Annotated in this window: 208 protein-coding genes and 3 pseudogenes (2 of these 211 only partly in view); 127 read left to right on the top strand and 84 right to left on the bottom strand. The window is 69.5% G+C overall.

All coding sequences use genetic code 11. The features are described from left to right. From DMP23_RS05560 to DMP23_RS05545, 4 genes are all read left to right on the top strand, one after another. Window positions 1-864: the 3' portion of a DUF885 domain-containing protein gene (locus DMP23_RS05560; protein ID WP_337820349.1), read on the top strand. The gene continues 816 nt to the left of window position 1, outside the view; the window shows 864 of its 1,680 coding nt (coding positions 817-1,680); its start codon lies beyond the left edge, outside the window; it ends in the stop codon at window positions 862-864. Between the two features lie 51 nt (window positions 865-915). Further along, entirely contained in the window at window positions 916-1,416 is a 501-nt protein-coding gene (locus tag DMP23_RS05555; RefSeq protein ID WP_337820348.1) for a GNAT family N-acetyltransferase, read from the top strand. A gap of 203 nt (window positions 1,417-1,619) precedes the next feature. Continuing rightward, entirely contained in the window at window positions 1,620-2,516 is an 897-nt protein-coding gene (locus tag DMP23_RS05550) for a DMT family transporter (protein WP_134665870.1), read from the top strand. A 99-nt stretch (window positions 2,517-2,615) separates the two neighbouring features. Beyond that, entirely contained in the window at window positions 2,616-3,605 is a 990-nt protein-coding gene (locus tag DMP23_RS05545; RefSeq protein ID WP_337820347.1) for a DUF3558 family protein, read from the top strand. 92 nt (window positions 3,606-3,697) lie between these two features. Here DMP23_RS05545 and DMP23_RS05540 read toward each other — a convergent pair whose 3' ends face one another. Further along, window positions 3,698-4,273, bottom strand: a complete 576-nt coding sequence (locus DMP23_RS05540) for a GNAT family N-acetyltransferase (RefSeq protein ID WP_037809718.1) — start codon at window positions 4,271-4,273, stop codon at window positions 3,698-3,700. Then, window positions 4,270-4,794: a YbaK/EbsC family protein gene (locus DMP23_RS05535; RefSeq protein ID WP_275291460.1), complete on the bottom strand. Its 525-nt coding sequence runs from the start codon at window positions 4,792-4,794 to the stop codon at window positions 4,270-4,272. Before DMP23_RS05535 ends, DMP23_RS05540 begins: the two co-directional genes overlap by 4 nt. 208 nt (window positions 4,795-5,002) lie before the next feature. Between DMP23_RS05535 and DMP23_RS05530 the strand changes: the two genes are divergently transcribed. The 4 genes from DMP23_RS05530 (at window position 5,003) to DMP23_RS05515 (ending at window position 9,596) form a co-directional block, all read left to right on the top strand. Further along, window positions 5,003-5,983: an SAV_6107 family HEPN domain-containing protein gene (locus DMP23_RS05530; RefSeq protein WP_337820346.1), complete on the top strand. Its 981-nt coding sequence runs from the start codon at window positions 5,003-5,005 to the stop codon at window positions 5,981-5,983. Next, window positions 5,973-6,737 carry a maleylpyruvate isomerase family mycothiol-dependent enzyme gene (locus DMP23_RS05525; RefSeq protein ID WP_337820345.1) on the top strand — a complete coding sequence of 255 codons (765 nt, stop codon included), beginning with the start codon at window positions 5,973-5,975 and terminating at the stop codon, window positions 6,735-6,737. The genes DMP23_RS05530 and DMP23_RS05525 overlap by 11 nt, the downstream gene beginning before the upstream one ends. Window positions 6,738-6,906: 169 nt before the next feature. Further along, complete coding sequence (locus DMP23_RS05520; RefSeq protein ID WP_337820344.1) at window positions 6,907-7,623, top strand: VOC family protein; 717 nt, start codon at window positions 6,907-6,909, stop codon at window positions 7,621-7,623. A gap of 104 nt (window positions 7,624-7,727) precedes the next feature. Further along, window positions 7,728-9,596 carry a GNAT family N-acetyltransferase gene (locus DMP23_RS05515; protein ID WP_337820343.1) on the top strand — a complete coding sequence of 623 codons (1,869 nt, stop codon included), beginning with the start codon at window positions 7,728-7,730 and terminating at the stop codon, window positions 9,594-9,596. On the opposite strand, the gene def is transcribed toward DMP23_RS05515, so the two are convergent. The 3 genes from def to DMP23_RS05500 form a co-directional block, all read right to left on the bottom strand. Continuing rightward, window positions 9,529-10,029, bottom strand: coding sequence for a peptide deformylase (def, locus tag DMP23_RS05510; RefSeq protein ID WP_037809726.1), 501 nt, complete (start codon window positions 10,027-10,029; stop codon window positions 9,529-9,531). The genes DMP23_RS05515 and def overlap by 68 nt on opposite strands. Before the next feature lie 159 nt (window positions 10,030-10,188). Next, window positions 10,189-14,850, bottom strand: coding sequence for an ATP-dependent helicase (locus DMP23_RS05505; protein ID WP_443111249.1), 4,662 nt, complete (start codon window positions 14,848-14,850; stop codon window positions 10,189-10,191). Between the two features lie 78 nt (window positions 14,851-14,928). Further along, window positions 14,929-16,134 (bottom strand): hypothetical protein, encoded by a 1,206-nt coding sequence (locus DMP23_RS05500; RefSeq protein ID WP_337820342.1) that lies wholly within the window; start codon window positions 16,132-16,134, stop codon window positions 14,929-14,931. A 141-nt stretch (window positions 16,135-16,275) separates the two neighbouring features. Here DMP23_RS05500 and DMP23_RS05495 point away from each other — a divergent pair, with 141 nt between their 5' ends. From DMP23_RS05495 to DMP23_RS05480, 4 genes are all read left to right on the top strand, one after another. Then, window positions 16,276-18,105: an Hsp70 family protein gene (locus DMP23_RS05495; RefSeq protein WP_043829013.1), complete on the top strand. Its 1,830-nt coding sequence runs from the start codon at window positions 16,276-16,278 to the stop codon at window positions 18,103-18,105. A gap of 34 nt (window positions 18,106-18,139) precedes the next feature. Next, window positions 18,140-18,334: a DUF3046 domain-containing protein gene (locus DMP23_RS05490; RefSeq protein WP_037809733.1), complete on the top strand. Its 195-nt coding sequence runs from the start codon at window positions 18,140-18,142 to the stop codon at window positions 18,332-18,334. Window positions 18,335-18,581: 247 nt separating this feature from the next. Continuing rightward, window positions 18,582-19,625, top strand: coding sequence for a recombinase RecA (gene recA, locus DMP23_RS05485; protein ID WP_037809735.1), 1,044 nt, complete (start codon window positions 18,582-18,584; stop codon window positions 19,623-19,625). 582 nt (window positions 19,626-20,207) lie between these two features. Then, window positions 20,208-20,726 (top strand): regulatory protein RecX, encoded by a 519-nt coding sequence (locus DMP23_RS05480; RefSeq protein ID WP_337824365.1) that lies wholly within the window; start codon window positions 20,208-20,210, stop codon window positions 20,724-20,726. A gap of 63 nt (window positions 20,727-20,789) precedes the next feature. On the opposite strand, the gene eda is transcribed toward DMP23_RS05480, so the two are convergent. Further along, window positions 20,790-21,413 (bottom strand): bifunctional 4-hydroxy-2-oxoglutarate aldolase/2-dehydro-3-deoxy-phosphogluconate aldolase, encoded by a 624-nt coding sequence (gene eda / locus DMP23_RS05475; protein WP_337820341.1) that lies wholly within the window; start codon window positions 21,411-21,413, stop codon window positions 20,790-20,792. Then, window positions 21,410-23,350 (bottom strand): phosphogluconate dehydratase, encoded by a 1,941-nt coding sequence (gene edd, locus DMP23_RS05470; protein ID WP_337820340.1) that lies wholly within the window; start codon window positions 23,348-23,350, stop codon window positions 21,410-21,412. Before edd ends, eda begins: the two co-directional genes overlap by 4 nt. Window positions 23,351-23,638: 288 nt before the next feature. Here edd and DMP23_RS05465 point away from each other — a divergent pair, with 288 nt between their 5' ends. The 5 genes from DMP23_RS05465 (at window position 23,639) to DMP23_RS05445 (ending at window position 28,632) form a co-directional block, all read left to right on the top strand. After that, complete coding sequence (locus DMP23_RS05465) at window positions 23,639-24,538, top strand: helix-turn-helix domain-containing protein (RefSeq protein WP_337820339.1); 900 nt, start codon at window positions 23,639-23,641, stop codon at window positions 24,536-24,538. Window positions 24,539-24,793: 255 nt separating this feature from the next. Continuing rightward, window positions 24,794-25,081 carry a hypothetical protein gene (locus DMP23_RS05460; RefSeq protein WP_037809740.1) on the top strand — a complete coding sequence of 96 codons (288 nt, stop codon included), beginning with the start codon at window positions 24,794-24,796 and terminating at the stop codon, window positions 25,079-25,081. Then, window positions 25,078-25,908 (top strand): hypothetical protein, encoded by an 831-nt coding sequence (locus DMP23_RS05455; protein ID WP_037809742.1) that lies wholly within the window; start codon window positions 25,078-25,080, stop codon window positions 25,906-25,908. The genes DMP23_RS05460 and DMP23_RS05455 overlap by 4 nt, the downstream gene beginning before the upstream one ends. Window positions 25,909-25,966: 58 nt before the next feature. Then, window positions 25,967-27,883, top strand: a complete 1,917-nt coding sequence (locus DMP23_RS05450) for a fumarate reductase/succinate dehydrogenase flavoprotein subunit (protein WP_275291452.1) — start codon at window positions 25,967-25,969, stop codon at window positions 27,881-27,883. Then, window positions 27,880-28,632: a succinate dehydrogenase/fumarate reductase iron-sulfur subunit gene (locus DMP23_RS05445; RefSeq protein ID WP_337820338.1), complete on the top strand. Its 753-nt coding sequence runs from the start codon at window positions 27,880-27,882 to the stop codon at window positions 28,630-28,632. Before DMP23_RS05450 ends, DMP23_RS05445 begins: the two co-directional genes overlap by 4 nt. A 1,456-nt stretch (window positions 28,633-30,088) precedes the next feature. Here the strand turns inward: DMP23_RS05445 and DMP23_RS05440 are convergent. The 4 genes from DMP23_RS05440 to DMP23_RS05425 all read right to left on the bottom strand — a co-directional run bounded on the left by DMP23_RS05440 (window position 30,089) and on the right by DMP23_RS05425 (window position 33,462). Continuing rightward, window positions 30,089-30,982 carry an amino acid ABC transporter permease gene (locus tag DMP23_RS05440; protein ID WP_134730264.1) on the bottom strand — a complete coding sequence of 298 codons (894 nt, stop codon included), beginning with the start codon at window positions 30,980-30,982 and terminating at the stop codon, window positions 30,089-30,091. Further along, complete coding sequence (locus tag DMP23_RS05435) at window positions 30,979-31,626, bottom strand: amino acid ABC transporter permease (protein WP_037809751.1); 648 nt, start codon at window positions 31,624-31,626, stop codon at window positions 30,979-30,981. The genes DMP23_RS05440 and DMP23_RS05435 overlap by 4 nt, the downstream gene beginning before the upstream one ends. A gap of 84 nt (window positions 31,627-31,710) precedes the next feature. Then, on the bottom strand, window positions 31,711-32,616 hold the full coding sequence (locus DMP23_RS05430) for a glutamate ABC transporter substrate-binding protein (RefSeq protein WP_037809752.1): 906 nt from the start codon (window positions 32,614-32,616) through the stop codon (window positions 31,711-31,713). A 117-nt stretch (window positions 32,617-32,733) separates the two neighbouring features. After that, entirely contained in the window at window positions 32,734-33,462 is a 729-nt protein-coding gene (locus DMP23_RS05425) for an amino acid ABC transporter ATP-binding protein (protein ID WP_199817444.1), read from the bottom strand. A 280-nt stretch (window positions 33,463-33,742) separates the two neighbouring features. On the opposite strand from DMP23_RS05425, the gene DMP23_RS05420 reads away from it, so the two are divergent. Both DMP23_RS05420 and DMP23_RS05415 read left to right on the top strand, forming a co-directional pair. Then, window positions 33,743-34,411, top strand: a complete 669-nt coding sequence (locus tag DMP23_RS05420; protein ID WP_037809755.1) for a response regulator transcription factor — start codon at window positions 33,743-33,745, stop codon at window positions 34,409-34,411. Between the two features lie 3 nt (window positions 34,412-34,414). After that, on the top strand, window positions 34,415-35,800 hold the full coding sequence (locus DMP23_RS05415; RefSeq protein WP_337820337.1) for a sensor histidine kinase: 1,386 nt from the start codon (window positions 34,415-34,417) through the stop codon (window positions 35,798-35,800). Here DMP23_RS05415 and DMP23_RS05410 read toward each other — a convergent pair. Both DMP23_RS05410 and DMP23_RS05405 read right to left on the bottom strand, forming a co-directional pair. After that, the gene (locus tag DMP23_RS05410; RefSeq protein ID WP_037809759.1) at window positions 35,797-36,714 is read right to left on the bottom strand and encodes a TAXI family TRAP transporter solute-binding subunit; all 918 of its coding nucleotides are present in this window, start codon (window positions 36,712-36,714) and stop codon (window positions 35,797-35,799) included. The two genes, DMP23_RS05415 and DMP23_RS05410, sit on opposite strands and share 4 nt — an antisense overlap. A 19-nt stretch (window positions 36,715-36,733) precedes the next feature. After that, a complete protein-coding gene (locus DMP23_RS05405) occupies window positions 36,734-37,447 on the bottom strand; it encodes a heparin lyase I family protein (protein ID WP_337820336.1) in 714 nt (237 codons plus the stop codon). A 233-nt stretch (window positions 37,448-37,680) separates the two neighbouring features. On the opposite strand from DMP23_RS05405, the gene miaB reads away from it, so the two are divergent. Together miaB and DMP23_RS05395 are read left to right on the top strand one after the other, a co-directional pair. Continuing rightward, window positions 37,681-39,162 (top strand): tRNA (N6-isopentenyl adenosine(37)-C2)-methylthiotransferase MiaB, encoded by a 1,482-nt coding sequence (gene miaB / locus DMP23_RS05400; protein WP_337820335.1) that lies wholly within the window; start codon window positions 37,681-37,683, stop codon window positions 39,160-39,162. Beyond that, the gene (locus DMP23_RS05395) at window positions 39,159-39,635 is read left to right on the top strand and encodes an Rv2732c family membrane protein (protein WP_037809765.1); all 477 of its coding nucleotides are present in this window, start codon (window positions 39,159-39,161) and stop codon (window positions 39,633-39,635) included. The genes miaB and DMP23_RS05395 overlap by 4 nt, the downstream gene beginning before the upstream one ends. Before the next feature lie 60 nt (window positions 39,636-39,695). Here the strand turns inward: DMP23_RS05395 and DMP23_RS05390 are convergent, their stop codons facing one another. Then, window positions 39,696-41,009 (bottom strand): DUF349 domain-containing protein, encoded by a 1,314-nt coding sequence (locus DMP23_RS05390; protein WP_037809767.1) that lies wholly within the window; start codon window positions 41,007-41,009, stop codon window positions 39,696-39,698. 225 nt (window positions 41,010-41,234) lie between these two features. Between DMP23_RS05390 and miaA the strand changes: the two genes are divergently transcribed. Further along, window positions 41,235-42,155, top strand: coding sequence for a tRNA (adenosine(37)-N6)-dimethylallyltransferase MiaA (gene miaA, locus DMP23_RS05385; RefSeq protein ID WP_037809770.1), 921 nt, complete (start codon window positions 41,235-41,237; stop codon window positions 42,153-42,155). 9 nt (window positions 42,156-42,164) lie between these two features. Further along, on the top strand, window positions 42,165-42,998 hold the full coding sequence (dapF, locus tag DMP23_RS05380; RefSeq protein WP_134730254.1) for a diaminopimelate epimerase: 834 nt from the start codon (window positions 42,165-42,167) through the stop codon (window positions 42,996-42,998). A 54-nt stretch (window positions 42,999-43,052) separates the two neighbouring features. Here the strand turns inward: dapF and DMP23_RS05375 are convergent, their stop codons facing one another. The 3 genes from DMP23_RS05375 to DMP23_RS05365 are packed head-to-tail and all read right to left on the bottom strand — an operon-like array spanning window position 43,053 to window position 47,148. Then, window positions 43,053-43,367, bottom strand: a complete 315-nt coding sequence (locus tag DMP23_RS05375) for a putative quinol monooxygenase (RefSeq protein WP_043829343.1) — start codon at window positions 43,365-43,367, stop codon at window positions 43,053-43,055. 10 nt (window positions 43,368-43,377) lie between these two features. After that, complete coding sequence (gene valS / locus DMP23_RS05370) at window positions 43,378-45,885, bottom strand: valine--tRNA ligase (protein WP_337820334.1); 2,508 nt, start codon at window positions 45,883-45,885, stop codon at window positions 43,378-43,380. 9 nt (window positions 45,886-45,894) lie between these two features. Then, a complete protein-coding gene (locus tag DMP23_RS05365) occupies window positions 45,895-47,148 on the bottom strand; it encodes an MFS transporter (protein WP_337820333.1) in 1,254 nt (417 codons plus the stop codon). A gap of 58 nt (window positions 47,149-47,206) precedes the next feature. Between DMP23_RS05365 and DMP23_RS05360 the strand changes: the two genes are divergently transcribed. From DMP23_RS05360 to DMP23_RS05350, 3 genes are read left to right on the top strand one after another with little or no spacing between them, the layout of a single operon-like run. Beyond that, complete coding sequence (locus DMP23_RS05360) at window positions 47,207-47,713, top strand: ArsR/SmtB family transcription factor (protein ID WP_134730248.1); 507 nt, start codon at window positions 47,207-47,209, stop codon at window positions 47,711-47,713. A 43-nt stretch (window positions 47,714-47,756) separates the two neighbouring features. Then, window positions 47,757-49,202, top strand: a complete 1,446-nt coding sequence (hflX, locus tag DMP23_RS05355) for a GTPase HflX (RefSeq protein WP_037809777.1) — start codon at window positions 47,757-47,759, stop codon at window positions 49,200-49,202. 53 nt (window positions 49,203-49,255) lie between these two features. Beyond that, on the top strand, window positions 49,256-50,257 hold the full coding sequence (locus DMP23_RS05350) for a hypothetical protein (RefSeq protein ID WP_337820332.1): 1,002 nt from the start codon (window positions 49,256-49,258) through the stop codon (window positions 50,255-50,257). A 551-nt stretch (window positions 50,258-50,808) separates the two neighbouring features. Here DMP23_RS05350 and lexA read toward each other — a convergent pair. Further along, window positions 50,809-51,468: a transcriptional repressor LexA gene (gene lexA / locus DMP23_RS05345; protein WP_037810096.1), complete on the bottom strand. Its 660-nt coding sequence runs from the start codon at window positions 51,466-51,468 to the stop codon at window positions 50,809-50,811. 1,135 nt (window positions 51,469-52,603) lie between these two features. Between lexA and DMP23_RS05340 the strand changes: the two genes are divergently transcribed. The 3 genes from DMP23_RS05340 (at window position 52,604) to DMP23_RS05330 (ending at window position 56,812) form a co-directional block, all read left to right on the top strand. After that, window positions 52,604-53,158 carry a LysM peptidoglycan-binding domain-containing protein gene (locus DMP23_RS05340; RefSeq protein ID WP_336159120.1) on the top strand — a complete coding sequence of 185 codons (555 nt, stop codon included), beginning with the start codon at window positions 52,604-52,606 and terminating at the stop codon, window positions 53,156-53,158. Between the two features lie 307 nt (window positions 53,159-53,465). Further along, window positions 53,466-53,957: a transcriptional regulator NrdR gene (gene nrdR, locus DMP23_RS05335; protein WP_037809784.1), complete on the top strand. Its 492-nt coding sequence runs from the start codon at window positions 53,466-53,468 to the stop codon at window positions 53,955-53,957. 38 nt (window positions 53,958-53,995) lie between these two features. Next, window positions 53,996-56,812: a vitamin B12-dependent ribonucleotide reductase gene (locus tag DMP23_RS05330; protein WP_337820331.1), complete on the top strand. Its 2,817-nt coding sequence runs from the start codon at window positions 53,996-53,998 to the stop codon at window positions 56,810-56,812. 94 nt (window positions 56,813-56,906) lie between these two features. Here DMP23_RS05330 and DMP23_RS05325 read toward each other — a convergent pair whose 3' ends face one another. The 4 genes from DMP23_RS05325 to DMP23_RS05310 all read right to left on the bottom strand — a co-directional run bounded on the left by DMP23_RS05325 (window position 56,907) and on the right by DMP23_RS05310 (window position 59,313). Then, window positions 56,907-57,725 carry a phosphoribosyltransferase gene (locus tag DMP23_RS05325; RefSeq protein WP_337820330.1) on the bottom strand — a complete coding sequence of 273 codons (819 nt, stop codon included), beginning with the start codon at window positions 57,723-57,725 and terminating at the stop codon, window positions 56,907-56,909. A gap of 110 nt (window positions 57,726-57,835) precedes the next feature. Then, on the bottom strand, window positions 57,836-58,219 hold the full coding sequence (locus tag DMP23_RS05320; protein ID WP_037809786.1) for a tautomerase family protein: 384 nt from the start codon (window positions 58,217-58,219) through the stop codon (window positions 57,836-57,838). Window positions 58,220-58,228: 9 nt separating this feature from the next. Continuing rightward, window positions 58,229-58,750, bottom strand: a complete 522-nt coding sequence (locus DMP23_RS05315; protein ID WP_238607604.1) for a DUF4865 family protein — start codon at window positions 58,748-58,750, stop codon at window positions 58,229-58,231. Between the two features lie 5 nt (window positions 58,751-58,755). Then, window positions 58,756-59,313 carry a TetR/AcrR family transcriptional regulator gene (locus DMP23_RS05310; RefSeq protein WP_275291432.1) on the bottom strand — a complete coding sequence of 186 codons (558 nt, stop codon included), beginning with the start codon at window positions 59,311-59,313 and terminating at the stop codon, window positions 58,756-58,758. Between the two features lie 107 nt (window positions 59,314-59,420). On the opposite strand from DMP23_RS05310, the gene DMP23_RS05305 reads away from it, so the two are divergent. Next, a complete protein-coding gene (locus DMP23_RS05305; RefSeq protein ID WP_275291431.1) occupies window positions 59,421-59,981 on the top strand; it encodes a hypothetical protein in 561 nt (186 codons plus the stop codon). On the opposite strand, the gene DMP23_RS05300 is transcribed toward DMP23_RS05305, so the two are convergent. Continuing rightward, window positions 59,978-61,987, bottom strand: coding sequence for a prolyl oligopeptidase family serine peptidase (locus tag DMP23_RS05300; RefSeq protein ID WP_337820329.1), 2,010 nt, complete (start codon window positions 61,985-61,987; stop codon window positions 59,978-59,980). The two genes, DMP23_RS05305 and DMP23_RS05300, sit on opposite strands and share 4 nt — an antisense overlap. 107 nt (window positions 61,988-62,094) lie before the next feature. Between DMP23_RS05300 and DMP23_RS05295 the strand changes: the two genes are divergently transcribed. After that, window positions 62,095-62,997 (top strand): neutral zinc metallopeptidase, encoded by a 903-nt coding sequence (locus tag DMP23_RS05295; RefSeq protein WP_337820328.1) that lies wholly within the window; start codon window positions 62,095-62,097, stop codon window positions 62,995-62,997. Here DMP23_RS05295 and DMP23_RS05290 read toward each other — a convergent pair. Beyond that, window positions 62,990-63,568, bottom strand: coding sequence for a TIGR03086 family metal-binding protein (locus DMP23_RS05290; protein WP_337820327.1), 579 nt, complete (start codon window positions 63,566-63,568; stop codon window positions 62,990-62,992). The two genes, DMP23_RS05295 and DMP23_RS05290, sit on opposite strands and share 8 nt — an antisense overlap. Window positions 63,569-63,649: 81 nt before the next feature. Between DMP23_RS05290 and pdxR the strand changes: the two genes are divergently transcribed. Continuing rightward, window positions 63,650-65,059 (top strand): MocR-like pyridoxine biosynthesis transcription factor PdxR, encoded by a 1,410-nt coding sequence (gene pdxR, locus DMP23_RS05285; protein WP_337820326.1) that lies wholly within the window; start codon window positions 63,650-63,652, stop codon window positions 65,057-65,059. A gap of 98 nt (window positions 65,060-65,157) precedes the next feature. Continuing rightward, window positions 65,158-65,589: a CBS domain-containing protein gene (locus DMP23_RS05280; RefSeq protein WP_037809798.1), complete on the top strand. Its 432-nt coding sequence runs from the start codon at window positions 65,158-65,160 to the stop codon at window positions 65,587-65,589. Between the two features lie 4 nt (window positions 65,590-65,593). On the opposite strand, the gene DMP23_RS05275 is transcribed toward DMP23_RS05280, so the two are convergent. Next, window positions 65,594-67,117 carry a DUF4139 domain-containing protein gene (locus DMP23_RS05275; protein WP_337820325.1) on the bottom strand — a complete coding sequence of 508 codons (1,524 nt, stop codon included), beginning with the start codon at window positions 67,115-67,117 and terminating at the stop codon, window positions 65,594-65,596. 124 nt (window positions 67,118-67,241) lie between these two features. On the opposite strand from DMP23_RS05275, the gene DMP23_RS05270 reads away from it, so the two are divergent. Continuing rightward, window positions 67,242-68,972, top strand: a complete 1,731-nt coding sequence (locus DMP23_RS05270; protein WP_443111331.1) for a Xaa-Pro dipeptidyl-peptidase — start codon at window positions 67,242-67,244, stop codon at window positions 68,970-68,972. Here DMP23_RS05270 and DMP23_RS05265 read toward each other — a convergent pair. Next, a complete protein-coding gene (locus DMP23_RS05265; RefSeq protein WP_337824364.1) occupies window positions 68,948-69,589 on the bottom strand; it encodes a response regulator transcription factor in 642 nt (213 codons plus the stop codon). The genes DMP23_RS05270 and DMP23_RS05265 overlap by 25 nt on opposite strands. Then, on the bottom strand, window positions 69,586-70,722 hold the full coding sequence (locus tag DMP23_RS05260; protein WP_337820323.1) for a sensor histidine kinase: 1,137 nt from the start codon (window positions 70,720-70,722) through the stop codon (window positions 69,586-69,588). Before DMP23_RS05260 ends, DMP23_RS05265 begins: the two co-directional genes overlap by 4 nt. A 91-nt stretch (window positions 70,723-70,813) precedes the next feature. Here DMP23_RS05260 and DMP23_RS05255 point away from each other — a divergent pair, with 91 nt between their 5' ends. Then, window positions 70,814-71,665 (top strand): M23 family metallopeptidase, encoded by an 852-nt coding sequence (locus DMP23_RS05255; protein ID WP_337820322.1) that lies wholly within the window; start codon window positions 70,814-70,816, stop codon window positions 71,663-71,665. Between the two features lie 204 nt (window positions 71,666-71,869). Next, window positions 71,870-72,982: a DUF4192 domain-containing protein gene (locus DMP23_RS05250; protein WP_337820321.1), complete on the top strand. Its 1,113-nt coding sequence runs from the start codon at window positions 71,870-71,872 to the stop codon at window positions 72,980-72,982. A 201-nt stretch (window positions 72,983-73,183) separates the two neighbouring features. On the opposite strand, the gene galE is transcribed toward DMP23_RS05250, so the two are convergent. From galE to DMP23_RS05235, 3 genes are all read right to left on the bottom strand, one after another. Further along, on the bottom strand, window positions 73,184-74,164 hold the full coding sequence (gene galE / locus DMP23_RS05245; protein WP_037809807.1) for a UDP-glucose 4-epimerase GalE: 981 nt from the start codon (window positions 74,162-74,164) through the stop codon (window positions 73,184-73,186). Between the two features lie 90 nt (window positions 74,165-74,254). Further along, a complete protein-coding gene (gene galK / locus DMP23_RS05240) occupies window positions 74,255-75,439 on the bottom strand; it encodes a galactokinase (protein ID WP_337820320.1) in 1,185 nt (394 codons plus the stop codon). Then, a complete protein-coding gene (locus DMP23_RS05235; protein ID WP_078870312.1) occupies window positions 75,436-76,158 on the bottom strand; it encodes a metal-dependent transcriptional regulator in 723 nt (240 codons plus the stop codon). The genes galK and DMP23_RS05235 overlap by 4 nt, the downstream gene beginning before the upstream one ends. A gap of 109 nt (window positions 76,159-76,267) precedes the next feature. Between DMP23_RS05235 and DMP23_RS05230 the strand changes: the two genes are divergently transcribed. From DMP23_RS05230 to DMP23_RS05215, 4 genes are all read left to right on the top strand, one after another. Continuing rightward, window positions 76,268-77,107: a sulfurtransferase gene (locus tag DMP23_RS05230; protein WP_134668598.1), complete on the top strand. Its 840-nt coding sequence runs from the start codon at window positions 76,268-76,270 to the stop codon at window positions 77,105-77,107. Window positions 77,108-77,179: 72 nt separating this feature from the next. Then, window positions 77,180-77,893, top strand: coding sequence for a DJ-1/PfpI family protein (locus tag DMP23_RS05225; protein ID WP_134730210.1), 714 nt, complete (start codon window positions 77,180-77,182; stop codon window positions 77,891-77,893). Window positions 77,894-78,304: 411 nt separating this feature from the next. Beyond that, entirely contained in the window at window positions 78,305-79,477 is a 1,173-nt protein-coding gene (locus DMP23_RS05220; protein ID WP_037809812.1) for an acetoin utilization protein AcuC, read from the top strand. A 239-nt stretch (window positions 79,478-79,716) separates the two neighbouring features. Next, entirely contained in the window at window positions 79,717-82,749 is a 3,033-nt protein-coding gene (locus DMP23_RS05215; protein WP_443111330.1) for a GNAT family N-acetyltransferase, read from the top strand. Here the strand turns inward: DMP23_RS05215 and DMP23_RS05210 are convergent. Then, complete coding sequence (locus DMP23_RS05210) at window positions 82,733-83,761, bottom strand: acyl-CoA dehydrogenase family protein (RefSeq protein WP_337820318.1); 1,029 nt, start codon at window positions 83,759-83,761, stop codon at window positions 82,733-82,735. The genes DMP23_RS05215 and DMP23_RS05210 overlap by 17 nt on opposite strands. Window positions 83,762-83,877: 116 nt before the next feature. After that, entirely contained in the window at window positions 83,878-85,041 is a 1,164-nt protein-coding gene (locus tag DMP23_RS05205) for an acyl-CoA dehydrogenase family protein (protein ID WP_337820317.1), read from the bottom strand. A gap of 103 nt (window positions 85,042-85,144) precedes the next feature. Between DMP23_RS05205 and DMP23_RS05200 the strand changes: the two genes are divergently transcribed. The 13 genes from DMP23_RS05200 to DMP23_RS05140 all read left to right on the top strand — a co-directional run bounded on the left by DMP23_RS05200 (window position 85,145) and on the right by DMP23_RS05140 (window position 96,920). After that, window positions 85,145-85,330, top strand: coding sequence for a ferredoxin (locus tag DMP23_RS05200; RefSeq protein WP_037809816.1), 186 nt, complete (start codon window positions 85,145-85,147; stop codon window positions 85,328-85,330). Window positions 85,331-85,454: 124 nt separating this feature from the next. Further along, window positions 85,455-86,336 (top strand): 3-oxoacyl-ACP reductase, encoded by an 882-nt coding sequence (locus DMP23_RS05195; protein ID WP_337820316.1) that lies wholly within the window; start codon window positions 85,455-85,457, stop codon window positions 86,334-86,336. A gap of 13 nt (window positions 86,337-86,349) precedes the next feature. Further along, window positions 86,350-87,114, top strand: a complete 765-nt coding sequence (locus DMP23_RS05190) for a glucose 1-dehydrogenase (RefSeq protein WP_337820315.1) — start codon at window positions 86,350-86,352, stop codon at window positions 87,112-87,114. A 123-nt stretch (window positions 87,115-87,237) separates the two neighbouring features. Further along, the gene (locus DMP23_RS05185) at window positions 87,238-88,029 is read left to right on the top strand and encodes an MlaE family ABC transporter permease (protein ID WP_037353718.1); all 792 of its coding nucleotides are present in this window, start codon (window positions 87,238-87,240) and stop codon (window positions 88,027-88,029) included. A gap of 1 nt (window position 88,030) precedes the next feature. After that, on the top strand, window positions 88,031-88,891 hold the full coding sequence (locus DMP23_RS05180; RefSeq protein WP_009075203.1) for an MlaE family ABC transporter permease: 861 nt from the start codon (window positions 88,031-88,033) through the stop codon (window positions 88,889-88,891). Then, the gene (locus DMP23_RS05175; RefSeq protein WP_336159103.1) at window positions 88,888-90,243 is read left to right on the top strand and encodes an MCE family protein; all 1,356 of its coding nucleotides are present in this window, start codon (window positions 88,888-88,890) and stop codon (window positions 90,241-90,243) included. The genes DMP23_RS05180 and DMP23_RS05175 overlap by 4 nt, the downstream gene beginning before the upstream one ends. Beyond that, window positions 90,240-91,277 (top strand): MCE family protein, encoded by a 1,038-nt coding sequence (locus tag DMP23_RS05170; protein ID WP_037809821.1) that lies wholly within the window; start codon window positions 90,240-90,242, stop codon window positions 91,275-91,277. Before DMP23_RS05175 ends, DMP23_RS05170 begins: the two co-directional genes overlap by 4 nt. Beyond that, window positions 91,274-92,305, top strand: coding sequence for an MlaD family protein (locus tag DMP23_RS05165; RefSeq protein ID WP_037810110.1), 1,032 nt, complete (start codon window positions 91,274-91,276; stop codon window positions 92,303-92,305). Before DMP23_RS05170 ends, DMP23_RS05165 begins: the two co-directional genes overlap by 4 nt. Further along, complete coding sequence (locus DMP23_RS05160) at window positions 92,302-93,498, top strand: MCE family protein (RefSeq protein ID WP_337820314.1); 1,197 nt, start codon at window positions 92,302-92,304, stop codon at window positions 93,496-93,498. The genes DMP23_RS05165 and DMP23_RS05160 overlap by 4 nt, the downstream gene beginning before the upstream one ends. Continuing rightward, the gene (locus DMP23_RS05155) at window positions 93,495-94,688 is read left to right on the top strand and encodes an MCE family protein (protein ID WP_134668586.1); all 1,194 of its coding nucleotides are present in this window, start codon (window positions 93,495-93,497) and stop codon (window positions 94,686-94,688) included. Before DMP23_RS05160 ends, DMP23_RS05155 begins: the two co-directional genes overlap by 4 nt. Next, entirely contained in the window at window positions 94,688-95,929 is a 1,242-nt protein-coding gene (locus DMP23_RS05150) for an MlaD family protein (protein ID WP_337820313.1), read from the top strand. The genes DMP23_RS05155 and DMP23_RS05150 overlap by 1 nt, the downstream gene beginning before the upstream one ends. After that, on the top strand, window positions 95,929-96,435 hold the full coding sequence (locus DMP23_RS05145) for a hypothetical protein (RefSeq protein ID WP_337820312.1): 507 nt from the start codon (window positions 95,929-95,931) through the stop codon (window positions 96,433-96,435). Before DMP23_RS05150 ends, DMP23_RS05145 begins: the two co-directional genes overlap by 1 nt. Continuing rightward, window positions 96,432-96,920, top strand: a complete 489-nt coding sequence (locus tag DMP23_RS05140; protein ID WP_240691349.1) for a hypothetical protein — start codon at window positions 96,432-96,434, stop codon at window positions 96,918-96,920. Before DMP23_RS05145 ends, DMP23_RS05140 begins: the two co-directional genes overlap by 4 nt. Here DMP23_RS05140 and DMP23_RS05135 read toward each other — a convergent pair. Genes DMP23_RS05135 through DMP23_RS05125 form a run of 3 tightly spaced genes read right to left on the bottom strand, consistent with a single transcriptional unit; the run spans window position 96,898 to window position 99,535 of the window. Beyond that, window positions 96,898-97,839, bottom strand: coding sequence for a methylenetetrahydrofolate reductase (locus DMP23_RS05135; RefSeq protein ID WP_337820311.1), 942 nt, complete (start codon window positions 97,837-97,839; stop codon window positions 96,898-96,900). The genes DMP23_RS05140 and DMP23_RS05135 overlap by 23 nt on opposite strands. Window positions 97,840-97,862: 23 nt before the next feature. After that, a complete protein-coding gene (locus DMP23_RS05130) occupies window positions 97,863-99,008 on the bottom strand; it encodes a GDSL-type esterase/lipase family protein (protein ID WP_337820310.1) in 1,146 nt (381 codons plus the stop codon). A gap of 44 nt (window positions 99,009-99,052) precedes the next feature. Further along, window positions 99,053-99,535, bottom strand: coding sequence for a hypothetical protein (locus DMP23_RS05125; protein WP_037809830.1), 483 nt, complete (start codon window positions 99,533-99,535; stop codon window positions 99,053-99,055). 71 nt (window positions 99,536-99,606) lie between these two features. On the opposite strand from DMP23_RS05125, the gene DMP23_RS05120 reads away from it, so the two are divergent. The 3 genes from DMP23_RS05120 (at window position 99,607) to DMP23_RS05110 (ending at window position 102,761) form a co-directional block, all read left to right on the top strand. Next, window positions 99,607-100,845: an aminotransferase class I/II-fold pyridoxal phosphate-dependent enzyme gene (locus DMP23_RS05120; RefSeq protein ID WP_043829104.1), complete on the top strand. Its 1,239-nt coding sequence runs from the start codon at window positions 99,607-99,609 to the stop codon at window positions 100,843-100,845. A 335-nt stretch (window positions 100,846-101,180) separates the two neighbouring features. Next, window positions 101,181-102,275, top strand: coding sequence for an FAD-dependent monooxygenase (locus DMP23_RS05115; RefSeq protein WP_337820309.1), 1,095 nt, complete (start codon window positions 101,181-101,183; stop codon window positions 102,273-102,275). A gap of 27 nt (window positions 102,276-102,302) precedes the next feature. Then, entirely contained in the window at window positions 102,303-102,761 is a 459-nt protein-coding gene (locus DMP23_RS05110; RefSeq protein ID WP_037809835.1) for a YbjQ family protein, read from the top strand. 76 nt (window positions 102,762-102,837) lie between these two features. Here the strand turns inward: DMP23_RS05110 and DMP23_RS05105 are convergent, their stop codons facing one another. Then, on the bottom strand, window positions 102,838-104,634 hold the full coding sequence (locus tag DMP23_RS05105) for an AMP-dependent synthetase/ligase (RefSeq protein ID WP_043829108.1): 1,797 nt from the start codon (window positions 104,632-104,634) through the stop codon (window positions 102,838-102,840). A 112-nt stretch (window positions 104,635-104,746) separates the two neighbouring features. Between DMP23_RS05105 and DMP23_RS05100 the strand changes: the two genes are divergently transcribed. The 7 genes from DMP23_RS05100 to DMP23_RS05070 all read left to right on the top strand — a co-directional run bounded on the left by DMP23_RS05100 (window position 104,747) and on the right by DMP23_RS05070 (window position 109,984). Next, window positions 104,747-105,157, top strand: coding sequence for a hypothetical protein (locus DMP23_RS05100; protein WP_037809839.1), 411 nt, complete (start codon window positions 104,747-104,749; stop codon window positions 105,155-105,157). A gap of 9 nt (window positions 105,158-105,166) precedes the next feature. Beyond that, window positions 105,167-105,961: a metallophosphoesterase family protein gene (locus DMP23_RS05095; RefSeq protein ID WP_037809840.1), complete on the top strand. Its 795-nt coding sequence runs from the start codon at window positions 105,167-105,169 to the stop codon at window positions 105,959-105,961. 27 nt (window positions 105,962-105,988) lie between these two features. After that, window positions 105,989-106,426 (top strand): SRPBCC family protein, encoded by a 438-nt coding sequence (locus tag DMP23_RS05090; protein ID WP_037809841.1) that lies wholly within the window; start codon window positions 105,989-105,991, stop codon window positions 106,424-106,426. Beyond that, window positions 106,427-107,584 carry an ArsA family ATPase gene (locus DMP23_RS05085; protein WP_337820308.1) on the top strand — a complete coding sequence of 386 codons (1,158 nt, stop codon included), beginning with the start codon at window positions 106,427-106,429 and terminating at the stop codon, window positions 107,582-107,584. Next, window positions 107,581-108,057, top strand: a complete 477-nt coding sequence (locus DMP23_RS05080) for a hypothetical protein (RefSeq protein ID WP_238607582.1) — start codon at window positions 107,581-107,583, stop codon at window positions 108,055-108,057. Before DMP23_RS05085 ends, DMP23_RS05080 begins: the two co-directional genes overlap by 4 nt. A 15-nt stretch (window positions 108,058-108,072) precedes the next feature. Continuing rightward, entirely contained in the window at window positions 108,073-108,999 is a 927-nt protein-coding gene (locus tag DMP23_RS05075; protein ID WP_037810117.1) for an ROK family protein, read from the top strand. A 115-nt stretch (window positions 109,000-109,114) separates the two neighbouring features. Then, a complete protein-coding gene (locus DMP23_RS05070) occupies window positions 109,115-109,984 on the top strand; it encodes an NUDIX domain-containing protein (RefSeq protein WP_134730184.1) in 870 nt (289 codons plus the stop codon). 626 nt (window positions 109,985-110,610) lie between these two features. Here the strand turns inward: DMP23_RS05070 and DMP23_RS05065 are convergent. Beyond that, window positions 110,611-111,399, bottom strand: a complete 789-nt coding sequence (locus tag DMP23_RS05065; RefSeq protein ID WP_337820307.1) for an oxidoreductase — start codon at window positions 111,397-111,399, stop codon at window positions 110,611-110,613. A gap of 109 nt (window positions 111,400-111,508) precedes the next feature. Here DMP23_RS05065 and DMP23_RS05060 point away from each other — a divergent pair, with 109 nt between their 5' ends. Then, window positions 111,509-112,075, top strand: a complete 567-nt coding sequence (locus DMP23_RS05060; RefSeq protein ID WP_043829116.1) for a TetR/AcrR family transcriptional regulator — start codon at window positions 111,509-111,511, stop codon at window positions 112,073-112,075. Here DMP23_RS05060 and DMP23_RS05055 read toward each other — a convergent pair. Genes DMP23_RS05055 through DMP23_RS05035 form a run of 5 tightly spaced genes read right to left on the bottom strand, consistent with a single transcriptional unit; the run spans window position 112,072 to window position 115,006 of the window. Further along, entirely contained in the window at window positions 112,072-112,242 is a 171-nt protein-coding gene (locus DMP23_RS05055) for a YdeI/OmpD-associated family protein (RefSeq protein ID WP_337824363.1), read from the bottom strand. The genes DMP23_RS05060 and DMP23_RS05055 overlap by 4 nt on opposite strands. Window positions 112,243-112,254: 12 nt before the next feature. Further along, a complete protein-coding gene (locus tag DMP23_RS05050; RefSeq protein WP_337820306.1) occupies window positions 112,255-112,527 on the bottom strand; it encodes a DUF1905 domain-containing protein in 273 nt (90 codons plus the stop codon). Window positions 112,528-112,546: 19 nt separating this feature from the next. Continuing rightward, entirely contained in the window at window positions 112,547-113,686 is a 1,140-nt protein-coding gene (locus tag DMP23_RS05045; RefSeq protein WP_337820305.1) for a glutamate--cysteine ligase, read from the bottom strand. 10 nt (window positions 113,687-113,696) lie between these two features. Further along, window positions 113,697-114,242, bottom strand: coding sequence for a hypothetical protein (locus DMP23_RS05040; RefSeq protein WP_037809852.1), 546 nt, complete (start codon window positions 114,240-114,242; stop codon window positions 113,697-113,699). Next, entirely contained in the window at window positions 114,239-115,006 is a 768-nt protein-coding gene (locus DMP23_RS05035) for an alpha/beta hydrolase (protein WP_134668547.1), read from the bottom strand. The genes DMP23_RS05040 and DMP23_RS05035 overlap by 4 nt, the downstream gene beginning before the upstream one ends. Window positions 115,007-115,225: 219 nt before the next feature. Here DMP23_RS05035 and DMP23_RS05030 point away from each other — a divergent pair, with 219 nt between their 5' ends. Together DMP23_RS05030 and DMP23_RS05025 are read left to right on the top strand one after the other, a co-directional pair. Continuing rightward, entirely contained in the window at window positions 115,226-115,987 is a 762-nt protein-coding gene (locus DMP23_RS05030; RefSeq protein ID WP_037809856.1) for a lysophospholipid acyltransferase family protein, read from the top strand. 20 nt (window positions 115,988-116,007) lie between these two features. After that, window positions 116,008-116,496 carry a polyadenylate-specific 3'-exoribonuclease AS gene (locus tag DMP23_RS05025; RefSeq protein WP_067595152.1) on the top strand — a complete coding sequence of 163 codons (489 nt, stop codon included), beginning with the start codon at window positions 116,008-116,010 and terminating at the stop codon, window positions 116,494-116,496. Window positions 116,497-116,989: 493 nt separating this feature from the next. Here the strand turns inward: DMP23_RS05025 and DMP23_RS05020 are convergent, their stop codons facing one another. Then, a complete protein-coding gene (locus DMP23_RS05020) occupies window positions 116,990-118,081 on the bottom strand; it encodes a 3-deoxy-7-phosphoheptulonate synthase (RefSeq protein ID WP_037809861.1) in 1,092 nt (363 codons plus the stop codon). Between the two features lie 291 nt (window positions 118,082-118,372). Here DMP23_RS05020 and DMP23_RS05015 point away from each other — a divergent pair, with 291 nt between their 5' ends. The 3 genes from DMP23_RS05015 to DMP23_RS05005 all read left to right on the top strand — a co-directional run bounded on the left by DMP23_RS05015 (window position 118,373) and on the right by DMP23_RS05005 (window position 121,204). After that, window positions 118,373-119,398: a 6-phosphofructokinase gene (locus tag DMP23_RS05015; RefSeq protein ID WP_043829128.1), complete on the top strand. Its 1,026-nt coding sequence runs from the start codon at window positions 118,373-118,375 to the stop codon at window positions 119,396-119,398. Between the two features lie 87 nt (window positions 119,399-119,485). Continuing rightward, on the top strand, window positions 119,486-120,760 hold the full coding sequence (locus tag DMP23_RS05010; RefSeq protein WP_337820304.1) for a S41 family peptidase: 1,275 nt from the start codon (window positions 119,486-119,488) through the stop codon (window positions 120,758-120,760). A gap of 9 nt (window positions 120,761-120,769) precedes the next feature. After that, complete coding sequence (locus DMP23_RS05005) at window positions 120,770-121,204, top strand: VOC family protein (RefSeq protein ID WP_337820303.1); 435 nt, start codon at window positions 120,770-120,772, stop codon at window positions 121,202-121,204. A 48-nt stretch (window positions 121,205-121,252) separates the two neighbouring features. On the opposite strand, the gene DMP23_RS05000 is transcribed toward DMP23_RS05005, so the two are convergent. Then, window positions 121,253-122,983 carry a putative Ig domain-containing protein gene (locus tag DMP23_RS05000; RefSeq protein ID WP_337820302.1) on the bottom strand — a complete coding sequence of 577 codons (1,731 nt, stop codon included), beginning with the start codon at window positions 122,981-122,983 and terminating at the stop codon, window positions 121,253-121,255. A gap of 207 nt (window positions 122,984-123,190) precedes the next feature. Between DMP23_RS05000 and DMP23_RS04995 the strand changes: the two genes are divergently transcribed. Both DMP23_RS04995 and DMP23_RS04990 read left to right on the top strand, forming a co-directional pair. After that, complete coding sequence (locus DMP23_RS04995) at window positions 123,191-125,983, top strand: ATP-binding protein (protein WP_337820301.1); 2,793 nt, start codon at window positions 123,191-123,193, stop codon at window positions 125,981-125,983. Window positions 125,984-126,037: 54 nt separating this feature from the next. Then, entirely contained in the window at window positions 126,038-126,595 is a 558-nt protein-coding gene (locus tag DMP23_RS04990) for a 3'-5' exonuclease (RefSeq protein WP_337820300.1), read from the top strand. A 17-nt stretch (window positions 126,596-126,612) separates the two neighbouring features. On the opposite strand, the gene DMP23_RS04985 is transcribed toward DMP23_RS04990, so the two are convergent. Next, a complete protein-coding gene (locus DMP23_RS04985; protein ID WP_337820299.1) occupies window positions 126,613-128,049 on the bottom strand; it encodes an aromatic amino acid ammonia-lyase in 1,437 nt (478 codons plus the stop codon). 10 nt (window positions 128,050-128,059) lie between these two features. Beyond that, complete coding sequence (locus DMP23_RS04980; RefSeq protein WP_182890918.1) at window positions 128,060-128,362, bottom strand: ArsR/SmtB family transcription factor; 303 nt, start codon at window positions 128,360-128,362, stop codon at window positions 128,060-128,062. Window positions 128,363-128,531: 169 nt separating this feature from the next. On the opposite strand from DMP23_RS04980, the pseudogene DMP23_RS04975 reads away from it, so the two are divergent. Then, window positions 128,532-129,383, top strand: a pseudogene (locus DMP23_RS04975) (glycoside hydrolase family 18 protein); the annotation flags it as partial. 76 nt (window positions 129,384-129,459) lie between these two features. Continuing rightward, window positions 129,460-131,259, top strand: coding sequence for a recombinase family protein (locus DMP23_RS04970; protein ID WP_337820298.1), 1,800 nt, complete (start codon window positions 129,460-129,462; stop codon window positions 131,257-131,259). Here DMP23_RS04970 and DMP23_RS04965 read toward each other — a convergent pair. Further along, window positions 131,256-132,290: an XRE family transcriptional regulator gene (locus tag DMP23_RS04965; protein ID WP_337820297.1), complete on the bottom strand. Its 1,035-nt coding sequence runs from the start codon at window positions 132,288-132,290 to the stop codon at window positions 131,256-131,258. The two genes, DMP23_RS04970 and DMP23_RS04965, sit on opposite strands and share 4 nt — an antisense overlap. A gap of 426 nt (window positions 132,291-132,716) precedes the next feature. Here DMP23_RS04965 and DMP23_RS04960 point away from each other — a divergent pair, with 426 nt between their 5' ends. Further along, window positions 132,717-133,019: a hypothetical protein gene (locus DMP23_RS04960; protein ID WP_337820296.1), complete on the top strand. Its 303-nt coding sequence runs from the start codon at window positions 132,717-132,719 to the stop codon at window positions 133,017-133,019. A 1,777-nt stretch (window positions 133,020-134,796) separates the two neighbouring features. Here the strand turns inward: DMP23_RS04960 and DMP23_RS47990 are convergent. The 6 genes from DMP23_RS47990 to DMP23_RS04940 all read right to left on the bottom strand — a co-directional run bounded on the left by DMP23_RS47990 (window position 134,797) and on the right by DMP23_RS04940 (window position 139,283). Then, entirely contained in the window at window positions 134,797-135,126 is a 330-nt protein-coding gene (locus tag DMP23_RS47990) for a helix-turn-helix domain-containing protein (protein WP_443111248.1), read from the bottom strand. 683 nt (window positions 135,127-135,809) lie between these two features. Beyond that, the gene (locus tag DMP23_RS47985) at window positions 135,810-136,052 is read right to left on the bottom strand and encodes an FDXHR family putative zinc-binding protein (protein WP_443111247.1); all 243 of its coding nucleotides are present in this window, start codon (window positions 136,050-136,052) and stop codon (window positions 135,810-135,812) included. 317 nt (window positions 136,053-136,369) lie between these two features. Then, complete coding sequence (locus tag DMP23_RS04955) at window positions 136,370-136,540, bottom strand: hypothetical protein (protein WP_337820295.1); 171 nt, start codon at window positions 136,538-136,540, stop codon at window positions 136,370-136,372. Between the two features lie 2 nt (window positions 136,541-136,542). Then, window positions 136,543-137,400, bottom strand: a complete 858-nt coding sequence (locus DMP23_RS04950; RefSeq protein WP_337820294.1) for a hypothetical protein — start codon at window positions 137,398-137,400, stop codon at window positions 136,543-136,545. Window positions 137,401-137,739: 339 nt separating this feature from the next. Then, window positions 137,740-138,135, bottom strand: coding sequence for a hypothetical protein (locus DMP23_RS04945; RefSeq protein ID WP_337820293.1), 396 nt, complete (start codon window positions 138,133-138,135; stop codon window positions 137,740-137,742). An 875-nt stretch (window positions 138,136-139,010) separates the two neighbouring features. Beyond that, window positions 139,011-139,283 (bottom strand): hypothetical protein, encoded by a 273-nt coding sequence (locus DMP23_RS04940; RefSeq protein WP_337820292.1) that lies wholly within the window; start codon window positions 139,281-139,283, stop codon window positions 139,011-139,013. A gap of 35 nt (window positions 139,284-139,318) precedes the next feature. Between DMP23_RS04940 and DMP23_RS04935 the strand changes: the two are divergent. The 8 genes and pseudogenes from DMP23_RS04935 to DMP23_RS04900 form a co-directional block, all read left to right on the top strand. Then, window positions 139,319-139,693, top strand: a pseudogene (locus DMP23_RS04935) (glycosyl hydrolase family 18 protein); the annotation flags it as partial. 59 nt (window positions 139,694-139,752) lie between these two features. Then, on the top strand, window positions 139,753-140,418 hold the full coding sequence (locus tag DMP23_RS04930; RefSeq protein WP_037810119.1) for a DUF2461 domain-containing protein: 666 nt from the start codon (window positions 139,753-139,755) through the stop codon (window positions 140,416-140,418). 157 nt (window positions 140,419-140,575) lie between these two features. Then, entirely contained in the window at window positions 140,576-142,000 is a 1,425-nt protein-coding gene (gene pyk, locus DMP23_RS04925; protein ID WP_337820291.1) for a pyruvate kinase, read from the top strand. A 36-nt stretch (window positions 142,001-142,036) separates the two neighbouring features. Next, entirely contained in the window at window positions 142,037-142,939 is a 903-nt protein-coding gene (locus tag DMP23_RS04920; RefSeq protein WP_134731237.1) for an acyl-CoA thioesterase, read from the top strand. Window positions 142,940-143,378: 439 nt separating this feature from the next. Beyond that, window positions 143,379-144,278, top strand: coding sequence for a helix-turn-helix domain-containing protein (locus DMP23_RS04915; protein ID WP_037809879.1), 900 nt, complete (start codon window positions 143,379-143,381; stop codon window positions 144,276-144,278). A 13-nt stretch (window positions 144,279-144,291) separates the two neighbouring features. Then, on the top strand, window positions 144,292-144,489 hold the full coding sequence (locus tag DMP23_RS04910; RefSeq protein WP_037809881.1) for a DUF397 domain-containing protein: 198 nt from the start codon (window positions 144,292-144,294) through the stop codon (window positions 144,487-144,489). Window positions 144,490-144,673: 184 nt separating this feature from the next. Then, a complete protein-coding gene (locus DMP23_RS04905) occupies window positions 144,674-144,880 on the top strand; it encodes a hypothetical protein (RefSeq protein ID WP_037809883.1) in 207 nt (68 codons plus the stop codon). Window positions 144,881-145,221: 341 nt separating this feature from the next. After that, window positions 145,222-148,233 (top strand): helix-turn-helix transcriptional regulator, encoded by a 3,012-nt coding sequence (locus DMP23_RS04900; RefSeq protein WP_134670383.1) that lies wholly within the window; start codon window positions 145,222-145,224, stop codon window positions 148,231-148,233. 570 nt (window positions 148,234-148,803) lie between these two features. Here the strand turns inward: DMP23_RS04900 and DMP23_RS04895 are convergent. Together DMP23_RS04895 and DMP23_RS04890 are read right to left on the bottom strand one after the other, a co-directional pair. Next, window positions 148,804-150,414, bottom strand: coding sequence for a succinic semialdehyde dehydrogenase (locus tag DMP23_RS04895; RefSeq protein WP_337820290.1), 1,611 nt, complete (start codon window positions 150,412-150,414; stop codon window positions 148,804-148,806). A gap of 67 nt (window positions 150,415-150,481) precedes the next feature. Next, window positions 150,482-151,090 (bottom strand): TetR/AcrR family transcriptional regulator, encoded by a 609-nt coding sequence (locus DMP23_RS04890; protein ID WP_037809889.1) that lies wholly within the window; start codon window positions 151,088-151,090, stop codon window positions 150,482-150,484. 98 nt (window positions 151,091-151,188) lie between these two features. On the opposite strand from DMP23_RS04890, the gene DMP23_RS04885 reads away from it, so the two are divergent. Next, window positions 151,189-152,340 carry an acyl-CoA dehydrogenase family protein gene (locus DMP23_RS04885; RefSeq protein ID WP_337820289.1) on the top strand — a complete coding sequence of 384 codons (1,152 nt, stop codon included), beginning with the start codon at window positions 151,189-151,191 and terminating at the stop codon, window positions 152,338-152,340. Between the two features lie 27 nt (window positions 152,341-152,367). Further along, a complete protein-coding gene (locus DMP23_RS04880; protein ID WP_037809896.1) occupies window positions 152,368-153,510 on the top strand; it encodes a CaiB/BaiF CoA transferase family protein in 1,143 nt (380 codons plus the stop codon). Between the two features lie 4 nt (window positions 153,511-153,514). On the opposite strand, the gene DMP23_RS04875 is transcribed toward DMP23_RS04880, so the two are convergent. Next, window positions 153,515-154,036 (bottom strand): GNAT family N-acetyltransferase, encoded by a 522-nt coding sequence (locus DMP23_RS04875; RefSeq protein ID WP_134670377.1) that lies wholly within the window; start codon window positions 154,034-154,036, stop codon window positions 153,515-153,517. A gap of 196 nt (window positions 154,037-154,232) precedes the next feature. Here DMP23_RS04875 and DMP23_RS04870 point away from each other — a divergent pair, with 196 nt between their 5' ends. The 5 genes from DMP23_RS04870 to DMP23_RS04850 all read left to right on the top strand — a co-directional run bounded on the left by DMP23_RS04870 (window position 154,233) and on the right by DMP23_RS04850 (window position 157,903). After that, a complete protein-coding gene (locus tag DMP23_RS04870; RefSeq protein ID WP_162836029.1) occupies window positions 154,233-154,400 on the top strand; it encodes a hypothetical protein in 168 nt (55 codons plus the stop codon). 340 nt (window positions 154,401-154,740) lie between these two features. Beyond that, window positions 154,741-155,223: a hypothetical protein gene (locus tag DMP23_RS04865; RefSeq protein WP_037713183.1), complete on the top strand. Its 483-nt coding sequence runs from the start codon at window positions 154,741-154,743 to the stop codon at window positions 155,221-155,223. A gap of 704 nt (window positions 155,224-155,927) precedes the next feature. Then, complete coding sequence (locus DMP23_RS04860; RefSeq protein WP_051171803.1) at window positions 155,928-156,860, top strand: lytic transglycosylase domain-containing protein; 933 nt, start codon at window positions 155,928-155,930, stop codon at window positions 156,858-156,860. A gap of 330 nt (window positions 156,861-157,190) precedes the next feature. Next, window positions 157,191-157,526 (top strand): hypothetical protein, encoded by a 336-nt coding sequence (locus tag DMP23_RS04855; protein WP_205673280.1) that lies wholly within the window; start codon window positions 157,191-157,193, stop codon window positions 157,524-157,526. Window positions 157,527-157,552: 26 nt separating this feature from the next. Further along, the gene (locus tag DMP23_RS04850) at window positions 157,553-157,903 is read left to right on the top strand and encodes a DUF3817 domain-containing protein (protein WP_037809898.1); all 351 of its coding nucleotides are present in this window, start codon (window positions 157,553-157,555) and stop codon (window positions 157,901-157,903) included. Between the two features lie 62 nt (window positions 157,904-157,965). Here DMP23_RS04850 and DMP23_RS04845 read toward each other — a convergent pair whose 3' ends face one another. Together DMP23_RS04845 and DMP23_RS04840 are read right to left on the bottom strand one after the other, a co-directional pair. Continuing rightward, a complete protein-coding gene (locus tag DMP23_RS04845; protein WP_037809902.1) occupies window positions 157,966-159,567 on the bottom strand; it encodes a solute symporter family protein in 1,602 nt (533 codons plus the stop codon). After that, entirely contained in the window at window positions 159,564-160,004 is a 441-nt protein-coding gene (locus tag DMP23_RS04840; protein ID WP_037809904.1) for a DUF485 domain-containing protein, read from the bottom strand. The genes DMP23_RS04845 and DMP23_RS04840 overlap by 4 nt, the downstream gene beginning before the upstream one ends. A gap of 992 nt (window positions 160,005-160,996) precedes the next feature. On the opposite strand from DMP23_RS04840, the gene DMP23_RS04835 reads away from it, so the two are divergent. The 4 genes from DMP23_RS04835 to DMP23_RS04820 are packed head-to-tail and all read left to right on the top strand — an operon-like array spanning window position 160,997 to window position 167,042. Further along, entirely contained in the window at window positions 160,997-165,220 is a 4,224-nt protein-coding gene (locus DMP23_RS04835; protein WP_337820288.1) for a sensor histidine kinase, read from the top strand. Continuing rightward, window positions 165,217-165,669, top strand: coding sequence for a roadblock/LC7 domain-containing protein (locus DMP23_RS04830; RefSeq protein WP_037809909.1), 453 nt, complete (start codon window positions 165,217-165,219; stop codon window positions 165,667-165,669). The genes DMP23_RS04835 and DMP23_RS04830 overlap by 4 nt, the downstream gene beginning before the upstream one ends. 7 nt (window positions 165,670-165,676) lie before the next feature. Next, window positions 165,677-166,447, top strand: coding sequence for a DUF742 domain-containing protein (locus DMP23_RS04825; RefSeq protein ID WP_205673277.1), 771 nt, complete (start codon window positions 165,677-165,679; stop codon window positions 166,445-166,447). Then, window positions 166,428-167,042 carry a GTP-binding protein gene (locus DMP23_RS04820; protein ID WP_081654960.1) on the top strand — a complete coding sequence of 205 codons (615 nt, stop codon included), beginning with the start codon at window positions 166,428-166,430 and terminating at the stop codon, window positions 167,040-167,042. The genes DMP23_RS04825 and DMP23_RS04820 overlap by 20 nt, the downstream gene beginning before the upstream one ends. Window positions 167,043-167,142: 100 nt before the next feature. Here the strand turns inward: DMP23_RS04820 and DMP23_RS04815 are convergent, their stop codons facing one another. From DMP23_RS04815 to DMP23_RS04805, 3 genes are read right to left on the bottom strand one after another with little or no spacing between them, the layout of a single operon-like run. Continuing rightward, window positions 167,143-167,793 carry a DUF899 domain-containing protein gene (locus DMP23_RS04815; RefSeq protein ID WP_337820287.1) on the bottom strand — a complete coding sequence of 217 codons (651 nt, stop codon included), beginning with the start codon at window positions 167,791-167,793 and terminating at the stop codon, window positions 167,143-167,145. Next, window positions 167,790-168,227, bottom strand: a complete 438-nt coding sequence (locus tag DMP23_RS04810; RefSeq protein ID WP_275294115.1) for an SRPBCC family protein — start codon at window positions 168,225-168,227, stop codon at window positions 167,790-167,792. The genes DMP23_RS04815 and DMP23_RS04810 overlap by 4 nt, the downstream gene beginning before the upstream one ends. Then, on the bottom strand, window positions 168,224-168,541 hold the full coding sequence (locus DMP23_RS04805; protein WP_337824362.1) for an ArsR/SmtB family transcription factor: 318 nt from the start codon (window positions 168,539-168,541) through the stop codon (window positions 168,224-168,226). Before DMP23_RS04805 ends, DMP23_RS04810 begins: the two co-directional genes overlap by 4 nt. A 137-nt stretch (window positions 168,542-168,678) precedes the next feature. On the opposite strand from DMP23_RS04805, the gene icmF reads away from it, so the two are divergent. Then, window positions 168,679-171,918, top strand: coding sequence for a fused isobutyryl-CoA mutase/GTPase IcmF (gene icmF, locus DMP23_RS04800; RefSeq protein ID WP_337820286.1), 3,240 nt, complete (start codon window positions 168,679-168,681; stop codon window positions 171,916-171,918). Window positions 171,919-171,922: 4 nt separating this feature from the next. Here the strand turns inward: icmF and DMP23_RS04795 are convergent, their stop codons facing one another. Next, entirely contained in the window at window positions 171,923-172,627 is a 705-nt protein-coding gene (locus DMP23_RS04795) for a class I SAM-dependent methyltransferase (RefSeq protein ID WP_337820285.1), read from the bottom strand. A gap of 108 nt (window positions 172,628-172,735) precedes the next feature. Between DMP23_RS04795 and DMP23_RS04790 the strand changes: the two genes are divergently transcribed. Further along, a complete protein-coding gene (locus DMP23_RS04790) occupies window positions 172,736-173,572 on the top strand; it encodes an LLM class F420-dependent oxidoreductase (RefSeq protein WP_337820284.1) in 837 nt (278 codons plus the stop codon). 49 nt (window positions 173,573-173,621) lie between these two features. Here DMP23_RS04790 and DMP23_RS04785 read toward each other — a convergent pair whose 3' ends face one another. After that, window positions 173,622-175,622, bottom strand: coding sequence for an acyl-CoA dehydrogenase (locus DMP23_RS04785; RefSeq protein ID WP_337820283.1), 2,001 nt, complete (start codon window positions 175,620-175,622; stop codon window positions 173,622-173,624). Window positions 175,623-175,786: 164 nt separating this feature from the next. Here DMP23_RS04785 and kstR point away from each other — a divergent pair, with 164 nt between their 5' ends. The 6 genes from kstR (at window position 175,787) to DMP23_RS04755 (ending at window position 183,389) form a co-directional block, all read left to right on the top strand. Continuing rightward, window positions 175,787-176,419, top strand: a complete 633-nt coding sequence (gene kstR / locus DMP23_RS04780; RefSeq protein WP_037809922.1) for a cholesterol catabolism transcriptional regulator KstR — start codon at window positions 175,787-175,789, stop codon at window positions 176,417-176,419. 502 nt (window positions 176,420-176,921) lie between these two features. Next, window positions 176,922-177,755, top strand: coding sequence for a transposase family protein (locus DMP23_RS04775; RefSeq protein WP_337820282.1), 834 nt, complete (start codon window positions 176,922-176,924; stop codon window positions 177,753-177,755). Window positions 177,756-178,066: 311 nt separating this feature from the next. Next, window positions 178,067-180,802, top strand: coding sequence for a DEAD/DEAH box helicase (locus DMP23_RS04770; RefSeq protein WP_337820281.1), 2,736 nt, complete (start codon window positions 178,067-178,069; stop codon window positions 180,800-180,802). Then, window positions 180,802-181,956 carry an SWIM zinc finger family protein gene (locus DMP23_RS04765; RefSeq protein ID WP_337820280.1) on the top strand — a complete coding sequence of 385 codons (1,155 nt, stop codon included), beginning with the start codon at window positions 180,802-180,804 and terminating at the stop codon, window positions 181,954-181,956. The genes DMP23_RS04770 and DMP23_RS04765 overlap by 1 nt, the downstream gene beginning before the upstream one ends. Window positions 181,957-182,014: 58 nt before the next feature. Beyond that, window positions 182,015-182,836 (top strand): SDR family NAD(P)-dependent oxidoreductase, encoded by an 822-nt coding sequence (locus tag DMP23_RS04760; protein WP_337820279.1) that lies wholly within the window; start codon window positions 182,015-182,017, stop codon window positions 182,834-182,836. 1 nt (window position 182,837) lies between these two features. Further along, window positions 182,838-183,389 carry a TetR/AcrR family transcriptional regulator gene (locus tag DMP23_RS04755; protein WP_134668216.1) on the top strand — a complete coding sequence of 184 codons (552 nt, stop codon included), beginning with the start codon at window positions 182,838-182,840 and terminating at the stop codon, window positions 183,387-183,389. Window positions 183,390-183,565: 176 nt separating this feature from the next. Here the strand turns inward: DMP23_RS04755 and DMP23_RS04750 are convergent, their stop codons facing one another. Next, window positions 183,566-184,276: a helix-turn-helix transcriptional regulator gene (locus DMP23_RS04750; protein ID WP_134668215.1), complete on the bottom strand. Its 711-nt coding sequence runs from the start codon at window positions 184,274-184,276 to the stop codon at window positions 183,566-183,568. A 142-nt stretch (window positions 184,277-184,418) separates the two neighbouring features. Here DMP23_RS04750 and folE point away from each other — a divergent pair, with 142 nt between their 5' ends. Next, a complete protein-coding gene (gene folE, locus DMP23_RS04745; protein WP_037809932.1) occupies window positions 184,419-185,021 on the top strand; it encodes a GTP cyclohydrolase I FolE in 603 nt (200 codons plus the stop codon). On the opposite strand, the pseudogene DMP23_RS47980 reads toward folE, so the two are convergent. Both DMP23_RS47980 and DMP23_RS04740 read right to left on the bottom strand, forming a co-directional pair. Continuing rightward, window positions 184,985-185,116, bottom strand: a pseudogene (locus tag DMP23_RS47980) (alpha/beta hydrolase); the annotation flags it as partial. The gene folE and the pseudogene DMP23_RS47980 sit on opposite strands and share 37 nt — an antisense overlap. 49 nt (window positions 185,117-185,165) lie before the next feature. Beyond that, the gene (locus DMP23_RS04740) at window positions 185,166-186,404 is read right to left on the bottom strand and encodes an alpha/beta hydrolase (protein ID WP_337820278.1); all 1,239 of its coding nucleotides are present in this window, start codon (window positions 186,402-186,404) and stop codon (window positions 185,166-185,168) included. A 59-nt stretch (window positions 186,405-186,463) separates the two neighbouring features. Here DMP23_RS04740 and DMP23_RS04735 point away from each other — a divergent pair, with 59 nt between their 5' ends. Both DMP23_RS04735 and DMP23_RS04730 read left to right on the top strand, forming a co-directional pair. Then, window positions 186,464-187,858 carry a WS/DGAT/MGAT family O-acyltransferase gene (locus DMP23_RS04735; protein ID WP_037809934.1) on the top strand — a complete coding sequence of 465 codons (1,395 nt, stop codon included), beginning with the start codon at window positions 186,464-186,466 and terminating at the stop codon, window positions 187,856-187,858. Window positions 187,859-188,106: 248 nt separating this feature from the next. Next, complete coding sequence (locus DMP23_RS04730; protein ID WP_337820277.1) at window positions 188,107-189,477, top strand: NAD(P)/FAD-dependent oxidoreductase; 1,371 nt, start codon at window positions 188,107-188,109, stop codon at window positions 189,475-189,477. Here the strand turns inward: DMP23_RS04730 and DMP23_RS04725 are convergent. After that, window positions 189,474-190,415, bottom strand: coding sequence for an alpha/beta fold hydrolase (locus tag DMP23_RS04725; protein ID WP_337820276.1), 942 nt, complete (start codon window positions 190,413-190,415; stop codon window positions 189,474-189,476). The genes DMP23_RS04730 and DMP23_RS04725 overlap by 4 nt on opposite strands. Before the next feature lie 126 nt (window positions 190,416-190,541). Between DMP23_RS04725 and DMP23_RS04720 the strand changes: the two genes are divergently transcribed. The 6 genes from DMP23_RS04720 (at window position 190,542) to DMP23_RS04695 (ending at window position 195,944) form a co-directional block, all read left to right on the top strand. Next, on the top strand, window positions 190,542-191,609 hold the full coding sequence (locus tag DMP23_RS04720; protein WP_337820275.1) for an acyl-CoA dehydrogenase family protein: 1,068 nt from the start codon (window positions 190,542-190,544) through the stop codon (window positions 191,607-191,609). A gap of 2 nt (window positions 191,610-191,611) precedes the next feature. Then, a complete protein-coding gene (locus DMP23_RS04715; RefSeq protein WP_134668234.1) occupies window positions 191,612-192,784 on the top strand; it encodes an acyl-CoA dehydrogenase family protein in 1,173 nt (390 codons plus the stop codon). Further along, a complete protein-coding gene (locus DMP23_RS04710; RefSeq protein WP_337820274.1) occupies window positions 192,781-193,689 on the top strand; it encodes a bifunctional MaoC family dehydratase N-terminal/OB-fold nucleic acid binding domain-containing protein in 909 nt (302 codons plus the stop codon). Before DMP23_RS04715 ends, DMP23_RS04710 begins: the two co-directional genes overlap by 4 nt. Then, window positions 193,686-194,084: a MaoC family dehydratase gene (locus DMP23_RS04705; RefSeq protein WP_337820273.1), complete on the top strand. Its 399-nt coding sequence runs from the start codon at window positions 193,686-193,688 to the stop codon at window positions 194,082-194,084. The genes DMP23_RS04710 and DMP23_RS04705 overlap by 4 nt, the downstream gene beginning before the upstream one ends. Further along, window positions 194,081-195,250 (top strand): lipid-transfer protein, encoded by a 1,170-nt coding sequence (locus DMP23_RS04700; protein WP_337820272.1) that lies wholly within the window; start codon window positions 194,081-194,083, stop codon window positions 195,248-195,250. The genes DMP23_RS04705 and DMP23_RS04700 overlap by 4 nt, the downstream gene beginning before the upstream one ends. A 136-nt stretch (window positions 195,251-195,386) precedes the next feature. Beyond that, the gene (locus DMP23_RS04695; protein WP_337820271.1) at window positions 195,387-195,944 is read left to right on the top strand and encodes a DUF5134 domain-containing protein; all 558 of its coding nucleotides are present in this window, start codon (window positions 195,387-195,389) and stop codon (window positions 195,942-195,944) included. A 21-nt stretch (window positions 195,945-195,965) separates the two neighbouring features. On the opposite strand, the gene DMP23_RS04690 is transcribed toward DMP23_RS04695, so the two are convergent. The 6 genes from DMP23_RS04690 to kstD are packed head-to-tail and all read right to left on the bottom strand — an operon-like array spanning window position 195,966 to window position 201,450. Next, entirely contained in the window at window positions 195,966-196,433 is a 468-nt protein-coding gene (locus tag DMP23_RS04690; RefSeq protein ID WP_336161713.1) for a riboflavin kinase, read from the bottom strand. A gap of 27 nt (window positions 196,434-196,460) precedes the next feature. Then, complete coding sequence (locus DMP23_RS04685) at window positions 196,461-197,321, bottom strand: MaoC/PaaZ C-terminal domain-containing protein (protein ID WP_037809953.1); 861 nt, start codon at window positions 197,319-197,321, stop codon at window positions 196,461-196,463. A gap of 11 nt (window positions 197,322-197,332) precedes the next feature. Next, complete coding sequence (locus tag DMP23_RS04680; protein ID WP_337820270.1) at window positions 197,333-198,358, bottom strand: ferredoxin--NADP reductase; 1,026 nt, start codon at window positions 198,356-198,358, stop codon at window positions 197,333-197,335. After that, window positions 198,351-198,617 (bottom strand): hypothetical protein, encoded by a 267-nt coding sequence (locus DMP23_RS04675; protein ID WP_037809957.1) that lies wholly within the window; start codon window positions 198,615-198,617, stop codon window positions 198,351-198,353. The genes DMP23_RS04680 and DMP23_RS04675 overlap by 8 nt, the downstream gene beginning before the upstream one ends. Further along, window positions 198,614-199,777, bottom strand: a complete 1,164-nt coding sequence (locus DMP23_RS04670) for a Rieske 2Fe-2S domain-containing protein (RefSeq protein WP_037809958.1) — start codon at window positions 199,775-199,777, stop codon at window positions 198,614-198,616. The genes DMP23_RS04675 and DMP23_RS04670 overlap by 4 nt, the downstream gene beginning before the upstream one ends. After that, a complete protein-coding gene (kstD, locus tag DMP23_RS04665) occupies window positions 199,774-201,450 on the bottom strand; it encodes a 3-oxosteroid 1-dehydrogenase (protein ID WP_337820269.1) in 1,677 nt (558 codons plus the stop codon). Before kstD ends, DMP23_RS04670 begins: the two co-directional genes overlap by 4 nt. A 100-nt stretch (window positions 201,451-201,550) precedes the next feature. Here kstD and DMP23_RS04660 point away from each other — a divergent pair, with 100 nt between their 5' ends. From DMP23_RS04660 to hsaB, 5 genes are read left to right on the top strand one after another with little or no spacing between them, the layout of a single operon-like run. After that, a complete protein-coding gene (locus DMP23_RS04660; protein ID WP_337820268.1) occupies window positions 201,551-203,137 on the top strand; it encodes an FAD-binding protein in 1,587 nt (528 codons plus the stop codon). 32 nt (window positions 203,138-203,169) lie between these two features. Next, a complete protein-coding gene (gene hsaA / locus DMP23_RS04655; protein ID WP_037809963.1) occupies window positions 203,170-204,339 on the top strand; it encodes a 3-hydroxy-9,10-secoandrosta-1,3,5(10)-triene-9,17-dione monooxygenase oxygenase subunit in 1,170 nt (389 codons plus the stop codon). Next, window positions 204,339-205,184 carry a 4,5:9,10-diseco-3-hydroxy-5,9,17-trioxoandrosta-1(10),2-diene-4-oate hydrolase gene (hsaD, locus tag DMP23_RS04650; RefSeq protein WP_337820267.1) on the top strand — a complete coding sequence of 282 codons (846 nt, stop codon included), beginning with the start codon at window positions 204,339-204,341 and terminating at the stop codon, window positions 205,182-205,184. Before hsaA ends, hsaD begins: the two co-directional genes overlap by 1 nt. Beyond that, entirely contained in the window at window positions 205,184-206,083 is a 900-nt protein-coding gene (hsaC, locus tag DMP23_RS04645) for an iron-dependent extradiol dioxygenase HsaC (RefSeq protein WP_134731208.1), read from the top strand. Before hsaD ends, hsaC begins: the two co-directional genes overlap by 1 nt. Next, a complete protein-coding gene (gene hsaB / locus DMP23_RS04640; protein ID WP_037809967.1) occupies window positions 206,080-206,646 on the top strand; it encodes a 3-hydroxy-9,10-secoandrosta-1,3,5(10)-triene-9,17-dione monooxygenase reductase subunit in 567 nt (188 codons plus the stop codon). Before hsaC ends, hsaB begins: the two co-directional genes overlap by 4 nt. 19 nt (window positions 206,647-206,665) lie before the next feature. Here hsaB and DMP23_RS04635 read toward each other — a convergent pair whose 3' ends face one another. Beyond that, the gene (locus DMP23_RS04635) at window positions 206,666-206,920 is read right to left on the bottom strand and encodes a Smr/MutS family protein (protein ID WP_009075408.1); all 255 of its coding nucleotides are present in this window, start codon (window positions 206,918-206,920) and stop codon (window positions 206,666-206,668) included. 82 nt (window positions 206,921-207,002) lie between these two features. Here DMP23_RS04635 and DMP23_RS04630 point away from each other — a divergent pair, with 82 nt between their 5' ends. Both DMP23_RS04630 and DMP23_RS04625 read left to right on the top strand, forming a co-directional pair. After that, window positions 207,003-207,596, top strand: coding sequence for a PadR family transcriptional regulator (locus DMP23_RS04630; protein ID WP_337820266.1), 594 nt, complete (start codon window positions 207,003-207,005; stop codon window positions 207,594-207,596). Continuing rightward, window positions 207,593-208,771, top strand: a complete 1,179-nt coding sequence (locus DMP23_RS04625; protein WP_337820265.1) for an FAD-dependent oxidoreductase — start codon at window positions 207,593-207,595, stop codon at window positions 208,769-208,771. Before DMP23_RS04630 ends, DMP23_RS04625 begins: the two co-directional genes overlap by 4 nt. Here the strand turns inward: DMP23_RS04625 and DMP23_RS04620 are convergent. From DMP23_RS04620 to DMP23_RS04600, 5 genes are all read right to left on the bottom strand, one after another. Further along, a complete protein-coding gene (locus DMP23_RS04620) occupies window positions 208,768-209,007 on the bottom strand; it encodes a hypothetical protein (protein ID WP_037809972.1) in 240 nt (79 codons plus the stop codon). The genes DMP23_RS04625 and DMP23_RS04620 overlap by 4 nt on opposite strands. Further along, entirely contained in the window at window positions 208,986-210,035 is a 1,050-nt protein-coding gene (locus DMP23_RS04615) for an MBL fold metallo-hydrolase (RefSeq protein WP_337820264.1), read from the bottom strand. The genes DMP23_RS04620 and DMP23_RS04615 overlap by 22 nt, the downstream gene beginning before the upstream one ends. A gap of 10 nt (window positions 210,036-210,045) precedes the next feature. After that, window positions 210,046-211,080 carry a fatty acid desaturase family protein gene (locus tag DMP23_RS04610; protein WP_337820263.1) on the bottom strand — a complete coding sequence of 345 codons (1,035 nt, stop codon included), beginning with the start codon at window positions 211,078-211,080 and terminating at the stop codon, window positions 210,046-210,048. Window positions 211,081-211,311: 231 nt separating this feature from the next. After that, entirely contained in the window at window positions 211,312-212,181 is an 870-nt protein-coding gene (locus tag DMP23_RS04605; protein WP_337820262.1) for an NAD(P)-dependent oxidoreductase, read from the bottom strand. Between the two features lie 20 nt (window positions 212,182-212,201). Further along, window positions 212,202-212,762, bottom strand: a complete 561-nt coding sequence (locus DMP23_RS04600; protein WP_337820261.1) for an NADPH-dependent FMN reductase — start codon at window positions 212,760-212,762, stop codon at window positions 212,202-212,204. Between the two features lie 92 nt (window positions 212,763-212,854). On the opposite strand from DMP23_RS04600, the gene DMP23_RS04595 reads away from it, so the two are divergent. From DMP23_RS04595 to DMP23_RS04575, 5 genes are all read left to right on the top strand, one after another. Then, window positions 212,855-213,319 (top strand): MarR family winged helix-turn-helix transcriptional regulator, encoded by a 465-nt coding sequence (locus DMP23_RS04595; protein WP_337820260.1) that lies wholly within the window; start codon window positions 212,855-212,857, stop codon window positions 213,317-213,319. 79 nt (window positions 213,320-213,398) lie between these two features. Then, on the top strand, window positions 213,399-213,596 hold the full coding sequence (locus tag DMP23_RS04590) for a hypothetical protein (protein ID WP_043829235.1): 198 nt from the start codon (window positions 213,399-213,401) through the stop codon (window positions 213,594-213,596). A gap of 2 nt (window positions 213,597-213,598) precedes the next feature. Beyond that, window positions 213,599-215,032: a sodium:solute symporter family protein gene (locus tag DMP23_RS04585; protein WP_337820259.1), complete on the top strand. Its 1,434-nt coding sequence runs from the start codon at window positions 213,599-213,601 to the stop codon at window positions 215,030-215,032. Beyond that, a complete protein-coding gene (locus DMP23_RS04580) occupies window positions 215,029-216,231 on the top strand; it encodes a metal-dependent hydrolase family protein (RefSeq protein ID WP_134668194.1) in 1,203 nt (400 codons plus the stop codon). Before DMP23_RS04585 ends, DMP23_RS04580 begins: the two co-directional genes overlap by 4 nt. Window positions 216,232-216,272: 41 nt before the next feature. Further along, entirely contained in the window at window positions 216,273-217,439 is a 1,167-nt protein-coding gene (locus tag DMP23_RS04575; protein WP_337824361.1) for a low temperature requirement protein A, read from the top strand. A gap of 18 nt (window positions 217,440-217,457) precedes the next feature. Here DMP23_RS04575 and DMP23_RS04570 read toward each other — a convergent pair whose 3' ends face one another. Then, the gene (locus tag DMP23_RS04570) at window positions 217,458-218,273 is read right to left on the bottom strand and encodes an alpha/beta fold hydrolase (RefSeq protein ID WP_337820258.1); all 816 of its coding nucleotides are present in this window, start codon (window positions 218,271-218,273) and stop codon (window positions 217,458-217,460) included. A gap of 82 nt (window positions 218,274-218,355) precedes the next feature. Between DMP23_RS04570 and DMP23_RS04565 the strand changes: the two genes are divergently transcribed. Together DMP23_RS04565 and DMP23_RS04560 are read left to right on the top strand one after the other, a co-directional pair. Then, window positions 218,356-218,853, top strand: coding sequence for a pyridoxamine 5'-phosphate oxidase family protein (locus tag DMP23_RS04565; RefSeq protein WP_337820257.1), 498 nt, complete (start codon window positions 218,356-218,358; stop codon window positions 218,851-218,853). A gap of 42 nt (window positions 218,854-218,895) precedes the next feature. Beyond that, a complete protein-coding gene (locus tag DMP23_RS04560; protein ID WP_443111246.1) occupies window positions 218,896-219,228 on the top strand; it encodes a VOC family protein in 333 nt (110 codons plus the stop codon). Window positions 219,229-219,835: 607 nt separating this feature from the next. Here the strand turns inward: DMP23_RS04560 and DMP23_RS04555 are convergent. Continuing rightward, the gene (locus tag DMP23_RS04555) at window positions 219,836-220,966 is read right to left on the bottom strand and encodes a steroid 3-ketoacyl-CoA thiolase (protein WP_043829247.1); all 1,131 of its coding nucleotides are present in this window, start codon (window positions 220,964-220,966) and stop codon (window positions 219,836-219,838) included. A 256-nt stretch (window positions 220,967-221,222) separates the two neighbouring features. On the opposite strand from DMP23_RS04555, the gene DMP23_RS04550 reads away from it, so the two are divergent. The 3 genes from DMP23_RS04550 to DMP23_RS04540 all read left to right on the top strand — a co-directional run bounded on the left by DMP23_RS04550 (window position 221,223) and on the right by DMP23_RS04540 (window position 224,373). After that, window positions 221,223-222,449 carry a cytochrome P450 gene (locus DMP23_RS04550; RefSeq protein ID WP_037809990.1) on the top strand — a complete coding sequence of 409 codons (1,227 nt, stop codon included), beginning with the start codon at window positions 221,223-221,225 and terminating at the stop codon, window positions 222,447-222,449. A 66-nt stretch (window positions 222,450-222,515) separates the two neighbouring features. Further along, the gene (locus DMP23_RS04545) at window positions 222,516-223,301 is read left to right on the top strand and encodes a transglutaminase-like domain-containing protein (RefSeq protein ID WP_037809991.1); all 786 of its coding nucleotides are present in this window, start codon (window positions 222,516-222,518) and stop codon (window positions 223,299-223,301) included. Window positions 223,302-223,344: 43 nt separating this feature from the next. Further along, on the top strand, window positions 223,345-224,373 hold the full coding sequence (locus tag DMP23_RS04540) for a YhjD/YihY/BrkB family envelope integrity protein (protein WP_337820256.1): 1,029 nt from the start codon (window positions 223,345-223,347) through the stop codon (window positions 224,371-224,373). Here DMP23_RS04540 and DMP23_RS04535 read toward each other — a convergent pair. The 3 genes in view from DMP23_RS04535 to DMP23_RS04525 are tightly spaced (at most 6 nt apart) and all read right to left on the bottom strand, a layout consistent with a single transcriptional unit that may run on beyond the window. Beyond that, window positions 224,370-225,530 (bottom strand): thiolase domain-containing protein, encoded by a 1,161-nt coding sequence (locus DMP23_RS04535; protein WP_037809994.1) that lies wholly within the window; start codon window positions 225,528-225,530, stop codon window positions 224,370-224,372. The genes DMP23_RS04540 and DMP23_RS04535 overlap by 4 nt on opposite strands. Beyond that, complete coding sequence (locus DMP23_RS04530) at window positions 225,527-226,579, bottom strand: thiolase domain-containing protein (protein WP_337820255.1); 1,053 nt, start codon at window positions 226,577-226,579, stop codon at window positions 225,527-225,529. The genes DMP23_RS04535 and DMP23_RS04530 overlap by 4 nt, the downstream gene beginning before the upstream one ends. Window positions 226,580-226,585: 6 nt before the next feature. Then, window positions 226,586-227,413: the 3' portion of a Zn-ribbon domain-containing OB-fold protein gene (locus tag DMP23_RS04525; RefSeq protein WP_337820254.1), read on the bottom strand. It continues 156 nt past the right edge of the window; 828 of the gene's 984 nt are visible here — the last part of the coding sequence; its start codon lies off the right edge, out of view; the stop codon is at window positions 226,586-226,588.

Raw genomic sequence — 227,413 nt, 5'->3', positions numbered from 1 at the left:
CCCGGCTCGACGCCCGCGGAGGCCGCGGCGGTGCTCGACGCCGACGCGCGCTACCGCATCCAGGGCCGCCCGCAGTTCGAGGCGTGGATGCAGCAGCTGTCCGACGACGCGCTGAAGTCGTTGCGCGGCAAGCACTTCGACATCCCGGACCGGCTGATGGCGCTGGAGTGCAAGATCGCCCCGCCCGGCGGCGGTGTCGGCGCGTACTACACCGGGCCGAGCGAGGACTTCAGCCGTCCCGGCCGGATGTGGTGGTCGCTTCCCGCCGACCGCAACGACTTCACGACCTGGCGCGAGGTGTCGACGGTCTACCACGAGGGCGTCCCCGGCCACCACCTGCAGATCGCGACGGCGGTCAACCAGGCCGAGACGCTCACGAAGTACCAGCGGCTGATGACGTTCATCTCGGCGCACGGCGAGGGCTGGGCGCTGTACGCGGAACGCCTCATGGAGGAACTGGGCTACCTCTCCGACGACGGCAACCTGCTCGGCATGCTGTCCGAGCAGCTGTTCCGCGCCGCCCGCGTCGTGGTCGACCTCGGCATGCACCTGGAGCTGGAAATCCCGGCGGGCACCGGATTCCACGAGGGTTCGCGCTGGACGCCGGACCTGGGCCTGGAGTTCATGCTCACCCGCACGATCACCGACCAGGCGCACATCCGCGACGAGATCGACCGCTACCTCGGCTGGCCGGGCCAGGCCCCCTCGTACAAGCTCGGCGAACGCCTGTGGCTCGCCGCGCGCGACGACGCCCGGGCGCGGCAGGGTGCGGCGTTCGACATCAAGCAGTTCCACACCAAGGCCCTGCAGATGGGCGGCATGGGACTGGACACCCTGCGCGAGCAGCTGGCGCAGCTGGACTGAGACTGCTTTCCCGGGCCGGTGTTCCCGCACCGGCCCGGGTGTCTTTCCCCCATGGTTACCGCTCAGCTCATCGAAACGGCCCGGCTGGACCTGCTGCCGCTGTCCGTCTCGCACGCCGAGGAGATGGCCGTCGTGCTGTCGGATCCGGCCCTGCACACCTACATCGGCGGCGCTCCGGATTCCTTGGCCGCCCTCCGCTCGCGCTACCAGCGGATGACCGCGGGCTCGCCCGATCCGGCGGTGTCCTGGCTGAACTGGGTGATCCGGCCGCGCGATTCCGGCCTCGTGGGCACTGTCCAGGCGACGGTCAGCGGCTCGGTCGCCGAAATCGCCTGGGTGGTCGGCACTCCGTGGCAGGGCCGGGGCATCGCCACCGAAGCCGCGCGCGGGCTTGTCGCGTGGCTCGACCGGCGGCCGGTGGACGCGATCGTCGCCCACATCCACCCGGAGAACCGGGCCTCCGCCGCGGTCGCCGCCGCTATCGGGCTCACGGCCACCGACGAGCGGCAGGACGGCGAGATCCGCTGGCGCCGCACGCCACAAACCCGTTGATCGGCTCCCCGGCCTCTGGTTAAGCTCCCGCCCGTGCAGTGGCTCCTCGTCGTCATCCCACCACCAGCCTCCTGAGCGGGGCAGTTTTCGCCGCGTGCGCCCGAACCGGGCCCGCGGCCACCGGATGACGTCCTGAACCGGCCGGCACACGCTGCCCCGCGTCGTCGATTTCCGATTCCTTCGACGCAGGAGCCCACTTCCGAATGTCTATTGCCGTACCTTCGCGCGCCCGCTCGTCGGCCGCCCTAGTCGTCGCCGGCGTGCTCTGGGGAACCGGCGGCCTGTCCGGGTCGCTTCTCGGCCAGCAAGCCGGCCTGCACCCGCTGGCCGTCGCCGCCTACCGTCTGCTCATCGGCGGTGCCGCGAGCGCCGCCTTCGTCGCTCTCACCGGCGGACTTCGCCTTCCCGCCAAGGAAACCTGGCGTCGTCTCCTCCTTGTCGGCGCGCTCTTCGCGCTTTTCCAAACCAGCTACTTCGCTGCCGTCGCGCTCAGTTCGGTCAGCGTCGCGACCATGACCACGATCGGCGCCGCTCCCGTCGTGCTCACGGTGGTCTCCGCGGTACAGCACCGCCGCGCGCCCCGACTGTGGACACTGGTGTCCGTCGGCGGTTCCGTCGCGGGGCTGGTGCTGTTGCGGTGGTCGCCGGAGACCGCGACGTCACCCGCCCGACTGGTCGGCGGCCTAGCCTTCGCGCTGCTCGCGGCGACCGGTTTCGCCGTGCTGACGCTCGTCACAGCGGAGCCCGTCGCCGGCCTGGAACCGTTGGCTACCACGGCATTCGGCTGCCTGACCGGCGGTTTGCTGCTGACCCCCGCCGCGCTGTGGTTCGGCATGAGCCTGCCCGCCCACGCCGACGTGCTGCTGCTGGCCGGGTACTTCGGCGTTGTCCCGACAGCCGTCGCGTACGCCGCGTACTTCCGCGGCCTCGGCGGTGCTCACCCAGTGCTGGGCGCGCTGTCCGCGCTGCTGGAACCGCTTACCGGGACCGTGCTTTCGGTCATTTTCCTGCACGAACGGCTGAGCGCGTTCGCGTGGGGCGGTGCGGTGCTGCTCGTCGCGGCACTCGCGGTCGGCTACTGGCGGCCGGAGCCCCGATGAAGACGCCCGCACGCAGCTGGTTGCGCAACTTTCACGGACTGTCCGCATTCTTGGAGATTTCGCCACGAACGGGTGACGGATTCCGCTACGGTGCCGCCTATGTTCACCGAAAACCGAATATTCCGGACATCGGCGCTGGTCACGGGGGCGGCGCTGCTGGCCTTGCTCGCGGGCTGCGGCGGTGGCTCGGCCGCGGGCACCGCACCGCCTGCCAGTGCGAAACCCCCGATCACCGACCCCGCGGTCCAGGCGGCGGCCCTGCGGACCGTGGATCCGTGCGCGCTGCTGGACGCCAAGACTCTCGGCGGCCTCGGCACTCCGGACCAGTCGAGCCTTTCGTCGTCCGAATGGGGCGAGTGCAGCGTCAACGTCAAGGACTCCGGCGGCAAGACCGTCGAACTGGTGCTGCGCGTCGGCGACCAGCTGATCATGTCGAAGGACCCGGTCGAGAAGCTCGAAGGCCTGCCGCTGGTCGTCGACGACGACAAGCCCGGGTCGTGCTGGGTCTCGGTCGTGACGTCGTTCGAACAGTCGCTGGGGATCACCTTCCAGACCAAGGCCCCGGGCGGCGACGCCTGCGCGCCCGGCCGCGCGGCGCTGACCAAGGTCGTGCAGGCACTGCACAGCGCTCCGCCGCAGTACAAGCAGGCACCCGGTTCCGTGCTCACCACCGACCCGTGCGCGGTGGCCGGCAAGCAAGCCGTGGAGAGCGCGTTGGGGCAGAAGTCCTTTGTGGAGCCCAAGAGCCTGCACGAATGCGACTTCTGGTCCGGCGACGACACCCACTACCCGCAGGTTTCGGTGCACCTCTACCAGGGCCTGCCCGCCGACGCCGAGGACGGCCAGCCCGCCGACCTTGGCAACGGCGTCACGGCCATCCAGAAAAAGGACGAGGACAGCAGCGTAGTCAGCTGCGACGCGACCTGGCGCAAGATCGAAACCCCGAAGGACGACGAAGCGCACGGGTACGGCGAGATCGTCTCCGTGGAGTTCAGCGGCGAGCCCGCCAGCGGGCTCGACTCCGCCACCGCCTGCACGAAGGCGGTCGCCGTGGCCAAGACAGTGGCACCGTCGCTCGGCCACGCCTGATCACTCGCGAATCGCGCGGGCCTTCTGGGGGCCGGTTAACGCGGTAGGCGAGCGCGCCGTGCGCCCGGTTCGACATCGGGCGCACGGCGGTCCTACTGCGTTTCGAGCGGCAGCGCCCGCCCGAGAATCGCGAACGGGCGCGGGTCGCCGGTGAACTGGTAGTCGCGCAGAACGTCGACGAACCCCATGCGCCGGTACAGCTTCCACGCCCGGCTGGTGCCCTCCGGGGTGGAGAGCAGGACGTTCGCGCTGGGCACGCCGTCGAGCAGCCGGCGCAGCAGGTCCTCGCCGATCTGCTTGCCCTGGTTCTCCGGGCGCACGTGGATCTCGGTGAGCTCGAAGTAGTCCGTCAGCCAGCGTTCGGCTTCCGCTGTTCCGGAGCGGCGGGTGAGACCGTGCCGGACCTGCTCGTGCCACCACTGCCCGGCGCGGCCCTTGTAGCCGTACGCGATGCCGAGCAGGACGCCGTTGTCGTCGAGAGCGGCCATGCAGCGCCAGCCCTCGCGCAACGCGTGCGTGAGCCACATCGGCGCGCGCTGCTCGGCCGTGCCCTCGGGGTAGCGCATGGCGTTCACGTAGATCGCCAGCGCTTCCGGCAGCCGGGACCGGAACTCGTCGGCGGAGAGCTGCACGTACCGGGAGCACCCGGAGGAGGACATCGCGGTCACAGTCGACCATCCTCCCCTTCGCTCGCGAGATCGCCGGGGGTGCCCCCGGTGAGGGTGACGAGTTCGTCGAACGTCGTCGGGAAGACCGATTTCGGATGCCCCGCCGCGGCCCACACCTCGGAGTACCCGCGCAACGCCGTGTCCACGAGCGTCACGAGCCGCTCCGGATGCCCGACCGGCGCGACGCCCCCGATCGGCTGCCCCGTGTGCTCCCGGACGAACGCCGCGTCCGCCTTGCCGGCTTCGGCGACCCCGGCGAGTTCCGCCAGCCGGGACTCTTCGGCCCGATGCGCCCCCGAGGTGAGGGCAAGCACCGCGACCTCGGCCCCGTCAGCCGCGCGGCCCCGGAAAACCAAACTGTTCGCGATAGCGCCGACCGGCACCCCGAGCGCCTCCGCGGCCTGCGCGGCAGTGCGCACTTCAGCGGGCAGCACCCGCACTCCGGCAGCGGCAGCGTGCAGCCCGGCCTCGCCCAGCGCGGCGGTGACCTTGGCGACAGCGGGATGGTCGTGGGTGCTCACCCGGTTATGAGACCACGCCAGTGCAGCCGTGTCCCGCACCACGTGCCCGGATTCCACCGGCGGGGTTGAGCGGACTCGCCGGCGCGGCTACTCTGGAAACAGATCGAACAGACGTTCGATACCCGGTGGGAACGCGCCGGCCGGTCCCGGGGTGGGGGAAGCACCTCGGGCCCCCGGCCGGCCCCACCCGAGCAGGAGGAGGGTCGCCATGTCCGTCTCGGTCGTGTCCCCCGCGGACCGTGCCCCCGAGGCACACCGACCTGGCGCGGTGGGCGAACAGCTGACGTTCGGCGCGCCGGTGGAACGGCCGGGTGCTGCTGGTGCTGCTCATGGGTCGGGTTCGGGGGTCGTGTCTGCTGCTTCGGCTCCGTCGGCCGCTCCGGTGACTGGCGCTGCCCAGCCTGGCCTCGATCTTTGGCCCGCGGCGGAGAACGGTGCTGCCGCTTCGGCGGCTGGTCCCGCTCAGTCGCCTTCCGCGGAATCGGGCTTCGGCTCGTCGTCCGAGTCCGCGTCCTCCGCTTCGGCAGCTGACGCCGCGAAGGCCAACACCACTCCGGCAGCCACCCCCGCGCTGCCCTTCGCGTCGGAAAACACCCCAGCCCCACAGCCCGAACGCCCCTCAACCCTCAAGCCCACCGTGCACCACGTCCCCGAAAACACCGTGCCCAGCGCCCCGCCCCCGAGGCAGGTCGTCCACCGCACCCGGGCCGCGGTCCGGCCCTCCGCCGAGCCGTCCGCTCGCCGCTCCGGTGCCAAGGTCCAGCCGCAACTTCCGCTGTCCCTGCGTCCGCCGGCCCCGCCCGAGGCGGTCACCCTCCTCGCCCAGGCCAACCGCGGACTCGACCACGCGGACAATGAACGCGACCCAGCCGAACGCTTCATCGGCGCCTACCTGGCCGCCCTGCGCGGTGCGGGTGCGGTGCTCGCCGTCCGGGGCCGTCCGCGCCGGGGTCGGGGTCGTCCGGCCAGCGGCTGGGTGCTGCTCGACGCCGTCGCCCCCGAGTTGCGCGAATGGTCAGCGTTCTTCGCCGACCATTCGGAAACCCGGGCCGCCGCCGAAGCCGGCATCAGCGGTCGCGTCACCGCCGAGCTGGCCGAGAGTCTGCTGCAGGCGACCGCCCAGTTCCTCGAACTGGTCCGCCGGGTCGTGCACGGCCTGCCGATGTCCGGGGAAGCCCATGTCGCGTGAACTCGGCACGGTCGACCACGGCCGGCTGCTCGAGGCGTTCTCCGCGGAGGCGCACCTGCTGGGGGAGGTGGCGCACTCGGCGTCACCCGATTCGCCGGTGCCCACCGCCCCCGGCTGGACGTTGAACGAGCTGCTCAAACACGTTGGCTCCGTCTACTGGCAGGTCCTCGGCTGGATCCGCGAAGGCCGCCGCCCCGAACCGTGGCGCGAGCCCCTGCCCGGACAGCCGGTGGCCGACTTCTACTCCGTCGCCCGCACCGAACTCGAAGTCGAACTGGCCAACCACGACCCGGCCACCCGGACCGCCACCTGGTGGTCCGCCGACCCGACCCACGGTTTCTGGCGCCGCCGCATGCTCCACGAAACCCTCGTGCACCGAGTGGACGCCGAGAACGCAGCCGGAATCGGCGATTCGACCGTGCCCGACGACCTGGCCGCCGACGGCGTCGACGAGGCCCTCACCCTCTACTTTGGACACAAGCTCACCGCCATGGGCATCTCGGGAACCCGAAACGGCACAGTGGGTTTCCACACCGGCGGCCACAGCTGGATCGCGAGAGCAGGCCCCGGCGAAACGGAGGCCTGGCGCTGCTCTCCCCGAGAAGCCGACGCCGCGGACGCGATCGTCACCGGCTCGCCCGCGAACGTGTACCTCTGGCTGTGGGGGAGAGTCCCGGTGACCATGGTCCACACCGACGGAGACCACGAGCTGTCCGCCCAAACCTGGGCCCTGCTGCGACTGGCCACCAGATAGCGTTCGAGAACCGAAAGCGGGGAAGCTTCCCGGTTCTGCGCTGTTTCCTCGACCACCGTGGCGATCCGGCTGTGCCGGCAAGCGTGATACCCCCGCGCTTGCCGGCACAGTTCTTTTACCGACCCCGCGAGCGGCCGTTTTTGTCGGCCCTGCCCGCTACCGTGGCGACATGGCAACACGTCTGGCCAACCTGGTCACCGCCGCCGAAGAACCAGCACGCCTGGCCCGCTTCTGGTCCGACCTCCTAGGCTGGCAACTCACCGCGAAATCCCCAGCCGAGGCAGCAATCCAGCCCCCACCCGACGACGGCTGCGACCTCACCCTGGTCTTCGCCGCGACCTCCCGCCCGAAGACCACCAAAAACCGGCTCCACCTGGACCTTTCCAGCACCTCCGGCGAGAACCAGCGCGAAACAGTCTCCCGAGCCGTGTCTTCAGGAGCACGCCCGATCGACATCGGCCAGCGCAACGTCCCGTGGATCGTTCTGGTCGACCCCGAAGACAACGAGTTCTGCGTACTCGAACCCCGCGAGGAATACGCCGATTCCGGTGCCATCGCAGCGATCGTCGTCGACGCACAAGACCCCGCGCGTCTGGCCCGCTTCTGGTCCCCGCTCACCGCGTGGCCGATCACCGCCGACGAGCCCGCCATCACCACCCTGCGCAACCCCACCGGCCGCGGCCCCACTCTCGAATTCCTGCGCGTGAACACCCCAAAACACGGCAAAAACCGCCTCCACCTAGACCTGTCCGGCGACGACCCAGCTGAAACCGACCGCATCCAAGCCGCCGGAGCTCGCCTAATCGGTACCACTCAGCCCGACGCTGCTCAGGCCGACTTCACCGACCCGGAAGACAACGAATTCCGCCTGCTGTTCCCAATCTGACCCGCGCCATTGTTTCCCGCAGATCACACATTCCCGGCCACCCTCTGACAGACCCGAAACACCACAAGACGCCCCCGGTTACGTACGTCGGCGACCGTACGTCCATGGACACGCCCTCCACCCCCCGCAGCCTCCTCGCGAACACAATCCCCGCGCACCCGTCAAACCACCGCCACCCCAACGAGAACCTCGCGCCAGCACAAGCCTGGCGAGTACGCGTCCGCTCCGACGCCCACCCCGGCACCCTGGCCCGCTTCGCAATCCGCCTGGCCGACCTCGAATGCAGCATCCTCGGCCTGACCAGACACCCAGCCCCCGGCGGCGTCCTGGACGAATTCGTCCTGCGCCCAGCAGCAGGCTTGCCCCAGCACCTCCTGATAGACGCCCTCCGCGACGAAGGCGGCGATTGCCTGGGGATGACCGAAACCACCATCCCGGACGTCCGCGCCTCAGCTGCCACCACGCGCGCCGCCGAGGATCCGATCGCCGACGCCGCCCGAGAACTCCTCACCCCCATCGCGGAATCACCGTCCCCTGAATTGCCGACGACCGCTGACATCCGGAAACGCCCTGCACTGGCGACACGCCTCAAGCCTTCTTCGCCGCCATTCGACGCCCCAGCAACTGTTGATACGGAGACCCGCGCCGCGAAGCGGCCACTCGACGCTCCGACAGCGACTGATCGACAGGCAACTTCTAGAACTGATGTCGGAAGATTCGATGCTCCCGTGACACGCGTTGAGCCGTCTTCAGGGCCACTCGACGCACCGGCAACTGCTGATCGGGAGGCCACCTCCGACACCGGGCAACGCAATGCTCAGGCGGCATCTGCGTCCCGCGCCGGTGGGAAGCTGCCCACTGACGCTTCCGCGTGCGAACTCCGCGCTCCTTCAGTCGCGACGGCCATAGATCAAGAAACTGCTTCTGGACTCGATGCCGGAGCACTCCGTGTTCCGGCGACCACTGCGCTTCCCGTCGCGGGCGAGCTGTGCATCGGGGCCGACGCCCGGGAATCGTCCACTCCTGCAGCAACTTCCAGCACCGCCGACGACACGGCGGTCACCGAAGCAATTGCCAATGCCGTCGGGCGAGCGACGATTGCCGAAACTACCGTTCGCGGACTTCGCGACTCAGCCGCGACAGCGCTCGTCGCCGCTCGGCGGGCGATCGTTGATCCGGATTGCCGCGCTCCGATGTTGCGAATGGTGCTGTCCGCGGATCTCGTGACGCTCGTCCCGATGAGCGAGGCCAACCCTGGACGCACCGAAGGCGGCCACCGGGCGGTATTCGCCTTTGGGGAAGGGCAGGCGTTTGTCGCCCGGCGGCGATGGGTGGCATTCGCTGAACCCGAACTTGCCCAGGCCGCAGCCTTCCTGGAACTGCTCGCCGCGGCGGAGCAGAATCTGGCCGGTCCGGCGGTGCTCGACCGTCCGGACGGGGCGGCGGTCGTTCTGCGCCTCGGTACTCCGCGCGACACCGACGCGATCGGTGCGGTGCATCTTCGCTGCTCGGCGAAGACGTTGTTCAACCGCTACCACACAGGGCTGAGCACGGTTCCCCGGAAATGGCTGCACCGCTTGCTCATGCCACCGCGCGGAACCAGCTTGCTCGCGGTGTGCGGCCGGGACGTGATCGGGTTCGGGCAGCTGATTTCCCAGCGCGACGGTACGGCCGAGGTATCGCTTCTCGTCGAGGATGCCTGGCAGCGCCAAGGAATCGGCACGGCGTTGCTCGCTCGGCTGGTCGCCCTCGCCGGAGCCGACGGGATCACGGAACTGACTGCGGTCCGTCTTCCGGGAAACGACGCGATGGCCCGGACCGCTGTTCGTGCCGGATTACGGGTCGAAACCAGTCCGGACGACGGCACGGTGCTGCGGCTCGTCGCCGACCGGACGTCGCGGACGGTCAGCGGTTCCAGAACCAGTCTTTGCCCCGCGCCTCGCGCAGCGCCTGCTTCTTCCGGTCGGGAGTGAGCCGGTCGAGGTAGAGCTTGCCGTCGAGGTGGTCGGTTTCGTGCTGGAGACACTGGGCCAGCACGTCGACGCCCTCGACCTCGATCGGCTCGTTGCGCAGGTCGACGCCGCGCACCACGGCGTGCTTCGCGCGGACCGTCGGGAACCACAGTTCCGGCACCGACAGGCAGCCCTCGCCGATTTCGTGCGTTTCCTCGGACAGGTGGGCGATCTCCGGGTTGATGACGTATCCGGTCAGCCCGCCGACGTCGTAGCTGAACACCCGCAGCCCGACCCCGATCTGCGGCGCGGCGAGCCCTGCCCGGCCCTCCGGCTGCACGCTGTCGAGGAGGTCCTTCACCAGCGCCTCGATCTTGCTGTCGAACGTGGTCACCGGGTCGCACACGGACTTGAGCACCGGGTCACCGAAGTAGCGCAACTCGCGCATCGCCATGATCGAACGTCCTTTTGTCCACCGAGGGGCCACGAGAAGTCTAGTGACACCACCTGCTTCGCCGACGCGGGTCCACCAGGCAAGCCCGACGGCACCGCCCGCACGGCGAGCCACAGGCCGCACCCGCTCGCGCCTCGGCCGAGCAGCACGGGGCAAGGATCAAGCTCTCAAACGGAGTCCCTTCGGCGTCGCGCGGAAGCCGGCCTCCTGCAGGATCTCGGCTAGCTCCGAGGTCAGCGCGTGTTCTCCGTCCGCGCGCTGGACGGCCAGCTGGCCCAGCCAGCCTTCTCGGACCGCGGTCGACAACGCGGCCGCGGCGGCTTGCAGTGAGCTGCGTTCCTCGGTGAAGCTCAGCAACGAGCGGCCGCCGCGTTCGACGTACAGGGCTGGGATTCCGTCGACCAGCACCGCCAGCGCTCCGGCTTTGCGCGCCGGGCGGTGTTTGGTGTCGCCTGTCGCGGCGGGCCAGGACAGAGCCGCGCCGTACGGCTGTGCTGGATCCGCGGCGGCGAGCACCACGGCACGCGTGTTGTCATTCCGGGCTGCTGAGGCGGGCGCGGTGCTGGAGAGCGCCCGCAGCCGGTCGACCGCGCCCTTCGCGGCGAACTGTGCGGCACCGAGACCTTCGACGACATAGCCGCGGATGACCTGCCCGGTATCCTCCATGCCGCGCAACACCTTGTAGATCCCGGAAAACCCGCCGGTGACCCGTTCGGTGTCGAGCGCGCCTCGGGTGAGGACGCCGTGCCGTTCCAGGAATGCCTCGGTGCGGGCATGTGCGCGGCGGGTCGGGTCGGCTTCGCGAGGCGGGGTCAGCGCCCAACGGCCGGCCGCGGTCGGCGGCCCCGTGCGCGACGGCATCGCCGGACGGCCGGCGCGCATACGGGCGTAGCGGCCGCGTGGCGCCTGCCGCCGGGGTTTGTGCGCGCCGTGCCCGGCGACCTGCGCGCGCAGCGGCGCGAGCGTGTCGCCGGTGACCAGCCCGGCCCACACCAGATCCCACAGCGCGGCCACCACGGCACCGTCGTCCGGCGGCTGCTCCAGACCCGGCGTGACCCGGTCGACGAGCTGGCGGAAGAACAACGCTCCGCCTTCCAGCGCCGTCACGATCGCGTCGTGCAGCGGACTCGTCGGCGGATTCTCCTCGACCTCGGGCAGCAGCAGATCCGCGACGTCCGACGGAGCGAGCGCCAGCCACCCGTCCCCGCCGGAGAGCGAACCGCAGCCTGCCCACGTGACCTCGCCCGCGGTGGTGAGTTCGTCGAGCAGCGCGGGGGAGTAGCCCGGCAACCGGCTCGGCAGGATCAGCGACTCGACCGCGCTCGCCGGCAACGGTGCACCGGCAAGCTGTTCGACCACCGACAGCACGTCGTCGGCCGTCGGCGCGGACCGCAGCCGCGCGCCGATTCCGTGCCACGACGGCAAGAACCGGCCCAGCGCCGCCGGCTCCACGGGCTCGACCTCTGCCCGCAGCCGGGCGAGCGACGCGCGCCGCAACCGCCGCAGCACGGCCGCGTCGCAGTATTCGACGCCCACGCCATGGGTTTCCGGATGCCCGACCGGACTCAGCTCGCCGCGGACCAGCCTGCCTTCACCGGTGAGCCGGTCGAGCACGCCGGTGACGACCGCTGAACCCAACCCGAACCGATCCGCAGCGGCCGTCGCGGAGAACGGGCCGCGGGTCCGCGCGTAGCGGCCGAGCAGGTCGCCCAGCGGATCCGCCACCGGCTCGGTGAACGCCTCGGGCACGCCGACCGGAAGCGCGACGCCCAGCGCGTCCCGCACCCGTCCGGCGTCCTCGATGGCCAGATACCGCTCCTCGCCGCCGATGCGCACCTGGATCGCCCGCCGTGCCGAGGCGAGTTCTTCCAGCCACTCCGGCTGAATCCCGCGTTCCGCGGCTTCGGCGACGGACAGATCGCCGAGGAACCGCAGCAGGTCGGCCGCGTCCTCCGCCGACCGGGCGTGCCTATCTGGTTCGAGCCGCTGCAACGACCGTTCGACCTCGGCCACGGCTTCCGGATCGAGCAACTCGCGAATTGCTTCCGTGCCCAGCAATTCGGCCAGCAGGGCGGAATCCAGCGACAGCGCCGCCGCTCGCCGTTCGGCCAGCGGAGCATCCGTCTCGTACAGGAACATCCCGACGTACCCGAACAACAGGCTTCGGGCGAACGGCGACGCGGCAGGCGTCTCCACCTCGACCAGCCGCACCTTGCGCGCTCGGACGTCCGACATCAGCTCCCGCAGCCCGCCGACGTCGTAGACGTCCTGCAGAACCTCGCGCATCGCCTCCAACACGACCGGGAACCGCTCGTACTTCGCCGCCACCGACAACAGTTGCGACGCCCGTTGCCGTTGCTGCCACAACGGTGTGCGCCGCCGCGGGTCTCGGCGCGGCAGCAAGAGCGAGCGTGCCGCGCACTCCCGGAACCGCGCCGCGAAGACCGCCGAGCCGCCGACCTCCGCCACGATCAGCTGCTCGACCTCCTCCGGATCCAGCAGGACGTCGTCGGCGGTGATGGTGACCTCGCCGCCGTCGGCATCGAGCGCGTCGGGCAGCCGCAGCACGATGCCGTCGTCGGAGTGCGCCACCTGGGCGTCGACGCCGCGGTTTTCCCGCAGCCGGGCAGCGATCGCGAGCGCCCACGGAGCGTTCACCTGCGCGCCGAACGGCGAGTGCAGCACGATCCGCCAGTCGCCCAGTTCGTCGCGGTAGCGCTCGAGCAGGATGACGCGGTCGTTGGGCACGTGCCGGGTCGCCGACTTCTGTTCTTCCAGGTACGCCAGCAGGTTGTCGCAGGCGCGCTGGTCGAGCCCGGCCGCGGCGGCCCGGTCCCGCGCCGTCGCGGTGTCCGAAGTGGACAGTTCGCGGACGAACGCGCCGAGCGCCCGCCCCAGTTCCAGCGGACGGCCGGCGGCGTCGCCCTTCCAGAACGGCATCCGGGCGGGCTGGCCCGGAGCGGGCACGACGATCACCCGGTCATGGGTGATGTCGGTGATCCGCCACGACGAGGTGCCGAGCAGGATCGTGTCGCCGACCCGCGATTCGTACACCATCTCCTCGTCGAACTCGCCCACGCGCGAGCCGGGTTTGCCCTCGTCGCCCGGCGTCATCACGGTGAACAGCCCGCGGTCGGGGATCGTGCCGCCGGACGTGACCGCCAGCCGCTGCGAACCCGGCCGCCCGCGCAGTTCGCCGCCGACCCGGTCCCACGTGATCCGCGCCCGCAGTTCGCCGAATTCCTCGCTCGGGTAGCGGCCGGCGAGCATGTCGAGCACCGCGTGCAGCGCGTCGTCCGGCAGCGAGCTGAACGGAGCCGCCCGCCGGACGAGCGCCGCCAGCTCCGGCACCGTCCACGGTTCGAGCGCCGCCATCGCGACAACGTGCTGGGCCAGCACGTCGAGCGGGTTGCGCGGGTACCGCACCGCCTCGATCGCCCCGGTCGCCATCCGTTCCGCGACGACGGCGCACGACACCAGATCGCCGCGGAACTTCGGGAACATCACGCCGGACGACACCGCGCCGACCTGGTGCCCGGCCCGGCCGACGCGCTGCAGCCCGGACGCCACCGTGGGCGGAGCCTCGATCTGCACGACCAGGTCCACCGCGCCCATGTCGATGCCGAGTTCGAGCGACGACGTGGCCACCACGCACGGCAGCCGCCCGGACTTCAGTTCTTCTTCGACATGGGTGCGCTGCTCGCGGGACATCGACCCGTGGTGCGCCCGCGCGATGACCGGCTCCGCACCCGTCGTGACGCCGGACTGCCCGACCGCCTCCGCCGGGAACGCGTCGCTCCGGGACAGACCGGTCTGCTCGGACGCGAGTTCGTTGAGCCGCGCGGTGAGCCGTTCGGTGAGCCGCCGCGAGTTGCCGAACACGATGGTGGAGCGGTGCGCGCGGATCAGCTCCAGCACCCGTTCCTCGACCGCGGGCCAGATCGACGGCCGCTGCACCGCCGCGCCGGCCACTTCTTCCTGGGTGCCGATCCCACCCTCCGACGGCAACTGCGACAGCGACGTGAGGTCGTCGAGCCGCTCCAGCGGCGAAGGCGCTGGACCGTCGAGGTTCGCCATGTCCTCGACGGGCACCTCCACCCGCACCTGGATCGTCTTCGCGAGCTTCGGCTGCACGACCGTGACCGGACGGCCGCCGGCGAGGAACGCGCTGACCTCGTCGACCGGCCGCACGGTGGCCGACAATCCGATGCGCTGAGCCGGTTTGGGCAGCAGCGCGTCGAGCCGTTCCAGCGACAACGCCAGGTGCGCGCCGCGTTTGCCGCCCGCGACGGCGTGCACCTCGTCGACGATGACCGTCTCGACGCCCTTCAGCGATTCCCGCGCCGAGGACGTGAGGATGAGAAACAGCGACTCCGGCGTGGTGACCAGCACGTCCGGCGGGGTTTTCCCGAACGACCGGCGCTCCGCCGCCGTGGTGTCGCCGGTGCGCATGCCGACCTCGATCTCCGGCACGGGCAGGCCGAGCCGGTGCGCGGCCTGGGAGATGCCCGCCAGCGGCGCGCGCAGGTTGCGCTGCACGTCGACCGCCAGCGCCTTCAGCGGCGAGACGTACAGGATCCGGCACCGCTCGCGCGGGTTCGCCGGCGGCGGTTCCGCCGCCAGCCGGTCGAGTGCCCACAGGAACGCGGACAGCGTCTTGCCGGACCCGGTGGGCGCCACGACCAGGGCGTGCTGCCCGGCGTGTGCGGCCCGCCAGGCCCCTTCCTGCGCGGCCGTCGGGGCGGCGAAGGCTCCGGCGAACCAGGTGCTGGTCGCCGGGGAGAAGAGGTCGAGGACGTCGTTTGCCACGGGATCCATCATGCGCGGCGCCCCCGACAATTTCCGGGGCCTCGGCAGCGGACCTCGTGCCGGATCCCCTCGTGTGGGTGACCGATCGGCTTAGATCGCGTACTTCCACACGGTCAGCGAATAAGCCGAATACCAGGCCCCGACCAGCACGAACACGGTCGCCGCGGCGATCATCGTGGACTTCTTGCGACCGGCCAGCCCCATCGCGACGGGCAGCAGGAGCGCGAAGTCGGGGAGGACGAACCTCGACTTCAGGGCAGGCAGCCCGGCACTGCACAGGACCAGCACCAGGACACCCACCGCGTACGCGGCCAGCGGCCACGGCATCCGGCGGCCGGTGACGCAGACAACCGCGAGCGCGATCGCCGCGACCATCACCAGCACGACGAGCGTTTCCCACGCGTTGCCCGAGGTGAAAAGCGTCTGCGTGATCCACTGCCAGGCTTCGGCCCCGGCGTCGAAACGCGTGTTCCAGCCGCGCAGCTCCACGTCCTGCCAGCCGGTCACGCTGCCGGTCTGCACCGCGACGAACAGCCAGTACCCGAGCAGGCCGAGCGGCGCGACGAAGACGCACACGAGCGCGTTCCACCGCTGTCTGTTCCGCCACACGTCGACGGCCGCGGCGATCACCACGACGGCGACCAGCACGCACGCGGTGGAGCGGGTGAGCCCGGCGAACAGCGTCGCGGTCGCGGCGAGATACCACCTGCGTTCGAGCACGCCGACCAGCGCCCACGCGGCGAGCGCGGTGAAAAGCGCCTCGGTCATCACCATGCTCTCGGCGATCGCCATCGGCGCGGCGCCCCACAACACCGCGAGCAGCAGCCCCGCCCGCTGGCTGTGGACGAGCCGGCCGATCCGGTACATCGCCGTCGCCGCCGCGATTCCGGCGAGCGTCGACACCAGGAGGCCCGCTCCGTAGTACGTCACCCCGGGCAGCTTCTCGAACAGCCCGGTCAGCGCCGGATACAACGGGAAGTAGCCGTACGACGCGTCGGGATACGGCAGCCCGGCGGCGTCGAGCGGATTGCTCACGCCGGTGTAGCTGTGCTCCGCGATCTGCAGGTACCACCAGCCGTCCCAGGCCTTCAGCCGCTCGCCGAACGGCAGGTCCCGGGGCGCGGCCATCGCCGCGAGCGCGCCGAGGCCGACCAGCCGCACCACGAGGTACAGCACCGCCGCGTGCAGGTAGCCGGAGCTGCTCCATCTGCCCGCCGCGACCCGCAACGAGCGCGCCGGACCGTCCGCTGCCCGTTCGAACTGCTCCCGGCGGGTCTTGTCCACTAGCTCTGTCATTGCCTCCCCGTCCTCGGAAGACGAGACGTTCCGTTGTTCCCCGGGGTTGCGCGCGTCGCGAGTTTCGCGGGTCCGCACGCACGGTGACCGGGCACGTGGCAGCATCTCCGCCAGCGCTGCTTGAGTCGAGGGGAAATTACTGTGCGGATCCTGTCGGTGGACCTCGGGACGTCCAACACCGTTGCCGTCCTTTCCGCGCACGGCAGGCCGCCACGCGTCGTCGAGGTCGACGGGTCGGCCAACATGCCCTCCGCGGTGTTCGCCGGGGAAGACGGCACGCTCATGGTCGGCCGGGACGCCGAACGTCGTGCGCGGCTCGACCCGACACGGTTCGAGCCCAACCCTAAACGGCGCATCGACGAGCAGACGCTGCTGCTCGGCACAGACGTCGTGCCGGTCAACGAAGCGCTCGCCGCGATCCTGCGCAGGGTGCTCGACGAGACCACGCGCCAGCTCGGCGGCGAACAGCCGGACGAGGTCCGGCTCACCCACCCCGCGCAGTGGGGTCCGGTGCGCCGCAACGTGCTGCTGAGCGCGGCGCGGCTCGCGGGCATCCGCGGAAACGTCATCCTCGTGCCGGAGCCCGTCGCGGCCGCGGCGCACTTCGCGTCGTTCCCTGAGCGCGCGTTGGCTCCAGGGCAGGCTCTCGCGGTGTACGACCTCGGCGCGGGCACGTTCGACGTCGCAGTCGTCGGCGCGAACCAGAACGGCTACACAGTGCTCGCCGAGGACGGCCTGCCCGACCTCGGCGGCCTCGACGTCGACCAGGCGCTGATGGTCCACGTAGGACGTGAGGTGTCCCACTCGGACCCGCAGCGCTGGCAGCGGCTGCTTCGCCCCGAGTCCACTGCGGACCGGCGTACGCGACGCGCGCTGCAAGAAGACGTGAAGGCCGCGAAGGAGGCACTGTCTCGGCATCCGCAGACAGAGGTGCCGATGCCGGAGCCGTTCAAGGACGTGCTCGTCACGCGCGGAGAGCTCGAAGGCTTGGTGCGTCCGGCAATGCTGCGCAGCGTGGAGCTGCTTTCGCGGACACTGCGTTCGGCTGGGCTGACCTCGGAGCGTCTCGTCGGCATCTACCTCGTCGGCGGTTCGAGCCGGTTGCCGCTGGTCGGGTCGATGATCGCGGAGAAGCTCGGCGTCGTCCCCACGAGTCTTGACCAGCCCGAGACGGCCGTCGCCCTGGGTGCACAGCACGTCGCTAAAGACGGACTGTCGATGCGTACGCAGAACGTCGAGGGCCAGGTGGCGTCAGGTGCGCCGTACGCGCCGCCTGCCGCGCCCCAGGGCGGCTACCCGGCGTACTCGCCGACGCAGCCACAGCAGATGCCGCCGTTCCAGCCTTCGCCGGCACCGTCCAACTTCCCGACGTACACGCCCGCTAAGCCGGAGAAGAAGAGCCGCACCAAGCTGTGGATCGGCATCGCGGCAGCTGTGGTGGTCGTGCTCGCCGCGGGGTTGACCGTGTTCCTGACAACACAGGGCTCGTCAGTGAAGACGTACACCGCCGACGAGTGCCGTACGCCGGGGCAAGCCGACTCGTCCGGACTGACCGGCTGCATGCGTCAGCTCGCCGGCAAGGTCGCTGACAACGGCGGCTGTGCTCCCGGCATGGGCAACGGCCCCGCCGCGCCGGCGAAGAGCCTCGGGACCGCGTCGACGTGCGCCGCGCCGGGGCGCGCGGGCACTCAGGTGACGTACGTGCAGGGACAGTCGGCAGCGGAGCTGAAGCAGTACACCGACGGACTGCTCTCCTCCGCGGGCGGCGACCGCACCGAAGCGGACTGGAAGGGCAACGCGCTCGAAGGGCACTACGCGGCGGCGGCCGGGCAGTCGTCGGCGGTCCTCGTGTTCACCGTGAAGGACCGGCCCCTCGTCGGGTTCCTCTACCAGGTGAATTCCGGCGGGCAGGCGGCCACGCCGGGCGCACTGGCCGACTACTTCGAGCAGAACGTCCAGCCGGGGGAGTGATCCCCGCCGGAGCGGGAAAGCTAGCATTCGCCCGATGCGTATCACGGTGTTCCGACGGCTGATGGCCGACGAGTTCGGGTCCGGACGCGCCGAGATGCTCGCCAAGGACCACGTGTTCAGCGGGCTCGGCGGGCGCACGGTCGAAGAGGCGCTGAGCGCGGGAACGCCGGCCAAAGAGATCTGGCGAGCGGTCTGCGTCGAGTTCGAGGTGCCGCCGGAACGGCGCTGACCTGCGAGTTCCGGGTCCGGACGCGGAGGAGGGCGAAAACCTCGGCGGATGGGCGTGTCGCTGTAAACCTCGAACACCTGTTCGTCTATGGTGTTGTGCACAACGGGGCCAGCGATCCACAGATCAGTCGCCGCGCCTGGAATTGTCGGTCCCTCCCCGTAGCGTCGGACCGGACAGAGCTTGGACCCCGGACAAGCTTGATCTGGACAACCGAACACACAGGCCCCAACCAGCGAGGTGGACTTCCATGCCAGCAGCACCCGACAAGGACAAGGCGCTCGAGCTCGCCCTTGCGCAGATCGACAAGCAGTACGGCAAGGGCTCGGTGATGCGCCTCGGCGAGGACAACCGCCCGCCCGTCTCCGTCATCCCCACCGGCGCGATCGCCCTCGACGTCGCGCTCGGCATCGGCGGCCTGCCGCGCGGCCGGGTCATCGAGGTCTACGGCCCGGAGTCCTCCGGCAAGACCACGGTCGCCCTGCACGCGGTGGCCAACGCGCAGCGCAACGGCGGCATCGCGGCGTTCATCGACGCGGAGCACGCGCTGGACCCGGAGTACGCCAGGAAGCTCGGCGTGGACACCGACGCGCTGCTCGTCTCCCAGCCGGACACCGGCGAGCAGGCGCTGGAGATCGCGGACATGCTGATCCGCTCCGGCGCGCTCGACATCCTGGTCATCGACTCCGTGGCCGCGCTCGTGCCGCGCGCCGAGATCGAGGGCGAGATGGGCGACTCGCACGTCGGCCTCCAGGCTCGCCTGATGAGCCAGGCGCTGCGCAAGATGACCGGTGCGATGAACAACTCCGGCACCACGGCGATCTTCATCAACCAGTTGCGCGAGAAGATCGGCGTCATGTTCGGCTCGCCGGAGACCACCACGGGCGGCAAGGCGCTGAAGTTCTACGCCTCGGTCCGCCTCGACGTCCGCCGCATCGAAACGCTCAAGGACGGCGGCGAGCCGGTCGGCAACCGCACCCGCGTCAAGGTCGTCAAGAACAAGATGGCCCCGCCCTTCAAGCAGGCCGAGTTCGACATCCTCTACGGCGTGGGCGTCTCCCGCGAGGGCTCGCTCATCGACATGGGCGTCGACCAGGGCATCCTGCGCAAGTCGGGTGCCTGGTACACGTACGAGGGCGACCAGCTCGGCCAGGGCAAGGAGAACGCGCGGAAGTTCCTGCGCGACAACCCGGACATCGCCAACGAGATAGAGAAGCGCATCAAGGAGAAGCTCAACATCGGTCCGCAGGTCGATGCCGAAGCCGAGGCAGCGCCCGCGCCGGTCGACTTCTGATCCGGGGAGGGGAGGGGATCGGCAGGTTCCCTCCCCGGTGCTCGGGCCGCGCACCGGTCCGCCGCTGAAACCGGGGACCAGCGCGGTTTCGCCGCGACGGGATCTTCGGGCGCGACGGTGTTCCGGATGCGCAGGTGTGCCCTTGCCCGGCGGTTCTCCGGCTGGGTGTGCGGCGGCGACTGGGTGCGGCCATTTCCGGCCGGGTGTGAGGCGGCTGGGCGCGAGGTGGCTGGGTGCGGCTATCTCCGGCTGGGTGCGGCCAGTGGGTCGTGCGGGGATTGCGGCCGGAATCTCTGCCGGTGCGGTGGGGATCTCCCGGGTACGGCGTGCTCGGCCGGTCTGAAGCGGTGCGCGCGGGCAAGCTCCGCGGGTGAGCGCTGGCCGTTGTGACGAGCATCGGTGCGGGTTCTTGCCCGAGCCGGTGCGAGTTCCGGCGGCTGCGCTTCGGTCGGCGGGTGGCGAACCGTGCGAATCGCGGTGTTCGGCACCGGGAAACTGGTGTTGAGGTGGAGGTGCCGTCGTCCGAGGGCGGCACCGTGAACAAGGAGTGTGGTCGTGGCCAGGGCGCCGAAGGTCGAGCCGATGGAGTTGCCTCCGGAGGAACGGGCGAAGAAGGCCAAGGAGATCTGCTTCGACCTCCTCGCCGCCCGGCCGAGGGCGGTCGAGGAGCTGCGACAGACGTTGCAGCGCAAGGGTTTCGACAGCGACACCGTGGAAACGCTGCTCGGCAAGCTCGACCGTGCCGGTCTCGTCAACGATGCCGAGTTCGCCGAAACCTGGGTCCGCGACCGGCACGCCAACCAAGGGCTGTCGCGTACCGCGCTCGTCGCGGAGCTGCGGCGCAAGGGCGTCGACGACGAGATCGCGGCGCAAGCGGCGGAGGAAGTCGACCGGGAAGCCGAGGAACAGCGTGCCCGCGAACTGGTGCGCAAACGGCTCAGGTCGCTCGGGAACGTCGACGAGCAGACCGCGATCCGCCGGCTGCTCGGGTTCCTCGCGCGCAAGGGCTATCCGCAAGGGCTGGCGTACACGGTGATCCGCGACGAACTTCGCGAGTTCGGGGCGGAATCCAGCATGCTGGACGACGTGCCGGTCGACTGATCGCCTGGCGGTACGAAGAAACCCGCCGCCTCCGGTACGGAGACGACGGGTTTCCGGAAGGGCTCAGCGCAGCGCGGCGGCTTCGGCGGCCAGCTTCTCGACGGCGGCGAAGTCCTTGGCCGCCAACAGCTTCGCGGGCGTCAGCCACGAGCCGCCGATGCAGCCGACGTTCGGCAGCGCCAGGTACGACGGGGCCGACGACACCGTGATCCCGCCGGTCGGGCAGAACTGCAGCTCCGGCAGCGGTCCGGCGATCGACTTCAGGAACGCCGCGCCCCCGCTGGCCTCCGCCGGGAAGAACTTCAGCGCGCTCAGCCCGCGTTCGGCCAGCCGCATCGCCTCCGACACCGTGGCCGCGCCCGGCAGGAACGGCAGCCCGGTGGCGAACGCGGCGTCCAGCACCGAATCCGTGCAGCCCGGCGTCACCAGGAACTTCGCGCCCGCGTCGGCGGCCTGCTTCGCCTGCTCCGGCGACGTCACCGTGCCGGCGCCCACGACGATGTCCGGCACCTCCGCGGCCACCCGCTCGATCGCGGTCAGCGCGACCGGCGTGCGCAGCGTCAGCTCGATCACCCCGATCCCGCCGGCGAGCAGGGCGCGGGCCGTCGGCACCGCGTCGTCGACGTCGTCGATCACCACGACGGGCATCACAGGGGACAGGGCGAGCAGGTCCGTGCCGGTGGTCACTGACCGACCTCCTGGGTCTGGAGAGCATACGAGGACTCGCCCATTGTCCCGCTTCCGAATGGCGGAACGCCCCGGGCGAGGTCCAGCTCCGGAGTGAGCGCCCCGAACACGCTCGCGCCCTGGTCAGCCGGGCCGACCGCACGCCGCAACGCCCCGAACAGCTCCCGCCCGGTTCCGCTCCACGCGGCCTCCGACGGCGGGGCGTCCGCCAGGTCGCGGCGCGCCAGTTCGTCGTCCGCGATCAGCACGTCCAGGCTTCCGGACCGCGCGTCGAACCGGACCACGTCGCCGTCGGCGATCCGGGCGATCGGCCCGCCCACCGCGGCCTCCGGTGTCACCTGAATCGCGGCCGGCACCTTGCCCGACGCACCCGACATCCGCCCGTCGGTGAGCAGCGCGACCCGGAAACCCCGGTCCATCAACACTCCCAACGCCGGCGTCAGACCGTGCAGCTCCGGCATGCCGTTCGCCTGCGGACCCTGCTGACGCAGCACCACGACCACGTCCCGGTCCAGTTCCCCGGCCTCGAACGCGACCCCGAACGCCTCCTGCGAAGTGAACACCCGCGCCGGCGCCTCCACGACGTGGTGCTCCGGCGCGACCGCCGACACCTTCGTGACCGCTCGGCCCAAGTTTCCTTCCACCATCCGCAGCCCGCCGTCCGGCGCGAACGGCCGCCACACCGGACGCAGCACCTCTTCGTCGAGACTGCGCGTCGGCACGTCACGCCACACCAGCTCGCCGTCCGACAAGATCGGCTCCTGCGTGTACCGGCGCAGCCCGGGACCCGCGACGGTGAGCACGTCCTCGTGCAGCAGGCCCGCGTCGAGCAGCGTGCCGACGAGGAACTGGATGCCGCCCGCCGCGTGGAAGTGGTTGATGTCCGCGCTGCCGTTCGGATACACGCGCGCCAGCAGCGGCACGACCGCGGACAGGTCCGAGAAATCGTCCCAGCTCAGCTGAATCCCGGCCGCCGCGGCGATCGCCACCAAGTGCATCGTGTGGTTCGTCGACCCGCCGGTGGCCAGCAGCGCCACGATGCCGTTCACGAACGCTTTTTCGTCCAGCACCTGCGAAATCGGCGTGTACGCCTCGCCCCGGGACAGTTCGACGACGCGTCGGCCGGCCTCTTCGGTGAGCGCCTGGCGCAACGGCGTGTTCGGCGGCACGAAGCTGGCCCCCGGCAGGTGCAGGCCCATCACCTCGACCACCATCTGGTTCGAGTTGGCGGTGCCGTAGAACGTGCAGGTGCCTGCTGAGTGGTACGACGCGGCTTCCGCGTCGAGCAGGTCCTCCCGCGTCGCGAGCCCCTCCGCGTACAGCTGCCGCACCCGGGCTTTTTCCTTGTTGGGCAAGCCCGAATTCATCGGACCGGCAGGCACGAGCACCGCGGGCAGGTGCCCGAACGACAGCGCGCCGATCAACAGCCCCGGGACGATCTTGTCGCACACGCCCAGCAGCAACGCGGCGTCGAACATGTCGTGGGACAGCGCGATCGCCGTCGCCATCGCGATCACTTCGCGGCTGAACAGCGACAACTCCATGCCCGGCCGGCCCTGCGTGATGCCGTCGCACATCGCGGGTACCCCGCCGGCGAACTGCGCGACACCACCGGCTTCGCGGACCGATTTCTTCAGCCACGCCGGGTATTCCTGCATCGGCTGGTGGGCGGAGAGCATGTCGTTGTAGGAGGACACGATGGCAACGCCGGGCGCGCGCAGCTGGCGCAGTGCCTGCTTGTCGACGCCGTCCATAGCGGCGAATCCGTGTGCGAGGTTGCTGCAAGCGAGGCCGCGGCGGACCGGCCCCTCCTCGAAAGCGGCCGCACTGCGGGCGAGGTACGCCGCCCGCGTGTCCGCACTGCGCTCGGCGATCCGGTCGGTGACGTCGGCAAGCACGCGGTGCACCGCGGCGGTCGGGTTCGGGCTGCTGCTCATCTCAAGCTCCCGGCTCGTGACGGGTTCGCGAGACGGCGGCGCTGGCGTCGCGGGAACGTGACGGTGCACACGGTAACCCGAGAACCCTCCGGAAACAAAATCGATTCAGAAACCCCCTGTGGGGTCGCCGGGAGCGCTGGGCGGGGTGTCCCGCTGTCGACGGGTTCGCTGGCTACTACCGCTGAGCTGGGGATATGCCGCAGCGGAAGGTGGTGTCTGCGGCTGATGACGATCGATAGGTGTCATCAGCGCGAAACAGGCACTATCCGCGGCTGGAGGTGACGGTGGATGCGAGATTCGGAGATGCCCGACCCGAGCGAGCGCGCTTTGGGCATGGCATTGCGGGATGCCCGGCTCGAGGCGTGCTTCGGTTTGCGCGAACTGGGGCGGTGGGTCGGGGTGGACCCGGACCAGCTGTCGAGCTGGGAACTGGGCCAGGAAGTTCCGACGTTGGAGGACGTGGCCGGGGTGCTGGGCGCGCTCGGAGTGGTCGGCGAGAAGAAGTCGCGGATCATGGAATTGGCGCGCGAGGTCGCCGGGGCGAGCTGGATCATGTACGGGTCGCAGGCGGATACGGCGCACTACACGATGGTCGCCGGGCACGAGCGGAACGCCGAGTCGATGACCGTGTGGGCTCCGCTGCAGATCCCGGAGCTGCTGCAAATCCCCGATTACGCGCGGCTGGTGTTCGGTCCGGCCTTGTGGGACAACGAAATCCTGGAACACGTCGTCGAGAATCGCCTGAGCCGCAAGGAGATTCTGTTCGACGCGGAGCCCGCTGAGGTGCAGATTTTCGTCGGGACTGAGGCACTGCGGCAGCACTTCGGAGATGCCGAGGTGATGCTGCGACAGGTGCGGTACCTCATCGAGATTTCGCCGACTGTGAAGATCCGGCTCGTCTCGAGCGAGGCCGTGACGGAGGGCGCGTTCAGCTGGTACCGGCTGTGGGACGCGACGGAAGTCGTGTACTGCCCGCACCAACACGCGGGTGTATTCCTGTCCGGTCGGGAGGCCGCCCCGTACGCGGACGTCATCGAGAGCCTGGCCGAGTCCGCGTTGTCCCCGGAGGATTCACTGCACCATCTGTCGGCCGCGGCTGCCGGTTTCGAGGAGGAGGTGAGGGCCCAGCGGCTCTCGAACGAGACCGGACTGACGAAGCTCCTGACGGGCGAGGATCCGGTTGAATAGCGACTGTCGCTTGGGGTGATCGCCGGATGACTCTCTGTCTGCTGCTGGGCTCGAGCCGTGCGGCTGACGGCCCAGAGGCGGCCCGAAACCCCACTTTCGGCCCCTATCTGGCGATAAACCCCCAGGTCAACCGATACAACATGCCCCGCTCTGGTAAATGTGCTACTTGTCACAGTGCACCGCGCGAGGCAGAGTCGTACTTGGCGACGTTGATCGTCACCCGAACTGCCGGCCCCACCATCAGGGAGGCTTCCGATGTCCACCACAGAGATCGCCGAACTCCGGCGCACCATCGGCCAGTTGCGGCAGTGCGTGGGCGCATTGCGATCGCGCTACGGCGACGCGTCCGCGGTGCGCCGGCTGGCCAACGACGTCGAGCGGCTCGACATCGACACCGCCGATCTGGACGGGCATCCGCCCGCTGTGCCCGCGCAGGCGAAGCCTGTCGAACGCGTGCCTGTCCCGGATACTCCCTACGATCCGGCGCTGTGGAGCGGCGCTGACGACGAAGGTGTCGGTGGCTACAAGCGCGACCAGCGGTGAGCGCCCCCGCTGACAACGACGTCAGCCGCGCCCGCACCGGTGTTCGAGCGCCGGGGCGGGCGCGGCTCGCCGCCCGGACACTGCGGACCGACCGGTGGTGGCTGTCGCCCCTGCTCACTGTGCTGGGGCTGGCCACTTTCGTCGTTTACGCGACAGTCCGGGCATTCGTGCGCACCGCCTACTGGGTGCCCGAATACCACTACCTGACGCCGTTCTACTCGCCCTGCGTGTCCACTTCCTGCGTCCCGGGCTCGAGCCACTTCGGGCACTGGTTCGGCGAGATGCCGTCCTGGCTGCCGCTCGGCGTGCTCGTGCTGCCGTTCCTGCTCGGGTTCCGGTTGACCTGCTACTACTACCGCAAGGCCTACTACCGTTCGGTGTGGTTTTCCCCGCCGGCTTGCGCGGTCGCCGAACCGCACGCGCGCTACACCGGAGAGACGCGGCTGCCGCTGATCGTGCAGAACGTGCACCGGTACTTCTTCTACGTCGCGTGCGTCGTTTCGCTCGTCAACACCTACGACGCCATCGTCGCCTTCCAGAGTCCCACCGGGTTCGGCTTCGGGCTCGGCAACGTGATTCTCGTGCTGAACGTCGTGCTGCTGTGGGCGTACACGCTGTCCTGCCACTCGTGCCGGCACGTCACCGGCGGGCGGCTCAAGCATTTCTCGAAACATCCCGTCCGGTACTGGATCTGGACGCAGGTCACGAAGCTCAACACCCGGCACATGACCCTCGCGTGGACGACGCTCGGCACGCTCGTGCTGACCGACTTCTACGTGATGCTCGTGTCCAGCGGCGCGATCTCGGACCTGCGATTCGTGGGCTGACCCCCGGAAATCCAGCAGCGCAAAGCAGTTCTCCCCAGCTCGTGAGGTGGCTTATTCCATGACCGAGGTCGAACGGCACAGCTACGACGTGGTGGTGATCGGTGCCGGCGGCGCCGGTCTGCGCGCGGTGATCGAAGCGCGCGAACGCGGTTTCAGCGTCGCGGTGGTGTGCAAATCCCTTTTCGGCAAGGCGCACACGGTGATGGCCGAGGGCGGCTGCGCGGCGTCGATGGGCAACGCGAACTCGAACGACAACTGGCAGGTGCACTTCCGCGACACCATGCGCGGCGGGAAATTCCTCAACAACTGGCGGATGGCCGAACTGCACGCCCGGGAAGCGCCGGACCGCGTCTGGGAACTCGAGACGTACGGCGCGCTGTTCGACCGCACCGCGGACGGACGGATCAGCCAGCGCAACTTCGGCGGGCACACGTATCCGCGGCTCGCGCACGTCGGCGACCGGACCGGGCTCGAGCTGATCCGCACGATGCAGCAGAAGATCGTTTCGCTGCAGCAGGAAGACTTCAAGAAGTACGGCGACTACGAAGCGCGGATCAAGGTCTTCGCCGAATGCACGGTCACCGAACTGCTGCTGGACAACGGCGCGATCGCCGGTGCGTTCGGCTACTGGCGCGAGAGCGGCCGGTTCGTGCTGTTCGAGGCGCCCGCGGTGGTGCTCGCGACGGGCGGCATCGGCAAATCGTTCAAGGTGACGTCGAATTCGTGGGAGTACACCGGCGACGGGCACGCGCTGGCGCTGCGCGCCGGTGCGAAGCTGATCAACATGGAGTTCGTGCAGTTCCACCCGACGGGGATGGTCTGGCCGCCGAGCGTCAAGGGCATCCTCGTCACCGAGGGCGTGCGCGGCGACGGCGGGGTGCTCAAGAACTCCGAGGACAAGCGGTTCATGTTCGAGTACGTGCCCGAGGTGTTCAAGGGCCAGTACGCGGACAGCGAGGACGAGGCCGACCGCTGGTACACCGACCAGGAGAGCAACCGCCGCACGCCGGACCTGCTGCCGCGCGACGAGGTGGCGCGGGCGATCAACTCCGAGGTCAAGGAGGGGCGCGGATCCCCGCACGGCGGCGTGTTCCTCGACATCGCGAGCCGGTTGCCCGCCGAGGAGATCCAGCGGCGGCTGCCCTCGATGTACCACCAGTTCAAGGAACTCGCCGACGTCGACATCACCAAGGAGGCCATGGAGGTCGGCCCCACCTGCCACTACGTGATGGGCGGCGTGGAGGTCGACCCGGACACCGGCGCGGCGAGCGTCCCCGGCCTGTTCGCGGCGGGCGAGTGCTCCGGCGGCATGCACGGGTCGAACCGGCTCGGCGGCAACTCGCTGTCCGACCTGCTCGTGTTCGGCCGGCGGGCCGGACTGGGCGCGGCGTCCTATGTGGACGGACTCAAGGACCGGCCCGCGGTCTCGCAGTCCGATGTGGACGCCGCGGCCGCGATGGCGCTCGAACCGTTCAACCCGCCCGCGGACGGCGCGCCGGAGAATCCGTACACGCTGCACACCGAGCTGCAGCAGTCGATGAACGATCTCGTCGGCATCATCCGCAAGGCCGGGGAAATCCGGCAGGCGCTGGACAAACTCGCGGACATCCGCGGCCGGGTCGGTCAGGTGACGGTGGAGGGCCACCGGCAGTTCAACCCCGGCTGGCACCTCGCGCTCGACCTGCGGAACATGCTGCTGGTGAGCGAATGCGTCGCCCGCGCGGCGCTGACCCGCACCGAAAGCCGCGGCGGCCACACCCGCGACGACTATCCGTCCATGGACGCGGAATGGCGGCACCGGCTGCTCGTCTGCTCCGCGCGCCCGGGCGACAACCCGCTCGTGCCGGACGTCGACGTGTCCGTGGAGGAACAGGTGCCGATGCGGCCGGACTTGCTCGAACTGTTCGAACTCGACGAGCTGGGCAAGTACTTCACCGACGGCGAGCTGGAGACCCACCCCGGGAGGACCGCGTGAGCTACCAGGCGAAGTTCCGCGTGTGGCGAAGCGACGCGACTGGCGGCGACCTGCAGGACTTCACCGTGGAGGTGAACGAGGGCGAGGTCGTGCTCGACATCATCCACCGGCTGCAGGCCACCCAGGCCGCCGACCTCGCGGTGCGCTGGAACTGCAAGGCAGGCAAATGCGGCTCCTGCTCGGCGGAAATCAACGGCAGGCCGCGGCTGATGTGCATGACGCGCATGTCGACGTTCACCGAGGCCGAGATCGTGACGGTCACGCCGATGCGCACCTTTCCGGTGATCCGCGACCTCGTGACCGACGTGTCGTTCAACTACACGAAGGCACGCGAGATCCCGTCCTTCACCCCGCCGGAGGGACTCAAGCCCGGCGAGTACCGGATGCAGCAGGTGGACGTCGAGCGCTCGCAGGAATTCCGCAAGTGCATCGAGTGCTACCTGTGCCAGAACACCTGCCACGTCGTGCGCGACCACGAGGAGAACAAGGAGAGCTTCGCCGGGCCGCGCTACCTCATGCGGATCGCCGAACTGGAGATGCATCCGCTGGACGTCGCCGACCGCCGCGACGCCGCCCAGGACGAGCACGGGCTCGGGTTCTGCAACATCACCAAATGCTGCACCGAGGTGTGCCCGGAAGGCATCCACATCACCGACAACGCGCTGATCCCGATGAAGGAACGCGTCGCCGACCGCAAGTACGACCCGATTGTCTGGCTGGGGGACAAGCTGTTCCGCCGTAATCGGTGACGCCCGCTGCCGCGGTGGCCGGGTTCGCGGGCGCGGGCCTGGTGGCGTGACGGCTTGCGGGCTTGTCCCGTTCGCGGGAGGCCAGGGCTGCTTTCGCGGGCGGCGGGCTTGTCGTCCGCGCGGGTCTTCTTGTCCGCGGGCGGCGGGCTTGCTTGGCCACGGCAGCGGCCTTGCCCTCTTGCGGACGGCGGTTCCGCGGGTGTCTGCAGTTGCCGACGGCAGGCTTGCTCGTTCGCAGGCGTCGAGCGGGCGCGGGCACGCGCGGCGCCAGCGGGCTTGCTTTCTCGCGGGTGGTGAGTGGGCGCTGTTGGCGACAGCGGCGTGCTCTCTCGCGGGCGGCGGGCTTGCAACGTTGCCGACGGTGGGCTTGCTTCTCGCCGGGGGGAGTGGGCGCTGTTGGCGACAGCGAGCGTGCTCTCTCGCGGGCGGCGGGCTTGCCAGGTTGGCGACGGCGCGTTTGCGTCTCACAAGCGGTGAACGGGCGCTGTTGGCGATACTGAGCGTGCTCGTTCGCAGGCGGCGGGCCTGCGACGTTGCCGACAGCAGCCTTGCTCCCCGCGAACGACGGGCATGCACAGTGCCGACAGTGGCCTTGCCCGTTCGGAGACCGCTGGCCGGGGCTCTCGCAGACGCGGTCCACTACGCGCATGCGCTGCGGGCGTATTCAGTTGTGGGTGGGCAATAGGCAGTCCTCCTGGCGGCTGATGAGTCTGGTCGTGATGGCGGATCACCGGGACGGCCCCAGCGCCCTGCTCCCGGCAGCTGGCTCCCGAGCGGCACGCCGCGATTCCCAGACAGCGTGATCTCACCGCGCGCAGGCAAGATCGCACCGACCAATGCGCTGGCCAACGCACTGGGAGAGAAAGGGAATCGCGACGGCCGCCACGAGAACGCTCGCGGGCTCACATCACATGCGATGTACTTACTTCAACAAAACCAACGCTAGCACCACCCACGACCGGACGGCATCACTCGATCGGCTCGACCACGGCGGGGCCGATTTCCGTTGCGGTCAAAGGACTTCCCGGAAGGACAAGAAACAATGATCACCGGCGCCCACGTCATCCTCTACAGCAAAGACGCAGCAGCAGACCGAGAGTTCCTCAGGAACGTACTGGACCTAGGAAACGTAGACGCAGGCGACGGCTGGCTCATTTTCCGTCTGCCCCCAACAGAACTAGCCGTGCACCCAACCGAAGGAGCGCCGCACCAAGAGCTCTACCTGATGTGCGACGACCTAGCCGAAACAGTCCGGCAGCTGACCGCGAAGGGAGCCGGAGTGGAGAGCGAGGCGACCGCAGCATCCTGGGGCACCCGAGCATCGATCCGCCTCCCCAGCGGCAGCGTGCTGCCCCTGTACCAGCCGCGGCACCCGACAGCGCACGGCTGAAACAAGAAACCCCCGGCGCCGCAAGGAAAGCAGCGCCAGGGGTTTCAAGAGAAACGGAACGAACCGTCAGCCAGGTCCAGCGCCACCGATCACGTTGCTGCCCGCGGCAGCGGTGAGCCCCGCCTGCTCGATGCCGGCGTCCGTGTCGATGTGCTTCTTGCTGCGCCGGTTGCGCCGCTCCAGGTACGTCGCGAGCGCGGTCAGCAGCAGGCACATCGCGATGTAGATCGCGGCGGCCACGAGGGTCGACGGGACGATCGGGCGGCCGAAGGCGCCCTGGCTGCCGATGTAGCGGGCGTAGTACAGCAGCTCCGGGTACGTCACGAGGAAGCCGAGCGCGGTGTCCTTGAGCAGCACGACCAGCTGGCTGATGATCGTCGGCAGCATCGCGCGCAGCGCCTGCGGCAGCAGAACCGTGAACATCACCTGGGTCTTGCGCATGCCGAGCGCGTACGCGGCTTCGCTCTGGCCCTTCGGCAGGGACAGGATGCCCGCGCGGAACACTTCCGCCAGCACCGAGCCGTTGTACAGCGTCAGGCCGAGCACCACCGCGAACAGCGGCGACGTGTCGACGCCGAGGGTCGGGAGGCCGTAGTAGAACAGGAACATCAGGATCAGCAGCGGGATCGCGCGGAAGAACTCCACGACGAACGTGCAGATCCCGCGCACCCACGCGTGGTCGGACAGCCGTCCGGCGGCGAAGACCGCGCCGAACACGATGGCCAGCACCGCGCCCAGTGCGAAGGCCTTCACGGTCGCCAGCACGGCGTTCGCGAGGTCGCTTTGCACCTGGGAGTACTGCAGCCACTCCCATTTGCGGCCGGCGAACTGGCCGCTGTCGACGAAGCGGTAGACGATGAACGCGATCAGCGCCGCGACCACGACGATGCCCAGCACCGCGTAAATCCGGTGCCGCACCCGTGCTTTCGGGCCCGGAGTGTCGAAAAGAACTGTGCTCATCGGGCCACGCTCCAGCGCTTCTCCAGGCTGCGCTGCACCAGCGACAGCACCGACACGAGGATGATGAAGCCGAGTGCCACCCACAGCAGCGCGATCATCTGGTTGTCGCCGCGCTCGGACACGTACTGCCGGATCGCGCCGGCCTCGGCGACCGAGAACCCGCTGGCGATCGTCGTGTTCTTCAGCAGCGCGATGAGCATGCTGACGAGCGGCGGGACGACCGACCGCAGCGCCTGCGGGAGGACGATGCCGCCGAGGATCTGCCCGGACGACAGGCCCAGCGCGCGGCCCGCCTCGGCCTGGCCGATCGGCACCGTGTTGATGCCCGAGCGCACGACCTCGCAGATGAACGCCGACGTGTAGATCGTCAGCGCCACCGCGGCGGTCGGGAAGTAGTCGATCTTGACGATGTCGAGCAGCGGGTAGGCGAACACAAGGAACGCGAACACCAGCGTCAGCGGCGTGTTGCGCAGGACGGTGACGTAGGTCGTGCCGATCGCGCGCAGCACCGGGACCGGGCTCACCCGCAGCATCGCGAGGATCGTGCCCAGCACCAGGCTGCACGCCCCCGCGATCAGGAACAGTTCGATCGTGGTGAGAAAGAACGGACCGAAGAGGTCCAGATTGTCGAGCAGGACGTCCATGGAGCCTTCCCCGCGTCCGTGTGCCGATAGTGGGTGTACCGCGGCCGGTGGGCGAAAGCTTCGCCCACCGGCCGCCGGGTCAGATCAGTACCGCTCGATGGCAGGCGGCGTCGCGGGCGCGCCGGACTTGCCGAGGGTCGCGTCGTAGATCTTCTTCCAGGTGCCGTTGGTCTCGGCGGCCTGCAGCAGGTCGTCGATCTTGTCGCGCAGCACCTTGTCGTCCTTGTTCAGGCCGATGCCGTAGGGCTCCTTCGAGAACGGCTTGCCGACGACCTTGAAGGTGTCCGGGTCCTGCGCCGCGTAGCCCTTGAGGATCGCGTCGTCGGTGGTGACCGCGTCGACGTCCTTCGTCTGCAGCTTCTCGACGCACTGCGAGTACTTCTGGAACTCGACGATCTGGTCGGTCAGCTTCTGCTCGCGCACGCGCTGGATCGGGGTCGACCCGGTGACCGAGCAGACCTTCTTGCCCTTCAGCGTCTCCGGGCCGGTGATCGAGTTGTCGTCCTTGCGCACCAGCAGGTCCTGCCCGGCCTGGAAGTACGGGCCGGCGAACGACACGAGCTTCTTGCGCTTGTCGCTGATGGTGTAGGTGCCGACGTAGAGGTCGACCTGGCCGTTGGAGATGGCCTGCTCGCGGGCGCCCGAGTCGACCGTCGTGTACTTGATCTTGTCCTCGCTGAAGCCGAGGCCCGCCGCGACCATCCGGGCGATCTCGATGTCGAAGCCCTGGAACTTGCCGGTCTTCGGGTCCTTCTGGCCCAGCTCGGGCTGGTCGTCCTTGACGCCGATGGTGATCGTGCCCGCGTTCTTGATCTTCGTGAAGGTCGGCGAGCCGTCGAGCTTGACGTCCTTGGCCACCTCGTAGGTGGGCAGCGGCGCGGCGCTCGCGTTGTTGTCCCCGCCGGGGCCGGCCGGGGTGCCTTCCTTGCCGCAGGCCGTGAGCAGCAGCCCGCCGGCGAGCAGAGCGGCCGCGAGGGTGCGGATCCTCATGTCAGTCTCTCCAATATCTGTCCGGGAAACATCTGTCCGGGAACGTCGGGACCGGTCCGGGTACGGCCGATCACAGCCATCCCGGACGCGGGGCGCCGGGGGATTCCCCCGAACGGGTCAGTGGGTCAGGATCTTGCCGAGGAAGTCCTTCGCGCGGTCGGACTTCGGCTTGGTGAAGAACTCCTCCGGCGTCGTGTCCTCGACGATCTCGCCGTCGGCCATGAAGATGACCCGGTCGGCGGCGCGGCGCGCGAAGCCCATCTCGTGGGTGACCACGAGCATGGTCATGCCGTCCTTCGCCAGGCCGGTCATCACGTCCAGCACCTCCTGGACCATTTCCGGGTCCAGCGCCGAGGTCGGCTCGTCGAACAGCATCACCTTGGGCTTCATCGCGAGCGCGCGGGCGATCGCGACGCGCTGCTGCTGGCCGCCGGACAGCTGGGCGGGGTACTTGTCGGCCTGGTTCGCGATGCCGACGCGCTCGAGCAGTTCCATCGCGGTCTTGCGGGCCTCGGCCTGCGCGGTCTTGCGCACCTTCACCGGCGCGAGCATGACGTTCTCGAGGATCGTCTTGTGCGCGAACAGGTTGAACTGCTGGAAGACCATCCCGACGTCGGCGCGCAGCGAGGCGAGCGCCTTGCCCTCCTCGGGCAGCGGCACGCCGTCGACGGCGATCTCGCCGGAGTTGATCGGCTCGAGCCGGTTGATCGCGCGGCACAGCGTCGACTTGCCCGACCCGGACGGCCCGAGCACGACGACGACCTGGCCGCGCGGCACCTCGAGCGTGATCTCGCGCAGCACGTGCAGCTCGCCGAAGTACTTGTTCACGGCGGCCGCCTTGATCATCGGCGTCGCCACCTCGGTGGTCATCGTGGCCTCCAGAGCTCCGTTGGTCGTCGGCGTCCGCGGAACCGGGGTTCCGCAACGCTTGCGGAAACCTACTACCGGGACATCTCTTGTAAAGACGGCTTGAGCAATACTTAGGGTTTCAACTACGTATCGGATGCGGCCGTCGTGGCGGCGTTCAGCCTAGTCCGGACTGTGGCGGCCGCCACGCACCGTGTCCGCGGGGCGTGGCGCCCTAGAGTCCGGCTACCGTGGTCTGGATCACCGGGGAGGAGCAAGCGTGCGCGTGCTGCTGGTGGAAGACGACGACCGGGTCGCCGGGGCGCTCGTGCCCGCGCTGGTCCGCCGAGGGCTCACCATGCAGCGGCTGCCGTCCGGGGCCGGAGTGCTCGACCGGGTCCACGACGTCGACGTGATCCTGCTCGACCTGGGGCTTCCCGACGTCGACGGCGTGGTGCTGTGCCGGCAGATCCGCGCGGTCAGCGACGTCGCGGTGATCGTCGTGTCCGCGCGCGGCGAGGTGAACGACCGGGTGCACGGCCTGCGCGCCGGTGCCGACGACTACCTGGTCAAGCCGTACGACGTGGAGGAGCTGCTCGCGCGCGTCGAAGCGGTGCGCCGGCGGCGGGTCGAACGGCCCGCGCCGTCCGTGCCGGTGGTGGAGGTCGGCGACGTCCGGATCGACCTCGCCCGGTACGAGGTGCTGGTGGCGGGTGAGCCGATCGCGTTGTCCCGCAAGGAGTTCCAGGTGCTCGCGCTGGTCGCGGCGGCGGGCGGTGCGGTGTGCTCGCGCGAACAGGTGCTGAACGAGGTGTGGGGGCACCGCGGCGCGGCCGAGAGCCGTTCGCTGGACGTCCATGTCGCCACCTTGCGCACCAAACTCGGCCGTCCGGCGCTGATCGAGACGGTGCGCGGCGTCGGCTACCGGCTGGGCAACGGACGGGACTGACCGGTGCGCGTCCGGCTGCAGGGCATCGTCGTCACGCTCGTCGCCCTGCTCGTGTTCGGGCTCGGCATCCCGCTCGCGCTCAGCATCGCGAGCAGCCTCCAGCAGAAGCTGTTCCTCGACCGGCTCACCGACACCTCGCGGTTCGCCTCGCTCGCCCAGCGTCCGCTGCTCGACAACGAGCTCGGGCTGCTGGAACCCAAACTGCGCCGGTACACCGAGGTCTACGGCGTGAAAGTGGTCGTGGTGAACCAGGACGGCGAGCCGGTGCTGAGCTCGGTGGGCGGCGCCGTCGACCGGACCGCGATCCGGGTGCCGGTGAACGAGGCGCTCGCCGCCCGTCCGCCCGAGGCCGGGCCGTTGCTGATGCCGTGGGCGAGCAAACCGCTGGTGCTGGCCGAGCCGATCCTGATCGACGGCGAGGTGCGCGGCGCGGTGGTGACGGAGTCCGCGACCGATCACGTCCGCACCCAGTTGCTGTGGCAGTGGCTGCTGCTGGCGGCGTGCGCGCTGGTCGCGTTCGGGCTCGCGCTGCTCGTGGCGCTGCCGGTGGTGCGCTGGACGTTGCGCCCGGTCCGGCGGCTGGACGAGGCGACCGGCGCGCTGGTCGCGTCCGTGGTCAGCGGCCGGGAAGCGGAGCCGGTGGGGGAGAGCGGCGGCCCGCCGGAGCTGCGGCAGCTGGGACGGTCGTTCGACCGGATGGCGGCGAGTGTGTCGGAAGCGCTGGCCGCGCAGCGCGCGTTCGTCGCCGACGCCTCGCATCAGCTGCGCAATCCGTTGACCGCGTTGAAGATCCGGCTGGGCAACCTCGACGGCCAGGTCACCGACGAAGCCGCGGCGGCCGATCTCGAAGCGGCGCAGGTGGACGCCAAGCGGCTGAACCAGATCCTCGACGAGCTGCTGTCCATGGCCCGCGCGGAGTCCGCCGGCGGCGAGCTGGTTTCCGAAGACCTCGCCGAGGTGATCGCCGATCGCGTCGCCGACTGGTCGGTGGTCGGGGCGGCCCGCGAGGTCTCGCTGGAGAGTGCGGTGGACGTCGACGGCGCGCGCGTGCTCGTGCCGCCGAGGGGGCTGGAGGTCGTGCTCGACGCGTTGCTGGACAACGCGCTCAAGTTCAGCCCTTCCGGTACTTCCGTCGAGGTGGCCGCGAGCGTTGCCGAGGACCGGGTGACGGTTTCGGTGCGCGACCACGGGCCCGGACTGCGCGAGGACGAGCTGGAGCGGGCGGTCGACCGGTTCTGGCGGAGCACGGCGCATCAGAACGTGCCCGGATCGGGGCTGGGGCTGGCGATCGTGACCGAGATCGTCCGGCATTCAGGCGGGGAGATCCAGCTGTCCCTGCCGGACGGCGGCGGGTTGCGGATCGCGATGGACTTCCCGGTCGCGCGCTAGACCTTCTCCGCGCGGTAATACGCCAGCGCGCCGGGATGCAACGGCAGCGGTCCGGTCTCGATGCCCGGATGCACGTCGATCGACAGGGCCGCCCGGTTGACCGCCGCGAGCTGCGGGCGGGCGTCGTACAGGCCCTTCGTGAGCGCCTCGGCGACGTCGGCGGACATCGAGGTGGGCACGACCAGGAAGTTCGGCACCACGAGCGTCGTGACCGGGCCGGGCTGGTCGTAGGTGCTGCCGGGGATGGTCGCGGTGCCGTACACCGGGCTGAACCGCTGCATGCCCGGCATCAGGTTGGACATGTCGAGCAGCCGCAGCCCGACCTTGCGGTTGTACTCGGTGATCAGCGGCGTCGGCAGCCCGCCGGACCAGAACATCGCGTCGACCTTGCGGTTCTCCAGCGCGGTGAGCGAGTCCTCCAGGCTCAGCTGGTTGACCGAGACCGCGCCTTTCAGCCCGGCTACCTGCAGCACCCGGTCGGCGATGTATTCGACGCCCGACTCCGGGGAGCCGACCGCGATGTGGCGGCCGCGCAGCATGGAGACCGACGTGTACGGCGAGTCCTTGCGGACGACGATGTGCAGGTAGTCGTCGTGGATGCGGGCCAGCGCGGCGAGCTTGCCGGGGTGCGCGGCCGCCGCGTCCGCGGCCAGGTCCGCGGCGACGAACGCGACATCCGCGCCCCCGGAAAGCACTCGGTTGAGGTTGTCGCGCGACCCCTGGGTGGCGAGCACCTCGGGCGTCTCGATGCCGAGTTCGCCCGCCCACGCCGACGCCAGCGGCCCGGCCAGATCGTGGTAGACGCCGCCCACCGACCCGGCCGCGACGCGCAGGTGCAGGTTCGCGAAGCTCGGCCCGCACCCGCTCAGCAGCACCGTGAGCACTGCCAGCGCCGCCGTCAGCCTCCATCGCATGCAGCGATGGTGCCAGAGGTCAGCCGGTGACGTCGGCCAGGCTGTCGCCCATCCGGATCTTGCTGAACCACTGCGTCGCCGTCTCGTCGGCCTGGTGGTAGACGCCCCACTTCAGGTAGTTCCGCGTTCCGTCGATCGTGGTTCCGGTGTAGGTGGTGGACCCGTCGGAGAACGTCTGCCGTTTGCCGTCGAACCAGAACTGGATGGTGCCCTGGGTGCGGTCGGTCGAGATCCGGAACGCGATGTCGTGCCACTCGTCGTTCGAGACCGGCGCGTTCCACAGCTTGACGCTGGTGTGGTCGGTCGTCCACTCCTCCAGCTGGAGTTTGCCGCCGGAGATCTTGAGGACGATCGGATGGTTCGCGGTGCCGGTGCTCGGGCTGCATTTCAGCTGGAACACGTAGCGGCTGGTGGAGTCGGTGATCCGGTACTTCGACGACCAGCCGAGGTAGAACGTCTTGCCCGCGGCGAGATCCGGGCCGACCGCCTCGCAGCGCTCCTCCTGGGCGAGCTGCTCCGCGACCCACACCTTGCCCTTCGCGGCGTCGGTCGCGGTCTTGAAGTGGCCGTCGGCGCACTGGACCGAGTTGAACGCCCCGGGGCCGTCGGCGGGGTCGGCCGACCAGGTGACCGACTGCGGAACCGGTTCCGCGGCGACCGGGGCGGCCGCCAGCGCGGCGACGACGAGCGTGCTCGCGACAGCGGCCGCGGAGCAGGCGAAAACCTTGCGCACATTTCCTCCAGAGCGGCGGCGGTCCGATTCGGAACAATGGCGGTGATCTTATCTTCGGGCGGGCGCGGAAAACAATAGCGAAAATTGTTTGCCGACGACCGTTCCGGTGCATTTCCGTTCCCGGTCAACGGCACATTTCCCGATTAGCGGAATACGTGGCGGACCGCGTCGCATAACGTCCGCCGACCGGGTGCCGGGTCCGGCGCGGGACCCGGGGTTTAGGCTGGAGCGCGATGAACGCGAAAACGTACCAGATCCGCACGTTCGGCTGCCAGATGAACGTGCACGACTCCGAACGGCTCGCCGGGCAGCTCGAGGAAGCCGGCTACGTCCCCGCTCCCGGGCAGGCGAAGCCGGATCTGGTCGTGTTCAACACCTGCGCCGTGCGGGAGAACGCGGACAACAAGCTCTACGGCACCCTCGGGCACCTCCGCCCGGACAAGGTCGCCAATCCGGACATGCAGATCGCCGTCGGCGGGTGTCTCGCGCAGAAGGACCGCGGCGACATCGTCAAACGCGCGCCGTGGGTCGACGTCGTCTTCGGGACGCACAACATCGGTTCGCTGCCGGCGCTGCTGGAGCGCGCGCGGCACAACGCCGAGGCCGAGGTCGAGATCCTCGAATCGCTCGAGACGTTCCCGTCCACGCTGCCCGCGCGCCGCGAATCGTCCTATGCGAGCTGGGTGTCGGTTTCGGTCGGCTGCAACAACACCTGCACCTTCTGCATCGTGCCGTCGCTGCGCGGCAAGGAGCGCGACCGCCGTCCCGGCGAGATCCTCGCCGAGGTCGAGGCGCTGGTCGCCGAGGGCGTGCTCGAGGTGACCCTGCTGGGCCAGAACGTGAACTCCTACGGCGTCGAGTTCGGCGACCGGCTCGCGTTCGGCAAGCTGCTGCGCGCGACCGGCGGGATCGACGGGCTGGAGCGCGTGCGGTTCACCTCGCCGCATCCGGCCGCGTTCACCTCGGACGTGATCGACGCGATGGCCGAGACCCCGAACGTCTGCCACCAGCTGCACATGCCGCTGCAGTCCGGTTCGGACCGGGTGCTGCGCGAGATGCGCCGGTCGTACCGGTCGGCGCGGTTCCTGAACATCCTCGACGAGGTGCGCGCCAAGATGCCGGACGCCGCCATCACCACCGACATCATCGTCGGGTTCCCCGGCGAGACCGAGGAAGACTTCCAGGCGACGCTCGACGTCGTCCGCGCCGCGCGGTTCTCCAGCGCGTTCACCTTCCAGTACTCGAAGCGCCCCGGCACGCCCGCCGCGGAGATGGCGGACCAGCTGCCGAAGGAGGTCGTGCAGGAGCGCTACGACCGGCTGGTCGAGCTGCAGAACGAGATCTCCTGGGAAGAGAACCGCAAGCTGGTCGGCCGCCGGGTCGAGCTGCTGGTCGCCGCGGGCGAGGGGCGCAAGGACGCGGAGACGCACCGGATGAGCGGGCGCGCCCGCGACGGACGGCTGGTGCACTTCACGCCGTCCGGTTCGGCCGTCGACCGTTCGGTCCGGCCGGGCGACGTCGTGGAGACGGTGATCAGCTACGGCGCGCCGCACCACCTGGTCGCGGACGGCGACCTCCTGACCCATCGCCGCACGCGAGCGGGCGACAACGCCGAAGCCGGTCTTCGGCCCAAGACGAGCGGGGTCACCCTGGGACTGCCGGGCTTCGGAGCCCCGGCGGCGCAGCCGGCCCCGGTGAGTGGGTGTGCAGGATGAGCGAACCGGGAACGCCGGCCGAGGTCGACCGCAGGCTGAGCGACGAGATCGACGACGCGGGCCGCCGCGCCGCGCGCACGGTCGAGCTGGGCAGGCGCGGCTTCACGATCTCGGTGCTGATGTTCGTGCTGCTCGTGGCGCAGATCCTGCCGTGGGCCCAGGGCCGCGCGGGCTGGGAGACGCTGGCCGGCGAAGCGGGCGGGGTTCCGCAGCTGTTCGCCGTGACGTCCACCGGCGTCGGCGTGTTCATCGGCGCGGTCGCGCTCGTGTCGCGCCGCTGGTGGGTCGCGTGGTGCTGCGCCGCGGGCGGATGGTTCGCCTCGGTCGACGGCCTGCTGGCGATTTGGTCGCAGCAGTCCGCGCACGCCAGCGGAGCGGCAGGCGACGGCCCGGGAATCGGCATGATCGTGGCCTGGATCGCGACGATCGTCCTGGCGACGTTGTGGATGCGCACCGCGTTCTCGCGCACCTGAGCCCAACCGCATGAAAAAGGGCCGGTACCCGCGGGTACCGGCCCTTTTCGTGTCGTCGGATCAGCGATCGGCGACCGCGGCTTCCGCGGCCTCCATCCATTCCCGCCACTGGGAGGCCTGCTCCTCGGCCTTCTTCGCCCGCCGCTCGTCCCCGGCGGCCCGCGCCTTGGCGGCCTGCGATTCGAACTGCTCGACGCGCTCGCGGAACTGCGCGGCCCGCGCCTGCGCCTCCGGGTCGGTGCGGCGCCAGCGGCTGTCCTCAGCGGACTTCACCGCGTCCTGCACCGCCTTGAGCCGCCCGTCCAGTTCGCGGATGCGCTCGCGCGGGACCTTGCCGATCTCGTCCCACTGCTCCTGGATCCGGCGCAGCGCCGACTTGGCCGCCTCGAGGTTGGCCGCCACGTCGATCTTCTCGGCCTCGACCAGCAGTTCTTCCTTGCGCTGAGCGTTGCCGGCGAACTCCGCGTCGCGCTCGGAGAACACGGCCGAGCGGCGGGCGAAGAACGCGTCCTGCGCCGCGCGGAACCGCTGCCACAGCGCCTCGTCGCTGTCCTTGGGCGCGCGTCCGGCGGCCTTCCACTCGGCCATCAGGTCCTTGTACCGGCCCGCGGTGGCGCCCCAGTCGTCCGAGTCGGACAGCGCCTCGGCCTCGGCGATCAGCTCTTCCTTGCGCTGCTTCGCGCTCGCCCGCTGCTTGTCCAGCTCGGCGAAGTGCGAGCCGCGGCGGCGGTTGAACGCCTCGCGCGCCTTCGAGAAGCGCTTCCACAGCTCGTCGTCGGTCTTGCGGTCGACGCCCTTGACCGTCTTCCACTCGTCGAGGATCGCGCGCAGCCGGTCGCCCGCGGCCTTCCACTGGGTGGACTCGGCGGCGATCTTCTCCGCCTCGTCGGCCAGCGCCTGCTTCCGCGCCACGGCCGCCGCTCGCGCTTCCTCGCGCTCGTGCTTGACGTTGACCAGCGCCTTCTCCGCCAGCCCGATCACGAACTCGAGCCGCGCGGCGAGCGCCTTCAGGTCGCCGACCACGGCCGCCTCGCCGAGCCCGTCGCGGATCTGGGTGGCGCTGGAGAGGGCGTGCTTCGGGTCGCCCGCTCCGGAGTTCAGCCGCGTTTCGAGCAGTTCGACCTCGGTGCGCACGTCGTCGAAGCGGCGCGCGTAGTGCAGCAGGCCTTCCTCGGGCGTGCCTGCCTGCCAGACCCCGACCTCGCGTTCGCCGTCGGCGGTGAAGACGTAAACGGTGCCTTCCCCGTCGACCCGGCCCCAGGTGGCGGGGGCGGGCTCGGCGGGCGGCACCGGAGGCGCGGCATGGCCGGCGCCCTGCGCGTGCGGCACCGGGTGCGGTGCCGGGGTGCCGGGGGACGTGTTCTCCTGGGCCATCGCAGGCTCCTTATCGCCTGTACGCCCGCGGCTGCGGGCGCCCCGCCGCGTGAGCGGGGCCGGGTTACGCTGTTGTCGTGCTCTGCCGGGGGCATGGGGCCCCAGCGGCATTCAAGCAGCTCAGCGCGCGCCGTGGTACTGGATGAGCCGCCTGAAAGCGTTGATCCTACTTCTCCTTGACGCTCCGTGCCCGCGTCCCGCCCCGGCCGGGTACCGTTCTGCGGCGTGATCAGCCCAGCTCAACGGCCCCGTCCGGTGGCCGTCGTCGGCCCCACCGCCACCGGGAAGACAGCACTGGCCGTCGAACTCGCGCTGGCGCTGGACGGCGAGGTGGTGAACGCCGACGCGCTCCAGCTCTACCGGGGCATGGACATCGGCACCGCCAAAGCGACCGCGGAGGAACGGCGAGGGGTCCCGCACCACCTGCTGGACGTACTCGACGTGACCGAGACGGCGTCGGTCGCCGCCTATCAGCGTGACGCCCGCAGCACGATCGAGCGGATTCTCGACGCGGGCCGGGTCCCGGTGCTGACGGGCGGCTCGGGGCTGTACGTGCAAGCGGTGCTGGACGATCTCCGTTTCCCCGGCACTGACCCCGCGGTGCGCGCGCGGCTCGACGAAGAGGCCGCCGAACTCGGCACCGCCGCCCTCTACACCCGGCTGGGGGAGCGCGACCCGGTCGCGGCGGCGGCGATCCTGCCCACGAACACCCGCCGCATCGTGCGGGCGCTGGAGGTCATCGAGATCACCGGCGAGCCGTTCTCCGCGAACCTGCCGAAACCGGGTCCGGCCCGCTGGGACACCGTGCTGATCGGGGTCGACCGCGAGATCGCCGAGCTGGACGAGCGCGTCGACCTGCGGGTGGAGCGGATGTTCGAGGCCGGTCTCGTGGACGAGGTGCGCGCGTTGCTCGGCCGCGGGCTGCGGGAGGGGAAAACCGCTTCGCGGGCGCTCGGCTACCAGCAGGTGCTGGCCGAACTGGACGGCGAAGGCGACTTCGCGGCAGCCGCGGCGGCGACCGCGCAGGCCACCCGCCGGTTCGTGCGGCGGCAACGTTCCTGGTTCCGCCGGGACAAGCGGATCCGGTGGTTCGACGGCGGATCGGCGGACCTGGCCGCGCGGGTCCGCGCCGCGCTCGACCAGTAACCTGGACGCATGGGCGGCATCGAATTCCTCAAGGGCCACGGCACGCAGAACGACTTCGTGCTGCTGCCTGACGCGGCCGGCCGCCTCGACCTCACGGCGGAGCGCGTGGCGGCGCTGTGCGACCGGCAGCGGGGCCTCGGCGCGGACGGCGTGCTGCGCGTCGTGCGCGCGAAGGCGATCGGCGAAGAATCGGCCGGCGAGTGGTTCATGGACTACCGCAACGCCGACGGTTCGATCGCCGAGATGTGCGGCAACGGCACCCGCGTTTTCGCGCGCTACCTGGTGGACGCCGGTCTGGAATCGGACGGCGAGTTCGTCATCGGCACCCGGGCGGGCGACCGGCCGGTCGTCGTGCACCCGGACCGTTCGGTCACCGTGCAGATGGGCCCGGCGGCGATCACCGGCACGTCGGTCACCATGGTCGCCGGGCAGGCGTTCTCCGGCGTCGCGGTGAACGTCGGCAACCCGCACCTCGTGTCGGTCACCGACACCGACATCGCCGGGCTCGACCTGCGCGACCAGCCCGATTTCGACCACGACGTCTTCCCGGCCGGGGTCAACCTGGAGTTCGTCAACGTGCTCGGCGAGGGCGCGCTGCGGATGCGCGTCCACGAGCGCGGCGTGGGGGAGACGCGCGCCTGCGGCACCGGCACGGTCGCCGCGGTGGCCGCCTCGCTGCACCTCGCGGGCAAGGACACCGGCGAGTCCACAGTGGACATCCCGGGCGGCCGCGTGTCGGTGACGATCTCGCGCGGGGATTCGACGCTGTCCGGCCCCGCGGAGATCGTGGCCCGCGGCGAGATCGACGAGGCTTGGTGGGCTGCCGCCGGTTCGCCGCTGTGAGCGGCAAGCCGGGGTCGTAACCCGGCTCGCCGCTCAAGGCCAGCCGCGGCGGAGTCAGTTCGCCGGCGGGATTTCCCGTGGCCGGTCGTACATCCGCACATCGCGGTCGACGGTCAGCGGCAGCACGCGGCCCAGGCCGATCTCCCGGAAGTGGTCCGACTCGCGATGCGCCTTGAACGCCGCGTCGTCGGCGTACTTCTCGATGCTCACGTACCGCCCCGGCGTTTCGTCGGAGCGGAACACTTCGTACGACAGGCAGCCCGGTTCTTCGCGGCACGCGGCCGCGAACTCGTGCAGCGCCCGGCCGAACTCCTCGGAGTTCTCGGGGCTGCTGGACACATCGGCGACGACGAGCACGTAGGAATCCACGAAAACCACCCTACGGGGTCACGATCTTGGCATCGAGCGAAAAGTCGCCGTCGCGCGTGGTGATCTCGCCGATCGCCCCGGCGAGCCGGACGTCCGCGGCCACCTCGGCGAACCGGGCCAGCGTCTCCGCCGGGCCGCCCACGGTCAGCGTCTCGACCGGCGAGCGCATCGACACCTTCGCGTCCGACTTCGCCCGACGCACCGCCGCGATCACCTCGCCCGCCAGCGTCAGCAGCGACGGGTCACCGTCGACCACCGGCACCGACGGCCACGCCGCCTGGTGCACGGAACCTTTCTGCCACCACGACCAGATTTCCTCGGCGGCGAACGGCAGCACCGGCGCGAACATGCGCACCAACGCCGACAGCACCGTCCGCAGCGCCACCTGCGCCGATTCGGCTGCCTCCGCGCCGAGATCGCCGTACGCCCGGCCCTTCACCAGCTCCGCGTAGTCGTCGCAGAACGTCCAGAAGAACGTCTCGGTCACCTGTAGCGCACGCGCCTGGTCGAGCGCCTCGAACGCGGCCGTCGCTTCCTCGACCACCTTCGCCAGCGTGGCGAGCACAGACCGGTCCAGCGGCTGCGTGACGACAGATTCCGGCTGGGGGATCCCCAGCCCGAGCACGAACCGGCTCACGTTTAACAGCTTCGTCGCCAGCCGTCGCCCGACCTTCATCTGGCCTTCGTCGACCGCCGTGTCGACGCCCGGCCGCGCGCTCGCCGCCCAGTAGCGCACCGCGTCGGAACCGTGCCGCTCCAGCAGATCCGCCGGCGTGACGACGTTGCCGACCGACTTCGACATCTTCTTGCGGTCCGGATCGAGCACCCAGCCGGAGATCACCGCGTCCCGCCACGGCAGCACGCCTTCCTCCAGTTCGGCGCGGACCGCGGTGGAAAACAGCCAGGTGCGGATGATCTCGTGCGCCTGCGGCCGCAGCGAGAACGGGAACACGCGGCGGAACAGGTCGTCGTCGAGACTCCAGCGGCCGGCGATCTGCGGCGTCAGCGACGACGTCGCCCAGGTGTCCATCACGTCCGCCTCGGCGACGAAGCCGCCCGGGACGCCGCGCTGGTCTTCGGTGTAGCCCGGCGGGACATCGGTGCTCGGGTCCACCGGCAGGTTCGCGTCGTCGGGCGTCAGCACCGCGTCGTGGTCCGGCTCGCCGTCGGCGTCCAGCGGATACCAGACCGGGATCGGCACTCCGAAGAACCGCTGGCGGCTCACCAGCCAGTCGCTGGTCAGGCCCTCGACCCAGCTGCGGTAGCGGACCTGCATGTGCGGCGGGACCCAGTTCAGCTCCTCGCCGCGCTCCAGCAGTTTCGCGCGCAGCGCGTCGTCGCGGCCGCCGTTGCGCAGGTACCACTGGCGGCTCGTGACGATTTCCAGTGGCTTGTCGCCCTTTTCGTAGAACTTCACCGGATGCGTGATCGGCCTCGGCTCGCCGCGCAGCGCGCCCGCCTCGCGCAGGAGGTCCACCAGAATCTGGCGTCCAGTGTGGACAGTCTTGCCCGCCAGCGGTTCGTACTTGTCGGCCGGGACGCCGTGCGGCGGTTCTGCGCGGAATCGACCGTCGCGGCCCAGCACCGGACGCGTTTCGAGCTGCAGCGCACGCCACCAGGTGACGTCGGTGGTGTCGCCGAAGGTGCAGACCATCGCGATACCGGTGCCTTTTTCCGGATCCGCGAGGTGATGCGCGTGCACCGGCACCTCGACGCCGAAGACCGGCGTGCGCACGGTCTTCCCGAAAAGGCCTTGGTAGCGCTCGTCATCCGGATGCGCGACGAGCGCGACGCACGCGGGCAGCAATTCAGGGCGCGTGGTGGAGATGAGCACTTCCGCGCCGTCTTCCGCGGTGAACACGAGGTCGTGATACGCGCCGGGCCGTTCGCGGTCTTCCAGCTCAGCCTGCGCGACAGCGGTGCGGAAGGTGACATCCCACAGCGTCGGGGCTTCGGATTGGTACGCCTCGCCGCGCGCGAGGTTGTGCAGGAACGCGCGCTGCGAGATTTCCGTGGTCGCCGGGTCGATCGTCTGGTACGCCAGCGTCCAGTCGACCGAAAGCCCGATGCTGCGCCAGACCTCCTCGAACACCTTCTCGTCGGTTTCGGTCAGCTGGCGGCACAGTTCCACGAAATTGCGCCGGGAGACCGGAATCGCGTTCTTGCCGGGCTTTTCCGGCGGGGTGAAAGCCGGGTCGTAGGGCAGCGACGGCTCGCAGCGCACGCCGAAATGGTTCTGCACGCGGCGTTCGGTGGGCAGGCCGTTGTCGTCCCAGCCGACCGGGTAGAAGACCGAACGGCCGCGCATCCGTTGGTAGCGCGCGAGAACGTCGGTGTGCGTGTAGGAGAAGACGTGCCCGATGTGCAGCGAACCGCTCGCGGTCAGCGGCGGCGTGTCGATCGAGTAGACGTCCGGGCGCGTCCGGTCGAACCGGTATACGCCTTCGCGTTCCCACACCGGCACCCATTTGGCGGTCAGGCCGTCGACGCCGGCTTTGTGCGGGATCTTCTCGTCCATGCCCGCACTTTACGGGGCGGGTACAGCGATTTCCCCGCCCGTCGGCAGGTCCCGCATGCGCCGCAGCGGCGAGCAGATCACCCACAGCGCGCCCGCGATCGGCCCGGCGGTCCCGATCCACAGCGCGCCGGCGAGCCCGAGCCATTCGCCGAGCCCGCCGCCCAGCAGCCCGCCGAGCGGCAGGGCTCCCCAGACGACGAACCGGACGCTCGCGTTCATCCGGCCCAGCAGCCGGTCCGGCGTGATCGCCTGGCGGTAGGAGACCTGCGCGATGTTGTAGAGGATCACGCCGAACCCGAACGCGGCCATCCCGAGCCCGGCGAGCGCGATCCGCCAGTCCGGCGCGGCAGTCAGGACCAGGATCTCGCCCGGCCAGAACAGCACCGGGACCAGCCAGATCGACCGGGCCTGCCCGATCTTCCGGATGATCGGCCCGGCGCAGAGCGCGGCCGCGATGCCGCCGATGCCGCTCACCGCGAGCAGGCCGCCGACCTCGGCCGGTTTCAGCCCGGCTGTGCGCGTCAGGAACAGCACCTGGACGGCTTGGACCACTCCGCCGAAGAAGTTCGACGTGGCGGTGCAGGCGACGATCGCGCGCAGCGGCCGGTCGGCGACGACGAACCGCAGGCCTTCGAGCATTTGCGGCACCAGGCGGTCCTGCTCGGTGCGTTCCGGGAGGGTTTCGACGGTGCGGATGCGCCACAGGCACAGCGCGGAAGTGAGGTAGCCGAGCCCGGTGACCAGGACCGTGCTGGCCGCGCCGATGAACTGCACGAGCACGCCGGCGAGGCTCGGCCCGGCGATCTGCGCCGACGACTGCACGCCCTGCAGCTTCGCGTTGCCCTCCAGGAGCTTCTCGCGGCCGACCAGCGCGGGCAGATACGCCTGGTAGGAGACGTCGAAGAAGACCGTCGCGAACCCGACGAACAGCACGACCACCAGGACCTGCGCCATCGTGAGCACGCCGGCCCACCAGGCGAACGGGACGCTGAGCAGCAGCACCCCCCGGATCAGGTCGGCGGCGAGCATGAGCGGCCGTTTGCGCATCCGGTCCACCCACACGCCCGCGGGAAGGCCGAGGACAAGGAAGCCGAGCGTCTCGGCCATGGTCAGCAGGCCCATCTCGAACGGCGTGGCGGCCAGCGTGACGGCGGCGAGCAGCGGAATGGCCGTGACGCCGACGAACATCCCCAGCTGGCTCGCCGTGTCCCCGGCCCACAGCCTGCGGAAATCGGCGTGGAAGAAGAGTGAGTCGCGACGCACCCGATCGAGTGTTGCCGAGTGATTGGAAAGTGTCAATCACTTTGTCTAGGCTGCGGGGATGCCGTTGCACCGACGTCCCTCCACCGAAGCCGAGGCCGCCGCGCTCGCGTCCGGAATACGGCTGCGCATCATCCGGTTGACCTCTTTCGAAGCGATGACGAACAAGGAGCTGGCAGCCCGGCTCGGCCGCGACCCGGCGACGACGCTGCACCACGTGCGGCGCCTGGTCGACACCGGTTTTCTCGTGGCACAGGAACCTCGGCGCGGTGCGCGCGGGGCGAAGGAGATCCCGTACCTGTCCACCGGGCTTTCGTGGCAGCTGGACAACGCCGAAGCCGAAGCGGTCGCGGTCAACCAGGCCATGCTCGAGGCCTATCTGGCCGAAATGGCGGAGGCCGACCTGGCGGAGACGGAGACGACCCGGCTCGTGGTCCAGGTGGGCGCCGAGGACGTCGCGGAGTTCAAGCGGCGGCTCGAGGGGCTGCTCGAAGAATTCAAGGCCAGGCCCCGCGATCCGGCCTCGGAACGCACGGCCGTGTACGTCTCGGTTTATCCCAGCAGGTAATCCGTTCGGTTCCCGCGCCGAAACGTGGGACCATGGAGGCACGATGACAGAACAGACACACGAAGACTTTTACGACGACAACGACCCCTACGACCCCTCGGTCGGGGAGATGGAGCTTGAGGACCGCGCGTCGCTGCGCCGGGTCGCGGGCCTGTCCACCGAGCTCGAGGACATCACCGAGGTCGAGTACCGGCAGCTTCGGCTGGAGCGCGTTGTGCTGGTCGGCGTGTGGACTGAAGGCACCGCCCAGCAGTCCGAGGCGTCGCTGGCCGAACTGGCGCGACTGGCCGAGACGGCGGGCTCGGAGGTGCTCGAAGGCCTCGTCCAGCGGCGGCAGAAGCCCGATCCGGCGACGTACGTCGGGTCCGGCAAGGTCCGCGAGCTGCGCGACGTGGTCGTGGCGACCGGCGCCGACACGGTGATCTGCGACGGCGAGCTCTCGCCCGGCCAGCTGCGCCAGCTGGAGGAGAAGGTCAAGGTCAAGGTGATCGACCGGACCGCCCTGATCCTCGACATCTTCGCCCAGCACGCCCGGTCCAAGGAGGGCAAGGCGCAGGTCGAGCTGGCCCAGCTGCAGTACCTCGTCCCGCGGCTGCGCGGGTGGGGTTCGGCGCTGTCCCGGCAGGCGGGCGGCCGCGCGGGCGGCGCGAACGGCGGCGTGGGCCTGCGCGGACCTGGTGAAACGAAGCTGGAGACGGACCGGCGGCGGATCAGCAAGCGCGTGGCGAAGCTGCGCCGGGAGATCGCCGCGATGGACACCATCCGCGAGACCAAGCGCGGCAAGCGCGTGGCCAACGAGGTGCCGAGCGTGGCGATCGTCGGCTACACCAACGCCGGCAAGTCGAGCCTGCTCAACGCCCTGACCGGGGCCGGGGTGCTGGTGGAGGACGCGCTGTTCGCCACCCTCGACCCGACCACGCGCCGGGCGCAGACGGCCGACGGGCGCACCTTCACCCTCACCGACACCGTCGGGTTCGTGCGGCACCTGCCGCACCAGCTGGTGGACGCGTTCCGCTCGACGCTGGAGGAGGCGGCCGACGCCGACCTGCTCGTGCACGTCGTGGACGGTTCCGACGCGGCCCCGGAGGACCAGGTCAACGCGGTGCGCGAGGTGCTCGCCGAGATCACCCGCAGCCGCAAGGAGCCGCTCCCGCCGGAGCTGCTGGTGATCAACAAGGCCGACGCGGCCGACGACGTCACCCTGGCCCGGCTGCGGCACGCGCTGCCCGGTTCGGTGCAGATCTCCGCGCGCACCGGCTCGGGCGTGGCAGACCTGGCCGAGGTGCTGGCCGAACGGCTGCCGCGGGCGGAAACGGTGATCGACGTGCTGGTCCCGTATGCGCGAGGCGAACTCGTGTCCCGGGCGCACGCGGAGGGCGAGGTGCTGGAAGAAGAGCACGTCGCCGACGGCACGCGCCTGAAGGTGCGAGTCCGGCCGGATCTCGCCGCGGCTCTGCGGGCGTTCGAGACCAACGCCTCGGCGCTCTGAACGTCTTCCGTAGTGCACGGTCCGAGCGGGCCGTGCACTACGGAGGTGAACTGGTGCGGGTCGTCCTGGCACTGACGGCTGTCCTGATGCTCGTGGGAGCTGTCCCCGCTGCGGCGGCTCCTGCCCCGGAGACGCTGTGCCAGGTCAAGGACAAGCGCCTCAACGAGCTGTCCGGCCTGGCCTCCGACGGCGAGCATTGGTACGCGATCAACGACGGCGGCACCAAGGTGCAGGTCTTCGTCCTGGACCGGAAATGCCAGGTGACTGACGTCCTGACCGACTCGACGGACCCGTACGACGTCGAGGACCTGGCCCGAGGCAAAGACGGCACCCTCTGGCTTTCGGATACCGGCGACAACCGCGCTAAACGCGAAACGATCGCCCTGCTGGAACTAAAACCCACTGGCGGCCCGGCCGTCGTGCATCGCCTGACCTACCCGGACGGCCCGCACGACACGGAGACCCTGGTTCTGGACCAGTCCGGCACGCCGTTCCTGGTGACCAAGGATCTGCTGGGCACCTCGAAGGTCTATCGGCCGTCAGCCCCGCTGGCGACTCCCGGCCCGACGAAGCTGGAGCAGGTCGGCACCCTGCGCGTCCACAGCACCGATACCCCAGGCGGCCCGGTGGGCTCGTTCGGGTCGGCGCTGATCACCGGAGGCGCGACGAGCGCGGACGGGAAGGTCATCGCACTGCGCACCTACACGGACGCGTATCTCTACGCGGCCCCGGACGGCGATGTTGCGGCGGCTCTGCAGCGAGAGCCGGTCCGGATTCCGCTGCCGAATGAAAAGCAGGGCGAGGCTATTGCTTTCGAGCCGGATGGCACGTTGTTGTCCGCGAGCGAAGGCGTCGGCGAACCGGTGCGGGCGATCAAGAACGCGACGTCTTGGGTCGCGCCGCAAGCACCTGCGCCTAAGCCGGGTGGTGCCGCTACTCCTCAGCCAGCTGAGCAGGAGTCAGGTGGGTTTCCGCTGATTCCCGCTGCAGCCATTGCCGCGGCGGTTGTTCTTGGTGCTTGGTTTTTGCTGGCCAGGAAACGCCGCCGCGCCTGACTCGCCGTCGTACTCGCCACGACTCGCTGCTCGTTCTTGCGCGCCGTTCCCGCCGTGACGCCCGTTCCTGACACGCCGTTCTTGCCGTGGCGAGGTTTCTGACATGCCGTTCTTGCGCGCGCCGCCGTTCCAGAGGTGCTACCCCCGGGCGCGGCACCGTTCCTCATGCGTCGCGCCCGCGCGCTGCCGCTCCCGCCGAAGCACCGTTCCTGACGGCAGGCTCTTGCCGCAGCACCGCTTCTCGCCGCACCGCTCTTGCGCGGCACCGCTCTTGCCACACCGTTGTTGCGCGGCACCGTTCTTGCGCGCCGCCGTTCCTGCCGCAACACCGAACCGGAACACCGCGCATGCGCGCTGCTCCTGCGTACCGCCCGCTGCTGCGCAACCACTCCCGCCGCGCCACCGCTCCGCACGAACCGCGCCAGAGCTGCCGCCGTTCCTGCCGTAGCACTGCTTCCGGCCTCGCGCAGCCTCACGACCGTCGGCGGCGAGCCCCAACCCCAGCGCGCTCCCCTCGCCCCGGCCTCGGAGAAGGGGGAGCGCGCCACAGCTCAGAGCCGCCGCAGTACCGCCACGACCTTGCCCAGGATCGAAGCGTCGTCACCGGGAATGGGCTCGTACGCCTCGTTGTGCGGCATCAGCCACACGTGTCCGTCCTTGCGCTTGAACGTCTTCACCGTGGCCTCGCCGTCGATCATCGCGGCGACGATGTCCCCGTTCTCCGCGGCGGGCTGCTGCCGGACGACGACCCAGTCGCCGTCGGTGATGGCGGCGTCGACCATCGAATCGCCGGTGACGCTCAGCAGGAACAGTTCGCCCTCGCCGACGATTTCGCGCGGCAGCGGGAAAACGTCCTCGACGGCCTGTTCGGCGAGCACCGGACCGCCTGCCGCGATCCGGCCGACCAGCGGCACGTACGCCGCCTTCGGCACGGACGGCTGCTGGTCCATGTCGATGCCCATCGGGTTGTCGTCGGTGGACGCGAGCACGCCCACCGCGCGCGGCCGGTTCGCGTCGCGGCGCAGGTAGCCCTTGCGCTGCAGCGCGCGCAGCTGATGCGACACCGACGACGTGGACGTGAGCCCCACCGCCTCGCCGATCTCGCGCACGCTCGGCGGGTAGCCGAAGCGGCTCACCCACGTGCGGATGACGTCGAGCACCTGTTGCTGGCGGACGGTCAGCGTCTCGTCCACGTCGTACACCTCCGGCATGGCGCTCACCTTCCCCGTGCTCTCGTGGCCGGACTCGCGCGCGGATTGTGCGGACGCCTTGCCTCGCGAGGCCGTCTTGGCCCCCTTCGCCGCGGTGCCCTTCACCGTGTCCTTCTCCAACGCTGCGTCGCCTCCAGCCGTCCCGCGGTCGCCGTGTCGGCGTCCCGCGCGTGTCCGCGTGCGCCGGTCCGGGATCCGCGTTTTCCGCGAACGCCCGTCCGGCGGCACCCGCCGGAGCCGGTCCGGCAGATGTCCTGGTCACCGACGTTAGCCACCGCGCGCGACGATTTCAAACATCTGTTCGATCGACACGCCGTGTCCTCTCGATTTTGTCGGTGCGGGGTGGTAGACCTTCGCACGGACGTTCGATAGAACGCCTGTTCGATCTGGACCGCTGCGGCGCAGGTGTACGGCCCGGACCGGACGGATTCGCAGGTCACGAGGAGGTTCCGGAATGTCGATCCTGGCAGATCGCGGGCTGGTCCGCCCGCTTCGGCCCGTCCCTGCCGTCCGCCCTGTCGAGGGCGGCGCCGCGTCGGACGGGACGGTCCCGGCCCGGAGGGAACCCGGGCGGGGCGGCCCGACGCGCCGTTCGCGGCGACGCGCGGAGCGGATAGACGCCACCCGAAAGGATGGTGTTCCTTCGGGCTCCGAAGCCGAATCCGGCGAGGTTCCGGGCCCCGCGGCCGGTTCCGCCGAGGTGGTCGACCTTCGCGACCGGACCGGTGCCCGGCGCAGCCCTGGCGCGGATCGGCCCGGCGAGGCTGCGCGCGGCGAGTCCGTCCGGGGTGCCGCACGGCGCGGCCGCGGTGCGGGCGAGCCTCGGGAAGGCGCACGCGGCGCAGCCGGGCGGCGACGTGCCTGGCTGGCGGCGGAGGAAGCCGGACTCGGGGGCGGCGAGCGAGCTGATCTCCAGCGTTCGGTGCCGAGCGATGACGCCGAACTGCGCTCTGCTGCCGCCGTTCGATCCGTCGAGCGAGCCGGGTTCCAGACCTTGGCTCCCTCCGCTGTCGGAACTGAAGAGCGTGCGCCGCGTGGCCGTGCTGCGGTGCGGTCCGCCGAGCGAGCCGGGTTCCAGACCTCGGCTCCCTCCACCGTCGGAACTGAAGAACGTGCGCCGCGCCGCCGCGCTGCGGTGCGATCCGTCGAGCGAGCCGGATTCCAGACCTCCGCCCCCTCGGCCGTCGAAACCGAAGAGGCCCCTCCTCGCGAGGCCCGTCGCGCGGTCCGGCACATCCCCGCCGCCGTTCCGGCCAACCCTGGGCGCACCGCGCGCGAGCGGCGTGGCGAGCCGTTGCGGCCGCCGTCCCGGGAGCGGGTCGTCGCCGGGCGGCGCGGTGGGGTGGCCTGCCGTACCGAGGCCCGGCCGTCGGTGCGGTGGCCGTGGCTGTTCGCGATCGCCTTCGCGGCCTGCCTCATCGTCACTGGGCTCGGCGTGTTCGGCGCCGGCGTGTCCAGCGGCCCGGTGCCGTCGCGGACCGCGTCCGTTTCCGTGCAGCCCGGCGATTCGCTCGGGACGCTCGCCGCCCGGTTCGCGCCGAACGCCGACCAGAGCGCGGTCGTCGAACGCATCAAGGAGCTCAACAACCTCGACGACACCGCGCTGCTGCCCGGCATGCCGCTCACCGTGCCGGTCGCCTGGTCCGGGGCCGGTTCGGGCGGAGAAACAGGAGGCGCGTCAGGGTCATGACTCTCGGAAACCACCCGGTCGCATCTTGCGCAACCGCTCTTTCACCCTCTCGGGTTTCTTGCGCCCGCCCCGGAGGCGATCTATGGTCTACCCCTATATCTAGTAGTTACACCGCTGTAGTTGGTCCACAGGTAGGGGTAGACTGGCGGCAGTTGTCCACAGCTGGTCGGCAGTTGCCCACCGGATGTCCACAAGTCGATCACCAGGCGCGGGGTCGCGCGCGGTGACCGCGGTCCAGGCCGTAGCGTGGCGGCAGGGGCCGGTCGGGACAGGAATCGACCGGCGCGGAGGGGAAGGTGATCGGCGGATGAGGTGCCCGTTCTGCCGGCATGCGGACTCTCGGGTCGTCGACTCCCGAGAGGTGGACGAGGGACAGGCGATCCGGCGGCGGCGTTCGTGCGCCGAGTGCGGACGACGTTTCACCACGTCGGAGACGATGGTGCTGGCCGTGGTCAAACGGTCCGGCGCCACCGAGCAGTTCAGCCGGGACAAGGTGGTCAACGGAGTGCGGCGGGCCTGCCAGGGCCGCCCGGTCGACGACGACGCGCTGCAGAAGCTCGCGCAGCGCGTGGAGGAGTCGATCCGGTCCGCCGGGCTCGCCGAGATCCCCAGCCACGAGGTCGGCCTCGCCATCCTCGGCCCGCTGCGGGAACTGGACGGCGTCGCGTATCTCCGGTTCGCCAGCGTCTACCGCTCCTTCTCCTCGGTCGAGGACTTCGAGAAGGAGATCTCCGACCTGCGGAAAGCCATGGCGGGAACTGCGGAGGACCAGGAAGGCGAGCGCGCCGGCGACGACTGAGCCGTCACCGGGTCGCGGGGAGCGAGGGACAGGACCGCATGACCGAAACCGTGGGAACCGGCGCCGCGGCCGGACAGAACAAGAAGCCGAACAAGGGCCTCACCGTCCGGCGGGTCTTCACCACCGAGGGGACCCACCCCTACGACGAGGTCGCGTGGGAGACCCGCGACGTCGTCATGACCAACTGGCGCGACGGCAGCGTCAACTTCGAGCAGCGCGGGGTCGAATTCCCCGAGTTCTGGTCGGTCAACGCGACCAACATCGTCACCAGCAAGTACTTCCGCGGCGCGGTCGGCAGCCCGCAGCGCGAGAGCAGCCTCAAGCAGCTCATCGACCGCGTGGTGCGCACCTACGTGAAGGCCGCCGCCGAGCACGACTACTTCGCCGGTCCGTCCGACCTCGAGATCTTCGAGCACGAGCTCACCTGGATGCTGCTGCACCAGGTCTTCAGCTTCAACTCCCCGGTGTGGTTCAACGTCGGCACGTCCTCGAAGCAGCAGGTGTCCGCCTGCTTCATCCTCGCCGTCGACGACACGATGGAGTCGATCCTCAACTGGTACCGCGAGGAAGGCCTGATCTTCAAGGGCGGTTCCGGCGCGGGCCTCAACCTCTCGCGCATCCGGTCCTCTAAGGAACTGCTCACCTCCGGCGGCACCGCGTCCGGTCCGGTCTCGTTCATGCGCGGCGCCGACGCGTCCGCGGGCACCATCAAGTCCGGCGGGGCGACCCGGCGCGCGGCGAAGATGGTCGTGCTCGACGTCGACCACCCGGACATCGAGGAATTCATCCAGACCAAGGCGCGCGAAGAGGAAAAGATCAAGGTCCTCCGCGACGCCGGGTTCGACATGGACCTCTCCGGCTCCGACATTTCCTCGGTGCAGTACCAGAACGCGAACAACTCGGTCCGCGTGTCCGACGAGTTCATGCACGCCGTCGAGAACGGCACGGACTTCGGCCTGCGCGCCCGGCTCACCGGCGAGGTCATCGACCGCACCGACGCGAAGAAGATGTTCCGCAGCATGGCGCAGGCGGCGTGGGAATGCGCCGACCCGGGCGTCCAGTACGACAGCACGATCAACGACTGGCACACCTGCCCCGAATCGGGCCGGATCACCGCGTCGAACCCGTGCAGCGAGTACATGCACCTCGACAACTCGAGCTGCAACCTCGCGTCGCTCAACCTGCTGAAGTTCGTGTCCGAGGAGGGCACGTTCGACGCGCCGCTGTTCGCGAAGGCCGTCGAGTTCGTCATCACCGCGATGGACATCTCGATCTGCTTCGCCGACTTCCCGACCGAGCCGATCGCCGACACCACGCGCAAGTTCCGCCAGCTCGGCATCGGCTACGCCAACCTCGGCGCGCTGCTGATGGCGCTGGGCCACGCGTACGACTCCGAGGGCGGCCGCGCGCTCGCTGCCGCGATCACGTCCCTGATGACCGGTGTGTCCTATCGTCGTTCGGCCGAGCTGGCCGGCGTCGTCGGGCCGTACGAGGGCTACGCGCGCAACGCCGAAGCGCACCAGCGCGTCATGCGCAAGCACGCCGCGGCCAATGAACTCGTCCGCACCTATCACAGCAACGACGCCGCCGTCCGCGCGCTCGCGTCGGAGGAGTGGCAGAAGGGCATCGAGCTCGGCACCCGCAACGGCTGGCGCAACGCGCAGGCCTCGGTGCTCGCGCCCACCGGCACCATCGGCTTCATGATGGACTGCGACACCACGGGCATCGAGCCGGACTTCTCGCTGGTGAAGTTCAAGAAGCTCGTCGGCGGCGGGTCGATGCAGATCGTGAACCAGACCGTGCCGCGCGCGCTGCAGGTGCTGGGCTACCAGGCCGAGCAGGTCGAGGCGATCGTCGAGTACGTCGCGCAGCACGGCCACGTGGTCGACGCGCCGGGCCTGCGTCCCGAGCACTACGAGGTGTTCGACTGCGCGGTCGGCGACCGGTCCATCGCGCCGATGGGCCACGTGCGGATGATGGCCGCGGTGCAGCCGTTCATCTCGGGCGCGATCTCGAAGACGGTCAACATGCCGGAGTCGGCGACCGTCGAGGACGTCGAGGAGATTTACTTCCAGGGCTGGAAACTCGGCCTCAAGGCGCTCGCGATCTACCGCGACAACTGCAAGGTCGGCCAGCCGCTGTCGACGGGGAAGAAGAAGGAAGCCGCGGCGGAGACCGAGCCGGAGAAGGTGGTCGAATACCGCCCGGTGCGCCGCCGCCTGCCGAAGAAGCGCCCGAGCCAGACGGTGTCGTTCACCGTCGGCGGCGCCGAGGGCTACCTGCACGCGGGCTCGTACCCGGACGACGGCCTCGGCGAGATCTTCGTGAAGCTCGGCAAGCAGGGTTCCACGCTGTCCGGCGTGATGGACGCCTTCTCGATGTCCATCTCGGTCGGCCTGCAGCACGGCATCCCGCTCGAGTTCTACGTCTCGAAGTTCTCGAACCTGCGCTTCGAACCGGCTGGCATGACCGACGACCCGGACATCCGGATCGCCACGAGCGTCATGGACTACCTGTTCCGCCGCCTGGCGCTCGACTACCTGCCGTACGAAAAGCGCGCGCAGCTGGGCATTTTCACTGCGGACGAACGCTCGGCCGAGGTCGAGGCGAACTACGGCGGCCAGAGCCTCGACATCGACGCGCTGCGCAGCAGTGTCGACGCGTCGCCCGCCCGCACTGAAGAGTCCACAACGGACACTTCAGGACGTGACGCGCACAGCACCGCCGAGCTGATGGAACTGCACCTCGGCAAGGCGGCGGACGCACCGCTCTGCATGACCTGCGGCACGAAGATGCGGCCCGCGGGATCGTGCTACGCCTGCGAGGGCTGCGGGGCGACGTCCGGCTGCAGCTGATCGGTCGTTAAGCGAGACACAGCCGGGAAGGGGCAGTGTGCCTGTCCCTTCCCGGCTGACGTTTGTCCCGGCAGGTATCGGACGTACACGCGAGCTAGCGGCGTAGATTCCTAGCGGCGGCGAGTCCGAGCACTGTGCCGGCCCTGGCCCTTCGCGCCGCGTTCGCGACGCCCGCCATGGTGTAGCCGGTGTGGTAGACGTCGTCCAAGACAAGGATTGTCTCGCCGGCAAGGTCTTCGTCGACTCGAAACTCATGGAGCATGGTGGCGCGCTCGCGCGGCGACATGAGTTTCGCGGGTTTCCGCAGCGGGGTTGTGCAACTGACCGGGGTCAGTTCGATGCCGAGCTCCCGCGACAGCAGCGTGCCGAGCAGGACGCTGACGGACGGCTTGTCCCGGACATGTCCGGGAACGGCGAGAATCCGAGTGGCTTCGTTGAACCACTCGTGGCGAACTATCGCGTCGCTCAGCGAACGGCACAGCTCCTGCCCAGCCCGGTCCACTTCGCCTTGCTCGGCGGATTCGTAATGCTTGATCAGCCGGATCGACTGCGCTGTCGGCGTGTAAACCAGGTCGCCTGCCCCATTCTTGGCTGGTCGCGTGTAGAAGTCCAGTGCAATCGCGGCATCCAGATAGCCTTTTTGCCTGATGTGGATGACGAGCACTTCCTGCAAGAAATCCAGGAACTCCGCCAAGGATCCGTCCGGATTGAAATCCATGCGGATCCGGTAAGGCCACTGAGGGTCGTGGCTGAGGGTGCCGACGGCTTTCGCCCTGGGCAGAATACCGAGAACGTGATCAGTGACCGCCGGGACGCCGCGATACTGGAGGAACCACGCGGATCCTGACCGAGTGAGCTTCCAAGCTTCGAGGTGGTTAGCGCGACTATCGGGCTGGTAACGTTCCTCGGTCAACGGGGACCCCCTCAACGGCAAACGACCAACCGCAGTTTGGCACAGCGGTGCCTTGCCGGGGAGCGGTTTCCGTGATGAGGAGTCACGGCAGTTCCTTGCGCAAGAAAGCGTCAAGACAGCATTTGCGCGACACCCTCGCCGAACGACCAGTCCACCTCGTGGTTTTCCGTCAGGCTGAAGAACACGTTCCGCGGTTCGATCCCCGTCGCTTCGGCGATGAGTTCGGTCGCTCGCCGGTACAACGCGGTTTTCTGTTCATTGGTGCGGCCGGCGCGCATTGTGATGGCGATGTACACGATGTCGTCGTCGCGCTGGACGCCGAAATAGCCTGGGTCGTAACGCAATCGGTCCGGGGCGTGGCTGTTCAGGATCTGGAACCGGTCGTCGGCGGGGACGTCGATCGTTTCGGTCATCGCCTGGTGCACGGCTTCGCCGATGGCGGGGAGACGGTCGGCGTTCGGTTCGGACAGCACGTCGATGCGGACGAGCGGCATGGGGACCTCTCAGCTCAGCTGGTCGATTTCGGGGCGGGACAGGTGAAGCACCCGGTACTGGACGTCGCTGTCCTCGTCCGGGATGGTGGTCCAGAGGGTGAAGCGCACGGTTTCCCAGCGCTGCGGGTCGATGGCCAGTGCGGTGGTGTGCACGGCTGGGTTTTGGGACAGCTGCGCGAGTTCGACTAATTCGCGGTCGATGTCTTCCGAAAACTGCCCTACGCGTTTAGTCGCGAACTCCGGGGCGGTCGCGCGCGCTGGGCCGGGAAGACAGCGCGCGCCGGTCCAATGGTGCACTGGCGGTCGGCCGAAGTCTTGGACTATGCCGTCGAATCCGCCGCCTCCCCAAAGGAATCGGCTCATTCCGGCGGTGTCGGCCCACAGGTAGAACGGCGCGTACTGGTTGTCGCGCACCAGATACGCCTTGAGTCCCAAGCCGGGGAACGCGTCAGTGCGGTGGCCTCGGGTCGCGACTCGGTGCTCGATGTCGTATCCAGCGGGCAAATCGATCTCGTACTGCATGGCGTACATCGACGTCACCGCCGCTCGAGGAGTGCGAGCGCGCCGCGGATCGCTTGGTCGAACGGCTCGACCGTCCCGGACGACCGGGCGAGGACGTACCCGCCCTGCAGCACCGCGACCAGCGTGGTTGCCGTTGCCGCTGGGTCGAGGTCGCTCGGCAGTTCGCCGTTCGCGATGCCCTCGGCGAGCACTTCGGCGAGACGACCGCGCAGCCAGTCGAACGTTTCCTCCAGCGGCGCACGCAATTCCGGGTTCGTGACGATCTCGGGGTCCAGCGCCAGCCGTCCGACCGGGCAGCCGCGCAGGACGTCCCGTTCGCGCAGCAGGTAAGCCGAAACGCGTTCGACCGCCGTCGTGCCCTGGGCGAACGCGGTCTCGGCGGAGGCGCGCAGATCGTCGGCGTTCTGCCGGATCGCGGCGAGCGCCAGGTCGGCCTTGCCGGTGAAGTGGTGGTACATGCTGCCCTGCCCGGCCCCGGCGCGCTGCTGGATCGCCTTCGGGCTGGTGCCGACGTACCCCCGCTCCCACAGCAGGTCCTGCGTGCTCGCAATGAGCTGGTCTCTCGTGGACATGAGTTCACCGTACATACTAGTAGGTACAGAGACAAGGCCGGGTGCGAGCTCTCCCTCCACTGAATCTCCACATTCTCCCCGCGGCACCGGCACATCCGGGCGGCAGCATGGCCGCCGTGGACTGGAGTGCGGTGTTCGAGGCGGAGGCGCGGCGACGGAAGGTCCGGCCGCGGCCGGTGTGGGGGAGCGGGGTTCCGCTGGATCCGGTCGTGGCGCGCAGCGTCCGGAGGTTCCAGCACCCGCCGGACGAGCTGAGGCTTCTCGAAACCGCAAGCCAGTCAGCGAAAAGCGACGTGATGAGCCAGCTGATCTCCGACGTGCTCGCGCTCGGCTACTACAGCGCGGTGCGGGACGGCACCCGCGACCCGGTCACCGTGGAGGTCGCCGCCCGGGTGTTCGCCGGGGTGGAACGGCGGCTCAGCTATCACGTGGATCGGTTGCGGCGGCAAAGAATCTCAGCGAGTGCGAGATGGCGAGCCAAAGCGATCGTGGAAACCGGCGGCGTGTTAGTCGGCCACGGGCGCGCGTTGCGGCGGCTCGGCGTGCCGTGGCTGGCGTTCGTCACCGACGCCTGGGCGCGGTTCGAGCGGGCGCTCGCGGAGGCCCGCAGAGGACCGTCGATCCGCCCGGGGCCGCGCGTGCGGGCGCGGCCCCGGGGGCTGGTCTAGGAAAGCTTCGACCAGAGGAATTCGTACGCGACCGCTGAACGGAACGCGAGTTGTTCGTTGTCTGCCGCCGCTCCGTGGCCGCCTTCGATGTTCTCGAAGTACTCCACGTCGTGGCCCTGTTCTTGCATCCGCGCGAACATCTTGCGCGCGTGCCCAGGGTGCACGCGGTCGTCGCGGGTAGAGGTGACGAAGAGGATCGGCGGATACTGGCCGTCCGCGGAAACGTTCTGGTACGGCGAGTATTTCGAGATGTACTCCCACTCCTCCGGGACGTCCGGGTCGCCCCATTCAGCCATCCACGACGCACCGGCCAGCAGCAGGTGGTAGCGCTTCAGGTCGAGCAGCGGCACCTGGCACACGATCGCGCCGAACAGCTCCGGGTAACGGGTGAGCATGACGCCCATCAGCAACCCGCCGTTGCTGCCGCCCTGGATGCCGAGCCGTTCCTTCGTCGTGATGCCCCGCGCGACGAGATCGCGCGCGACCGCGGCGAAGTCTTGGAACGCCTTGTACCGGTTCTCCTTCACCGCCTGCATGTGCCATCCCGGGCCGTACTCGCCGCCGCCGCGGATGTTCGCGACCACGTACGTTCCGCCGCGCGACAGCCAGGACCGGCCGACCACTCCGCCGTACGAAGGGGTCAGCGAAACCTCGAAGCCGCCGTACCCGTACAGCAGCGTCGGGCCGTTTTCCGCACCCGGCGGGCGGACGACGAAGTACGGGATCTTCGTGCCGTCGTCCGAGGTCGCGAAGTACTGGCTGACCTCGATCCCGGCCGCGTCGAAGAACGCGGGCGCCTGCTTCAGCACCTCGACGTCGCCGCCGACGACGCCGCGGGTGAGCGTGGACGGCTGGACGTAGCTGGAGGAATCCACCAGGTACTCGTCGTCGACGTCCGGTTCGGTGTCGACGATCTGCGCGCTGCCGAATTCCGGCGCGCCGCCCAGTTCCGCTTCGGCCCAGCCGTCCGGGCCGGGCGTGAGCACGCGCAGCTCCGACTTGACGTCGTGCAGCGTCGCGAGCAGCAGGTGGTTGCGGGTCCACGTGTAGTAGTCCAGCGACGTGTGCGCGTCCGGCGTGAACAGCGCGGTGAACTCGCGGTCGCCCGATTTGAACGCCTCGTAGCCGATCGCGAGCAGCGTGCCCGCGGGGTGTTCGGTGCCGCCGACGGTCCACGCGCTGCGCGGGTGCACGAGCAGCCATTCGCGGTGCGTGGAGACCTCGACGTCCTCGGGCAGGTCCAGTTTGGTCAGCCCGGACGGGGTCCGCTCGAAGTACTCGGTGCGGTAGAAATCGATCGCCCGGCGCACGAAATCGCGTTCGAAACCCTCGGTCGGGTCGTGGTACGCCATCACCGCGACGTCGTCCGGCTTGCCCTCGGCGACGAGCACCGCGTCCTCGATCGGGGTGCCGCGCCGCCATTCCTTCACCAGCCGCGGATAGCCGGACGTGGTAAGCGAGCCCGGGCCGAAGTCCGTTCCGATGTACACCCGGTCGGCGTCGATCCACCCGATCCGGTGCTTCGCCTCGGGCAGGGTGTAACCGTTCTCGACGAACTCGTGCGCGTCGAGGTCGAACTCCCGGACGACGGTCGCGTCCGCGCCGCCCCTCGACAGCTGGACCAGGCCGAGCCGGTGCCCGGGACGCAGCACCGCGGCGCCCTTCCAGACCCAGTTCTCGTCCTCGGCCGCGGCGAGCGCGTCGACGTCGAGCAGGATCTCCCAGTCCGGTTCGGCGGTGCGGTACTGCTCCAGCGTGGTGCGCCGCCACAGCCCGCGCGGGTGGTCGGCGTCCTGCCAGAAGTTGTAGTAGTGCGTCCCCCGGCGCGCGACGTACGGGATCCGCCCGCCCGCGTCGAGCACCTCGCGGATCGAGTCCCGCAGCTGCCCGAACCTCTCGCTCGCGGTGAGCGCGTCGAGCGTCTCCGCGTTGCGCGAACGGACCCATTCGAGCGCCTCGTCGCCCGTCACGTCTTCAAGCCACAGGTACGGATCTTCGACAGTCATAGCGTCCAGTCTCGCTGCCGCTCGCGGATCCGGCCAGGATCCCGGCGTTCCCGTTTCGTGATCCAGGCCCGCGCGCGGTCTCCGTATGCTGGTCGGGAGGGGGAGGAATGACGTATTACGCCGGGGGCCCATGGCCTCCCGCAGCACCGCAGCCGCCGCCGCGCCGGAAGGCGGGCAAAGCGCTGGGCGCCGTGGCGGCGGTGGCCGTCGTCGCGGTCACGCTCGCGCTCATGGCCGTGGTGCCGCACGAGGTGTCCGGGCACGCGATCGCGGCCCCGGACGCCGACGCGATGCCGGACCGCCAGGACGCCAAGCCGGTGCGCAAGCTCAGCGGCAACCCGTTGCTGGCCGAGGGCGTCGCGCTCGGCCCGGTGTCGTGCGACCTGCCGGACCTGAGCCGGGACCCGGAGCAGCTCAAGACGTTCTACACCGCGCTCGTGGGCTGCCTGAAGCAGGCGTGGCAGCCCGCGCTGGACAAAGCGGACGAGCCGAACCTGCCGGTCAAGGTGTCGGTCACGCTGCCGAAGACCAGTGCGTGCGGCAACGCGCCGTCCCGGGACGAGGCGGTCGCGTACTACTGCGGCGGCGACGCCACGATCTACGCGCCCACCGAGTGGATGCTGTCGGACGCCGGGCTGAGCCGAGCCCGCCATCTGGCGACGCTCGCGCACGAGTACGGCCACCACGTGCAGCGCGAGAGCGGCATCCTCGACGCGGCGAGCACGGAGATGGGTTCGCCGGAACCGAGCAGCGACGCGGACAAGGCGGTCGTGCGCCGGATCGAGCTCCAGGCGAACTGTTTCGGCGCGTTGTTCCTCAACGCCGCGGCGGACCGCGGGTCGATCAGCCGGGCCACCGCGAACGCCGCCGTCGCCGACTACGGCCGCGCCGACGACAGCGGCGACCACGGCACCCGCGCGAGCCAGCTGGCCTGGGCGAAGGCCGGTTACACCGGAGCCGGCCCGGCTGCCTGCGACACCTGGTCGGCCCCGGCGGACAAGGTCAGCTGACGCGCCACTGCGGGTCGCGGCCCAGCCTGCCCAGGAACTGGTTCAGTTCGCTTTCGCCGGTGTCGACGGGCACCACCGGCGCGAAGGTCCCGCGTTCGGCGCGTTGCTTCGGGTCGGTCGGGATCATGACCGAGAACTGGAGGGCGGCGTGCACCGCGTCCGGCACCGGGTGGTACGCGACGTCGAGAGTCTTGGCGAGGTCCCAGCCGTGCGCGACGGTGTCGACGAGGTGCATCGCCATCGCGACTGTGCCCGAGAAGGTGCCGAAGGTGTTGATGGCGATCTCTCGTTCCGCGACGTCGGCTTCTCCGTACGCAGCGAGGTAGTCGGTCACTGAAGCTGCGTACGCGGCGTACGGGTCTTCGCCGAGCTGACCGCTGTCCCAGTCCTTCGCGGAGCCATTGCGTGCTGCTTCGGCGAAGGCGTGGTTTTCGCTGACTTGGTGGCGGAGCAGATCGGCGAGCGTCCAGCCGGCGCACGGCGTGGGCCGGTCGAGGTCCGCCGCGGTGATCTTCGAGACGATCGGGTCGAGAACGAGCAGGGACTGCCGGTCGAGGTCGAGCGTGGTCATAGGCTCACGCTAACCGCCAGATCGGTCCAGGAAGAGAGCCAAAACCGGGCCAACTGCGGTGGACCAATCTAGTCTGGACGCGTGGACCTGCACCTGGACCTGTCCGGCGCTCGCGGCCATCGCGACGAGATCTACCGCCAGATCCGCGAAGCGGTGCTCGACGGTCGGCTCCGCGACGGCGACGTGCTGCCGCCGACCCGGGAACTGGCACGCCAGCTGGCGGTTTCGCGCACCACCGTCACCGCGGCGTACGAGCGCCTCACCGCGGAAGGATTCCTCGCTGGCCGAGTCGGCGCAGGTACCTACGTGCGCGCCGGTGCCGCGCCACGGCCCGCCGAACCGGCCAGGTTCGCCGAAGGCGTCCAGCCGCGTCCAGAGTGGACAGACGTGCCCGTGCCGCCGAAAGCGTTCACGAACCCGCCGGAGTTCGATTTCCGTGCCGGAGTACCGGATGTACGGCTGTTTCCGTTCGACACCTGGCGTCGGCTGACGACCCAGGCGTTGCGCAGCTCCCACGCCGAACTGATGACTTACGGCGAGCCCCAGGGCGATCCCCGGCTGCGCACCGAACTCGCGCGGCACCTCGCGGTGTCCCGGAACGTTCGCGTGCGCCCGGAGCACCTGGTGATCACTTCGGGCGCGCAACAGACGATCGACCTCGTCGCCCGCGTCCTCTTGCGACCCGGCGACCTGGCTGCCGTCGAGGATCCCGGTTACCCGCCGCCGCGCCTGCTGCTGGGCACGCTCGGGGTGCGCGTCGTGCCGGTTCCGGTGGACGACGAGGGCCTCGTGGTCGACGCGATCCCGCGGGGCACTCGACTGGTGCACGTGACGCCGTCGCACCAGTACCCGCTCGGTGTCGCGATGTCGCCGTCTCGCCGACGAGAGCTGCTCGATTGGGCCGAGGACAACAGCGCAGTCGTGGTCGAGGACGACTACGACACCGAGTTCCGCTACTCCGGGCGACCGCTGGAACCGTTGCACAGCTTGGATTCTCACGGCCGGGTGGTCTACGTCGGCTCGTTCTCGAAAGTCCTGTCGCCCGCGCTGCGACTCGGTTTCCTCGCCGCGCCGCCCGCTCTGGCGGAAGCGATCGTGAAGGCGAAATACCTCGCCGACTGGCATTCCCCGGGCATCGAACAAGCGGTGGTCGCGGCGTTCATCGCGGAAGGCGGGTTCGCCCGGCACGTCCGCCGGATGCGCGGCATCTACCGCGCCCGCCACGACCTCCTCGTCGACCGCCTCCGCGCGGAATTCGCCGACGTGCTGGAGCCGGTTCCCGCGTCGGCGGGCCTGCACCTGAGCGCGTCGGCGGACCGGGATCTGCGCGGCTTCGCGCGGAAGGCGTCCAGGGCGGGCGTGCGGCTGTTTTCGCTCGGCGATTTCTCCGTGGCGTCGCGGCGGCACGGGCTGCTGTTCGGCTACGGCGCGATCGCGGCGGAGGAGATCGGACCCGGTCTCGCCCGGTTGCGCCGGGTGTTCGACGGCTGAGCCCGTTACCACGAACGGACGCGTCCCGCTGGACTTTCGCAGTCGGCACCGGGGCCCTAACCTGATGTGACCCGACTCACCGAGGAGAGGGCATCGCCATGCGGATTGCGGATGTGCTTCAGCGCAAGGGCGCGACGGTCGCCACTGTGTCGCCGGGGACGACGGTCGCCGAGCTGCTGGCGGGACTCGCCCGGCACAACGTCGGCGCGATGGTCGTCGTGGACGCCGAGGGCGGGATCGCCGGGATCGTGTCCGAACGCGACGTCGTGCGCAAGCTCAACGACCACGGGCCCGCCGTCCTGCAAGGGCCGGTCGCGGACATCATGACCACCATGGTCGCCAGCTGCACCCCGGACGATCCGGTGGACCAGCTCAGCGTCGTGATGACCGAACGGCGGATCCGGCACGTGCCGGTGCTCGACGGCGGGCGCCTCGCCGGCATCGTGAGCATCGGCGACGTGGTGAAGATCCGGATGGAGCAGCTGGAACAGAGCCAGGAACAGCTGGAGGCCTACATCTCGCAGGGCTGAGCGCTCACTCGCGCCAGCCGCTGAGTTCGACGCCCTTCGCGACGTCCACCCGGTAGCCGAGCGAGACCGTCGCGGACGCCCCGGGCGCGATCGTGAGCCGCCAGGTGAACTGGCCCAGCTCGGTGCGCTCGACCGGCTCCGGGCTGAGCCGCAGGTCCCGCACGGTGATCGCGTCGTCCCGCGAGACCGGGGCTTGGTCGAGCACGGCCACCACGGCTTCGCGGGGGCTGTGGTTGGTCACCGTCGTCTGGTAATCGGCTTCGCGGCGGCGTTGCGCGGAGAACGTCGCCTTGCTGGCGCTGCGCTTCACCAGTTCGCGTTCGACGCGGATCCGGTCGTCGACGCCCAGCGCGAGTTCGCGTTCCTCGCCGGGAGCCCACAGTTCCAGCTGCGTGCTGCCGACGAATTCGGCTTCGTGGAACACCGCGGCGCGACCGGCGCGGAGCGTGTGCTCGTCGGTGTTGACCACCTTCGCGCGCAGATAAGCCTCTTCGGCCTGCGTCGGCGCGGTGACGTAGTCCAGTTCCGCGGTGAAGTCCAGCTGCGCGAGCGTCGTCCGGTGGCCCTGCGCGCCGGACGGGATCGCGACCGGGCGGGCGGGCCGGAAGGTGACCGCGGTGGCGCCTTGCTCGACTTCGGAGAGGTGCGCGGCGAAGCCGTCCCGACCGGCGGGTGCGGCACCGCCGTAGGCCGCCATCGCGGCGGGTGCGGGCGGCACCATCGAGCGCCGTTCCGGCTGCTGCCGATCCAGGTACCAGGGCTGGAGTTCCGGGATCACGACGGTGTTCGCCGGGCGCGCGGTGGACAGCGTCAGCTCGCACTCCGGCCAGTCCTCGCCGGTGTGCTGGCTGGCCAGCCCGTACGAGGTGACGGTGACGTCGGTGCCGCGCACCCGCACGTCGTACCCGGGTTCCCAGCGCGCGCCGGGGACCACATAGGACAGTTCGATTTCCGCGGTGGCAGGGGATTCCAGCTCCACGACGATGGTCGAACTGTCCTGTTCGGACTGTGCGCTGCGAGTTTCGATCTGGCGGTCTAGCGCGGCGAGGTCTTCGCGCAGCCGTTCCAGCCTCGTGGCGAGCGCGCGACGTTCCTTGAGCGCTGCGGCTAATTGCGTGCTGAGCGCTTCGCTCACTTCCTGGACACGCCCCGGTTCTGCATCGCCGCCAGCCAACGCCTTCGCGAAGCTTGCTCCGCTGCGTCGCGAGACGCCCGTCAACAGGTCGACGCGCGCAGCCGCTGCGCTCTCGTCGTCCGCAACCTCGTCGACAGTCGCTTGGTCCGCGCGACGCTGCTCCACGAGCGCGCGCAGCGTTGGGTCCGCAGGCGCGGCGTGTTGCGCGTACGCGACGTCGACGCCCGTGACCAACGCGTCGCCCGCGCCGCTGACGCGCACTGAAGCAGCGTCGAGCGACAGGGGGAGACCCGTGATCTCTACGCGGGACCCGTCGGCCGGAGTGACTTGACAGCGGCGGGTGACGCGCGCGTGCTGCGGATAGACCGTGACCGTGACTATCGGTGCGTCCATGGCTCCGACGTTAGTCGGTTGACGCGAGTTGCGGTTGACGGAACTCTCAACTTGCTCGCCTGCTTCGTCCAGCTTGGGGGTTCTGGTGGGAGTTGCCGCTCGGGCCGCTGCCGTTTTCGTCGCAGTGGCCACGTTGTCCGTGCCCGCGGTCGCTGAAGCTGCTTCGCCGCCAGCGCCGGTTTTCACCGACGGTCAGGCGCAACCGGTCTTCGATCCGGCTGACGTCATCCGCGAAGACGTCTGGGTCACCGCGCCCGTCGACAGTGACCACGACGGCAAGCCTGACCTCGTACACGCGCAAGTGGTGCGTCCACGCGCCACGGAGCAGGGCATGAAGGTGCCTGTCGTGTACGAAGCGAGCCCGTACTTCGCGGGCGGCAACGACGTACCCAACCACAACGTCGACACCGAGCTGTACGTGCCGGGCCCGCACGTCGCGGCACCGATCGGCTGGAGCTACCAGAACTACTTCACCGCGCGCGGATTCGCTGTCGTGTACGGCGAATCCCTCGGTACCGGGCTGTCCACCGGCTGCCCGACGACGGGCGACGTGAACGAGACGATCGGTGCGCGTTCGGTGGTCGACTGGCTGAACGGCCGCGCTGCCGCGCACGACCAGGCCGGAGCGCCCGTCGCGGCGAGCTGGAGCACCGGGAAGACCGGCATGATGGGCGTGTCGTACAACGGCACGCTGCCCAACGCGGTGGCCAGCACCGGCGTCGAAGGACTCGAGACGATCGTGCCGATCGCCGCCATTTCGAGCTGGTACGGCTATTACCGCAACGCCGGCGCGGTCGTGGCCCCCGGCGGCTATCAGGGCGAGGACACGGACGTGCTCGCCGGCTACGTCTACTCGCGCGCTGACCAGCAGGTCTGCCGTCCGGTGCTCGACGGCCTCACCGCCGCGCAGGACCGGCTGACGGGGGACTACAGCAAGTTCTGGGACGTCCGGAACTACCGCAACGACGTCGGCAAGGTGCACGCGTCGGTGCTCGCGGTGCACGGGCTGAACGACTGGAACGTGAAGACCGAACAGGTCGCCACCTGGTACGAAGCGCTGAAGAAGCACGGCGTCGAGCACAAGATCTGGCTGCACCAGTCCGGCCACGCGGACCCGATCTCGCTGCGCCGTGACGTCTGGCTCACGACGCTGAACAAGTGGATGTCGCACTACCTCTACGGGGTCGACAACGGCATCGAACGCGAGCCGAAGGCGACCATCCAGCGCGAGGACAAGTCGTGGGTCGACGAGGCCGATTGGCCCGCGCCGGGCACTTCCGACGTCGAGCTGCACCCGTGGCCGGGCGGACGTTCGACCGGGGCACTCGACCGGCAGCCCGTGCCCGGCCGTCCGACCGTCGAAACACTGGCCGACGACGCGAGCAAGAAGATCGAACAGCTCGCCGACGCGGCGTCGTCCGGGAACCGCTTGCGCTACCGCACTTCCGCGACCACGGAGCCGGTCCGGTTGTCCGGCACGGCGAAGGCCGAGCTTCGGCTGTCGTTCGATCGTCCGGCCGCGAATGTCACCGCGGTGCTGCTTGACCGCGCGCCGGACGGCACCTCCCACGTGATCAGCCGCGGCTGGACGGATCCGCAGAACCGGATCAGCCCGTCGGTCACCTCGCCGATCACCCCCGGACAGCGGTACCGCATCGAGGTTTCGCTGATGCCGAAGGACTACATCGTGGCTGTCGGACACCGTCTGGAGTTCGTGCTGGCGTCCAGCGATCACGACTTCACGCTGCGGCCGCAGCCGGGTGCCGGGCTGTCGCTGGACCTGACCGGGACGACGGTGACGTTGCCGATCGTCGGCGGGAAGAAGGCGTTCTACTCGGCGATCCCGGCGCGGTAGGCGAAGGCGACGGCCTGCGCGCGGTCGCGCAGGCCTGCTTTGGAGAACAGGTGGTTGACGTGCGTCTTCACCGTCGCCTCGCTGACCACAAGGGTGCGCGCGATCTCTGTGTTCGACAGTCCGGCCGCGATCAGCCGCAACACCTCGACCTCGCGCGCGGTGAGGCCTTCCAGCTCCTTCGTGCGGACCGGCGCGCGGCTCGTCGCGGCGGCTACCAGCCGTTGCTGGAGCGCGCCGTCCACAGTGGACTGAGCAGCGGCCGCTGAGCGGAGGGCGCGGGCGATCGCTTCAGCGTCGGCGTCCTTGGTGAGGAACCCGCGAGCACCGGCCTTGAGCGCGGCGAGCAGTGAGTCGTCGTCGGCGTACGTGGTGAGGACGACGACTTCGGTCTTCGGATGCTGCGCGCGCACCAGTTCAGTCGTCTCGACGCCGTCGCGGTGCGGCATGCGCAGGTCGACGAGCAATACGTCCGGCTGATGCTCGGCGACCAGCTCGAGAGCCTGTACGCCGTCTACGGCCGCGCCTACCACCTCGATGCCGGGCAGCAGACCGAGGAGCGTGACGAGACCTTCGCGCACTACAGCCTGATCGTCGGCCAGCACCACGCGCAGCGTCACGCCGGCACCGTCAGCTGAATCCGCCATCCGTCCTCCCCAGGGCCGCATTCGAGCTTCCCGTTCAACAGCGCGACCCGTTCGCCCATGCCTCGCAAACCGTATCCCGGCGACGGCGGCTCCGGCGGACGGCGGCCCTGGTGGTCGATGATCGTTAAGTCGACTTCTTCGTTCTTGAAGGCCACCGTGACGTCTACAGCGGGACCTGCGGCGTGTTTGCGCGAGTTGGCGAGGGCTTCCTGTACGGCGCGTACGAGCGTCGTGCCGACAGCTGCGTCCAGCTCGCGCGGTTCGCCTTCGATCACGAGGTCGGCGCGAGAGCCGGTGTCGAGCCTGTACGCGGCGACAAGGTCCGAGACCGAGCGCTCGACTGGTACGGCGTCTTCGCGCAGCGCAGCGACAGCCTTGCGTGCTTCGGCGAGACCGTCGTTCGCCAGCTTCTGCGCGCGTTCTATCTGCGCGAGAGACTCTTCGCTCGCACCGTCGCGGACCATCATCAGGCGTGCGCCCTGGAGGTTGAGCGCGAGACCGGCGAGCGAGTGCGCGAGGACGTCGTGCAACTCGCGAGCGATGCGCGTGCGTTCGGCGAGGGCGGCCGCGCGGGCGTGCTCCTCGCTGGCGGTCTGGGCCCTTGCGAGCGCGAGCTCGGTCTGTTCCAGCCGTTCCGCGCGGCTCCGGCGGTTGGCGGCGAGCAGCACCATCACGACGAGGATCGCGAAGAGCGCGACAGCGTTCAGCCAGTCGAGGTCGTAGACGATCGACCAAGTGAGGATCGTCGCCGAAGCCGCGGCGAGCGAGATCGCCGCCGCGATCCGGCCGGAGACGCGCAGGGCGTAGAAGGTCGCGCCGAACATCGTCGTCGAGGTCCAGCTGCCCGGCTGCAGGATCCAGAGCGCGCCCGCCCCCGCGACGACGGCGATCATGGTCGCGGGCATCAGCCAGCGCGGCCGCGGCTTGCGGGGGAGCCAGAGCGCCGGGACGGACAGGACGAGGACCAGCCCGATCAGCGGCCACGACCAGGGGCGCGCGTTCGGGATCGCGAACAGGGCCGGCACGGCGAGCACGCCCCAGCGCACCCAGTCGGCGCCCTCGAACCGCCGCCGCGCCTTCGCGAGCGAGGCCGCCGGTGTGCCCATGGGCCCTCCCGAGTCGTCTTGTACGGAAAATGTACTGGCTCGGGCTTGGCTGGAGGCGCTCGGACATTTCCCCCACCAGGAGGTACGCCCCATGTCCAGATTGAGACGGTTCGCGGCGGTCGCGGCCGCGGTGGCCTTGCCCGCGTGCGGCCTGACGCTCGCCGCCCAGTCGACGGCGTCCGCGGCCCCCAACTTCCAGGTGCCGTTCAAATGCGGCGTCACGGTCACCGCGGCGACCTTCAGCGGCCACAACCCGGCCAACTCGGTCGACTTCCAGAAGTCCGGCATCACCGGCATGCCGGTCCTCGCGGCCGCGCCGGGGACGGTCACCCGCGTCGCGAACGAGGGCAGCACCAGCTACGGCCGCTGGATCGAACTGGACCACGGCGGCGGCTGGCGGACCCGGTACGCGCACCTGTCCGAGCAGGAAGTCTCGGTGGGCCAGAGCGTCGGGCAGGGCAAGGAGATCGGCAAAGCGGGCGCGACCGGCGGCGTGACCGGCCCGCACTTGCATTTCGAGGAGAACTTGAACGGCGTGACGCAGAAGGCCGTGCTGAACGGCGTCGCGGTGCCGTACTACGGCAAGAAGGACTTCACGAGCAAGAACGGCTGCGGCGGCAACCCGTACTCGGCGACGCAGGTGTGCGGGTCGGGCTTCTCGGTGATCGACCAGCAGGCGCTGGGGACGGCCGGCACCGCGTACCTGCTGTACAACTCGTCCTCCAAAGAGAACTGCGTGACGACCCTGAAGGCGGTCTCCCTCGGGACGGCCAGCCCGGTTTCGGCGTTCCTGGAGGTGAAGGGCTCGACCAGGACGACGGATTCCGGGAGCTTCACCTATTACGCAGGCCCGGTGAAGAAGAGCGCCGGTTCGACGTGCGTCAGGTGGGGCGGTTCGGTCGGCTCGTCCGCGTACGAGAGCCCGTTCGAACACTGCGGCTGAGTTTCCTCTGCCGATGCTGCCGGAGCCCTGATCGGCTCCGGCAGCATTTTTGTCTATTGTGGACAGTGCCTGGCTATGCACACAGCACCGACAATTTCCCTCGGTCCTCTTCACTCGGGACCTGGTTGTCCACAACTGCCTGCTGTGGTCCACAGATTTGCTTTGCCGGCCCCGATTCGCTTGCGCGCGGCGCAGAGTGGAGGCGTGACCACCTCGACGCCGCCCGGCATCTCCCGGGCCACCCTCAGCAACCCGGCCGACCTCATCGCCTCGCTCCCGTACCTCCTCGGTTTCCGTCCCGCTGATTCCCTTGTGCTGCTGGGCCACCGCGTCCCCGGCACGACGATCGGCCTGATGGTGCGCGCCGACCTCCCGCCGCGAGAACTCCAAGCACAGCAAGCAGATGCGCTGATCCCACGCTTCGACGACCCCGAACACAACGGCGTCACCGCTGTCATCGTCGGCGGTTCAGCAGACGAAAACGGCCCACCCCACCAGACACTCGCAGCCGAACTGGAACGCGGCCTGGCACGGCACAACCTCCGCCTGTTCCACGCACTGTGGACCCCCGAAATCGAACCCGGCGCACCATGGTTGTGCTACCGGGACCCGGACTGCGGCGGTGTGCTGCCAGATCCGCAGGAAACCGTCCTCGCCGCCGCGACCACCGAGGCTGGTTTCGTCGTCTTCCGCAGCCGCGAAGAACTGGCCGCGGTGCTGGAACCGCGCTCCCCGGAAGCGATCGCCCGCCGCGCCGACTTGCTGGCGGCGTGCCCAGAACCATTGTGCGGCCCAGGCATGTCAGCGAGCGATGTCCTGGACGCCGCGATAACCGAACTCCGCGCCGCATTCCTCCGCCAACGCCACGGCGAAGGCCCTCCCGACGACGACCAAGCGGTCCGCCTCGCCCACGCGCTGATGCTCACCCCGATCCGCGACGCCTGCATGGCCCTCGCGGTCCCGCCGCACACGTCACTGACCCGCGAGGCGGAGGAGGTATGGCTGACGCTGGTCCGCGAACTGCCCCCGCCGCACCGAGCCGAAGCCGCACTGCATCTCGGCTATACCGCCTTGATGCGCGGGGAAGGCGCACTAGCCGGGATGGCACTGGCGAACGCCGTGGAAGCCGACCCGGAGCATCTGGTGGCGCAGCTGCTGCAGACTGCCTGGAACATCGGCACGGACCCAGCGAAACTGACCGGCCTAGCCGACCGCAGCACGGCGGCTGATCTCGGTCTGACCCCGCCGCCGGAGCCGGGGAGTGCTGAGGATCCTGGCCAGGGGCGAAGATCGGGGCCGCCGAGGGGGATGAGATGACGGATGCCGGAGTTGCAAGCGCGCGAGCCGAATTCGGTCCGCGTCGTTCACCGCGCCGATAAGTCCTAAGTGGACTTTCGACGTCCGGCGTCGGTGTGCCCGAACAATGCTCGCCGCAACGATGCCGGGGCGGGGGATCCCTCCGAATCCCCGCCCCGGCATCGAAAAGCACACCCGGCCCGCAGCGGCCGGAAACCGCCGTCAGGACTGACGCGACTGAGTGAACTGCCAAGCGTCCGACACGATCCCGTCGAGGTCCGTCAGCTTGGGCGTCCACCCGAGTTCGCCGTTGGCCTTGTCGCTCGACGCGACCAGCACCGACGGGTCGCCGGCGCGGCGCGGGGCCACCACGGCGGGGATCGCGTGCCCGGTGACCCGGCGGCAGGCTTCCACGACCTCCAGCACCGAGAACCCGGTGCCGCTGCCGAGGTTGTAGATGCGGTGCTCGCCGGCGGCGGCGTGGCGCAGGGCGAGGAGGTGGGCGTCGGCGAGGTCGACCACGTGGATGTAGTCGCGGACGGCCGTTTTGTCCGGTGTCGGGTAGTCGTCGCCGTAGATGGAGATGTGCTCGCGGTCGCCGGTCGCGACCTGGAGGACGAGAGGGATGAGATGGGTTTCGGTGGTGTGCCGTTCGCCGAACGCGCCGTACGCGCCGGCGACGTTGAAGTAGCGCAGGCTGACCGCGGCGAGGCCGTGGGCGCGGGCGAAGCTGGTGATCGCGTGGTCGATGGCGAGCTTCGACGCGCCGTAGGTGTTGGTCGGCTGCGTCGGGGCCGTTTCCGGGATCGGCGAGACGTCAGGCTCGCCGTAGGTCGCCGCGGTGGAGGAGAACACCAGTCGCGGCGTGCCGTGCTTCTTCATCGCCTCCAGCAGTCGCAGCGACGTCACCACGTTGCCTTCCCAGTACTTCGCCGGGTCGGCCATAGACTCGCCCACCAGCGACTTCGCGGCGAAGTGCAGGACGCCGTCGAAACCTTCGCCGAGCAGGTCGGCGGCGACCTCGGCGGCGTCGCCCTCGACGAAGCGCGCCTGCGGGTGCACCGCGTCCGCGTGCCCGGTCGACAGGTCGTCCACGACGGTGACCTGGTGACCCGCTTCGATGAGGCGGGCGGCGCACACGCTGCCCACGTACCCCGCGCCGCCCGTCACGATGAGCTTCAGGGGGCTTTGCTGGTCCGTCACGTCAAGGCCTTTCTGCTGAGGGGTGGCGACTCTGCGGCACAGTCTCCCCTCAGAGCGACGCGACGGACCCTCCGGGGGTTGCTCCGGAAATCAGGCTTCGTCGCGGCCCGCGCCGCGCGACGGCACCGCCGTGAACATCCGCGGGCGGCGGAACCCGGCCTGCTCGCAGGCGGTTTCGATCGCGGTGCGCACTCCGTCCAGATCCTCGTCGCGGACCAGCGCGATCGCCGAGCCGCCGAACCCGCCGCCGGTCATCCGCGCGCCCAGCGCACCGGCCGAGCGGGCCGAATCGACCACGAGGTCCAGTTCCGGCGTCGAGATGCGGTAGTCGTCGCGCATGCTCACGTGCGAGGCGTCGAGGTGCGGCCCGATCTCGGCGAGTTTCTTCTCGCGCAGCAACGCGACCACGTCGAGCACCCGCTGATTCTCGGTGACCACGTGGCGCACCAGCGGAACCAGGTCCTCGGGAAGCTGCGCGAGAGCCTCGTCGAGCCCGTCGAGCGCGACGTCGCGCAGGGCCTTCACACCGAGCAGTTCTGCCGCGCGCTCAGTGCCGCTCCGCCGTGCGCCGTAGCCGCCGTCGGTGTGCGAATGCTTGGTGCGGGTGTCCATGATCAGCACCCGGAGCCCGGCCTCGCCGAGCGGGAACGGCACCTGCTCCATCTCGCCCGAGCGGACGTCGAGGAACAGGACCCGCGACTCCTCGCAGCACAGCGACGCCGTCTGGTCGAGCAGCCCGGTGGGCGCGCCGACGTAGTCGTTTTCCGACCGCTGCACCCAGCGCGCGATCTCCGGGCGTGCGGGAGTGCCCGCTCCGCCGTCTTCGAGTTCCACCCCGGCCACGCCCAGCAGGGCCAGCGAAACCGCGCATTCCAGCGCGTGAGAGGAGGAAAGCCCCGCCCCGGACGGCACGTCGCCCGCGATGACCAGGTCGGCGCCGCCCGCGTAGCCCTGGTCGCGCAGCACCCACGCCACTCCGGCGGGATACGCGGCCCATCCGTCGACCGAACCCGGTTCGAGCGCGGCGATGTCGTGCGGCCCGGAGTGCTGCAGCTGCCCGTCGTCGCCGAGGGTGGCGACCCGGAGCTTGCCGTCCTCGCGCGGGGACGCGGCCGCGGCCAGCCGGTGCGGGAGGGCGAAGGGCAGCACGAAACCGTCGTTGTAGTCGGTGTGCTCGCCGATCAGGTTCACCCGGCCGGGCGCGGACCACACGCCTGCCGGGGCCCGCCCGTGGACTTCCTGGAACGCGCGCGCCGCGTCGGCAGCCGGGGTCACTTGGCGAGCGCCAGCACGGCGTGCAGCGCCGCGGTGGACACCTGAGCCGTGGTTTCGGTGCCCTTGACCTCGACGGTGACGCTGCCGCCGACCGCCTTGCCGACCGTGACGAGGCCGCCGGGCACGATCCCGACCGTCCGCAGTTCGGTGAGCAGCGACTCGTCCAGCTGGACGTGCTCGGCGATGCGGCGGATCTCCACCTCGCCGCCGCCGGTGCGGGCGAACTCGTCGAGGCGCACCAGGCCGTCCTCGGCGCGCGGCGCGGGATCGCCGTCGCCGAGCTTGTCGAGGCCGGGGATCGGGTTGCCGTACGGCGACGTGGTCGGGTGGTCGAGCAGCTTCACCAGCTTGCGCTCGACGGCCTCGCTCATCACGTGCTCCCAGCGGCACGCCTCGTTGTGCACGTGCTCCCACTCGAGCCCGATGACGTCGACGAGGAGGCGCTCGGCGAGCCGGTGCTTGCGCATGACCGCGACGGCGAGGTCGTGGCCGTGGTCGGTGAGCTGCAGGTGCCGGTCGTCCGCGACGACGACCAGCCCGTCGCGCTCCATCCTGGCCACGGTCTGGCTCACGGTGGGCCCGCTCTGCTGCAGGCGCTCCGCGATCCGGGCCCGCAGCGGGACGACACCTTCCTCTTCGAGCTCGTAGATGGTACGCAGGTACATCTCGGTGGTGTCGATGAGATCGTTCACGCTGTCCCCTTCGTCCGCGTAGCTCATCGTAGTCGTTGGCCCCGACAGCGACGGCCCGCCTCGGCGTAACGGCCCGGCCCCGGCGAAAAGTCCTGCCCTGATGCGCGAACCGCGTCCGGACCAGCAGGATGGGGGCATGCGACCGTTGATTTCGCCCGCTGAGCTCGCCGCGTTCCCCGACCGAGACCGTCCCGTCGTGCTGGACGTCCGCTGGCGGCTCGGCGGACCGCCGGGAGCCGAGTCCTACCAGGAGGGACACGTGCCCGGGGCGGTGTTCGCCGACCTCGACACGGCGCTGGCCGCGCCGCCCGGCGAGGGCGGGCGCCACCCGCTGCCGGACCCGGCCGTGCTGCAGCGTGAGCTGCGGAAAGCCGGGGTCCGGGCCGGGCGTCCGGTGGTCGTCTACGACGACGCCGACGGTTCGGTCGCCGCGCGCGCCTGGTGGCTGCTGCGCTGGGTCGGCCATCCGGAGGTCGCGGTGCTCGACGGCGGTTACGCAGCGTGGCTGGCCGAGGGGCGGGAAGTGACGACCGAGGTGCCTTCGCCGGAGCCGGGCGACATCGAGGTCCGGCCGGGCGCGATGCCGGTCCTGTCGGCGGACGACGCGGCGGCGCTCGCTCGCGAAGGCGTGCTGTTCGACGCGCGGGCGCACGTCCGCTACACCGGCGAGACCGAGCCCGTCGACCCGCGGGCTGGGCACATCCCCGGCGCGGTCAGCGCGCCGTCGTCCGAGCACGCCGGTGCGGACGGGCGCTGGAAGTCGCCGTCCGAGCTTGCCGAGCGGTTCGCGTCGCTGGGTCTTGCCGACGGGGTCCCGGTCGGCGCCTACTGCGGTTCGGGCGTCACGGCGTCGTCGGTGGTGCTCGCGCTGGAGGTCGCCGGGCATCCGGAGCCGGCCGCGCTGTACGCGGGGTCGTGGTCGCACTGGTCGCGCGATCCGGAGCGTCCCGCGGCCACCGGTCCCGAACGCGGCTGACTCCGCCGGAACTTTCCGCGCCGTGCACCGACTTCTCGTCCGGAAGGCTTTTCCAGGCGAGAGGCGGCGTTCATGGAGCGGAGAACATTCCTGCGCGGGTCGGCGGCAGCCGGAGCGGCGATGGCTGCGTTGCCGGCCGAGGCTGCGGCGACGACCGGGGCAACGGCCGAGCGTCGACCGTTGCGGGTCCAGGTCGTGCTGTTCGACGGCGTCGAGGAGCAGGACTTCGCCGGTCCGTACGAGGTGTTCTCCGCAGCGGGCATGCACGCGAAGCGCGGCACGGACGTGTCATACGTGCGCGTGGACGGGCCGGGCGTCGTGCGCGCGGCGTACGGGACGAAGGTCGAGGTCGAGCGCGGTTGGTCGCCGCAGGACGCCGACGTCATCGTCGTGCCGGGCGGCGGTTACGGGAAGCGGAAAGGCCCGGGCATCTGGGCGGAGATCGACCGCAAGGTGCTGCCGGACGCGCTCGCGGCCGCACCGCGCAAAGGGCTGACCCTGGCGTCGCTCTGCACGGGCACCCTGCTGCTCGGCGCGGCCGGACTGGTGCGCGGCCGCCCGTGCACGACGCACCACGGCGCGGTCGACACGCTCGTTCAGCAAGGCGGCGTGCTGAAGAAAGCCCGCGTGGTCGACGACGGCGACGTAGTCACCTCGGGCGGCATCACGAGCGGGCTGGACCTGGCCCTGTGGCTGGTGAAACGAGAACTCGGCTCCGACGCGGCGGCCGGACTGGAGGAGATGCTCGAATACGAAGCACGCGGCGTCGTCTGGACGCGCGGCTGAGCCCTGCCCCGCTGCGAAGCCCGGTTCGGGAGGTGGCGGGGGAGTGGCGCGCTGCAAAACCCCGTTCGGGCGGCGGCGGGTGAAGCCTGCTCCGTTCTGAAATCCGGCTTGTGTGGCGGTGGGGAGTGGCGTGCGGCTGACACCTGCCCCGCCGCGAAACTTGGCTGGGGCGCGGTGGGTGGCGTGCGGCTGACACCCGCCCCGCCGGGAAACTTGGCTGGGACGTGGTGGGGACGTGATGCGCGGCTGAAACCTGCCCAGCCGCGAAATCCGGCTTGGGACGGGGCGCGCAGTTGCGGCTGCCTTGCTGGGTAACTCGGTTCGGCAGGCAGCGGGCACGTGACGCGCGGGTGAGTCCTGCCCCGCCGCGAAACCAGGCTCGGGGCGTGGCGGGGAAGTACAGTGCGAAGCATGTCGTCGCCTGCAGTTGTCTGGGATCCGTCGCTGCTGAAGTACGACCTGGGCGGGCAGCATCCGTTCAACCCCGTCCGGCTCGACCTCACCGTGCGGCTCGCTACTGAGCTGGGCGTGCTCGACGGCGTCGAACTGCTCGTGCCCACCGCCGCGGGCGACGAGGAACTGCTGCGCGTGCACGCACCCGAGTACTTGGCCGCCGTGCGGGAAGCGCCGGACGTCGGGTGGGACGTCGGGCACGGGCTCGGCACCGACGACAATCCCGTGTTCCCCGGGATGCACGACGCGACCGCGCTGGTCGTCGGCTCGACGCTGCTCGCCGCGCGCAAGATCGCCGACGGCGAGGTTCGGCGGGCGGTCAACATCGCGGGCGGGCTGCACCACGCGATGCGCGATCACGCGTCCGGCTTCTGCATTTACAACGACTGCGCGATCGCCATTTCGTGGCTGCTCGACCACGGCTTCGACCGCATCGCGTACGTCGACACCGATGTGCACCACGGCGACGGCGTCCAGGCCGCGTTCTACGACGACCCGCGCGTCCTCACCGTTTCGATGCACCAGCACCCGTTCACGCTGTGGCCCGGCACCGGCTACTCCGCCGAGGTCGGCAAGGGTAAGGCAGCGGGGACCGCGGTGAATGTCCCGCTGCCGCCGCACACGCAGGACCCCGGGTGGCTGCGGGCGTTCGACGCGGTGGTTCCGGCTGTGCTGCAGGAGTTCCAGCCGCAGCTGCTGGTCACCCAGTGCGGGGTGGACTCGCACGAGGAAGACCCGATGGCCGACATGTCCCTGTCGGTCGACGGCCACCGCACCATCTACTCCACGCTGCGCGACCTGGCCGAACGCTATGCGAACGGCCGCTGGCTCGCCGTCGGCGGCGGGGGATACCAGCTGATCCGCGTCGTGCCGCGCTCGTGGACGCACCTGATGGCGACCGTGCTGGACCGCGACGTCCCGCCGGAAACGCCGCTGCCGCCCGGCTGGGTCTCGACGGTCCGCCGCGCCGCCCCGGCCGCCGACCTCCCCGCCGCGATGACCGACGGCAAGGACACCGCCTTCAAACCGTGGGGCGACGACGCGGACGACCCGGTGGACATCGCGATCCGCGACACCCGCCGCGCGATCTTCCCGCTGCACGGCCTCGACCCGGACGATCCGAGGGACTGACCATGCCCGACCAACCTCGCCGCCCCGGCCCCGGCAACCCCGGCCCGGGCGACCCCGCTCCCGGCACTCACCCGACGAGCGGTCCCGGCGGAACCGATGCCCCGAACCCCGGGAGCGACGCCCGTTACGCGGCGGGCGGGCCCGGCGCGGCCGGAACGCCGGGGTCCGGCGGAACTGATGCTCCGACTCCCGGGGGCTCTTCTGGACGCGACGCTCGTTACGCGGCGGGCGGGGCCAACGTGGCCGGGGCGCCCGGCGGAACTGGTGCGCCCACTTCCGAACGCGACATCCGCTACGCCGCGGGCGGGACCAGCGCAGCCGGAACGCCGACCGGAGCGGCTGCATCGGCTGCGGAGGGCGGGCACGGAGACAGCGGCTCGCCAAGCGGACCTGCCCGGGGCGAGTCCGGCGCGGACCCGGCTGCGGGTGGCGTGGCATCGGAACGGCCTGATTCCGTTGCGACAGAAGGCAAGGCAGCAGCTGGAGAGTCTGCGGCAGCGAGGCCGGGCGCGAGCAGTGCGTCGGGAGAGCCAGCGAAACCGGGCGCGGCAGGCGGAAGCAGCCCGTCTGGAGAGACACAAAGCCCCACCGCGGATGGGAAGCGTGATCCCTACGACTACCCCCGCGATTGGGAAGCCGACGTAGTCCTCTCCGACGGTGGCACTGTCCACTTGCGACCCGTCGTGCCGAGCGACGCTGACGGGCTCGTGGCCCTGCACAGCAGGCTCTCCGACCGCACCCGGTATTTCCGGTATTTCGGTGCTTATCCTCGCATCCCGCCGCGGGATCTGGAGCGGTTTTCCACTGTGGACCACCACGATCGGGTCGCGTTCGTGGCCTTGCTCGGGGACGACGTGGTCGCGGTGGGGCGTTACGAGCGGCTCGATCACGGGCCCTCGGCGGAGGTCGCGTTCGTTGTCGACGACAAGCATCAGGGGCGCGGGCTCGGGTCGATTCTGCTGGAGCATCTCGCCGCCGCGGCGTCGGAGTGCGGGTTGCGGCGGTTTGTCGCCGAGGTGTTGAGCGAGAACGCGGCGATGGTGCGCGTGTTCCGCGACGCGGGCTATCAGGTCAGCCGCGCGATCGAGGAAGGCGTGCTGCATCTCGAGTTCGACATCGATCCGACGGAGGAGTCGCTCGCGGTCGCGCGGTCTAGGGAGCAGGCGGCCGAGGCGCGGAGTGTGCACAATCTGCTTCATCCGAACACGGTGGCGGTGATCGGGGCGTCCGCCGATCCCACCAAGGTCGGGCATGTCGCGTTCGCGAACATGCTCGCGGCCGATTTCGCGGGGGCAGTGTATCCGGTCAATCCGGAGCATCGGTCGGTGCGCGGGGTGCGGGCGTATCCGTCGGTGCTGGACATTCCGGATCCGGTGGATCTGGCGTTGGTGGCGGTTCCGGCGGAGGCCGTCGAGTCCGTGCTGGACGCTTGTTTGGCCAAGGGCGTCAAGACGCTGGTGATCGTGTCCGGCGGGTTTGCGGAGTCGGGGCCGCTGGGGTTGCACGCGGAGTTGCGGCTGGTCGGCGAGGCTCGGGCGCACGGGATGCGCGTGGTCGGGCCGAATGCGCTGGGCGTGTTGAATACCGCGAAGGACGTTCGGCTCAATGCGACCCTTGCGCCGCGGTTGCCGAAGCGGGGGCGGACCGGGTTCTTCTGCCAGTCGGGGGCGTTGGGGACGGCGATTCTTGCCGACGCGGGGTCGCGTGGGCTGGGGTTGTCGACGTTCGTGTCGGCGGGCAACCGGGCGGATGTGTCCGGCAATGACTTGCTGCAGTACTGGGAAACCGATCCGGATACCGACCTGGTGTTGCTGTATCTGGAATCGTTCGGCAACCCGCGCAAGTTCGCGCGGCTGGCGCGCAGGTTGGCGCGGTCGAAGCCGATCGTCGCGGTGAAGTCGGGGCGGCATGCGGTGCGGCCGCAGCTCGCGGCGACGTCGGCGGAGGTCGACGAGGCCAGTGTGCAGGCGTTGTTCGAGCAGGCCGGCGTCGTGCGCGTGGAGTCGTTGGCGCAGCTGTTCGACACGGCGCTCGTGTTCGCGCATCAGCCGTTGCCGGCGGGGCCGCGGATCGGGATTGTCGGGAACTCCAGTGCGATCGGGTTGCTGGCCGCCGACACCGCCCGTGCGGAGGGGTTGCGGCTCGCGTTCGATCCGGTGGACATCGGGCCGCAGGCGGGGCCGGACGAGTTCGCGACGGCGGTGCGGGAGGCGTTGGATTCGCCGGATACCGACGCGTTGATCGCCGTGTTCGCGCCGCCCGTGGCGATTCCTGGGGCCGCGTACGCGCGAGCGTTGCGTGAAGCGGTGTCGGAGGTGAAGCAGTCGAAGCCGATCGTCTCGACGTTCCTCGCCGCGGAAGGCGTGCCGCACGAGTTGGCGGTGCTTTCGGACGACGGGGTGCCGACGCGTGGGTCGATTCCGTCGTATTCGAGTCCGGAGCGTGCGGTGAACGCGTTGGCGCGCGTCGTGCGGTACGCCGCGTGGCGGCAGCGGCCGCAGGGGACGTTGGTGCGGCCCAGCGGTCTGCATGTGGAGCAGGCGCAGGAGATCGTGCGCGAGTTGCTGCCGGAGGACGGCAGTTCGACGCTGCTCTCCGACGACGACGTGGTGCGGTTGCTCAGCTGTTACGGCGTGGACGTGGTGCCGTTCCGGGTGGCGGCTAGCGAAAGCAAGGCAGTGGCCGCGGCGGCGGAGCTGGGATATCCCGTCACGCTGAAGGCCGTCGACGAGCGGTTGCGCGGGCGGCCGGACTTCGCTGGCGTACGGCTTGACCTGATGTCCGAAGAGTCCGTACGTGTCGCGTACCGAGACCTGTGTGCGGTGTCCGGCGACGAAGACGTGTACGTGCAACAGATGGCGCCGAAGGGGTTGTCGTGCGCCATTGGGCTGCAGGACGACCCGTCGTTCGGCACGCTGGTTTCGTTCGGGCTGTCGGGATTGGTCAGCACGCTGCTCGGAGACCGTGCGTACCGGGCGGTGCCGTTGACGGACGTTGACGCGGCGACGCTGATCCGGGAGCCGCGTACGTCGCCCTTGTTGACCGGGTATCGCGGTGACGAGCCTGCGGACCTCGCGGCGTTGCAGGACATGGTGTTGCGCGTCGCGGCGCTCGCGGAGGACAACCCGGAGGTGCGGTCGTTGGCGTTGGACCCGATCCTCGCGTCGCCGGACGGGGCGTTTGTCGCCAACGCGCGGTTGGTGGTCGGCGCACCGCCGACGCGGCCGGATACCGGACCGCGTCGGCTGCGGCACATCACGCCGGTGGACTGACCACCAGTTCGCCGAGACCCAGCAGTTGCTCCGTTGCGCCGCCGCTGGTGAACTCCAGGCGCTTCGCGGCGGCGAAGTAGCGGTGGACGGGGTGCTCGACGTCGATGCCGACGCCGCCGTGCAGGTGCACTGCGGTATGCGCGACGCGGTGTCCGGCTTCGGCGGCCCAGAACTTCGCGGTGGCCACGTCAGCGGCGGCGGGGAGGCCTTCGGAGAGTTTCCAGGCTGCCTGCCACAGCGTCAGCCGTACGGCTTCGACGTCGATGTACGCGTCGGCGAGCCGGTGTCGGACGGCTTGGAAGCTGCCCAGCACCTTGTCGAACTGTTTGCGCTCGCGCGTGTACGCAGCTGTCAGTTCGAGTGCGCGTTCCAACACGCCCAACTGCTGCGCGCAAGCGCCGAGAGTGCCGCGAAGGCGCAGTTGCTCGCCGACGTCACCGAGAGCGACTCCGGGGGTGTCGGACAGCGTCACCAAAGCCGCGTCGGCGTGGTCCGTGGTGGACTGCGCTTCGATCGAGACCCCGACAGCGTCCTTCTCGACGATGTACACGCCGTCGTTGGCTTCGACGAGTAAGGCGTCTGCGAAGGCTGCGAAGGGGACCGCGGTCTGCGCACCGGTGAGGCGTCCGTCTGAAGCGACGAACGAACCGCCCAAAGCGACCGCGAGGACGGCTTTACCGCGCGAAACCGGCAGCAGCCAGCGCTCGGCGAGCAACGGATCGGTGAGCACCGAGCCAGCCTGGACGACGGACGACAGATAGGGGACCGGAGCGACCGCGCGGCCGATCTCGATCAGGACTGAACACTGTTCCAGCAAGCCGAAACCGCCGCCGCCCACCGTCGCGGGCAGGGCCGCGTCGAGGACGCCGGAGCGGGCCAAGGTAGTCCACAGTGGAGCGTCGAAACCGCCGGATCCGTGCGGGCCCAGCGATTCCGCGGTGACCTGGTCGGCGAGAATGCGCCGGGTCAGTGCGGAGAGGTCGGTTTGTGCTTCGGTGAGAGAGAAGTCCACCAGGAGAACTCCTTACTGTGCAGACTGTTAATAACCCGACCACAGCCACGGCCGAATGGCTTTCGTGGCAACGGTTACGTGCCGTGTGGGGGGTCGGCCTACTTTTGGTCGGGTTATTAACGGGTCACGGGCTGGCCGAGGGCGGTGGCGGCGACGATGTCGCGCTGCACCTCGTTGGTGCCGCCGCCGAAAGTGAGGATCAACGCCGAGCGGTGCAGCCGTTCCAGCCGTCCCGCGAGCACCGCGCCGGGGGAGCCGTCGCGCACCACGGCGGCCGCGCCGACCACCTCCATCAGCAGCCGGTACGCCTCGATCGCCATCTCGGTGCCGTACACCTTGGTCGCCGACGCCTCCGCCGGGCCGAGCTCGCTGGCCGCGGCGGCCCAGGCGATTTTCCAGTTCCGCAGCTTCAAATACTCCGCGTAGGCGTGCGCGCGCGCGAGATGCGTCCGAACCCACTCGCGGTCGGTCAGCGACTCCGCGCGCGCCCATTCCACGACGTCGGCCAGCGCTTTCCGCACCGGCGCGGCCGAGGTCAGCGCGACGCGTTCGTGGTTGAGCTGGTTGGTGATCAGGGGCCAGCCCGCGTTCTCCTCGGCGACCCGCGACGTGACCGGCACGCGGATGTCGTCGTAGTAGGTCGCGCTGGTGCCCGGGCCGGCGACGGTGTGCACCTTCGTCCAGGAGAACCCCGGCGCGGAGGTCGGCACGATCAGGATCGACAGGCCCTTGTGCTTGCGCGCCTCCGGATCGGTGCGCGCGGCGAGCCACACGTAGTCGGCGTACTCGATCAGGCTGGTCCACATTTTCTGCCCGTTGACCACGTACTCGTCGCCGTCGCGGGTGGCCCGCGTGCGCAGCGACGCGAGGTCCGTGCCCGCGCCCGGTTCGGAGTAGCCGATCGCGAAATGCAGTTCGCCGGCGGCGATCTTCGGCAGGTAGAACGCCTTCTGGTCCGGCGTGCCGAACCGCATGATCGTGGGGCCGATCGTGTTCACCGTCAGGAAGGGCACCGGCACCCCGGCGACCGCCGCCTCGTCGGTGAAGATCAGCTGGTCGAGCATGCTGCGGTCCTGGCCGCCGTACTCGCGCGGCCAGCCCAGCGCGAGCCACCCGTCCTTGCCGAGCTGCCGCACGATTTCCTTGTACGCCAAGCCGTCGCCGTACTCGCCGCCGGGCGCGGCGAGGCTTTCCCGCCGCGCCGGGGTCATCAGTTCGGCGAAGTACTCCCGCAGCTCAGCGGCCAGTTCCCGCTGCCGCGGCGTGTAGTCGATCCGCACCCGTCACCTCCACCCCGCCGGTCTCGTTGTGGTGTCGTACCGGGCCCCGGCGGTAAGCTAGAACCTGTTCTAGTTGTACCAGGAGTGGCGGACGGGAGGAAGCATGGAGGTCAGTGTCGACCGGTCGCTCTGCGAGGCGAACGCGGTCTGCGTCGGGTTCGCGCCGGAGGTGTTCGATCTCGACGACGACGAGAACCTGGTGATCGGACCGGTTCCGGAGGAAGAAGTAGAACGTGTTTCGCAAGCGGTGACGAACTGCCCGAAGAATGCCCTGTTCACGACCGGTTAATCGGGGCTTGCTCAATACGAGAACAGATTCTAGTCTGTGCTGTGTCAGGCAGGCTTCGACGAGGAGGCTCGCGGGTGGAACCGACCGCAGGGAACACGCACGGCGACCGGGCTGGAGCGGTTCGATGACGCTCGAAGGCAAGGTCGCTGTCGTCACCGGGGCCGGAGCGGGGCTCGGCCGGGCCGAGGCGCTCGCGCTGGCCCGCGAAGGCGCGTCCGTCGTGGTCAACGACATCGGCGAGGCGAAAGATGTCGTCGCCGAGATCGAAAAGCAGGGCGGCAAAGCGCTCGCGGTGGCCGGGGACGTCTCGGCGGCCGAAACCGCGAAGGAACTGCTGTCGGCCGCGGTCGACCACTTCGGCAGCCTCGACATCGTCGTGAACAACGCGGGCGTGCTTCGCGACCGAATGCTGTTCTCGATGTCCGACGAGGACTGGGACAAGGTCATCGCGGTGCACCTGCGCGGGCATTTCCTGCTGTCCCGCAACGCCGCCGCGTACTGGCGCGATCGCTCCAAAATGGAGGGTCAGCCGGTGTACGGCAGGCTCGTGAACACCGCGTCCGAAGCGTTCCTGGTCGGTTCGCCCGGCCAGCCCAACTACTCGGCGGCCAAGGCCGGGATCGCGGCGCTCACCATGTCCGCGGCGCGCGGGCTCGCGAAATACGGCGTGCGCGCCAACACGATCTGCCCGCGCGCCCGCACCGCGATGACCGCGGATGTCTTCGGCGAAGCACCCGAGGACGGGCTCGATCCGTTGTCGGTAGAGCACGTTGCTCCGTTTGTCGCATTCCTCGCCTCGCCGGAGGCGGACGCGATCAACGGCCAGGTCTTCGTCGTGCACGGCGGCATGGTCGCCTTGCTGAAACCGCCGTCGGTGGAGGAGCGGTTCGACACCGCGAACGGCGCCTGGACCGCCGGCGAACTCGCCGAAAAGGTCGGCGGGCACTTCGCCGATCGCGACCCGGAGCGGATGTTCGCCGCGACCGATCTGCTTTCGCTGCCCTGAACCCGGAGGACGCATGACTGAGCACCGGCTGTCCGGCAAGGTCGCCCTCATCACCGGCGCGGCCCGCGGACAGGGCGCCGCCGCCGCGCGAGCGTTCGTCGCGCAGGGCGCGAAGGTGGTGATCGCCGACGTCCTCGACGACGAAGGCAAAGCGCTCGCCGCGGAACTCGGCGAGGCGGCGGTGTTCTGCCATCTCGACGTGAGCGACGAGGACGGCTGGACCGCCGCGGTCGAGACCACGGTGGCCGAGTTCGGGCCGCCGACGGTGCTGGTCAACAACGCCGGGGTGCTGTACTTTTCGGAGCTCGCGAAGACGCCGCTCGCCGAATACGAACGCGTCGTGCGGATCAACCAGATCGGGGCGTTTCTCGGCATGCGCTCGGTCGTTGAACCGATGGCCGGGGCCGGCGGCGGCTCCATCGTCAACGTGTCCTCTGTGGAGGGTCTGGCCGGGATGCCGTTCCTCGTCGCCTACACCGCGACCAAGTTCGCGATCCGCGGGATGACCAAGGTCGCCGCGCTGGAGCTGGGCGCGCGCGGGATCCGGGTCAACTCGGTGCACCCGGGCATGATCGACACGAAGATGGTGTCCGACGCGGCGGGCGCGGACGTGGACGTGTCCTGGGTGGGCAAGAAGGTCGCGCTCGGCCGGGTGGGCCGCGCCGACGAGATCGCGCCGCTGCTGGTGTTCCTCGGCAGCGACGAGAGTTCGTACTGCACCGGCGGCGAGTTCGTCGCCGACGGCGGGGCCACCGCCACGCACGCGCTGAAATTGTGAGCAGGTCGGGTGCTGGTGCGCCTAGGGTGACCGCAGGGGGCTGAAGGGACGGGAGTGAACACCGCTAACCGAAATCGGCGGGCGGGGATGGGCAAGACTCGGGGGTGACTACTGGGAGGTGCGGTGGGCGGAAGCGGCTCGGTCACTCTCCCGGGCACCGCGGCGCTGACCCAGGTCGGCAGGCTCGCCACGCTGTCCTGGGAGGTCCTGCGGGCGATCTTCAAGCGCCCGTTCCAGTTCCGCGAATGGATCCAGCAGTGCTGGTTCTTCGCGAGCGTGACCATTCTTCCGACGGCCCTGGTCGCGATCCCGTTCGGCGCGGTCATCGCGCTGCAGCTCGGATCGCTGACCACGCAGATCGGCGCGCAGTCCTTCACCGGCGCGGCCAGCGCGCTCGCCATCGTGCAGCAGGCGAGCCCGCTGATCACCGCGCTGCTGGTGGCCGGAGCGGGCGGCAGCGCGGTCTGCGCGGACATCGGCGCGCGCAAGATCCGCGAAGAGATCGACGCGATGGAAGTGCTCGGCGTCAACCCGGTGCAGCGCATCGTGGTGCCGAGGGTGCTCGCCGCGATCGTGGTGTCGGTGCTGCTCAACGGCCTGGTCAGCGTGGTCGGCGTGCTCGGCGGCTACTTCTTCAACGTGGTCCTGCAAGGCGGCACGCCCGGCGCGTACCTGGCCAGCTTCAACGCCCTCGCGCAGGTGCCGGACCTCTGGATCAGCGAGATCAAGGCGTTCCTGTACGGCTTCGTCGCGGGCGTGGTCGCCGCGTTCCGCGGGCTGAACCCGGCGGGCGGGCCGAAGGGCGTCGGCGACGCGGTGAACCAGGCGGTGGTGATCACCTTCCTGCTGCTGTTCCTGATCAACGTCGTGCTGACCGCCGTGTACCTCAAAGTCGTGCCCCCGAAGGCGTTGTGACATGACAGCCGAACCGATCGAGCAGACGCGCGCGTCCGACCGGACGCTGGAGATCATCGCGCGCCCCGGCGCGAGCCTCGAAGGACTCGGGAAACAGCTGTCGTTCTACGGCCGGGCGCTCGCCTGGTCGCCGCGCACGATCCGCCGCTACGGCCGCGAAACCACGCGGCTGCTCACCGAGGTCTGCTTCGGCACCGGCGGGCTCGCGGTGATCGGCGGGACGCTCGGCGTGATGATCGGCATGACGCTCTTCACCGGCCTCATCGTGGGCCTGCAGGGGTATTCGGCGCTGAACCAGCTCGGCACCGCCGCGCTCACCGGGTTCATTTCCGCCTACTTCAACACCCGCGAGGTCGCTCCGCTGTCGGCCGGGCTCGCGCTGTCGGCCACCGTCGGCTGCGGGTTCACCGCCCAGCTCGGCGCGATGCGGATCTCCGAGGAGATCGACGCGCTCGAAGTGATGGCCGTGCCGAGCATGCCGTACCTGGTCACCACGCGCGTGCTCGCCGGCGTGACCGCGGTGATCCCGCTGTACGCGGTGGGCCTGCTGTCCTCGTATCTCGCGTCGCGGCAGATCACCATCTGGCTCTACGGCCAGTCCGCGGGCACGTACGACCATTACTTCACGCTGTTCCTCCCGCCGGAGGACGTGCTGTGGTCGTTCGCCAAGGTGATCGTGTTCAGCGTGCTGGTGATCCTTTCCCATTGCTACTACGGCTATACCGCGTCCGGCGGGCCGGCCGGGGTGGGCATCGCGGTGGGCCGCGCGGTGCGCACGTCGATCGTGCTGATCTCGGTGCTGGACTTCTTCCTGAGCCTCGCGATCTGGGGCGCGAACACGACAGTGCGGATATCCGGATGAGCACCCGTCGAGAGTTGCGCAAACGGCTCCAGTACCAGCTGCTGGGGCTGGTGTTCCTGGTCGTGGCGGCGTTGTTCTTCACCACGACGATCGCCGCGTACCGCAAGGTGTTCACGCCGGTCACGATGGTGAAGCTGGAGACCGACCACGTCGGCAGCCAGCTGCGCGTCGGCGGTGACGTGAAGGTGCGCGGCATGCTCGTCGGCGAGATCCGCGACGTGCGGCCGGTCGGCGACCACGCGGAGCTGGAACTGGCGCTGCAGCCGGACAAGACCGACGTGATCCCGTCGAACGTTTCGGCGCGGCTGCTGCCGAAAACCCTGTTCGGCGAACGGTACGTCGCGCTGCAACTGCCCGAGCGGCCGCAGCGGCCGATCAAGGCGGGCGACGTCATCCCGCAGGACCGCAGCAGCACCGCGATCGAACTGGAGCAGGTGCTCAACCACGTCATGCCGCTGTTGCAGGCGGTGCAGCCGGAAAAGCTGTCCAGCACGCTCAACGCCGTGTCCACCGCGCTGGACGGACGGGGCAAGAAGCTCGGCGAGACGCTGACCCAGCTGTCGGACTACCTCGGCAAGCTCAACCCGTCGCTGCCCGACCTCAAGGCGGACATCACCGGGCTGGCCAACGTTTCCGGCATCTACGACAAGGCCGCGCCGGACGCGCTGCAGGCATTGGCGGACCTCACCACGACGACGCAGACCATCGTGGAGAAACAGCGCGGCCTGACCGACCTGTACTCCTCGGTCACCGGCACCGCCACCGACCTGACGCGCTTCCTGGAAGTGAACAAGGACAACATCATCCGCCTCACCACCGCCGTGCAGCCCACGCTCGACGTGCTCGCGAAGTACGCGCCGGAGTACCCGTGCCTGCTCAAGCAGCTGGCCGGGACCGTGCCGAACGCGGAGCTGGCGTTCGGCAAGGGCACCGCGCATCCGGAGGTCAGCCGCGTGACGATCGAGTTCTCGGCGAGCCGCGGCAAGTACCTGCCCGGCGTCGACGAGCCGAAGTACGACGACAAACGCGGGCCGCGCTGCTATCCGCAGGTGCCGAAACCCGGGCGCTGGCCGCAGTATCCGCCGGACGGCGCGGTGAAGGACGGGGCCAGCAAGCCCGCGCCGCCGCACGATCCGGACGGGACGCTGCCCAGCGACTTCACGAACGGCCCGCTGCCCGGCGGGTCCGGGTCGACCGGCGGCGCGCCGAGCATCGTCGGGTCGGCCGACGAGCAGAAGCTGCTCGACCTGCTCGCCTCGCCGACGCTGAACACCGCGCCGGAAAACGTGCCGGGCTGGTCGGCGCTGCTGGTCGGGCCGCTGTACCGCGGGGCGGAGGTGGAGCTGAAATGAGGTCGTTCGTTCCCGCGCTGATCAAGATCGGCATTTTCGCCGTGGTCACCGTGCTGCTCACCGGGATCCTGGCCACCACGATCGCGAACACGAACTTCGGCAACACCGCCTCCTACGTCGCGAAGTTCACCGACGCGTCCGGCCTGCAAGCAGGCGACGACGTGCGGATCTCCGGCGTGAAGGTCGGCCAGGTCGAGACGATCGGGGTCGACCAGGGCGAGCAGAACTACGCCGAGGTGCGGTTCCTCGTCGAATCGGCGTACAAGCTGCCCTCGCTCGCCACCGCGACCATCAAGTACCGCAACCTCGTCGGCCAGCGCTACCTCTCGCTCGGCACCGACGTCAGCGGCGGCGACACGCTGTCTCCGGGCGACACCATCCCGCCGGAGCGCACGAAGCCGGCGCTGAACCTGACCGTGCTGTTCAACGGGTTCAAGCCGCTGTTCAAGGCGCTGGACCCGAAGGAGGTCAACCAGCTTTCCGCGGAGATCGTGCAGGTGTTCCAGGGCGAGGGCGGCACGATCACCAGCCTGCTGTCGCACACCGCGTCGATCACGACGTCGATCGCGGGCAAGGACAAGGTGATCGGGCAGGTCATCGACAACCTCAACCAGGTGCTCAGCACGGTCAACGCGCGCGGCCCGCAGCTGGGCGACCTCGTCGACCAGACGCAGCGGCTGGTGAGCGGGCTGGCGCAGCAGCGCAAGCCGATCGGCGACGCGGTGGGCGCGCTCGGCGACCTCACCAACGCGACCGCGGGGCTGCTCGCCGACGCCCGTCCCGCCGTGCAGCAGGACGTGACCCAGCTCGGGAAGCTGGCGAACAACCTCAACGACGCGCAGCCGCTCGTCGAGCATCTGCTGCAAGTGCTGCCGGGGAACCTGGAGAAGTTCACCCGGACCCTGAGCTACGGCAGCTGGTTCAACTACTACCTGTGCGGGATCGAAGGCACCATCGGCATTTCCTCGCTGGACGTGACGCTGCCGATCGTGCCGATCCCCGGCACCGAACGCGCGCCGAGGTGTGGCCCGTGAAACGACTGAAGGACCGGAACCAGGCGAGCGTCGGCGCGGTGACGCTCGTGCTCATCGTGCTGGTGACCGCTGTGACGTACTTTTCCGACAGCATCCCCATGTTCGGCAGCGGCACCACCTACACCGCGGCGTTCGCCGAGTCCGCCGGGCTCGCGCCGGACAACGAGGTGCAGGTGGCCGGCGTCAAGGTCGGGCAGGTGACGTCGGTGGAGCTGGGGCACAAGCAGGTGCTCGTGAAGTTCCGGGTGAAGGGCGTGCGGGTCGGCGACGCGTCCACGGCGTCCATCGAGATCAAGACGCTGCTGGGGGAGAAGTACCTCGCGCTGGACACGAAGGGCGGCGGCACGCAGGCGCCCGACGCCACGATCCCGGTGCAGCGCACGCGGACGCCGTTCCAGTTGCAGGACGCGTTCAACCAGCTGTCCACGACGGTCGGCGACATCGACACGCAGCAGCTGGCGCAGAGCTTCACCGCGCTGTCGGATTCCCTCAAGGACAGTCCGAAGTATTTGAAGGACACGCTGTCCGGGCTGTCGGCGTTGTCGAAGACGGTGTCCTCGCGCGACGCCGATCTGCACGCGCTGCTGTCCAACACGAGCAAGATCTCGAAGACGCTGTCCGACCGGAACGCGCAGCTGCAGCAGGTGATCAGCGACGGCAACCTCCTGCTCAGCGAACTGCAGCAGCGTCGCGAGCAGATCAGCACGCTGCTCAAGGGCACGCAGGAAATCTCGAAGCAGCTGTCCGGGCTGGTCGCGGACAACCGCACGCAGATCGGGCCGACGCTCGCCGCGCTCGGGAAGGTGACCGACGTGTTGCAGCGCAACCAGGGCAACCTCGACCGGAGCTTGCAGCTGATGGCCCCGTTCGCCCGGGTCGGCGCGAACGCGACCGGCAACGGGCGCTGGTTCGAGGGGTACCTGTGCGGTCTGCTGCCGCCGACGATCACGGCAGGCGGGATCTCGATCAACCCGGAGGGCTGCACGCCGCCGATCTCCGCGCCTGACCAGGGGGTGGGTGGACGATGACTGTCGAAACTCGCGCAGGACGGAGTCTGGTCACCTGGCTTGGCTTCGCTTGTGTGGCAGCGCTTTTGCTCACCGCGGGCATCTACCTGGTGCTGCGCGACACTGGCGGCACCAAAATCTCGGCGTACTTCGGGAAGACCGTCGGCCTGTACGCCGGTTCGTCCGTGCGGGTGCTGGGCGTCGCGGTCGGCGAGGTCACCGCGGTGACGCCGCAAGGTCAAGCGGTGCGCGTGGACATGAAGGTGAACGACGACGTCCCGATCCCGAAGGACGTCGGCGCGGTCGTCGTGTCGCCGAGCCTGGTGAGCGACCGGTACGTCCAGCTGACCCCGGCGTACGACAGCGGTCCGACGCTCGCGAGCGGAACCGTGCTGGCGCGCGACAAAACCGCGACGCCGGTCGAACTGGACGACCTCTACGCGAGCCTCGACAAGCTGTCCACCGCCCTGGGACCCAACGGGGCCAACAAAAACGGCGCGTTCTCCGATCTGCTGGACACGGCCGCGGCCAACCTCAAGGGCAACGGCAAGGACCTGAACTCGACCGTCAGCAGGCTCGCCGAACTGGCCGGCACGCTCGACGATTCGAAGGACGACCTGTTCTCCACGGTGAAGAACCTGAACTCCTTCACCTCCGCACTGTCCCAAAGCGACAGTCAGCTGAACGAGTTCTACCAGCGGCTCGCGGACGTCAGCGGCTTCCTCGCCGACGATTCGCACGACGTCGGGGCCGCGCTCGAATCGCTGTCCACGTCGCTGCAGGACGTGAAACAGTTCGTGGCGGACAACAAGAACGGGCTTTCGTCCAATGTGGCCAAACTGGCGTCGCTGACGAAGGTGCTGGTGGACCAGCGCGCCGCGCTCGCCGAGGTGCTCGACATCGCGCCGACCGGGGCGACGAACTTCATCAACACCTACGACGCGGCGTCCGGCACGATCGCGGTGCGCGACAACCTGAACGAGATCACCAACCCGCCGATCCTCACCGTCTGCCGGCTGATCAGCGCGGGCACGCCGAAGCCGTTGCCGGACACGCTCGGGAACATCTGCAAGAAGCTCGCTCCGGTGCTCGACGGCACGCTCAAGCTGCCGTCCATCCCGCAGGCGCTGAACTCCCTGCAGAACGGCCAGCTGCCGCCGTTGCCGCTGCCGTTGTCGGACGTGCTGACGCAGAAACCTGGAGGCACCAAGTGAAACGCCTCCGGAAACGACTGGCGGGCGTGCTCGCCGGGGTGCTGGTGCTCGCCGGGTGCAGCGACGGCGGGTTCAACGGGCTGTACTCGACGCCGTTGCCCGGCGGCCCGGACGTCGGCGACCATCCGTACCACGTCACCGCGTTGTTCACCGACGTGCTGGACCTGGTGCCGCAGGCGAACGTGAAGGTGAACGACGTCGCGGTCGGCCGGATCGACCGGATCGCGCTCACCCCGGACACCCGGTCCGCGCTCGTGTCGATGACGGTGAACGGCGACGTCCAATTGCCCGCCAACGCGCACGCCGAACTGCGCCAGTCTAGCCTGCTCGGCGAGAAGTTCGTGCAGCTGAGCGCGCCGACCGCGGAGAAACCGGCGGGCAAGCTCGCCGACGGGGCGCAGATCCCGCTCGGGCGCACGAACCGCAACCCGGAGATCGAAGAGGTGCTGGGCGCGTTGTCGTTGCTGCTCAACGGCGGCGGCGTCGACCAGTTGCAGAACATCAGCCACGAACTCAACGACGCGCTGTCGGGCAACGAACCGCAGATGCGCGCGCTGCTGTCCCGGGTGGACGAACTCGCCACCCAGCTCGACGGGCACAAGGGCGAGATCCTGCGCGCGATCGACGGGCTGGACAAGCTGTCCACCACGCTCGTCGGGCAGAAGCAGAATCTCGCCACCGCGCTGGACAAACTCGCGCCCGGGCTGAAGATCGTCGCCGACCAGCGCGATCAGCTGGTGGGGATGCTGAACGCGCTGAACAAGCTGTCCGGCGTCGCGGTGGACACGGTGAACCGCAGCCGCGACCAGCTCGTCGCGAACCTCAAGGCGCTGGAGCCGACGCTGCGCCAGCTCAGCGCGGCGGGCCAGGACCTGCCGAACGCGCTGCGGATCCTGCTGACCTACCCGTTCCCGGACTACGCGGGCAACGTGATCAAGGGCGACTACGCGAACGTCGACGCGCGGATCAACCTCGATCTCGACAAGCTCGTGCAGAACTTCACGAACTCGTCGCAGCCGCCGTTCCAGCTGCCGACGCCCTCGACGTCCGGCGCCGCCCCGCCCGTTGCCGGGCAAGGGATGCCGCAGCTGCCGTTGCCGCTGCCGAACACTCCCGCCACGGGCGGCGCGAAGCCCGGCTACGGCGGGGTGCTGGGCGGATTGCTCGGCGGTCTGGTGGGAGGCGGCTGATGAACACGCGCAAGGTCCGGATCCAGCTGCTGGTGTTCTTCGCGATCGCCGTCGTTTCGGTGGCGTACGCGGGCGGGCATTACGCCGGTCTCGACCGGATTTTCGGCAACCGCGGCTATCACGTGACGCTCCAGCTTCCCGACTCCGGCGGGGTTTTCGTGAACTCCGAGGTCGCGTACCGCGGCGTGACGGTCGGCCGGGTCGGGGCGATGACGCTCACCCCGCACGGCATCGACGTCCGGCTCGACATCGACTCCGGCGGCCCGGACATCCCGTCGGCGCTGCACGCGCAGGTCGCGAACCGGTCGGCGGTGGGCGAGCAGTTCGTGGACCTGCTGCCGGACCGCGAATCCGGGCCGTACCTGGAGGACGGCGCGGTGATCACGCAGGACCGCACGTCGCTGCCCGCGACGCCGGATTCGGTGCTGACGCATCTCGACGGACTGGTCGCGAGCGTCCATCCGGAATCGCTGAAGACCGTGGTGGACGAGACGTACGACGCGTTCGCCGGTTCCGGCCCGCAGCTGCAGAAACTGTTGGACAGCACCAGTTCGCTCACCGCGACGGCTGCCCAGTACGTGCCGGACACGCAGGGGTTGCTGGCGAATTCGCGCACGGTTTTCGCCACGCAGGAGCGGCAGGCGCAGAACATCACGGCGTTCGCGTCCGGGTTGAAGACGATCGCCGGGCAGCTGAAGTCGTCGGATCCGGCGGTGCGCAAGGTGATCGACGAGGCTCCGCAGCTGAGCCGGCAGATCAGCGACGTGCTCGCGACGTCCGGGACCGACCTCGGGGTGCTGTTCGCGAACTCGCTCACCACCGCGCAGGTCACGTCGATGCGGAAGGACGCGATCGAGGAGCTGCTGGTGGCGTATCCGGTGATCTCGGCGTTCTCGCCGTCGACCTCGCCGGACGGCACCGGGCACCTTGGCGTGGTGTTCAACTTCTTCGATCCGCATTCGTGCACGAAGGGGTACGAGGGCACGAAACAGCGTCCGGCCAACGACACGAGCGAAGCGCCGGTCAACATGAACGCTTACTGCGCGGAGCCGCCGGGCAGCCCGACCGAGGTGCGGGGTGCGCAGAACGCGCCGTACGCCGGGAAGCCGCCCGCGATTCCGGCCGCGCCCAAGGCTTCCGCGCCTTCGGACCAGGGTTCGCAGCAGCAGCTGCCGGGTCTGCTGGGCCAGCTGACCGCGCCGTTGAAGGGCGGGCTCGGGGCGTTGCTGGGCGGTTCGTGATGGCTGAGGACACCTTCCGGAACGGACGGGTGCTGACCGCGCTGGCCGTCGTCGCAGTGCTGGCCGCCGCGTGGTTCGGCTGGTCGTGGTGGAGCGCGGCGCAGGACGACAGCCTCGCCCGCGGCCGAGCGCGCGACGCCGTGCTGGCCGCCGCGAGCACGGAACTGGTCACGCTCAACACGATCGACTACCGCACGAGCGCGGTCGACGTGGACCGCTGGATCGCCGCGACGACCGGGCAGTACGGCAAGGACCTCTCCGGCGACCGGCAACTGCAGATCGACCGCGCCAAACGCACCAAAACCGTGTCGACGGCTTCCCTGGTGCAGGCCGCCGTCACCGACCTGAATCCTTCGGCAGGAACCGCCCGGCTGATCGCGGTCCTGAACGTCCGCGTGAGCACCGGCGACGGCGCGCCCTCGGCGAAACAGGCGCGCTTGGCCGTGGACTTCGCGCGAGACGGCGACACGTGGAAAATCGGCGGCATCCAGGCGGTGGGCTCGTGAACCGACGGACGATCGCAGCGGGAGTGACCGCAGTCGCGCTGGCGTGCGCGGTGTGGTTCGGGGTGCAGGCGTCGCTGCTGCAGCCTGAGGACGACGAGGCGATGGTCGATACGGAGGCGACGTCGCAGGTCACCGACCAGGTCAGTGCTGCGGTTAAGGCGCTTTTTTCCTACGACTACGCGAATTTGGACCGTACTGCTCGGGCGGCGGCTGACGTGTTGACTGGTTCGGCGGTGGGGCAGTACCAGAGCCAGTTCACCGCGGCTCGGCAGCGTGCGGCGACTGAGAAGCTCGTCCGGACCACGACGGTGCGGGCGATCGGGGTTCGTTCGTTGCACGGTGATGATGCGAGTTTGCTGCTTTTCCTGGATCAGCAGACGATCTTGCCGGGTGGTGGTGCGCCTCAGTCGTCGGTGGGGCAGTTGTCGGTGACTGCGCATCGGACTGATGGGCGGTGGAAGATCACCGCGCTGGATCCGCTGTAGCGCTGCGGCCGAGCAGCCCGCTCACCTCGCGCGCGAGAGCCACCGATGCCTCGATCTCGACCTTCCGGATGGACACGCTCTCCACGAGAAACCCGAACGGCATCCCGAGCTTGCGGCAGAACGCCGCCAGTTCCCGGGCGTTCGCCAGGCACTGGTCATACGACTCGGCCAGCGTGTCGTCCGCGTGGCGCAGGGAATTCTCCAGCCACCGCGGGACGTGCACGCCGAGCCACTTGAGGAACGCCAGCGTCTTCGCCGAACCGCAGACCGAAAGCGTGAACAGGACCGGTTTCGGGTCGAGGCCCTGCTCTCGGCACGCGTAGAAGTAGTCGGAGACCATGCTCTTGGCCGCGTCGGCGCTGTAGATCACCTGCGAGATGAAGTACGCGCAACCCGCCTGCTGTTTGGCGATCAGCCGCAGGTGCTCGTCGGGCCGTTCGGTGATCGCGACGCCGCCGAGCAGCAGGTCGGGGCGCACTTCCCGGCGCAACGCCTGTGCCTCGGACAGCCGGGTGTGCACCTCCTTGCCCTTCGACGAAGCCCCGACGAAGACCGACAGCACGCGGTCGGCGTCGGCGTTCCGCAGCCAGTCCCGCAGTTCGCCCTCGGGGTACTTGCCGACGCAGCGGTAGATGACCGCCGGACGGTCCCACTCGCTGAGATAGTCCGCGTGGTAGCGCACCGGGTCGAGGGTCGGCAGGTAGGGAAACGGCCGCTCCTCGGGGTTGCGGTCGCTCTCGTCGTCGATGTCGTACAGAGCGAGGCCGTCGACGTCGAGGTCGCTCAGCCGCGCGAGGGTGGCGGCGGTGATCTCCCGGATCCGCTCCGGGGTGGTGCTGAGGCGGGGCGGCGTGATGCCGAACAGCAGGACGCCGCGATCGGGGTGGGTCAGCTGTGTCCGGAGAGTGTGGTCCGCCATGGTTCGAAAACTAGCAGCGCACCTCAGCCGGCGAAGGGACCGCCTGGTCCGAACACCTGCTTGGCGAACCGTTCGCCCACGAACCGGTGCGTCGCCGCGTCGGGATGCAGCGCGTCCGGCAGCGGGTGTGCGGCGAAATCCGCTTCCCCGTACAGCGAGAGTCCGTCCACGTAGGACAGTGCCGGATCCTCCCGGTCGCGGACGACCCGCGCGAGCTCCTCCCGGATCACCTTTAGCGTCAGCTTTCCCTCCGCGACGGAGGCGGGATCGCCGGTGGCCTTGAACCGGAGCGTTCCGGTGCTGAAATCCGGCGCTCCCGGACCCGGCGTGTCCTCGTGGATCGGGCACAGCAGCGCGGAAACCACCACCAGCGGAACGTCCGGATGGCCCTCCCGGATCGTGTCCAAGAATCCGTGCACCGCCGGGCCGAAGGCACGCAATCGCATCAGGTCCGCGTTCACGATGTTGATTCCCAGCTTCACGCTGATCAGATCGGCGGGTGTGTCGCGAAGAGCCCGAGCGGTGAACGGGTCCAGCAGCGCGCTCCCGCTGAAGCCCAGGTTGATCAGATCGACCCCGGCGGCAGCGGCGGCCAGCGCGGGCCACGTCTGCGACGGGCCTGCCGCGCCGGTGCCGTGGCTGACCGAGCTGCCGTGGTGCAGCCAGACGCGCCGGGCGGGCGGCAGCGGAGTGATCGGGGCGGTGGTGCGCAGCGCGACCAGCCGGGTGGTTTCGTTGTGCGGCAACCAGATCTCGACGTCCTTCACGCCCGAAGGCAGGTCGGAGAACCGGACCGTGCCGGGCGGGCCGGGGCGGGTTTCGCCCTCGCCGGTCATCATGTCGAGGATCAGTTCGTCGCCGCCGGAGACGGTCGCGGAACCTGCCGGGCGCCCGTTCAGCACCAGGTCGTAGAGGCCGTCCGGCAACGGCGGCACGCCCACGTAGCCGACCTTCGTGCGGTGGGTGTCCAGTTCGATCGCGGTCGACTCGGTGCGGAACGCCAGGCGCACGCCGGACGGCTGGGTCTCCGCCATCGCGAGCCTGCTGTCGGTGTTCTGCGCCCGCGCCCGTGCGGTCAGCCGGTGCGGCAGCGAGCCCTGCGGCGTGCGTTCCAGCTCGAGTGCACCGCGCACGAACTCTTCGCCGATCTCGGTGGTGATCCACTGCATGCCGCCGAGTCTGCCGTCCGCGGCCCCTCGCCGCCAACGGGATATCAGCCGTCCCAGACCCCGGGGCCCGCGCGCAGCACCGCGACCGGGGCGGCCCCGGCGGACGGCCACAGGTCCAGCACGTACCGGAAATGCTCGCCGAACTCGTGGTCGTGCCATTCCGCGTCCGGCGGGCCGCTCTCCACATAGGACACTCGGACCCGGTACCGCCCGGGCGGTACTGCGATCCGGTGTTCCTGGCGGGCGTAGTCGGCGGGTCCGGCGAGCGTCGCCACGCCGCCGGGGACGTCGAGATCGGCTTCCACCACGTGGGACGCGTCCGGCAGCACCGGCGGCATCGCTGTGCTCACCGACACATCGACCTCGACCCAGTCGGAGCGCGCGGTCGCCACGGAGAGCGACGACGGCTCTACCGCGACGCGGTGCGCCGACACCGCCTCGTCGGTCCACCCGCCGTCGCCGGGACGCCAGGCGTCCTTGTCCCGCAAGGAGAACTGCCGCTGTTCGGCATGCACCAGGTACCGCACGGGCCCCACGCTAGCCCACGAGAGCCGGGGGTCACCCGAACTGGCTTGCGCTCGCGGTTTAGCGTGGTGGTATGACCACAGCTCCTGTCGATGTCGACACTGCCCGTCGCGACTACACCGCGCTGGTCGAGCGCGGACTGTCCCTGGACATCACCCGCGGCAAGCCGTCGCCCCGGCAGCTCGACCTCTCCGCGGATCTCCTGACGCTGCCGAACGGCCAGTACAAGGCCGAGGACGGCACCGACACCCGCAACTACGGCGGGCTCAAGGGGCTGCCGGAGCTGCGCCGCATCTTCGCCGGCGCGCTGCAGGTGCCGGTCGAGCAGCTGTTCGCCGCGGGCAACTCGAGCCTGGAGCTGATGCACGACACGATCGCGCAGGCGATGCTCAGCACCCTGCCGGGCGCGCCGCGCCGCTGGGCCGACGAGCCCCGGATCGCGATGCTGTGCCCGGTGCCCGGCTACGACCGGCACTTCGCGCTCGCCGAGCGGTTCGGCATCGAACTGGTCCCGGTGCCGATGACCGAGACCGGCCCGGACATGGACGTCGTCGAGCGGCTGGTCGCCGAGGACGCCGCGGTCAAGGGCATCTGGTGCGTGCCGAAGTACTCCAACCCGACCGGCGTCACCTTCAGTGCCGAGGTCGCGGGCCGGCTCGCCGCGATGCCCACCGCCGCGCCGGACTTCCGGATCGTCTGGGACAACGCTTACGCGGTGCACCACCTCACCGAGGACGAGCCGGAGCTGGCCGACATCCTCGCGCTCTGCGCCGAGGCCGGGAACCCGGACCGCGCGTTCGTGTTCGGCTCCACCTCGAAGATCACCTTCGCCGGGGCCGGCGTCGGCTTCTTCGGCGCGTCCGAGGCGAACCTCGCCTGGTGGCAGAGCGTGCTGAGCAAGCGCACCATCGGCCCGGACAAGGTCAACCAGCTGCGCCACGCGCTGTTCCTCAAGGACGCCGACGGCGTCCGCGCGCTGATGCGCAAGCACGCCGAGCTGATCGCGCCGAAGTTCGCCGCCGTGGAGCGCATCCTCACCGAGGAGCTGAGCGACCTGGCGACCTGGACCAAGCCGACCGGCGGGTACTTCGTCTCGCTGACCGTGCCCGAGGGCACCGCGAAGGAGGTCGTGCGGCTGGCCAAGGAGGCGGGCGTCGCGCTGACCCCGGCCGGGGCCACCCACCCGCACGGCGACGACCCGGCCGACGCGGTCATCCGCATCGCGCCGACCTTCCCCGAGCTGGCCGAGGTGGAGGAGGCCGTTCGCGCCCTCGCCGTCTGCGTGCGGCTCGCGGTCGCGCAGCGCGCCTGATCTTCGCTGGTCGCAAGCCGCGCGCGAAATGCGTCTTCAGGTCTGAGGGAATCTGATTCCCCTGCCAGGGACTTGGCCCGGGCGGTCCCGGCATGCTGACCGTCCACAAAGGACGCAATCAGGCGGCGAAATGACCGGTTTCCTACCCGAGTGACCGTTTCTGCTTGTCTGTGCGGGCCTCCCTGAGGGAATCAGATTCCCTCAGGGAGGCCCTCACGGACGGCAAAACCTCGCCCCAGCGGCTCGCGGTCGCGCAGCGCGCCTGAGCTTCGCTGGTTCCGTGCCGCCGCCACCCGCTACGGTGGCGGCGGCACGGTCGTTTCCAGGGGGGCACGATGCGGGTTTTGATCGCAGGCGGCGGAGTCGCGGGCACGGTCACGGCGATGGCGCTGCAGCGCGCCGGGCACGAGCCGGTCGTCTACGAGGCGCATCCCAGCGGGGGAGCGGACGCGGGCGCGTTCCTCGTCGTCATGCACAACGGCATGAACGCGTTGCGCGCGATCGACGCCGACACCCCGGTGATCGAGGCGTCCTTCCCCTCCACCGGCATGGAACTCGTCGGCCCGGACGGGACCACGCTCGGCGCGCACGAGTTCGACCGCGAACTCGACGGCCCGCGCACCCTCACCCGCGCCGCGCTTTACCGTGCGCTGCAACAGGAAGCGGAACGCCGCGGCGTCGAAATCATCCACGGCAAGCGCTTGGTTTCCGCGACCGACGGCGTCACCGCGACATTTCAGGACGGCACCACCGCGTCCGGCGATGTGCTCGTCGGCGCGGACGGCCTGCATTCCGTCGTCCGCACGCTCATCGATCCGCAGGCCGAGCCGCCGCGCTTCACCGGCCTCACCGTGGTCTACGGCTACACCCGCGCTGAAGGACTTCCTGCCGCGCAGGGCAGCTACCGGATGTTCCGCGGCAGCCGCGCCGCGTTCGGCTACACCACCGACCCCGACGGCGCGACGTTCTGGTTCGCTCGCGTCCCCGACTCCGAACGCTCGCGCGCCGAGATCGCCGCCGTCACCCCGGAAGGCTGGCGTGAGTTCACCCACGCCGCGTTCGCGGACGACCCGCTGCCGTGCGCCGCGATCGTGGCCGCGACCGGCGACGACGTGCACGGCGGCCATTCCTACGACCTGCCGACCACCCGCGTCTGGTCGACGCCGTCGATGGTGCTGGCCGGCGACGCCGCACACGCGGCGTCCCCCGCAGCGGGACAGGGTGCGTCGATGGCGCTGGAAGACGCCGTGGTGCTCGGCCAGTGCCTGCGCGATCTGCCGGACGCGCCCGCGGCGTTCGCGGCCTACGACCGGCTGCGCCGCGCCCGGGTCGAGAAGCTCGTGGCGGCCAGCGCGGGCCAGGACGTCGGCGAGGAACGAGGCTGGGCATATCGGCATCATCTGGACTGGACCGCGCGAATCACAGCGTGAGCGGCCCGCCGACGATACGATCCGCGCATGACTCAAGCCGCGCCACCGCAGCAGTTCCCGATCCTGCTGTCGACCATGAACGATCTGCCCGGGTACCGCGTCGTCCGCGTGTTCGGCGAGGTCTTCGGGCTCACCGTCCGCAGCCGCAACATGTTCTCCAACATCGGTTCCGGGTTCAAGGCGATGGGAGGCGGCGAGCTCAAGGGCCTCACCAAGCTGCTGTCCGACTCGCGCCACGAAGCTCTTTTCCGGCTGTGCCAGGAGGCCATGCAGCATGGGGCCAACGCCGTGCTCGCGCTGCGCTTCGACTGCAACGAAATCGCAGGCACGGCCAGTGAGATCGCCGCCTACGGCACCGCGGTGTACGTGGTCCCGGACGGCACTCAGCAGCAACAGCCGCCGCAGCAACAGCAGCAGGCCGCCCCGCAGCAGCAGTACGCGCAGGCGCCGCAGCAGCAGTACCAGGCTCAGCCGCCGCAGGCCTGACTCCCGCAGCCTGGGCGACAGACGGAAAACGGGCCCGCGCCGGCGATCGGCGCGGGCCCGTTTTCGCGGGGCCGGGTCACTTCCGGTACAGCGCCTCGATGTCGGAGGCGTAGTTCTTGTTCACCACGTTCCGCTTCAGCTTCAGGCTCGGCGTGATCTCGCCGCCGGCTTCGGTGAAGTCGTTCGCCAGCACGGTGAACTTCTTGATCGACTCCGCGTGCGACACCTGCTTGTTCGCCTCGTCGACCGCCGCCTGGATCTCCGCGCGCAGGTCCGCGTCCTCGGCCAGTTCCGACACCGTCGCCGCTTCCGGCTTGCCGTGCTGGGACTTCCAGGCCGGGAAGTACTCCTCGTCGATCGTCACCAGCGCGGCGATGAACGGCCGCTGGTCGCCGACCACCATCACCTGGCTCACCAGCGGCGAGGCCTTGATGGTGTCCTCGAGACCGGACGGGGCGACGTTCTTGCCGCCCGCCGTCACGATGATCTCCTTCTTGCGGCCGGTGATCTTGAGGAAGCCTTCCGCGTCCAGTTCGCCGAGGTCGCCGGTGTGGAACCAGCCGTCGGTGAGGGCTTCCGCGCTCGCCTCCGGGTTGTTGTAGTACCGGCCGAACACGACGTCGCCCTTGAGCAGGACCTCGCCGTCCTCCGCGATGCGCACCGAGGTGCCCGCGACCGGACGGCCGACGGTGCCGACGCGGAACGCCGCGCTGGTGTTCACGTTCGCCGCGGCGGACGTTTCGGTGAGGCCGTAGCCCTCGAACACCGGCACGCCGATGCCGCGGAAGAAGTGCGCCAGCCGCGCGCCCAGCGGGGCCCCGCCGGACACCGCGGCGATGCAGCGGCCGCCCAACGCGGCGCGGAGCTTGCCGTACACCAGCTTGTCGAACACCAGGTGCTTCGCGCGCAGACCCAGTCCGGCGCCGCCCTTTTCCTGCGCCTCGCTGTACGCAACCGCGGTGGCCTCGGCGGCGTCGAAGATCTTGCCCTTGCCGTCGGCGTGCGCCTTCTGCTTGGCGGTGTTGTAGACCTTCTCGAACACGCGCGGCACGGCGACCACGAACGTCGGCCGGAACGTGCCGAGGTCCGGGACCAGGTTCTTCACGTCCGGCGTGTGGCCCAGGGTGACCCGGGCGGTGAGCGCGGTGATGGCGATCGCGCGGGCGAGGATGTGCGCGAGAGGCAGGAAGCACAGCAGCGAGTTGCCCTGCTCCATCAGCTCCGGGAAGGCCTCGATGTCCGCGCGGATCTCGGCGAGCAGGTTCCGGTGGGTCAGCTCGACGCCCTTGGGCCGCCCGGTGGTGCCCGAGGTGTAGACGATGGTGGCCGTCTCGTTCGCGGTCACGCCGCGGCGGCGGGTGTGCAGGTCCTCGTCGGAGACCTCGGCGCCCAGCGCGGTCAGCTCGTCGACCGCGGGGGAGCCGCCCTCGATCTGCCAGATGTTCTCGAGCGCGCTGAGCCGCCCGCTGATCTCGTCGACCGCCTTGCGGTGCGCGCCGGTCTCCACGACGACGGCCTTGGCCGCCGAGTCGGAAAGGATCCAGTACACCTGTTCGGGCGACGAGGTCTCGTAGATCGGCACCGTGACCGCGCCCGCGGCCCAGATCGCGAAGTCGACCAGAGTCCACTCGTAGCGGGTCTTGGACATCAGCGCGACGCGGTCGCCGTGCCCGACGCCCGCCGCGATCAGGCCCTTGGCCACGGCCGCGACCTGGTCGGCGAAGTCCTTCGCGGTGACGTCCAGCCAGGTGCCCTCGACCTGCCTCCGGAAGCTGACCACGTCGGAGAACCGCTCCGCGTTCGCCCAGACGACATCGGCCAGGTTCTCGTCGTCGGTCACCGGCTTCCCGGCGGGGGCGCTGTATTCGCGCACGTGGACCTCCGTGTTCGACGCGTGCGGTTACCCGCCAGTCAACTTAGCGTGCCGTAGACCTTAAGACCATGCTGGCACGGGGCGCGCGGCGAGGTCGTGACATCGTGTCCGGGTGCACGAACCGCCAGCTCTCGATCTTGTCGACGAGACCTTCCTCGTCGTGCCCCCGTCGACCGTCGCGGCCGCCTTCGCCGACCCGCGTTCGTGGCGGCGCTACTGGCCCGACCTGGAGTTGCAGGTCTACACCGACCGGGGGGACAAGGGTCTGCGCTGGACCGTCACGGGCGCCTTGATCGGTACCATGGAGGTCTGGCTGGAACCTGTTCTCGACGGCACGGTGCTGCACTACTTCCTCCGGGCCACGCCTGCCGGTCCCGGCGGCGTCCCGCGCGAGCTGAGCCCGCGCGAACTGCGCCGCGAATTCGACCGGCGGGCGCGCGCGGCGAAGGACGTGGCGCTGGGATTGAAGGAGATCCTCGAGGACGGGCGCGAGCCGGGGATTCCGCCCCGGCCCGTCGAGTAGGAGGCTCTTGTGCGGGTTCACGTCGTTTCGGACGTGCACGGCAACGCCGACGCGCTGAAGCGGGCGGGGGACGGGGCGGACGCGCTGGTCGTGCTGGGCGACCTGCTCGACTTCGTCGACTACCACGACCACGACAAAGGCATCATGGGCGTGCTGTTCGGCGCGGAGAAGGTCGGCGAGTTCGCCCGCCTGCGCCGCGAAGGCACCCGGGACGAGACGGTCGCCTATTCGCGCACGCTGTGGGCCACTCTCGACGACCCGGCCGCCGCGGTCGACGAAGCGGTCCGCGAGCAGTACTCCACGTTGTTCGCGTCGATGACCGCGCCGACGTACGCGATCCCCGGCAATGTCGACGCGCCTTCGGCGTGGCCGGAGTTCGCCGGCGAGGGCGTCCACCTGGTCGACGGCGAGGTCGTCAGCATCGGCGGGCTGCGGTTCGGCTTCGCGGGCGGCGCGGTGCTGCCGGACGGCGTGCTCCCGCGTCCGCGCAAGGGCGCGGCGTGGCGGCCGTACCTGCGGGCGCGCGAGGAGTTCGACGCGGCGGTTTCGCTGCTGGACGAGGTCGACGTGCTGTGCACGCACATCCCTCCCGCGGTGCCCGAACTGACCTACGACGTGGTCGCGCGCCGCGCCGAACTCGGTTCGAAGGCGCTGCTGGACCTGATCCGGCGGCAGCGTCCGCGCTGGTCGGTGTTCGGGCACGTGCACCAGCCGCTGGCCGTGCGGCGCCGGGTCGGGCACACCGAGTGCCGTAACGTGGGTCACTTCAAGGAGACCGGGCAGCCCTACGTGCTGCGCTGGTGACGGTGCGGTCCGGCTACGCTTCGTCCCATGGCCGAGCAGTCCACGCAGTCCATCGAGGTCGACGCCGAGCCCGCGCGGGTCATGTCGGTGATCTCCGATTTCCCCGCGTACCCGGAGTGGGCCAAGGCGGTCCGCGAGACCGAGGTGCTCGCGACCGACGACGCGGGCCGGGCGAAACAGGTGAAGCTCACCCTCGACGCCGGGCCGATCAAGGACGTGTACACGCTCGAATACGACTGGGACGATTCCGGTCTCGGCGTCAGCTGGCACCTGGTCAAGGGCCAGATGCAGAAGGCGCAGAACGGCCGGTACGCGCTCGAGCCGCTCGGCGGCGGGCGCACCCGCGTCACCTACACGCTGTCGGTCGAGCTGGCGCTGCCGATGATCGGGCTGCTGCGGCGCAAGGCGGAGAAGATGGTCATGGACACCGCGCTCAAGGAGCTCAAGCGCAGGGCTGAGGGCTAGATGCGCATCCTGCTGTTCACCGGCAAGGGGGGTGTCGGGAAGACGACGCTCGCCGCGGCTACCGCTGCCGCGCTCGCCGGCCGCGGCAGGAAGACGCTGGTCGTGTCCACCGACCCGGCGCATTCGCTCGGCGACGCGTTCGGCACGCCGCTCGGCGCCGAACCCTCCGAAGTGGACCTCCGCCGCGACGGCACCCCGGCCGGTCTCTGGGCGGCGCAGGTCGACTCGCGCGCGTTGGCCGACCGCACCTGGCACGAGCTGCGCGGCGAACTGCGGAAAGTGCTGGCCGGAGCCGGTCTGGACGTCCTGGACGCGGAAGAGCTGACCGTGCTGCCCGGCGTCGACGAACTGCTCGCGCTGAGCGAGGTGCGGCGGCTGGCTTCGCAGGGGCCGTGGGACACCGTGGTGGTCGACTGCGGTCCGACCGCTGAGACGCTGCGCTTGCTTTCGCTGCCGGAAGCCGTATCGGGTTACTTGGGCCGGGTGTTCGGCAACCGGCGCGTCGCGGCTTCGGTGCGTCGGCTCGGCGCGCATCTCGACGCGCTGCGCGAACTGCTTACCGACCCGCGCGTGACCACAGTGCGGCTGGTGCTGACGCCGGAACGAGTGGTGGTCGCCGAGGCGCGGCGCACGCTGACGTCGCTGGCGCTGCGCGGCATCGCGGTCGACGGCCTGATCGCCAACCGGCTCATGCCCGCGCCCGGATTCTGGCGCGGATCGGCGGCGAAATGGCTGCGCACCCGGCGGGACCAGCAGGACGCGGTGCTCGCGGAACTGGCCGAGGCCGGATTCGGCCCCGGCGAGCTGGCCCGCGTAGAGCACCGGGCGAGCGAACCGGTGGGCGCCGAGGCGCTCGCCGAACTGGCCCGCGAACTGTACGGCACCCGGGATCCGTTGTCCGGCAACGGAAAACCGGTCACGCCGCTGCTGTCGGTGGCCGCCGACGGGGACGGTTTCCGGCTGCGGGTCGCGCTCCCGCTGAACCGGGATTCGGCGGTCGACCTCGCGCGCGTCGACGACGACCTGGCGATCACCGTGGACGGGTTCCGCCGTCTGGTCGCCCTGCCCGAGACGCTGCGCCCGTGCCGGATCACCGGCGCGGAATCCGACGCCGACGGCCTGGTGGTCAGCCTGGCCGGGAACCGGGGAGCCGGATGAGCGAAGAACACGGCGACGACCAGGCGGCGGGGTCTTTTTCGGACGGCCTGAAGCTGGCCGAGGAGATCCGGCTGCTGGTCGAGATGGTGATCGAACGGGCCGCGCCGTGGCTGGAAGGCGTCATGGCCGCCGGGCACGGCTCGCCGGAGGAACCGGGCGCGCCGGGCGGGTCCGGTGTGGAGGACAGCACTTCGGGATGCGGGTGGTGCCCGCTGTGTGCGATCGTCGCCGTCGTGCGCGGCGAGCGGCCGGAGTTCGTGGCGAGGGTCCTCGAACAGGCCGCCCAGCTCGTCGCGCTGCTGCGGGCGGTGCTCGCGGACCGGTGGGAGCCGGAGGAGGGCGTGCACATGCCCGGGTTCCGGCCTGTCGCGCATCCGCCCGCGACCGCGGCGTCCTCTTCGGAGGCGGCGTCGCGGGTCCAGCACATCGCCGTCCGCAAGCGCGCGGACTGGCAGCCGGAGCGGGAGAACTGATTGCTGACCGTAGGGGTGGACGTCGGCGGCACCAGCGTGCGCGCCGGCGTCGTGGACGAGCGCGGGTCGCTGCTCGACACGGCGCGCGTCGGGACGCCGAGCGAGGAGAACGCGCTCGAAGACGCCATCGCCGGGGTCGTCGAAGACCTGCGCAACCGGCACGACGTCGCCGCGGTCGGCCTGGCCGTGGCCGGTTTCGTGACCCGCGACCGGCGCTCGGTGATGTTCGCGCCGCATCTCGCGTGGCGCAACGCCCCGGTGGCGGACCGGATCGCGAAGCGCGTCGGCCTCTCGGTGACGCTGGAGCACGACGTCAATTCGGCGGTCGTCGCCGAACACCGCTTCGGCGCCGCCCGCGGTGCGGGTGTCGCGGCCCTGGTCGCGCTGGGCACCGGAATCGGCGCGGGTTTGCTGCTGGACGGCGAGATCTACCGAGGCGCCCACGGGGTCGCGCCGGAACTCGGCCACCTCACGGTGGTGCGCAACGGCCGCGCGTGCCCGTGCGGCAAGTACGGCTGCTGGGAGCGCTATTGCAGCGGCACCGCGCTGGCCGCGACCGCCGTCGAACTGCTCGCCCGGTACCCCGGCCGGTCCACTGTGCTGTCCCGGGAAATCGCCGGCGACCCCGGTTCGGTCACCGGCCGCCGAGTAGCCCGCGCGGCCCGCGACGGCGACCCGATCGCCTTGCGCGCCATGGCGGAACTGGCGAAATGGCTGGGCGAGGGACTGGCCCTGGTGGCGGACGTCTTCGACCCGGAGATCATCGTGATCGGCGGCGGAGTGTCGGAGTCCGCGCCGCTGTTCCTGGACGAGGCCCGGGAGCACTACTCCGGAGCGATCACGGGTGCGCGGCATCGTCCGCTGGCCCGGATCCGGACCGCGCACCTGGGCGACGACACGGCGATCGTCGGGGCGGCGGCGTTGGCGATGGACACGTTGTGAGTGCGTACGCCGGTTAGAACCGGCCTAGACGCGCACGAGGTTCCGCAGGGCGAGGGGTCTCGTGCGGTTCTCACCGGGATTAACACGCACGACGTTCTGTGGAAGGCTGGGCCGGGTGACGCCGATGACCGCCAACCGCTTCGTGCGGTGCTCCTGCGGCAGGCAGCACTGGGGCGCGTTCGGCGCGGCCGGCTTGTTGTTGTGCGATCCCAGCCGCGGGGTGCTGTTGCAGCAGCGCGCGTCGTGGGTGCACAACGGCGGCACGTGGGCCCTGCCCGGCGGCGCGCTCGAAGTCGGCGAGACCGTGCACGAGGCCGCTGCCCGCGAGGCGTGGGAAGAGGCCGCCATCCCCGCGTCCGCGTTCCGCGCGATGTCTGCCTCGGTGCTGGACCACGGCGAATGGCAGTACACGACGGTCCTCGGCCTGGCCGACAGCGCGCTGCAAGCCCAGGTCGCGAACGAGGAAAGCGCCGAGATGCGCTGGGTCCCGCCGGACGAGGTGGCTGCCCTGGACCTCCACCGAGATTTCGCCGCCGCCTGGCCGGTGCTGCGCGAGCAGCTGGGCCGCGAACTGGTCCTGGTGGTCGACGCGGCGAACGTGATGGGCTCCCGCCCCGACGGCTGGTGGCGCGACCGCCACGCCGCCGCGGAACGACTGCGCGACCAGCTGACCGGTCCGGCCGAACAAGGTCTGCGCGACGCCGTGACCGGAATCGGCGCGGGCCCGGCGTGGTCCTGGTGGCCCCGGGTGGTGCTGGTGGTGGAGGGCAAGGCCAGGGGAGTCGAGCCGATCCCCGGAGTCGAGGTCGTCGCGGCGGAGACGGACGGCGATTCGAAGATCGTCGAGGTGACCGCCGCCGCCCGCCAACGCCCGGACGACCACGTCGTGGTGGTGACGGCCGACCGCGAACTGCGCGGCCGGGTTGGTGCTCTTGGCGCGTTGGTGCTCGGACCGGGGACGCTGCTGCGGGAACTGGGCGGCTGAGCGGGGCTCGCTTGGCCGCGGCTGTTGTTCGGTGTGGCTTCGGGGATCACCTCCGTGGTGGTGGTTGGTCGAGAGCGGTCTGGCCGGGCCGGGAATCTTGTTGCTGAGCGGATGTCGCACGGATGCAGTTGCTGTCCGGTGAGGCTGCTGGGGTTGCCTCCGTGGTGGTGAGTGGTGTGGCCGGGCTGGGAGTCTTGTTGCTGGGGCTGAGCGGGTGTCGTGTGGATGCGGCTGCTGTCCGGTGGGGCGGTGGGGGGTTGCCTCCGTGGTGGTGAGTGGTGTGGCCGGGCTGGGAGTCTTGTTGCTGGGGCTGAGCGGATGTCGTGTGGATGCGGCTGCTGTCCGGTGAGGCGGCGGGGATTGTCTCCGTGGTGGTGAGTGGCGTGGCCGGTCGGGAATCCCGAGGCGGAAGCGGCGGTTGAGCGAACGCCGCACGCCCTCGTCCATAGCCCGGCAATGCTCCGCGTGATCCCGCCCGTCGCAGCCGATCGTGAATCGCGCGGCAAAGAAGCTCTCGCGAGGCATCGAGCAGCTAGCCAAGAGCGGTTACCGTCCGGCTCGTGTCGTGGTGGCGGCGACAAATCGCGAGCAGCCAAGCCAGCCATCCGCCCCGCAAGCGCTAGCCGTCACACGGTCTTCACCGAGCCCGCGTCCACCAGGTGGTCCGTCCCGGTGATGCTCGCAGCGAGCGGCGACGCCAGGTACGCGATCAACGTAGCCACCTCATCCGGTTCGATCAGCCGTCCGGTCAGCATTCCGGCACCGGCGGGCAGTGCGGCCAGCAGATCCTCGTGCGCCAACCCCATCGACGAAGCCAGTTCGGCACCGTAACTGTCCGGGCCCTCCCACAGCGCGGTGCGCACCGGCCCGGGCGAGACCGTGTTGACTCGCACGCCCTGGGGGCCGAACTCCTCCGCCAGTGCCTTCCCGAAAGCGGTCAGCGCGGCTTTCGCGGTGGTGTAAGCGATCGGGCCCGAATGCGGAATCCGCGCGCCGTTCGAGGACACCGTGACGATCGCGCCCCGGCGTTCGATCAGGTGGGGCAGTGCGGCACGGGAAGCCCGGACAGCGGCGAGGAAATTCAGTTCCAGCAGGTCCGTCCACTGCTGGTCCGCGATCGACAGGAAACCACCGGCCTGTCCGCTGGCGCTGTCGCCGCCGCCGACGTTGTTCACCAGGACGTCCAAGCCGCCGAGTTCCGCGACGGCTTGGTCGATCAACCGTCCGGGACCGTCCGGGGTGGAGAGGTCCACGGAGATCGGCACCGCGCCGGTTTCCTTCAGTTCCGGCGTGATCGTCCGGGCCGCGGCCACCACGCGCATTCCTTCGCCGAGCAGCGCGGAAACCGTGGCCAGGCCGATTCCCCGGCTCGCTCCGGTGACTACTGCGGTCTTGTCGGTCAGCTGCAGGTCCATCGCAAAACCCCCAAAAAGTCGTGTCAAAGGCGATGCAGCTAAGCTAGCAGTTGCAACACCAGTGTCGCAACTATGAACCGAGTGGCAACCATGGCGTAAACTGGGCAGCATGGAGAAACGGGCCCTGCGCGCGGACTCGGAACGGACGGCCCAGGCGATCCTCGAGGCGGCCGAACGGGTGCTCAGCGACAACCCGGCGGCGACCATGGAGCAGATCGCCGAGGCCGCGGGCGTCTCGCGGACCACGGTGCACCGCCGGTTCGCCAGCCGGGAGGCGCTGGTCGACGCGATGACCCTGTGGGCGACGCAGCAGTTCCACAACGCGCTCGCCAGCGTCCGGCCCGACGTCACGCCGCCGCTGGTCGCGCTTTACCAGGTCACTGCGAAGGTGCTGAGCGTCAAGCTCCGGTGGGGCTTCGCGATGAACGCGCACCCGGCCGAAGAAGGCGTCCTGACCCCGGACGTGCTCGCCCAATGCGACGTTTTCTTCCGCCGGCTGGAGGAAAGCGGTGCGCTGCGGCCTGGCGTCGACCTGGTCTGGGCGCGCCGCGTCTACTGCGCGCTCATCCACGAAGCTGCGCAGGACCAAGACTCCGCTGACCCGGACGCGCTGGCCACCCGCGTCGTCGACACCGTGCTCGGCGGGTTCGGCAAACCCGGCGTCACGATCAGCTAGGGGAGCCCGTCCCCGGCGAGCTCGGCGACGATCTTCGCGATCCGCCGTTCCCGGGTTTCGGCGCGCTTGGCCGAGGTGACCGCTTCAGTCCGTTCCCGTTGGGCGGTAAAGGAAAGCTTGTCGAACGCGGCCCGCGCACCGGGCCGTGCCGCCAGCGCCGAAGCCAGCTCGTCCGGCAGTTAGACGGTCCGCTCGGCGAGGTCGGCTTCGAGCGTGACCTCGACCGTCTCCCCGGCGGCGACCCCGGCCGCCTCCCGGTTCGCCGCGCTGAGCGGCAGCATGAAGTCGCCGGAATAGACCGCGACAGTGCTGCGGTAGGTGTGCGGGCCGATCGTCACCCGCACTTTCGGCCGCCGTCCCTGGCCGAGCGCCTCGACAACGTCGGCCGGGACCCGGAATCCGGTGGCGGTCTTGCCGTTGAGCTCGACAAGCGTGCTGAACGTATGCGACATCGCTGCCTCCCGGGCCAAGCTAAACGTGCGGGACGCCCTCGCGCATCTCGGTGACCAGCGCGGCGACCACGGCCTTCAAGGATCCGTTGTACTGCTTGGCGACCGCCCGCTGCCGCTGATAACTCGCGCCGACCCGGAGAATGTTCTCGACATCGCGCAGCTCGCGGACGCAGTCCAGCCGCTTGGCGACCGGTTCCAGCCGGTCCAGCAGTTCGGCTAGGTCTTCGGTGACGAGCCGTTCGCGGCCGGCGGCGTCGAGGATGACGATCGCGTCGAGGCCGTAGCGGGCGGCGCGCCACTTGTTCTCCTGCACGTGCCACGGCGGCAGCGCCGGCAGCGTCTCGCCCTTGTCGAGCCGGTCGCTGAAATCGTCCACCAGGCACTGGGTGAGCGCCGAGATCGCGCCGACCTCCTGCAGCGTCGGCAGTCCGTCGCACACGCGCATCTCGATGGTGCCGAAATGCGGGGCCGGGCGGATGTCCCAGCGGATCTCGGAAAAATGGTCGATCACGCCGGTGGTGAACATGTCCTCGACGTAGCCTTCCAGCTCCGCCCATTCGCGGAACTGGAACGGCAGCCCGGCGGTCGGCAGCTGCTGGAACATCAGCGCCCGGTTCGAGGCGTACCCGGTGTCCTCGCCGGACCAGTACGGCGACGACGCGGACAGCGCCTGCAGATGGGGCGCGTAGCGCAGCAGCCCGTCGAGCACCGGCAGCACCTTGTCCCGGTGGTCGAGCCCGACGTGGACGTGCACGCCGTAGATCAGCATCTGCCTGCCCCACCACTGGGTGCGGTCGATCAGCTTGGCGTAGCGCTCCTTGTCGGTGACCTTCTGCCGGTACCACGAGGAAAACGGGTGCGAGCCCGCGGAGAACAGCTCGACGCCCAGCGGATCGGCGACGCGGTGCACCTCGTCCAGCGCCTCGGCGAGGTCGTGCTTCACCTCGCCGACCGTGCGGCAGACGCCGCTGACCACCTCGATGGTGTTGAGCAGCAGTTCCTGTTTGATCCGGGGATGCTCGGGCGCGCCGTCCGGACGGACCGCGGCGAGCAGTTCCTCCGCGACCGACCGCAGTTCGCCGCTGCGCCGGTCCACCAGCGCGAGTTCCCATTCCGCGCCGACGGTGGAACGCCGGGACGCCCGGAAGTCGATCCGCATGCCCGTCCGGTCAGACCTGGGCGCCGTTGCTGGGGTCCGCGCCGGGCGGCGGGCCCTGGCGCACGCGCAGCAGGAGCAGCGCGATGCCGGTGGCGAGCGAGAGGATGCCGAGCGGGGTGGCGAGCGCCGGGCCGACCCCGATCAGGCTCGGCACGATCAGCAGCAGGAGCCCGACGACGAAGAACAGCAGCACGATGAACGCGCCCTTGCGCCAGCGCGGCAGCGGCGGCGGCTCCGGGGGCACGTAGTGCTCGTCGTCCTCGGCCGGGTCGCCGGAGAACATCGTGGTGTCCCAGTCGGTGCCGCCGGTGCGCCAGCCCTCCGAGGACGACACGGGGGGAGCGGCGGGCGGGTCCGCGGCGGGCTTCGGCTTGGTCTTGCCCGCTTCGGGTTCGGCTCCGGAGGACGCCTCGGGCTCGGCGGCCTTGGGGCCGGCGCCGGAGAACGGGTCCTCGTCAAGGAACACGCCCACGCCCTCGGCCCGGAGGTCGGCCACGATCTCGGCGAACGTGGCGTCGACGTCCTCGGGCCCGTCCGCGCCTTTCCCCCGGTTCATCCGGCACCCACCTGTCCCGCCCGCAGCTGCCGGGCGAAGTCGACACTGCGGCTGAAGATCAGTTCCGCGTCGTGGTCCTGTGTCGCGACGTGGAAGCTGTTCTCCAGCACCACCTCGGTCACGTCCGTGCTCGAGATGCCGTCCAGAACGATCTGCGAGTTCTCGGGTTCGACGACGTGGTCGACCCGCGAGTGCAGCAGCAGCACCGGCTGCGTCACCTTCGGCAGGTCGGCGCGCACGATCTTCCACAGCCGGGCGAGGCTCGCCGCGGCCCGCACCGGGGTGCGCGGGTAGGCCAGTTCGACCTCGCCGGGCTTCGCGATGTCGTTGCCGATCGCGCGGATCGACGGGACCACCCGCGACAGCAGCGGCAGCACCTTGGCGTCCAGGCTCAGCCGCGTGACCGACGGGTTGACCAGCACGAGGCCGGAGATGTCCGCGCCGAACTCCTCGGCGAGGCGGAGGCTGAGCGTCCCGCCCATCGACATCCCGCCGACGAACACCTGGTCGCATTCCGCGCGCAGGGCCAGCAGCGCCTCGCGGACGGTGGCGTACCAGTCCTGCCAGGTCGTGCGGTTGAGGTCGCGCCAGTGCGTGCCGTGGCCGGGCAGCAGCGGGCAGCGCACCGCGAAGCCTTCGGCGGCCAGGTGCCCGCCCCAGGCGCGCATGCCGTCGGGCGTCGCGGTGAATCCGTGGCAGAGCAGGAAGCCGGCCCCGGAGGATCCCGGGTGGGAGAACGGTTCCGCGCCGGCGAGCACGCCCATCACGAACGCCCTTCCGAATCGAAGCGGTGGAGTCTCTCCATGCTCTCACGCCGAAGCCGGGTTGTGTGGCCTAGTCGCGGAAGCGAGGATCCGTCCGGTTCCGCTGTGAGATCGGTCGCTGCCCCCGGGTGACCGCCCGCTCTCGCGTTGTGCGGGCCGGTGCTTGTTCCGTACGCTGACCTGCCGGGGCCCGCGCGGGCAGGAAAGGACTGGAACCCGGTGCTGTACTGGCTGATGAAGTGGGTGTTCATCGGGCCGCTGCTGAAGACGCTGTGGCCCACGAAAGTCGTCGGCGCCGAAAACATCCCCGAGACGGGTGGCGCCATCCTCGCCGGCAACCACCTCGCGGTCGCGGATTCGTTCTTCATGCCGCTGCGGGTCAAGCGCAAGGTCACCTTCCCGGCGAAGTCGGAGTACTTCACCGAGCCCGGGTTCAAGGGCCTGCTCAAGAAGTGGTTCTTCACCGGCGTCGGCCAGTTCCCCATCGACCGCTCCGGCGGCAACGCCGCGCAGGCCGCGCTCGACACCGCGATCCGGCTGGTCAAGGACGGGCACCTGCTCGGCATCTACCCCGAGGGCACCCGCTCCCCGGACGGACGGCTGTACAAGGGCAAGACCGGCGTCGCCCGGATCGCGCTCGAATCGCGCGGCGTCGTGGTCCCGGTGGCGATGGTCGGCACGGACAAGGTCAACCCGATCGGTTCCAAGATGTGGTGGCCGCGGCGGCTCGAGGTGCGCTTCGGCAAGCCGCTCGACTTCTCCCGCTACGAGGGCTTGGCCGGCGACCGGTTCATCGAACGGTCCATCACCGACGAGATCATGTACGCGCTGATGGAGCTGTCCGGCCAGGAGTACGTGGACATTTACGCGGCCAAGGCCAAGGAACTGCTCGCCGCCGAGGCGGCCGGGGTGAAGCCCGCGGTGCCGGCCCAGCCGAGGGCGCTGGACGCCGATCGGGTGCCGGAGACGAAGGCCGGGTAGCGCCCCACTAGAGTTCCCCGGTGCGTTTTTTCTACGACACCGAGTTTATTGAGGACGGCGTGACGATTGACCTGGTGTCGATCGGTGTCGTTGACGAGCGCGGACGCGAGTTCTATGCCGTGTCCACTGATTTCGACCCCGGGCGGGCCGGGGCTTGGGTGCGGGAGAATGTGCTGCCCAAGCTGCCCTCGCCGGCGGATCCGGCGTGGCGGAGCCGGGAGCGGATCCGGGCGGATCTGCTGGAGTTCTTCGGGAAGCCGCCTGGGGGGATCGAGCTGTGGGCCTGGTTCGCGGCGTATGACCATGTGGCGTTGGCGCAGTTGTGGGGGCCGATGCCTGCGTTGCCTCGGCAGTTGCCCCGGTTCACCCGGGATTTGAGGCAGCGGTGGGAGGATGCGGGGAAGCCTAAGTTGCCTGCTGCGCCTGGGGATCAGCACGATGCGTTGGCTGATGCTCGGCATAATTTGCAGCGGTGGGGGGTTATTGAGGAGGCGTTTCGGCGGCGGTGAAGGTCGTGTCTCGGCTCGTCGCCTGGCGGCGACATTGCTTTTGATGGTTGCGTGGGGCACCCCGAAGTTTGATTGTGCTGACGGTTCGGGGGTGCTTGTCAAGGCGGGAAAGATGCCTTGACAAGCACCCCCGAACCGCAGGGGAGCTTCGTATCGGGGTTGGGGGAGGGGCTGGGTGCCTCGATGGTTGGGTGCATCGGCTGCTGTTGAGGGCTGGGTGCGCTGATCGTTGGGTGCATCGGCTGCGGGTTGGTTGGTGGTGGGGCTAGCGCCCCAATGTGGCATTGGGTGCGTTAGATGCACCGAATGCCGCATTGGGTGCATGTGACGCACCGAATGCCGCATTGGGTGCATTGCGGTCCGTGAAGGGCTCCTTGAGGGAATCTAGGTCCGTGAAGGGGGCCCTCACGTACTTCGGTGGTCGTGAGGGGAACCCTGGGGAATCAGGGTTCGTGAGGGTTCCCCTCACGGCCAGCGGAGCGGGAGCGTGCTGTCAGCCGCGGCGGGTGCGGACTGCGGTGGCCAGGGTGTCCAGCAGGTCTGCTGTCGTGTCCCAGTCCATGCAGGCGTCGGTGATCGACTGGCCGTAGGTCAGGTCCGCCGAGTGGCCCAGCACCAGGTCTTGGCGGCCGGCGGCCAGGTTGCTTTCCAGCATCAGGCCTGCGATGCCGCGTTCGCCCGAGGAGATTCGGGCGGCCAGGTCGCGGACTACTTCCGCCTGGCGGACGTGGTCCTTGTTGCTGTTGCCGTGGCTCGCGTCGATCACCAGGCGTTCCGGGAGGCCGGATTTCGCCAGGCGGGCCAGGGTTTCCTCGACTGACGCCGGGTCGTGGTTCGGGCCTGCGGAGCTGCCGCGCAGGATGACGTGGCAGTCCGGGTTTCCGGAGGTCGTCACGAGGGCGGCCAGGCCGTCCACGTTGATGCCGGGGAAGACGTGCGAGGCGGCGGCGGCGCGGGTCGCGTCCACGGCTACCTGGATGTCGCCTTCCGTCGAGTTCTTGATGCCGACCGGCATGGACAGGGCGCTGCACAGTTGCCGGTGGACCTGGCTCGCCGCGGTGCGGGCGCCGATCGAGCCCCAGGTGACGATGTCGGCGATGAACTGCGGGGTGATCGGGTCGAGGAATTCGCAGCCGACCGGGAGGCCCAGTCCGGAGACGTCCAGCAGGAGTTTCCTGGCCAGGCGCAGGCCCTTGTTGACGGCGAAGGTCCCGTCCAGATCCGGGTCGTTGATCAGGCCCTTCCAGCCCAGCGTCGTGCGCGGCTTTTCGAAGTACACCCGCATCACGATGTGCAGGTCTTCGCGCAGCGCCTCCGCCTTGGCGGCCAGGCGGCGGGCGTAGTCGAGGGCGGCTTCGGGGTCGTGGACCGAGCACGGGCCGACGATCACGGCGAGACGGTCGTCGCGGCCGTCGAGGATGTCGACGGTTTCCGTGCGGCCGTTTTCCACGACTTTCGCGACCGCGGCGTCCACGGGATGGTCTTCGCGCAGCAGCGCGGGCGAGATGAGGGGACTGACCGAGGTCGTGCGGCGGTTGTCCAGCGTGCTCGCGTCGGCGGGGGCGGCGACGAGGCGGGTGCTCATGAGCGGGTGGTTCCTTCCTGGTGGACACCGACCCGCGGGGGATTCGCCGAGCCGGTTCGAGATCCGGCTCGGGGTGGAGGTCAGCGCAGGTTCACGCCGCCGTGCCCACCCGGGGCCGGCTTCGTAAACCAGAAATAGCGCTGCACGCCGCCACCGTAACACACCTCCGAGCCGCCCCGGCCCGGACCGGATTGGGCAGGTGGTCCGCCCTGCACCGATCCAGATGAAAGCCGCTACGCTGTCCGCGGACTGTGACTGCACTCTCCCTGCGAGGAAAGACGGAGGCAACAGATGCGTGTCGGTGTGCTGACGGGGGGCGGCGACTGCCCCGGCCTGAACGCGGTGATCCGCGCGGTGGTCCGCAAGGGCGTCGAAGTGCACGGCTGGGAGTTCGTCGGCTTCCGCAACGGCTGGCAGGGCCCGCTGACCGGCGACAGCCGGCCGCTCGGCCTCGCCGACGTCGAGGACATCCTCACCCGCGGGGGCACCATCCTGCGGTCGTCGCGGACGAACCCGTACAAGGTCGACGGCGGCGTCGACCAGATCCGCAAGGTGCTCGCCGACCAGGAGGTCGACGCGCTGATCGCGATCGGCGGCGAGGACACCCTCGGCGTCGCCAAGCGGCTGACCGACGACGGCATCGGCGTCGTCGGCGTGCCCAAGACGATCGACAACGACCTCGGGGCCACCGACTACACGTTCGGCTTCGACACCGCGGTCTCCATCGCCACCGAGGCGATCGACCGGCTGCACACCACGGCCGAATCGCACCACCGGGCGCTCGTCATCGAGGTCATGGGACGGCACGCGGGCTGGATCGCGCTGCACTCCGGCCTCGCCGGCGGCGCGAGCGTGATCCTGGTGCCGGAGCGGCAGTTCTCCGTCGACCAGGTCGTGCAGTGGGTCGAGCAGCGCTTCGAGAAGGAGTACGCGCCGATCATCGTCGTGGCCGAGGGCGCGCTGCCCGAGGGCGGCGAGGAGAAGCTGCTGACCGGCGAGAAGGACGCCTTCGGGCACGTCCGGCTCGGCGGCATCGGCAACTGGCTGGCCGACGAGATCTCCGAGCGCACCGGCAAGGAATCGCGCGCGGTCGTGCTCGGCCACGTCCAGCGCGGCGGCACCCCCACCGCCTACGACCGGGTCCTCGCGACGCGCTTCGGCCTGCAAGCGGTGGACGCGGTCGCCGACGGCGACTTCGGCGTGATGGTAGCGCTCAAGGGCACCGACATCGTGCGCGTGAAGCTGTCCGAGGCGACGGCCGAGCTGAAGACCGTTCCGCTGGAGCGGTACCAGGAAGCCGAAGTCTTCTTCGGCTGAGGTTCTCCCGTGGTAGGGGCAACCCCACCACACTGCCGGGGGCGCGCGGTATTCCGTGCGCCCCCGGCTTTTTTCTACCCTCGGCTCGTGCGAATCTTCCTGGCGGGCTTGGCGATTCTCTCGGTGGCCGCGGCCCCTCCTTCCACTGTGGACGGTGTCTGGCGGACTGACGGATACGGGCAGCTGGTCCACGTGTCCGGCGGCAAACTGACCACTTACGACGTCACCGAGGTCAGTTGCTTGCCCGGCACTCTTTCCGGAACTGGCGACGGCACAACGTTTTCCACGAACGAAGGCTCGGTGGTCACCATCCGGGCGGGCCGGATGAGTTTCGACGACAACCTCGGCGTGCGGTCGTTGCGTCGCGTCCCGGGTGGATTGCCGCCCGCGTGCCAGGCTTCGTCCGCAGACCTGTTCGACGTCTTCTGGCACACCTTCGCCGAGAATTATCCCTTCTTCCGGGCGAAAGGCGTCGACTGGAAGTCCGAAGGGGACGCTGCCCGCCGCGAGATCGCCGCGCATCCGGAGCGCCTCTTCGACGTCCTCTGTGGACTGATCCGTCCGCTGCACGACGCCCATGTCGGTCTGCTCGCCGCAGGCCAGCACTGCTCTTTTCCGCGACCAGGCACTCCCGACCTGAAAACGACCGTCCCGCGCGCGATCGCCGTAGCCGACGCGAATCTCGGCGCGCCGATTCAGCATTGGGCCGACGGAGCCATCGCCTACGCCGATCTGCCCGAGGGTCGAGGATACCTGCGGATCAGCGGATTCCACGATTACGCCGACACTTTCGCCGCCAGCAGCAAGGTCCTGGCGAAAGCGCTGGACGAGATCTTCACCGCCGACCGGGTGCACAAGCTGCGCGGCCTGATCCTCGACCTGCGCGTCAACGGCGGCGGCGACGACCCGCTCGGCTTGCAAGTCGCCGCCCGGTTGACCGACGTCCCGCACTTCGCCTACGCGAAACGCGCCCGCAACGACCCGGACGATCCAACGCGATTCACTGTCCCGCAACCGTTCTTCGTGCAGCCAGCCGCGGCACCGCGTTACACCGGCCCGCTCACGGTCCTGACTGGCAGCCTGGACGTCTCAGCGGGAGAGACCTTCCTGCAAGCGCTGCTGAACCGGCATCCGCGACCGGTCCTGATCGGACAGTCCACTCAGGGCGCCTTCTCGGACCTGCTGGAGCGGACGCTGCCTAAGCCGGGCTGGAAGGTGGCGTTGCCGAACGAGGAGTACCTCGACCCGCACGGCCGCACCTACGACGGCACCGGCATCAGCCCGGACCTGCAGGTCCCGGTCTTCGCCCCGGACGATCTCGCCGCCGGACGGGATCCGGCGCTGGCCGCGGCCCGCCGGTAAGGTGAGCGCATGGGGTCGGTCAAGCAGGTCCAGGTCACTTTCGATTGCGCGGAGCCCGAGCGCGTCGCCCGCTTCTGGTGCGAGGTGCTGGGCTACGTCGTGCCGCCACCGCCGGAAGGGTTCGCCGACTGGGCGGAGTTCGACCGTTCGCTGCCGGCCGAGCATCAGGGCTCGGCGTTCGCCTGCGTCGATCCGAACGGCATCGGGCCGCGGCTGTTCTTCCAGCGTGTGCCCGAAGGCCGCGTGGTGAAGAACCGGGTGCACCTCGACGTGCGCGCAGGCACCGGTCTGGTGGGCGCGGAACGGCTGGCGGCGCTGAAAGCCGAGGCCGACCGGCTGGTCGCGCTGGGCGCGTCCATCGTGCAGGTGCTGGAGGCGGACGGCGTGAACGAGTCCTGCATCCCGATGCAGGACGTCGAGGGCAACGAGTTCTGCCTGGACTGACGGAAACCGCCGTGCCGCGCCCGAGGCGACGGCACGGCGGCTGCCGGGTCAGGAAACGGAAACGTTGGCCGGAGCGGTGAACGAGCCGCCCGACACCTGGTAGATCTGCGAGACGGTGAGGCTGCCGCCCGCCGGGATGCTGTCCTGTCCGGTGATCACGACGTGCCCGGTCGAGCTGGACGCGGTGCCCGGGTTCGTGTTCGACAGCGATTCGTTCGAAGCCAGGTCGAACGACAGCGTCCAGCCGTTCGACGCCGACGAACCGCCGTTGGTGATCGTGAAGTGCGCGAAGGCGCCGAACCCGTAGTCGTAGTCGGTGGTGAACTTCGCGGTCAGCTTGCCCACCGGAGCCGTCGTGACGGTCCAGGTGAACGGAGCCTGCGCGGTCGCCCCGGCGGAGTCGGTGGCCGTCACGGTCACGTTGCTGGTGCCCGCGGCGCTCGGCGTGCCGGTGATGGAGCCGGTCTTGCCGTCGATGGCCAGCCCGGCGGGGAGGCCGTCCGCCGAGTAGGTGTAGGGCGAGGTGCCGCCCGACGCCGTGACCTTCAGCGAAACCGCCTTGCCCACCACGCTGTTCTGGTTGCCCGGGTTGCTGACGCTCAGTTTGCCGTTGGTGCCGCCGCCGGGGGTCAGGCCGGTGACGCCGTGCGGGGTGCCGAGGCCGGTCGGGCCGTCCCAGCCAGTGCCGGCGTTGCAGATCACCGTGCCGCAGCTGCCGTTGCTGCCCGAGGTGACGTCGTTGAAGTCGCCGGTGTGCGCGTACGGGTAGGTCGCGGCGTTGTCGCCGTCCTTCGGCGCGCCCGCGAGCGCCCAGATGCCGGCGACGATCGGGGTGGCGAGGCTGGTGCCGCCGTACTGCGACTGCTGGCCGTTGACGTAGATCGTGATGCCGCTGTTGGGATCCGCGTCAGCCGAAATGTCCGAAGTGGCGCGATTGTCGCACGCGGTGCTGATCCCGTTCTGGAACGCGGGCTTGCTGAACTTGCTCGAACAGCCGCTGCCCGCCTTGCTCCAGGCGGTTTCGGAGTAGCCGCTGCCGGACGCGGTCAGCGTGGTGCCGCCGACCGCGACGACCTCGGGCGAAGTGGCCGGGTATTCCGCCTGGGAACCGCTTTCGCTGCCCCAGTCGCCGGTGGCGCCGAGGATCGCGACGCCCGGGTGGTTGTAGTGCTGCTCGGCGTCCGAGGGAATCGCGCTCTCGTGGTCGGCGTAGCTGTTCGACACGATCTTCGCGCCGAGCCGGACCGCGCTGTCGACGGCCGCCGCGAGGTCGCTGTCCTCGTTGCTGTTGCCTTCCACCAGCAGGATCTTGCAGTCCGGGCAGAGCGCGCTGACCGCGTCGACGTCGATGGCCATCTCGGTCGCCCAGCCCGAGTCGGTCTTGGTCGGAAGCGTGCTCGTGCCGTCCTGGCCGACCACGGTGAGGCAGCCGTTCGCCTTGGTGCAGGAGCCCAGGTTCCAGTGCGAGCGGTAGTCGTTCAGGTCCTTCTCGATGCCGGGGTCGTCGAAGGCGTCGACGATCGCGACGGTGGTCCCGCCGCTCTTCATCCCGGCGACGCCGTAGGCCTTCTGCAGGTCGGCCGGGCTCATCGCGCTGGCCGGGCGGGCTCCGGACGAAACCAGTTGCACGGCCTGGCATTTCGCGTAGCCGGCGGGCGCGTTGGCACACGACGCCGGGCTCAGCTGGGGTCCGGCGTCCGCGGCCGGGGCCGACAGCGCCGCCACCCCCGCTCCGAGAGCGAGCGCGGCACCGGCGGCGGCCAGCCGTCTCAAGGTCATTCCTGCACGCATCATCGCGTCCTTCCTCGTACGCCGCTGCCCGGAAGACGGGCGAAAAGCGGTGCCGCCATTGGATTTCACCGAGGCGGTGCGGAACCAGGAACAACCGGCACAACCGGCTGTTGTGCCGGGAGGAGGAACCCGACCTTCGGAGGATGTCCCGCGCCCCGGCGCGAGCGACGATGGAGCGGCAGGAGGTGCAGGGACATGCCGGACGGCGCTGCGGAAACGTTCGACCGGACGCTGGTCCGGTTGCGCCGGGCAGCCGGGCTGACGCAGGAACAACTGGCCCAGCGCTGCGGGCTGAGCACGCGCGGCGTGGGGAATCTCGAACGCGGGCAACGGCATCCGCGGCGAGTCACCGTGCAACTCCTCGCCGACGGTCTCGCGCTGCCCGAGGACAGCCGGGCCGAACTGCTCGCGGCCGCCCGGCGCGGCAGGCGACAGCCGCCAGACCATCCGGTTCCGCCTTCCCGTCCGGCGCCGGACCTCATCGGCCGCACCGAGGAACACGCCTTGCTGGACAAGCACATTTCCGGGACAGGAAGGCCGTTTCTGGTCTTCGCGGGACAAACCGGAATCGGCAAGACCCGGCTGCTCGCCGAAGCCGCGACACTGGCCGAGGCGCGGGGAACGGTGGTGCTCTCGACGGCGTGCTCGCGTTATGGCGGAGAGCCGTACGCGCCGCTCTCCGAAGCGTTCGCGCGGCACGTTTCCGAACATCCCGCCGGACCCGGCCTGGCGTTCCTGCTTCCCGAACAACGCACGGCCGAACCGGCTCCGGCCCGCTGGCAGATGTTCGCCGAAGCAGCACGGTTTCTCGACACCCTGGCGCGACGCCGCGGCGTGCTCGTGATCCTGGACGACCTGCAATGGGCCGGTCCGGACGGGCTGGCGCTGCTGGCTTCGCTCGTCCAGGACGTCCGGCCGGATCGCGTCCGCTTCCTCGCTGCCTACCGCGACACCGAAATCGCCGCGGCCGAGCCGTTGGCCGACACGCTGCTCGATTTGTACCGGAAGGGCTTGGTGACACAGCATTCGCTCGCCCCGCTGGCGGACGAGGACGCGACGATGCTGTTGCACCACAGCGCCGGAACCGAGGTCGGGCAATCCGCCCGCGACCGCGTGCTCCGCTTGGCAGGCGGACTCCCGTTGTTCCTGGTCCAGCTGGGACACGTACTGGGCAGATCCGGCAAACCGCCCGCGGAGCTGCCGTGGGGACTCGCCCACGCGGTGCGGCGGCAGGTCGGTTCGCTGCCCGAACGGACGGTCGAAGTGCTCACCCTGCTGGCGGTGGGGCAGCAACGGATGGACCCGGACGTCCTGGCCGCGGCTGCCGGGCTCGATCCGGCCGAATTGTCCGAAGTGCTCGCTCCCGCGCACACCGCACGGCTGCTGGACGAGAACGCCGAGGGCGTCCGGCTGACCCACGAACTGGTCGCCGAGGTAGTGAACGGAGACTTGCCGCCAAGCCGTCGGCACGCACTGCACCGCAGACTCGCCGAGGCATTGGGCGGCGCAGCGGCGGCCTACCACTACACACACGCACAGGACACCGAACGCGCCGCGCAGACCTTAAGGCACGCAGCGGAAAAAGCCAGCAGGCAAGCCGCGCACGACACGGCTGCCCAGCATTTAGGCGCGTTGGTCGATCTGCTGGACCGCACCGGTTCCCAGGCCGCCGTCGCCGAAGCCGCCGAAGCCTGGGCGGACGCGCTCGCCGCAGCCGGCCGGTACGACGCCGCGCTCGCCGCCGCCGAACGCGCGCTTTTGGTGTACCGCAAGGAAGGCGACGAGGAACGGCAACGCCTCGTGATCGCGAGGATCGGGTATTTGCACTACCAACGCGGCACTCCGCGCGAAGGCCTGGCCCGGATCGCGCCGACCCTGACCGAGGACCGCCCCGGCGGATCGTCCGTGCGGCTGCGGCTGGCTCGCGCCGCGAACCTCTACCAGAGCACGCGCTACCGGGAATCCGTCGAGGTCTCCACGGCCGCGATCGTCGCGGCGGAGTCGGTGGGGGACGAGCATGGTCTAGCGGGCGGTCACCTGCGCCGAGGACTCGCGTTGCGCCTGCTCGGCCGCAACGAGGAAGCACTGGCGGATCTGCATACCGCCGCAGCCACCGCGGAACTGTGCGGCGACCGGGACATCGTCGTCCGCGCGCTGACCGGGGTCGCTGTGCTGCACCACTACCGCGGCGAACTGACCCGGGCCGACCGGCAGTTCGAGCGAATCCTCCGGCTGGCCGAAGAACTCGGCGACCGGGAGCTGCTCAGCCGAGCAGTCTGCAACGTCGGCGCGAGCGCGGTTTACGTCGGCCGCTGGGGCGCCGCACTGCGCCGGTTCAGCCAGGCACTAGAACTGGCGGGACACGGCCGCTCGCCGATGTGCGGCGCGATGGCCCTCATCGGCCGGGGTGCGTTGTGGTCAGCCTGCGGCCGCTACGACGTGGCGGCCGACGACCTGACCCGAGTGATCCGCCTGGGCCAAGAGAGCGACAATGCGGACATCATCTGCAATGCGTCCGCCCAGCTGGCGGAGAACGACGTCCGCGCGGGCCGCCCCGAGCGAGGGGTGCGCCGATTGCTGCCTTTGCTTGCACTGCAAGGGGAAAGAAGCTGGCAGATGACCGACGCACTGCCATTCCTCGCCGAAGCACAACTGGCGGCCGGGGATCCGGTTGCTGCCGGGGAGACTGCTGCGGAGGCTGTTGCCTGCACTGAGCACATCGAGCACATCCTCGCCCGCACGGACGCGTTTCGGGTGCAGGGGCTGGCTTTTCTTCGGCGCGGGGACTTTTCGGCGGCGGGGGAGAGTTTGGAGGAGGCGGGTGCGCTGGCTGAGCGGGTGGGTTCGCCTTACCTGCACGCACGGGTGAGTGCGGCGCATGCTGCTATGTCGGATTGGCGGGGCGATTGCGTTGCCGCGGCCCGGGATCGGGGGCGGGCGGAGGAATTGTTCACGGCTTTGCGGCGGGACGCTTTGGCGGAGGACTGAGTCTGCGCGGAAACTCGAGTGCCTCGGCTGTCTTCGGTTTCTACACTCGCTGGCATGGAAGCGGACTTCCTGAACGTGGTCGACGTCGAGGCGACCTGCTGGGAGAAACAGCCGCCGCCCGGCCAGGCCAGCGAGATCATCGAGATCGGATTGACGGTCGTCGATCTGCGCGCGGGCGAGCGGGTGGCCAAGCACCGGATACTGGTCCGTCCGGCCCGGTCGGAAGTGAGCCCGTTCTGCACGGAGCTGACCGGGTTGACCCAGTCCGAAGTGGACGGCGGCTTGTCGTTCCAGGAGGCCTGCCGGACGCTGGCGGTGCGGCATCGCACGGCGGAGTTGCCGTGGGCCAGCTGGGGAGACTACGACCGCAATCAATTCGCTCGGCAATGCCGCCACACCGGCACCGAGTACCCGTTCACTCGACAGCACACCAACGCGAAGGTCGCGTTCACCGCGGCCCGCGGTCTGCGTAGCCGCCCTGGAATGGCGCAAGCGCTTGCCGTCGCGGGCCTCCCGCTCGAAGGCCGCCACCATCGCGGCGACGACGACGCGTGGAACATCGCCGCGCTGGTGCTGGAGATCGCGAAGCGCGGAGAGTGGCCCCGCGGCTGAATCCGTATCGCCGGGGTTCAGATCCGCGCCAGTTCGTCCAGAACTCCGGCTGCCTTGGCGATGTCCTCAGTCAACGGCCGATCCTCCAACCGCTCGTCCAACACCCCCACCGCGGCCGCGTACGCCGCCCGCACCGGGAGGTCCACCAGCTCCGCCTTCCGAATCCGCAACGCCCGCACCGCCGCGACCAGTTCGCAAGCCAGTACCTGTCGGTAAGCCCCAGCAGCCGCAGTAGCCGCCCGTGCGGCCTGGGTCGAGAAGCTCGCGTGGTCCTCGATCCCGCGCGACACCACGGCGGTCCCGAGCGTCGCGGGCAATGCCGCCTGTCGCAGTTCGGTCAGCGCGTCGTGCGCCACGTACTCCAGGATCATCACCCCGGAACTCCCGGGCGGCCCGACCGCGAGGAACGGCCGCAACCCGGTGAACTCCGGTTCCACCAAGTCTCCCAACCGGGCCACGGACAGCTCCGCGACCTGATGCACTGTCGCGCGGGCTTGGTCGAGCGCAGTCGAGACGTACGCGGTGTGGAAGTGCGCGTGGTGGTACGCATCGCCGTGCACGGTGGAGATCATCGGATTTTCCGTGCTGGCATTGATCTCCACAGCGAGCACATCGCGCAGATAGTGGATCGCGTCTAGCGCCGGACCCTGCACCTGAGGAAAAGCGCGCAGCCCGAAGGGATCCTGAAGCCGCCGACCCGGCTTAGGGGTGCCGTGCATGCCCAACAGTCGACGCATCTCAGCCGCGCACGCCACCTGTCCGGCGTGCGGACGTGCTTCGTGCACCGGCGTCGCGTACGCCTCGGGGTTGCCGTCGAGAGCCACGTACGTGAGCGCGGCGACGGCGTGGCTCGCGCGGGTGAGCGTGTCCAGGCTCATCGCGGCGAGGGTCGCTTCGGCGAGCGTCGCGGCGTTGCTGCTCATGAACGCCAACGCGTCACCCGCGTGCACCGGAACCGGTGGCACCGTGCCGATCGCCCACTCGCGTTCCCCGGCCAATGCGAGCGCGGTCTCCGCGAGGGGAGCGAGGTCGCCGGTGCCGATCGCGCCCAGGCGGTGCACGACAGGCAAGGCACCGGTGCGCACGGCTTCGGCGAGCGCGCTGATCAGCTCGGGGCTGATTCCGGAGCGTCCGGCCAGCAGCTGGTTGAGCCGGATCAGCAGCATCGCGCGGATCTGGCCGTCGGGCAGCAGTTCGCCGCTCCCGCCGGCGTGGCTGCGCAGCAGGCGAAGGCCGTGTTCGGCGGGCTCGTCCACCGCGTCGTCCTTGTTCGCTCCGACGCCGGTGGTGCGGCCGTAGACCACCCGCCGGGTGCTCAGGTCCTCGGCCAGCTTCCACGAGTGCTCGGCGGCGCGCAGCGCGGCGATGGACACGTCGATCGCCAGCGGGCCGTAGGTGTGCGCCGCCGTGACCACGTCGGCGCACCGCAGGGTCCGGCCGTCCACTCGGATCACGGCGTGCTCCTCACTCGGTTTCGTCCAGCCGCTGTTCGAGCGCGTCGAGCCGGTCGGCCCAGAACTGCCGGTACGGCGCGAGCCACGCGTCCACTTCGGCCAGCGGCTCGGCACGCAGCCGGTAGCAGCGGCGCTGTGCGGACACCCGCACGGTCACCAGCCCCGCCTCGCGCAGGACGCGCAGGTGCTTGGACACGGCGGGCTGGCTGAGCCGCAGTTCGGCCACCAGTTCGCCGACCGACCGCTCGCCCTCGAGCAGCAGGTCGAGCAGCGCGCGGCGGCGGGGTTCGGCCAGCACGTCGAAGGTCTGCATCACCCCGGAAATCTGCCTCGCGGCGCATATGCCTGTCAAGGAATGCGCGTACCGCCGAATGTCCGTTTTATGGTCTAAACCATTGACCTGGTGGTCTAGTCCACTTACGGTGCATTTGTCCCCGCCGTCACTGCCTCGTCACCGACGGTGACTCCTGAAGGGAGCAATGATGCTTCGCTTGCGCAGAACCCGCCTGCTGGCCTTGGCGACCGCGGCGTTCGCCGCCGCGGCCGCGCTCGTCCCCGCCGCCTCGGCCGCGGCCCCCGCGAGAACCGAGGCCGCGTCCGGCAAGGTCGTCGGCTACTTCACCGACTGGGGCATCTACGACCGCAACTACCACGTGAAGAACATCGAGACGTCCGGCTCGGCGAACAAGCTCACGCACATCAACTTCGCCTTCGGCAACGTCACGAACGGCGGCTGCGCGATCGGCGACCCGTGGGCCGACTACCAGAAGACCTACGACGCGGCGGGCAGCGTCGACGGCGTCGCCGACACCTGGGACCAGCCGCTCGCGGGCAGTTTCAACCAGCTCAAGAAGCTGAAGGCCAAGCACCCCGGGCTGAAGATCATCTGGTCGTTCGGCGGCTGGACCTGGTCCGGCGGCTTCGGCCAGGCCGCGAAGAACCCGGAAGCCTTCGCGAATTCCTGCTACAACCTGGTCAACGACCAGCGCTGGGCCGGGCTGTTCGACGGCATCGACCTCGACTGGGAGTACCCGAACGCGTGCGGTCTCACCTGTGACACGAGCGGTCCCGACGCGTTGAAGAAGCTGCTTGCCGCGGTGCGGGCGAAGTTCGGTTCGTCGAAGCTCGTCACCGCCGCGATCACCGCCGACGGCAGCAACGGCGGCAAGCTCGACGTCACCGATTACGCGGACGCCGCGCAGTACGTCGACTGGTACAACGTGATGACGTACGACTTCTTCGGCGGCTGGGCCGCGCAAGGCCCGACCGCGCCGCACTCGCCGCTGACGTCGTACAACGGCCTGCCGACGCAGGGCTTCTACTCGGACGCGTCGAACCATGACAATCGCATAATGTAGCAGAAGCGGGGCCGGATCTTCCGGGCTCTCAGCCTGCTGACCTGGAGGAATCATGGCACGAGTACTGGGCCGGGTACGTCTGTCCAAGTGGACGGACACGAGCACGAGCGTGGTCCGGCAGAAGAAATTGATCACCGAGTGGTCCAAGGCCCGGGGTCACGAACTCGTGGGGTGGGCCATAGACGAGAACTTCTCCCGCTCGGTCCGGCCGTTCGATGCCCCGGAGTTCGGACCGTGGCTCACGGACCCCGAGTTGATTGATCGATGGGACATGACGGTCGCCTGGCGGCTGGACAGGTTCGGGGCTGGTTGGCGTCTGGGCCCCCTGTTCACCTGGTGCCTGGAGAACGGAAAGAATCTCAACACCACGACCGTGGACATCGATCTCCACACCACGACCGGGCGAATCGTGGCCACCGTTCTCTCGGAGATGAGCCAGGGCGAATTGGAGGCAATCCAAGAACGCACCCAGGGATCCCAACGTCATCTCCGCAGTATCGGACGCTGGCACGGAGGCCGAGCCCCGTACTGGCTCAAACCCAAGAAAAAGGGCCCGGGCTGGACGCTCGCCCTGGATCCGGAACCTTCAGCGGTCACGGAACGAATCATCGAGGAATTCCTTCCGCCGGAGCCTCGACCCGTGGACGCTATCGCCAAGGATCTGACCGCAGAAGGGATCGCAAGCCCGCAGGACTACTACCGGGTCAGGTCCAAGCGTGAGCACGAGAAGGCCGGGATCGAATACCGGGGCAAGGAACCGACCGGGCAACGCTGGTTCTTCGCTTCCGTCATGGACCTTCTGACCAATCCCTCATTGTTGGGCTGGTCCACGAATGGGGGGACCGTGGTCCGGGACGAGGAAGGGAACCCCGTAGAAGCGGCTGAGGCCCTTGTCACCCCGCAGAGGTGGGAAGAGATCCAATCCGAGATCTCCAGGCGGGCCGGATTGCAATCTCCGCACCGGGAGCATGGAACGGGGCCTTTGTACGGAGTTCTCAAGTGTGCGGAATGCGGGAAGTCCCTGCACCACGCTCGCCAAGGGGTCAACAAGAAGACCGGGCGCGAATACATCTATTACCGGAGCGTGTGCAAACACAACCGGCTTGCTCCGAGGGACATCGTGGAAGACATGGTGCTTACCTCGATGAACCATTTGCTCGGGAACGTGAACCAGGTAGAACGCCTTTACATCCCGGGAAGCGATAACTCGGCAGAGCTTGAACAGGCTGAACGCGCCTACGAGGACATCTCAGCCCGCCTTCCGTCCGCACCCTCGGAACGGGTCTTTGAATCGCTCACGCGGCAACTGGACGGTCTAACGGTGCGGATCCAGGAACTCAGCACGGAAGCCCGGACGCCTTCACGCATCGAATACCGGACGACCGGCAAGACTTTCGGCGAGGTCATGGAAGGAATGACAGTGGATCAGGTCCGTGACCTCATGCTCAGTGCCGGGATAACGGTGGATCTCTCATACGACTGGCAAGGGCTGACTACGGGAATCGTGATCCCGGAGGATCTGCACGAACACCTAGGGCTGTCCGATGATGTGATGATGGGTGCGGGCGGGGATTGGCCCGCCGGATTCCCGGGCTCGTATATCGCATTCCTCCCGGCTGAGGAACTTCCCGGGAACAAGAGAGCCAAGATCAAGGTATCTCCCGCACAGATCCGGCTTCTGAAGCTGGTCATCGAGAATCCCGACCGGGTTCACCCCAAGTCCAAAGCCCCGACCATCGACGTTCTCAAGCGACTGGGCCTGATCAAGGCCAGGTACGTCAAGCGCGGGGACTTCTGGCGTTGTTCCGCGACGGATGCCGGGCGGAAGCTGATCTCCGAGCGAGAGGGCTAGGAATCGAGTTCCGCGAGTTTCTTCCGGCGACTGGCCCACTCGGCCTCACGCCAGGACGAGGGCATGGCCCGGATTGCTTCTCTTGCGATCCGGGCCGCTTCTTTGTTCTCGCCCAGGGCATGAAGAACGAACGCCCGTTGCCCATGGAAGAAACTGGGCACGTACCAATAGCCGGAGTCCGGGAGTTCATCCGGGTCTTCGGGCAACCGGTCCGCGAGTTCATCCGCGTGGCTCAGGGACTTCAGAGCCTCGGTCCTCAGCCCGTCTTTGGCGAGGACTTCGGCCCGCTGGAATTCGTTGTATGTCCTCAGGCCGATATTTACCCGGGGATCCCTGCCCGCAGCTTCGTTCAGGGCTTCGGCACTCCTCAGGTTGTCCTGCCTGAGATTACGGTAGGCCGAGAACGAGAGGGCCAGGGAAAGCCGTTCCGGGTCGTCGGATTCCAGGGCCAGGCTCGAAGCCCGGTCCAAATGCCTCTCCGAGTCCTTCCACTGATCCAGGGGAATGGAGAGCCACCCGAGATACTGCTCCAATTCGCTCAGGAGCCCTACCGCCTGACCTCGAACCGGCCCCCGGGAATTCCGGGCCAATCGCTCGACCATGGACCGCTGAGCCTCGACCGTGGAAATCACTTCCCCGGCACTGGTGGCATCTTCGAGCCTCCGGACCGAGGCCAGGACTTCGGCTATGGCCTGGAGAGCCTTGGAATCGGTCCTCACTCGCCCTGAGAGGGCCTGAGACACCCGTTCCTGGTCCTGAGCGCTCACCAGTCCCAGATCCCGTTCCGAGGCCCCCAGGATCGAGCACAGAGCGGCCCGGACCAGAGCCCCGGGCCTCCGGACCGAACCTCGTTCGAGCTTGCCCAGGTGGTTGGCGTCGAAGGCCGAGAGCCTTCCCTTCGGATCCTGGGCCGTGATCCAGTCCCGGACCAGAGCCGACAACTCATCCCGGCCCATCGGGGTGCCCGGGTACAGGCGCGAAGACATCGCCTCCCGTGCCTGCCGGAGCTGGGCGTTCGGTCCCTCGGCCATGGCCCTGAGTCTATCTTCCCCGATCTTCCCCCGGATCTTCCCTTCACGGTGAGTCACCTCTCTTAGACGCTCAGGTCATGAGCACGGGTCCTCACTACGCAGGCAGGTCGGCCGACTTCGCACTCCGGATCTTCAAGCACGAAGCCCACAGATACCGGAAAACCGAACTCGGCGACTTTCGTATCGCGTGGCTGGTCCCGTGGTGTTCCGAAGGATCCGAAAACCCGGAAAGGCATCCTCGGTGGGAGCTGAAGGCTACGGGGTTCCGCGATTCCGAATGGTGTCCGGCCTGTATCCGGAAGCCCTTATCGTGAAAGTCCCCGGCACCGATCCCCGATCCGGAGGCTATGCAGTCCGGGTCTTCGGCGAATTCCAGCCCGTGGCCCACTACTACCGGATTTCGGTCCTCGACAATCCGGAGGCCGAATGGGTGGACACCTGGTGTACGGAAAACGAGCCCTACCCGGACCGGCATCGGATATCGGATCTGAGATCGACGTTCAAGTCCGGGGACGGACGTTGCAACAACTGTTTTGGAGGTACGAGACCATGGGATGGCTTATCACCGACTACGGCGAAGTCTTCGATGACAGAGACGGGAAGCTGATCGAGAAGAACGGATACGAGATCCCCATGACCGTGGAACAGCTTCGGGACATGAGGCTTTGGCGGGAGGAACAGGAATCCGAGACCGAGGCTGCCAGTCCCGCGCTCGAACAGACCGCCTAGTTCCCTAGCTCCACAGGCCCGGCCCCCGATTCTCTGCCACCGGAATCGGGGGCCTTCCCATGTCCTCAGAATGCCCGATTCCCGGCTCTGAGATGCCCGTAGGCGAGAGTTCCCGGATTTCGAGGGGTGGATTGCACCTGGAACAGGCTTCCGACCGGCTAAGGCCCTGAGGGTTTGTACCAGGGTTTGTACCAAAAATGGGGCTTCATCCTGCTTAGCAGGTGCGCCGAAGGCAAACCCCGCGTCCTAGAAAGGACCCCCATGGAAGGGGGCCCGGGCCAGGGGGCCTCGGAACATGATCCACATCCGCATGGATCTTGAATCAATCCTTCATCACTCGCATCATTGGTCTAGTGAATGAGGATCAGTCCAAGCCTCTGACCTGGGCTATCAGATCGCCGCCCGAATCCGCGGCGCAGGATTGGTCTAGGTCTTCGAGGTCTGGTCCGTGAGTGCCCGGCCTTCTCGGTCTCCGCTGCGCTCCGACCCCGGGCACGCCTGATCCCTGGCCATGGCCTTCAGCTCTGATCGCTCCGAGTCCTGCCCCACCCGATTCCCGCTTCGCTCGGGTGGGATCAGGCTCTCCGCTGGCCAGTAACTAAGCGTATGTACCTCGTCACTCACGGAACCCCAATCTCGACGCTTCGCTTCCCCATACCGGTAAGGACCAAGATCCCCATACCTGTGGATAACTCCTTAATCAATCTGTTACTTATCACTATCTGTAACCAGGAACAGAGATCAAGATCCAGGCTCCCTGGACTGAAGATCCAGTTAACCCCGTTAAAGGGGTTGTCCTGGTAGCTCGACGTAGGGGCCCTGGATCTTGGAATCTATACTTAGAGTAACTAGATCTCCTAGATTTGATTACTCTAAGTATATATACCTAATGACCCTTCGGGTCTTCTTGACCTGGGAACTTACACTTAGAGTAAGAATTTACAGGATTCTAGTTACTCTAGGTATAAGTACTTAAGAACTCTTCGAGTTCATCTAGACCTAGTATCCCCAGGTCAAGGTCTATATTCCTGGATCTTGTAACCAGGTATATACAGTCTTTAGTCCTTAGCCACGCGCCCGCGTACGAGGAAACTTTTCTTGTCGGTGAAGGCACGGGAGCGGAGCGACCGGATCAGAGCCAGCCGCGATTTGCATTTGTACACGTTCTGGGCCTTGCCCCCAGGATCGCGATTCTAAGGCGTTGAGACCCCATCTCTGGTGTTCCTTACCCTCAGAAGGACTCTACTCTCGTCTACGGGCCTCTCATGGGGCAGGAATGAGCCCTCCTGAGCCGAGTTGTCCGAGTCAATACCGCATCCGGGTGAAGTTACCTGTTACCTGAGGCAACACTTACCTGGTAAGGCTAACTCTCGACCCCTCGCGCATATATAAGGACAAGCCCCGGCTCGGGTGACCGTTACCTGGGCGTGATATTTATACGGAGAGTGAGCGCTGAGCCTGTGGATAACTCAGCCTCAGACTGGGACTCGTGGATCACGATTGCGGGCTTGCGCTTCGCGGGTGTAAGGCCCCACGAGTACGAAGACCTGACCGCCCGCACCGAAGCCAACCGCTGGGAGACGGCACGGGAGATCTGGACCGAGCTTCAGGAAACCGGGTGTACTCAAGCTGAGCTAGCCCGGGCCATTGACAAGAGTCAACCCCATGTATCCCGCATGGCACAAGCTCACAAGATCAAACTTGATACTCCAGAGTATAACCGGTCTTTTGCTGAAACTTGGGCCGAACTCTGCTCTAAGAAACCCAGGCCAGAGCCTCAGACCAAGACCGAAACCCCCCAGGACTCGGTGGATCCCCCGTAGTCCCGATTCCTCTGGACCTGAGCTAGGTCACTCTCTGTGGAGACCCTGCTACGCGTAAAATTACGTGATGCGGAGTCCTTATCTATAGTGCTGGGGCTAACTCCGAGGGCAGCGGCCGTGTCCGGAATCGTCATCCCCGCCGCGCGGAGTTCGGCAACGGCTTCCAGCCGCTCAGCTTTCGGGATGCGGATACGGTCCGTACCTCCGTTGTCGAGCCACTTGCGCCGGAGAATGGAGACTGTGTCTCGATGTTGTAGGCCTCGCCATCCTCGCTCACGGGCCAAGTCCGCGAACTGACCGGGGGTGTACTGCCCAATTGCGGAACTTTCCCCATTTACGGGTCTGCCACGCTTCGCGTCCCGGGTCCAGGCCGTGACCCATGCAGCCGTGGCCCAGTTCGAGTGCCAGAAGGCCCCAGAAACCGGTCCCAACCAGAGACAGGATTCCGGGGCCCTTTCGTTGTGGTTACAGGGAATCGATGCTCGGATCGAACGCCGGAAGCTCGACCGGTCCAGGGATCAGCTTGTCCGGCAAGGGTTTCCGGCTCACGGCATAGACCTGGTGAGTGTCCCGGAGACAGGGGCCCGAACACGACCAGTTCAGGGCCTTCTCGGCCTCGGCCTCGGAATCCACGATCACGGCCGAGAGGACGCGGCACGGGTGTACGACCACGAGCCTGCCTGTGCGGCCCTGTACCGGCCTCGGACCGGGAAACGCGCACCGAACCCAGGCGAGGGCGGTCCGGTGCCTTGCGGCGCATCTGTGGCCCAGGACGGGCACCTGGGCGGGGACCTGTACCGGGTCCGGGACGTAGCGGACGCTCATCGCCCCACCGCCTGGACCAAGAGCAGGATCCACCAGCCGAACGCGGCCAGGGTTCCGAGGATCAGCACGAGGTCCAGCCAGAACCGGGAGGCACATCGGCGGAGCCGAGCGCCGACACCTCGGAGCTTCGCTCCCCGGGACTTCACGCGGAGACCTCGTTCCCGGTCAAGGGAGAGGCCGTAGACGCCATGGGCGGGGCCGGGTGGACCCAGATGCCGGACTTGAGCGTGAGCCCTTGTGAGAGCGGATCTCGACACCGGCCTTCGTGCCTGTGCTTGTCGAACCCGACCACGCCGCCGAAGGTCCGGTGGCAGGCCGAGCAATGGGCCCGGGAGACTCCGGTCCAGGTGTTCGGGCACCCGCCGCACGTAAGGGTGTTCGTCATGGGGCAACCTCTTTTCCATAGTGGGGTTTTCCGGTCCAGGGCAAGGAATCTGGGCAGCACGGAACCTCGTCCCGGTGTGACGAGTCCCGGGGATTTGGCGGTATAGCTCAGATTCCTTGCCCTGGGGTGTTACGGGGGTCTGGAGCTGTGGACCGCAGTGCCAAACACCCGACTTGGCATGTCAGGTCAACGATCCACAGCTCCAGTGGCGGACCATGGCTAGGGTCAACGCCGGTTTCGAGGTCGGGCAGAAGCGCGTTTCACACGCAGCTGGCGGGCCGAAAGGATTGCCCTCACCCGGCCTTGCTGAAGATTTGTTACAGGAGTCCGGCATCCCGGAACGCCTTGGTGATTCCGTCGTCTGCGGGCTCGTCCCCGGTCCGATCGGCCGGAGGCTTGGCCTCGGAGCGGGTTCCCTGATCGAGGGCCTCGGCTTCGTCCTCGGTCAGCAGTCCGGCATCCCGGAACGCCTTCGTGATCTCGTCCACGATCAGACCTCCCACTGCTCGGCGAGGGCACGGGCGTGGCGTTCCCGGATCTTGCCCGGGGACGCGACCGGACCCACGGAATGCGAGCCGAGGGCGTTGCGCTTGTACAGGCGTCCGTGTTCGTGGACGAACCAAGCCTTGTCCCGGTTCCAGCCGTCGAGACTGGCCTGGATCTCCTCCGGAGCCCGGACCTCAAGACCGATGCCGAGTCCTTCGGCCTTCTCCGCGAATTCCCGGAGCGAGGCCGGGTCGAACGGGTTCACGTTCAGGCTGTGCGCCGTCTCGTAATCGTCCGGACCCTCGCCCGGGATGTCCGTGAGCAGGGCCAGGTAACTCCATCCCTCGCCCTGAAGGTCACCCCGGTACGCGATACCAGCCTGATTCACCGCGAACCGAGCCAGGTTCCGGAATTCGGCGAAGACCTCGTTCACGTCGATCAGGTCCTTCTGAACGGGGGCAGGCAGCCGGAGCAGGTCACTGCCTTCGGTCCGGAGCTGAGCGACCGAGACTTTGTTCAGGGCCTCCACCAACTTGGCCCAGGATTCCCGGAGCTTTTCCATGAGCTGAGCTTTGTACTGCGGCAAGAGAGCCCGTGCTTCGGCTTTGTCCGCATCCTCGGCGATACGGAACAAGTCCGAGTGGTCCAGGGTTGCCCCGGCCCGCAGCTTGCGGAATTCCTCCACAACGGCCTGGGCCTCTTCCTCGGTCTTGACCTTGGCCGCCTTCTTCCGGAGGTCTTCCGGGATCGGGGCCGGGGCCTCTGCGGCATCGGAAATCAGGCTCAGAGCCTTGGACGGGAGTCGACCGTCTCCGATTCCGACCGAGGCATAAGCCTGGAAAAGGGGTGCAAAGTTACTCATCAGGGTGTTTCCTTCTGGTTTCCCGGGACGCATCGCCGGTCCCGGTCTTCATCCCCGTAGGGAAGTTTTCAGCGAGGCTCGATCATGTGGGGATCGGCATCGGATACGAGGTATTCGCAATCAGGGTCCAGATTGTCGAGGACCACGGACATGACCTCGTACGGCACGAATACCCGGCCCTCGCGATTCAGGGTGTCCAAGAGCCTCTGAGCCTGGTTTACGCGGGCCTGAGTGGCGAATCCCCTACGCTTCCAGAACCCCAGCACGTTCACCGCAACCTGGAGCAAGGCCGGGCCTGTGTGCGGGGAGATGTCCAGGCCCTTCGGTGCCGGTTTCCTGCTACGCATTCCGCTTCCCCCTCGCCTTGGCCCTGCCTCCAAGCCTGGCGACTTCGGACCGGCTCATGGGCATGGCGACGGCACCGACAGTTCGGGGAGCGGGAGCCTGATTCTCGGAACCGTCCGTGATTTTGAGCCGAGAGATCAGGGAAGCGAAGGCGAGGGAATGTTGCCGGTATTCCGAGACCTCCGGAGCCGAGACCCACTGGCCTTGAGATCCCTTGACCCGGAGGCTTTCGAGCTGGGAGACCTCAGCCTCAAGTCTTCGGACTAGGTCAAGCTCATGGCAGGCAGTCTCCAGAATCGCGAGTTCGTGAGGGCCGAGTTCGTATTCCTCGGTGACGTCCTTGTACAGGGCCCCGCCGTCCGGGCCCAGGGTCTTGGGAATCTCGGTCATTCGCCCGCCTCTCGTTCTCGAATCATCCGGAGCATGGTCATGGTGTGTTCGTATCCAGGTTTGGAATCCCCGGCAAGCCAGTGCCTCACCGTTCGTTCTGAGGTATCCAGCTTCACGGAAAGGTCCCGGGCCGTGCCCCCGCCCAAAGCCCGGAGAACCAGCTCCCGGGCCGTTAAGGGTGCTTTTGTCATGACATCAATCTCCTGTCTGAGATCCAAAAATGGGCAGCCTGAGTGACTGCCTGAAACTTGAAGAGGAAGATCCCTGGGACTCAGTCCCGGGCTGATACCTACAGTTTAGCAATTGGGGTGGGGGCTCACAGGGCCCCAAGGTATGGCGTGTCGGTCTCACCTCTGGCGAGTTATCCGGTCACCGAGGACCAGAATGAAAACTCACCTACTTGATAGAACGTTTCTCGACTCGAATTTATTCCCGCGTCCAACCCTCGAACCCGGAGGGGAGGGGCCTACCCCCTGGACCATGATCCACGGCATAAGGGCGCGAAGATTCAGCACAGCAGAGAGCCCCCGCCCAGACCTCGGACAGGGGCTCTCGATCTTGATTCGGCTAGTCGGTGATCGATACCGGAACCGGCTCCGCACCGGGGCTCTCCAGGACGAAGCTCCGGCCCTCGCCGTTGCCCTGGCTCCGGGCATCCCAGACGCACGGGAACCGGCCCTCACGTTGGCCTGAGCCGTCTTCGTTCCGGCACGGGTACAGAGTCCTTGCCGCTGGGGTCCTGGAGACCGGAGAAGGGCTCTCAGGCTTCGATTCCAGCCACCCGAGGACCAGCACGATGATCATCCCCACGGCTACGGCCAGGATCCCCAGACAGAGGATGACCATGATCCGGAAGTTCCAGTCTCGGGGCCCGGTCATCGGTCCGAACCTTCGCTGCCCATGGCCCGGAGTTCCGCCTCAGCGTCGCGGGCTAGCCGGGCCTCGAACGCGGCGCGGGGGTCCCAGTCCGAGCGGCGGGCTTTGGCGACCTTGGCCCGAGCATCCCGCATCTGGTGTTCGCGCCACAGGTCCGTGGCGAGGGCTTCGTCCCCACCCGAGATCACTACGACCAGCTCCCTGGCCTTCTCCAGGCCCAGGGCCCCTACTACCTCAGCGAACGCCTCTAGCTGGGCTTCTGTGACTGACATCGAGGGCTTCTCCTCTTGTGTGAACCTTGCGGTTCGACGCGGCCATCCAGAAGCTCAAGAGCAAGGGCGTCCCGGCCTCGAAGCTGTTGCTGGGCATCGGTTTCTACGGCCGCGGCTGGACCGGCGTCACGCAGAGCGCGCCGGGCGGCACCGCGACCGGACCGGCCCCTGGCAAGTACGAGCAGGGCATCGAGGACTACAAGATCCTGAAGACGAGCTGCCCGGCGACCGGAACCGTCGCGGGCACCGCGTACGCCAAGTGCGGTTCGAACTGGTGGAGCTACGACACCCCGTCGACCATCGCGGGCAAGACCTCCTACGCGAGGTCGCAGGGCCTCGGCGGCACCTTCTTCTGGGAGCTGTCCGGCGACACCTCGAACGGCGAGCTGATCACGGCACTCGCGAAGTAACCCCGTTCGATGCAGCCGGGGCGCCGATTCTGTCGGTGCCCCGGTTTATCGTGCTGCGGGTGAAGTTCAGCGGATTCGGGGAGCACGCCGTCGAGTTCTACGACGGGCTGCTCGCGGACAACACCAAGGCCTACTGGGACGACCACGTGGCGCTCTACAAGGAGCACGTCCGGGCTCCGATGGAGGCGCTGCTGGCCGAGCTGGAGCCGGAGTTCGGCGCGGGCTTCGGCGAGGCGAAGGTGTTCCGGCCCTATCGCGACGTCCGGTTCGCCAAGGACAAGACGCCGTACAAGACGCACTGCGGCGGCGTGATCGAGGCCGGCCGCGGCGGGGGAGCGTATTACGTCGAGGTCGGCCCGGCCGGGCTGCGCGTCGGCGGCGGCTGCTTCCACCTGGCCTCGGACCAGCTGGCCCGGTACCGCACGGCGGTCGACACCGAACTGCACGGGCCCGCGCTGGAGAAGATCCTGGCGAGCCTGCGGAAGGCGGGCTGGGAAATTCTCGGTGACCGGCTGAAGTCCAAACCGCGCGGGTTCGCCGAGGACCACCCGCGCCTCGACCTGCTGCGGCACCGCTCGGTGTACGCCGTCCGCGCCTGGGAGCCGGACGACTTCCTGCACGAGCGCGAGGCACTCGACCGAGTGCGGAAATCGTGGCGCCAGCTGCGGAAGTTCAACGAATGGGCCCGCGACCACGTCGGTCCGAGCGAGAAACCGCGGCGCTGAACCCGGCCTCCCCCGTTCGGGTGATTCCGAGCGGCCCCGTGCGGCGCGGCCGCCCAGCGCACGCCGGTGCCCGGAACTGAATCCTTCCCGCGTTCTCCGGCCGGAGTTTCGGGATCGGTACAGACGCGAGCGGCCCGAGCGACTAGGCTCTCCGGACGTGAGCCGACGCGCGAAGATCGTTTGTACATTGGGTCCCGCGACCTCCACCCCGGAGAAGATGCGGGCACTCGTCGACGCCGGGATGGACGTCGCGAGGATGAACTTCAGCCACGGCAGCCACAGCGACCACAAGCAGGTCTACGACCTGGTCCGGTCCGCGGCCGCCGAAACCGGCCGGGCGGTGGGGATTCTCGCCGACCTGCAGGGACCGAAGATCCGGCTGGGCACGTTCGCCAGCGGATCGGCGGAGTGGCACACCGGCGACGTCGTCCGGATCACCGTCGAGGACGTCGCGGGCACCCACGACCGGGTCTCGACCACCTACAAGGGCCTCGCCAAGGACGCCAAGCCGGGCGACCGGCTGCTGGTCGACGACGGCAAGGTCGGCCTGGTGGTCAAGGACGTCGAGGGCCCGGACGTCGTGTGCGAGGTGACCGAGGGCGGTCCGGTCAGCAACAACAAGGGCGTGTCGCTGCCCGGGATGGACGTCTCGGTGCCGGCGCTGTCCGACAAGGACATCGAGGACCTGGAGTTCGCGCTGCACCTGGGCGTCGACTTCATCGCGCTGTCCTTCGTGCGCTCGCCCGCCGACATCGACCTCGTGCACCAGGTGATGGACCGCGTCGGCAAGGGCAGGCTGCCGGTCGTCGCGAAGATCGAGAAGCCCGAGGCGGTCTACAACCTCGAGGCCATCGTGCTGGCCTTCGACGCGGTGATGGTCGCCCGCGGCGACCTCGGCGTCGAGCTGCCGCTCGAGCAGGTCCCGCTGGTGCAGAAGCGCGCCATCCAGATCTGCCGCGAGAACGCGAAGCCGGTCATCGTCGCCACGCAGATGCTGGAGTCGATGATCAGCAACTCCCGCCCGACCCGCGCCGAGGCGTCCGACGTCGCGAACGCGGTCCTCGACGGCGCCGACGCGGTGATGCTGTCCGGCGAGACGAGCGTCGGCCGGTACCCGATCGAGACGGTCCAGACGATGGGCCGGATCGTCGAGGCCGTCGAGACGGATTCGCCGGTCGTGCCGCCGCTGTCGCACGTGCCGCGCACCAAGCGGGGCGTGATCTCTTACGCCGCCCGCGACATCGGCGAGCGGCTCAACGCCAAGGCGCTGGTCGCGTTCACCCAGTCCGGAGACACCGTGCGCCGCCTCGCGCGGCTGCACACGCGGCTGCCGCTGATGGCGTTCACGCCGGAGCAGAGCGTCCGCAGCCAGCTGGCGCTGACCTGGGGCACCACGACGCAGATCGTGCCGCGCGTGGACTCCACCGACCAGATGATCCAGCAGGTCGACCACGCGATGCTCGAAATGGGCAAGTACCAGCGCGGCGACCTCGTGGTGATCGTCGCGGGCTCCCCGCCCGGGACCATCGGGTCGACCAACCTGATCCACGTCCACCGGCTCGGTGAAGACGACCACGCATAAGGGACATGCCGGAACCCTGTTGCATAGGGTTCCGGCATGACTGAGATGGCCAGGGAAGCCGCCACCGAACTCGACACGAGCCCCGGTGGCGGCGGGCAGCCCGTGCTGGACAAGCTCGTCGCGCTGCTCGACCTGGAGAAGATCGAAGAGAACATCTACCGCGGCGTTTCGCCCGCGCACTCGTCGGTGCGGGTGTTCGGCGGGCAGGTCGCCGGGCAGGCGCTCGTCGCGGCGGGCCGGACCGTTCCGGAGGAGCGGCGGGTCCATTCGCTGCACGCGTACTTCATCCGCGGCGGCGACCCGAGCGTCCCGATCGTGTACGAAGTGGACCGCATCCGCGACGGCCGCTCGTTCACCACCCGGCGCGTCGTCGCCGTCCAGCACGGCAAGGCGATTTTCTCGCTGTCCGCGTCGTTCCAGAAGGACGAACCGGGCATCGACCACGCCGAGACGATGCCGGCGGACGTGCCCGACCCCGAGTCGCTGCCGACCTTCCCCGAGCTGACCGCGGGCTACGGCCTGCGCTTCAGTGAGATCCCGCGGCCGATCGACATCCGCTACGTCGGCGAGCCGCCGTGGGTCACCCGCACCACCGGCGAACGCCCGACCCACCACCGGGTCTGGATGCGGGCCGACGGCACCCTCGCCGACAACCAGCTGCTGCACGTCTGCGTGCTCACCTACGCCTCGGACATGACCCTGCTCGACTCGGTGCTCGCACGGCACGGCGTGTACTGGGACGTCGACAAGGTGCTCGGCGCGAGCCTCGACCACGCGCTCTGGTTCCACCGTCCGTTCCGGGCCGACGAGTGGTTCCTCTACGACAGCACGTCGCCGAGCGCCTCGGGCGCCCGCGGGCTGGCCACCGGACGGTTCTTCACCCGCGACGGCCTGCACGTCGCCACCGTGGTCCAAGAAGGACTGCTTCGGGTCCGATAAGGACGGCCGCCCCGGCGATGACCACTCAGAGTGGCTGTCTGCAGAGGAAAACGTCGGAAACCGTCACACTCCCGTGGCGAAATTGCGCGGGAATACCCGTCTGAGTAATGCCGCGAAGCAAAGGAAGGTGCCCGGGACCGGTCGGGGGGCGGCCCCGGACACCGTGGTCGTCCGCTTTACCGCGGTCTCCGCGAATAGCCGAGGACGGCCGTCGTCTACGCTGCTCAGGACCGTCGGCGCGGCTGGATTCGCGTCTCGGCCCGCAGGATGCCAGAGTACAAGCGCACTCTGCACAATGCAGGTCGGAAGCAGGTCGGAACCAGCGACGGCGGGCTCCCGCCGCGACAGTGGGAATTCGCCGGTGTTATTACTCCACTGACAAGTCGATCACCTGGTTAGATATGCAGTGCGGGCAACAATACGAACCGGAGGTGCTGCCGTGGCGAGAGGCCAGGGACCGACTGTTCGCCGCAGGCGCCTCGCGAGCGAGCTGCGGAGGCTGCGCGAAGCCGCCGATCTGACCATCGACGAGGTCGGCGAAAAGCTGGAGTGCTCGGCGTCCAAAGTGAGCCGCATCGAGACCGGCCACGTCGGCGTCACCCCGCGCGACGCACGCGACATGCTCGCGCTGTACGGCATCACCGGCGACGAGCAGGAAGCGCTCGTCCAGCTCGCGCGCGAAGCACGCAAACGCGGCTGGTGGCACGCGTACAACGAAGTCTTCACCGGCACCTTCGTCGGCCTCGAAGCCGACGCGAGCTCGCTGCGCGCGTTCCAGGCGCTGCTGGTCCCGGGCTTGCTGCAGACCGAGCGCTACGCGTTCTCGGTGATCCGCGCGCTGCGCCCGGACGCCGAAGAGTCCGAGACCCGCCGCCGGGTCGCCGCGCGGATGGCGCGCCAGCAGCTGCTGACCGACGACCCGCCGGTCGAGTACTGGGCGGTGATCGACGAGGCGGTGCTGCACCGCGTGGTCGACAGCCCCGAGGTGATGGCCGAGCAGCTGTACCGGATCACCGCGATGGCGGAAAAGCCGAACGTGACCGTCCAGGTGGTGCCGTTCGGCGCCGGGGCGCACCCCGGCATGGAGGGACCGTTCCTCATCATGGGCTTCCCCGAGCAGGCCGATCCCGACGTGGTCTACGTCGACGACAGCACTTCCAGCGGCCTGTACCTCGAACAGCCCGACGACGTCCGGCGCTACGCGCTGATGTTCGACCACCTGCGCGCAGCAGCGCTGAAACCGGACGATTCGGTGGCGCTGATCACCGACGCGGCCGGCCGGTTCGCCGAACAGGCCGCCGTGGTTCAGGAACCGAGGAACACCGACCCGAGACAGTGAGGATGTGGGGACCATGATGGCCGACCTTTCCGGTGCCCAGTGGCGCAAGAGCAGCTACAGCGGCGGCGGCAACGACTGCGTCGAGGTCGCCTTCGTCGCAGGCGGCGCCGCGGTGCGCGATTCCAAAGACCCGGAAGGCGGGGCGTTCCGCCTGCCCGCCGCCGGCTGGCAGGCGCTCCTGGACGCGGTGCGCGGCCAGGGGCAGGCTTGACCCGTTCGCCCGGCTGATCGCTCAGCTGAGACCCCTTACCCCGCTCGACCTGGACTTCCCCGGTCGAAGCCGCGGGTAAGGGGTCTTTTCGCGTCCCGGTGTAGGCGATCACCCGATGCCCGGGACGGCCCCTCAGCACGAAAGTGGTCTTCGGCAGACAACGAGACCCGCTGGGGAGAAGAAAATGAGCGACTACAACTGGGACGCCACCCGCGCCGAGGTCGACTACCGGATGGCCGAACTGCGCCGCGCCGCCCGCCAGGCCCGCCTGAGCCGGGGCAACCGGGTGGTCCGCTGGGTGCGCACACACCGCATCACGAACGTCGAGGTGCCCCGCCAGGAAAGGCGCACGGCGACGGTACCGGAGGCCAGGGCGCGACATAGCGCATGAGCCTCAGGGTGTCGGGGACGGTAAGGGGGTCGGGCGGGGCGGCCGAGCCGGGACGGGGGTTCCGGGGCCGCTCCGCCCGCCGGACGCACCCGGCTCTCGCCCCCTGCGAAGCTCCCGCAGAGGTCCGTGAAGGGCTCCTTGAGGGAATCAGATTCCCTCAAGGCCTCCTTCACGGACTTTCTGCATCGCGTGTGCCGCGGCCCGCGCGCCGATGCGTCCCCGGAGCACCGCCCGGACCGGCTCTCGGCGACACGGCGGGGCCGCCCATTGGACGGAGATCACGGCCCGAACCGGCCGCCACGAGGAAATCCATGTCGGAACTGTCGGGGGTGTAGGTGAGAATGCATCTCGTGCCTCGTCTCGGTTCCGGTATTCCGCTCGTTGCCCGCACGCAGGAGATGCGGCGGCTGCGCGCGGCCTTCGCGCGCGCTGAACGCGGAGAAGCAGGTGCGGTGCTGATCGCGGGCGACGCCGGGGTCGGCAAGACCCGCCTGCTCACCGCGCTCGGCGAGCACGTCGCGGGCTGCGGCGGGCTCGTGCTCACCGGCCGGTGCATCGACGTGCGCGACGGCGGCCTGCCCTACCTTCCGTTCGCCGAGGCGCTGGCTCCGCTCGGGTCGTCGGCCGATCCCGCGGTTTCGGCTGCGGTGCGGGCGCGGTCCGCGCTCGGGATGCTGCTGCCGCAAGGCGATCCGCGGCCCGCGGCCACCGGCGACCACGGACAGGTTTCGGAAGGGGAGCGCGAGGGCGGGCGCCGGGTGCGGCCCGAGCAGGACCTCGGCCAGCTCCAGCTGTTCGACGCGGTGCTCGGGGTGCTGACCGAGGTCGGCCAGGAGCAGCCGGTGGTCGTCCTGCTCGAAGACCTGCACTGGGCGGACTCCTCCACCCGCAACCTGCTGTCCTTCCTGCTCAGCCGCCTGCGCGCGCAGCGGCTGCTGGTGGTCGGCAGCTATCGCGAGGAGGACGTCCACCGCAGGCATCCGCTGCGCGGCCTGCTGTCCGAGCTGGTCCGGCTGAACACCGTGGAACAGCTCTCGCTCGCCCCGTTCGGACCGGCTGACGCGCGGGCGTTCGTCGCGGCGCTGGCCGAGGAACCGCTGTCGCCGGACGTCGTCGCGGACATCGCCAAACGATCCGAGGGCAATCCGTTCTTCGTCGAGGAGCTCCTCGCCACCGGCGCCGACTGCCAAGATCTCCCCGCCGGGCTCGCCGAAGTCCTCCTCGCCCGGCTCGAACGTTTCCCGGCCGAGACGCGCCGGGTGCTGCGGGTCATCTCGGTGGCCAACGAATCGGTGTCGCACGCCGCGCTCGCGCAGGTCGCGGGCATCGGAGACCTGGAGCTGGACGAGGCCCTGCGAGAAGCCGTGCAACACCACGTCCTGGTCATCGAGCGCGGTTTCTACACCTTCCGGCACGCCTTGCTGCAGGAGGCGGTCTACGCGGATCTGCTTCCCGGCGAGCGCACGCGGATGCACGCGGGATATGCCGCGCGGATCAAGTCGATGCCGCAGGGGCGCGGCCACGACGCGAAGCTCGCCTTCCACAGCCTGGAAAGCCGGGACTTCGACACCGCCTTGTCCGCGTTGCTGCGCGCTGCCGACGAAGCGGAAAAGCTCGGCGCGCCTGGCGCTGCGCTGCGGCATATCGAGCAAGCACAGTCCATTTGGGACGCCGTGGCTCCGGAGAATCGTCCGGAAGGCGTGGACGAGTTGAAGCTGCTCAGCGAGGCGTCGTACTTCGCTGGCACGTCAGGCGAGCCGGAGCGCGCGGTCGCGTACGCGCGGTCAGCGACCGAAGCACTCAAGCCGGACGCGTCGCCCGAGCACGCGGCGAAGGTCTGGCGTCGGCTGGCCGAAACGCTGCTCACCTTGGAAGGCACGTTCGACGAGGCGGTTCGGGCGATCGAGCGGGCCTGGGAGCTGGTCGCCGATCGGGAGCCGAGCGGGGCGCGGGCCTGGGTGCTGGCGTCGCGGGCCGGGTTCCAGCGGCTGCTCGACCAGCCGGACGAGGCGTTGGCCAGCGCGCACACCGCAGTTGCCGACGCACGTGCCGTCGGGGCGGTCGGTGCGGAGGCGTCGGCGCTGGTCACGCTGGGCACGCTGGCCGACGGCGCGGGCGATCCGGTCGAGGCTCGCGAGCGGTTGTGCGAGGCCGAACGCAAGGCGCACAACGCCGGTGCGCTGAACGTCGAGATCCGGGCGATGTACTTCCTCGCCCTCAGCTACGACGACCAGGCGGAGATGGATCTGGCGCTCGCCCACGCCGCCCGTGGGGTCGAGCGGGCCGAGGCGGTCGGGCTGACCTGGAGCGCGTACGGGCTGGAGCTGCGTGCCCGGCTCCTGTATTTGCGGTATCTCAGCGGAGATTGGCCGAAGGAGGACGCCGCGGGGCGCGCCCGGCGAGGCGTGTCCAGTGCGGTCGCTGCGCGGATCTTGGCCAACTGGGTCCTGTTCCTGGTGGGGCGCGGGCGATTCGCGGACGCGGCCAAGGCGTTGCCGGGATTGCGGCAGCAGTGGATGGCGGATCCGCAGATCGCCTTGTCGGCGGGCGACGCGGCGATCGAGCTGGCCGCTTGGCGCGGGGAGCATGCCGAGGCGCTGCGGATCACCGACGAATTGGTGTCCTGGCTGGAGAAGGTCGAGACGGCGCTGCTCGGCGGGATCCGGATCGTGGCGCTGGCGATTCCGTCGGCGGCGGCGTTGGCCGCGGAGGCCCGCGCCAAAGGGGATCCGGCCGCGGCCGATCGGTTTGTGGCTGTGGGGCGACGGCTGGTGGAGCACGGGCGGCGTTGTGCTGCCGAGGGGCATCCCCGGTCCGGAACTATCGGGCCGGAGGGGCGGGCTTGGCTGGCCCGGATGGAGGCCGCGGCATCCGGGCTGGAGGGTCCGGCCGATCCGGAGCTGTGGGGTGCGGCGGCCGAGGCTTATTCGTACGGGGCGGTTTACGAACAGGCGGTTTGCCGGTGGCGGCAGGGGGAGGCGTTGTTAGCCGCCGGACAGCCGGGGGCGGCGGAGGCGTTGGAGGCGGCGCATTCGGTGGCGGTGAAGCTGGATGCGGTTCCGTTGCGGGATGCGGTGCGGGAGTTGGCGCATCGGGCTCGGGTCGAGTTGGCTGGGGTTGAGGTCGTTCCCGTTGCTCGGGCGCAGGTGAATCCGTTGACTGACCGGGAGCGGGATGTGCTGGAGCGGGTTGCGCTGGGGCGGACTAATCGGCAGGTGGGGGAGGAGTTGTACATCAGCGAGAAGACGGTGAGCGTGCACCTTTCCCGGGTGATGGCGAAGCTGGGGGCCAGTCGGCGGGCTGAGGCTGTGGCTATTGCTTATGACCGGGGGTTGCTTACTGTGCCGGAGTGATCGGCTCGTCGCCTGGCGGCGACATCGGCTTGTGGTTGCGTGGGGCACCCCGAAGCTTGATTGTGCTGACGGTTCGGGGGTGCTTCGTATCGGGGTTGGGGGAGGGGCTGGGTGCCTCGATGGTTGGGTGCATCGGCTGCGGTTGAGGGCTGGGTGCGCTGATCGTTGGGTGCATCGGCTGCGGTGAGCGGCTTGGTGGTTCGATCGTTGCGGGCATCGGCTGCGGGCGGGGTTGGGTGCCTTGATCGTTGGGTGCACTGGCTGCGGTGAGCGGTTGGTGGCTCCACCGTCGGGTGCACCGGCTGCGGTTTCGTGGGTGTTGGTGGCTAGCGCCCCAATGCCACATTGGGTGCGTCGGATGCACCCAATGTGGCGTTCGGTGCGTGGGATGCACCCAATGCCGCATTGGGGCGCATCGCTGGCGGGGGCTGCGGCGAGGGTGGGCCGTGAAGGGCTCCTTGAGGGAATCCAAGTCCGTGAAGGGGCCCCTCACGACCGGCACGACCGGAGGCGGGTCGTGAGGGGAACCCTGAGGGAATCAGAGTCAATGAGGGTGGCCCTCACGAACCCTTAGCGGCCGGGTAGGTGGCGCAGAAGTTTCATGCTTACGGTCATGAAGCGCGCCCACACTGAGCCTGGCACTCCCTTGGGCGGGCGTAGGGCCAGGCCTCGTTGTACGGCGATGGACTGCGCTTCCGTGTACTTCAGCAATCCCTCCGCGCCGTTTCGTCGGCCTGCGCCGGATTCCTTCATGCCGCCCATGGGGACGCCGACCGTTCCGAAGGTTGCTGCGTAACCCTCGTTGACGTTGACCGTGCCTGCTTTCAGGCGGGCGCCTACTTCCCAGCCTGCGCGGCCGTTTTTGGTCCAGACGCTTGCGTTCAAACCGAAGGGGGTGTCGTTTGCTCGCTCGATCGCGTCGTTGACGTCGCTGAATCCGTAGATCGACACCACTGGGCCGAAGGTTTCCGAAGCGAACGGGGTCATTCCGGGGCGTACGTCTGTCAGGACCGTCGGTTCGTAGAACAGTGGGCCCAGGTCTGGGCGGGGGCGTCCGCCGGTCAGGACGCGGGCGCCTTTTGCTCGGGCGTCTTCCACGTGGGCCGTCACGATTTCCAGTTGGCTCTTCGACGTCAGCGAACCCATTCCGGCGTGGTAGTCCAGTGAACCGCCCAAACGCAGTGCTGCTGTGCGGGCCACGAATTCGCGGGTGAACTCCTCGCGGATGCTGTCGTGCACGTAGATCCGCTCCACCGACACGCACAGCTGGCCTGCCGACGAGAAGCACGCCGTGACGGCGCCGGCGGCGGTTTTGGCGATGTCTGCGTCCGGCAAGACGATCATGGGGTTCTTGCCGCCCAGTTCCAGCGAATAGCTGGTGAGCCGTTGCGCGATGCGGCCTGCCAGGTCCTTGCCGGTCGGGGTCGAGCCGGTGAAGCACAGGTAGTCGCATTCTTCCAGCAGAGCATTGCCGATTTGCGAGCCTCGGCCCAGCACGATTTGCCACAGACCGGAAGGCGGACCTGCCTCTTCCGCCAGCTCTTGCAGCCACAGGGCGGACAGCGCGGTCTGGTTGTCCGGTTTCTGCACGACTGCGTTCCCGGCGACGAGCGCGGGGAAGACGTCCATCGCGGTCAGGGCCAGCGGGTAGTTCCAGGGCGAGATGATCCCGACGACGCCCTTGGGGTGCCGCAGTTCGCCTGCTCGCGTCAAGCCCGGGATGACGCCGGGGGCGCGGCGCGGGGAGAGGGTTTTCGCGCTGTGCTTGCCGTAGTAAGCCGCGACCAGCACGGTGGCGCTGACCTCGTCGAACGCGTCGATCCGGGCCTTGCCTGCTTCGACCTGGACCAGGTCGAGGACCTCCGCTTGCCGGGCGAGGACCAGGTCGTGCAGTCGCACGAGGAACTGCTGACGGCGGGTCACCGGCAACGCTGCCCACTCGCGTTGCGCTTCGCGGGCGGAGGCGAAGGCGGCGCGGACTTCGGCGTCGTCGGCCTGGGGGAGGGAGGTGATCGGCTGGCCGGTGAAAGGCGCGGTCATCTGCACCGGCGCGTTGTCGGCGCCGCCGGTTGCGCGGGCTACGAGTGCGGCCGCGCGGGACGCGGACGGGGCGCCTGCTACGCCGCCGACGGTTGCGGGCAGGGGCTGGCCGGTGAGGTTCGCCGGGGTCGTACTCGTCATCGAGCGCACCTTCTTCCGTGCGGGGCCGGGTGTTACCGACGAGTACACCATACCGGCGGTATGGACACTAGTCGCCCGAGTACAGCAGCACGGCGATCCGCTTCCACTCCTCCAGCAGCTGGCGGCGACGGCGCGGGTCGCCGCCCAGTTCGGCGTCCAGTGCGAGGCCGCGGGTGAGGTTCACGGTGAGCCAGAACAGCATCTCCGCACGTTCTTTCGGCAGGTCGCCCGCGACGTCGCTGATGTGCTCCAGCGTCGCCCGGCCCAGTGCGCGGTCGACCGGCCGGATCGCGGCGCGCAGCTCCGGGTCGGTGCGGGCGGCGACCCACAGCTCGGTGACCGCGGTGGACAGCGTGCCGGAATAGCCCTCCCACAGCAGGTCGATCGCCGCCGCGACGCCGGACGCTCCGCCCGGCAGCGAGCCGAGCGAGGCGGCGAGCTGGGTGCGCAGCTTCGTGGTGAGGTGCTCGACCGCGGCCGCCATCAGCTCCGCTTTCGTGGCGAAGTAATGCTGCACCGCGCCCTTCGAGACGCCGGCCCGGGTGCAGATCTCTTGCACCGACGCCCGCGAATACCCGATCTCGACCAGGCAATCGATCGTCGCGTCCAGCAGTGCGGTGCGCGTCTGCTCGCGGCGTTCGGCCTGGGTGCGGTGTCCCCGGGCGACCTCAGTCATCGCGGCTCCTGCTTTACGTACCGGACGGATGGGATGTACATTCCGGCTAGAACTTACCTGCCAAGCGTCATGTTTTCCAGTTCGCGGGAGGCCAAGCCGTGCCGTTGCAGATCCAGAAGAGCTCGTGGAGCACCACCGAACTCGAAGACCTCCGGGAGCTCGCCCGGTCGTTCCTGCAGAAGGAATTCGTGCCGAACCAGGAGCGCTGGGCGGCGGAGAAGAAGCTCGACCGGGACATCTGGACCAAGGCGGGCGAACTCGGCCTGCTGTGCCTGTCGATCCCGGAGGGGTACGGCGGGGGCGGCGGCACGTTCGCGCACGAGGCCGTGCTGTACGAGGAGCAGGCCCGGGCCGGGGACAGCGCGTGGGGCGTCACCGTCCACAGTGGAATCGTCGCGCACTACATCCTGGCGTACGCGTCGGAGGAGAAAAAGCGCGAGTGGCTGCCGAAGATGGCCACCGGCGAGATGGTCGGCGCGGTCGCGATGACCGAGCCCGGCACTGGTTCAGACCTTCAGAACATCAAGACCCGCGCGGTCCGCGACGGCGACCACTACGTGATCAACGGCGCGAAAACGTTCATCACCAACGGTTTCCACTCCGACCTCGTCGTGGTCGCGTGCAAGACCGACCCGGACGCCGGCGCGCAGGGCGTCTCGCTGATCGTGGTCGAGACCGACACCCCGGGCTTCCGCCGCGGCCGCGTGCTCGACAAGGTCGGCCTCAAGGGGCAGGACACCGCCGAGCTGTTCTTCGACGACGTCCGCGTGCCCGCCGCGAACCTGCTCGGCGACGCCGAGGGCCAGGGCTTCATCCAGCTGATGCTGCAGCTGCCGCAGGAACGGCTGATCATCGCGGTGACCGCGGTGGCCGGGCTGGAAGCCGCGGTGAACCTGACCATCGACTACACCAAGGAACGCACCGCGTTCGGCCGCCCGATCTTCAACTTCCAGAACACGAAGTTCAAGCTCGCCGAGGCGGCGACGGAAGCCGCGGTGTCGCGCGCGTTCCTCGACCAGTGCATCGAACGGCACCTGCGCGGCGAACTCGACGTACAGGGCGCGGCGATGGCGAAACTGTGGACGACCGAGCGGGTGAACAAGGTCGTGGACGACTGCCTGCAGCTGTTCGGCGGCTACGGCTACATGACCGAGTACCCGATCGCGCGCGCCTGGGCCGACGTGCGGATCTCGCGGATCTTCGGCGGCACCAGCGAGATCATGAAGGAAATCATCTCCCGCACGCTCTGAAATCCGTTGCAGCGAAAGGACTTCTCCGTGAAACAGGGTCCGCTCGCCGGGCTGCGGGTGGTGGAGCTGGCCGGGCTGGCGCCGGCTCCGTTCGCCTGCATGATCCTGGCCGACCTCGGTGCCGACGTGATCCGCGTCGACCGCGCCACCCCGGGCGCCGACGTGCTCGGCATCCCGAACGACCCGCTCGCCCGCGGCAGGCGGTCGGTCGGGGTGAACACGAAAACGCCCGAGGGCGTCGAACTCGTGCTGAAGCTGGCCGAGCGCGCCGACGTGCTGATCGAAGGCTTCCGGCCGGGCGTCGCGGAACGGATGGGCATCGGCCCGGAGCAGGTGCACGCCCGCAATCCGCGGCTCGTCTACGGCCGGATGACCGGCTGGGGCCAGGACGGCCCGCTCGCGTCGGCGGCCGGGCACGACATCAACTACATCAGCGTCGCCGGTGCGCTCGACCCGATCGGCCGCGCGGGCGAACGCCCGGTGCCGCCGCTCAACCTGGTCGGCGACTTCGGCGGAGGCGGCCTCATGCTCGCGATGGGCGTGCTGGCCGCGTTGCACGAGCGCACGACGTCCGGACGCGGCCAAGTCGTGGACGCGTCGATGGTGGAAGGCGCGGCGCTGCTGACCACGAGCCTGCACGGGATGCGCGCGGCGGGCGTGTGGCCGGGCGAGCGCGGCGAGAACCTCCTCGACGGCGGTGCCCCGTTCTACGACACCTACGAGACCGCGGACGGCAAGTACGTCGCCGTCGGTGCGATCGAGATGCGGTTCTGGGGCGACCTCGTCAAGGTGCTCGGGCTGGAGAACGAAGACCTGCCGATGCACGTCGACCAGAGCCAGTGGCCGCGGCTGCGCAAGATCCTGGCCGAGGCGGTCGGCCGGTTCACGCGCGACGAACTGGTCGCGCGGGCGGAAGGCACCGACGCGTGCCTCACCGCGGTGCTGTCGCCGTGGGAAGCGGCCGAGCATCCGCAGAACGCGGCGCGCGGGACGTTCGTGGACATCGGCGGCACGGTGCAGCCCGCTCCGGCGCCGCGGTTCGACCGGACGCCCGCGGCCACGCCGGAAGCACCGCACGAGAAGGGCTCGGACACCGCGGAGGTGCTGGCGGAGCTGGGTTACGACGACGCGGGTGTCGCGGCGTTGAAGGAGGCCGGAGCGATCGCCTGAACGCTCACGACGGCAGATCGGACCGGATCACCGAGTAGAGGACGTGATCGCGCCACTGCCCGTCGCGGAAATCGAACCCGCGCAGGATCCCCTCGCGGGTGAACCCGGCCTTCTCCAGCGAACGCTGGCCGGCCCGGTTGCCGACCTCGGTGCTGGCCTCGACGCGGTTGAACTGCGTGTGCGCGAACAGGTAGCGCACGAGCTGCCGCTGCGCCTGCGCGCCGAGGCCGTGCCCGCGCGCCTCCGGCAGCAGGACCATGCCGATGTTCCAGCAGTAGGTGTGCGGGCCGGTCCGCGTGCGATGCCACGAAACGAGCCCGAGCGGGCGTTCGTCGAGCGTGGGGACGAGCATGCCGTTGTCGGTGGTCAGCATGCCGTTCTCGCGCCAGAGCCGCCGGACGTAGCCGGGGTCGTGCCAGCCGAACCACTGGTGCTCGCCGACCGTCTCCGGGTCGTTGGTCAGGGCCTCCAGCAGACCGAGGTCGGACTCGCGCACCGGGCGGAGAGTCACTGGGCCGTCGTCCATCGCCGGAGCGTACCGGGGGCGCTCTCCGGGCCCGGGTCACCCGATGGTGACCGGGGTCACCCGGCCGTGAGCTTTCTGGCTGGATCGGGGCCTGCGACGGGCCATTCCGGCGTGCCGTCACTACAGTGGGAGCCGACTCTGCCGAGGCGGGGCCGGCGTCCGACCGGGCGCCGGGGGAGCGGAGGGGAACGAAACCATGTCGAGCGGCCTGAAGAAGATCGTCGTCGTCGGAGTAGTCGCGCTCGTGCTGTTCTTCCTGATCACGCAGCCCACCAACTCCGCGGCCTTCGTGCACCGCGTGCTCGGCTGGCTCAAGGACGGTGCCGAAGCGATCGTCACGTTCTTCAAGAGCCTCTTCGCCTGACCCCGGTTTTCCCGCTCGCCGGACCGCCCTCGCGCGCCCGTCCGGCCAACTAGTCACGCTTTGTCACCGGATCCCGGGATTCGGGCACTTCGCTCGACCATCCGGGTGGATTGGCCCGTAAAACCGCCTGGTCACCGAATTTCCGGGGTCCGGGGTATGGCGGAGAAAGCGGGTGCCGCCCTACGGTGCTCACATTGCGTGATCAGCCGGTTCTCCGGTCCCCCGGGAGCCGGGTCACGGCGGGTTTTCGGCCCGGTCACGCGTGGGGAGCCAATCGTGGACGCGCAACGGGGCAGGCGGTCGAAATGCCTGCCCGTCGGGGACCGATGAGGAGGCAGGGATGACCGGAGATCCCGGAGTGGACGCGTTGATCCGGCAGTGGTCGGCCGAGCGCGAGAAGACCCCCGAGGAGCAGGAGGTCGACCGCATCGCCTCGGCCTGGCTGGCCGACGCGCCGGCCGCTCCGCCCGGCATCCCCGGCCAGCGCGCCCGGTCCGGACCCGCCCGCTGGGCCCCGGTCGAGGCCGCCGACCCCGGCTACCTCGACGCGATGCGCGCCCGGCTGCCGGAGGTCCCGGAAGAACTGCTCGTCGCCGCCGCGGGCTGGTGGCAGATGGTCGGCGACGTCGCCGAAGCGCAGCAGTGGTGGGACGCCGGGATCAGCCCGCTGGACCAGCGAGCCCTCGACTACCGGGCGGCCGGTCTCGCACCGTCCGACCTCGCGCGGCGGCTCGGCCCGATGACGGTGCTGCAGCACCTCCGCCGGGGCAGCGCGCCCGCCTGGTGCGTCGCGCGGCTGGCGCGGCAGCAGAAGCCTGCCTGACCGTTCGTTCCGCGCGGTTCTCGCGGGGCGAAGTGCCTGAACGTCCGTTCCGTGCGGCTGGCGCGGGCGGATGTGGCTGATCGTTCGTTCCGCGGTTCGTGCGGGAGGAAGCGGGCGGTCGTTCGTTCCGTGCGGTTCGTGCGGGTGGATGTGGCTGATGGTTCGTTCCGCGCGGCTCACGCGGGAGGGCGTCGCTGGTCGTTCCTCCCGCGGCTCGCGCGGGAGGAAGCGCCTCATAGTTCGTTCCACTCGGCTCGCGCCGGAAGAAGTGCCTGATTGGTCGTCCCGCGGTTCGCGCGGGAAGAAGCCTGTTTGACAGCTGTGTTGCCTGGTCGGCGAATCGGCCAGGCAACACGGCGAAGCGCCCGTCGCGGTGCGGTGGAAAGCACTCCTTGCCGGGAGTGCCGGAAGCCGCATGCGGCGGACGTTTTTGTTTGGCGGTGCCGCACCGCGGCGAAGCGCGCCTGGCGCGTCCGGTCGGCGAACCGCGAAGGCAGCCGCTCCGGCCGAACCCCGCCTCGACGTGGGGCTTGGCTTCGGCCAACCCCGCCTCGACAGCGGGCTTGGGGATGTTTGTGCGGCGTGAACCGTCCACCTGACGGAACCGGGCTACCCGGCCGGGTGAACCGGCGTGGCGGGGGCCATGGCGATGCGTGCGTAACGCTAACCTGCGCGGGCTCGTTGTGTGTTGCGAACCCCAAGCCATGCTGGAGGACCGGAGTTTCGTGCCCGCCACCGGACAGACCCCCGACACCGAGCGGACCGGGGACGAGACCGCGGCTCCCGCTGCCGCCCCGTCGCCCGCCCGTCGCGGTCATGGCGCCGCGCTCGCGGTGCGGCTCGCCGTCGTCGTCGCGGTGCTCGCCGTCGCGGGCGGCGGGGTCTGGATCGTCACCAGGGCGGCAGCCCCGGAAGCCAGCCCGACCACGACGGACATCCCGGCGCTGAGCGTCAAGGCGGTCGACGTCAAACCCGGTTCGATCGCGCCGGTCAACGCCGTCGTCGCGGGCGGGGCCGCGGACCAGGGCACCGCCCCGCAGTCGGCGCGCCCGACCGGCGGCGACCCGCTGCAGGCCTGGGCGGACAAGGTCGCGCCCGCCACCGGCATCCCGGCGCGGGCAGTGCGCGCGTACGGCAACGCGGAGCTCGCGATGCGCGAGGTCGACCGCGGCTGCCACATCTCCTGGGCGACGCTCGCCGGCATCGGCCGCATCGAGTCCAACCACGGCCAGTACGGCGGAGCGGTCCTCGGTGCGGACGGCCGCCCGTCGAAGCCGATCATCGGCGTCCCGCTCGACGGTTCCTCCGGGGTTCGCGCGATCGGCGACACCGACGGCGGCCAGCTCGACGGCGACCCGGTCGCGGACCGCGCGGTCGGCCCGATGCAGTTCATCCCGGGCACCTGGCGCAAGTGGGCGTCGGACGCCACCGGCGACGGCCGCGCCGACCCGCAGCAGATCGACGACGCCGCCCTCACCGCCGCCCGCTACCTGTGCGCGGGCGGCCGCGACATGGCCAGCCCGGCGGGCTGGTGGTCGGGGATCCTGTCGTACAACAACTCGACGGAGTACGCGCAGAAGGTCTTCGGCCTGGCGGACGGCTACGCGAAGGCGGCGCAGAAGGTGCAAGCGGGCTGACGCCCGGGCCTGCCTCCCACCGCCGGTCGGTGAGGGGCTCCTTCACGGACGCGGATTCCCTTCACGGACCACTCCCGCCACAGTCCGGCATGCGCCTCGATGCCGCGCTGGGGTGTTTGCCCGGATCGAGCTGCCGGGTCTTTCCCGCGCGACGGGGTGCCGGAGCGGCGAGTCAGCAACCCGCCACCCGGCGAATCCGGCCGCGAACGCCGGATGGGGCCCCGGTCACGACCTCGCCGCCTCTCAGCAACGTCGTCCCCGGCCAGTGCTAGCGTCGATACCGTGCCCGCAGATCCCGGCCCGGCCGCGTCCCCGCTCGGGCGCCGGCTCATGATCGTCGCCACGAGCCTCGTGAGCCTGGCGTTGTGCTGCGGGCTGGCCTGGTGGCAGTGGGACCGGTTCACGTCCGCCACCGGCACCTTCCAGAACCTCGGCTACGTGCTGCAATGGCCGCTTTTCGGGCTCTTCCCCGCGTTCATGTTCTGGCGCATCAAGAAGCTGCGCGAACGCGAAGAGCAAGCCGCCGGGCAGCCCGAACCGCCTGCTCCGGCCCCGGTCCGCGTGCCCGCGCCGCGACCGGCCGCGGCTCCCGTCGAAGAAGACGACGAACTCGCCGCCTACAACCGCTACCTGCGCGAGCTCAACGCCCGCGACCAGCAGTCCTGAACGCCCGCGGAAATGAGGACGCTCCCATGACGACCAGCACCGACGGTGCCGCCCCCGCTCGCCAGTCGAAGGTGTCCGGCTCGCTGACCCGGTTCCGGGCCAGCGCGTACGTGACCGGTGTCGGCCTGCTCGCGCTCTGCGCCACCATGATCATCGAGTACGGCTTCGGCAACGCCACGCCCGCGCAGGTGTACTCGCCGATCCACGGCGTGCTCTACATGATCTACCTGGTGCTCACCATCGACCTCGCGATCAAGGCCCGCTGGTCGATCAAGAGCACCGTCCTGGTGCTGCTGGCCGGGTGCGTCCCGTTCGTGTCGTTCGTCGTCGAGCGCCGGGTGACCCACCGGGTGCAGGCCGGGCGCGACGTCTTCTGAGCAACGAAAAAACCGCGGCGCCCGGAAGTCCGGACGCCGCGGTTTTTTCGTGTGCCAGGGGATCAGGAGCCGAAGCCGACGCCGGTCAGGGACCGGACCTCCATCTCCGCGTGCTTGGCCGGATCGCTCTTCGACCGGCCGACGAACGTGCCGATCGCGCCGCACAGGAACGACACCGGGATCGACACCAGGCCCGGGTTCTTCAGCGGGAACCAGTGGAAGTCGATGCTCGGGAAGATCGAGTCGGATGCTCCCGACACCACCGGCGAGAACAGCACCAGCACGACGCAGGCGATGAGTCCGCCGTAGATGCTCCACAGCGTCCCGGTGGTGTTGAACCGTTTCCAGAACAGCGAGTACAGCAGGGTCGACAGGTTCGCCGACGCCGCCACCGCGAGCGCGAGCGCCACGAGGAACGCGATGTTCTGGCCGTTGGCGAGGATGCCGCCGAGGATGGCGAGCACGCCGATCACGACCGCGGTCAGCCGGGCGACCCGGACCTCGTCCTCCGGCTCCGCCTTGCCGCGCTTCATGACGTTCGCGTAGACGTCGTGCGCGAACGAGGCGGACGCGGTCAGCGTCAGCCCGGCCACCACGGCGAGGATCGTCGCGAACGCGACCGCCGAGATGACGCCGAGCAGCACCGTCCCGCCCACGTGCAGGGCCAGCAGCGGCGCGGCCGAGTTCTCGCCGCCGGGCGCGGCCTTGATCTCGTCCGGGCCGACGATCGCCGCCGCGCCGAAGCCGATCACCAGCGTGCACAGGTAGAACACGAACATGCACGCGGTCGCCCACACCACCGAGCGGCGCGCCTCGCGGGCGTTCGGCACGGTGTAGAAGCGCATCAGCACGTGCGGCAGCGAGGCGACGCCGAGCACCAGCGCCAGCGACAGCGACACGAAGTCGAGCTTCGTGGTGCCGTCCTTGCCGTAGGAGCCGCCGGGGGAGAGCAGGTCCTTGCCCATCGGGCTGCGGTCGGCGGCCGCGCGCAGCAGGCTCGAGAAGTTGAAGCCGTACTTGCCCATCAGGAACACCGTGATCAGCGAGGCCGCGGTGAGCAGGATGGTGGCCTTGATGATCTGCACCCAGGTGGTGCCCTTCATGCCGCCGAGCAGCACGTAGGAGATCATCACCAGCCCGACCACGGTGATCACCACCGCCTGGCCCCACTTGGAGTGGACGTCCAGCAGCAGCGCGACCAGGCCGCCCGCGCCCGCCATCTGCGCGAGCATGTAGAAGAAGGAGATCACCAGCGTCGACGTGGCCGACGCGGCGCGCACCGGGCGCTGCTTCATCCGGAAGCTGAGCACGTCGCCCATGGTGAAGCGGCCGGTGTTGCGCAGCAGTTCCGCGAGCAGCAGCAGGTCGACGAGCCACGCGACGAGGAAGCCGATGGAGTAGAGGAAGCCGTCGTAGCCGTTCATCGCGATCGCGCCCGCGATGCCGAGGAACGACGCCGCGGACAGGAAGTCGCCGGACAGCGCGACGCCGTTCTGCCTTCCGGTGAAAGCGCTGTCGGCGGTGTAGTAGCCCGACGTCGACGAGCGGCGGTTCCCCGCGCGGTACACCACGTAGAGGGTGATCGCGACGAACAGCGCGAACACCCCGGTGTTGATCAGCGGGTTGCTCTCCGAAGCTCCTTCGGCGAGCGAAACGGTGGTCACTGAGGCGTTCCTTCCGTGACAGGGGCGGCCTGCGCTCGGATCTCGGCGGCGCGCGGGTCCATCTCGCGGTCGGCGAAGCGGACGTACAGCGCGGTGATGACCGCGGTGGTGAGGAACTGGCCGAGGCCGAGCAGCATGCCGACGTTGACCAGGCCGAAGACCGGCGTGCTCATGAACTCGCCCGCGTAGGCGGCGAGCACGACGTAGACCAGGTACCAGACGAAGAACCCGATGCTCATCGGGAACACGAACCGGCGGAAGCGGCTGCGCAGCGCGCGGAACTGGGGGCTGCGCTGGATCTGCTCGTAGTCCGGGCCGCGCTTGCGGCGCCTGCCGCGCGGTGCGGCGTCGCCTCCTTCGCGGTCGAACAGCGCGGGCATCTGACCGGTGTCCTCGGCTGCGGAGGCCGGTCCGGTGGTGCGCGCGACGTTGTGCATGGCTGCCTCCGGCAACTTGCGCGGTGGAAGGCGGCGGGCATCGTTCGAGAAAGCGCCCGGATCGCCCTTGCGGACTGGGAGGCGGCCATAGTAACGACGGCGCCGGAACGCGGAAAAAGCCGGTTCGCGAGGGCACCGGAAATTCCTTTTCGCCCGGGAAATAGCGCGGAACGGCGCGTCCGGGCAGATCACAGGCTGATCACTCGGAATAGTGAGCACCGATGTCACGGGGAGTCGCCGCGGTCGGTCCGGGTTGCGGCAGACGGCGGAGTGACGGGCCGGTCAAGATCCATTACGGTGACCGGTCGTAGCCGCCGGGCGGGGCGGCCGCTCCGTTTCGGCGGGCAGGTGGCCGGCCGGGCGGGGATTCCCAGGCAGGGAAGGGAGGCTGGCAAAAATCACCGGGTCGGGCGGCGCGTCGCTGCATCTCCACAACATCGGGTTCAACTTCCGGGTGCACCCACCCGATGGGGGCACGGAGCGTAGTCCCATCGAGGGTGTCGCTTACCCTGTGTGGGCTAATCGGGTGACGGCCGGACGCCGAAGCCGAGAGCGCCGGGTAACCGGAATTCCCGCGCCGGGCGGCCGGGTGCGAATCCGTGGCTCCGCGTTCCCGAGTTTTGACTATTTTCCCAGGTCAGCCCCCCGATGCGGAACGCAATAACGCAGGCGGCGATTGGTGTACGATTCTTTGGCCCCAGCCGCCCGCAGCGATCGATAGGCGCAGACAAGTTGATCTCGACCACCGCCGTGCAGTCCGCAAGTTGCGTCGTGCACGTGCATAGTCCCGGGAAGCCGATCGTCTCCCGGACCGGTGAAGGATCGACCCGGTCGTGCCCGCCCCCGGTCGGACGCGCGGGCAGGCGGACCGCGGGACTCCGCGCCGGAAGCGCGCTGCGCACCGGGAGCACGGAGGACCGAGGGGACCGCCGACGGGCCGCCACGACGCCGGACAGGGAGTCACTTTCGTGACCGTTGCAGGAGAAGGCCAAGTGCCTGTGGAAAAGCTGCTCGGCCGCCCGCCCAAGCGGCCGCGCTGGTCGTCGGGCTGGCGGGCGGCGTTGCGCTGGCGGGACTGGAGCCTGCCGGTCAAGCTGTCGGCGGTCACGATCGTCCCCATCGTGCTCGCGCTCGTCCTCGGCATCACCGCCATCGCGGGCCAGGTCTCGCGCTCGAGCGACTACCAGCGGATCGACCGGCTCGTCGCGCTGAGCACCCAGCTGCGCGCGCTCACCGACGGGCTTCAGCGCGAACGCACCCAGACCGCCGCCCAGCTCATCGCGGGCACCTCGGGCGTCACCCCGGAACTGAAGGCCGCCCGCGCGGCCACCGACGCCGCGGTCGCGCCGTTCACCGAGGCAGCCGCCCGGGTCGGCGCCGACGGTTCGAGCGTGTCCGGCGCGGTGAACTCGGCGAACGCGCAGGTCAACGAGATCGCGGTGATCCGCCAGCAGGTCGGGGCCGGCCTGCTGAACGCGGCCGAGGCGGTCGGCGACTACAACGCCGTCACCAGCGCGCTGATCGGAGCCGACACCGCGGTGTCGGCGGGCGCGAGCGCCGACGCGCTCGGCAGCACCCCGAGCGCGCTGCACGACCTCGAAGCGGCCAAGGAACAGGTGTCGGTCACCCAGTCCCTGGTGGGCTACGGCATCTCCGCGGGCACGCTGACCCCGCAGCAGCTGAGCGACGTGCGCGACGCGGAACTGCGGTTCGACGACCGCGTCGCCGACTTCAACGCCGCCGCCACTGCGCCGCAGCGGCTCGACTTCGAGAGCACGATCAAGCCGGACACCTCTTACGACCGCAAGCGGATGCTCGGCACCGTGCTCGGCGGTCAGGGCGTCTCGACCGACGACGCGCTCAAGCGGATTTCGGCGCAGGAGTGGAACAACGCCTCGAACGCGGTGACCTCGCAGCTGTCCGAGGTCTCCGGCCGGATGAGCACCGACTTGACCGCCGCGTCGTCCCAGCTGGTCGAGGACGCGGGCAGCAGCGCCGGTCTGCTCGCCGTGCTGCTGTTCGCGGCGCTCGCCGCGGCCGCCGCGGTCGTGTTCGTCATCGCCCGCCAGCTGCTGCGCTCGCTGAAGGTCCTGCGACGGTCCGCATTGGACGTCGCGGAGAAGGACCTGCCCGAGGCGGTCCGCAACATCCAGGAGGGCCGCGCGCAGAGCGTCGAGGTCGAACCGGTGCCGGTCCAGGTGCAGGACGAGGTCGGCGAGGTCGCGCGGGCGTTCGAGAAGGTGCACAGCCAGGCGCTGAAGCTGGCGACCGAACAGGCCGCCATGCGCGCCGGCTACTCCAGCGTGTTCGTCAACCTGTCGCGGCGCAGCCAGAGCCTCGTGCAGCGGCAGCTGCAGCTGATCGAGCGGCTGGAGCGCGACGAGGAGGACGCCGACCAGCTCGCCACGCTGTTCCAGCTCGACCACCTCGCCACCCGGATGCGGCGCAACAACGAGAACCTGATGGTCCTCTCCGGCGCCGAGCCGGGCCGCCGTTCCGGCCAGCCGGTCGCCACGCACGACGTGCTGCGCGCCGCGGTGTCGGAAATCGAGCAGTACCAACGGGTTTCGGTGCAGCACCCGCCCGCGGTGAAGATCGTCGGGTTCGCCGCGAGCGACGTCCAGCGGCTCATCGCGGAGCTGCTGGACAACGCGACCGCGTTCTCCGCGCCGGAAACGCAGGTGACGGTCGCGACGCGGCTCGCCGAGGACGGTTCGCTCAACGTCGACATCCTCGACAAGGGCATTGGCATGAACGAGTACGAGGTGGTGGAGGCCAACGGCCGGCTCACCGACTCGGGCTCGGTCGACCTCGCGACCTCGCGCCGGATGGGCCTGTTCGTGGTCGGCCGCCTCGCCGGCCGCCACCGCATCGGCGTTTCGCTGCACGGCGGCAAGGACATCGTCGGCGTGCGGGCCACCGTGGTGGTGCCGCCGGAGCTGGTGATGACCGGACTGGCCACGGTGCCCGGCGACCGGGGCGAACCCGGCCAGCTGCCCGGTCCCAAGGCGAGCCTCGCCGCCCCGCCCGCCGCTCCCGGCGGACTGCCGCGGCGCCAGCGTCCGGCCTCCAACGGTTCGGCCGTGCCGGGTCTCGTTCCGCAGCAGGGCAGCAACTCCGAGGAAACGCAGCGCTGGCCCTCGGCGGGCGACCTCGCCGGGTTCTCCGGGGACAAGGTCGCGCGTCCGCCGTCCGATCTCGAGGTGTCCGGGACCGCGCTGTTCAGCCCGATCCCGCGCGACGACGACACGCCCGCCCCGCCGCCGCCCGCGCCGAAGCTGCCGCAGACCGTCGACGTCCCGCCGCCGCGTCCGGAGCCCGAACCGGAACCGGCCGCGGAAACCCGCGACGAGCGCGACGGCGAACTGCCCTCGGGCAAGGACCTGTTCTCCGCGGCCAACGCGACGACGCTGAGCGACTGGTGGAACCAGGCCGCGCAGCAGGTGCCGGAGGTCCCGCCGCCGTCCGCGGCGGAGACGACGATCGAGAACACGCCGATCTTCGACGAGATGCTGTCGGCCTGGTTCCGTTCGCCCGCGCAGCCGCCGCCCGCGGCCGCCTCCCCGGCGGCTTCGCCCGCGTCCGGCACAGCCGCTGCGGAGCCGGAAGCGGATTCCGACCAGCAGCAGCGCAATTGGGATTTCGCGAGCGACGAAAACTGGCGGACGGTGCAGGCACTGTCCCAAGTGGAGCCGACCGCGTTCACCAAGTCGGGCCTGCCCCGGCGCCGTCGCGGCGAACAGCTCATGCCGGGCAGCGCCACGCCGGAACCGGCGGCTCCCGCGGCCGAAACGCAGGGCAGCGACCTCCCGGTCCGCGACCCCGCGGACGTGCGGGGACGGCTGAACAGCTTCCAGCGCGGCGTCACGCGCGGACGTCAGGAAGTCCGCGGGACCGCGCCGGAAACCACTGGCGCCACAGCGGATTCCCCGGCCGCGGACGCTACGGGCGCCACGACGGCGCCCTCGCCGGAGCGGGCCCGCGCCCACGACGCGGCGGTCCGGCGGCGGCAGACGGTCGCGGGTGCGTTCGGCGTTCCCGCCGAGCAGAACCGGCCCGGCGGGATGCCGCAGCGCACCCCGGGTTCGACCGCCCCGTTCGGCGCGACGGACGCGCCCGCCGGGTTCGGCACCCGCCCCGCGGACGCGGACTCGCCGGACGAGACGGCTCCCGTCCCGGCCGTGCCCCCGGCGTTCGACCCGGACGGCGGCTGGCCGCGCCAGGAGCCCGCCGCGCGCACGGAACTGCCCGCGCCGCAACCGGATCGGACCGTCCGGCCGGACAAGCCGGACAGCCTGCCGACCCGCCGCAAGGGCGCGAGCAGCCTCCCGCCGCCTCCGCCGACCGCCGACCCGAACCAGGTCCCGGCCGCTGTGGCCGGGCTCGAGGCCGCGGTCTCCGGCACCGGGCAGACGCCCGCGTCGCAGGCGGCGCAGGCTTCGGCCAACGGCCAGACCGCGACGCCGGAGAAGACGGACAGCCCGGCTTCGGCGAACGGACAGGCTTCCGCGCCTGCCGAGTCCCCGAGCACGGAGCAGACCTCCTTGTGGGGCAAGCCCGCCGAGAACCCGGGCCAGGCTTCGCCGCTGACGACGTGGCGCGCCGCGCAGCCTCCGGCCGCCGCGCCGGGGCAGCAGGCGGAGAAGGCGGAACAGTCCGGCACGACGGCGGACCCGGCTTCGGCTCCGGCGGCTTCGGCTTCGGCGCAGGGATTGGCCGGCGGACTGGGCCAGACCCGGGTGCCCGGGCAGAACGTGCCGGGCCAGACCGCGACGCCGGGGCAGCAGACCGGGTTGTGGGGTCAGCCGCTGGTGCCGGGACAGGCTCCGTCGCGGCAGTCCTCCGCCGGGCAGGACGCCCCGCCGACCCCCGCCGAGCCCGCCGGTTCGGACGGGTCGGCCAGCCCCTCCACGACTCCTGCCGAAGGCGCCGCTGAGTGGAACTTCGGTTCCGACGAAGGGTGGCGGACGGTCCAGTCGGTGTCCCAGTCGACACCCGCTTCCTTCACTTCGGCAGGATTGCCTCGGCGCCGCCGAGGAGAACAGCTTCTTCCCGGCAGCGCACCGCCGCCCGCCGGGTCGGCGAGCCCCCGTCCGTCCCGCGATGCGCACGACGTGCGCGGTCGCCTGAGCAGTTTCCAGCAGGGGATCCAGCGCGGCAGGCACCGCACCGCGCAGGCCGCTGAGAAGAACCACGAAACATTGGAGGGTGAATGACCTCGCCGAATGCGGCCCAGCCGCAGCAGAACCAGTTCGGCTGGCTGGTGAACGACTTCGCCGACCGCGTCCCGGGCGTCGCGCACGCGGTCGTCGTGTCGGCCGACGGTCTCCTGCTGACGGCCTCCAACCGGCTGCCGCTCGACCGCGCCGACCAGCTCGCCGCCGTGGCGTCCGGGCTCGTCAGCCTCACCCAGGGGGCCGCCCGCTGTTTCGAGGCGGGCTCGGTGCGCGAGACCGTGGTCGAGATGGAGCTCGGCATCATGGTGCTGATGTCCATCAGCGACGGCTCCTGCCTGGCGATCCTCGCCGCGCCCAACTGCGACATCGGGCAGGTCGCCTACGAGATGACGATGCTCGTCGACCGCGTCGGCCAGATCCTGACCCCGGAGCTGCGCGCGCAGCTGCAGGGCGCCGGGGGCTCGCTGATCGGCGAACCGGTGGGATGATGGCGCGATGAGCCAGGGGTCCGGATTGTTCGGCGAAGAGCCCGGTACCGGCGGCGAGCCCCCGCGCGGGGACGAGCCCGCCGCCGGGGACGACGGCACGTTCGCCGACGTCCTCAACGGGTTCAGCCTTGATTCGGGCCGCTCGCGCAGAAAACGGAAGAAGAGCGGCAAAGAAAAGAAGGAATCCCAGTCCCCAGTGCCGCCCGCCGCGGGAGCGCACGCGGCAGCGGACCCGCCTGCGGCACCCGTGCCGCAGGCCGACCAAGGAGATGGTGTGACCTCTCTCGTCTCTCCACCGGGCAGTACGGACTCCGACGGCCCCAGACCAGGCGGGCTCTTCGACCCGGGACCGCCGAGCGGCGAGTTCTCGATGCCGTCGGCGATCGTCCGGCCCGAGCGCCACGATCGGGTGGACCCGGCCGAGGAGACGTCGATCGTGCGCCCGTACGCTCTCACCGGCGGGCGCACCCGGGCGAACTACGCGCTCGAACTGGAGACGTTGATCTCCACCAAGGACCATGTCGCCGCGGGGGGCTTCCCCCAGGCGGCGGCGGAGCAGATCGAGAGCATCTCGATCATGGAAGCGTGCCGGACCCCGCGTTCGGTGGCGGAGATCGCCGCGGTGCTGTCGGTGCCGCTGGGGGTGGCGCGGGTGCTGATCAGCGACGCGGCCGACGCCGGTCTCGTCACCGTGCACCGGACGATCTCGGGCCAGGACGGCGCCGAAGCACACTTGATGTTGATGGAAAGGGTTTTGAGTGGACTCCGTCGGCTTTAAGGCACCGCGGGAAACCGCGCCCCCGACCATGACATCGGCGAAGATCGTGGTGGCGGGCGGCTTCGGAGCGGGCAAGACGACCTTCGTGGGCTCGGTGTCGGAAATCGTCCCGCTCACCACCGAGGCGATGATGACCGACGCCAGCCGCGGCATCGACAACCTCGACCAGACGCCGTACAAGACGACCACCACGGTCGCCATGGACTTCGGCCGCGTCTCGCTCGACGCGGACCTGATCCTCTACCTGTTCGGCACGCCCGGCCAGCAGCGGTTCTGGTTCATGTGGGACGACCTGGTGCGCGGCGCGATCGGTGCGGTCGTGCTCGCCGACACCCGGCGGCTCGCGGACTCGTTCGCGCCGATCGACTTCTTCGAGGACCGCGGCCTGCCGTACATCGTCGGCGTGAACACGTTCGACGGCGTGCTGGAACACGACATCAATGATGTGCGCGAGGCGCTGTCGATCGATGCGAGCATTCCGATCGTCCGGTGCGACGCCCGGGAGCGGGAATCGACCAAGCAGACGCTGATCACGCTGGTCGAGTACGCGATGCGGCAGTGGATCGCGTTGCGCGCGGCGAAAGCGCACCAGTAAGCGAAAACCGGGTCACGCTTGGGTGACCCGGTTTTTCTCTGCCTTGAGCGCTTGACGTCGAGCACCTGCAGTTCCGCGCGGCCGTCGCGCGGGAGAGTTCTCAGTACTCGTCGTGGCGGCGCCACCAGCTGCTGGGTGCGTCGGTGCCGCGGGACTCTTCTTCCCATGCCTCCTGCCGTCCGAACGGGGTGACGTCGAGGTACCGCAGCGTGCTGATGAACTGGTCGCCGCCGCGGCCGTCGGTGAAGTAGGTGCGGTAGACGTCGTCGCCGTCGCGGAGGAACACGCTCACGCCGAAGCCGCCGTCGATGCCGCAGTCCGCCGGGAAATCCGTGCCCGCGGCGGAAACCCACGGGATCGTCCAGCCCATCCTGGCCCAGTACCGCTCGATCTCCGGCGGCGTCGCGGGTGCGGCGACCTTGAGCGTGACGTCCCGGGCGTGCAGGTGCGCGAGGTTGCTCATGTTGTCCACGAGCAGGGAGCAGCCGGGGCAGCCCGCTTCGTCGCCGGGGTACAGCATGAAGTGATAGACGATCAGCTGGCGGCGGCCGTCGAACAGGTCGAGCAGGCTTCGCGTGCCTTCCGGACCAGTGAATTCGTACTGCTTCGCGAAGCGGACCATGGGCATCCGGCGACGTTCGGCGGCCAGCCGGTCGCCTGCGCGCGTGTGTTCTTTTTCCTTGCGCAGCAACGATTCGCGGGCGCTGGCCCATTCTTCGGGCGAGACGACGCGGGGGAGTGCGGCGGTCATTTCAGGTCCTCCAGTATGCGGTCGAGATCTTCGAACCCGGACTGCCAGCCGTCGATGTGGCCGTCGCGCTCGGCGATGTCCGGGAACGGAGCTTGGTGGAACGTCATCGAAGTTTTTCCTGCCAGTTCAGCGAAATCGATGGTCACGAGCGTTTCGCCGACTTCGTCCTCCGGGTGCTGCCAGCGGAACGTGAACACGAGCCGGGATGGTGCCGAGACCTCGCGGTAGACGCCGGACACCCGGCGGTCGATGCCGTCATCAGCGCTGGTGATCCGGGTGTGCCAGGTCCCGCCGGGGCGCGGGTCCGTGCTGGTCTCGGACGCGACGAAGCCGTGCGGGCCGAACCAGCTCGCGAGGTGCGCCGGATCGGTCCAGGCCTGGAACACCAGGTCCCGTGGTGCGTCGAAGACCCGCACGATGGTCAGCTCGCTCATTCCGCCCCCTCCTGCAACTGCCGCAGGTGCTCGTCCAGGCGGTCGAATCCGGACTCCCAGAACCGCCGGTACTCCGCGACCCAGCCGGCGACGTCCGCCAGCGGGCCCGCTTCCAGGCGGCACGGGCGCCACTGCTTGGTGCGGCCTCGGCTGATCAATCCGGCCTGCTCCAGCACTTTCAGGTGCTTCGAGACGGCCTGCAGGCTCACCTCGAACGGCTCGGCCAGCTCGTTGACGGTGGCCTCGCCGCGGGTGAGCCGGGCGAGGATCGCGCGCCGGGTCGGGTCCGCCAGGGCGGCGAACGTGGTGCTCAGCTGATCTGTCGGCCTCGGTGCTCAATCACTTGGTTAATTAACTAATGAGTTGAATATAGCTCCGATGTCAACCCTTGAGAGCCTGGTCACCTCGGGCTCGGGTTTCCAATAGTAGGAAGTCCTAGTAAATTGGGAGGATGAGCGGCAGCGACCTGTACCGTCCCGCGAACCCGGTCCGGTTCGTCACGGCATCCAGCTTGTTCGACGGCCACGACGCCTCGATCAACATCATGCGCCGGATCCTGCAGTCCCAGGGCGCGGAGGTGGTGCACCTCGGCCACAACCGGTCCGTCGACGAGGTGGCCACGGCCGCGATCGCCGAGGACGTCCAGGGCGTCGCCATCTCCGCCTACCAGGGCGGGCACGTCGAGTACTTCAGCTACCTCGTGGAGCTGCTGAACGAGCGCGGCGCGGGGCACATCAAGGTGTTCGGCGGCGGCGGTGGCGTCATCGTGCGCGAGGAGATCGACCTGCTGCATTCGCGCGGCGTGGCGCGGATCTTCTCGCCCGAAGACGGCTACGAGATGGGCCTGCCGGGCATGATCAACTTGATGATCAAGGAGTGCGACAGCGACCTGTCCGCGCAGCCGCCCGCCTCGGTCGACAAGCTGCTGTCCGGCGACGTACAGGCGCTTGCCCGGGTGATCACCCAGCTGCAGCGCGAAAACCTGCCGGAGGAATGGCTCACGGCAATCAACGAGGCCGCCGGGAAGAAGCACGTGCCGGTTCTCGGTATCACCGGCACCGGCGGTTCCGGCAAGTCCTCGCTCACCGACGAGCTGATCCGCCGTTTCCGGCTCGACCAGGAAGACAAGCTGCGCATCGCGGTGCTCGCGGTGGACCCGTCGCGGCGCAAGGGCGGCGGCGCGCTGCTCGGCGACCGCATCCGGATGAACTGCCTCGACGGTTCGCCGGTGTACTTCCGTTCGCTCGCCACCCGCACCACCGGCGGCGAGATCCCGACCGGGCTGAGCGAGTCGATCCTCGCCTGCAAGGCGGCCGGATTCGACCTGGTGATCGTGGAGACGCCGGGCATCGGCCAGGGCGACGCGGGCATCGTCGACTACGTGGACGAGTCGCTGTACGTGATGACGCCGGAGTTCGGCGCCGCGTCGCAGCTCGAGAAGATCGACATGCTCGACTTCGCCGACGTGGTCGCGATCAACAAGTTCGAGCGCCGCGGCGCCGAGGACGCGCGTCGCGACGTCGCGCGTCAGCTGGTGCGCAACCGCGAGGCGTTCGGCTCCGCGCCCGAAGAGATGCCGGTGTACGGCACGAGCGCGGCGAAGTTCAACGACGACGGCGTGACCGCGTTGTACCAGCACCTGCGCGACATGCTCGCCGATCGCGGGCTGTCGGTGTCCGCCGGTACGCTGCCGGCGGTTTCGGGCAAGGTCTCGACGGACGCCAGCACGATCATCCCGGGCAATCGGGCGCGCTACCTCGCCGACATTTCCGAGACGGTGCGCGGGTACCACGAGCAGACCGAGAAGCAGGTCGCCGCGGTACGCAAGCGCGAGCACCTCGCCGCCGCCAAGGCCGCACTGTCCGAAGTGGACGCGAAAACCGACGCGCTGGACGGCCTGCTCGCCGCCGCGGAGTCCGACGTGGCCGGCGAGACCACCAAGCTGCTCGAGCGGTTCCAGGCGCTCGCCGCGGACTACCGGCAGGACGAGCTGGTCGTGAAGATCCGCGACAAGGAACTGCACACCCAGCTGTGGCGGGAAACCCTGTCCGGCAACCGGATCCCGCGCGTGGCGCTGCCGCGCTACACCGAGTCCGGCGAGTTGCTTTCCTTCCTGCGCCGGGAAAACCTGCCCGGCTACTTCCCGTACACCGCGGGCGTGTTCCCGTTCAAGCGCGAGGGCGAGGACCCGGCGCGGATGTTCGCCGGCGAGGGCGACGCGTTCCGCACCAACCGCCGGTTCAAGCTGCTGTCGGCCGATTCCGAGGCCAAGCGGCTGTCGACGGCGTTCGACTCGGTCACCCTCTACGGCCACGACCCGGACACCCGCCCGGACATCTACGGCAAGGTCGGCACCTCCGGCGTCTCCATCGCGACGCTGGACGACATGAAGGCGCTCTACGACGGGTTCGACCTGACCGCGCCGAACACCTCGGTGTCGATGACGATCAACGGCCCCGCGCCGACGATCCTCGCGTTCTTCCTCAACACCGCGATCGACCAGAAGTTCGCCGCGTTCCGCGAGGAGCACGGGCGCGAGCCGTCCGCGGACGAGGCGGCGCAGCTGCGCGAATGGGCGTTGCGGAACGTGCGCGGCACCGTGCAGGCGGACATCCTCAAGGAAGACCAGGGCCAGAACACCTGCATCTTCTCCACCGAGTTCAGCCTGCGGATGATGGCCGACATCCAGGAGTGGTTCATCCAGCACGGGGTGCGCAACTTCTACTCGGTGTCGATCTCCGGCTACCACATCGCCGAGGCCGGGGCGAACCCGATCTCGCAGCTGGCCTTCACGCTCGCCAACGGGTTCACCTACGTCGAGTCGTACCTGGCGCGCGGCATGGACATCGACGATTTCGCGCCGAACCTGTCGTTCTTCTTCTCCAACGGGATGGACGCGGAGTACTCGGTGCTCGGCCGGGTCGCGCGGCGGATCTGGGCGGTGGCGATGCGCGAGCGGTACGGCGCGAACGACCGGTCGCAGAAGCTCAAGTACCACGTGCAGACGTCCGGCCGGTCGCTGCACGCGCAGGAGATGAGCTTCAACGACATCCGCACCACGCTGCAGGCGCTGTGCGCGCTGTACGACAACGCGAACTCCTTGCACACCAACGCGTTCGACGAGGCGATCACCACGCCGTCGGAGTCCTCGGTGCGGCGTGCGATGGCCATCCAGATGATCATCAACAAGGAGTGGGGCCTGTCGAAGAACGAGAACCCGCTGCAGGGTTCGTTCGTCATCGACGAGCTGACCGACCTGGTCGAGGAGGCCGTGCTCACCGAGTTCGACCGGATCTCCGAACGCGGCGGCGTGCTCGGCGCGATGGAGACCGGCTACCAGCGCGGCCGGATCCAGGACGAATCGCTGCTGTACGAACGCAAGAAGCACGACGGCTCGCTGCCGATCATCGGCGTCAACACCTTCCGCAACCCGAATGCGGGGGAGGACGACGTCGAGGTGGAGCTGGCCCGCGCGACCGAGGACGAGAAGCAGTCCCAGCTGCGCAGGCTCGCCGAATTCCAGCAGGGGCACCGCGAGGAGGCACAGCAGGCGCTCAAGGCGCTGCGCGACGCGGCCACCCGCGGCGGCAACCTGTTCGACGTGCTGATGGATGCCGCGCGGGTGTGCTCGCTCGGTCAGATCACCGAGGCGTTCTTCGAGGTCGGCGGCCAGTACCGGCGCAACGTCTGACCCGTCACGCCCGGTCGGCCGCCAGCCGCCACATCGGGACGAGGACCCGGCCCTGCTCGTCGACGTCCAACGCGTCGAGCGCGGTCGGGTCCGGCTTTTCGTCCTCCGAGACGGCGGCGACCGCGGCGATGAGGCCCTCGCGGCTCATCGCGGTGGTGTAGACGGCTGGTTCGAGCGCGCTGATCGCCCAGCCGTCGCCGACCGTTTCGCGCAGATTCTGCTCGGTGATCCGGTACGGCACCGGGAAGTTCGCCGGCACTGAGTCGGAGAAGCAGAAGATGTTCAGCCGCGCGCCGGGCTTGGTCGCGCGCCCGAGCGCCGCCACGTACGCATGCCGCTGCTCTTCGTCGAGACAGTGGTAAAGCGCACTGTCGAGGACCGCGTCGAAGCGGCCTTCGTACCCGTCGAGCCGGGTTGCGTCGGCCTGGTCGAAGGTGACCTCCAGGCCGCGCTTCGCGGCGGTTTCGCGCGCCCGTGCGAGCGCGGTCGGCGCGCCGTCGAGACCTGTGACGCGGTGTCCGCGAGACGCGAGGTACAACGCGTTTTCGCCTAGGCCGCAACCGATGTCGAGCACTTCGCCGCGGAATCCGCCGTCCGCTTCGAGCGCGACCACCGCGGGCTGCGGGCCGGCGATGTCCCACGGGATCTTCTCCCCGATCGGGGTCTTGCCTTGGTACATCTCCTCGAAGTCGACGTCCGTCACGTCCATCCGGAGCCTCCCTATTCAACGGGTGATGATTTAACGCTAGCGGACCGGACCGGTGATCTGTCAACAGCCCGCGGGAATACCTGTCCGATCCGCGGAGTAGAAGGAGGCATGGATTTCGGGATCTCGACGTTCGTGACCGACGAAGGCATCCGGCCCGACGTGCTGGGCGAGGCGGCGGAGGAGCGCGGGTTCGCGTCGCTCTTCCTCGCGGAGCACTCGCACATCCCGGCGAGCCGCGAAACGCCGTACCCCAGCGGGGGCGAGCTGCCGCGCATCTACTACCGCACGCTCGACCCGTTCGTGGCGCTGACCGCGGCCGCGGTGAACACCTCGGAGCTGGTGCTGGGCACCGGCGTCGTGCTGCTGATCCAGCGCGACGTCATCCACACCGCGAAGGAGGCGGCGTCGCTCGACCTGGTGTCGCGCGGACGGTTCGCCTTCGGCGTCGGAGCCGGGTGGAACCGCGAGGAAATGGCCAACCACGGCACCGACCCGAAGACCCGGGGCGCGCTGCTGAACGAGCAGATCGCCGCGCTGAAGGCGATCTGGACGCAGGAGCAGGCGGAGTTCCACGGCAAGCACATCGACTTCGACCCGATCTTCGCGTGGCCGAAGCCGGTGCGGACGCCGCATCCGCCGATCCTGGTCGGCGGTGCGAGCGACGCGGCGCTGAAGCGGCTGATCGAGCACGGCGACGGCTGGATCCCGAACCCCGCGGTGTCGCCGGACGACGTGCGCCGCGTGCGGCAGCAGCTCGCCGAGGCGGGCCGCGGGGACATGCCGTCGCAGCTCTTCGGCGGACCGGCCGACGCGGACGCGATCAAGCAGTACGCCGACGCCGGGCTGGACCACTACGGGATCATGCTGCCGACGCTGCCGGAGGCGGAAACGCTGGCGCTGCTGGACGAATACGCCCGACTCGCCGCTGCTTTCCGCGCCGAGTGACGTGCCGTGAAGGACTCCTCGATCGCCTCGAGGAGTCCTTCACGGACGTTCAGCGGGGGAGACCGAGCACGCGTTCCGCGGCGGCGGAGAGCAGGACCTGCGTGGTGCCGCCCGCGATGGAGAGGCAACGGGTGAGCAGAAACTCTTGCGCCGCTGGGGTTTCCGCGACCAGCTCCGGCGCGAGGTCGAGGGCGAACTCGGCTGTTTCCTGTCGATGCCGCACCCCGAGCAGCTTCGCCACCGACGATTCCGCCCCCGGCCCGAGCCCGTCCAGCCGCCGCAGCGTCGCCCGCAGGTCGAGCACCGAACACGCGCTGCCTTGTCCGATCAACGCGCCGAGCCGGTCGCGATCCACGTCCTCGGGCGCGGATTCCAGCAGCGCCTCCACGTTCTCGCCGACCGCAGAACCGCGGCCCAGCGCGACGCGTTCGTTCGCCAGCGTCGTGCGCGCGAGCTTCCAACCCGCGCCAGGCTCGCCGACGACATCGGCGTCCGGAACGAAGACGTCGTCCAGGAAAACCTCGTTGAACACGCTCCGCCCGGTGATCTCGCGCAGCGGTCGCGTGGTGATTCCGTCGGCGCGCATGTTGACGAGGAAGTACGTGATTCCCTTGTGCTTCGGCACATCCGGGTCGGTGCGGGCGAGGCAGATCGCCCAATCCGCTTCGTGCGCCATCGACGTCCACACCTTCTGTCCGGTCAGCAGCCAGCCGCCGTCGGTCCGGCGCGCCACGGTGCGCAGCGACGCGAGATCCGAGCCGGCACCCGGTTCGCTGAACAGCTGACACCACGTCACTTCGCCGCGGAGCGTCGGCTTGGCGAAGCGTTCGCGCTGGTCGTCGGTGCCGTGCGCGAGAATCGTCGGCACTGCCCAGCCGCCGATCACCATGTCCGGCCGCCGGATGTCCGCCGCGGTCAAGGCGGCGTCGATCCGCAGCTGCGTCGCCGCGTCCGCACCCATGCCGTATGGCTGGGGCCAGTGCGGGGCCAGCAGCCCCGAGTCCGCGAGCGCGGTACGGCGGTTTTCTTCCGGCAGGGCAGCGATTTCCGCGACCAGCCGGGTCACCTCGGCATCCTCGCCGACGTTCACCCCAAGCGTCCGCCGCTTCCCGGCCAGCGCCAGGTCCGCGGCCCGCTGCCGCCACTTCCGGGAACCGCCGAGCCACTGCCGCAACGCCAACGCGCGCCGCAGGTACAGGTGCGCCTCGTGCTCCCAGGTGAACCCGATCCCGCCGAGCACCTGGATGCAGTCCTTCGCGTTCTCGACGGCAGCGTCCAACGCCACCGCCGCAGCGCTCGCGACGGCCAGCGGGTCGCCGACCGACGAAGCCGCGTCCCATGCCAGCGCCTCGGCCGCTTCGGTGCGGCACAACATCTCCGCGCAGAGGTGTTTCACCGCCTGGAAAGCGCCGATCACCTGGCCGAACTGCTCCCGGACCTTGGCGTACTCGACGGCCGTCGTCAGGCACCAGCGCGCCACGCCCGCCGCTTCCGCGACCGCGAGCGTCGCCGCGAGATCGCGGACGTCCGGCAGGTCCAGCACCTCGCCCGGCACGTCGGCCCCGACCCGCCCGAGCGACCGGGAAAAGTCGAAGGGCGCCAACGGTTCCACCGCTGTTCCGGGCGGGCTCAAGACATACCGATCGCCGCGCGGCACGAGCAACCATGATTCGGCGTCCGCGCCAGGCACGGTCGCCGACTCTTCCAACTGCACCGCGACCTGCGCAGTCCCCTCGGCGATCTCGGCGGCGAGCTCCTTCGAATGCTCCGCGAGCAGCAGCCCCGCCAGCGCGGTGCTCAGCAGCGGCCCCGGCACCAGCGCTTCCGCCGCGGCAGCGAGCCCGGCCGCGAGATCTGCGACTGTCCCGTCCGCACCGTTCACCGACGCAGGCAACGCGACGCCGGTAATGCCGAGCGCGGCGAACCCGTCCGGGAGACTGGCCCCCGTGGTTTCGGCCGCGCGCACAGCGGCGACCGGATCGTGTGCCGCCGCCCAATCCCGCACAGCGGCGGCGAGCGCGGTTTGTTCCTCGGTGAGCGCGACCGGCATCGGTCTCCTCCTCGCGGGGTACAGAGCTACTGGCGAGTGTAGAACGTGTTACAGTTTTTCCGCCAGGCGGTCGAGAGTTGAACCTTTCTCCAGGGCAGGTACGCTTAGCCGGAAACTGGAACGAGTTCCGCAAGACGGCTTGCGTGACGACAGAGGGGATTGCGATGCCGGGGAAGGCGAAGACGCCGGCGGCGAAAACGCGGGCGAACGGCCTCGGCGCGATGGGCGAGGAACTGGGCTCCGCGGCCCAGCGGGACCGCCGCCGCCGCATCATCGACGCGACGCTCTCGCTGGCCTCAAAGGGCGGCTACGACGCGGTGCAAATGCGCGCGGTCGCCGAAAAGGCGGACGTCGCGCTGGGCACGCTCTACCGGTACTTCCCGTCGAAGATTCACCTGCTCGTGTCAGGCTTGGCTCAGCAGTTCGAGGCCGCGCACGAAAAGATTCAACGAAGCGCGATCCCCGGCGAAACCCCCGCCGAACGCCTGATGTTCGTCCTGGGCCGCAACACCCGCCTGATGCAGCGCGATCCGCACCTCACCGAGGCGATGGTGCGCGCGTTCATGTTCGCCGACACGTCCGCGGCCGCCGAGGTCGAACTGGTCGGCAGGCTGATGGAAGACATGTTCGCGAGCGCGATGGGCATCGACGACCCCACCGAAGCGGACCGCGACATCTTCCACGTAGTCGCCGATGTGTGGATGGCGAACCTCGTCGCCTGGGTGACCCGCCGCGCCTCCGCTGCCGATGTGGCCAGCCGCCTGGAACTCTCCGTCCACCTGCTGCTGGACAAATAGCCGCGGGCGTGAGGGCCACCCTGAGGGAATCTGATTCCGTGAGGGTTCCCCTCACGCCCCTCGGCGCCCCACGACGGTCCGTGACGGCCGTGAGGGGCCCCTTCCCGGACTTGGATTCCCTCAAGGAGCCCTTCACGGCCCGCTCGCGCCACGTCCGCTCGTCCCGCGCCCACTCGCTTCGCGCCCGCTCACCTCGCGCCCGCTCGGGCTAGCGCCCCAATGCGGCATTGGGTGCGTCCCACGCACCGAACGCCACATTGGGTGCGTCACATGCACCCAATGCCACATTGGGGATTTTTCATCTTGTTGGTGCTGGTTAGGTGGGGTTGACGGGGCTGGTTGTGGTTGTGCTGTAACGGAGTTGCGGGGCGGGCGTGGGCCGGGCGGGAACGCGGCGGAGCCCCCGGATGTTGATCAAGTCGTGACTCGAGAAAAAACGTCCGGGGGCTCCGCTCTCACTGTCTCACAGCAGGTTCTGGCCTCGTATCGCAGCGTGTTGCCGGTGTCGCCGCCCACGATCGCGATGCTGGCCGGGTTGATCGGCCGCCGCCGCCGGGCGATCGGGTCGCGGTGGCGCAAGGCGTCCCCGGCCGAGCAGGCGGTGCTGGTGCTGGCGATGCTGCGCCACGACCAGCGGCTGCTGGACCTGTCCCGCGCCAACGCGGTGTCGGCCGCCACGCTGCGCCGCTGGCTGCTGGAGGCCATCGACCTGCTCGCGGCCCGGGCGCCGCGGCTGGGGCGGGTGCTGCGGCGGCTGGCCGCCCGCGGCGCGGTGGTGGTGCTGGCCGACGGGACCCTGATCCGCACCCGCCGCCGCACCGGCACAGACAATCGCCGCAACTACAGCGGCAAGCACAAACACCACGGCCTCAACGTCCAAGGCCTCACCGACGAACACGGACGGCTGCTGTGGGTCTCGGCCGTGCTGCCGGGCAGGACCGCCGACATCACCGCCGCCCGCCGCCACCGGCTGCGCGACCGCATCCACGCCCACGGCCTGACCCCCGCCGCGGACAAGGGCTACCAGGGCTGGCACAAAGACGTCCGCGACACCCGCCACTGCCCGGACTGCGGCGGCCCCTGCGCGCAGATCGTGCTCACCCCGTTCAAAGCCGAAACCAACCGGCCGCTCACCGAGCCGCAGAAACAGGCCAACAGCGTGTTCAACGCGATGCGCTGCGCGGTCGAGGGCGGCTTCGCCGCCCTCAAAACCTGGCGCGTCCTCGACAAACTCCGCATCGCACCACGCCACGCCACCACCCTCGTCCGCGCCCTGCTCGTCCTCACCCAGCACGAACAAGCCGTCCGCGACACCGCCCAGCCCACCCCGGCCTGACAACTACCACACCCCGTCAACCCGCCATGAACAGCACAAACCAGGATGAAAAATCCCCATTGGGGCGCTAGCCCCACACGATGCGAAACCGCCACCGATGCACTCAACGATCGGTGCACCCACACCACCCCCGCACCCCGATACGAAGCTCTCCTGCGGTCTGAGGGTGCTTGTCAAGGCATCTTTCCCGCCTTGACAAGCACCCTCAGACCGTCAGCACAATCAAGCTTCGGGGTGCCCCGCGCAACCACAAGCGATGTCGCCGCCAGGCGACGAGCAAAACTGTCAGACCCACGAGCTACCGTGCCCCAGTGGAGTTCGACCAGACCACCCAAGCCACCTACCTCCCCTCGGATCCCCCGCGAGAGGGAGTCCTGGCGCTGTGGGGCGACGAGATCGAGGGAGACACCCCGATCCAGCTAGTCCTGCCCGGCGGCGGAAAATTCGCCCGCACCGAGGTAATGGCGAGACTCGTCCCGCTGGAGAAAGCGATCCCCCGCCTCCTCGTAGTACCGGACGAAACCAGCCCAGCCTTGTCAGCCTGGTCAGCAGTAGTCAACGCCGGAGTGAACCTGGTAGCGCGCGGCCGCCTGCGTCCAGCGTCCAGCCCGAGCGGCCTGGGCACCTGGCGAGTAGGCCCCCTCGACGCATCCGACGAAGAACTCCTCCGCGGACTAGCCGCCGCATTGCCGCCCGAAGCACACGCCCTCCCCCTATCCGGCGTGAAACGAATCCGCCTGCACTCACCGGAATCCCTGGTCCGCGCGGTATGGGACGCGGCAGCGGACGTCCTCGTGCGCAGTCCCGCTGCAGCGATCGGCTCCGGCGGCACAGCATTCGCGGAATCACAGCCCACCCTGCTGGACCCAGACGGCGCGGCCTGGCTCACCGAACTGGAAGCCCGCAGCCCAGACGGCGCACAACTGCTGCTGCGGATCGAAGCGACCGACGAGGAATTCGCCGGAGTCCTCGCCGTCCGCTCGACCCTGGAACCGAGCCTGGTCGTCGAAGCGGCCACCCTCTGGGACGCGCCCGAAGCGGTCCTGCACCGGCTGGGCGACCAGGTCGAAACACAGCTCCTGCTGGGCCTGCGGAGAGGCGCCCGAGCCTGGCCGCCGCTGGGCCGGATCCTGTCCGAACCGGCACCGACCACGCTCCCGCTCACCGACGACGAGGTAGTCGACCTGCTCGGCACCGGCGCGCGCGACCTGGGCGGCGCGGGCATCGAAGTCCTGTGGCCCAAGGATCTTTTCGCCGGCGAAGTACGGGCGAAGGCGAGCGTCACGCAGGCTCCGGCGAGCGAATCCGGTCCGGCGTTCCCGCTCAACGGCCTGCTGGAGTTCCGCTGGCGGCTCAGCCTCGGCGGCAGCGAACTCACCGACGAGGAGGTCGCGGCGCTCGCCGAAGCCAAACGTCCGCTGGTCCGGTTGCGCGGGCAGTGGGTGAAACTCGATCCCGCCTTGCTGGCGCGGATGCGGGCCCGGCGCTCGCGGCTCACCGGTGCGGAAGCGCTGGCCGCGGCGCTCACCGGTGAGCTGGAGGTCGACGGCGAACGCGTCGAGTTCGCCCCGCAACCAGCACTGTCGGGGCTCGCCGAGCGGTTGCGGGAAAGGGAACCCGCGCCGGTCGAGGAACCGGCTGGGCTCACCGCCACTCTGCGGCCGTATCAACGGGCTGGGCTCGGCTGGCTCATCGCGATGACCGAACTCGGCCTGGGCGCCTGCCTCGCCGACGATATGGGACTGGGCAAGACAATCCAGCTCATCGCCCTGCACCTGCACCGCCGCGCACAGGCCGCGGGCCCGACGCTCGTGCTCTGCCCGACGTCGTTGCTGGGCAACTGGGAACGCGAGTTCGGCAAGTTCGCGCCGGACGTGCCGGTGCGCCGCTTCCACGGCGGCGGACGGCATCTCGACGACCTGGCCCCGGGCGAGGTCGTGCTCGCCACGTACGGGGTGCTGCGCCGCGACCGGGAGCTGCTGTCCGAAGTGGACTGGGGCATGGTCGCCGCGGACGAGGCGCAACACGTCAAGAACCCGTTGTCCGCCACGGCGAAAGAGTTGCGGCAGGTACCGGCGGCGGCTCGCGTCGCGCTTACCGGCACTCCGGTGGAGAACCGGCTCACCGAACTGTGGTCGCTGCTCGACTGGACCACGCCGGGGCTGCTCGGTCCGCTGGAGAAGTTCCGCCGCACCGTGGCGCGGCCGATCGAACGGGACCGGGACGAGACGGTCACCGGAAGGCTCGCCGCGACGGTCCGCCCGTTTCTGTTGCGCCGCCGCAAAACCGACCCGGACATCGCGCCGGAACTGCCGCGGAAAACCGAGACCGACCGGTACGTCCCGCTCACCGCCGAGCAGACCACGCTGTACGAGGCGGTGGTGCGGGAGAACCTCGCGCAGATCCGGGAAGCACAAGGGGTCCAGCGGCGCGGCCAGGTGCTGAAGCTGCTCACCGAACTCAAGCAGATCTGCAACCACCCGGCGCACTACCTCAAGGAAAGCACCGGCGCGCTGAGCGGACGGTCGGGCAAGCTCGCCGCGTTCGAGGAACTGCTGGACGTCATCCTCGACGAGGGCGAGAGCGTGCTGGTGTTCAGCCAGTACGTGCGGCTGTGCCGGTTGCTGGAGCGGCGGCTCGCCGAACGCGGGCTGCCCACCGCGCTGCTGTCCGGCGAGGTCGGGCCGAAGCAGCGGGACGAGATGGTGGCCGCGTTCCAGTCCGGCGAGGTGCCGGTGTTCCTGTTGTCGCTCAAGGCGGGCGGCGTCGGGCTCAACCTCACCCAGGCCACGCACGTGATCCACTACGACCGCTGGTGGAACCCGGCGGTGGAGGACCAGGCCACCGACCGCGCGTACCGGATCGGGCAGGACCGGCCGGTGCAGGTGCACCGGCTGATCGCCGAGGGCACGCTGGAGGAACGCGTCGCCGCGGTGCTGGAAACCAAGCGCGGGCTGGCCGACGCGGTCGTCGGGGCGGGGGAGGACTGGATCACCGAACTGTCCGACGACCAGCTCGCCGACCTGGTCCGGCTCGGGAGCGGCTGATGCCGCCGCGGCGGACGTTCGGCCACCGGTGGTGGGGCCGGGCGTGGGTGGAGGCGCTGGAGCAGCGCGCCAAACTGGATCCGAACCGGCTGCCGCGCGGGCGGACGTACGCGCGCAAGGGCGTCGTGGACCAGCTGGCGATCAGCGCGGGCGAGATCACCGCGTGGGTGCGGGGAAGCCGTCCGGATCCGTACCGGGTCGCGATCCGGATGCGCGAGTTCAGCGCGTCGGAATGGGACAAGCTGCTCGACGTCGCCGGTCGCCGCCTCGGGCACGCCGCGGCCCTGCTCGACGGCGAACTGCCCGAGGAACTGGCCGTCCAGTCGCGCGAGTCGGGAGCCGACCTGCTGCCCGGACCAGGCGATCTGCGGCCGCGCTGTTCCTGTCCGGACAGCGCGAATCCGTGCAAACACGTGGCGGCGGTGTACTACCTGGTCGCCGACGAGGTGGACGCCGATCCGTTCGTGCTGTTCACCCTGCGCGGCCGGGGCCGGGACGAGGTTTTGGCTCAACTGCGCGAATTGCGGACCCCCAGCGCCGCTCGCCCGGCTCGCGCGCCGGAGGTCGGGCTGACGCCGAAAAAGGCGTACGCACGGCGGATCGCGCCGCTGCCGCCGCTGCCCGCGATCCCCGGCGAACCCGGTCCGCCCGCCGTGCTCGACCTCGACCCGCCCGCGCGCTCCGGCCTGACGTCCGCCGGCCTCGCCGCCCTGGCCGCCGACGCCGCGTCGCTCGCGCTAGACCTGCTGCACGCCCGGGATGCCTTGGCGGACTTGACTTTCGCCGAGGACCTGGCGCGTCGAGCAGCCCGGCCGGGCGCGGACGTCTTCGGGCTGGCCGCTGCCGCCGAGGTCGCGCCGTCGGAGCTGATCGTGTCCGCGCAAGCGTGGCGGGAAGCGGGCCGGAGCGGGCTCGCGGCACTGCGGGACGTGTGGAGTCCCGGCCCCGGACCGTTGGCGGTGGCACGAGCGGAACTCGCGGAGTTGGCGGAGGAGGTGAAGGTGTGGCGCAACCGGGTGACGGCCGGGCCAGTGCAGCTGCGCTACGGACGGGACAGCCGGTGGTACCGATTCGTGCGCGTCGCGGGGCAGTGGTGGCCGGACGGACCTCCGGCCGAGCAGCCGGTCGATCTCGCCTATCCCGCGGAGGGTTGAACCGCTTACGGAGAGCGAAACGAGACGGTACGTCTCGTTTCGTGCTAGCGTCGGCGGCATGACGAGAACATGGGTGATCACCGGAGCGAGCCGCGGCCTGGGGCAGGCGCTGGCTTTGGCCGCGGCGGAGGCGGGCGACCGAGTGCTGGCGACCGTCCGCACGCCGGGCAGCGCGCCGGAACACCGGAACGTCGTGGAGCACGTGCTCGACGTACGGGACCGGGCCGCCGCGCGGGAAACCGTGCAGCGGGCCGTGGCCGAGTTCGGCCGGCTGGACGTCGTGGTGAACAACGCCGGGTACGGACTGGTCGGCATGGCTGAGGAGGTAAGCGAGGAGGAAGCGCGGGACATTCTGGAGACGAACCTGCTGGGCGCGTTGTGGCTGACCCAAGCCGCGCTGCCGGTGTTGCGCGAGCAGAAATCGGGGCACGTCGTGCAGATCTCTTCGGTCGGCGGTGCCGGTTCGGTGCCGGGATTCGGGCTGTACAACGCGAGCAAATGGGGCCTGGAGGGGATGAGCGAGGCGATCGCGCAGGAGGTCGCGGAGTTCGGCGTGCGCGTGAGCATTGTCGAACCGGGCGGGATGGACACCGAATGGGCGACCGGCAGCATGCGGTTCACCGCCCCGAACCCGGCGTACGACGGGTTGCGCGAGCGGATGTTCGGCACGACGACCGTCCCGTGGGCGACCGCCGGCACCGGCGGCGGCACTCCGCCCGCCGAGATCGCCGCGGAGATCCTGCAGCACGTCAACGACCCCGCCGACCAGCGCCTGCGCGTCCTGACCGGTGCCGATGCCCCCGGAATGGTCGCGGCAGCACTGTCCGGACGGCTGACGGATTACCGTCAGGACAAGCGTTTCTCCGACGCGGAGATCTGAGATGGCACGCGCCAGCACCCGAGCCCGAGTGCACGCCGCGGTGCTCTCCCTCGCCGCCGAATCCGGTTTCGGCGGCCTGACCATGGAGGGCATCGCGGCCCGCGCCGGTGCCGGGAAGCAAACGCTGTACCGCACATGGTCCTCGCCCGCCGCGGTGCTGCTTGACGCGCTGCTGGAGCAAAGCCTCGACGCTTCCGGCGAAGTCGCCATCCCGAACACCGGCGATCTTCGAGCGGATCTGGAAACCCTGGTCCGCGGCATGATCGCCGAACTGACTGATCCGGCGACCGACCGCCTGCTCCGCGCGGTGACCGCCGAACTGCAAACCGATCCGGCCATCGGCGCCGAAGTCCTGGACCGCCTGCTGGGCCCGCAACTGCGCGCGATCGCCGACCGCCTGGCCCGCGCCGAAGTCGCATGCCCGGAAGACGGCGCGGAACTGCTGCTGGGCCCGGTTTTCCACCGCTGGCTCCTGCGCACCCGGCCGTTCACGGAGGACTGGCCCGCCGCCCACGTGGAAAGGGTGCTGCGCGCGGTGTCGCCGGGCGGCTAGTTTCGCGTCGGGCACTGCGTACTGCTGAGTGCTGACCGCGCGGTGCCACGGAACAAGGCTGATTCTCCGCAGCAGAACCAGCCCGGAGACGATTCGCGCGCCGCTTGGCGACCTCGCTGGCACCCCTGCGCGGAGATTCAGCCGGGAGCTCGATCCGAACCGCGCGCAGGCCCCGGTCAGCTACCGGCTGACTCCGTCCCGCGAAGCTCCACGCAACACCCGCCATCGCGCGGCGCGACCCGGGCCGTTGTCACCCCCGGTACTTGGAGTCCTTCCACGACCCCGCTCAAGAACCGGTCCGTCATCCCGCACACCAGGTCCGGTGCGCGGCCGGCCAGCGGCTGGAACGGGCAGTTGCGCAGCCGCAGGCACACCGGCGTCTCGCGGTTCGGCTCGAAACCATGCCGGGCCAGAACGGTGCTCGTCAGGGTCAGCCCGCGTTCCGTGCCCAGCCGGCCAGGGCGGGAGCGTTCGCGTTCGGCGGCTCCGGCGGCGGCGCCGTGTCGTCCGGCCTCGCGCAGGGCGGCGTCCCTGGCCGGTTCGCCGGGGGCCGCCGAGGCGACCGCGTCCACCAGGATCGCGGCCAGGACGTCCGGCTGCCGGGGCGGGATGGAGATCGCGAAGTCGGTCGCGGCGGGTTCGTAGACCTTCGGGGCGCGGCCCACCTTGCGGACGCCGCCGACGGTCTCGTAGCGGGCGCGCAGGAGGCCGGCCGTCACGAGTTTGTCCAGGTGGAACGCGGCCAGCTTGCGCGAGATGCCGACCGCCGCGGCCGCCTCCTCGCGCGTCACCGGGCGGCCGGCGTCGCGGATGAAGGCGTACATCCCCCGGCGCAGGTCCTCGTCCAGCGCCGCTACCGCGCGGATGGTCGCCAGGTCACTCGTCACACACCCACGATAACGCCCAGCGAGGTTCCCGGAACCCTCCACCTGGCTTGTTCACCTGGTCACATTGACTCCGCCGGGCAATAAGACAAAGATTTATCGGCGAAACCCTGTCCTGTCGCCGCCTGAAGCCCGAGGATCGCCCATGCAGTCGTCCGGAACCGCCCTCCGCGTCGTCCACGAGCCCGTCCCCGGCTTCGACCTGGCCGCGGCCGAAAACGCTGCGGGGGATTTCCTGCGCGCGCTCGGCATCAGCCTCGACTCGGAGAGCCTGCGCGGCACCCCCGGCCGGATGGCCCGCGCGTACGCCGAGCTGTTCACGCCGCGCGCGTTCGACCTCACCACGTTCCCCAACGACGAGGGCTACGACGAACTGGTGCTGGCCCGCGACATCCCGGTCCGGTCGGTCTGCGAGCACCACCTGCTGCCGTTCATCGGGGTCGCGCACGTCGGGTACCTGCCGGGCGAGCGGATCCTGGGACTGTCGAAGCTGGCGCGGGTCGTCGAGCATTTCGCGTGCCGCCCGCAGGTGCAGGAACGGCTGACGAAGCAGATCGCGGGCTGGCTCGGCGACCAGCTGTCCCCGAAGGGCGTCGGCGTGGTGATCGAGGCCGAACACACCTGCATGACCCTGCGCGGCGTGCAGGCGACCGGCTCGTCCACGGTGACGTCTACCTTGATGGGCACGCTGCGTGAGGATGCCCGGTCGCGTCAGGAGTTTTTCTCGTTGACCGGGGTCAACGCCTGAGCGTGGGCCCAGTCGAGGAAGTGTTCGACTGCGCGGACGACGTGGGCGCTGCGGATTGACGGGAAGACGTCGAACGAGTGCTGCGCCTCCGCGACGGGGCTCGTCGAGGTGGATGGGCACGCTGCGTGAGGATGCCCGGTCGCGTCAGGAGTTTTTCTCGTTGACCGGGGCCAACGCCTGAGCGCGGGCCCAGTCGAGGAAGTGTTCGACCCCGCGCACCACGTGGGCGCTGCGGATTGACGGGAAGACGTCGAACGCGTGCTGTGCCCCGGCGAGTTCCGCATACGCCACCGGATGGGCGGATTTCGCGCGCAACCGGGCGACGAACTCCCGCGCCTCCGCGACCGGGACGAGTGAATCGTGCTTGCCGTGGATCACGAAGAACGGTGGCGCGTCCTCGGCGATCCGGTCCATCGGGGACGCGGCGAGGTAGTCGTCCAGCCGGTGTTCCGGGGCGAACACCCGGCGCGCCATCAGGCTTTCCAGGCGGTACCGGCTTTCCTCCTCGCCGGTCGACGCGGCGATGTCGTACACGCCGTAGTGCGGCACGCAGGCCTGCACGCTCGTGTCCGCCTCCTCGAACCCGGGCTGCAGCGCCGGGTCGTTCTGGGTCAGCGCGAGCAGTGCGGCCAGGTGCCCGCCCGCCGAACCGCCGGTCACCGCGACGAAGCGCGGGTCGCCGCCGTACTCGGCGATGTGTTCGCGGATCCAGGCGAGCGCTTGCTTGGCCGCCACGATGTGCGCCGGCCAGCGCGAGGCGGGGGAGAGCGGGTAGTTGATCGCGACGCAGACCCAGCCGCGGCGGGCGAGGTGGCGCATCAGCGGCAGGCCCTGTTGTTCCTTGTTGCCGATGGTCCACGCGCCGCCGTGGATCTGCAGCAGCACCGGGGCGTCGCGGACGGTTTCGCGCGGACGGTAGACGTCCAGCAGGAACCGTTTGCCGCCAGGGGCGTACGCGACGTTCCGGTCGCGCACGACGTCCGGTTCGTGCATCCGGAACGGCATCAGCAGGCGTCCCCACGGCGTCGAGAAGTCCGAGGGGTTCTCCAGGCTGTCCCGGTAGTCCTCGCCGAGTGCTTCGACGAGCGCGGCCTCGACCTCGAGGCGCGCCTTCAGCGAGGTCCCGATGAGCGACGCGAAACCGGCCGCGGACAGCCCGGCCAGCGCCAGCCCGATCCGGTCGCTCGGGCGGCGGACCCCGTGGCGCGCGACGTGCTGCACGGTGTCGGCCGCGGTGAGCGCGAGCAGGTGCGGCGCGAGTTCGCCGGTGAGCCAGCCGGCGAAGAACACCGGGATCGAGGTCGGCCGCGGTTTCGGCGGCCGCAGGGCGAGTGCGGCGAGACCGAGCTGCGCCGCCCGGCGGGTCACGAAGTCCGGTTTCACCTGCCCGATGCTACCTCCGCCGAGCGCCGTCGCCAGGGTTCTGCCTTACGCTGGAAGACATGCAGCGACTGAGCGGGCTGGACGCGAGCTTCCTCTACCTGGAGACGCCCTCGCAGGTCCTGCACGTCTGCGGCCTGCTCACCCTCGACGGTTCGACCATGCCCGGCGGCTACGCGTTCCCCGAGTTCAAGCGCCGCCTCGCCGAACGCGTCGCGGTGATCCCGGCGTTCCGCCGCAAACTCCACAATCCGCTCTGGAACCTGAACCATCCGGTGTGGGTCGAGGACGAGGATTTCGACCTCGACAACCACGTGCACCGCATCGGCCTGCCCGCGCCGGGCGACGACCGCGAGCTCGCCGAGATGTGCGCGCACATCGCCGGGCAGCGGCTCGACCGCGCGCATCCGCTGTGGCAGTGCTACGTGATCGAGGGCCTGTCGGACGGACGGCTGGCGGTGCTGCTGAAAATGCACCACGCGAGCGTCGACGGCGTCGGCGGGGCCAGCCTGATCGGCTACCTCGCCGGTCTCGAACCCGACGCGCCGCTGCCGGAGCTGCCCGACGGCGAGCGCGAGAACGACGGTCTCCCCACCCGGTTGCGGCTGCTGCGCGAGAGCGCCGATTCACTGCTGCACCGGCCGTTCGAGATCGCCCGGCTGCTGCCGGAGCTGCTGGGACTGGTGCCGAAGTGGGCGATGAAAACTGTGCGCGGCAAGGGAATGCCGGTGCCTTTCACCGCGCCGCGGACCTCGCTGAACGGCACCATCACCGGCCACCGTTCGGTCGCCTTCGCGCAGCTGGACCTCGACGCGGTGAAGCAGGTGAAGGACGCTTTCGGCGTCACCGTGAACGACGTGGTGCTGGCGCTGGTTTCCGGTGCCCTGCGGCAATTCCTGCTCGGCCGCGGCGAACTGCCGGGCGACCCGCTGGTGGCGACGGTTCCGGTGTCGGTGCACGAACGCACGGAACGCGATCGCGGCAGCAACCGGGTTTCGGCCTTTTTCGCTTCGCTGCCCACGCATTTGCCCGACCCGGCGGCGCGCGTGTTCTTCCTGGCCGAGGCGAACCGGCGGGCGAAGGACCACCATTACGACATCGACGCCGACATGCTCGCCGACTGGGCCCAGTTCTCCCCGGCGACGGTGTTCGGGCTGGGCGTGCGCGCGTATTCGGCGCTGCGGCTGGCCGAACGGCATCCGGTGGTGCACAACCTGATCATCTCGAATGTGCCCGGGCCGCCGATGCCGCTGTATTTGCTGGGCGCGCGGATCACCGGGCTGTACCCGCTGGGGCCGGTGTTCCACGGGGCGGGGCTCAACATCACGGTGCTGTCGAACGACGGCAAGGTCGGTGTCGGGTTGCTGGGGGCCAAGGAATTGGTGAAGGATCTGTGGCCGCTGGCGGACGCGTTGCCGGAGGCGATGGACGAGCTGAGCAAGGCCGCGCCGGTCTGATCGCGAGGCGGAATGCCGACGCTTTCGCACGACGGTGTCCGCCGTCGTGCGTAGTCCACTGTGGACACCTAGGACCGCAGTTTCGCGGGTAGGCGATGAGTGCACAGTGCACTGCGCCTAGCGGAAGCCGGTGCGCAGTGTCGTTTTCGCCGCGCCCGGGGCTGCCGACAATGAGGCGCGAGGCAACCGCCCACGCCTTGGCTCGGAGCACGAAGCGGCACAGGCCCCCAGAAGGAAATCGGGACAGCATGAGGACCGACGGCACGAAATACAGCAACTTCAGCGGCTGGATCGACCGGCCGGACGACGTGCGGCCCGCGCTGGACGGTGATCTCACCTGCGACATCGCGGTCGTCGGCGGCGGCATGGGCGGCATGGCGGCCGCGCTGCGCCTCGCGGAGCGCGACCAGGACGTGGTCCTGCTGGAGGCCGAGTTCTGCGGCTACGGCTCCGCCTCGCGCAACGGCGGTCAGATCGCCGGTGCACCGGGCGGTGACCTGCGGATGCTCAGCGTCCAGTCCCCGAAGAAGATGCCGGTCATGGTCAAGCTGGCCGAGCACGCGGGCCACTACGTGGAAGACCTCATCAAGACGCACGCCATCGACTGCGACTACGTGCCGAACGGCCTGGTGTGGGGTGCGGTCTCACCCCTCATGATGCTCCGGGTGCGCACTCAGGCGGCGGTCCTGCGCGCCTTCGGCGGGCAGGGGACCGTCGGCAGCCGGGAGGAACTCGGCCTCCCCGCCGGCTTCGTGGGCGGGATGCGGGAATCCATCGGCGGGATGCTGAACCCGGGCAAGCTCGCCCGCGGGGTGCGCCGCGCGCTGCTCGCTTCCTCGGCCAAGGTCTTCGAGCAGTCGCGGGTGAGCGACGTCCGGCGGACCGGCCGCGTCGTCGAGATCACGACACCGCACGGCACCGTGCGGGCCAACAAGGTAGTGCTCGCGACCAGCGTCTACGGCGGCGAGTGGGACATCACTCCCAAGCACCTCGCGACCCCGCTGTACGTCATCGAGACCGAGTCGGAACCCATCGCGCCGGAGCGGCTCGCCGAGCTGGACTGGACCAGCCGGTCCGGCATCATCACCCAGCACCAGCTGATGACCCATTATCGGCTCACCGAGCGCAACACCATCGTCTGCGGGGTCCGCCAAGCGCAGCGAGGCCAGTCCTACCCGCTCCCCGACCGGGTCCCGGACCCCCGCGTCGTGCAGGACATGGGGAAGGACCTGGCCCGCCGGTTCCCGTCGCTGTCCGACGTGGCGATCGAGCGGGCCTGGGGCGGGTGGATCGGCATCAGCCCGGACTGGCTGTCGATCGCCGGGCAGGTGGGCGACAACGTCTTCTACTCGATGGCCTGCAACGGCCACGGCCTCTGCCAGGTGCCGTACGTGGCCCGTCAGATCGCCGACTACATCGTCGACGGCGAGATGTCCGAAGACCTCGCCGGCATCTGGTCGGACGCCACGAAGTACCCGCCGTCGATGGCGCTGCTGATGCAGCCGTTCGTCCTCCGGGCCATCTGGGGACTCGACCGGCTCAACGACTTCTTCAACGGCAGCAAGACACTGGCCCGGCGCACGCGGGCGCGCCGCCGCGGCAGGCGCGGGAACTCCTAGGCCGAGTCCGCGATCTCCGCCGCCCGTTCCTGTCCGCCGATCGCCGCCTGCACCGAGGTGCACGCCGCCATCAACGCCGCCACGAACTGGTCCGCCGCGAAGACGCACGCGGTATGCCCCGCCGGGATCTCGTACGTCGCCGCCCCGGGAATCCTGCGCGCCAGGCTCCGCTGATGCGTGGGCGCGATGAACCCGTCCCGCGAGGTCACCACGACCGCCGTCGGCAGGGTCAGGGTGTGCAGCCACGGCGTCGAGTCGAAGCGGCCGATCTCGTCCAGCGCGACCGCGATCGCCCAGGGGCTCGTCGAGCGGAATTCCTCCAGCGCCCACCGGTGGTCCTCCAGCCGGGCGAGGCGTTCGCGGCGGGGTTCGCCGGGGACGAGGCCGATGCGGGCCTGGTCGCGCAGCAGGTGCAGGGTGCGGCCGAACAGGTCGAGCGCCACGCGTTGCCGGACGCCGCGGCGGAAGTTGCTCGCTGTCGAGCACAGGACGAGGCCGGTGACGCGGTCGGGATAGCGGTGGGCGGTCAGCTGGCCCACCATGCCGCCCATCGAGTAGCCCGCGACCATGAACTCGTCGATGCCCAGCGCGTCCGCGACCGCGACCACGTCGTCCGCGCAGTCCTCGAGGCTGAAGTCGTGCGAGCGGATGCCCTGGCCGTGCCAGCGCTGGTCGAACACCACCACCCGGTGGTTCGCCGACAGCCGCTTCAGCACGGGGTACCAGGTGAGCAGCCCGGTGCAGGCGACCGAGTGCAGCAGGAGCACCGCAGGCGCGTGCCGGGGGCCGACGTCGACCACGACGGTTTGGCCGCGGCCGGGCAGGGACAGCGGCTTCGGGTCGGGCACGCCCGCGGTGGGCGGGATGGTCGCGAGTTTCCGCGTTGCTTGCCAGCCGACGTCGCCCAGCGCTGATTTGAGAACTTGTTCCGCACCCACGTCGGCGTGCCGCCCCTCTCCGCTTCGCGGTCGATCCACCGCTCGGGCCCCGGTCCCGGGGGTTGCCGAGCCAGCCCATTCCGGCTAAAAATAGAACGTGTTCCACCTAGGTGGAGGGAGACCGGAGTGGACTTCACCCCCGACGATACGCAGAGCGAGATCACCTCGCTCGCCGCGCAAGTGCTCGGGAAGGCCGACGAGCCCGCGGACCAGTGGCGAGCGCTGGCCGACGCGGGCCTGCTCGCGCTGCCCCTGCCCGCCGATCTCGGGGGTGACGGGCTCGGCGTCGACCACGTGGCCCCCGTGCTCACCGAGGTGGGCCGGGCCGCGGTGGCGGTGCCCGCGTACGCCGTGCTGGCGCTCGGGATCCTGCCGATCGAGGCGCTCGGCACCCCGGCGCAGCGCGCTGCGTTCCTGCCGCCCGCGGCGGCGGGGGAGACCATTCTCACTGCTGCCTTGCACGAGCCGTCCGCACCGCTGACCTCCATCCCCGGGACCAGCGGTGCGGCGGCGGACGGCGCGTGGGCGGTGACCGGCGTCAAGACGCACGTGCCGTACGCCGCGGAGGCGGAGCGGATTCTCACGCCGATCGCGTTGCCGGGAGGCACCGGCGTCGCGCTGGTGGATCCGCGCGCCGACGGGGTCGAAGTCCTGCCTGCGTACAACGCGACTGGCACGCCGGAGTACACCGTGCGCTTCGACGGCGCGCGGGTGAGCGAAGCGGATTTCTTGCGTGACCGCACGGCAGGGCATGCGCTGCAGACGCTGCACCGCTACGCGTTGGCAGGAGCGCTCGCGCTGGGCGACGGACTCCTTGCCGGAGCGCTGGCGTTAACTGCCCAGCACGTCGGCGAGCGCACGCAATTCGGCCGTCCACTGGCGACTTTCCAAGCGGTGGCACAGCAAATTGCGGACGTCTACGTCGCTTCCCGCACCGTGCATCTGGCCGCGGTGTCGGCGGTGTGGCGGCTGGCGGCCGGATTGGACGCGGACACCGAGCTGGACATCGCGGCGTACTGGCTGACCGAGGAAGCGCCGTCCGCGCTGGCGATCTGTCATCACTTGCACGGCGGCGTCGGCGTCGACCGCACTTATCCGCTGCATCGGTATTCGTCGGCGGTGAAGGACCTCGGCCGTGCGGTCGGGGGAGCGGCGCACCGGCTCGGCCGGCTGGGTGAACGAGTGACGGGATGAGCATGCACATCGAACTGACGGCCGCGCAACAAGAACTGCGGGCGCAGCTGCGCGAGTACTTCGCGGGCCTGCTGACCGCCGACGAGCGCCGCGCGTTGCTGCGGGAGCGGCACGGGCAGGTGTACCGCGACGTCGTGCGCCGGATGGGCCGCGACGGGAAGCTCGGCGTCGGCTGGCCCAAGGAGTACGGCGGCGGCGGTTTCGGCGAGATCGAGCAGCACATCTTCGTCGACGAAGCAGCCCGTGCGGACGTCCAGTTGCCGTCGGTGACGCTGCAGACGGTCGGGCCCACGCTGCAGGCGTTCGGCACCGAGGAACAGAAAGCCTTGTTCCTGCCGAAAATCCTCGCTGGGGAAGTGCATTTCGCCATCGGGTACACCGAACCGGAAGCCGGGACGGACCTCGCGTCGCTGCGCACGCGCGCGGTCCGCGACGGCGACGATTACGTGATCAACGGCCAGAAAATCTTCACCACCGGCGGCCACGACGCGGACTACGTGTGGCTCGCCGTGCGCACGGATCCGGACGCGCCGAAGCACAAGGGCATCTCGATCCTCATCGTGGACACCCGCGATCCCGGCTATTCGTGGACGCCGATCATCACCTGCGACGGCGCGCACCACGTCAACGCGACGTTCTACGAGGACGTCCGGGTGCCGGCGAACATGCTGGTGGGAGAGGAAAACCGCGGCTGGCGGCTGATCACCACGCAGCTCAACCACGAGCGCGTGATGCTCGGCCCGGCCGGGCGCATCGGCGGTCTGCACGACCGCGTGTGGGCGTGGGCGGCGGCGCGCCGGACCCCGGACGGCGCGGCGTTGCTCGACCTTCCGGACGTGCGCGCGGTGCTGGCCGAGACGTTCGCGGTCGCGCGGGTCAACGAACTGCTGAACTGGCAGGTCGCGGCGGCAGCGGCGCACGGGTCGGTCGAGATCGCCGACGCTTCGGCGACGAAGGTGTTCGCCTCCGAGCGAATCCAGCGGATCGGGAGGCTGCTGGAGGAACTGGTCGGGCGGCACGGCGATCTCGCCGACCCGGACACCGCGGAACTCGCCGAATGGCTCGACGTGCTGGCGAAACGGAACCTGGTGCTGACGTTCGGCGGAGGCGTCAGCGAGATCCAGCGCGAACTGATCGCCTCCGCCGGACTGAAACTGCCGAGGGTGCCGCGATGACGATCGAGGAAGCCGCCGCGAAAATCGCCGCACAGGGCGAAAGCGCGCCGAGGTACGCGCGCGATCCGGTGAACCAGGCGATGGTGCACAACTGGGTCGAGGCGATCGGCGACGCCAACCCGGTCTACACCGACGCGGACTTCGCCGAAACGAGTGTCCACAAGGGACTCGTTGCGCCGCCGGCGATGGCGCAGGTGTGGACGATGCCGGGGCTGCACGGCGTGCGCGGGGACGACGACCCGCTCGGGTTGATCCTCAAGGTGCTCGACGACGCGGGGTACACGTCCATTGTGGCCACCAACTCCGAGCAGACCTACCACCGCTATCTGCGGCCCGGCGAGCACGTTTCGACCACGAACACGCTGGAGGACGTCACCGGCCCGAAGCGCACCGGGCTCGGCGAGGGCTGGTTCGTGACCACCCGGACGAACTGGTACGTCGACGGGGAACTGGTGGCGGACATGGTGTTCCGCGTGCTGAAGTTCCGCCCGCGCGAACCGGAACCGCCGCCGTCGCCGGTGCTGCGGCCGGTGATCAGCCACGACACGAAGTTCTTCTGGGACGGTCTCCGTGAAGGCGAACTGCGCATCCAGCGGTGGGGCGAGGTCCTGCGGCATCCGCCCGGCCCGATGCCGCCGGACGGATCGCTCGACGCGGTGCCGGACTACGTCGTCGCGAGCGGACGCGGAACCGTTTACAGCTTCGTCGTGCACCACCATCCGGCGGTGCCGGGCAAGCGGCTGCCGTTCGTGGTCGCGCTCGTCGAACTGGAGGAAGGCGTGCGGGTGATGGCCGAACTGCTGGACGCCGATCCGGACGAGGTCCGCATCGGACTCCCGGTCGTCGCCGCGTTCGTGCGCGTCGACGACGAATTGACCCTGCCCGCGTGGAAGGTGGCGCGATGACTGCCGCGGTCGGGACCGAACTGCCGCCGATGGTGCTCGAAGCGACGCCGACGTTCGTCATCAGCACCGCGCTGGCGACCCGGGATTTCCAGGACGTGCACCATGATCGCGACGCCGCCGTGGCACGCGGATCGAAGGACATCTTCCTCAACATCCTGACCGACACCGGCTTGGTGCAGCGATACGTGAGCGAGTGGGCCGGTCCGCAGGCGCTCATCCGCTCGATCAAGATCCGGCTCGGCGTGCCCTGCTATGCCGGGGACACGCTCACTTTCTCCGGCCGGGTCACCGCCCGCGACGGCAACGAGGCGGAGCTCGAAGTGTCCGCTGTGGACAGTCTAGGTGCGCACGTGACCGGCACGGTTTCGCTGACGCTGCCGGAGGAGGACGCATGACGTTCACCGGGACCACCGCCATCGCCGGGATCGGCGCGACGGAGTTCTCCAAGGATTCCGGACGCAGCGAACTGCGGCTGGCCGCCGAATGTGTCAGCCACGCGCTGGCGGACGCCGGGCTGGAACCGTCCGATGTGGACGGCATGGTGTCGTTCACCATGGACGGCAACGCGGAAATCGCGCTCGCCCGCGAACTGGGCATCCCGGAGCTGACGTTCTTCAGCCGCGTGCATTACGGCGGCGGCGCGGCGGCGGCGACCGTGCAGCAGGCGGCGATGGCGGTCGCCAGCGGGATCGCCGACGTCGTGGTGGCGTACCGGGCGTTCAACGAGCGGTCCGGAATGCGGTTCGGGCGCGTGTCGGCGGCCGCGGCCCAGCAAGTGAACACGTCCGGGGTGGACAACGCGTTCCACTATCCGATGGGCATCGCGACCCCGGCCGCCACGGTGGCCATGGTCGCCCAGCGGTATCTGCACGAATACGGGGCCACCAGCGAGGATTTCGGCAAGATCGCGGTCATCGACCGGGCGCACGCGGCGACCAATCCGAACGCCTGGTTCCACGGAAGGCCGATCACGCTGGAGGAGCACCAAGCCTCGCGCTGGGTCGCGGAACCGTTGCACCTGCTCGATTGCTGCCAGGAAAGCGACGGCGGCGTCGCGCTCGTGATCACCAGTCTCGAGCGTGCGCGTGACCTGCGGCAGGCGCCGGTGGTGGTCTCGGCGGCGGCGCAGGGGAGCGGGCCGGACCAGTACGTGATGACCAGCTACTACCGCGACGATCTCGCCGCGCTGCCGGAAATGGGCGTGGTCGGACGGCAGCTGTGGGCGCAATCCGGGATCGGACCGTCCGATGTGGACGTCGCGGTGCTGTACGACCACTTCACCCCGTACGTGCTGATGCAGCTTGAAGAGCTGGGTTTCTGCGGTCGCGGCGAGGCGAAGGACTTCATCGCGGGCGACACGCTGACCCTCGACGGGAAACTGCCGCTCAACCCGCACGGCGGCCAGCTCGGCGAGGCGTACATCCACGGCATGAACGGCATCGCGGAGGCGGTCCGGCAGTTGCGCGGAACGGCGGCCAACCAGGTCTCCGGCGCCGGTACGGCGGTGGTCACGGCGGGGACTGGCGTCCCGACGAGCGGGCTGGTGTTGACAACCCCCTGACCTGGGCTTGCCGGTGCGCGCATAACCCTTGTGGGTCAACGCGGATCACCTCATTGCTGGCTGGTGCCTCCTTCTCACGCGTGTCACGGTAGTGAGGACCGTGTGACGCAGCGTGTCCGAAGAGTGAGGTGCCGAGGTGACTGTGCCGCTGGCGTGGCTGTTCACCGTGCTGTTCGCGTTGCTGGCACTGCCGTGCGTGCTGCGGCTGGTGAGACTCGATTACGTCAGCCTCGGCCACCGGGTGCGCAACGGGGACCTCGCCGAACTGCTGCTGGTGGTGGCGATGGTCGCGATGCTGTCGCCGGTCGGCGGTCCGATCCCGGCCGCGGGCTGGCAGGCCGTGCTGGTGCTGACCGCGGGCTGGTTCGCCGTCTCCGCCTGGCGAGGCCGGGCCGAGGGGCACGGCTGCGCGCACCACGCACTGTCGGCGGCGGCGATGCTGTACATGGTCACGGCGATGCCGCACGGCGGGATGGTGCACGGGCCGTGGCTCACGATGTCCACAATGGACACCAGGCTGGCATGGCCGGTGGTCGCGCTGGTGGCTGCGGTCTACTTCGCGCTCGACGCGGCGCGCTCGGGCGTGGTGGCGCTGCGGTCGCGCGGCACGGCGGCGCCGGGGCACGCGTCGCGCACGCTGTGCCGGGCGGCGATGGGCGCGGGCATGGGCGTCATGCTGCTCGCTGGCGTCTGACTCAGCCCGGCCTTGTAACTCTCAGCCGAGCCGCTGGACTTCCCCGTCCGGCGGCAGCTCGGCCAGCGTCGGCAGCGTATCGGCCGGATGCGCGGCGACCCACTCGCGAGCCGCGGCGACGTCACGACCCAGCGCGTCGATCAGTTCCTGCGCGGAGCCGTAAGCCTCCTGGTCCCGCAGGTGCTTGCCGAGCCAGACGGTGAGGCGTTCGCCGTACAGGTCGCCCTCGAAGTCGAGCAGGAAGGCCTCGACCAGGCGGTAGCCGTCGGCTCCGTAGTAGGTCGGGCGGCGGCCCACGGACACCGCGGCGGCCACGCGCGTGCCGTCCGCGCGTTCCGCCCAGCCGGCCCACACCCCGTCGCCGAGTTCGCCGCGCTGGTCGCGCAGCGCGATGTTCGCGGTGGGGAAGCCCAGCTCACGGCCGCGCTTGTCGCCCGGCTCGACTGGCCCGCGCACCACGAAGAAGGTGCCGTCTCGCTCGTCCGCCATGGGACAACCGTATAACGGTCCCGACGCTCAGCGGGAACGCAGCACTGTGTCGGCCAGCACAGGCGCGTCGTCGCGCTCCGGCGCGGTGGTCGTGACCAGCAGACGTCCGGTTTCGCGCCACACGCGCACGCGCAGGTTTTCGCCGGGGAAGACGACGCCGGCGAACTTCGTCCCGAATGCCGAGACGCGCTCGGGGTCGCCGTCGAGGAACGCGTCGACCACGGCCTTCGCGACCACGCCGTACGTGCACAGCCCGTGCAGGATCGGCCGGTCGAACCCGGCGGCCTTGGCGAACGCGGGGTCGGCGTGCAGCGGGTTGCGGTCGCCGCACAGCCGGTACAACAGCGCCTGCTGCGGCAGCGTCGGCACGTCGAGCACGGCGTCCGGTTCGCGGTCGGGCCACTCGATCTTGTCCGACGGCCCGCGTTCGCCGCCGAAGCCGCCCTCGCCGCGGGCGAAGATGCTGGACCGGGCTGTCCACAGTGGAGTGCCGGACTCGTCGGCGACCTCGGTCTCCTGCACCAGCACCGCGGCCTTGCCCTTGTCGAAGACGTCGGCGATCCGGGTCCGCGCGACCGCCTTGCCCTCGACCGGGATCGGCCGGTGCAGTTCGATCTCCTGCTTGCCGTGCAGCACTTTCGCCAGGTCGACGTCGACGCCGGGGAACTTGAGCGCGGGCGGTTCGAAGGTGCGGAGGTTCGCGGCGACAGTGGCGAAGGTCGGCAGCACGCGCAGGTCGCGCTCGTAGGTGTAGCGCAGTTCGCGCTCGTCCACCGGGTCCGCACCCGCGCCGACGGCCAGGTGGTACAGCAGCACGTCGGACGGCGTCCAGGCGAAATTGACCTCGCCGAGATCGGCTCCGATCGCGACCGCGGGGTCGATGGGCACGGGCTCTCCACTCACTCGTAGCTGACGGACACCTCGTCGGTCAACGGTACCGACTGGCAGGCCAGCACGATCCCGTCGGCGATGTCCTCGGCGTCCAGCACCTCGTTGTTCAGCATTTTCACCTCGCCGGAGACGATGCGGCACGCGCACGCGCTGCACTGTCCTTCGCGGCAGGAGTACGGCGCGTCGAGGCCCTCGGCGAGCAGGTGGTCGAGCAGCTTCCGCTGCCGAGGCCAGGACAGCTGCCGGGTCTCGCCGTCGAGGTCGACGGTTAGCGCGGTCGTCTCGCCGCCGGTGTCCTCCTCGGGTTCGGGTTCGTCCGCGAACGGATTCCCGGTGAGCGAGTGGAACTTCTCCACGTGCACGCGTTCCCGCGGCGCGCCGAGTTCGCGCAACGCGTCCTGTGCGGCGGCCATGAACGGCGCTGGTCCGCAGAGGAACGCTTCGTGCCCCACGTAAGGCTTGGCAAGCGCCCGCAATGCGGTGACGGTCGGCAAGCCCTGCAAGCTTTCCAGCCAATGCACCACGGTGAGCCGATCGCCGAACCGCTCGGCCAGTTCGCGCAGTTCGGCGGCGAAAATCACCGACTGCTCGTCGCGGTTCGCGTAGACCAGCACCACCTGTCCGGCGCCCTTTTCCAGCGCGGACTTGAGAATCGACATCACCGGCGTGATCCCGCTGCCCGCGGCGAACAACAGGAAATCGGAGTCCAAGGAGGACGGGCAGAACACGCCGGACGGCCGCAGCACGTCGATCGTCGCGCCCGCCCGCAGCTCGTCGCAAACCCAATTCGAGCCGTACCCGTCGGCAGTCCGCTTGACCGTGACCTGCACCCGGCCCTCGTGCGGCGCGCTCGAAAGCGAATAGCACCGCGCGACCGAACCCGTTCGGTCGCTGGGAATCCGCAGCGTGAGGAATTGCCCGGGGGAGTACGCGAACCGCTCCAGATGCTCGTCCGGGACGGTGAACACAATGGACCGGGCGTCCGCGGTTTCCTCGATCACCTCGGCGACGGTGAGTGTGACGACCTCAGCCATTGCGCACCGGCCCGAAATCGCCGTCGCGCACCGCGCTGTCGATGCTGTCCGCGAGTTTCTCACAGGTGTCCAGCAACGCGGTGGTGCCGCCGGAAGCGGCGTGCGCGGCGAACACCGGACAGCTGGTCGAGGCGTCGGTGGTCCACTGGATGCTGGTGTGCTTCAGGCTGTTTTTCTTGACCAGCACACAGGTTCCGCAGCTGCGGCACTCGTGCGGCCGCAGCCCGGAGGTGAGGAATTCGGTCGCTTCGGCCGTCACACCCCAGCCTCCTCCGCCTCGGCCTCCGCGCGCTGGCGCGCCAGGTTCTCCTGCACCTCGGCCGCCCACACCTCGTTCGCCTTCGTGGTGTCCACTTCGAACTCGAACCGGCGCGTCATGTCCTCGGTGACGTCGGCGGCGTCCACGTAGAACTGGTCGTACCAGCGGCGCAGCTGGTAGACCGGGCCGTCCTCCTCGCACAGCAGCGGATTGTCGATCTTGGTCTTGTTCTTCCAGATCTCCACGTCCTGCAGGAAGCCGACGCCGATGCCCTTCGCGAGCTTCTGCGCGATCTTGTCCGCGTGCTCGTCGGAAATGCCGGGCATCTTCTTGACCATGATGCCCCACTGCAGCACGAACGACGTCGGCGAAACCGGATAGTGGCAGTTGATCAGCACGTTCTCGATTTCGAAGCCCTGGAAGGAGTTCACCAGCCAGTTGATCATGTAGGAGGGGCCGAAGTACGACGCCTCCGAGCGCAGCAGGTTTTCCTCGCCGCCGTAATTGGACGCCATGCCCATGTCCGGGCGGCCCTTGGTGTTGAGGTACTGGGTGGCGATGTGGCCCTCGAACACGTTCTTGAAATACGTGGGGAAGGCGTAGTGGATGTAGAAGAAGTGCGCCATGTCCACCACGTTGTCGATGATCTCGCGGCAGTTGGCGTTCTCGATGAGGATCGAGTCCCAGGTCCAGTTGCTCCACTCGTCGCTGAACGCGCCCTCGACGCGCGGGATCACGACGTTCTCCGGCGGCGGGTTGCCCTCCGGGTCGTGCCAGACGAACAGCTGCTTGTTCTCCTCCAGCACCTGCCACGCCCGGGTGCGCGCCCGCAGCGGGACCCGCTTGGCGTAGGGGATCGACTTGCACTTGCCGTTGCCGCCCCACCGCCAGTCGTGGAACGGGCAGGCGATCTCGTCGCCCTTCACCGAACCCTGGGTGAGGTCGCCGCCCATGTGCCGGCAGTACCCGTCGAGCACGTTCAGCTTGCCCGCGGTGTCCGCGAACACGACGAGCTTCGTGCCGAACGCCTGCACCGCGTGCGGCTTGCCGTCGCGGAAGTGCTCGGCGAGCCCGAGGCAGTGCCAGCCGCGGGCGTACCGCGCCGGGGGCGCCCCGGCGTCGATCGTGCGGATCTCGGATCCATCGGTCTTCGGCGTCACTGCCTGCCTCCCGTGCCGGTCTGATCTTCGTTCGCCAGCGCCTGTGCCGCAAGGTAGCCGAACACCATCGCGGGGCCGATAGTCGCGCCCGGCCCGGCGTAGGTCCGGCCCATCACCGGCGCGCTGGTGTTGCCCGCCGCGTAGAGGCCGGGCACGACCGTGCCGTCCTCGCGCAGGACGCGGGCGTTCTCGTCAATCCGCAGCCCGCCCTTGGTGCCCAGGTCGCCGGGCACCACGCGGACCGCGTAGTACGGGGCCTTGGCGAGTTCGCCGAGGCTCGGGTTGGGGCGGTTGCGCGGGTCGCCGTAGTAGTGGTCGTAGGCGCTGAGCCCGCGCTGGAAGTCTTCGTCGACGCCCTTGCGCGCGAAGCCGTTGAACCGCGTGACGGTCTGCTCCAGCGCGTCGGCGGGCACGTCGATCTTCTCGGCGAGCCCGGCCAGCGTCGCGGACTTCGCCACGATCCCGGCCTTGTACCAGCGCCCGGGCAGCGGCTGCCGCGGGCCGAGGCCGGTGAACAGGTAGCGGTCGCGGTAGCGCTGGTCGAACACCAGCCACGCGGGGACGTGCTTGCCCGGGCCGTCGCCGTCGCCGTACATCGCGTGCACGGCCTCGACATACGGCGCGGATTCGTTCACGAACCGGGTACCGGCGGCGTCGACCATCAGGCAGCCGGGCCGCGAGCGCTCGGCGAGCGCGAACCACGGGCCGCCGGTGAGCGGGAAGGACGGGCCCCACCAGGCGTCGTCCATCAGGTCGGTCGCCGCGCCGAGCTTGAGCCCGGCGTTGATGCCGTCGCCGGTGTTCGCCTCCGCGCCCACGGTCCATTCGGTGCCGATCGGCGCGCGCTGGTACTTGATGCGCATCTCTTCGTTGTGCTCGAAGCCGCCGCAGGCCAGCACCACACCGCGCCGCGCGCGGAACAGCTTCTCCTCGCCGTCGCGCCGGGCCACGATGCCGGTGACGACGTCTTTCTCCACCTGCAGATCGACCAGCGGCGTGTCCAGCAGAACCTCGACGCCCGCGTCCCGCAGGCCTTTCCGCAACCCGGCCGCAAGCGCTTGCCCCATGGACAGCGGCTGCTGCCCGCGGACGCGTCCGACCAGCCATTTCATCCCGAGCGACAGCATCCGGGCGAAGCCGCGCGGATGCCGGGCGATCAGGCTCAGCCAGCGGTAGTCCGACTGGGTGATCGGCACGCCGAGCGGCGGCGCGCTGTACGGCGGTTCGAGCTGAGCCAGGTCGCTGCCGAGCAGTTTGCCGTCGAGCGGCTTCGGCTCGACCGACCGGCCGCCGGGGCGACCGCCGGGCGCCTCCGGGTGGTAATCGCTGTACCCGGGCACCCACTTGAACTCCAGCGGAGTGTTCCGGGTGACGAACTCGAGCACCTCGGGGCCGTGGTCGAGGAAGGTCGTGCGCAGGTGCTCCGGAACGACGTCGCCGACGATCGACTCCAGGTACTGCCTCGCGCGTTCGGGTGGTTCTTCGATGCCCGCGGCCCGCAGCGCGTGGTTGCCGGGCAGCCAGACGCCCCCGCCGGAGCGGGCGGTCGAGCCGCCGAAGCAGGCTGCCTTTTCCAGCACCACCACGGAAAGCCCGCGATGGGCGGCGGCGAGCGCGGCGGTCATCCCGGCGGCGCCGCTGCCGGCCACCACCACGTCGTACTCGTCCGACATGCCACCTCACATGCAACGTGTTATCGGCTAAAGCTGGCCTGCTCGGGGCCACTTCCGTCACCATAGACGAGAACGTGTTCCAGTTCTAGGGTGGCGGACTATGGACGAGCTCGGGGCGGACGTCGTGATCATCGGAGCCGGCGCGGCCGGCGTGTGCGCGGCCATCGAAGCGGCCGACGCGGGCGCCAGCGTGCTCCTCGTGGACCGGTTTTCCGGCGGCGGGGCCAGTCGCGTGAGCGGTGGCGTGGTCTACGCCGGGGGAGGGACGCCGCAGCAACGCGCCGCTGGCGTCGACGACAGCGTGGACGCGATGTACGCGTACCTGCGGATGGAAACCGGCGACGTCGTGTCGGAGCGGACGTTGCGGCGGTTCTGCGAGGAAAGCGTCGACATGGTCGCGTGGCTGGAGCGCCAAGGTGTGCCGTTCGAGGGCAGCATGTGCGACTACAAGACGTCGTATCCCAGCAACAAGCACTATCTGTACTACTCCGGCAGCGAACTGTCCGGCGGATTCCGCGACGTGGCGAAACCCGCGCCGCGCGGACACCGGGTGAAGGGGCCGGGCACGTCCGGGAAGCTGCTGATGAAGCAGTTGCTGGCGGCGGCTCGCGAGCGCGGCGTCCGGGTGCTGCCGCAGACGCAGGCGATGAACCTGATCACCGACGACTCGGGCACGGTGACCGGGGTGCTCGCGCACAGTTTGCTGGACGCGCCTTCGTGGGTGCGGGCACGGCACGCGCGGCTCGCGGATTGGGCGGCGAAGCCCGGGATCTACGTGCCCGCGATGCGCAGGTCGCTGCATCAGCGGGTGGAACGGATTGAACGCAAGCACGCGCGTGAGCTGCGGATCAGTGCGCGACGAGGCGTGGTGCTGGCTGCGGGCGGGTTCATCGTGAACCGCGCGATGGTGCGCGAGCACGCCCCCGCGTACCGCGGCGGGCTCGATCTGGGAACTTCCGCCGACGACGGTTCCGGCATCCGGATGGGCGTGGAGGCCGGCGGGCGCACGGCGGAGCTGGACCGGGTGTCGGCGTGGCGGTTCCTGACGCCGCCGTCGGCGTTTCTCGGCGGACTCCTGGTGGGCGTGGACGGCCGCCGGATCATCGACGAATCCCGGTACGGCGCGGCGATCGGCGAGCGCATGATCGCTGAGCACGGCGGACGCGGCTGGCTGCTGGTCGACGAGCCGATCGTCGCCGAAGCCCGGCGCGACGGGCGGAAACAAGGCCAGTGGTTCGCGACGCTCCAACTGCGGTATCTGCTCGGCAAGGGTCGGGTGACCGCCGGGACGATCGAGGAAGTGGCCGCGCGCGCCGGAATCGACCCGGACGGGCTGGCGGCGACTTACGCCGAGTACCAGCGCGGACCCGATCCGGCGGGCAAGCCGGCGGACTTCGCGCGCCCGCTGGACACGCCGCCGTACTCGCTGATCGACGTGTCGGTGAAACCGAACCTCGGCTACCCGTGCCCGATGCTGACGCTGGGCGGTCTGGTGGTCGACGAGGACACCGGCGCGGTGGCCGGCGTGCGCGGTCTCTACGCCGCCGGGCGCACCGCGGTGGGAATCTGTTCCAGGTCGTATGTGAGCGGCCTTTCGCTGGCTGACTGCGTGTTTTCCGGCCGCCGGGCAGGGTTGCACGGCGCGCGCGGGACGGACCGCGTCGACAAAAACGAGAACGTGTTCTAGTCTTGAGCGTGTCGAGCGAGAGAGGACGGCCGATGAGCGAGCTGGCTGCCGTGATCGCGGGGGTGCGCGACCTGCTTCCCGTGCTGCGGGAACGCGCACAGGAGACCGAGGATGCCCGTCGGATCCCCGCCGAATCAGTGAAAGCGCTGCAGGAGACCGGATTTTTCCGCCTGCTGCAACCGAAACCGTACGGCGGCTTGGAAGCCGACCCGGTCACCTTCTACACCGCGGTCAAGATGATCGCGAGCGCCTGCGGGTCCACCGGCTGGGTCGCGTCGATTCTCGGCGTGCACCCGTGGCACGTCGCGTTGTTCGACGCGCAAGCCCAGGCGGACGTGTGGGGCGAGGACCACGACGTGCGGATTTCTTCTTCGTACGCGCCGATGGGCAAGGCGACCGTCGTCGAGGGCGGCTACCGGCTGTCCGGGCGATGGAGCTTCTCGTCCGGAAGCGACCACTGCACGTGGGTGCTGCTGGGCGGGCCGGCGTTCGCCGACGGCAAGCCGGTGGACTTCTGCACGTATCTCGTGCCGATCTCGGACTACTCCATTGTGGACGTCTGGGACACGGTCGGGCTGCGCGGCACCGGGTCCAACGACATCGTCGTCGAGGACGTTTTCGTGCCGAAGCACCGCGCGCTGAGCTTCATGGCGACGTCGAAGTGCAAGACCCCGGGCCAGGAAGTGAACCCCGGTCCGCTGTACCGGCTGCCGTACGGTTCCGTGCACCCGAGCACCATCACCGCGCCGATCATCGGGATGGCGCAGGGCGCGTACGACGCGCACGTGGAGCACCAGGGCAAGCGGGTGCGGGCGGCGTACGCGGGCGAACAGTCCAAAGAGGACCCGTTCTCGAAGGTGCGGATCGCCGAAGCGGGCAGCGAGATCGACGCGGCCTGGCTGCAGCTGACGCACAACATCGACGAGCTGTACCAGCTGGCCTGCAAGGGCGAGAAGCTGCCGTTCAGCACGCGGTTGCGGGTGCGCCGGGACCAGGTGCGCGGCACCGAGCGGGCGATCTCCGCGATCGACCGGCTTTTCGAGAACTCCGGCGGCCGCGCGCTGCAGCGGGGCACGCCGATCCAGCGCTTCTGGCGCGACGCGCACGCGGGCCGGGTGCACGCGGCGAACGACGCGGAGCGCGCGTACGTCATGTTCGGCACCGGCGAGTTCGGCTTGCCTGTTGAGAATGCGATGGTCTGATGGCGCCCGAAGGTTCCTATGTAGACACTGCGGGCGGCATTCGCCTGCACTACCACGAGTCCGGTGCCGAAAACGCCGAGACGGTGCTGTTGCTGCACGGCGGCGGCCCCGGCGCTTCGGCGTGGAGCAACTTCGGCCGGAACCTGCCGGTGTTCGGGAAGTCCTACCGGACGCTGGCGATCGACCAGCCGGGGTTCGGCCGGTCGGACAAGCCGACTGACCACCCGCAGTACTTCCGGCACAGCTCGGACGCCGTCGTCGGCCTGATGGACCGGCTTGGCATCGAAAAGGCGCACATCGTCGGCAATTCGCTCGGCGCGGGAGCGGCGGTGCGGCTCGCGTTGAACCACCCGGGACGCGCGGGACGGCTGGTGCTGATGGGCGCGGGCGGGTTGAGCGTCAACCTGTTCGCGCCGGACCCGACCGAAGGCGTGCGGCTGCTGTCGAAGTTCGCCGGGGACCCGACGCGGGAGCGGATGGAAGCGTTCCTCCGGATCATGGTGCACGACCAGGCTCTGGTCACCGACGAGCTGATCGACGAACGCTTCGAGATCGCGCGTTCGCCGGAATCGCTCGCCGCGATGCGGGCGATGGGCAAGTCGTTCAGCCTGCCGGACTCCTTCGAGGAAGGCATGTTGTGGCGCGAGGCTTACCGCCTGCGCCAACGGGTTTTGCTCGTCTGGGGCCGGGAGGACCGGGTCAACCCGCTCGACGGCGCACTGCTGGCGTTGAAGACGATTCCGCGTGCGCAACTGCACGTTTTCGGCGGCTGCGGGCACTGGGCGCAGCTGGAGAAGTTCGACGAGTTCAACCGACTCGCCCTCGACTTCCTCGGGAGTTCGTGATGGCTATCCGTTCGCTGGGATATCTGCGCATCGAAGCCACGGACATGGACGCCTGGCGCGTCTACGGGCTGAAGGTGCTCGGCATGGTGGAGGGTTCGGGCACCGACCCGAACGCGCTCTACCTGCGCATGGACGATTTCCCGGCGCGATTGGTGATCGTGCCGGGAGAGAAGGACCGGCTGGCGCAGGCGGGCTGGGAAGCGGCCAACGCCGCGGAACTGGACGACGTCCGCGCCCGCCTCGACGCGGCTTCGGTGCCGTACAAGGAAGGCACGCCGGAGGAATTGGCGGACCGCCGGGTCGCGGAGATGATCAGCTTCACCGATCCGTCCGGCAACACACTGGAGGTGTTCCACGGCGTCGCGCTGCAGCACCGGCGCGTGGTGAGCCCGTACGGGCACCGGTTCGTGACCGGCGAGCAGGGCCTCGGCCACGTGGTTTTGTCGACCCACGACGACGAGGCCGCGCTGCGGTTCTACCGCGACGTGCTGGGCTTCCGGCTCCGCGATTCGATGCGCCTCCCGCCGCAGATGGTCGGCCGCCCGGCCGACGGCGACCCGGCGTGGCTGCGGTTCTTCGGCTGCAATCCGCGCCACCACAGCCTGGCGTTCCTGCCGATGCCGACGCCGAGCGGGATCGTGCACCTGATGGTGGAGGTCGAGGAGACCGACGACGTCGGGTTGTGCCTGGACCGCGCGAAGCGCAAGAACGTCCCGATGTCGGCGACGCTCGGCCGGCACGTGAACGACCTGATGCTGTCGTTCTACATGAAGACCCCCGGCGGCTTCGACGTCGAGTTCGGCTGCGAGGGCAGGCAAGTCGAGGACGAGGCGTGGATCGCTCGCGAGAGCACCGCGGTTTCTTTGTGGGGCCACGACTTCTCCGTGGGCGCGCAATGACAGCCGCGGTCTCCGACGCCGTGCCGGACCGGTTTCGCGAGGTGCTGGGCCACTTCTGCACCGGAGTGACCGTGGTGACGGGTTACGTCGAGGACTCCTCGGCCGTCGCGCCGACCGGACCGGTGGGTTTCGCCTGCCAGTCCTTCGCCGCGTTGTCGCTGGACCCGCCGCTGGTGCTGTTCTGCGTCGCCCGCACGTCGCGCACCTGGCCCGCGCTGGCCGCGGCGGGCACGTTCGCGGTGAACGTGCTCGCCGAGGACCAGCAGGCGGTCTGCGCCGAGTTCGGCCGCCGCGGCGGCGACAAGTTCTCCGGAGTGTCCTGGCGACCGGCCCCGTCGGGCGCGCCGCTGCTGGACGGAGCCCTGACCTGGGTGGACTGCGCGGTGCAGGCGGTCCATCCGGCCGGGGACCACTACGTGGTGGTCGGCCGGGTGACCGCACTGGGCGAGACGTCCGACGCCCGCCCGCTGCTGTTCCATCGCGGCCAGTACACGGTCACCGAGCCGGTGCCGGACGCGCTCACCGCGCTGATGCCCTGGCCCCGCCCGGACGACTGGCTCTGACTCCGCGCGGGTGTTCGCGCTACTTCCAGCGGAAGTGCACGAACACCCGCCCGAAGTTGTCTTTGTCCTTCTCGACGCGGTGGTAGAGCGCCTTCACGTCCTTGCGCTCCAGGAACCGCAGCACGTGCTTCTTCAGCTGCCCGGACCCCTTGCCCGGGATGATCTCCACGAGCGGCGCCTTCTTCGCGACCGCCTCGTCGATGACCGCGCGCAGCGCCCGGTCGATCTCCCCGCCGCGGTTGTAGATGTCGTGAAGATCGAGCTTGAGCTTCATGCCTCCTTCCTACCCCACGCCCTCATAGTCGACATCGACTACTCTTCTGCGTATAGTCGATCCTGACTAAAGGAGTTCGTGGGTGAAGCGACGCGTGGTGGGGAATCCGCTCGGGCTGGCCGTGCTGGCGGGCTTGCTCGAGGAGCCGATGCATCCGTACGAGATGGCTCGGCGGTTCGTGGAGTACGGCAAGGAGCGGGATTTCAAGTACACCCGCAGCTCGCTGTACATGGTGGTCGGGCAGCTGGAGAAGGCCGGGTTCATCGCGGCGCAGGAGACGCTGCGCGATTCGGCGCGTCCGGAGCGGACCGTCTACGCCATCACGCCCACCGGGCGGCTCGAGCTGTTCGACTGGATGCGCGAGCTCGTCGCCGAACCGGCCACCGAGTATCCGCTGTTCGGGGCGGCGTTGTCGCTGTTCGTGGTGCTGCCGGCGGACGAGGTGCGGGAGCTGCTCCAGCAGCGGCTGGCCGCGCTCACCGCGATCGCCGACGACATCCGCGCGACGATCGACGCCGCGCGGGAACAGGGGCTCGCCTGGTGGTTCCTGGTCGAGGAGGACTACCGGCTGACGAAGGTCGAGGCGGAGCGCGGCTTCGTCGAACGACTCGCCGAGTCGGTTGCCGGGGAGGACTGCCGGCAGGCGTGGGAAACCTATTTCAAGGGGAGAACATGAACGTACTAGTGATCGGCGGCGGCATCGCCGGCGCGACCACCGCGATGGCGTTGCAGCGAGCGGGAATCGAAGCCGTTGTCTACGAGGCTTATCCGAAGTCGGCGGACGGAGTCGGCAGCGCGCTGACGCTGTCTCCCAACGGCCGCAACGCTTTGCGGCAGATCGACGCCGACGACGCGGTGGCCGCGGTCGGCATCGAAGTGCCCGGGATGATAATGCAGAATCACCGAGGCCGGGTGGTCGGCAGATTCGACGGGCTGCCGGGTCTGCCGTCGAGCCTGCTGCTGCGCCGGGACCGGCTGTACCGCGCGCTGATGGACGAAGCGCTGGGCCGGGGGATCACGGTCGAATTCGGCAAGCGGCTGGAGTCCGTGGAGAACAAAGCAGACCAGGTGATCGCGCGCTTCGCGGACGGTTCTTCCGCGACCGGCGACGTGCTGATCGGCGCGGACGGCATCCGGTCGGCTGTCCGGTCCACTTTGGACCCGGCAGCGCCTGCTCCGCGCTACACCGGACTGCTCGGTCTCGGCGGCTGGATCCGCAACCCCGGCCTGCCGGTCACCGGGAACTACCAGCATTTCGCCTTCGGCAAGCGGGCGTTCTTCGGCTATTTCATCGACGCGGACGAGATTCTCTGGTTCAGCAACGTCCCCGCCGCCGACCCGGCCGAGGCGAAGACCGCGTCGCCGGAGCACTGGCTCTCGGTGCTGCGCGAACGGCACGCGGACGACGTCCCGGCGCGCGACATCATCGCCCTGCTGAAGCCGGAAGACGTTGGCCAGCCTGGGATCCTGGAGGACATTCCGACGGTGCGGACGTGGCATCGCGGACGGGTCGTCCTGGTCGGCGACGCCGCGCATCCGACGTCGCCGAGTTCCGGGCAGGGAGCGTCGCAGGCGGTCGAGAGCTCGCTCGAACTGGCTCGTGCGCTGCGGGATTCTCCGGACGTGGCAACGGCTTTCGCCCAGTACGAGGCGGCCCGGCGGGAACGTGTCGAGCGGATCATCGCGCGGGCGGCGAAGATCAACAACGACAAGGCGGCGGGGCCGGTCGCGCGGATCATGCGTGACCTGCTGATGCCGTTGATGATGAAGACCGTCATGAGCCCGGAAAAGATGTTCGGCGGCGTGCATCGGCACCGGATCGAATTCGGGTCCTCTCGCGCCGCTGTCTAGCGGAGGCACGCGAGCGCGGACCGGCGCACGAGGGCGGTGCGGCCGAGCAATCCCAGTACGGTCAACGCATCCGGCGGACCGCCGGCCCGGATCACGCGGAGCTGGGTCCGTTCGGAGGCCCGCAGCAGGTCGTCGGCGCGCCAATCGGGTCCGTTCGTGACGGCGTGGATCAGCGCGGCGGGATCCGGACGCTGACGGACGGGGCGGCCGTCCGTCAGCCCAGGGTCTGCCACCATCCGTCCACCGGCGGCGGGGCGGACGCGTCGATCCGCTGCCCGGGTTTCGGGATCGCGAGCGGCAGGTCGTTCGCCTTCGCCTCCCGCCACACCCGGTCCGCGGGATCCGACCAGGTGTGCATGGCCAGCGTGAACGTCGCCCAGTGCACCGGGACCAGCAGCCCGCCGCGCACGTCCAGATGGGCGGCGACGCCTTCCTCCGGCGTCATGTGGATGTCCGGCCAATGCGGGGCGTACGCACCGACCTGGATCAGCGTCGCGTCGAACGGGCCGTGCTTCGCGCCGATCTCGGCGAAACCGGGGAAATATCCGGTGTCGCCGCTGTAGTAGACACGATGTTCCGGACCGGCGATCACCCACGACGTCCACAGTGTGCTGTCGTTCGCGAGGCCGCGGCCGGAGAAGTGCTGCGCGGGCGTGGCGACGAACCGGATCCCGGCGACGTGAGCGTCCTCGTGCCAGTCGAGTTCGACGATCCGCGCGGCCGGGACGTGCCACCGTTCGAGATGCGCGCCGACGCCGAGCGGGACGAGGAACGGTGCGTCGGTCAGCGAAATCAAGGATTGGACGGTGGGCAGGTCCAGGTGGTCGTAATGGTCGTGGGAAATCACGATCGCGTCCAGCCTGCCCAGTTCGCGCAGCGAAACCGGGGGAGCGTGCAGCCGTCGCGGCCCGGCGAACGCGGCGGGAGAAACCCGGTCGCCCCACACCGGATCGCACAGCACGCGGGCACCGTCGATTTCCACCAGCGTGGACGCGTGTCCGTACCAGGTAAGGAAAAGACCGTCCGCGGCGGAGGCGGCGGGCGAGGAGATCAGCGGGATCTCGCCGCCCGGCCGACGGCGGGCACGGTCCTCGCCGAACAGGAACTCGCGCACGAGCCCGCCGGGGGAGGAGGGCGTCGCGCGCGTGGCGGCGGCGTTGTGGAAGACGCCGTCGGCGTACTGCGGAGACTGGCGCATCCGCTCAGCACGAGCTCCGGCGGCCTTCGCGCCGAAGGCCGCCGGAGTCAATGCTTGGAAGGTCATGCCACCGAGTCTACGAAGCGTTCCTGAGAGGAGCCCCAGCTTCGTGCAGGTGACGCAGCGTCTGCCGGTAGGAGGACACCAGCCCGGTGCGCAGGTACGGGATGCCGATCTCGGCGCAGTACGCCTGCACCATCGGCTGGGCTCGGCGCAGGTGCACCGACGGCATGCTCGGGAACAAATGGTGCTCGATCTGGTGGTTGAGGCCGCCGAGCAGGACGTCGATCACCGGTCCGCCCGCGACGTTCCGGGAGGTGAGCACCTGCTTGCGCAGGAAGTCCAGGTCCGTCTTGCCGGTCAGCGTCGGCATGCCCTTGTGGTTCGGCGCGAAGATCGAACCCATGTAGACGCCCCACAGTCCCTGGTGGACCGCGAAGAACAGCAGCGCCAGACCGGGCGGGAGGACGATGAACAGCGCGGCGAGGTAGACCGCGACGTGGGTGAACAGCAGCGTCGCTTCGAGCCCGCGACGGCGCAGGCCGGGGCGCGCGACCGCGCGGATGCCGGACCAGTGCAGGTTGAGGCCTTCGAGGGTGAGCAGCGGGAAGAACAGCACCGCCTGGTGGCGGCCGATGAACCGGGGCATGCCGCGCGCCTCCCGGGCCTGGCGCTGGGACCACACGAGGACGTCCGGGTCGACGTCCGGGTCCAGCTCCTCGTGGTTCGGGTTGGCGTGGTGGCGGGTGTGCTTGTCCATCCACCACCCGTAGCTCATCCCGATGCCGAGGTTCCCGGCGAGACGCCCGGCGATCTCCGCGGGACGGCGCGTCCGGAACACCTGCCGGTGCGCCAGATCGTGCGAAAGCAGGGCGATCTGCCCGAACATGAACGCCTGGAACGCGGCCACGGCGAGCTGCCACCACGAGTCGCCGAGCAGCGCGAACGCGACCCAGCCTCCCGCGAACAGCACGGTCAGGAGCGCGATTCGAGCGGTGTAGTAGCCGGGGCGGCGGTCGAGCAGACCGGCGTCGGTGATCCGGCGGCAGAGCCGGGCGAAGTCGCTTCCCGGCCGTGGGGGCGAGGGGAGGACGAGCTTTTCGGTGGTCACCCGGGCGAGTATTGCGGCGCGGCGCCCCGGCGGGAAACCAGCAGACCCGACGGCTCGTGCTGGGGTTGTCCCCACCCCGCTCCTGTGCATTCCCGGCGCAGTGCTGCTCAAGCGCTTGCCGAGGCGCCGGGCGACGGCTCCGGAACGGCCTCCGGGGGCAGCAGGGTTACTCCAGGTGCCAGGGAAATTTCCATCGTTCGGCGGTCTGCCCCTCCGCGAAGCGGCCGCTCCTCAGTGCGACCGCCGCCGGGTCACCTCCGCGATGCTCGCCCAGTCGAGGTCCGCGCCGCCCTGCTCGACCGCGGTGGCGAATACGTCCTGAAGGACCGGTCCGGCGGGCAGTTCGACGCCCAGTTCGCCGGCGGCGTCCAGTGCGAGTTTCAGGTCTTTCAGCCCCAGCGCGGCGGTGAATCCCGGCGGCGTGTAAGCGCTGGTGGCGATGGCGTCGCCGTAGCCACGGTAAACCGCACCGGGAAAGACGGAATCGTTGATCATGTCGACGAACTGCCCGGCGTCCAGTCCGGCGTTCTCCAGCAAGGTGATCGATTCGGACAGCGCCTGCAACGCGTGAATGATCAGATAGTTCACCGAAATCTTCGCCGTCGGCGCGGCGTCCACGGCGTCGCCGAACTCCCAGACCCGCCGTCCGATCGCAGCCAGCATCGGCGCGGTTTCGGCCCGGACGTCCGCGGCGCCGGACACCAGCACGGTCAGGTTCCCGGCCACCACGGCTTCCGGACGGCCGACCACCGGTGCACTGAGGTACCGCCCGCCCTGGGCGGCGAACTCGCGCGCCCCGCCCGGGCTGATTGTCGCGTGGTTGACGTGGACAAAGCCCTCCGGAGCGGAACGGAGCCGCTCGGCGGTGAACACCTGCCGCACCGCGGCTTCGTCGCTCAGCATGGAGAAGACTGTCCCGGTGGCGATCGCGTCCTCGGGAGTTTCGCCCACGGTCGCACCTCGCGCGGCCAGCTCGTCCGCTTTGCCCGCGCTGCGGCTCCACACGGTGACGTCGTAGCCCGCGTCGAGCAGGCGTCCGGCGATGGCGGTGCCCATCCTCCCGAGCCCGATGAAACCTACCCGGCGTGATTGCTCGGCCATGATCATTCCTCCGGTCATTGTCAGCTCAGCGCTTCGGTCAGTTCTTCGTCGATCTTGTGCAGCAGTGCGCGGTTCGGACGCAGCGTTCCTTCGATGTCGCGCAGCTGTCCGTTGTCGTCCACGTCCGCGTCGGTGATGACCGCTTCGACGTGGGTGTCGAGCACTCGCATGTGCAGCCCGTGCAGGACGGTGACGAACTGCTCGGCGGCCTTCCCGCCGCCGCGGGTGCCGTAGGCGAGCAGGCTCGCGGGCCGATCGCGCCACTCCCGGTAGAGATAGTCCAGCGCGTTCTTGAGCACCCCCGGATAACCCCAATTGTATTGCGGGAACACGAAAAAGAACCCGTGATAGCTCTGCACGAGCTCGCTCCAGGCCCGCGTGTGCTCGTGTGCGTACTGCTGCGCCGCGGCCTTGACGGGCTCGTCCAGGAACGGCAACGCGATCTCCGCGAGGTCGACCAGCCCGTAGTCGAGCCGGCTGTCCTCCTGCAGCCGGGTTCGCGTCCAGGCCGCGACATCCGCGCAAATCCGGGAAGGGCGAGTGCTGCCCACGACGACAGCAATGCGTTTCGTGCCTGCCATCAGCGCGCTTCCCCTCGGTTCGTCTCACGGACTGTTGGTGACACGAACCAAAATAGTTGGTGTCACGAACTAAGTCAAGCTAACCTGGTCCCGTGACCGCTTCCCCGTCCGCAGACGTCCCGCCGCCGGAGCTGAACCTCACCGACGCTCTCGTCCAGCTGTCGTTCATCGTGCAAGCCGTGTTGGGCCGCCTGGCCGGGGACGAAGGACTGTCCGTCACCCAGCTGCGCATGCTCGCCGTGCTGGACGACCGCGAGATCGGCATGCGGCAACTGGCCGGGATCCTCGAACTGGAGAAGTCCAGCGTCACCGGACTGGTGGACCGGGCCGAACGCCGCGGCTTGGTCCAGCGCGTCGCGGTCCCCGGCAACCGCCGCGCCGTCCACGTCACGGTCACCTCGGCGGGGCGAGCCGTGGTGCACCAGGTGCGCGAAGCGATCGACGCCGAACTGGGCCAACTGGCGGCAACCCTGAGCGACAGCCGCCAGGACGCCTTCCGCCGCACCATCGAGTCGCTGATCCACCACTACGCGACCGAACACGCCATCCCGCTGTAAACCGGGCTGCGGCTCGAGGGCTGCGAAACCGGTATGAAACTAACCTGCCGAGTGCCGCGCCGTCTGGCAGCGTGTGCGCATGCGCAGCTACTACCTCCCCCCGATCGTCCCCGTAGTCGCTCTCGTCCTCATGCCGTTCCTCCCCTTCGTCAACACCTCCGGCCTGTGGCTGGGCTTGCCGAAGATGATGGTCTGGGGCGCGTTCTGGTGTCTCATGTTCACTCCGGCGCTGCTGCTGTCGGAACGCTTGCTGTCCCGCAGCGGCGAGGAGGATTGACGATGATCCTCGCCTTCACTCTCGCCGGCATCGTGCTCATCGGCGTGCTCGGCTTCGTCGGCCGCCGCCGTCCCGCCGCGGACCTCGCGGAATGGACCGTCGGCGGCCGGAAGTTCGGCGCGCTGACCATGTGGTTCCTGCAAGCGGGCGAGGTCTTCACGACCTTCACCTTCCTCGGCATGGCCGGGCTGGCGTTCTCCGGCGGCGTGGCCGCGATGTACGCGCTGCCGTACGTGCCGATCGCCTACGTGATCCTGTTCTTCCTCGCCAAGCGGATCTGGCGGATGGGCAAGGAACGCGGCTACCTGACCCAGGGCGACTTCCTCGAAGACCGGTATTCGAGCCGCGCGCTGGGCACGGTGTCGGCGATTCTCGGCGTCGTGTTCGTCCTGCCGTACCTGCAACTGCAGATCACCGGGCTCGGGCTGATCGTCCGGCTCGTGACCGGCGACCACGCGTCCGGCACGCTCAGCATGATCGCGGGCAGCGTGCTGGTGGTCGCGTTCGTGCTGTGGGCCGGGCTGCGCGGCGTCGCGGCGACGTCGTATTTCAAGGACGCGATCATGCTCGTCGTCCTGGTGGTGCTGATCATCGCGGTGCCCGCGCACTTCGCGGGCGGCGTGTCCGGGGTGTTCCACAAGATCGACCAGCTGCATCCGGAGAAGCTGTTCGTGCACGCCGGGGCCAACGACCACACGTGGTTCATCACGAGCATGCTGGTCAGCGCGATCGGCGTCGGGCTGATGACGCTGCCGCACACCTGGCCAGCGCTGATGTCCGCGCGCGACCCGAAGGTGCTGCGCCGCAACTACAGCTGGATGCCGGTGTACGAGCTGTGCCTGCTGCTGCCGATGATCATCGGGTTCGCGGCGGTCCTGGTGGTGCCCAAGGGAAGCGACCCGAACGGCGTGCTGCTGACCTTGAGCAAGGACGCGCTGCCGGGCTGGGTCACCGGGCTCGTGGTGGTCGCCGCGACGGCCACCGCGATGGTGCCCGCGGCGGGCATCCTGATCGGCATTTCCTCGCTGGTGGCACGGAACATCACCCGGGTGCGCAGCGAGCGCAAGCAGTTCTGGATCAACCACGGGACGGTCGTGCTGGCCAGCGCGCTCGCCCTGGTGCTCGGCATCTTCCGGCCGGACCTGCTGGCGAACCTGCTGCTGCTCACCTACTCCGGCTCGGTGCAGCTGGCCCCGGCGAACCTGCTGGGCTTCCTGAAGAAGGTCCCGGTCGGCAAGGTCCCGGTGTTCGCCGGGCTGCTGGCGGGCGAGGTCGTGGTGATCTGGCTGACCTTCGTGGACACCAAGCTCGTCGGCACGGTGAACGTCGGGCTGGTCGGGCTCGCGGTCAACGTGGTCGTGCTCGCCATCGCGGCAGCCGTCGAACGGGCCGTGACCCGGTCCGGAAACGTTGTGCAGACAGGAGAACCGGTATGACGCGGACCCTTTTCACCGGCGGCACGGTGTTCGACGGGACGGGCAGCGCGCCCGCGCCCGCGGACGTCGTGGTCGAGGACGGCCGGATCGTCGAGGTCGGCACCGGCCTCGACGGCGACCGCGCGGTGGACTGCGCCGGCGCGATGCTGCTGCCCGGGATGTTCGACTGCCACGTGCACGTCACGGTGTCCGACCTCGGGTTGCTGCAGCGCGTCCAGAAGCCGTTCTCGTACCAGTTCTACGAGGCGGCCCGGAACCTGTGGACCACGCTGAAGCTCGGCATCACCACCGTGCGCGATGCCGCCGGGGCCGATCTCGGCATCAAGCAGGCGGTCGCCGACGGCCTGATTCCCGGTCCCCGCTTGGAAATCGCGATCGGCCTGATCAGCCCGACGGGCGGGCACGGCGACGGGTGGATGCCGTCCGGGCATTGCGTCCCGCTGTCGCTCCCGCATCCCGGCCGTCCGAGCGCGCTGGCCGACGGCCCCGACGAGATGCGCCGGGTGGCGCGCACGCTGTTGCGCGCCGGGGCGGACGTGCTGAAGGTCTGCACCACCGGCGGCGTGCTGTCCCCTCGGGACGATCCTCGGCATTCGCAGTTCACGCCGGAGGAATTGGACGTCCTGGTCGCCGAAGCGACCATGCAGGGGCGGGCGGTGATGGCGCACGCACAGGGCGCGGAGGGGGTCAAGAACGCCGTCCGCGCCGGGATCCGGTCGATCGAACACGGCATCTACCTCGACGACGAGGCGATCGAGCTCATGCTCGCGCGCGGCACCTGGCTCGTCCCGACGCTGGTGGCTCCGGTGAACGTCATCCGCGCGGCGGCCGCCGGCGCCGCGTTGCCGGATGCGGTGGTGCAGAAGGCGAAAGAGGTCGCGGAAGTCCATCTCGAGTCGGTGCGCCGGGCCGTCGAAGCCGGGGTCCGGATCGCGATGGGCACCGACAGCGGCGTCGGTCCGCACGGGACGAATCTCGAAGAGCTGGAACTGATGCGCTCGGCCGGGATGAGCCCCGCGGACGTGCTGGTCGCCGCCACGTCGTCGGCCGCTCGGCTGCTGGGCAAGGACGCCGAACTGGGCCGCTTGGCGCCGGGGTATCGCGCGGACCTGGTGGTCGTTTCGGGCGATATTTACGATTTCCCGGCATTGGCGGGGAATGTTCGGGAAGTGTGGCAGGACGGAGCGCGCGCGGTTTAGGGCGGGGCATTCCCGAGCACGGCATACTTGCCGCCGTGATCATGAAAACCGAGGAACGCCACGCGTCCTGGCTCGAGCTTTTCTTCGACCTGGTCGCGGTCGCCGGCGTCGCCCAGCTTTCGCACCTCGTGCGCGGAACGACTTCCTGGAGCGACGCCGGCCTCTACGTCGTGTGCTTCGTCGCGTTCTGGACCGCGTGGATGTGCTTCACCGTGTACGGCAACGTCACCGGGGAAGCGGCGCGCGCGATGCCGGTGCTGCTCGCGATGGCCGGGCTGGTTTTCATGGCCGGTTCGGTGCACGACATCGGCGAGCACGCACAGGGCTTCGCCATCTCGTACGTGGCGGTGCGCGCGCTCGCCAGCCGGGTCTGGGAAGGCCGGGAAAACACGCGGATCATCGTCGAATGGCCGGTGGTGCACGCCGGGATGGGCGTGGTGCCGTGGGTCGTCTCGTTCTGGGTCGACGCGCCGGGGAAGTACCTGCTGTGGGCACTCGGGCTGGCGATCGACCTGGTGGCCGGGCTGACCATGTCGGGGGAGCAGGTCGCGGCCAAGGTGGCGGAACGGGCCACCCAGTCGAAGCGGCCGGTGCCGGGGCTGGCCTTCGCGCACCTGGACCTCGCGCACTTCGGCGAGCGGCTGGGGCTGTTCACGATCATCGTGCTGGGCGAGGGCGTCCTGACGGTCACCGACGCGATGACGGAGATCCCCGACTGGGAGTGGCCGCTGCTCTCGACCGTGCTCGGGGTGCTGGCGCTGCTGGCGGCGTTGTGGGGAGCGGCGTTGTTCCAGGGATTCGGCGGGATTCCCTATCTGTCCCAGACTTCCTGGGGCCCGCGGGTCCTGCTGCCGGTGCACTGCCTGGTGGCCGGATTGCTGGCGGCGCTGGCGGCCGGGTTCGGGGACGCCGTGGAGTCGGTCGCGCACGGACACCTCGCGGCGGGGACGCGATGGCTGCTGTGCGGGTGCGTCGCGGCGTTCACGGTCGTGGGCGTGGTGGCGCGGGTGGCTTCCGGGCGGTGGAAGCCGTGGGACTTCGTCGCGGTGCTCGCCGGCGTGGGGGTCCCGGCCGCGCTGGGCCTCGCGGGCGCGACGCTGACCCCGGCGCGGTTCTTGTGGTTGCTGCTGCTCGCGATCCTGCCCGGGCTGGTGCGGGAGTTTCCGCGGCGTCGGCCGGTGGCGGCTTCGGGCGCGGAAGGTCCGTGAAGGGCCCCCTCACGGCTTTCAGACGTTGGCGAGAAGATCCTTCAACGCGGCCGCGAACTTCGCCGGATTGCGCTGCGGCGCCAGGTGCGCGCCCGGCGTCTCGGTGAACGGCAGCCCGAGTTCGAGCGCGAGAATCTTGGCGGGCTGGTAGTGGTACCAGCCACGGCTGCCCTCCCCGGCGACCGGCACGATCTCGGTGTTCGTCCGCCGCAGCGCGCGCAAGTCCGGCAGGTAGTCGAAGAACTCGGTCAGCTCGCGGTCGAACAGCCGGAGCCAGTCGCCCTCGTTCGGCAGCCGCAGATGCGGCAGGTCGGGCAGCGCGGCGCCGGCGATCCCGTCCGCGAACCGCGTGACCGCGCCCATCAGATCACCCGAACGGGCCAGCCGGACCTGCGCCGCGGCGGCCTCGAGAATCCCCTCGGCGTCCGGCATCAACTGGATCGCGGGCGGTTCGTGCGCGACGAACACGGCGACCCGGTCCGGGTACCGCGCGACGAGATCCAGCCCGATCAACGCACCGGCACTGGTCCCGAACATCGACACTGGCCCGCTCCCGCCGGCGTGGTCGAGAACGGCGAGCGCGTCGTCCGCCTGCAGCGCCACCGGAACGGGCCCGGTGGTGGTGTCCGTGCTGGAGAAATGGCCGCGCCGGTCGTAGGTGATCACGGTGAAGTCCGTGCGCAAAAGCTTGACCAGCGCCCGGAACGAGTCCGCCGCGCCGGTCCCGCCGGGGACCAGCAGCAGCCGCGGTCCCTCGCCGGTCGTGCGGACGGCCAGCTCGCCGCCCTCGACCGGACAGCGATGCTCGGCAGTCTCCGCATCTTCCGCGATCATGCCGAGAGTCAAGCACAACCCGGGTCACCCGATCGCTTCCGGGACGCCGGTTTTTGTCGGTGGGGGGTGCGAGACTGCGGGAATGACGAGTTGGGATGAGTTCAGTGCCGCCGCCCCGGCATTGGCCTCGCGCGTACGAGCCCGCTTCGCCGCTGCGGATTCGCACGTCTTGGCCACCCTGCGCAGCGACGGTTCGCCGCGAGTGAGCGGTTCGGAGATCGACTTCCGCGACGGCGAGGCGTACATCGGGTCGATGCTCGACGCCCGCAAGGCCCGCGACCTCCAGCGTGACGGCCGCTTCGCCCTGCACGCCTACCCCGGCATCGAGGAAGGCGGCGACGCGAAAATCGCCGGCCACGCGGTGGAGATCACCGAGCCGGCGGAGGTCGCGCGCATCCAGGAGGGACAGGACAGCCACCTGTTCCGGCTGGATCTGCGGGAGGCCGTGGTCACGTGGGTGGAGGACAACACGCTGTGGATCGAATCGTGGCACCCCGGGAGCTGGGTGCGCTTCGCGAGGCCGGACAACGGTCCCGCGGTACGGACGGAGCTGGGGTTGACGGGGGAGGAGAAGAGTTGAGGAGCGCGCAGCGGACCCTGCGATGAGCCCTAGCCTGGGCTGATGAAACTCACGTCCACCGTGCTCGACGCGCCCGACCCCCGAGCGCTGGCCGAGTTCTACCGGGAACTGCTCGGATGGCCGATCGGCGCCGACGAACCGGAGTGGGTCACGTTGCGTCCTTCCGGCGGCGGGGCTGGTCTGTCGTTTCAGCTGGAGACGCAGTACGTGCCGCCAGTGTGGCCTGCCGATGCGGGGAAGCAGCAGATGCAGTTGCACCTCGACTTCGAGGTCGACGGACGCGCGGCGCTGGAAGCCGCGGCCACGAAGGCAGCCGCAACAGCAGGTTCGCGTGCTGCTGGATCCGGCTGGGCATCCGTTCTGCTTCTGGACTGACGACCGGCCTTAGCCACCACCGCACCGGCGGCGGAAGTTTCGGCCGCTGGCGCTCTAGAGCCGTGCATCGCACGCCGCTTTTCCGCCGCGTCCCGGGTGAGGGTTTCCTTGCCGCAGCGGAATTGGTGCCAGCGCGGCAAGAAGCGAGCCCGGACCCGACCGGGCCCGGCCTGCCTGCTCAGCTCCGCCTCCAGTTCGTCGCGGCCGCGGCGCTTCGCTGGCACAGCTGCGCTTCCGGTTTGTCGCGGCCAGCGGTGCTGTGCTGGCACAGTTGCGCTTCCGGATTGTGGCGGCGGGTGGTGTTCTGTGGGCTCGGTTGCGCTTCCGGTTTGTTCCGGCGGGCGGTGCTTTGCTGGTTCGGCTGCGCTTCCGGGTTGTGGCAGCGGGCGGTGCTCTGCTGGCTCGGCCGTGCTTCCGGTTCGTCGCGGCCACGGTGCTCGGCGCTTCGGGTTCGTCGCAGCGGCGGTGTCCTGTTGGCCCGGCTGGGCTTCGGACTTGCCACATAGGCACCGCTGCCCCGCCAGCTCAGCTCCGGCCCCAATCCGTCACAGGGCCGATGCTCCGCCAGCTCAACTCCAGCTCGTCGCAGCGGCCCTGCCCAACCAGCTCAGATCCGCTCCAGAATCGTCGCCGTAGCCATCGCCCCGCCAGCGCACATCGACACCAGCGCCGTCGTCGCGTCGCGGCGTTCCAGTTCGTGCAGGGCGGTCGTCAGCAGTCGCGCGCCGGTGCTGCCCACCGGGTGTCCCAGTGCGATCGCTCCGCCGTTGACGTTCACCCGCGTCTCGTCCGGATTGTGCATGCGCTGCCACGAAAGCACGACCGACGCGAAGGCCTCGTTCACCTCGAACAGGTCCACGTCGCCGATCTTCATCCCGGCCGCTTCGAGGACCCGCGTCGTCGCTTGCACCGGGCCGTCCAGGTGGTAGTACGGTTCCGCGCCGACCAATGCCTGCCGCCTGATCCGGGCGCGCGGGCGCAGGCCCAGCGAGCGGGCCAGCGACGCGTCCATGATCAGCACCGCGGCGGCGCCGTCGGAGATCTGGGACGACGAGCCCGCCGTGTGGATCCCGTCCGGCACCACGGGCTTCAACCGCGCCAGACCCTCCATTGTGGTCTCCCGCAGGCCCTGATCCCGGTCCACCACACCCGCTTCCGTCGTGACCGGCACGATCTCCCGCGAGAAATGCCCAGCCGACCACGCGGCGGCGGCGTTGGCCTGCGACCGCACTCCGAACGCGTCGACGTCCTCGCGCGTGATGCCTCGCCGGATCGCGATCCGTTCCGCCGCACCGTATTGGTCCGGCATGTCGATCGACCACGCGTCCGGCTTGGGGGAGCCGACGCCCTCGCCGCGGTTCGCGCCGAGCGGCACCCGGCTCATCGCTTCCGCACCGCACGCCACGCCGACGCTGATCGCGTCCGCCGCGATCAAGCCGGCGACCAGATGCGCGGCCTGCTGCGCCGAACCGCATTGCGCGTCGATCGTCGTGGCCCCGGTCGATTCCGGCAGGCCGGCGTGCAGCCACGCGGTGCGGGTCAGGTTGCCGCACTGCTCGCCCGCCTGCGTGACCGCTCCGCCGATCACCTGCTCCACCTCGGCCGGATCGATGCCCGCCCGTTCGACCACCCCGCGCACCGCCGCGCCCAGCAGTTCGGCCGCGTGCAGGCCGGACAGCCAGCCGCCGCGCTTGCCGATCGGCGTGCGTGCCGCGGCCACGATCACCGGTTCGCCCACGAGTGTCCCCTTCCGGAAGCTTCGTACCTCGCAAAACTAGAACACGTTCCTGTTAATGACAAGCGAGCGCACGACAGCGCGGAAGTCGATCACGAACCGATGAGCGAGCGCTCACCTGCGCCAACAGCTTCTGGAACGGTAAAGTAAACAGGTTTCACTCAAGCGGGTTCCGTTGGTTAACACCGTATGCTCTACTGGGGTCATAGAACGCGTTGCAGTTGGGTATCACCGCCGATCCCGCGCAGGAGGCCAAGCCGTGGCAGCCCCGCTTTTGCCCGCCGGTTTCGACTTCACCGATCCGGACCTCTACGCCAGCCGGCTGCCCCTGGAGGAGTTCGCCGAACTCCGCCGCACGGCGCCCGTCTGGTGGAACCCGCAGCCGCACAACACCGCCGGATTCGGCGACGACGGCTACTGGGTCGTCACGCGACACGCCGACGTCAAGGCGGTCTCGCGCGACAGCGAGCTCTACTCGTCGAGGGAAAAGACCGCGATCATCCGGTTCGACGACCAGATGACCGCCGAGGGACTCGACGCGAACCGGCTCGTCCTGCTGAACATGGACGCGCCGCAGCACACCAAGCTCCGCCGCATCGTGTCGAAGGGGTTCACCCCGCGCTCGATCGCGAAGCTCGAGGACACCCTGCGCGACCGCGCCGAGCGGATCGTGCACGAGGCCAAGAAGAAGGGCTCCGGCGACTTCGTCACCGACGTCGCGTGCGAGCTGCCGCTGCAGGCGATCGCCGAGCTGATCGGCGTGCCGCAGGAGGACCGGCTCAAGATCTTCGACTGGTCCAACCAGATGATCGCCTACGACGACCCGGAATACGACCTCGAGCCGATCGCCGCGTCGGCGGAACTCGTCGGCTACGCCTGGAACATGGCCGAGGACCGCCGCCGCTGCCCGATGGACGACATCGTCACGAAGCTCGTCCAGGCCGACGTCGACGGCGAATCGCTCGGCTCCGACGAATTCGGCTTCTTCGTGATCCTGCTGGCCGTCGCGGGCAACGAGACCACCCGCAACGCGATCACGCACGGCATGAAGGCGTTCCTGGACCACCCGGACCAGTGGGACGTCTTCAAGGAGCAGCGCCCGAAGACCGCGCCGGACGAGATCGTCCGCTGGGCGACGCCGGTCGTCGCGTTCCAGCGCACCGCGACCCGCGACACCGAACTGGGCGGCGCGCAGATCCGCAAGGGCGACCGCGTCGGGATGTTCTACAGTTCGGCCAACTTCGACCCCGAGGTCTTCGACGAGCCCGGCAAGTTCGACATCCTGCGCGAGGACAACCAGCACGTCGGCTTCGGCGGCACCGGATCGCACTACTGCATCGGCGCGAACCTGGCCCGGCTGGAGATCGACCTGATCTTCAACGCGATCGCCGAGGTCATGCCGAACATCGCCGAGGTCTCCGCTCCCGAGCGGCTGCGTTCCAGCTGGCTCAACGGGATCAAGCACTACCAGGTCCGCTACGCCTGAGCAGGCGAAACGCCCGGGGACGCGACCTGACCGGCAAGGAGCGCGGCGCACCGGCATGATGGCCCCGTGCGCACGACGGTAGACGCGGAATTCGGCGTCCGGGTGACGAAACCCGGTCTCGCCGCGATCTCGGTCGCCGCCGTGCGCGCGGACGCCGGCGAACTCACCGTTTCCGACGCCGGTTCCGCGCGCACCGCCGAGTTCGAACACGGCACGCGCGCGGAGGTGTACGACCTCGCCGAGGGCGAGCATCGCGTCGCCTATCACGGCGAACGCGTGCTGCACCGCGGCAACGCCGAACCCGTCACGCTCGCCGACATCGCGCGGTACACCCGGCCCAGCCGGTACTGCCCGTCCGACCGGATGGGCGGACTGCTGCCGCCGGGTATCGGGGAGCTGGACGGCGCGCGGGCACGAGTGCAGGCGATCGTTGACCACGTACACCGCAGGCTCGTGTACGCCGTCGGTTCCGGCGGCCCCACCCACGACGCCATCGACACGCTCCTCGCCGGCGAAGGCGTCTGTCGCGACTTCGCGCACGTATGCGTCGCGCTGTGCCGTCTCGTCGACGTACCCGCGCGCTACACGTCGGTCTACGCGCCTGGTTTGCAGCCGATGGACTTCCACGCAGTCTTCGAAGCAGGCATCGACGGCCGCTGGTACGTCTTCGACGCCACCCGGTTGGCCCCGCGCCAGACCATGCTCCGCATCGCGACCGGACGCGACGCCGCCGACACCCCGTTCCTCGCGACGCTGGGCTGCGAACTCGACTTCCTCGGCGCGACCGTCTTCGCCACGACCGACGAGCCGCTGCCGCGTGACGACGGGCACGCCCCGGTCGTACTGGCCTGAATGCGTGTCTTTTGCGACAAACAGCGCGTCCGCTGGGTAAACAGTGACGGTGAAGCGTTCCCGCAAGACCCCCGGGCCGAGCAAGTGGGCCCGCGCGCGTGCCCGGTACCGATGGCTGGACCACATCGCGCGCGCCACCAACCGGTACATCGACTACGGCGGCTACCACTACGTCGCGTCGATCACCTACTTCAGCCTGCTCTCGCTGGTGCCGATCCTGATGCTGTCCTCGTCGGCGGCCGGGTTCGTGCTCGCGACGCAGCCGCATCTGCTCGACGCGCTGGTGCGCGGCATTTCCGGATCGCTGCCCGGCCCGATCGGCACCCAGGTGTCGTCGATCCTGACCGGGTTCGTGGAACAGCGCACCGGCGTCGGGGTCGCCGGTCTGGTGGTCGGGCTGTACTCCGGCTGGAACTGGATGAACGCGCTGCGGGACGCGCTCACCGCGATGTACGGCCAGAACCGGTCCGACGGGCCGCTGCTGCGCACGATCCTCATGGACATCCTGGCGTTGCTCGGGCTCGCCGCGGCGCTGCTGGTGTCGTTCGGGATCTCGGTGTCCGGCACCGCGGTCGGCCGTTCCCTGCTCGGGCTGATCGGGGTCGAGGACACGAGCTGGGGACACAACCTGCTGTCGTTCGTGTCGGTGCCGCTGGCGCTGCTCGCGGACTGGATGGTGTTCCTGTGGGTGCTCACCCGGTTGCCGCGCGAGCGGGTCGGGTGGCGCAGCGCGATGCGCGGCGCGGTCGCCGCCGCGATCGGATTCGAGCTGCTCAAACTCGCCGGCGGGTTCTACCTGAACTTGATCAGCAAGTCGCCGTCCGGCGTGGCGTTCGGTTCGGTGATCGGTCTGCTGTTCTTCATCTCGCTGATCGCGCGGATGCTCGTGTACATCACCGCCTGGACCGCCACCGCCCGCGACGCTCCGCGCAAACCGATCCAGCCCCCGGCGGCGACGCAGCTGCGCCCGATCATCGCGCCCAAGCAGGACAGCGCGAAGGCGGCCGTGCTGGGCGCGGTGGTCGGGGCGCTGGGGACGTTGTTCGCCTTGCGGGGACGGCGCAGAGACTAGGGCTTTTCCGAGCCGACGACCCACATGCTGAAGTACTGCGAGCCGCCGCCGTAGGCGTGCCCCATCGCGATCCGGGCACCATCCACCTGGTAGTCGCCAGCGCGGCCCATCACCTGCTTGGCCGCTTCGGAGAACCGCAGCATCCCGGACGCGCCAATGGGATTCGACGACAGCACGCCGCCGGACGGGTTCACCGGCAGCCGTCCGCCGATCGCGGTGTCGCCTGCTTCGGTGATCTTCCAGCCCTCGCCCTCGGCGGCGAAGCCGAGGTTTTCCAGCCACATCGGCTCGAACCAGGAGAACGGCACGTAGATCTCCGCGACGTCCACTTCGGACAGTGGGTCCTTGATGCCGGCGTCGCGCCACAACGCGGCGGCCGCGTCGCGACCGGCTTGCGGGCTGACCTGGTCGCGTCCGGCGAACGTCGTGGGCTCGGTCCGCATCGCCGTCGAATGGATCCACGCCGCGCCGCCCGGCACCGCGTCGCCGGCGGCTTCGTCGCCGAGCACCATCGCGCAGGCGCCGTCGGAGGACGGACACGTCTCGTCGTACCGGATCGGGTCCCACAGCATCTGCGACGCCTGCACCGACTCGACCGTGATGTCGGACTGCTGCAAGTGTGCGAACGGATTGAGCGCGCCATTGCGCCGATCCTTCGCCGCCACGATCGCCCCGATGTGTTCGGGCGCACCAGAACGGCGAATATACGACCGCACGTGCGGCGCGAAATAGCCACCGGCGCCAGCGCCGACCGGCATCTGGAACGGCGGCAGGATCGACAGGCCCCACATCGCGTTCGATTCGGACTGCTTCTCGAACGCCACCGTCAGCACGCGCCGGTGCACGCCGGACTGGATCAGCGAAGTGGCGACCAGCGCCGTAGACCCGCCGACCGAACCCGCGGTGTGCACGCGAATCAACGGTTTCCCGTTCGCGCCCAACGCGTCCGCGAGGAACAGTTCGGGCATCATGACGCCCTCGAACAGGTCCGGCGCCTTGCCGATCACGACGGCCTCGATGTCGTCCCAGCCGACCTGGGCGTCCGCCATCGCGCGGTCGATCGCTTCGCGGAGCAGACCGGCCATCGACACGTCGGTGCGCTTCGCGCGGTGGTGCGTCTGCCCGGTCCCGAGCACCGCGGCGAGCTGTTTCGTCATCGTGCCTCCAGCACGGCGAGGAGGTTCTGCTGCAGGGCAGGTCCGCTGGTCGCGTGGGCGAGCGTCTTCGCCGCCTCGCCGCGGTGGATGCGCGCGGCGGCCTCGCCGATGCGCGCGAGCCCGGCGGAGAACATGGGATTGCCGGTGAGCGCACCGCCGGACGGGTTGATCCGAACGCTGTCATCGAGACCGAGTTCGCGGCGCAGGATGAGTTCCTGGTGCGTGAACGGCGCGTGCAGTTCGGCCAGCTCGACCCCGTCGAGATCCAGCCGGGCCGCGGCAGCGGCGGTCGACGGGGAACGCGTGAGGTCGCGCGCGCCGAGAACGGGGGAGTCGATGCGGTGGTCCAGCCCCGAGATGATCGCGGGCCGTTCCACGAGGTCGCGGGCTCGTTCCTCCGAAGCCAGGATGATTACCGATGCGCCATCTGTCACCGGCGCGATGTCATGTGCGCGAAGGGGATCGGCGACGTACGGGGTGTCGAGCAGTTCGGCGACGTCCACCGTTCCGGACAACTGCGCGGCCGGGTTGTTCGCCGCGTCCGCCCGCGATCGGGCAGCGACTTCCGCCAAGTCCTTTTCGGACCACAGCCCGCCTTCTAGGCCCAACCGGGCTTGCAATCCAGCGATCGCCAGCGAATCCGGCCACAGCGGAGTGACGAGGTACGGGTCCAGCTGCATCGCCATGACCCGGCGGAGCTGGCCGGCGCTGGCTTTGCCGAATCCGTACACCAGCGCGGTGTCGACCTCGCCGGTGCGGATCTTCAGCCAGGCTTCGTACAGCGCCCAGGCGGCGTCCATTTCCACATGGGACTCGTTGATCGGCGGGAACGCGCCCAGCGCGTCGACCGCGGCGATGAACGAAAACGCGCGCCCGGCAAGGTAATCCGACGAGCCGGAGCACCAGAATCCGATGTCTTGTTTGGACAGTCCGGTCGCGGCGAAGGCCTCGGCGAGGATCGGCACGAGCATTTCCACGCCGTTGGTGGTGCCCTCGGTCTTGCGGACGTTGGGCGCCTGCGCGAAACCGGCTACGGCTACTTCAGGCATGGTTCCTCACAGGTGGTGGGCGAAGGTCTCGTACGCGGCGTCCGGTTCGCCGGTGGGCTCGAAGTGGCTGATGTTCTCCAGCGACGTCCACCATTCCTCGCGCGGCCGCCAGTTGGCGCGCACGCGCATGCCCATCCGGACCTCCTCGGCGGCGCAGCCGAGCACCAGGTGCAGGAAGGCGATGTCGGCTCCGTCCAGCAGGATGTAGGCCGCGACGTACGGCGGTTTGATGCGCTGGCCGAGGAACGGCACGTTGACGATGCAGAACGTCGTGACGATGCCGGTGTCGGGCAGTTCCACCTCGTCGGTGGTCGGCACGCCGTCGACCGGGCACGCACCGCGCGGCGGGATGTAGACCTTGCCGCATTCGGGGCAGCGCTGGCCGAGCATCCGGCCTTCGGCGAGACCGCGCAGGTACCGGCTTTCCTCCGGCGACGCGGAATGCTGGTATTTCAGGTGCACCGGCGTGATGATCACGCTGACCGGCGCGCCTTCCTCGCGTTCCGCCACCGGCGGTGCGGCCTCGGTGGGCGTGGTGTCCGGTGCGTCCGCGGGCAGGAAATACGCGATGTCGCGGATGTGGCCGACGGTTTCGTCCGCCCACCGCACGCGCACGCGCTGTCCGATGTGGACATTGTCCGGAGAGCCGGCGTCGAGCGCGTGCAGCAGGCTGGTGTCCGCGCCGTCGAGTTTCACCAGCACCCAGGCGAACGGACGCGACAGCGGCTGGCCGTCGAGCGGATCCGCGCACCAGGACCAGGAAACCACGGTGCCTTCGTCGGCGACCGGGACGAACTCCGTCAACGGGTCCGCGGTGGCCGGGTCGTACTCGAC

The sequence above is a fragment of the Amycolatopsis sp. A1MSW2902 genome (assembly GCF_017312175.1).
Taxonomy (GTDB): domain Bacteria; phylum Actinomycetota; class Actinomycetes; order Mycobacteriales; family Pseudonocardiaceae; genus Amycolatopsis; species Amycolatopsis nivea.
Note: the sequence above shows the minus strand (reverse complement) of the source record. Positions and strands in the feature narration are given on the sequence as shown.

What these genes read in the sequence shown, in the direction of transcription:
- DMP23_RS05555 (WP_337820348.1), top strand. Translation starts at nt 916, where the DNA reads ATGGTTACCGCTCAGCTCATCGAAACGGCCCGGCTGGACCTGCTGCCG.
- DMP23_RS05550 (WP_134665870.1), top strand. Translation starts at nt 1,620, where the DNA reads ATGTCTATTGCCGTACCTTCGCGCGCCCGCTCGTCGGCCGCCCTAGTC.
- DMP23_RS05545 (WP_337820347.1), top strand. Translation starts at nt 2,616, where the DNA reads ATGTTCACCGAAAACCGAATATTCCGGACATCGGCGCTGGTCACGGGG.
- DMP23_RS05530 (WP_337820346.1), top strand. Translation starts at nt 5,003, where the DNA reads ATGTCCGTCTCGGTCGTGTCCCCCGCGGACCGTGCCCCCGAGGCACAC.
- DMP23_RS05525 (WP_337820345.1), top strand. Translation starts at nt 5,973, where the DNA reads ATGTCGCGTGAACTCGGCACGGTCGACCACGGCCGGCTGCTCGAGGCG.
- DMP23_RS05520 (WP_337820344.1), top strand. Translation starts at nt 6,907, where the DNA reads ATGGCAACACGTCTGGCCAACCTGGTCACCGCCGCCGAAGAACCAGCA.
- DMP23_RS05515 (WP_337820343.1), top strand. Translation starts at nt 7,728, where the DNA reads ATGGACACGCCCTCCACCCCCCGCAGCCTCCTCGCGAACACAATCCCC.
- def (WP_037809726.1), bottom strand. Translation starts at nt 10,029, where the DNA reads ATGGCGATGCGCGAGTTGCGCTACTTCGGTGACCCGGTGCTCAAGTCC.
- DMP23_RS05505 (WP_443111249.1), bottom strand. Translation starts at nt 14,850, where the DNA reads ATGATGGATCCCGTGGCAAACGACGTCCTCGACCTCTTCTCCCCGGCG.
- DMP23_RS05500 (WP_337820342.1), bottom strand. Translation starts at nt 16,134, where the DNA reads ATGACAGAGCTAGTGGACAAGACCCGCCGGGAGCAGTTCGAACGGGCA.
- DMP23_RS05490 (WP_037809733.1), top strand. Translation starts at nt 18,140, where the DNA reads ATGCGTATCACGGTGTTCCGACGGCTGATGGCCGACGAGTTCGGGTCC.
- recA (WP_037809735.1), top strand. Translation starts at nt 18,582, where the DNA reads ATGCCAGCAGCACCCGACAAGGACAAGGCGCTCGAGCTCGCCCTTGCG.
- DMP23_RS05480 (WP_337824365.1), top strand. Translation starts at nt 20,208, where the DNA reads ATGGAGTTGCCTCCGGAGGAACGGGCGAAGAAGGCCAAGGAGATCTGC.
- edd (WP_337820340.1), bottom strand. Translation starts at nt 23,350, where the DNA reads ATGAGCAGCAGCCCGAACCCGACCGCCGCGGTGCACCGCGTGCTTGCC.
- DMP23_RS05465 (WP_337820339.1), top strand. Translation starts at nt 23,639, where the DNA reads ATGCGAGATTCGGAGATGCCCGACCCGAGCGAGCGCGCTTTGGGCATG.
- DMP23_RS05460 (WP_037809740.1), top strand. Translation starts at nt 24,794, where the DNA reads ATGTCCACCACAGAGATCGCCGAACTCCGGCGCACCATCGGCCAGTTG.
- DMP23_RS05450 (WP_275291452.1), top strand. Translation starts at nt 25,967, where the DNA reads ATGACCGAGGTCGAACGGCACAGCTACGACGTGGTGGTGATCGGTGCC.
- DMP23_RS05440 (WP_134730264.1), bottom strand. Translation starts at nt 30,982, where the DNA reads ATGAGCACAGTTCTTTTCGACACTCCGGGCCCGAAAGCACGGGTGCGG.
- DMP23_RS05435 (WP_037809751.1), bottom strand. Translation starts at nt 31,626, where the DNA reads ATGGACGTCCTGCTCGACAATCTGGACCTCTTCGGTCCGTTCTTTCTC.
- DMP23_RS05430 (WP_037809752.1), bottom strand. Translation starts at nt 32,616, where the DNA reads ATGAGGATCCGCACCCTCGCGGCCGCTCTGCTCGCCGGCGGGCTGCTG.
- DMP23_RS05425 (WP_199817444.1), bottom strand. Translation starts at nt 33,462, where the DNA reads ATGATCAAGGCGGCCGCCGTGAACAAGTACTTCGGCGAGCTGCACGTG.
- DMP23_RS05410 (WP_037809759.1), bottom strand. Translation starts at nt 36,714, where the DNA reads ATGCGATGGAGGCTGACGGCGGCGCTGGCAGTGCTCACGGTGCTGCTG.
- miaB (WP_337820335.1), top strand. Translation starts at nt 37,681, where the DNA reads ATGAACGCGAAAACGTACCAGATCCGCACGTTCGGCTGCCAGATGAAC.
- DMP23_RS05395 (WP_037809765.1), top strand. Translation starts at nt 39,159, where the DNA reads ATGAGCGAACCGGGAACGCCGGCCGAGGTCGACCGCAGGCTGAGCGAC.
- DMP23_RS05390 (WP_037809767.1), bottom strand. Translation starts at nt 41,009, where the DNA reads ATGGCCCAGGAGAACACGTCCCCCGGCACCCCGGCACCGCACCCGGTG.
- dapF (WP_134730254.1), top strand. Translation starts at nt 42,165, where the DNA reads ATGGGCGGCATCGAATTCCTCAAGGGCCACGGCACGCAGAACGACTTC.
- valS (WP_337820334.1), bottom strand. Translation starts at nt 45,885, where the DNA reads ATGGACGAGAAGATCCCGCACAAAGCCGGCGTCGACGGCCTGACCGCC.
- DMP23_RS05360 (WP_134730248.1), top strand. Translation starts at nt 47,207, where the DNA reads ATGCCGTTGCACCGACGTCCCTCCACCGAAGCCGAGGCCGCCGCGCTC.
- hflX (WP_037809777.1), top strand. Translation starts at nt 47,757, where the DNA reads ATGACAGAACAGACACACGAAGACTTTTACGACGACAACGACCCCTAC.
- lexA (WP_037810096.1), bottom strand. Translation starts at nt 51,468, where the DNA reads ATGCCGGAGGTGTACGACGTGGACGAGACGCTGACCGTCCGCCAGCAA.
- nrdR (WP_037809784.1), top strand. Translation starts at nt 53,466, where the DNA reads ATGAGGTGCCCGTTCTGCCGGCATGCGGACTCTCGGGTCGTCGACTCC.
- DMP23_RS05330 (WP_337820331.1), top strand. Translation starts at nt 53,996, where the DNA reads ATGACCGAAACCGTGGGAACCGGCGCCGCGGCCGGACAGAACAAGAAG.
- DMP23_RS05320 (WP_037809786.1), bottom strand. Translation starts at nt 58,219, where the DNA reads ATGCCGCTCGTCCGCATCGACGTGCTGTCCGAACCGAACGCCGACCGT.
- DMP23_RS05315 (WP_238607604.1), bottom strand. Translation starts at nt 58,750, where the DNA reads ATGTACGCCATGCAGTACGAGATCGATTTGCCCGCTGGATACGACATC.
- DMP23_RS05310 (WP_275291432.1), bottom strand. Translation starts at nt 59,313, where the DNA reads ATGTCCACGAGAGACCAGCTCATTGCGAGCACGCAGGACCTGCTGTGG.
- DMP23_RS05305 (WP_275291431.1), top strand. Translation starts at nt 59,421, where the DNA reads ATGGCCGCCGTGGACTGGAGTGCGGTGTTCGAGGCGGAGGCGCGGCGA.
- DMP23_RS05300 (WP_337820329.1), bottom strand. Translation starts at nt 61,987, where the DNA reads ATGACTGTCGAAGATCCGTACCTGTGGCTTGAAGACGTGACGGGCGAC.
- DMP23_RS05295 (WP_337820328.1), top strand. Translation starts at nt 62,095, where the DNA reads ATGACGTATTACGCCGGGGGCCCATGGCCTCCCGCAGCACCGCAGCCG.
- DMP23_RS05290 (WP_337820327.1), bottom strand. Translation starts at nt 63,568, where the DNA reads ATGACCACGCTCGACCTCGACCGGCAGTCCCTGCTCGTTCTCGACCCG.
- DMP23_RS05280 (WP_037809798.1), top strand. Translation starts at nt 65,158, where the DNA reads ATGCGGATTGCGGATGTGCTTCAGCGCAAGGGCGCGACGGTCGCCACT.
- DMP23_RS05275 (WP_337820325.1), bottom strand. Translation starts at nt 67,117, where the DNA reads ATGGACGCACCGATAGTCACGGTCACGGTCTATCCGCAGCACGCGCGC.
- DMP23_RS05260 (WP_337820323.1), bottom strand. Translation starts at nt 70,722, where the DNA reads ATGGGCACACCGGCGGCCTCGCTCGCGAAGGCGCGGCGGCGGTTCGAG.
- DMP23_RS05255 (WP_337820322.1), top strand. Translation starts at nt 70,814, where the DNA reads ATGTCCAGATTGAGACGGTTCGCGGCGGTCGCGGCCGCGGTGGCCTTG.
- DMP23_RS05235 (WP_078870312.1), bottom strand. Translation starts at nt 76,158, where the DNA reads ATGAGCTACGCGGACGAAGGGGACAGCGTGAACGATCTCATCGACACC.
- DMP23_RS05230 (WP_134668598.1), top strand. Translation starts at nt 76,268, where the DNA reads ATGCGACCGTTGATTTCGCCCGCTGAGCTCGCCGCGTTCCCCGACCGA.
- DMP23_RS05225 (WP_134730210.1), top strand. Translation starts at nt 77,180, where the DNA reads ATGGAGCGGAGAACATTCCTGCGCGGGTCGGCGGCAGCCGGAGCGGCG.
- DMP23_RS05220 (WP_037809812.1), top strand. Translation starts at nt 78,305, where the DNA reads ATGTCGTCGCCTGCAGTTGTCTGGGATCCGTCGCTGCTGAAGTACGAC.
- DMP23_RS05200 (WP_037809816.1), top strand. Translation starts at nt 85,145, where the DNA reads ATGGAGGTCAGTGTCGACCGGTCGCTCTGCGAGGCGAACGCGGTCTGC.
- DMP23_RS05195 (WP_337820316.1), top strand. Translation starts at nt 85,455, where the DNA reads ATGACGCTCGAAGGCAAGGTCGCTGTCGTCACCGGGGCCGGAGCGGGG.
- DMP23_RS05190 (WP_337820315.1), top strand. Translation starts at nt 86,350, where the DNA reads ATGACTGAGCACCGGCTGTCCGGCAAGGTCGCCCTCATCACCGGCGCG.
- DMP23_RS05180 (WP_009075203.1), top strand. Translation starts at nt 88,031, where the DNA reads ATGACAGCCGAACCGATCGAGCAGACGCGCGCGTCCGACCGGACGCTG.
- DMP23_RS05175 (WP_336159103.1), top strand. Translation starts at nt 88,888, where the DNA reads ATGAGCACCCGTCGAGAGTTGCGCAAACGGCTCCAGTACCAGCTGCTG.
- DMP23_RS05170 (WP_037809821.1), top strand. Translation starts at nt 90,240, where the DNA reads ATGAGGTCGTTCGTTCCCGCGCTGATCAAGATCGGCATTTTCGCCGTG.
- DMP23_RS05160 (WP_337820314.1), top strand. Translation starts at nt 92,302, where the DNA reads ATGACTGTCGAAACTCGCGCAGGACGGAGTCTGGTCACCTGGCTTGGC.
- DMP23_RS05150 (WP_337820313.1), top strand. Translation starts at nt 94,688, where the DNA reads ATGAACACGCGCAAGGTCCGGATCCAGCTGCTGGTGTTCTTCGCGATC.
- DMP23_RS05145 (WP_337820312.1), top strand. Translation starts at nt 95,929, where the DNA reads ATGGCTGAGGACACCTTCCGGAACGGACGGGTGCTGACCGCGCTGGCC.
- DMP23_RS05135 (WP_337820311.1), bottom strand. Translation starts at nt 97,839, where the DNA reads ATGGCGGACCACACTCTCCGGACACAGCTGACCCACCCCGATCGCGGC.
- DMP23_RS05130 (WP_337820310.1), bottom strand. Translation starts at nt 99,008, where the DNA reads ATGCAGTGGATCACCACCGAGATCGGCGAAGAGTTCGTGCGCGGTGCA.
- DMP23_RS05120 (WP_043829104.1), top strand. Translation starts at nt 99,607, where the DNA reads ATGACCACAGCTCCTGTCGATGTCGACACTGCCCGTCGCGACTACACC.
- DMP23_RS05115 (WP_337820309.1), top strand. Translation starts at nt 101,181, where the DNA reads ATGCGGGTTTTGATCGCAGGCGGCGGAGTCGCGGGCACGGTCACGGCG.
- DMP23_RS05110 (WP_037809835.1), top strand. Translation starts at nt 102,303, where the DNA reads ATGACTCAAGCCGCGCCACCGCAGCAGTTCCCGATCCTGCTGTCGACC.
- DMP23_RS05090 (WP_037809841.1), top strand. Translation starts at nt 105,989, where the DNA reads ATGGCCGAGCAGTCCACGCAGTCCATCGAGGTCGACGCCGAGCCCGCG.
- DMP23_RS05085 (WP_337820308.1), top strand. Translation starts at nt 106,427, where the DNA reads ATGCGCATCCTGCTGTTCACCGGCAAGGGGGGTGTCGGGAAGACGACG.
- DMP23_RS05080 (WP_238607582.1), top strand. Translation starts at nt 107,581, where the DNA reads ATGAGCGAAGAACACGGCGACGACCAGGCGGCGGGGTCTTTTTCGGAC.
- DMP23_RS05065 (WP_337820307.1), bottom strand. Translation starts at nt 111,399, where the DNA reads ATGGACCTGCAGCTGACCGACAAGACCGCAGTAGTCACCGGAGCGAGC.
- DMP23_RS05060 (WP_043829116.1), top strand. Translation starts at nt 111,509, where the DNA reads ATGGAGAAACGGGCCCTGCGCGCGGACTCGGAACGGACGGCCCAGGCG.
- DMP23_RS05050 (WP_337820306.1), bottom strand. Translation starts at nt 112,527, where the DNA reads ATGTCGCATACGTTCAGCACGCTTGTCGAGCTCAACGGCAAGACCGCC.
- DMP23_RS05045 (WP_337820305.1), bottom strand. Translation starts at nt 113,686, where the DNA reads ATGCGGATCGACTTCCGGGCGTCCCGGCGTTCCACCGTCGGCGCGGAA.
- DMP23_RS05040 (WP_037809852.1), bottom strand. Translation starts at nt 114,242, where the DNA reads ATGAACCGGGGGAAAGGCGCGGACGGGCCCGAGGACGTCGACGCCACG.
- DMP23_RS05035 (WP_134668547.1), bottom strand. Translation starts at nt 115,006, where the DNA reads ATGGGCGTGCTCGCCGGCGCGGAACCGTTCTCCCACCCGGGATCCTCC.
- DMP23_RS05020 (WP_037809861.1), bottom strand. Translation starts at nt 118,081, where the DNA reads ATGAGCACCCGCCTCGTCGCCGCCCCCGCCGACGCGAGCACGCTGGAC.
- DMP23_RS05015 (WP_043829128.1), top strand. Translation starts at nt 118,373, where the DNA reads ATGCGTGTCGGTGTGCTGACGGGGGGCGGCGACTGCCCCGGCCTGAAC.
- DMP23_RS05005 (WP_337820303.1), top strand. Translation starts at nt 120,770, where the DNA reads ATGGGGTCGGTCAAGCAGGTCCAGGTCACTTTCGATTGCGCGGAGCCC.
- DMP23_RS05000 (WP_337820302.1), bottom strand. Translation starts at nt 122,983, where the DNA reads ATGACCTTGAGACGGCTGGCCGCCGCCGGTGCCGCGCTCGCTCTCGGA.
- DMP23_RS04995 (WP_337820301.1), top strand. Translation starts at nt 123,191, where the DNA reads ATGCCGGACGGCGCTGCGGAAACGTTCGACCGGACGCTGGTCCGGTTG.
- DMP23_RS04990 (WP_337820300.1), top strand. Translation starts at nt 126,038, where the DNA reads ATGGAAGCGGACTTCCTGAACGTGGTCGACGTCGAGGCGACCTGCTGG.
- DMP23_RS04980 (WP_182890918.1), bottom strand. Translation starts at nt 128,362, where the DNA reads ATGCAGACCTTCGACGTGCTGGCCGAACCCCGCCGCCGCGCGCTGCTC.
- DMP23_RS04970 (WP_337820298.1), top strand. Translation starts at nt 129,460, where the DNA reads ATGGCACGAGTACTGGGCCGGGTACGTCTGTCCAAGTGGACGGACACG.
- DMP23_RS04965 (WP_337820297.1), bottom strand. Translation starts at nt 132,290, where the DNA reads ATGGCCGAGGGACCGAACGCCCAGCTCCGGCAGGCACGGGAGGCGATG.
- DMP23_RS04960 (WP_337820296.1), top strand. Translation starts at nt 132,717, where the DNA reads ATGGGTGGACACCTGGTGTACGGAAAACGAGCCCTACCCGGACCGGCA.
- DMP23_RS47985 (WP_443111247.1), bottom strand. Translation starts at nt 136,052, where the DNA reads ATGACGAACACCCTTACGTGCGGCGGGTGCCCGAACACCTGGACCGGA.
- DMP23_RS04950 (WP_337820294.1), bottom strand. Translation starts at nt 137,400, where the DNA reads ATGAGTAACTTTGCACCCCTTTTCCAGGCTTATGCCTCGGTCGGAATC.
- DMP23_RS04945 (WP_337820293.1), bottom strand. Translation starts at nt 138,135, where the DNA reads ATGACCGAGATTCCCAAGACCCTGGGCCCGGACGGCGGGGCCCTGTAC.
- DMP23_RS04940 (WP_337820292.1), bottom strand. Translation starts at nt 139,283, where the DNA reads ATGTCAGTCACAGAAGCCCAGCTAGAGGCGTTCGCTGAGGTAGTAGGG.
- DMP23_RS04920 (WP_134731237.1), top strand. Translation starts at nt 142,037, where the DNA reads ATGACTGAGATGGCCAGGGAAGCCGCCACCGAACTCGACACGAGCCCC.
- DMP23_RS04910 (WP_037809881.1), top strand. Translation starts at nt 144,292, where the DNA reads ATGATGGCCGACCTTTCCGGTGCCCAGTGGCGCAAGAGCAGCTACAGC.
- DMP23_RS04905 (WP_037809883.1), top strand. Translation starts at nt 144,674, where the DNA reads ATGAGCGACTACAACTGGGACGCCACCCGCGCCGAGGTCGACTACCGG.
- DMP23_RS04900 (WP_134670383.1), top strand. Translation starts at nt 145,222, where the DNA reads ATGCATCTCGTGCCTCGTCTCGGTTCCGGTATTCCGCTCGTTGCCCGC.
- DMP23_RS04895 (WP_337820290.1), bottom strand. Translation starts at nt 150,414, where the DNA reads ATGACGAGTACGACCCCGGCGAACCTCACCGGCCAGCCCCTGCCCGCA.
- DMP23_RS04890 (WP_037809889.1), bottom strand. Translation starts at nt 151,090, where the DNA reads ATGACTGAGGTCGCCCGGGGACACCGCACCCAGGCCGAACGCCGCGAG.
- DMP23_RS04875 (WP_134670377.1), bottom strand. Translation starts at nt 154,036, where the DNA reads ATGGACGACGGCCCAGTGACTCTCCGCCCGGTGCGCGAGTCCGACCTC.
- DMP23_RS04870 (WP_162836029.1), top strand. Translation starts at nt 154,233, where the DNA reads ATGTCGAGCGGCCTGAAGAAGATCGTCGTCGTCGGAGTAGTCGCGCTC.
- DMP23_RS04865 (WP_037713183.1), top strand. Translation starts at nt 154,741, where the DNA reads ATGACCGGAGATCCCGGAGTGGACGCGTTGATCCGGCAGTGGTCGGCC.
- DMP23_RS04860 (WP_051171803.1), top strand. Translation starts at nt 155,928, where the DNA reads ATGCTGGAGGACCGGAGTTTCGTGCCCGCCACCGGACAGACCCCCGAC.
- DMP23_RS04855 (WP_205673280.1), top strand. Translation starts at nt 157,191, where the DNA reads ATGATCGTCGCCACGAGCCTCGTGAGCCTGGCGTTGTGCTGCGGGCTG.
- DMP23_RS04850 (WP_037809898.1), top strand. Translation starts at nt 157,553, where the DNA reads ATGACGACCAGCACCGACGGTGCCGCCCCCGCTCGCCAGTCGAAGGTG.
- DMP23_RS04840 (WP_037809904.1), bottom strand. Translation starts at nt 160,004, where the DNA reads ATGCACAACGTCGCGCGCACCACCGGACCGGCCTCCGCAGCCGAGGAC.
- DMP23_RS04830 (WP_037809909.1), top strand. Translation starts at nt 165,217, where the DNA reads ATGACCTCGCCGAATGCGGCCCAGCCGCAGCAGAACCAGTTCGGCTGG.
- DMP23_RS04825 (WP_205673277.1), top strand. Translation starts at nt 165,677, where the DNA reads ATGAGCCAGGGGTCCGGATTGTTCGGCGAAGAGCCCGGTACCGGCGGC.
- DMP23_RS04815 (WP_337820287.1), bottom strand. Translation starts at nt 167,793, where the DNA reads ATGACCGCCGCACTCCCCCGCGTCGTCTCGCCCGAAGAATGGGCCAGC.
- DMP23_RS04810 (WP_275294115.1), bottom strand. Translation starts at nt 168,227, where the DNA reads ATGAGCGAGCTGACCATCGTGCGGGTCTTCGACGCACCACGGGACCTG.
- icmF (WP_337820286.1), top strand. Translation starts at nt 168,679, where the DNA reads ATGAGCGGCAGCGACCTGTACCGTCCCGCGAACCCGGTCCGGTTCGTC.
- DMP23_RS04795 (WP_337820285.1), bottom strand. Translation starts at nt 172,627, where the DNA reads ATGGACGTGACGGACGTCGACTTCGAGGAGATGTACCAAGGCAAGACC.
- DMP23_RS04790 (WP_337820284.1), top strand. Translation starts at nt 172,736, where the DNA reads ATGGATTTCGGGATCTCGACGTTCGTGACCGACGAAGGCATCCGGCCC.
- DMP23_RS04785 (WP_337820283.1), bottom strand. Translation starts at nt 175,622, where the DNA reads ATGCCGGTCGCGCTCACCGAGGAACAAACCGCGCTCGCCGCCGCTGTG.
- kstR (WP_037809922.1), top strand. Translation starts at nt 175,787, where the DNA reads ATGCCGGGGAAGGCGAAGACGCCGGCGGCGAAAACGCGGGCGAACGGC.
- DMP23_RS04765 (WP_337820280.1), top strand. Translation starts at nt 180,802, where the DNA reads ATGCCGCCGCGGCGGACGTTCGGCCACCGGTGGTGGGGCCGGGCGTGG.
- DMP23_RS04760 (WP_337820279.1), top strand. Translation starts at nt 182,015, where the DNA reads ATGACGAGAACATGGGTGATCACCGGAGCGAGCCGCGGCCTGGGGCAG.
- DMP23_RS04755 (WP_134668216.1), top strand. Translation starts at nt 182,838, where the DNA reads ATGGCACGCGCCAGCACCCGAGCCCGAGTGCACGCCGCGGTGCTCTCC.
- folE (WP_037809932.1), top strand. Translation starts at nt 184,419, where the DNA reads ATGCAGTCGTCCGGAACCGCCCTCCGCGTCGTCCACGAGCCCGTCCCC.
- DMP23_RS04735 (WP_037809934.1), top strand. Translation starts at nt 186,464, where the DNA reads ATGCAGCGACTGAGCGGGCTGGACGCGAGCTTCCTCTACCTGGAGACG.
- DMP23_RS04730 (WP_337820277.1), top strand. Translation starts at nt 188,107, where the DNA reads ATGAGGACCGACGGCACGAAATACAGCAACTTCAGCGGCTGGATCGAC.
- DMP23_RS04715 (WP_134668234.1), top strand. Translation starts at nt 191,612, where the DNA reads ATGCACATCGAACTGACGGCCGCGCAACAAGAACTGCGGGCGCAGCTG.
- DMP23_RS04710 (WP_337820274.1), top strand. Translation starts at nt 192,781, where the DNA reads ATGACGATCGAGGAAGCCGCCGCGAAAATCGCCGCACAGGGCGAAAGC.
- DMP23_RS04705 (WP_337820273.1), top strand. Translation starts at nt 193,686, where the DNA reads ATGACTGCCGCGGTCGGGACCGAACTGCCGCCGATGGTGCTCGAAGCG.
- DMP23_RS04700 (WP_337820272.1), top strand. Translation starts at nt 194,081, where the DNA reads ATGACGTTCACCGGGACCACCGCCATCGCCGGGATCGGCGCGACGGAG.
- DMP23_RS04690 (WP_336161713.1), bottom strand. Translation starts at nt 196,433, where the DNA reads ATGGCGGACGAGCGAGACGGCACCTTCTTCGTGGTGCGCGGGCCAGTC.
- DMP23_RS04680 (WP_337820270.1), bottom strand. Translation starts at nt 198,358, where the DNA reads ATGGCTGAGGTCGTCACACTCACCGTCGCCGAGGTGATCGAGGAAACC.
- kstD (WP_337820269.1), bottom strand. Translation starts at nt 201,450, where the DNA reads ATGTCGGACGAGTACGACGTGGTGGTGGCCGGCAGCGGCGCCGCCGGG.
- DMP23_RS04660 (WP_337820268.1), top strand. Translation starts at nt 201,551, where the DNA reads ATGGACGAGCTCGGGGCGGACGTCGTGATCATCGGAGCCGGCGCGGCC.
- hsaA (WP_037809963.1), top strand. Translation starts at nt 203,170, where the DNA reads ATGAGCGAGCTGGCTGCCGTGATCGCGGGGGTGCGCGACCTGCTTCCC.
- hsaD (WP_337820267.1), top strand. Translation starts at nt 204,339, where the DNA reads ATGGCGCCCGAAGGTTCCTATGTAGACACTGCGGGCGGCATTCGCCTG.
- hsaC (WP_134731208.1), top strand. Translation starts at nt 205,184, where the DNA reads ATGGCTATCCGTTCGCTGGGATATCTGCGCATCGAAGCCACGGACATG.
- hsaB (WP_037809967.1), top strand. Translation starts at nt 206,080, where the DNA reads ATGACAGCCGCGGTCTCCGACGCCGTGCCGGACCGGTTTCGCGAGGTG.
- DMP23_RS04635 (WP_009075408.1), bottom strand. Translation starts at nt 206,920, where the DNA reads ATGAAGCTCAAGCTCGATCTTCACGACATCTACAACCGCGGCGGGGAG.
- DMP23_RS04625 (WP_337820265.1), top strand. Translation starts at nt 207,593, where the DNA reads ATGAACGTACTAGTGATCGGCGGCGGCATCGCCGGCGCGACCACCGCG.
- DMP23_RS04620 (WP_037809972.1), bottom strand. Translation starts at nt 209,007, where the DNA reads ATGGTGGCAGACCCTGGGCTGACGGACGGCCGCCCCGTCCGTCAGCGT.
- DMP23_RS04615 (WP_337820264.1), bottom strand. Translation starts at nt 210,035, where the DNA reads ATGACCTTCCAAGCATTGACTCCGGCGGCCTTCGGCGCGAAGGCCGCC.
- DMP23_RS04605 (WP_337820262.1), bottom strand. Translation starts at nt 212,181, where the DNA reads ATGGCCGAGCAATCACGCCGGGTAGGTTTCATCGGGCTCGGGAGGATG.
- DMP23_RS04600 (WP_337820261.1), bottom strand. Translation starts at nt 212,762, where the DNA reads ATGGCAGGCACGAAACGCATTGCTGTCGTCGTGGGCAGCACTCGCCCT.
- DMP23_RS04590 (WP_043829235.1), top strand. Translation starts at nt 213,399, where the DNA reads ATGCGCAGCTACTACCTCCCCCCGATCGTCCCCGTAGTCGCTCTCGTC.
- DMP23_RS04585 (WP_337820259.1), top strand. Translation starts at nt 213,599, where the DNA reads ATGATCCTCGCCTTCACTCTCGCCGGCATCGTGCTCATCGGCGTGCTC.
- DMP23_RS04580 (WP_134668194.1), top strand. Translation starts at nt 215,029, where the DNA reads ATGACGCGGACCCTTTTCACCGGCGGCACGGTGTTCGACGGGACGGGC.
- DMP23_RS04575 (WP_337824361.1), top strand. Translation starts at nt 216,273, where the DNA reads ATGAAAACCGAGGAACGCCACGCGTCCTGGCTCGAGCTTTTCTTCGAC.
- DMP23_RS04570 (WP_337820258.1), bottom strand. Translation starts at nt 218,273, where the DNA reads ATGATCGCGGAAGATGCGGAGACTGCCGAGCATCGCTGTCCGGTCGAG.
- DMP23_RS04565 (WP_337820257.1), top strand. Translation starts at nt 218,356, where the DNA reads ATGACGAGTTGGGATGAGTTCAGTGCCGCCGCCCCGGCATTGGCCTCG.
- DMP23_RS04560 (WP_443111246.1), top strand. Translation starts at nt 218,896, where the DNA reads ATGAAACTCACGTCCACCGTGCTCGACGCGCCCGACCCCCGAGCGCTG.
- DMP23_RS04535 (WP_037809994.1), bottom strand. Translation starts at nt 225,530, where the DNA reads ATGACGAAACAGCTCGCCGCGGTGCTCGGGACCGGGCAGACGCACCAC.
- DMP23_RS04530 (WP_337820255.1), bottom strand. Translation starts at nt 226,579, where the DNA reads ATGCCTGAAGTAGCCGTAGCCGGTTTCGCGCAGGCGCCCAACGTCCGC.